General features: G+C 58.9%; 216 protein-coding genes, 3 tRNA genes, 3 pseudogenes and 1 riboswitch (2 of these 223 only partly in view). Of the genes and pseudogenes, 92 read left to right on the plus strand and 130 right to left on the minus strand.

Features of this window, described 5'->3' with window-relative positions; all coding sequences use genetic code 11:
- On the plus strand, positions 1–132 hold the 3' end of the coding sequence (locus H6F58_RS04155; RefSeq protein ID WP_195181168.1) for an NAD(P)-dependent alcohol dehydrogenase. It extends 915 nt beyond the left edge of the window; only the last 132 of its 1047 coding nucleotides appear in the window; its start codon lies beyond the left edge, outside the window; the stop codon is at positions 130–132.
- 100 nt (positions 133–232) lie between these two features.
- Positions 233–535, plus strand: a complete 303-nt coding sequence (locus H6F58_RS04160; protein WP_060701087.1) for a DUF1883 domain-containing protein — start codon at positions 233–235, stop codon at positions 533–535.
- 137 nt (positions 536–672) lie between these two features.
- Here the strand turns inward: H6F58_RS04160 and H6F58_RS04165 are convergent, their stop codons facing one another.
- From H6F58_RS04165 to H6F58_RS04180, 4 genes are all read right to left on the minus strand, one after another.
- Complete coding sequence (locus H6F58_RS04165) at positions 673–1335, minus strand: GntR family transcriptional regulator (protein ID WP_195181169.1); 663 nt, start codon at positions 1333–1335, stop codon at positions 673–675.
- 96 nt (positions 1336–1431) lie between these two features.
- The gene (locus H6F58_RS04170; protein ID WP_195181170.1) at positions 1432–2424 is read right to left on the minus strand and encodes a transketolase C-terminal domain-containing protein; all 993 of its coding nucleotides are present in this window, start codon (positions 2422–2424) and stop codon (positions 1432–1434) included.
- On the minus strand, positions 2424–3311 hold the full coding sequence (locus tag H6F58_RS04175) for a transketolase (RefSeq protein WP_195181171.1): 888 nt from the start codon (positions 3309–3311) through the stop codon (positions 2424–2426). Before H6F58_RS04175 ends, H6F58_RS04170 begins: the two co-directional genes overlap by 1 nt.
- A gap of 29 nt (positions 3312–3340) precedes the next feature.
- A complete protein-coding gene (locus H6F58_RS04180; RefSeq protein ID WP_195181172.1) occupies positions 3341–4681 on the minus strand; it encodes an MFS transporter in 1341 nt (446 codons plus the stop codon).
- A 229-nt stretch (positions 4682–4910) separates the two neighbouring features.
- Here H6F58_RS04180 and H6F58_RS04185 point away from each other — a divergent pair, with 229 nt between their 5' ends.
- Complete coding sequence (locus H6F58_RS04185; RefSeq protein WP_146278020.1) at positions 4911–5684, plus strand: SDR family NAD(P)-dependent oxidoreductase; 774 nt, start codon at positions 4911–4913, stop codon at positions 5682–5684.
- Between the two features lie 604 nt (positions 5685–6288).
- On the opposite strand, the gene H6F58_RS04190 is transcribed toward H6F58_RS04185, so the two are convergent.
- A complete protein-coding gene (locus H6F58_RS04190; RefSeq protein ID WP_146278019.1) occupies positions 6289–7869 on the minus strand; it encodes a glycoside hydrolase family 68 protein in 1581 nt (526 codons plus the stop codon).
- Positions 7870–8177: 308 nt separating this feature from the next.
- Here H6F58_RS04190 and H6F58_RS04195 point away from each other — a divergent pair, with 308 nt between their 5' ends.
- Positions 8178–9809, plus strand: coding sequence for a glycoside hydrolase family 32 protein (locus tag H6F58_RS04195; RefSeq protein ID WP_195181173.1), 1632 nt, complete (start codon positions 8178–8180; stop codon positions 9807–9809).
- Positions 9810–9812: 3 nt separating this feature from the next.
- Here H6F58_RS04195 and H6F58_RS04200 read toward each other — a convergent pair whose 3' ends face one another.
- Both H6F58_RS04200 and H6F58_RS04205 read right to left on the minus strand, forming a co-directional pair.
- Positions 9813–10847 carry a LacI family DNA-binding transcriptional regulator gene (locus H6F58_RS04200; RefSeq protein ID WP_195181174.1) on the minus strand — a complete coding sequence of 345 codons (1035 nt, stop codon included), beginning with the start codon at positions 10845–10847 and terminating at the stop codon, positions 9813–9815.
- A gap of 87 nt (positions 10848–10934) precedes the next feature.
- Positions 10935–11777 (minus strand): PhzF family phenazine biosynthesis protein, encoded by an 843-nt coding sequence (locus tag H6F58_RS04205; protein WP_146278016.1) that lies wholly within the window; start codon positions 11775–11777, stop codon positions 10935–10937.
- Between the two features lie 564 nt (positions 11778–12341).
- On the opposite strand from H6F58_RS04205, the gene H6F58_RS04210 reads away from it, so the two are divergent.
- The 4 genes from H6F58_RS04210 (at position 12342) to H6F58_RS04225 (ending at position 17912) form a co-directional block, all read left to right on the plus strand.
- Positions 12342–13367 carry a 3-oxoacyl-ACP synthase III gene (locus tag H6F58_RS04210; RefSeq protein ID WP_146278015.1) on the plus strand — a complete coding sequence of 342 codons (1026 nt, stop codon included), beginning with the start codon at positions 12342–12344 and terminating at the stop codon, positions 13365–13367.
- Entirely contained in the window at positions 13364–15952 is a 2589-nt protein-coding gene (locus H6F58_RS04215; RefSeq protein ID WP_348536368.1) for an alpha/beta fold hydrolase, read from the plus strand. Before H6F58_RS04210 ends, H6F58_RS04215 begins: the two co-directional genes overlap by 4 nt.
- Positions 15949–16965: an NAD-dependent epimerase/dehydratase family protein gene (locus H6F58_RS04220; RefSeq protein ID WP_195181175.1), complete on the plus strand. Its 1017-nt coding sequence runs from the start codon at positions 15949–15951 to the stop codon at positions 16963–16965. Before H6F58_RS04215 ends, H6F58_RS04220 begins: the two co-directional genes overlap by 4 nt.
- 86 nt (positions 16966–17051) lie before the next feature.
- Positions 17052–17912 (plus strand): prephenate dehydratase, encoded by an 861-nt coding sequence (locus tag H6F58_RS04225; protein ID WP_146278289.1) that lies wholly within the window; start codon positions 17052–17054, stop codon positions 17910–17912.
- Positions 17913–18114: 202 nt separating this feature from the next.
- Here the strand turns inward: H6F58_RS04225 and H6F58_RS04230 are convergent, their stop codons facing one another.
- The gene (locus H6F58_RS04230; RefSeq protein WP_060701080.1) at positions 18115–18789 is read right to left on the minus strand and encodes a response regulator; all 675 of its coding nucleotides are present in this window, start codon (positions 18787–18789) and stop codon (positions 18115–18117) included.
- A gap of 10 nt (positions 18790–18799) precedes the next feature.
- On the minus strand, positions 18800–20410 hold the full coding sequence (locus H6F58_RS04235; RefSeq protein ID WP_257746085.1) for an ATP-binding protein: 1611 nt from the start codon (positions 20408–20410) through the stop codon (positions 18800–18802).
- Between the two features lie 201 nt (positions 20411–20611).
- On the opposite strand from H6F58_RS04235, the gene H6F58_RS04240 reads away from it, so the two are divergent.
- From H6F58_RS04240 to H6F58_RS04255, 4 genes are read left to right on the plus strand one after another with little or no spacing between them, the layout of a single operon-like run.
- Positions 20612–21625, plus strand: coding sequence for a tripartite tricarboxylate transporter substrate-binding protein (locus H6F58_RS04240; protein ID WP_195181176.1), 1014 nt, complete (start codon positions 20612–20614; stop codon positions 21623–21625).
- Positions 21622–22125: a tripartite tricarboxylate transporter TctB family protein gene (locus H6F58_RS04245; protein ID WP_060701078.1), complete on the plus strand. Its 504-nt coding sequence runs from the start codon at positions 21622–21624 to the stop codon at positions 22123–22125. The genes H6F58_RS04240 and H6F58_RS04245 overlap by 4 nt, the downstream gene beginning before the upstream one ends.
- Positions 22126–23757: a tripartite tricarboxylate transporter permease gene (locus H6F58_RS04250; RefSeq protein ID WP_195181177.1), complete on the plus strand. Its 1632-nt coding sequence runs from the start codon at positions 22126–22128 to the stop codon at positions 23755–23757. It abuts the gene before it with no gap.
- Complete coding sequence (locus H6F58_RS04255) at positions 23754–24155, plus strand: universal stress protein (protein ID WP_146278012.1); 402 nt, start codon at positions 23754–23756, stop codon at positions 24153–24155. The genes H6F58_RS04250 and H6F58_RS04255 overlap by 4 nt, the downstream gene beginning before the upstream one ends.
- A 69-nt stretch (positions 24156–24224) precedes the next feature.
- Here the strand turns inward: H6F58_RS04255 and H6F58_RS04260 are convergent, their stop codons facing one another.
- On the minus strand, positions 24225–24599 hold the full coding sequence (locus H6F58_RS04260; RefSeq protein ID WP_060701076.1) for a DUF4282 domain-containing protein: 375 nt from the start codon (positions 24597–24599) through the stop codon (positions 24225–24227).
- Positions 24600–24947: 348 nt separating this feature from the next.
- The gene (locus tag H6F58_RS04265; protein WP_236995276.1) at positions 24948–25652 is read right to left on the minus strand and encodes a GntR family transcriptional regulator; all 705 of its coding nucleotides are present in this window, start codon (positions 25650–25652) and stop codon (positions 24948–24950) included.
- Between the two features lie 201 nt (positions 25653–25853).
- Between H6F58_RS04265 and H6F58_RS04270 the strand changes: the two genes are divergently transcribed.
- The 4 genes from H6F58_RS04270 to H6F58_RS04285 are packed head-to-tail and all read left to right on the plus strand — an operon-like array spanning position 25854 to position 29686.
- Positions 25854–26768, plus strand: coding sequence for an ABC transporter substrate-binding protein (locus tag H6F58_RS04270; RefSeq protein WP_195181178.1), 915 nt, complete (start codon positions 25854–25856; stop codon positions 26766–26768).
- A 6-nt stretch (positions 26769–26774) separates the two neighbouring features.
- On the plus strand, positions 26775–27734 hold the full coding sequence (locus H6F58_RS04275) for an amino acid ABC transporter permease (RefSeq protein ID WP_195181179.1): 960 nt from the start codon (positions 26775–26777) through the stop codon (positions 27732–27734).
- The gene (locus H6F58_RS04280) at positions 27731–28495 is read left to right on the plus strand and encodes an amino acid ABC transporter ATP-binding protein (RefSeq protein WP_206693458.1); all 765 of its coding nucleotides are present in this window, start codon (positions 27731–27733) and stop codon (positions 28493–28495) included. Before H6F58_RS04275 ends, H6F58_RS04280 begins: the two co-directional genes overlap by 4 nt.
- A gap of 27 nt (positions 28496–28522) precedes the next feature.
- A complete protein-coding gene (locus H6F58_RS04285) occupies positions 28523–29686 on the plus strand; it encodes an alpha-hydroxy acid oxidase (protein WP_195181180.1) in 1164 nt (387 codons plus the stop codon).
- A 120-nt stretch (positions 29687–29806) separates the two neighbouring features.
- Here the strand turns inward: H6F58_RS04285 and H6F58_RS04290 are convergent, their stop codons facing one another.
- Positions 29807–30904: an alanine--glyoxylate aminotransferase family protein gene (locus H6F58_RS04290; RefSeq protein WP_195181181.1), complete on the minus strand. Its 1098-nt coding sequence runs from the start codon at positions 30902–30904 to the stop codon at positions 29807–29809.
- A gap of 86 nt (positions 30905–30990) precedes the next feature.
- Here H6F58_RS04290 and H6F58_RS04295 point away from each other — a divergent pair, with 86 nt between their 5' ends.
- From H6F58_RS04295 to H6F58_RS04305, 3 genes are all read left to right on the plus strand, one after another.
- On the plus strand, positions 30991–31791 hold the full coding sequence (locus H6F58_RS04295) for a Chromate resistance protein ChrB (protein ID WP_244652311.1): 801 nt from the start codon (positions 30991–30993) through the stop codon (positions 31789–31791).
- Positions 31791–32960: an MFS transporter gene (locus tag H6F58_RS04300; RefSeq protein ID WP_195181182.1), complete on the plus strand. Its 1170-nt coding sequence runs from the start codon at positions 31791–31793 to the stop codon at positions 32958–32960. Before H6F58_RS04295 ends, H6F58_RS04300 begins: the two co-directional genes overlap by 1 nt.
- 91 nt (positions 32961–33051) lie before the next feature.
- Positions 33052–33783 (plus strand): type 1 glutamine amidotransferase domain-containing protein, encoded by a 732-nt coding sequence (locus tag H6F58_RS04305; RefSeq protein WP_146278005.1) that lies wholly within the window; start codon positions 33052–33054, stop codon positions 33781–33783.
- Positions 33784–33836: 53 nt separating this feature from the next.
- Here the strand turns inward: H6F58_RS04305 and rpsO are convergent, their stop codons facing one another.
- The 6 genes from rpsO to truB form a co-directional block, all read right to left on the minus strand.
- Positions 33837–34106, minus strand: coding sequence for a 30S ribosomal protein S15 (gene rpsO, locus H6F58_RS04310; protein WP_013348393.1), 270 nt, complete (start codon positions 34104–34106; stop codon positions 33837–33839).
- Positions 34107–34213: 107 nt separating this feature from the next.
- Complete coding sequence (locus H6F58_RS04315) at positions 34214–34999, minus strand: class I SAM-dependent methyltransferase (protein WP_060701067.1); 786 nt, start codon at positions 34997–34999, stop codon at positions 34214–34216.
- A gap of 5 nt (positions 35000–35004) precedes the next feature.
- A complete protein-coding gene (locus tag H6F58_RS04320) occupies positions 35005–35958 on the minus strand; it encodes a bifunctional riboflavin kinase/FAD synthetase (RefSeq protein ID WP_146278004.1) in 954 nt (317 codons plus the stop codon).
- 64 nt (positions 35959–36022) lie between these two features.
- A complete protein-coding gene (locus tag H6F58_RS04325) occupies positions 36023–36490 on the minus strand; it encodes a hypothetical protein (RefSeq protein WP_171920231.1) in 468 nt (155 codons plus the stop codon).
- 11 nt (positions 36491–36501) lie between these two features.
- Positions 36502–36864 (minus strand): hypothetical protein, encoded by a 363-nt coding sequence (locus tag H6F58_RS04330; protein WP_060701066.1) that lies wholly within the window; start codon positions 36862–36864, stop codon positions 36502–36504.
- A gap of 18 nt (positions 36865–36882) precedes the next feature.
- A complete protein-coding gene (gene truB, locus H6F58_RS04335) occupies positions 36883–37806 on the minus strand; it encodes a tRNA pseudouridine(55) synthase TruB (protein ID WP_146278003.1) in 924 nt (307 codons plus the stop codon).
- A 301-nt stretch (positions 37807–38107) separates the two neighbouring features.
- On the opposite strand from truB, the gene H6F58_RS04340 reads away from it, so the two are divergent.
- The 4 genes from H6F58_RS04340 (at position 38108) to H6F58_RS04355 (ending at position 42046) form a co-directional block, all read left to right on the plus strand.
- Positions 38108–38770: a fasciclin domain-containing protein gene (locus tag H6F58_RS04340; RefSeq protein WP_195181183.1), complete on the plus strand. Its 663-nt coding sequence runs from the start codon at positions 38108–38110 to the stop codon at positions 38768–38770.
- Positions 38771–38942: 172 nt separating this feature from the next.
- The gene (gene sigK, locus H6F58_RS04345) at positions 38943–39524 is read left to right on the plus strand and encodes an ECF RNA polymerase sigma factor SigK (RefSeq protein WP_195181184.1); all 582 of its coding nucleotides are present in this window, start codon (positions 38943–38945) and stop codon (positions 39522–39524) included.
- Entirely contained in the window at positions 39524–40348 is an 825-nt protein-coding gene (locus tag H6F58_RS04350) for an anti-sigma factor (protein WP_195181185.1), read from the plus strand. Before sigK ends, H6F58_RS04350 begins: the two co-directional genes overlap by 1 nt.
- Positions 40349–40546: 198 nt before the next feature.
- The gene (locus H6F58_RS04355; protein ID WP_195181305.1) at positions 40547–42046 is read left to right on the plus strand and encodes a molybdopterin-dependent oxidoreductase; all 1500 of its coding nucleotides are present in this window, start codon (positions 40547–40549) and stop codon (positions 42044–42046) included.
- Positions 42047–42098: 52 nt separating this feature from the next.
- On the opposite strand, the gene H6F58_RS04360 is transcribed toward H6F58_RS04355, so the two are convergent.
- Positions 42099–42755, minus strand: coding sequence for a maleylpyruvate isomerase family mycothiol-dependent enzyme (locus H6F58_RS04360; RefSeq protein ID WP_171920167.1), 657 nt, complete (start codon positions 42753–42755; stop codon positions 42099–42101).
- 62 nt (positions 42756–42817) lie between these two features.
- Here H6F58_RS04360 and H6F58_RS04365 point away from each other — a divergent pair, with 62 nt between their 5' ends.
- Positions 42818–43273, plus strand: a complete 456-nt coding sequence (locus H6F58_RS04365; protein WP_195181186.1) for a MarR family transcriptional regulator — start codon at positions 42818–42820, stop codon at positions 43271–43273.
- A 185-nt stretch (positions 43274–43458) separates the two neighbouring features.
- Here the strand turns inward: H6F58_RS04365 and H6F58_RS04370 are convergent, their stop codons facing one another.
- From H6F58_RS04370 to rimP, 6 genes are all read right to left on the minus strand, one after another.
- Positions 43459–43905, minus strand: a complete 447-nt coding sequence (locus H6F58_RS04370) for a YdeI/OmpD-associated family protein (protein ID WP_060701060.1) — start codon at positions 43903–43905, stop codon at positions 43459–43461.
- Between the two features lie 188 nt (positions 43906–44093).
- A complete protein-coding gene (gene rbfA / locus H6F58_RS04375; RefSeq protein WP_060701059.1) occupies positions 44094–44528 on the minus strand; it encodes a 30S ribosome-binding factor RbfA in 435 nt (144 codons plus the stop codon).
- 101 nt (positions 44529–44629) lie between these two features.
- Positions 44630–47566: a translation initiation factor IF-2 gene (gene infB, locus H6F58_RS04380; RefSeq protein ID WP_195181187.1), complete on the minus strand. Its 2937-nt coding sequence runs from the start codon at positions 47564–47566 to the stop codon at positions 44630–44632.
- Between the two features lie 175 nt (positions 47567–47741).
- On the minus strand, positions 47742–48062 hold the full coding sequence (locus H6F58_RS04385; RefSeq protein WP_075972423.1) for a YlxR family protein: 321 nt from the start codon (positions 48060–48062) through the stop codon (positions 47742–47744).
- A gap of 140 nt (positions 48063–48202) precedes the next feature.
- Entirely contained in the window at positions 48203–49186 is a 984-nt protein-coding gene (gene nusA / locus H6F58_RS04390) for a transcription termination factor NusA (RefSeq protein ID WP_195181188.1), read from the minus strand.
- Positions 49187–49188: 2 nt separating this feature from the next.
- Positions 49189–49755, minus strand: a complete 567-nt coding sequence (rimP, locus tag H6F58_RS04395; RefSeq protein WP_195181189.1) for a ribosome maturation factor RimP — start codon at positions 49753–49755, stop codon at positions 49189–49191.
- Between the two features lie 174 nt (positions 49756–49929).
- Here rimP and H6F58_RS04400 point away from each other — a divergent pair, with 174 nt between their 5' ends.
- Together H6F58_RS04400 and H6F58_RS04405 are read left to right on the plus strand one after the other, a co-directional pair.
- Positions 49930–50997, plus strand: a complete 1068-nt coding sequence (locus H6F58_RS04400) for a hypothetical protein (RefSeq protein ID WP_195181190.1) — start codon at positions 49930–49932, stop codon at positions 50995–50997.
- A 534-nt stretch (positions 50998–51531) separates the two neighbouring features.
- Positions 51532–51873 carry a hypothetical protein gene (locus H6F58_RS04405; protein ID WP_146277995.1) on the plus strand — a complete coding sequence of 114 codons (342 nt, stop codon included), beginning with the start codon at positions 51532–51534 and terminating at the stop codon, positions 51871–51873.
- 18 nt (positions 51874–51891) lie between these two features.
- On the opposite strand, the gene H6F58_RS04410 is transcribed toward H6F58_RS04405, so the two are convergent.
- The 13 genes from H6F58_RS04410 to H6F58_RS04470 form a co-directional block, all read right to left on the minus strand.
- The gene (locus tag H6F58_RS04410; RefSeq protein ID WP_236995310.1) at positions 51892–52695 is read right to left on the minus strand and encodes a TSUP family transporter; all 804 of its coding nucleotides are present in this window, start codon (positions 52693–52695) and stop codon (positions 51892–51894) included.
- 44 nt (positions 52696–52739) lie between these two features.
- Positions 52740–54527 (minus strand): proline--tRNA ligase, encoded by a 1788-nt coding sequence (locus H6F58_RS04415; protein WP_195181191.1) that lies wholly within the window; start codon positions 54525–54527, stop codon positions 52740–52742.
- Positions 54528–54909: 382 nt separating this feature from the next.
- Complete coding sequence (locus tag H6F58_RS04420) at positions 54910–55650, minus strand: hypothetical protein (protein ID WP_060701051.1); 741 nt, start codon at positions 55648–55650, stop codon at positions 54910–54912.
- Between the two features lie 78 nt (positions 55651–55728).
- Positions 55729–56478, minus strand: a complete 750-nt coding sequence (locus tag H6F58_RS04425) for a hypothetical protein (RefSeq protein ID WP_195181192.1) — start codon at positions 56476–56478, stop codon at positions 55729–55731.
- A 55-nt stretch (positions 56479–56533) separates the two neighbouring features.
- The gene (locus tag H6F58_RS04430; RefSeq protein ID WP_206693460.1) at positions 56534–57163 is read right to left on the minus strand and encodes a hypothetical protein; all 630 of its coding nucleotides are present in this window, start codon (positions 57161–57163) and stop codon (positions 56534–56536) included.
- Positions 57164–57334: 171 nt separating this feature from the next.
- A complete protein-coding gene (locus H6F58_RS04435) occupies positions 57335–58159 on the minus strand; it encodes a DUF4081 domain-containing GNAT family N-acetyltransferase (protein WP_257746069.1) in 825 nt (274 codons plus the stop codon).
- Between the two features lie 25 nt (positions 58160–58184).
- Positions 58185–59351 (minus strand): flavodoxin-dependent (E)-4-hydroxy-3-methylbut-2-enyl-diphosphate synthase, encoded by a 1167-nt coding sequence (gene ispG / locus H6F58_RS04440; protein WP_060701048.1) that lies wholly within the window; start codon positions 59349–59351, stop codon positions 58185–58187.
- 142 nt (positions 59352–59493) lie between these two features.
- Positions 59494–60048 carry an NAD(P)H-dependent oxidoreductase gene (locus H6F58_RS04445; protein ID WP_146277990.1) on the minus strand — a complete coding sequence of 185 codons (555 nt, stop codon included), beginning with the start codon at positions 60046–60048 and terminating at the stop codon, positions 59494–59496.
- Positions 60049–60167: 119 nt separating this feature from the next.
- A complete protein-coding gene (gene arfB / locus H6F58_RS04450) occupies positions 60168–60590 on the minus strand; it encodes an alternative ribosome rescue aminoacyl-tRNA hydrolase ArfB (protein ID WP_195181193.1) in 423 nt (140 codons plus the stop codon).
- 114 nt (positions 60591–60704) lie between these two features.
- Positions 60705–61004 carry a YciI family protein gene (locus H6F58_RS04455; protein WP_146277988.1) on the minus strand — a complete coding sequence of 100 codons (300 nt, stop codon included), beginning with the start codon at positions 61002–61004 and terminating at the stop codon, positions 60705–60707.
- 23 nt (positions 61005–61027) lie between these two features.
- On the minus strand, positions 61028–62377 hold the full coding sequence (locus H6F58_RS04460) for a site-2 protease family protein (protein WP_195181194.1): 1350 nt from the start codon (positions 62375–62377) through the stop codon (positions 61028–61030).
- On the minus strand, positions 62374–63588 hold the full coding sequence (gene dxr / locus H6F58_RS04465; RefSeq protein WP_146277986.1) for a 1-deoxy-D-xylulose-5-phosphate reductoisomerase: 1215 nt from the start codon (positions 63586–63588) through the stop codon (positions 62374–62376). The genes H6F58_RS04460 and dxr overlap by 4 nt, the downstream gene beginning before the upstream one ends.
- Positions 63589–63669: 81 nt before the next feature.
- Positions 63670–64824, minus strand: a complete 1155-nt coding sequence (locus H6F58_RS04470; RefSeq protein WP_060701042.1) for an acyl-CoA dehydrogenase family protein — start codon at positions 64822–64824, stop codon at positions 63670–63672.
- A gap of 242 nt (positions 64825–65066) precedes the next feature.
- On the opposite strand from H6F58_RS04470, the gene H6F58_RS04475 reads away from it, so the two are divergent.
- Positions 65067–65684 (plus strand): TetR/AcrR family transcriptional regulator, encoded by a 618-nt coding sequence (locus H6F58_RS04475; protein ID WP_236995273.1) that lies wholly within the window; start codon positions 65067–65069, stop codon positions 65682–65684.
- A gap of 69 nt (positions 65685–65753) precedes the next feature.
- Positions 65754–66215, plus strand: coding sequence for a GNAT family N-acetyltransferase (locus H6F58_RS04480; protein ID WP_060701040.1), 462 nt, complete (start codon positions 65754–65756; stop codon positions 66213–66215).
- A gap of 75 nt (positions 66216–66290) precedes the next feature.
- On the opposite strand, the gene H6F58_RS04485 is transcribed toward H6F58_RS04480, so the two are convergent.
- The 12 genes from H6F58_RS04485 to pdhA form a co-directional block, all read right to left on the minus strand.
- Positions 66291–66575, minus strand: coding sequence for a hypothetical protein (locus tag H6F58_RS04485; RefSeq protein WP_060701039.1), 285 nt, complete (start codon positions 66573–66575; stop codon positions 66291–66293).
- Between the two features lie 8 nt (positions 66576–66583).
- On the minus strand, positions 66584–68275 hold the full coding sequence (locus H6F58_RS04490; protein WP_146277985.1) for an ABC transporter ATP-binding protein: 1692 nt from the start codon (positions 68273–68275) through the stop codon (positions 66584–66586).
- Positions 68272–69330, minus strand: coding sequence for an ABC transporter permease (locus H6F58_RS04495; protein WP_195181195.1), 1059 nt, complete (start codon positions 69328–69330; stop codon positions 68272–68274). The genes H6F58_RS04490 and H6F58_RS04495 overlap by 4 nt, the downstream gene beginning before the upstream one ends.
- A gap of 17 nt (positions 69331–69347) precedes the next feature.
- Positions 69348–70865 (minus strand): ABC transporter permease, encoded by a 1518-nt coding sequence (locus H6F58_RS04500; protein WP_146277983.1) that lies wholly within the window; start codon positions 70863–70865, stop codon positions 69348–69350.
- A 138-nt stretch (positions 70866–71003) separates the two neighbouring features.
- The gene (locus H6F58_RS04505; RefSeq protein WP_195181196.1) at positions 71004–72803 is read right to left on the minus strand and encodes an ABC transporter family substrate-binding protein; all 1800 of its coding nucleotides are present in this window, start codon (positions 72801–72803) and stop codon (positions 71004–71006) included.
- A 439-nt stretch (positions 72804–73242) separates the two neighbouring features.
- Complete coding sequence (locus H6F58_RS04510) at positions 73243–74886, minus strand: ABC transporter ATP-binding protein (protein WP_146277981.1); 1644 nt, start codon at positions 74884–74886, stop codon at positions 73243–73245.
- Positions 74887–74889: 3 nt separating this feature from the next.
- The gene (locus H6F58_RS04515) at positions 74890–75903 is read right to left on the minus strand and encodes an ABC transporter permease (protein WP_082689427.1); all 1014 of its coding nucleotides are present in this window, start codon (positions 75901–75903) and stop codon (positions 74890–74892) included.
- Positions 75896–76822: an ABC transporter permease gene (locus H6F58_RS04520; protein ID WP_146277980.1), complete on the minus strand. Its 927-nt coding sequence runs from the start codon at positions 76820–76822 to the stop codon at positions 75896–75898. The genes H6F58_RS04515 and H6F58_RS04520 overlap by 8 nt, the downstream gene beginning before the upstream one ends.
- 190 nt (positions 76823–77012) lie before the next feature.
- Positions 77013–78644, minus strand: coding sequence for an ABC transporter substrate-binding protein (locus H6F58_RS04525; protein WP_146277979.1), 1632 nt, complete (start codon positions 78642–78644; stop codon positions 77013–77015).
- 196 nt (positions 78645–78840) lie between these two features.
- Complete coding sequence (locus H6F58_RS04530) at positions 78841–80145, minus strand: dihydrolipoamide acetyltransferase family protein (protein ID WP_171919723.1); 1305 nt, start codon at positions 80143–80145, stop codon at positions 78841–78843.
- Positions 80145–81134, minus strand: coding sequence for an alpha-ketoacid dehydrogenase subunit beta (locus tag H6F58_RS04535; RefSeq protein WP_146278283.1), 990 nt, complete (start codon positions 81132–81134; stop codon positions 80145–80147). Before H6F58_RS04535 ends, H6F58_RS04530 begins: the two co-directional genes overlap by 1 nt.
- A 14-nt stretch (positions 81135–81148) precedes the next feature.
- Positions 81149–82264 (minus strand): pyruvate dehydrogenase (acetyl-transferring) E1 component subunit alpha, encoded by a 1116-nt coding sequence (pdhA, locus tag H6F58_RS04540; RefSeq protein WP_060701029.1) that lies wholly within the window; start codon positions 82262–82264, stop codon positions 81149–81151.
- A gap of 149 nt (positions 82265–82413) precedes the next feature.
- Between pdhA and H6F58_RS04545 the strand changes: the two genes are divergently transcribed.
- Positions 82414–82890, plus strand: a complete 477-nt coding sequence (locus H6F58_RS04545; protein ID WP_146278282.1) for an Lrp/AsnC family transcriptional regulator — start codon at positions 82414–82416, stop codon at positions 82888–82890.
- A gap of 77 nt (positions 82891–82967) precedes the next feature.
- Here H6F58_RS04545 and H6F58_RS04550 read toward each other — a convergent pair whose 3' ends face one another.
- Entirely contained in the window at positions 82968–84593 is a 1626-nt protein-coding gene (locus H6F58_RS04550; RefSeq protein ID WP_195181197.1) for a sodium/solute symporter, read from the minus strand.
- Positions 84594–84938, minus strand: a complete 345-nt coding sequence (locus tag H6F58_RS04555) for a DUF485 domain-containing protein (RefSeq protein WP_060701026.1) — start codon at positions 84936–84938, stop codon at positions 84594–84596. It lies immediately after the preceding gene.
- A gap of 195 nt (positions 84939–85133) precedes the next feature.
- On the opposite strand from H6F58_RS04555, the gene H6F58_RS04560 reads away from it, so the two are divergent.
- Genes H6F58_RS04560 through H6F58_RS04575 form a run of 4 tightly spaced genes read left to right on the plus strand, consistent with a single transcriptional unit; the run spans position 85134 to position 88952 of the window.
- Positions 85134–86315, plus strand: a complete 1182-nt coding sequence (locus tag H6F58_RS04560; protein WP_146277976.1) for a histidine kinase — start codon at positions 85134–85136, stop codon at positions 86313–86315.
- Between the two features lie 29 nt (positions 86316–86344).
- Positions 86345–87061: a LytTR family DNA-binding domain-containing protein gene (locus H6F58_RS04565; RefSeq protein WP_146277975.1), complete on the plus strand. Its 717-nt coding sequence runs from the start codon at positions 86345–86347 to the stop codon at positions 87059–87061.
- 15 nt (positions 87062–87076) lie between these two features.
- Positions 87077–87484: a hypothetical protein gene (locus H6F58_RS04570; protein ID WP_146277974.1), complete on the plus strand. Its 408-nt coding sequence runs from the start codon at positions 87077–87079 to the stop codon at positions 87482–87484.
- A complete protein-coding gene (locus H6F58_RS04575; protein ID WP_195181198.1) occupies positions 87477–88952 on the plus strand; it encodes a cation acetate symporter in 1476 nt (491 codons plus the stop codon). Before H6F58_RS04570 ends, H6F58_RS04575 begins: the two co-directional genes overlap by 8 nt.
- Here H6F58_RS04575 and H6F58_RS04580 read toward each other — a convergent pair.
- Positions 88909–89835, minus strand: coding sequence for an EamA family transporter (locus H6F58_RS04580; protein ID WP_244652315.1), 927 nt, complete (start codon positions 89833–89835; stop codon positions 88909–88911). The genes H6F58_RS04575 and H6F58_RS04580 overlap by 44 nt on opposite strands.
- Before the next feature lie 39 nt (positions 89836–89874).
- Between H6F58_RS04580 and H6F58_RS04585 the strand changes: the two genes are divergently transcribed.
- Complete coding sequence (locus H6F58_RS04585; protein ID WP_060701020.1) at positions 89875–90378, plus strand: MarR family transcriptional regulator; 504 nt, start codon at positions 89875–89877, stop codon at positions 90376–90378.
- A gap of 98 nt (positions 90379–90476) precedes the next feature.
- Here H6F58_RS04585 and H6F58_RS04590 read toward each other — a convergent pair whose 3' ends face one another.
- The 6 genes from H6F58_RS04590 to rpsB form a co-directional block, all read right to left on the minus strand.
- Positions 90477–91049 (minus strand): DivIVA domain-containing protein, encoded by a 573-nt coding sequence (locus H6F58_RS04590; RefSeq protein ID WP_060701019.1) that lies wholly within the window; start codon positions 91047–91049, stop codon positions 90477–90479.
- A gap of 124 nt (positions 91050–91173) precedes the next feature.
- Positions 91174–92370 (minus strand): phosphatidate cytidylyltransferase, encoded by a 1197-nt coding sequence (locus H6F58_RS04595; RefSeq protein WP_195181306.1) that lies wholly within the window; start codon positions 92368–92370, stop codon positions 91174–91176.
- Between the two features lie 74 nt (positions 92371–92444).
- Positions 92445–93002 carry a ribosome recycling factor gene (frr, locus tag H6F58_RS04600; protein WP_060701018.1) on the minus strand — a complete coding sequence of 186 codons (558 nt, stop codon included), beginning with the start codon at positions 93000–93002 and terminating at the stop codon, positions 92445–92447.
- Between the two features lie 78 nt (positions 93003–93080).
- Entirely contained in the window at positions 93081–93803 is a 723-nt protein-coding gene (pyrH, locus tag H6F58_RS04605) for a UMP kinase (protein ID WP_060701017.1), read from the minus strand.
- A gap of 204 nt (positions 93804–94007) precedes the next feature.
- Positions 94008–94844: a translation elongation factor Ts gene (gene tsf, locus H6F58_RS04610; protein ID WP_060703309.1), complete on the minus strand. Its 837-nt coding sequence runs from the start codon at positions 94842–94844 to the stop codon at positions 94008–94010.
- 145 nt (positions 94845–94989) lie between these two features.
- Entirely contained in the window at positions 94990–95814 is an 825-nt protein-coding gene (gene rpsB / locus H6F58_RS04615) for a 30S ribosomal protein S2 (protein WP_195181199.1), read from the minus strand.
- Between the two features lie 394 nt (positions 95815–96208).
- Between rpsB and H6F58_RS04620 the strand changes: the two genes are divergently transcribed.
- Together H6F58_RS04620 and H6F58_RS04625 are read left to right on the plus strand one after the other, a co-directional pair.
- Entirely contained in the window at positions 96209–96748 is a 540-nt protein-coding gene (locus H6F58_RS04620; protein WP_195181200.1) for a M23 family metallopeptidase, read from the plus strand.
- An 84-nt stretch (positions 96749–96832) separates the two neighbouring features.
- Complete coding sequence (locus tag H6F58_RS04625) at positions 96833–97144, plus strand: hypothetical protein (RefSeq protein WP_195181201.1); 312 nt, start codon at positions 96833–96835, stop codon at positions 97142–97144.
- A 54-nt stretch (positions 97145–97198) separates the two neighbouring features.
- On the opposite strand, the gene H6F58_RS04630 is transcribed toward H6F58_RS04625, so the two are convergent.
- The 4 genes from H6F58_RS04630 to H6F58_RS04645 form a co-directional block, all read right to left on the minus strand.
- Positions 97199–97272, minus strand: a tRNA-Ile gene (locus tag H6F58_RS04630).
- A gap of 98 nt (positions 97273–97370) precedes the next feature.
- On the minus strand, positions 97371–98558 hold the full coding sequence (locus H6F58_RS04635; RefSeq protein WP_146277971.1) for a glycosyltransferase: 1188 nt from the start codon (positions 98556–98558) through the stop codon (positions 97371–97373).
- Positions 98559–98609: 51 nt separating this feature from the next.
- A complete protein-coding gene (locus H6F58_RS04640; protein WP_060701013.1) occupies positions 98610–99521 on the minus strand; it encodes a DMT family transporter in 912 nt (303 codons plus the stop codon).
- Positions 99522–99610: 89 nt separating this feature from the next.
- Complete coding sequence (locus tag H6F58_RS04645; RefSeq protein WP_146277969.1) at positions 99611–100450, minus strand: phage holin family protein; 840 nt, start codon at positions 100448–100450, stop codon at positions 99611–99613.
- A gap of 448 nt (positions 100451–100898) precedes the next feature.
- Here H6F58_RS04645 and H6F58_RS04650 point away from each other — a divergent pair, with 448 nt between their 5' ends.
- From H6F58_RS04650 to H6F58_RS04700, 11 genes are all read left to right on the plus strand, one after another.
- Positions 100899–101147, plus strand: a complete 249-nt coding sequence (locus H6F58_RS04650) for a hypothetical protein (RefSeq protein WP_195181202.1) — start codon at positions 100899–100901, stop codon at positions 101145–101147.
- Between the two features lie 110 nt (positions 101148–101257).
- Positions 101258–101518, plus strand: a complete 261-nt coding sequence (locus tag H6F58_RS04655) for a hypothetical protein (RefSeq protein ID WP_195181203.1) — start codon at positions 101258–101260, stop codon at positions 101516–101518.
- A 134-nt stretch (positions 101519–101652) separates the two neighbouring features.
- Positions 101653–102543, plus strand: a complete 891-nt coding sequence (locus H6F58_RS04660; RefSeq protein WP_206693462.1) for a tyrosine-type recombinase/integrase — start codon at positions 101653–101655, stop codon at positions 102541–102543.
- 64 nt (positions 102544–102607) lie between these two features.
- Complete coding sequence (locus H6F58_RS04665) at positions 102608–103093, plus strand: hypothetical protein (protein ID WP_195181205.1); 486 nt, start codon at positions 102608–102610, stop codon at positions 103091–103093.
- Positions 103094–103127: 34 nt separating this feature from the next.
- On the plus strand, positions 103128–103442 hold the full coding sequence (locus tag H6F58_RS04670; RefSeq protein WP_195181206.1) for a glutaredoxin family protein: 315 nt from the start codon (positions 103128–103130) through the stop codon (positions 103440–103442).
- A 140-nt stretch (positions 103443–103582) separates the two neighbouring features.
- Complete coding sequence (locus H6F58_RS04675; RefSeq protein ID WP_195181207.1) at positions 103583–105208, plus strand: AAA family ATPase; 1626 nt, start codon at positions 103583–103585, stop codon at positions 105206–105208.
- A 31-nt stretch (positions 105209–105239) separates the two neighbouring features.
- Positions 105240–105833, plus strand: a complete 594-nt coding sequence (locus H6F58_RS04680) for a hypothetical protein (protein WP_195181208.1) — start codon at positions 105240–105242, stop codon at positions 105831–105833.
- Positions 105833–106945 carry a transglycosylase SLT domain-containing protein gene (locus tag H6F58_RS04685; RefSeq protein WP_195181209.1) on the plus strand — a complete coding sequence of 371 codons (1113 nt, stop codon included), beginning with the start codon at positions 105833–105835 and terminating at the stop codon, positions 106943–106945. Before H6F58_RS04680 ends, H6F58_RS04685 begins: the two co-directional genes overlap by 1 nt.
- Positions 106946–107605 (plus strand): hypothetical protein, encoded by a 660-nt coding sequence (locus H6F58_RS04690; protein WP_195181210.1) that lies wholly within the window; start codon positions 106946–106948, stop codon positions 107603–107605.
- A 39-nt stretch (positions 107606–107644) separates the two neighbouring features.
- A complete protein-coding gene (locus H6F58_RS04695; RefSeq protein WP_195181211.1) occupies positions 107645–108106 on the plus strand; it encodes a hypothetical protein in 462 nt (153 codons plus the stop codon).
- A gap of 189 nt (positions 108107–108295) precedes the next feature.
- On the plus strand, positions 108296–108757 hold the full coding sequence (locus H6F58_RS04700; RefSeq protein ID WP_206693463.1) for a hypothetical protein: 462 nt from the start codon (positions 108296–108298) through the stop codon (positions 108755–108757).
- Between the two features lie 209 nt (positions 108758–108966).
- On the opposite strand, the gene H6F58_RS04705 is transcribed toward H6F58_RS04700, so the two are convergent.
- From H6F58_RS04705 to H6F58_RS04730, 5 genes are all read right to left on the minus strand, one after another.
- On the minus strand, positions 108967–109308 hold the full coding sequence (locus H6F58_RS04705; RefSeq protein ID WP_195181213.1) for a hypothetical protein: 342 nt from the start codon (positions 109306–109308) through the stop codon (positions 108967–108969).
- Between the two features lie 117 nt (positions 109309–109425).
- Positions 109426–110598: a hypothetical protein gene (locus tag H6F58_RS04710; RefSeq protein WP_195181214.1), complete on the minus strand. Its 1173-nt coding sequence runs from the start codon at positions 110596–110598 to the stop codon at positions 109426–109428.
- Positions 110599–110673: 75 nt separating this feature from the next.
- Positions 110674–111417, minus strand: coding sequence for a hypothetical protein (locus H6F58_RS04715; RefSeq protein ID WP_195181215.1), 744 nt, complete (start codon positions 111415–111417; stop codon positions 110674–110676).
- A 1247-nt stretch (positions 111418–112664) separates the two neighbouring features.
- Complete coding sequence (locus H6F58_RS04725) at positions 112665–113369, minus strand: RraA family protein (RefSeq protein ID WP_195181217.1); 705 nt, start codon at positions 113367–113369, stop codon at positions 112665–112667.
- A 63-nt stretch (positions 113370–113432) separates the two neighbouring features.
- Positions 113433–113882 carry an Lrp/AsnC family transcriptional regulator gene (locus H6F58_RS04730; RefSeq protein ID WP_195181218.1) on the minus strand — a complete coding sequence of 150 codons (450 nt, stop codon included), beginning with the start codon at positions 113880–113882 and terminating at the stop codon, positions 113433–113435.
- A gap of 147 nt (positions 113883–114029) precedes the next feature.
- Here H6F58_RS04730 and H6F58_RS04735 point away from each other — a divergent pair, with 147 nt between their 5' ends.
- The gene (locus H6F58_RS04735) at positions 114030–114623 is read left to right on the plus strand and encodes a LysE family translocator (RefSeq protein WP_195181219.1); all 594 of its coding nucleotides are present in this window, start codon (positions 114030–114032) and stop codon (positions 114621–114623) included.
- Positions 114624–115737: 1114 nt separating this feature from the next.
- Here H6F58_RS04735 and H6F58_RS04745 read toward each other — a convergent pair.
- On the minus strand, positions 115738–116229 hold the full coding sequence (locus H6F58_RS04745; RefSeq protein WP_195181221.1) for a helix-turn-helix domain-containing protein: 492 nt from the start codon (positions 116227–116229) through the stop codon (positions 115738–115740).
- A 33-nt stretch (positions 116230–116262) separates the two neighbouring features.
- Positions 116263–117168, minus strand: coding sequence for a DMT family transporter (locus H6F58_RS04750; RefSeq protein WP_206693465.1), 906 nt, complete (start codon positions 117166–117168; stop codon positions 116263–116265).
- A gap of 391 nt (positions 117169–117559) precedes the next feature.
- Here H6F58_RS04750 and H6F58_RS04755 point away from each other — a divergent pair, with 391 nt between their 5' ends.
- Entirely contained in the window at positions 117560–118126 is a 567-nt protein-coding gene (locus tag H6F58_RS04755) for a recombinase family protein (protein WP_195181223.1), read from the plus strand.
- A 90-nt stretch (positions 118127–118216) separates the two neighbouring features.
- On the opposite strand, the gene H6F58_RS04760 is transcribed toward H6F58_RS04755, so the two are convergent.
- The gene (locus H6F58_RS04760) at positions 118217–118828 is read right to left on the minus strand and encodes a hypothetical protein (RefSeq protein WP_195181224.1); all 612 of its coding nucleotides are present in this window, start codon (positions 118826–118828) and stop codon (positions 118217–118219) included.
- Positions 118829–119343: 515 nt separating this feature from the next.
- On the opposite strand from H6F58_RS04760, the gene H6F58_RS04765 reads away from it, so the two are divergent.
- The 8 genes from H6F58_RS04765 to H6F58_RS04800 all read left to right on the plus strand — a co-directional run bounded on the left by H6F58_RS04765 (position 119344) and on the right by H6F58_RS04800 (position 131198).
- Entirely contained in the window at positions 119344–120633 is a 1290-nt protein-coding gene (locus tag H6F58_RS04765) for a ParB/RepB/Spo0J family partition protein (RefSeq protein ID WP_195181225.1), read from the plus strand.
- A gap of 567 nt (positions 120634–121200) precedes the next feature.
- Positions 121201–121359, plus strand: a complete 159-nt coding sequence (locus H6F58_RS04770; RefSeq protein ID WP_195181226.1) for a hypothetical protein — start codon at positions 121201–121203, stop codon at positions 121357–121359.
- 329 nt (positions 121360–121688) lie between these two features.
- Positions 121689–122081, plus strand: coding sequence for a hypothetical protein (locus H6F58_RS04775; protein WP_195181227.1), 393 nt, complete (start codon positions 121689–121691; stop codon positions 122079–122081).
- A gap of 79 nt (positions 122082–122160) precedes the next feature.
- Complete coding sequence (locus tag H6F58_RS04780) at positions 122161–122499, plus strand: hypothetical protein (RefSeq protein WP_195181228.1); 339 nt, start codon at positions 122161–122163, stop codon at positions 122497–122499.
- A gap of 1248 nt (positions 122500–123747) precedes the next feature.
- Positions 123748–124695 carry a hypothetical protein gene (locus H6F58_RS04785; protein WP_195181229.1) on the plus strand — a complete coding sequence of 316 codons (948 nt, stop codon included), beginning with the start codon at positions 123748–123750 and terminating at the stop codon, positions 124693–124695.
- Positions 124692–128672 carry a MobF family relaxase gene (mobF, locus tag H6F58_RS04790; protein ID WP_195181230.1) on the plus strand — a complete coding sequence of 1327 codons (3981 nt, stop codon included), beginning with the start codon at positions 124692–124694 and terminating at the stop codon, positions 128670–128672. Before H6F58_RS04785 ends, mobF begins: the two co-directional genes overlap by 4 nt.
- A gap of 80 nt (positions 128673–128752) precedes the next feature.
- Positions 128753–130534 carry a hypothetical protein gene (locus tag H6F58_RS04795; protein WP_195181231.1) on the plus strand — a complete coding sequence of 594 codons (1782 nt, stop codon included), beginning with the start codon at positions 128753–128755 and terminating at the stop codon, positions 130532–130534.
- 424 nt (positions 130535–130958) lie between these two features.
- A complete protein-coding gene (locus H6F58_RS04800; protein WP_195181232.1) occupies positions 130959–131198 on the plus strand; it encodes a hypothetical protein in 240 nt (79 codons plus the stop codon).
- A gap of 71 nt (positions 131199–131269) precedes the next feature.
- On the opposite strand, the gene H6F58_RS18105 is transcribed toward H6F58_RS04800, so the two are convergent.
- The 3 genes from H6F58_RS18105 to H6F58_RS04810 form a co-directional block, all read right to left on the minus strand.
- Positions 131270–137443: a helicase-related protein gene (locus H6F58_RS18105; protein WP_348536374.1), complete on the minus strand. Its 6174-nt coding sequence runs from the start codon at positions 137441–137443 to the stop codon at positions 131270–131272.
- A gap of 344 nt (positions 137444–137787) precedes the next feature.
- Positions 137788–138282, minus strand: a complete 495-nt coding sequence (locus tag H6F58_RS18110) for a hypothetical protein (RefSeq protein WP_244652317.1) — start codon at positions 138280–138282, stop codon at positions 137788–137790.
- A gap of 176 nt (positions 138283–138458) precedes the next feature.
- Entirely contained in the window at positions 138459–139073 is a 615-nt protein-coding gene (locus H6F58_RS04810) for a single-stranded DNA-binding protein (protein ID WP_195181234.1), read from the minus strand.
- Positions 139074–139209: 136 nt separating this feature from the next.
- On the opposite strand from H6F58_RS04810, the gene H6F58_RS04815 reads away from it, so the two are divergent.
- The 3 genes from H6F58_RS04815 to H6F58_RS04825 all read left to right on the plus strand — a co-directional run bounded on the left by H6F58_RS04815 (position 139210) and on the right by H6F58_RS04825 (position 143526).
- On the plus strand, positions 139210–139629 hold the full coding sequence (locus H6F58_RS04815) for a hypothetical protein (protein WP_195181235.1): 420 nt from the start codon (positions 139210–139212) through the stop codon (positions 139627–139629).
- A 331-nt stretch (positions 139630–139960) separates the two neighbouring features.
- A complete protein-coding gene (locus H6F58_RS04820) occupies positions 139961–140917 on the plus strand; it encodes an ATP-binding protein (protein WP_195181236.1) in 957 nt (318 codons plus the stop codon).
- Between the two features lie 212 nt (positions 140918–141129).
- Positions 141130–143526, plus strand: coding sequence for a S8 family peptidase (locus H6F58_RS04825; RefSeq protein ID WP_348536369.1), 2397 nt, complete (start codon positions 141130–141132; stop codon positions 143524–143526).
- A gap of 291 nt (positions 143527–143817) precedes the next feature.
- On the opposite strand, the gene H6F58_RS04830 is transcribed toward H6F58_RS04825, so the two are convergent.
- Positions 143818–144651, minus strand: a complete 834-nt coding sequence (locus H6F58_RS04830; protein WP_195181238.1) for a hypothetical protein — start codon at positions 144649–144651, stop codon at positions 143818–143820.
- Positions 144652–145042: 391 nt separating this feature from the next.
- Between H6F58_RS04830 and H6F58_RS04835 the strand changes: the two genes are divergently transcribed.
- Positions 145043–145198: a hypothetical protein gene (locus H6F58_RS04835; RefSeq protein WP_195181239.1), complete on the plus strand. Its 156-nt coding sequence runs from the start codon at positions 145043–145045 to the stop codon at positions 145196–145198.
- 150 nt (positions 145199–145348) lie between these two features.
- Here the strand turns inward: H6F58_RS04835 and H6F58_RS04840 are convergent, their stop codons facing one another.
- From H6F58_RS04840 to H6F58_RS04925, 18 genes are all read right to left on the minus strand, one after another.
- Entirely contained in the window at positions 145349–147208 is a 1860-nt protein-coding gene (locus tag H6F58_RS04840) for a type IV secretory system conjugative DNA transfer family protein (protein WP_195181240.1), read from the minus strand.
- Entirely contained in the window at positions 147205–148701 is a 1497-nt protein-coding gene (locus H6F58_RS04845; RefSeq protein WP_195181241.1) for a conjugal transfer protein TraC, read from the minus strand. The genes H6F58_RS04840 and H6F58_RS04845 overlap by 4 nt, the downstream gene beginning before the upstream one ends.
- A complete protein-coding gene (locus H6F58_RS04850; protein ID WP_195181242.1) occupies positions 148695–150362 on the minus strand; it encodes an SCO6880 family protein in 1668 nt (555 codons plus the stop codon). Before H6F58_RS04850 ends, H6F58_RS04845 begins: the two co-directional genes overlap by 7 nt.
- A gap of 18 nt (positions 150363–150380) precedes the next feature.
- Positions 150381–151415 carry a conjugal transfer protein TrbL family protein gene (locus H6F58_RS04855; protein ID WP_195181243.1) on the minus strand — a complete coding sequence of 345 codons (1035 nt, stop codon included), beginning with the start codon at positions 151413–151415 and terminating at the stop codon, positions 150381–150383.
- A 31-nt stretch (positions 151416–151446) separates the two neighbouring features.
- Positions 151447–151782 carry a hypothetical protein gene (locus H6F58_RS04860; RefSeq protein ID WP_195181244.1) on the minus strand — a complete coding sequence of 112 codons (336 nt, stop codon included), beginning with the start codon at positions 151780–151782 and terminating at the stop codon, positions 151447–151449.
- A 52-nt stretch (positions 151783–151834) separates the two neighbouring features.
- Positions 151835–152470 carry a PrgI family protein gene (locus tag H6F58_RS04865; protein ID WP_195181245.1) on the minus strand — a complete coding sequence of 212 codons (636 nt, stop codon included), beginning with the start codon at positions 152468–152470 and terminating at the stop codon, positions 151835–151837.
- Between the two features lie 151 nt (positions 152471–152621).
- Positions 152622–152951, minus strand: a complete 330-nt coding sequence (locus H6F58_RS04870; RefSeq protein ID WP_195181246.1) for a hypothetical protein — start codon at positions 152949–152951, stop codon at positions 152622–152624.
- Positions 152952–153024: 73 nt separating this feature from the next.
- Positions 153025–153855: a sigma factor gene (locus H6F58_RS04875; protein ID WP_195181247.1), complete on the minus strand. Its 831-nt coding sequence runs from the start codon at positions 153853–153855 to the stop codon at positions 153025–153027.
- Between the two features lie 63 nt (positions 153856–153918).
- The gene (locus tag H6F58_RS04880; RefSeq protein WP_280521018.1) at positions 153919–155133 is read right to left on the minus strand and encodes a helix-turn-helix domain-containing protein; all 1215 of its coding nucleotides are present in this window, start codon (positions 155131–155133) and stop codon (positions 153919–153921) included.
- A 29-nt stretch (positions 155134–155162) separates the two neighbouring features.
- A complete protein-coding gene (locus tag H6F58_RS17930) occupies positions 155163–155411 on the minus strand; it encodes a hypothetical protein (RefSeq protein WP_206693466.1) in 249 nt (82 codons plus the stop codon).
- Entirely contained in the window at positions 155408–155581 is a 174-nt protein-coding gene (locus tag H6F58_RS17935) for a hypothetical protein (protein WP_206693467.1), read from the minus strand. The genes H6F58_RS17930 and H6F58_RS17935 overlap by 4 nt, the downstream gene beginning before the upstream one ends.
- Complete coding sequence (locus H6F58_RS04890) at positions 155578–155889, minus strand: hypothetical protein (RefSeq protein ID WP_195181250.1); 312 nt, start codon at positions 155887–155889, stop codon at positions 155578–155580. The genes H6F58_RS17935 and H6F58_RS04890 overlap by 4 nt, the downstream gene beginning before the upstream one ends.
- Before the next feature lie 2 nt (positions 155890–155891).
- Positions 155892–156869 (minus strand): DUF2637 domain-containing protein, encoded by a 978-nt coding sequence (locus H6F58_RS04895; RefSeq protein ID WP_206693468.1) that lies wholly within the window; start codon positions 156867–156869, stop codon positions 155892–155894.
- 156 nt (positions 156870–157025) lie between these two features.
- Entirely contained in the window at positions 157026–157958 is a 933-nt protein-coding gene (locus H6F58_RS04900) for a hypothetical protein (RefSeq protein WP_195181252.1), read from the minus strand.
- Positions 157955–158206 (minus strand): helix-turn-helix transcriptional regulator, encoded by a 252-nt coding sequence (locus tag H6F58_RS04905; protein ID WP_195181253.1) that lies wholly within the window; start codon positions 158204–158206, stop codon positions 157955–157957. Before H6F58_RS04905 ends, H6F58_RS04900 begins: the two co-directional genes overlap by 4 nt.
- A gap of 405 nt (positions 158207–158611) precedes the next feature.
- Positions 158612–158684 (minus strand) — tRNA-Asn (locus H6F58_RS04915).
- Between the two features lie 139 nt (positions 158685–158823).
- Positions 158824–159897 carry a glycosyltransferase family 1 protein gene (locus H6F58_RS04920; protein ID WP_060701011.1) on the minus strand — a complete coding sequence of 358 codons (1074 nt, stop codon included), beginning with the start codon at positions 159895–159897 and terminating at the stop codon, positions 158824–158826.
- Between the two features lie 43 nt (positions 159898–159940).
- A complete protein-coding gene (locus H6F58_RS04925) occupies positions 159941–161188 on the minus strand; it encodes an MFS transporter (protein ID WP_146277968.1) in 1248 nt (415 codons plus the stop codon).
- 326 nt (positions 161189–161514) lie between these two features.
- Between H6F58_RS04925 and H6F58_RS04930 the strand changes: the two genes are divergently transcribed.
- The 3 genes from H6F58_RS04930 to H6F58_RS04940 are packed head-to-tail and all read left to right on the plus strand — an operon-like array spanning position 161515 to position 166743.
- On the plus strand, positions 161515–163041 hold the full coding sequence (locus tag H6F58_RS04930; RefSeq protein ID WP_244652320.1) for an aspartate aminotransferase family protein: 1527 nt from the start codon (positions 161515–161517) through the stop codon (positions 163039–163041).
- Positions 163038–164381, plus strand: coding sequence for a SidA/IucD/PvdA family monooxygenase (locus tag H6F58_RS04935; RefSeq protein WP_146277966.1), 1344 nt, complete (start codon positions 163038–163040; stop codon positions 164379–164381). Before H6F58_RS04930 ends, H6F58_RS04935 begins: the two co-directional genes overlap by 4 nt.
- A 13-nt stretch (positions 164382–164394) precedes the next feature.
- Positions 164395–166743, plus strand: coding sequence for a GNAT family N-acetyltransferase (locus H6F58_RS04940; protein WP_195181254.1), 2349 nt, complete (start codon positions 164395–164397; stop codon positions 166741–166743).
- Between the two features lie 67 nt (positions 166744–166810).
- Here H6F58_RS04940 and H6F58_RS04945 read toward each other — a convergent pair whose 3' ends face one another.
- Positions 166811–167440, minus strand: coding sequence for a maleylpyruvate isomerase family mycothiol-dependent enzyme (locus tag H6F58_RS04945; RefSeq protein ID WP_146277964.1), 630 nt, complete (start codon positions 167438–167440; stop codon positions 166811–166813).
- A 210-nt stretch (positions 167441–167650) separates the two neighbouring features.
- Between H6F58_RS04945 and H6F58_RS04950 the strand changes: the two genes are divergently transcribed.
- From H6F58_RS04950 to H6F58_RS04965, 4 genes are read left to right on the plus strand one after another with little or no spacing between them, the layout of a single operon-like run.
- Positions 167651–168001, plus strand: a complete 351-nt coding sequence (locus H6F58_RS04950) for a PadR family transcriptional regulator (RefSeq protein ID WP_060701006.1) — start codon at positions 167651–167653, stop codon at positions 167999–168001.
- On the plus strand, positions 167998–168360 hold the full coding sequence (locus tag H6F58_RS04955; RefSeq protein WP_146277963.1) for a DUF1048 domain-containing protein: 363 nt from the start codon (positions 167998–168000) through the stop codon (positions 168358–168360). The genes H6F58_RS04950 and H6F58_RS04955 overlap by 4 nt, the downstream gene beginning before the upstream one ends.
- 11 nt (positions 168361–168371) lie before the next feature.
- On the plus strand, positions 168372–169160 hold the full coding sequence (locus H6F58_RS04960) for an ABC transporter ATP-binding protein (protein WP_195181255.1): 789 nt from the start codon (positions 168372–168374) through the stop codon (positions 169158–169160).
- Complete coding sequence (locus H6F58_RS04965; RefSeq protein WP_146277961.1) at positions 169157–169924, plus strand: ABC transporter permease; 768 nt, start codon at positions 169157–169159, stop codon at positions 169922–169924. Before H6F58_RS04960 ends, H6F58_RS04965 begins: the two co-directional genes overlap by 4 nt.
- A 177-nt stretch (positions 169925–170101) precedes the next feature.
- On the opposite strand, the gene map is transcribed toward H6F58_RS04965, so the two are convergent.
- Positions 170102–170875, minus strand: a complete 774-nt coding sequence (gene map, locus H6F58_RS04970; protein WP_146277960.1) for a type I methionyl aminopeptidase — start codon at positions 170873–170875, stop codon at positions 170102–170104.
- Positions 170876–170921: 46 nt separating this feature from the next.
- Here map and H6F58_RS04975 point away from each other — a divergent pair, with 46 nt between their 5' ends.
- The 3 genes from H6F58_RS04975 (at position 170922) to H6F58_RS04985 (ending at position 172824) form a co-directional block, all read left to right on the plus strand.
- Positions 170922–171215, plus strand: coding sequence for a helix-turn-helix transcriptional regulator (locus tag H6F58_RS04975; protein ID WP_146277959.1), 294 nt, complete (start codon positions 170922–170924; stop codon positions 171213–171215).
- A 39-nt stretch (positions 171216–171254) separates the two neighbouring features.
- Positions 171255–172277 carry an LLM class flavin-dependent oxidoreductase gene (locus tag H6F58_RS04980; protein WP_146277958.1) on the plus strand — a complete coding sequence of 341 codons (1023 nt, stop codon included), beginning with the start codon at positions 171255–171257 and terminating at the stop codon, positions 172275–172277.
- Positions 172278–172386: 109 nt separating this feature from the next.
- Positions 172387–172824: a 6,7-dimethyl-8-ribityllumazine synthase gene (locus H6F58_RS04985; RefSeq protein WP_060701000.1), complete on the plus strand. Its 438-nt coding sequence runs from the start codon at positions 172387–172389 to the stop codon at positions 172822–172824.
- 77 nt (positions 172825–172901) lie between these two features.
- On the opposite strand, the gene H6F58_RS04990 is transcribed toward H6F58_RS04985, so the two are convergent.
- Positions 172902–173186 (minus strand): glycerate kinase, encoded by a 285-nt coding sequence (locus H6F58_RS04990; RefSeq protein ID WP_084793364.1) that lies wholly within the window; start codon positions 173184–173186, stop codon positions 172902–172904.
- 104 nt (positions 173187–173290) lie between these two features.
- Positions 173291–174100: a DUF4352 domain-containing protein gene (locus H6F58_RS04995; RefSeq protein WP_060700998.1), complete on the minus strand. Its 810-nt coding sequence runs from the start codon at positions 174098–174100 to the stop codon at positions 173291–173293.
- A gap of 289 nt (positions 174101–174389) precedes the next feature.
- Here H6F58_RS04995 and H6F58_RS05000 point away from each other — a divergent pair, with 289 nt between their 5' ends.
- Entirely contained in the window at positions 174390–175217 is an 828-nt protein-coding gene (locus tag H6F58_RS05000) for a hypothetical protein (protein ID WP_146277955.1), read from the plus strand.
- Between the two features lie 71 nt (positions 175218–175288).
- On the opposite strand, the gene H6F58_RS05005 is transcribed toward H6F58_RS05000, so the two are convergent.
- The 5 genes and pseudogenes from H6F58_RS05005 to H6F58_RS05025 all read right to left on the minus strand — a co-directional run bounded on the left by H6F58_RS05005 (position 175289) and on the right by H6F58_RS05025 (position 180815).
- A complete protein-coding gene (locus H6F58_RS05005; protein ID WP_348536370.1) occupies positions 175289–176266 on the minus strand; it encodes a carbohydrate kinase in 978 nt (325 codons plus the stop codon).
- Between the two features lie 188 nt (positions 176267–176454).
- Positions 176455–177516 carry an NAD(P)-dependent alcohol dehydrogenase gene (locus H6F58_RS05010; protein ID WP_146277953.1) on the minus strand — a complete coding sequence of 354 codons (1062 nt, stop codon included), beginning with the start codon at positions 177514–177516 and terminating at the stop codon, positions 176455–176457.
- 38 nt (positions 177517–177554) lie between these two features.
- Positions 177555–178430: a carbohydrate ABC transporter permease gene (locus H6F58_RS05015; RefSeq protein ID WP_195181256.1), complete on the minus strand. Its 876-nt coding sequence runs from the start codon at positions 178428–178430 to the stop codon at positions 177555–177557.
- A pseudogene (locus tag H6F58_RS05020) lies at positions 178427–179392 on the minus strand (sugar ABC transporter permease). Before H6F58_RS05020 ends, H6F58_RS05015 begins: the two are co-directional and overlap by 4 nt.
- 70 nt (positions 179393–179462) lie before the next feature.
- A complete protein-coding gene (locus H6F58_RS05025) occupies positions 179463–180815 on the minus strand; it encodes a sugar ABC transporter substrate-binding protein (protein ID WP_195181257.1) in 1353 nt (450 codons plus the stop codon).
- 262 nt (positions 180816–181077) lie between these two features.
- Between H6F58_RS05025 and H6F58_RS05030 the strand changes: the two genes are divergently transcribed.
- Positions 181078–182004: an AraC family transcriptional regulator gene (locus H6F58_RS05030; RefSeq protein ID WP_146277951.1), complete on the plus strand. Its 927-nt coding sequence runs from the start codon at positions 181078–181080 to the stop codon at positions 182002–182004.
- A gap of 300 nt (positions 182005–182304) precedes the next feature.
- Positions 182305–183307: pseudogene (locus H6F58_RS05035) on the plus strand (IS481 family transposase).
- Here H6F58_RS05035 and H6F58_RS05040 read toward each other — a convergent pair.
- Positions 183304–183783, minus strand: a complete 480-nt coding sequence (locus tag H6F58_RS05040; RefSeq protein WP_146277950.1) for a hypothetical protein — start codon at positions 183781–183783, stop codon at positions 183304–183306. The pseudogene H6F58_RS05035 and the gene H6F58_RS05040 overlap by 4 nt on opposite strands.
- A gap of 1142 nt (positions 183784–184925) precedes the next feature.
- Between H6F58_RS05040 and H6F58_RS05045 the strand changes: the two are divergent.
- A pseudogene (locus H6F58_RS05045) lies at positions 184926–185174 on the plus strand (transposase); the annotation flags it as partial.
- Between the two features lie 62 nt (positions 185175–185236).
- On the opposite strand, the gene H6F58_RS05050 reads toward H6F58_RS05045, so the two are convergent.
- From H6F58_RS05050 to dusB, 4 genes are all read right to left on the minus strand, one after another.
- Positions 185237–185309, minus strand: a tRNA-Asn gene (locus tag H6F58_RS05050).
- Between the two features lie 53 nt (positions 185310–185362).
- The gene (gene dnaG, locus H6F58_RS05055) at positions 185363–187240 is read right to left on the minus strand and encodes a DNA primase (RefSeq protein ID WP_195181258.1); all 1878 of its coding nucleotides are present in this window, start codon (positions 187238–187240) and stop codon (positions 185363–185365) included.
- A 9-nt stretch (positions 187241–187249) separates the two neighbouring features.
- Complete coding sequence (locus H6F58_RS05060; RefSeq protein ID WP_195181259.1) at positions 187250–188533, minus strand: deoxyguanosinetriphosphate triphosphohydrolase; 1284 nt, start codon at positions 188531–188533, stop codon at positions 187250–187252.
- A gap of 54 nt (positions 188534–188587) precedes the next feature.
- Positions 188588–189772, minus strand: coding sequence for a tRNA dihydrouridine synthase DusB (gene dusB, locus H6F58_RS05065; protein ID WP_195181260.1), 1185 nt, complete (start codon positions 189770–189772; stop codon positions 188588–188590).
- A gap of 103 nt (positions 189773–189875) precedes the next feature.
- On the opposite strand from dusB, the gene H6F58_RS05070 reads away from it, so the two are divergent.
- Both H6F58_RS05070 and H6F58_RS05075 read left to right on the plus strand, forming a co-directional pair.
- Positions 189876–190340 (plus strand): hypothetical protein, encoded by a 465-nt coding sequence (locus tag H6F58_RS05070; protein ID WP_146277946.1) that lies wholly within the window; start codon positions 189876–189878, stop codon positions 190338–190340.
- On the plus strand, positions 190340–191989 hold the full coding sequence (locus tag H6F58_RS05075) for a DUF5671 domain-containing protein (protein ID WP_146277945.1): 1650 nt from the start codon (positions 190340–190342) through the stop codon (positions 191987–191989). The genes H6F58_RS05070 and H6F58_RS05075 overlap by 1 nt, the downstream gene beginning before the upstream one ends.
- A 16-nt stretch (positions 191990–192005) precedes the next feature.
- On the opposite strand, the gene chrA is transcribed toward H6F58_RS05075, so the two are convergent.
- The 4 genes from chrA to H6F58_RS05095 form a co-directional block, all read right to left on the minus strand.
- On the minus strand, positions 192006–193211 hold the full coding sequence (chrA, locus tag H6F58_RS05080; protein ID WP_206693470.1) for a chromate efflux transporter: 1206 nt from the start codon (positions 193209–193211) through the stop codon (positions 192006–192008).
- Positions 193212–193271: 60 nt separating this feature from the next.
- Complete coding sequence (locus H6F58_RS05085) at positions 193272–194294, minus strand: DMT family transporter (RefSeq protein WP_146277943.1); 1023 nt, start codon at positions 194292–194294, stop codon at positions 193272–193274.
- A gap of 86 nt (positions 194295–194380) precedes the next feature.
- A complete protein-coding gene (locus H6F58_RS05090) occupies positions 194381–195310 on the minus strand; it encodes a GNAT family N-acetyltransferase (protein WP_195181261.1) in 930 nt (309 codons plus the stop codon).
- 6 nt (positions 195311–195316) lie between these two features.
- The gene (locus H6F58_RS05095) at positions 195317–196702 is read right to left on the minus strand and encodes a glycine--tRNA ligase (protein ID WP_060700983.1); all 1386 of its coding nucleotides are present in this window, start codon (positions 196700–196702) and stop codon (positions 195317–195319) included.
- A 180-nt stretch (positions 196703–196882) separates the two neighbouring features.
- Between H6F58_RS05095 and H6F58_RS05100 the strand changes: the two genes are divergently transcribed.
- Positions 196883–197113, plus strand: a complete 231-nt coding sequence (locus H6F58_RS05100; RefSeq protein WP_060703304.1) for an RNA-binding S4 domain-containing protein — start codon at positions 196883–196885, stop codon at positions 197111–197113.
- On the opposite strand, the gene H6F58_RS05105 is transcribed toward H6F58_RS05100, so the two are convergent.
- Together H6F58_RS05105 and H6F58_RS05110 are read right to left on the minus strand one after the other, a co-directional pair.
- Positions 197114–197764, minus strand: coding sequence for a phospholipase (locus tag H6F58_RS05105; protein ID WP_060700982.1), 651 nt, complete (start codon positions 197762–197764; stop codon positions 197114–197116).
- Positions 197765–198194: 430 nt separating this feature from the next.
- A complete protein-coding gene (locus H6F58_RS05110; RefSeq protein WP_084793136.1) occupies positions 198195–199754 on the minus strand; it encodes an HNH endonuclease signature motif containing protein in 1560 nt (519 codons plus the stop codon).
- Positions 199755–200040: 286 nt separating this feature from the next.
- Between H6F58_RS05110 and H6F58_RS05115 the strand changes: the two genes are divergently transcribed.
- A complete protein-coding gene (locus H6F58_RS05115) occupies positions 200041–200451 on the plus strand; it encodes an SHOCT domain-containing protein (RefSeq protein WP_171919459.1) in 411 nt (136 codons plus the stop codon).
- A 58-nt stretch (positions 200452–200509) separates the two neighbouring features.
- Positions 200510–201367, plus strand: a complete 858-nt coding sequence (locus tag H6F58_RS05120; RefSeq protein WP_060700979.1) for an SGNH/GDSL hydrolase family protein — start codon at positions 200510–200512, stop codon at positions 201365–201367.
- 86 nt (positions 201368–201453) lie between these two features.
- On the opposite strand, the gene H6F58_RS05125 is transcribed toward H6F58_RS05120, so the two are convergent.
- A complete protein-coding gene (locus tag H6F58_RS05125) occupies positions 201454–202587 on the minus strand; it encodes a homoserine O-acetyltransferase (protein ID WP_060700978.1) in 1134 nt (377 codons plus the stop codon).
- Positions 202588–202589: 2 nt separating this feature from the next.
- Entirely contained in the window at positions 202590–203948 is a 1359-nt protein-coding gene (locus H6F58_RS05130; RefSeq protein WP_060703303.1) for a bifunctional o-acetylhomoserine/o-acetylserine sulfhydrylase, read from the minus strand.
- A 90-nt stretch (positions 203949–204038) separates the two neighbouring features.
- Positions 204039–204159: riboswitch (SAM riboswitch) on the minus strand.
- Between the two features lie 172 nt (positions 204160–204331).
- Between H6F58_RS05130 and H6F58_RS05135 the strand changes: the two genes are divergently transcribed.
- Positions 204332–204976 (plus strand): VOC family protein, encoded by a 645-nt coding sequence (locus H6F58_RS05135; protein ID WP_146277937.1) that lies wholly within the window; start codon positions 204332–204334, stop codon positions 204974–204976.
- A gap of 43 nt (positions 204977–205019) precedes the next feature.
- Here the strand turns inward: H6F58_RS05135 and H6F58_RS05140 are convergent, their stop codons facing one another.
- Together H6F58_RS05140 and H6F58_RS05145 are read right to left on the minus strand one after the other, a co-directional pair.
- Positions 205020–205439, minus strand: coding sequence for a GNAT family acetyltransferase (locus H6F58_RS05140; RefSeq protein ID WP_146277936.1), 420 nt, complete (start codon positions 205437–205439; stop codon positions 205020–205022).
- An 18-nt stretch (positions 205440–205457) separates the two neighbouring features.
- Positions 205458–206210 (minus strand): CPBP family intramembrane glutamic endopeptidase, encoded by a 753-nt coding sequence (locus H6F58_RS05145; protein ID WP_146278278.1) that lies wholly within the window; start codon positions 206208–206210, stop codon positions 205458–205460.
- A gap of 64 nt (positions 206211–206274) precedes the next feature.
- On the opposite strand from H6F58_RS05145, the gene H6F58_RS05150 reads away from it, so the two are divergent.
- Positions 206275–207120, plus strand: a complete 846-nt coding sequence (locus H6F58_RS05150; protein WP_195181262.1) for an aminoglycoside phosphotransferase family protein — start codon at positions 206275–206277, stop codon at positions 207118–207120.
- 101 nt (positions 207121–207221) lie between these two features.
- Here H6F58_RS05150 and tpx read toward each other — a convergent pair whose 3' ends face one another.
- The 8 genes from tpx to tdh all read right to left on the minus strand — a co-directional run bounded on the left by tpx (position 207222) and on the right by tdh (position 216191).
- A complete protein-coding gene (gene tpx, locus H6F58_RS05155) occupies positions 207222–207719 on the minus strand; it encodes a thiol peroxidase (RefSeq protein ID WP_146277934.1) in 498 nt (165 codons plus the stop codon).
- Between the two features lie 81 nt (positions 207720–207800).
- Positions 207801–208991, minus strand: coding sequence for an imidazolonepropionase (hutI, locus tag H6F58_RS05160; RefSeq protein ID WP_146277933.1), 1191 nt, complete (start codon positions 208989–208991; stop codon positions 207801–207803).
- A gap of 186 nt (positions 208992–209177) precedes the next feature.
- Positions 209178–210125, minus strand: a complete 948-nt coding sequence (locus H6F58_RS05165) for a carbohydrate ABC transporter permease (protein WP_060700968.1) — start codon at positions 210123–210125, stop codon at positions 209178–209180.
- Positions 210122–211261 carry a sugar ABC transporter permease gene (locus H6F58_RS05170; RefSeq protein ID WP_146277932.1) on the minus strand — a complete coding sequence of 380 codons (1140 nt, stop codon included), beginning with the start codon at positions 211259–211261 and terminating at the stop codon, positions 210122–210124. The genes H6F58_RS05165 and H6F58_RS05170 overlap by 4 nt, the downstream gene beginning before the upstream one ends.
- A gap of 68 nt (positions 211262–211329) precedes the next feature.
- Positions 211330–212688, minus strand: a complete 1359-nt coding sequence (locus H6F58_RS05175) for an extracellular solute-binding protein (RefSeq protein ID WP_146277931.1) — start codon at positions 212686–212688, stop codon at positions 211330–211332.
- Between the two features lie 133 nt (positions 212689–212821).
- Positions 212822–213838, minus strand: a complete 1017-nt coding sequence (locus tag H6F58_RS05180; protein WP_146277930.1) for a LacI family DNA-binding transcriptional regulator — start codon at positions 213836–213838, stop codon at positions 212822–212824.
- A 69-nt stretch (positions 213839–213907) separates the two neighbouring features.
- Positions 213908–215107, minus strand: a complete 1200-nt coding sequence (locus H6F58_RS05185; protein ID WP_195181263.1) for a glycine C-acetyltransferase — start codon at positions 215105–215107, stop codon at positions 213908–213910.
- Between the two features lie 31 nt (positions 215108–215138).
- A complete protein-coding gene (gene tdh, locus H6F58_RS05190) occupies positions 215139–216191 on the minus strand; it encodes an L-threonine 3-dehydrogenase (protein ID WP_195181264.1) in 1053 nt (350 codons plus the stop codon).
- A 133-nt stretch (positions 216192–216324) separates the two neighbouring features.
- Between tdh and H6F58_RS05195 the strand changes: the two genes are divergently transcribed.
- From H6F58_RS05195 to H6F58_RS05220, 6 genes are all read left to right on the plus strand, one after another.
- Positions 216325–217230 (plus strand): LysR family transcriptional regulator, encoded by a 906-nt coding sequence (locus tag H6F58_RS05195; RefSeq protein WP_195181265.1) that lies wholly within the window; start codon positions 216325–216327, stop codon positions 217228–217230.
- A gap of 208 nt (positions 217231–217438) precedes the next feature.
- Positions 217439–217942: a hypothetical protein gene (locus H6F58_RS05200; protein ID WP_146277926.1), complete on the plus strand. Its 504-nt coding sequence runs from the start codon at positions 217439–217441 to the stop codon at positions 217940–217942.
- 104 nt (positions 217943–218046) lie between these two features.
- Entirely contained in the window at positions 218047–218415 is a 369-nt protein-coding gene (locus H6F58_RS17940) for a hypothetical protein (RefSeq protein WP_206693472.1), read from the plus strand.
- A 71-nt stretch (positions 218416–218486) separates the two neighbouring features.
- Positions 218487–219755 (plus strand): MFS transporter, encoded by a 1269-nt coding sequence (locus tag H6F58_RS05205; RefSeq protein ID WP_195181266.1) that lies wholly within the window; start codon positions 218487–218489, stop codon positions 219753–219755.
- A 1012-nt stretch (positions 219756–220767) separates the two neighbouring features.
- Entirely contained in the window at positions 220768–221283 is a 516-nt protein-coding gene (locus tag H6F58_RS05210; RefSeq protein WP_195181267.1) for a DUF4240 domain-containing protein, read from the plus strand.
- A 773-nt stretch (positions 221284–222056) separates the two neighbouring features.
- Positions 222057–222557 carry a GNAT family N-acetyltransferase gene (locus tag H6F58_RS05220; protein WP_195181268.1) on the plus strand — a complete coding sequence of 167 codons (501 nt, stop codon included), beginning with the start codon at positions 222057–222059 and terminating at the stop codon, positions 222555–222557.
- 1129 nt (positions 222558–223686) lie between these two features.
- Here the strand turns inward: H6F58_RS05220 and H6F58_RS05225 are convergent.
- Positions 223687–224517: an aldo/keto reductase gene (locus H6F58_RS05225; RefSeq protein ID WP_195181269.1), complete on the minus strand. Its 831-nt coding sequence runs from the start codon at positions 224515–224517 to the stop codon at positions 223687–223689.
- A gap of 44 nt (positions 224518–224561) precedes the next feature.
- On the minus strand, positions 224562–225740 hold the full coding sequence (locus H6F58_RS05230) for an MFS transporter (RefSeq protein WP_195181270.1): 1179 nt from the start codon (positions 225738–225740) through the stop codon (positions 224562–224564).
- A gap of 114 nt (positions 225741–225854) precedes the next feature.
- On the opposite strand from H6F58_RS05230, the gene H6F58_RS05235 reads away from it, so the two are divergent.
- Together H6F58_RS05235 and H6F58_RS05240 are read left to right on the plus strand one after the other, a co-directional pair.
- The gene (locus H6F58_RS05235; RefSeq protein WP_146277908.1) at positions 225855–226301 is read left to right on the plus strand and encodes a MarR family transcriptional regulator; all 447 of its coding nucleotides are present in this window, start codon (positions 225855–225857) and stop codon (positions 226299–226301) included.
- Positions 226302–226332: 31 nt separating this feature from the next.
- Entirely contained in the window at positions 226333–227010 is a 678-nt protein-coding gene (locus tag H6F58_RS05240; protein ID WP_244652323.1) for an HAD family phosphatase, read from the plus strand.
- 39 nt (positions 227011–227049) lie between these two features.
- On the opposite strand, the gene H6F58_RS05245 is transcribed toward H6F58_RS05240, so the two are convergent.
- From H6F58_RS05245 to H6F58_RS05255, 3 genes are all read right to left on the minus strand, one after another.
- Positions 227050–227652, minus strand: a complete 603-nt coding sequence (locus H6F58_RS05245; RefSeq protein ID WP_171918558.1) for a maleylpyruvate isomerase N-terminal domain-containing protein — start codon at positions 227650–227652, stop codon at positions 227050–227052.
- Between the two features lie 108 nt (positions 227653–227760).
- Positions 227761–228678, minus strand: coding sequence for an aminoglycoside phosphotransferase family protein (locus tag H6F58_RS05250; protein WP_195181272.1), 918 nt, complete (start codon positions 228676–228678; stop codon positions 227761–227763).
- A 76-nt stretch (positions 228679–228754) separates the two neighbouring features.
- Positions 228755–229411, minus strand: coding sequence for a uridine kinase (locus H6F58_RS05255; protein ID WP_146277904.1), 657 nt, complete (start codon positions 229409–229411; stop codon positions 228755–228757).
- A 358-nt stretch (positions 229412–229769) separates the two neighbouring features.
- Between H6F58_RS05255 and H6F58_RS05260 the strand changes: the two genes are divergently transcribed.
- Together H6F58_RS05260 and H6F58_RS05265 are read left to right on the plus strand one after the other, a co-directional pair.
- A complete protein-coding gene (locus H6F58_RS05260; RefSeq protein WP_146277903.1) occupies positions 229770–230327 on the plus strand; it encodes a HutD family protein in 558 nt (185 codons plus the stop codon).
- Between the two features lie 165 nt (positions 230328–230492).
- Positions 230493–230686: the 5' end (the start) of a DUF664 domain-containing protein gene (locus H6F58_RS05265; protein WP_146277902.1), read on the plus strand. It continues 280 nt past the right edge of the window; only the first 194 of its 474 coding nucleotides appear in the window; it begins with the start codon at positions 230493–230495; its stop codon lies beyond the right edge, outside the window.

A 230686-nucleotide genomic window follows, 5' to 3' on the forward strand; every position in this document is an offset into this window, starting at 1 on the left:
TTCTGTGGCGAGCACGGCCTCGGTTCAGAAATTGAAGTCATCTCCGCAGATCAGATCAACGAGGCCTACGAGCGCGTCCTGAAGTCGGATGTTCGCTACCGCTTCGTCATCGATACCGCGACGATGGCCTAAGCTCCAATGCGCCAACGGCGTCCGATTCATCAGCTGATATGTTGGTGTTTCGGACGCCGTTCGCTTATCCAATAATTCTTTTTCGCCGGAAAGTTTCCACGTGGCTGAACCAAATTTTGCAGAACATTCATGGGACTACCTGGAACGCGGAAGCGTCCTGGTGGTGACACTCAGCGGACCAGCCAATGTGCGGTTGATGGATCCGGAGAATTTCGCTGCATTTGAAGACGGTGAAAAATACGCATTCCACGGTGGAATCGCTCGCCGGGCACCCTATCGGCTCAAGGTTCCCCATTCCGGTCCTTGGTTTCTAGCCATTGATCTTGATGGCTTGCCTGGCCGAGGCGTGCGCCATGAAGTCAGCATCGTTCCACCGCAGAAACTCGAAGAACGCAGAGCCTAGGGACCGGCTCCGAGCTCCAGGATCAAAAGCCCACCCCGGGAAAAGCAACGCGCAAAAACCAATAGAAGCTACTGGTTCTTGCGCGTTGCCTTGGATCTGGGCCTGTGGTGCCGGCCTGGTCGATCAGGCCGCTGCAGTTACGGAGTTACGAGTACTTCCGCCGCGGTATCCATGTGGGCGCTGATGACCGTGGCAGCCAAGGCAACATCCGCCGAGTCGATTGCATCGACTATTTCTGCATGTCGCGAGACGCTCATATTCTTGACGCCGCGCTCTTTGCCCGCCCACATGATGGACATGCGAATGCTTCCTTCGAGCTGTTCCCATGCATGGAGCAAGGACTCGTTGTTGGTCAGCCGACAAAGCACTCGGTGAAAATCGAGATCTGCTTCGATTCCGCGCTCAATGCTGTGCTTGACCTCTTGATCCATGATCTCCAGGGCAGAGCGCAGTTGGGCAACAGCCTCGCTTCGGTCTTCGAGCCGGCACAGCGTCTGCGCAGCCAGGGTTTCCAAGGCGGCACGCACTGCAAAGATATCCCTGATCTCTTTTACGTCCAGGCTGCGTACGGCCAGCCGGCCCCGCGGGCCAGGTGCAACCAGGCCCTCCTGCTGCAGCTGGCGCAAGGCTTCGCGCAAAGTGCCACGGGAAATGTTCAGCATTTCGGACAGCTCGGTTTCCACCAAGTGCTTTCCTGGTGCCAGTTGACCGGTGGTGATGGCTTGGCGCAAAGCGGTCAGGGTCTGTTCCCTCAAGCTCGTTTTTGCAAGCCCCAACAAAGCCATTGGTTCAGCGGCCATGGTTCCACCCTCTTTTATGAGTCAACAGTCGACAGTTGCACGTCTGGTTCCATAGTAGTCGCCGGGAACCGCCAATAGCGCGGTTCCCGGAAATTGCTACAGGGCGGAGAGCACCTTCTGGACAATGCGATCCACCGACAGGCCGTAGCGCTCATGCAAGGTTGGCAAGGCGCCAGCATGCAAGAACTCATCAGGAAGGCCAACAGGGAGCACCTGCCTGCTGACTCCTGCCTGGACCATCGCCGAAGCCACCGTTTCAAAGAGCCCGCCGACCACCGTGTGGTTTTCCAGGGTCAATGCCAAGCGATCAGTATTCAGTTCGCGCAGCACGGTCTGAGCGTCGAACGGCTTGATGGTTGGGGTGTGCACTACCGAAACGTCGACGTTATGCTTCTCCAATTCCTTGGCAGCGCTCAAAGCTCGCATGGTCATCAATCCGCTGGAGACCATGACAACGTCGTTGCCGGGACGCAGCACCTTGGCCTTGCCCAGTTCAAAGGTGTAGTCGTACTCGTCGAGCACCGTGGGAACATTGCCTCGCAGCAATCGCAGGTAGGTTGGGCCATCGCTGGCGGCCAGCTGAGGCACAGCCTGTTCGATGTCCACCGAGTCGCACGGATCAACGATGGTCAGGTTTGGCATCCCGCGGAAGATTGCCATGTCCTCGGTGGCCTGATGGCTCGGACCGTAGCCCGTAGTCAGCCCGGGCAGGCCGCCGACGATGTTCACGTTCAGATTCGGTTCGGCAGCGTCGAGGCAAAGGAAGTCGTAGGCGCGACGGGCAGCGAACACCGAGTAGGTCGAGGCAAAAGGCACCAGGCCAGTTTGCGCCATTCCGGTTGCGGCCCCGATGAGCAGCTGTTCTGCCATGCCCATCTGGAAGAAGCGTTCAGGGAAGGCCTTCGCGAAGATGTGCATGTCCGTGTATTTGCCAAGGTCCGCGGTCAACCCGACGATTGCCGGGTTTTGCTCAGCTGCCGCGACAAGCGCATGGCCAAAGGGCGCCGGAGCGGTCTTCTGGCCCGGATCCGCAAAGGAGGCGATCATGGCCGAGGTTTTCAGCCGGGTCTTTGCCGGGGTGCTGGTCATTACTTCTCTCCTTCATAGCCCGCAGTGAGTTGCTCACGGCAGATCTTCCATTCGTGTTCTTCGATCCGCATGAAATGCGCTTTCTCGCGCTGCTCCAGCAGCGGCACTCCGCGCCCGATGTGGGTGTCGCAGAGGATGACCGACGGGCGCGCGGCGTTTTTGGCTTCGACTGCCACTGCGTCAAATGCGGCGAGCAGGGCACCGGCGTCATTGCCGTCGATCCGCTGGACGAACCAGCCGCTGGCCGCCCATTTGTCGGCCACCGGTTCCGTACGCAAAACGGTGTCCGTTTTGCCGTCCGCTTGCAGGGCGTTGATATCCACCAGCACGGTCAGGTTTCCGAGGCCATGGTGATGAGCGCCCATCACCGCTTCCCAGGTCGACCCTTCATCAAGTTCGCCGTCTGACATGAAGTTGATGACCCGCGCCGAGGAACCCTGGTGGCGCAGGCCCAAGGCTGTTCCAATGGCGATGGGAAGCCCGTGGCCCAGTGACCCTCCGGAGATTTCCATGCCCGGGGTGTAGGTGGACATGCCGGACATTGGCAATCGGGAGTCATCCGAGCCGTATGTGTCCAGCTCCTGGACGGGAACGATCCCTGCCTGGGCAAGTGCCGCATAGTGCCCGATGGCGTAATGGCCGGTGGAGAGCAAGAACCGGTCGCGCTGCTCCCATTCCGGGTCTTGCGCGCGATAGTTCAATTGGTCAGCGTATACCGCTGCAAACATATCGGCCGATCCCAGGGCCTGGCCCACATAGCCCTGGCCCTGGACCTCGCCCATGTTCAGCGCATGGTGGCGAGCTTGGTAAGCGAATTCTTCCACCTTTTGACGGCGCTCGGTGCTCACCGCCGCGGAAGTGGTGGTGGCAACTACTGGTGCATTCATGTCTGTTCCTTCAGTAATTCTGAGCCTGCTCAGGCTTCGATCGTGTGTGCTGGAGTGGCGTGTTCAGCTTCATCAGCCAGTTGACGCTCGGTCTTGCCCCAGGTTTCGCGGGTTACCAGCGCGGCCCAGAGGCCGATGGCCCCGTAGAAGCTGAAGAGCAACGCCGGGCCGACCCAGCCGAAGGCGACAAAGAGCAAGGTGGTGATGAATGGGGTGAATCCGGAGACCATGGCGGAAATCTGGTAGGCAAGGGAGGCGCCCGAAGAGCGCGTCTTTGCCTGGAACAGCTCCGGGAACCAGGCTCCCTGCACGCCGGCCAGGGAATTCTGGCAGACCGCGTAGGAGATGACGACGGTGGCAATGACCAGGACGAACAGTCCCGTGTTGACCAGAAGGAACATCGGAATGCCGAAAAGCACAGCAAAAGCGGTGGATGCCAGATACAGCGGACGGCGGCCGATCCTGTCGGTCAGCGAACCCCAGAACATGGTGGCAAAGATGCCAATGGCTGCTGCGATGCAGAGCGCAACGAGTGTCTGGGTCTTGTCAGCCAGTTCGCTGTCATGCAGGTAGGAAATCATGTAGGTAATAGATACGGCGTAGCCGGCGGTTTCCGCCACGCGCAGCCCGATGCCCCGCAGGATATTGCGCCAGTCATCGCGAACAACCTCGATGATGGGTGAACGTGAAATGCTTCCCGAGCTCTTCACTTCCTCGAATACGGGAGATTCCGGCACTTTGGAGCGAATCAGCAGCCCAACGAAAACCAGCAGCAGGCTGGCTAGGAATGGAACACGCCATGCCCAATCACCGTCCAGATTCACGCTGTAGAGGAAAACGATATTGGCCAGCAGCAATCCGACGGGGAATCCCGCTTGGACGATTCCGGTGTACTTGCCCTTTTTCTTCCACGGCGCATGCTCGTAGCTCATCAAGATTGCGCCGCCCCATTCAGCACCGAAGGCCAGGCCCTGGATGATGCGGATCAGCACCAGCAGCGCCGGAGCCAGCATGCCCGCTTGGGCGAAGGTCGGAAGCAGCCCGATGGCGAAGGTCGATAGCCCCATCAGCACCAGCGAAGCAACCAGCACTGGCTTGCGGCCTAGCCTGTCCCCCAGATGTCCGCCGAGGATGCCGCCCAATGGGCGGGCAGCAAAGCCGACGCCCAGGGTTGCGAAGGCTGCCAGGGTTCCGGTGACAGCATTGTCACTTGGGAAGAACGCCGTACCGAAATACAGTGCGGCGGCGGTGCCGAAGCCGATGAAGTCATAAGTCTCAATGACGGCTCCAACGCTGGAACCGATAGCGACGCGTTTGGCATCCTTCGTGCCGTGGACGTGTCCACGCATCGCAAGTCCTTGGTTCGTCATGTCACTAACCTTTCAGGATGACAGCCCTTCATTGGACGGTCATTGTCAACAGTCAACAGGATACGTCCACAAGTGTGTTCCACGCCACTCCCCATTGTCAACAGTCGACATTAGATTATTTTTAATAGTTGACTGTTGACAGTCAACAAGAATAAAGTTGCTTCCATCACAGAACGAGACGATGGTGTCGCAGTGAAGCGCGAGCCGTCCAAATTCCAAGGAGTCCACCATGGGCAACGTTTCACGTACCGCGATCATCACTGGCGCAGCATCACCGCAAGGCATCGGCATGGCCACTGCAGAGCGCTATGCCAAAGAGGGATGGGCTGTAGTAATCCTCGATCTTGATGGAGCCAAGGCTTCTGAAGTAGCACAGGAAATCGGCGCAGCTCACAACGTTCCAGCTTTCGGCTTCAGCGTTGATGTCGCTGATGAAAATTCCGTCACCGCGGCCCAGCAGGCGGTTAAAGCTGAGGTATCCGCCGGCAAGCTTCCGGCAGTCGGCGCCGTTGCCAACATCGCAGGCATCACCTCGCCGGTCGCCTTCCTGGACACTACCCGCGAGCTATGGGACAAGATCATTGCCGTGAACGCCACCGGCACCTACCTCGTAACCAAGGCCTTCCTGCCGGAGATGCTCGAGAACGGTTGGGGGCGAATCGTCAACATGTCCTCGGTGTCCGCGCAGCGCGGCGGAGGCGTTTTCGGAAAAGTTCCCTACTCAGCAGCCAAGGCTGCGGTCCTTGGATTCACCAAGGCCCTGGCCCGCGAACTTGGAGACAGCGGCGTTACGGTCAATGCTGTAACGCCAGGTGCCGTCGACACGAACATCCGCGTTGGCTCAACACCTGAAACCGAGGCGGCAATCGCCCGGGATATCCCTATCGGCCGAACTGCGACGACAGAAGAGGTGGCATCAGTCATCACCTTCCTCTCCAGCGAGTCCGCTTCCTACCTCACCGGCACCACTCTCGACATCAATGGCGGAAGCCACATGCACTAAGCAAGTAGGCGCGACAAATATTCACCGGCGCTTCGTTCGCACCTGTGAACTGGTACCCGACAGTTGGACTGGCCAATTAGTGGTCCTGCATCAGGCAACAAGGGCATGGCATCGATATTCCATCGGTGCCATGCCCTTCAGTCATTCCTCACACCGATTCGCCTCATCGCAGCCCTGCCTTCTTGCGCAGATGTTCCGGCATGGCGCTCACGCAATACCTCGAATGCGGGCGAAAATCATTGGCACAGCCAACCGCCGAAGGTCCGGCAAATTTCTCACAGTGGTTCAGCGTGTTCACCCGCGCCAAATATCCAATCGGACACCCAACGGCCGCAATCACCTCGCCCCACGGTCGATGCGGGCAAGACACCTGCCCTGATTACCTTGGGCAACCGGCGGCATCGCTGGTTCTTTCGCATTATGGCCATCGCCACGTTATTTCAAAAATTTAGACACCAGAGCGCCTTTGACCGACTAGTTGGAGTTCCCTAAATACGGCAAGGGCCGCTCCCCCAACTCGACGTTGGTGGAGCGGCCCTTGCCACTGCCGGCAATCATGCGCAAATTTTCATCCGACGCGCATTCTCGCGGCCATGGATGCAAATTACTTTGCTACTGCCTTGCCATTCTTCAGCTCGCGGTTGGCAGGAATATCTGCCCATGCGCCGAGTCCGTTATCGCCATAGTTGTAGTCGACCGTTGCCGAGTCGCCCTTGATGTCCAACTTCACGGTTGGGCCCAGGGTGCCACCGCGAACGAAGTCCTCCTTGGTGCCGATGGTGTCAATAAAGGACTGCACCAGACCACCAGGCATGACGTAGTGCGAGTATGCCTGGAATTGTCCCGGGTGCTGATTGTAGTCAGGAGCGAATGGGCTGCCTGCGGCAAAGTTCAGGTTCGATGGGCTGCCCAATGCCAGGCCCGAGCCACGGTTCAGCGGCTGGTAATCGCTGCGGATGCCGTTGCCGACGAAGCCATAGACGCCTTCTGGGCCGTCGATGCCAGCGGCGAAGGTGGAGCGGTGGCTAATGGTGAACAGGTAGTACTTGCCATCCTGCATGTAGATCTGCGGACGTTCAGTCTGGTCGGTGACGCAGTTAGCAGACAGGATCGGCGGCAGGAACTCCCACTCGGTCAACTCCTTGTTCTTGGCACGGGCCAGGCCGACGTTGCCGATCTGGTAGGTTGCGCCGGACTTATTGACCTCATCCACGGTTTCGCCGTTGGTTTCACCCTTGCGGTAGCCAAGGTCCTCGGAGGTGCACTTGGCTTCATCGCGCTTCTGAGCGGTGTTGCCCTCGAAAACCATGTAGGTTTCGCCTGGATGCGCTGGATCTTCAAAGGTGAATGGATCACGGAAGTTGAAGTACGAGTTCTGCTCAGCGGTCTGGTAGTACTTGCCGTCTGCCTGCAGCAGGTCGGTGACCTTGTCAAAGCCGGTGAGCTTCACGCCATTCTTGTTCGAGTGGACGTGGCCAACGCTCAATGCGATGCGCGGGTCGTATGGCTTGATGTCCTTGCCGTCCTTGTCGCGGTAGAACGCAACGTCGGTGAAGAACAGCTTGATTTCGCCATTTTTGGTTACTCGCGCCGAACCGGACCACTGGGTCTGGTGGCTGAAGGACTGGTCCTCGAAGATCTTGCCGGTGACGCCCTCATCGAAGACCTGGCCGCCGTAGGTCCAGCCGCCATCTTCAGGACGCTCGTCGGCTGGAACGCCGGCTGGACGGTAGAAGTATCCGATGCGTGCGTACTGGTGGCGCTCATCGAAGCCAAGGTCGCGATCGGCAACCAGCGAGAAGATGATCTCCTGGCCATTAACGCTGTATTGGTTGGCGTGCTCGTCAGTCAGTGGCCAAGTATCCCAAACCCAGACTTCCTCGTTGCTCATGTCAGGGAAATCCTGGGGCACGGTAGGCATGGTGTACTCCTTGGGCATGGAGTTTTCACGCGATCCCGCGTTCGGGTCGGACATGGCCTTGATCTGCTTTGCATCAGCACGGGTCCAACGCGAGGTGAAATCGTCGGTGGGGCTGTATGCCTTCTGGGTGTGCTCGGTTGGCTGGGGGAAGCCAGGCACTGGTTCGGTGGCAGCCGTGGCCGGCCCCGAAATCAAAGTTGCTCCGAGCGCTCCGATGCTCAGTGCTGCGGCAAGAATGCCGCGTTTGGTGCGTTGCTTGTTCACGATTGTTTGCCTTTGTTCGATATGGAATCGGACAATCTCTCGGACCGCGACACACGCTCTCTCCACAGTCGAATCTAAGGAGTTGCATAGCTTCTGTCAATCGATCCAAAACGTTTTGGAAGCAGGATCACATTTTTTAGGAGACCTTACGAAAGCTCCATCACATTGTTTGCAAAACGTTTTGGAAGTTCGTTAGCGTGAATAGTGGTCACTCGTAGTGACGCACGATCTCTCCCCAAAAATTTTGCGACGACGCAGACGCGCCGTTCATTTAGCCTGGCGTTCAAACCCGACCATTGGAAAGAGCGATGACAGAACCACAGCCCAGGAACTCCAGAAAGCTTTTAGCGATAGCTGTACTGTGCTTGGTGGTGCTCGGAGCGGTGGTGGCAGGGCAAATCCTGCGGTCCAAGCCGGATGCTGCTGCGCCCGACGCGGTACCGCCCACCCAGGTTGATACGAAATTCCAGCGCCCCGGGGCCTGGTCCGAATATCGACCTGCAACCCACCTCACGCCTGGGCAAAACTGGATGAACGACCCGCAACGCCCCTTTTTCCTCGATGGACTGTGGCACTTCTACTACCTCTATAACGCTGATTACCCTGCGGGCAATGGGACCGAGTGGTACCACGCCACTTCCACTGACCTGGTTCATTGGAAAGATGAAGGCGTGGCCATTGAAAAATACAAGAATGGCCTTGGCGATATCTGGACTGGCAGCGCGGTGGTCGACACCGGGAACACCGCCGGCTTTGGCAAGAACGCGGTGATCTCACTGGTAACCCAGCAGGTGGATGGGGTGCAGCGCCAGTCGCTGTTCTATTCGACTGATGGCGGCTACTCCTTCACCTCCTATGAGGGCAATCCTGTGATGGACAACCCCGGTGTCGAAGCCTGGCGCGATCCGAAAGTCGTGTGGGATCAAGAACGCAGCCGATGGCTCATGCTTCTGGCTGAAGGAAGCAAAGTCGGCTTCTATACCTCCAAGGATCTGAAGTCCTGGGACTACCAGTCGGGCTATGAAACCACGGGCTTGGGCATCGTCGAATGCCCTGACATCTTCCAAATGCCAGTGGACGGAGACCCTGAACGCACCACATGGGTCTTGGGCATCAGCGCCAACGGCGCAAGCTCCGGACGAACCACGGGCTATGCCTATTGGACCGGTTCCTTTGATGGCAAGAACTTCACCCCCGACGCAAAAGACCCGCGTTGGCTCGATGCCGGCTCCGACTTCTATGCAGCAGTTACCTGGGAAAGCCCAGAAGCGCACACTCCTCCGGAACACCGCTACGCGATGGGCTGGATGAATAACTGGGCCTACGCATCAGACCTGCCTCTGGGCGATTGGTCCGGCGGAACCATGTCCACGATTCGACAGCTCTCGCTGCGAGACGTTGAGGGGCACCCCCAATTGTTCTCGGAACCCATCGGCGCCCTGGACGAGCTAGAAGGCGACCCTGCAACGACCCCGCCCCAGCTGGCGACCGAGGATCAGGTCGCTTCACTGGGCAAGCCAGAATCTGACGCCTATCGTCTTCATGTTGATCTCGCGCAGGATCAGACGGCTCCATCCGAAGATACCCGCATTGAGCTGAAAGACGCCCAGGGCGCGACCGTCGTTGTTGGCTATAGCTTCAAGGACCAGAAGCTGTTCCTGAACCGGGACAAGGACAAGGTTGCTGGCACCATGCCCGAGACCTACCGCGAGATTCGCAGCGAGCAGCTTCCTGTGCACAACGGAAAAGTCTCCCTGGATATCATCGTGGACACGACCTCCGTGGAAGTTTTCGCGCAGGATGGCCAAGCGGCGCTAAGCTCTACTGCCTTCCTGGCCCCCGGCGGTCACGAGCTCACGGTCAAGTCGCTCGGTGGCACTACAAACGTGAGTGAATCAACCACGACGCCGTTGGCCGTAGCCGCGACCCAACGCCAATAAGACCTAGCCATTCGGAGCCTTGACTGAATCTCGTTGAACCAGCTGGCAATGCAATCGTTCTGCCTTGTGGGCGTTTGGCTCGGCCGCTGCTTGGGCAAAAAGCTGGGACACAGCCCAATGCCCCATCTGGTAGTGCGGCAAGGCGATAGTAGTCAGGTTTGGGACTAGCGCTCGGGTGATCAATTGAAGATCATCAACGCCAATGACAGATAGATCCCCGGGAATCGACAGCCCAAGATCATTGGCTGCTTGATACACGCCCATCGCCATTTCATCGTTAAAACAGAAAATGGCGGTGGGCCGGTTTTCCCGGTCAAGAATGGCACGACCGGCTTCCCGGCCGCCCTTGGCATCACCGGTGGACGCAGAAACCCAAGCCTCATTCACTGGCAGTCCGGCCGCCTGAATGGCCGTACGATATCCAAGCTCGCGGCCCGCGGCGGCCGGAACGTTTTCCGTCACCGTTGCAAACCCAATGCGCTCATGACCGACACCGAGCAGATGGCCAGTTGCATCCAGGCCGATCTGCTGTTCATCGGGAACTACCGATGAATATTTCGATTCGGCGCTGGAGGCATTGGCCAGCACCACCGGGATCCCGTCGAGCTCCCGGGGAACCGTGACCGATTGATGGGACATTCTCGCGTAAACCAGGCCATCGACGCGGTGGTCAAGCAATGTTCGTATGCCCAATAATTCACGTTGCGCATCCCCGGTGGAATCCAACGCCAGAACCACGCTCTCATGCTCGGCGGCTGCATCTTGCGCGCCGCTGATGATTAACCCGGCATAGGGAGTGACCGCAATCGTGTCGCTCAGCAGACCGACGGTGAAGGTTCGAGAACTTCTCAGGCCCCTGGCCCGCAGATCCGGGGAATATCCAAGCTTCTGGGCGACCTCCAGGACCCGCACGCGGGTTTCAGGCTTGATGGCGCGCGCCCCGCTCAGCGCATGCGAAACCGTTGTGGGAGAGACCCCTGCGGCGGCGGCAACGTCTCGGATGCCTACCCGGGCAGACTTTCCGAGCTTATTGTCCATGCTTTATTTTTTCACATTCTCTATTGGCGCGTCATACCGAGGATAAACCAGCCGGGGCAAAGTATTTATTGCCCGCAAGGCGCCGGCCTAAAGATTCGCGGTGCCGCTCAAAATGACCTCGGCACGACCGCCAACCCACAGTTGCTCGTCCTGTGCGCTGATGAATATTTCTCCGTTGCGTCCCATCGCGCTTCCCTGGCCAGCAACGTACGGAGCTGTGGCACGGCCAGTGGCAATGAGCCATTGGGCAGCTGAGGCATTAAGGCTTCCAGTCACGGGATCTTCACGCAGCGGTTCGGTGCCTTCGGTGAAGAATCCACGGACTTCAAAGGCTTTTTCTGAACCTTCGGGGTGTGCACCTATAACGCCGATATCCCATCGTCCAGGATGATTTGAGGCATCGGGCCGCAGGTCGAGCACGCTCTGTGCACTATCCATCAGAACACCGACCCAGCCAGGGCCATTATCCAGCCACTGCGTATCAAGTACCCGTGCTGGTTCCGCGCCAAGGATGTCCAAGAGCTCATCAGCTAATTGCGGATCGACCGGTCCAGAGCGCTGGCGCGGTGGCGCGGCAAAGGACAGCAGGTCTTCTTCGATGCGGATGGGCACCAGCCCGGCCTCGCATTCTTGAATAATCATGCCCTCGCGTGCGGGCACTCCCCCGGCGTCCAACCAGGCACGTGCCGTGCCCAAGGTCGGGTGCCCGGCAAATGGCAGTTCAAGGTTCAGGCTGAAGATCCGCACGCGATAGTCCGCTCCGGGCACGGTGGGAGGAAGCACAAAGGTGCATTCAGACAGGTTTGTCCAGACCGAGAAACGGCGCAAGGAATCATCATCCAGCCCCTGCGCATCCAGTATCACTGCCACGGGGTTGCCCAGGCAGGGATCCGAGGAGAAGACGTCCACCTGGCAAAAGCGATAGGTCATGGCTGAAATCCTACTGTGGCTATCGCAGGAAATGAATTTTCCCGCGGTAGCCGCCAGTGAGCTGGTTTTTCCGAAATGATGCCCAACCTGCTTGGTCAAGCGACCCCCTGCTGAAACCTCACCGACATGCCTATTGATCCGTGAAAAGGCCCTTGGCTGCCTCGTTGACCTCATCCGATTTCGAGTGCAGATCCAACCTCCAAGTTCCCTTACTGGCGGCTGCTTTGGAAAATGATCTTGATTTTCACTTCAGGTTGACCGGAGCAGCTAGCTGGCTTGAGGGCTCTGGTTCGCGGTGCACCGCGAAATTCTGCACAATTGCCGGATGTGAGATGAGGATCTTTCCATGAATCTCAAAGGACAACTCTGTAGGATCGACTTAGTCTGCGTTGTTTCCATTTCTTGCCCTCGGCTGAAATCGGCCGCTCAAGTTCATCTCACAGCCGGTCAAGGAATAATGTAGAAGAGCAAACTTACCGACGGCGCTACACGCGCCCACTCGGTCAAGACGTTTCATCGCAGTATGCAGCACACAGATAGTCCAGCAGAAACGAAGGCAACACTTTGAACGGCAATGCCACCTTTAAACACCACAACGTTGCGCTTTTATCAGTGAACAGCGTTCTCGCGCCAGAGGTGGTGAGCTCAGCAGAATTTGATGAGCGGCTGGCTCCAAGTTTGAAGCGGCTGCGGCTATCCAAGAAACTCCTCGAGCGCGTTTCCGGTGTCAAGGAACGCCGCTGGTGGGCTGATGGCGTCGAGTTCGACGATGCGGCAATCCTCGCCGGCAAAAAGGCCTTGGCCCAGGCCGGCGTTGATGCCAGTGAAATCGGCCTGCTTATTAATACGTCGGTGACCCGGCGCAACCTCGAACCATCTGTCGCGTCCAAGGTGCACAACGGCCTGGGCCTGCCGTCCTCGGCAATGAACTTCGACGTGGCCAACGCATGCCTCGGCTTTGTCAACGGCATGAGCCTGGCGGCCAACATGATCGACTCCGGGCAGATCAAATACGCGCTGATCGTCGCCGGCGAAGATGCCAAGGCCACGCAGGAAACCACTTTTGAGCGCCTGAATGCCGAAACTTCCACCCGCGATGACTACATGCGCGAATTTGCCACCCTGACCCTGGGTTCTGGTGCCGCTGCAGCGGTGATCGGCCCAGCCGACGCTCATCCAGAGGCCCACCGCATTCTCGGTGGCGTCTCCCGCGCGGGAACCGAGCACCATGAACTGTGCGTTGGCGGTCCGAACGGCATGTACACCGATACCAAGGGCTTGCTGGACAATGGCCTGGACTTGGTGGTTGACGCTTGGGACGAAGCGCACCGCACCGGATGGAACTGGAAGGGCATGGACCGCTACGTCACCCACCAGGTCTCCAAGTCGTACACCAATGCCATCATCAAGGCGGTCGGCCTGATCAAGGACCGAGTCCCCATCACCTTCTCAAAGTGGGGCAATGTTGGCCCGGCTTCGCTGCCCATGACCCTCTCGCAGGAGGCTGAATCCCTCAAGCCAGGCGATCGCGTACTGTGCATGGGCGTGGGATCCGGATTGAACACCGCGATGATGGAGATTGTCTGGTGACCGAGATTTTCCCCGGCGTCAAGGAAATCTACTCAAAATATCTGTCCGTTCCATCAACTTCCGAAGTTGACGGACAAGGCGCCACCTACCGCTGGCATGTGCTGGATAACCAGGAGGAACTGGCACAGCGCGGCATCACGCCGGTGGGTACGCTGGTCTGCGTCCATGGAAATCCCACCTGGTCCTACCTATGGCGAAGCCTGTTCAACCACGTCGCGGATCACCATCTGGCGTGGCGCATCGTCGCAGTCGACCAGCTCGATATGGGATTCTCTGAACGCACCGGAAAGTTCCGCCGCCTCGCCGACCGCGTCAACGACCTCGGCGATCTGATTGATGCCCTGGATCTTGGCGATGGCATCACGACCGTCGGCCACGACTGGGGCGGGGTCATCTCCCTTGGCTGGGCAACAGCTCATCAGGAGCGGCTGGAACGTGTCGTGCTGACAAACACCGCCATCCATCCTGCTGGCTTCCAACTGCCTTCCGCTTTGAAGCTCGCCTCGCATCCTGCAGTCCACAGCTGGGGCACCAAAACCACTCGCGCATTCCTGCAGGTGACCCATTCGCTGGCCCAGCCTGCCTTGGCACCAGAAGTGCGCAAGGCTTTCATGGCGCCCTATACCAGCGCTGAAAAGCGTGACGGCGTAGCCAACTTCGTCGCTGATATTCCCTTTGACCCCCAGCATCCAAGCCGAGCGGCGCTGGATGGGATTTCCGAAGCGGTCCGCTCGCTCACGGTCCCTGCCCTGATGCTTTGGGGACCCGGTGACCCGGTGTTCTCCGACCGCTATCTGCGCGACCTGATGGGCCGGCTGCCCCAGGCCCAGGTGCACCGCTTTGAAGGTGCCAGCCACCTCGTGGGTGAAGACCGGGATATCGCCTCCCCGATTTTCCGCTGGCTGGACAGCCAGCCCGAAGCCGCTGGATCCTCCCGGGTCCAGGGTTCGGGCGAATACCGGCCGATGCTCGCCGAAATGGATTCGCGCCAAACAGACCAGGGCACCGCGGTAGTCGACATCCATCCTCCGCGCTCGTTGTCCTGGGCCGAGCTCGGCGCCCGGGTCAACGCCCTGGCCGCCGGGCTGCAGCAGATCGGCGTGAAGGCCGGGGACCGGGTGAATCTCCTGGTTCCGCCGGGCATCGAGCTGACTTCCCTGATCTACGCGTGCCTGCGTCTGGGCGCGGTGATTGTTGTCGCCGATGCAGGACTGGGCACCAAGGGCCTGGGCCGGGCCATCAAGGGTGCCGGTCCCAGCTTCCTCGTCGGAATTGACAGGGCCTTGGCCGGCGCACGGATGCTGGGATGGCCGGGCACCCGGATTGCGGCAGGAAATCTGTCCGCTGCCAAGCGCAAGGTGCTGGGCGTGGCCCATACCCTGGATGAGCTGCTGGAGGCCGGACGCAGGATCCCGGCCGATGCGCCGAACTTTGCCCCGGCCGACCCCGACGCCGATGCGGCGGTGCTGTTCACTTCCGGGTCCACCGGTCCTGCCAAGGGGGTCGTGTACACCCACCGGCAGCTGGCCGCCATGCGCGATACGCTGAGCGAAACCTACAATTTGAAAGCCGGATCGGCCCTCGTCGCCGGGTTCGCTCCCTTTGCCTTGCTGGGCCCGGCGCTAGGTGCCACCTCGGTGACCCCCGACATGGATGTCACGGCGCCGCGCACGCTCACCGCCAGCGCCCTGGCCGATGCCGCCGTCGCGGTTAATGCGACCACGGTCTTCGCCTCCCCCGCAGCCCTGGCCAACGTCCTGGCCACGAAGGGCGGGCTGAACACCGCGCAGCGCAAGACCCTGGCCGGCGTCGAGCTGATGCTCTCGGCCGGCGCCCCGATCGCTGAACCGCTCTTGGCCCAGGTCCAGGAGCTGGTTCCCAACGCCAAGGTGCATACCCCCTATGGGATGACCGAGGCCTTGCCGGTGACCGATATCGATCTGGATGGCATCCGCGCGGCCGGCCACGGCAACGGCGTCTGCGTTGGCACTGCCGTAGCCGGTGCCACGGTGGCCATCGCGCCGATTGACGAACTGGGCGTGGCCGGGGATCAGCCGCAATACACCCCGAATGCCACCGGAGAAATACTGGTCCGCGCTGCGCACGTCAAGGACCGCTACGACCGCTTGTGGATCACCGAGCAGGCCAGCAGTTCCATCCCCGGCTGGCATCGCACCGGCGATGTCGGACACCTCGATGATGAAGGGCTGCTCTGGGTCGAGGGCCGGCTGGGCCATGTCCTGAGCACCCCTTCCGGGGCGATCACTCCGGTGGCAGCCGAGCATGCGGTGCAGTCGGTCATTGGTGCCGGGCGCGCTGCGCTCGTGGGAGTTGGACCAGCCGGGACCCAGGCCGCTGTGGTGGTCATGGAAACCGTGCCCGCTGCGCGCAAGGCCGGACCGGCATCCAGCGAATTGGCCAGCAAGGTCAGGGCCGCGGTCGCCTCCACCGGCACCGATGTGGCCGCCGTGCTGGTGCTGCCCACACTGCCCACCGATATCCGCCATAATTCCAAGATCGACCGCGCGGCATTGGCCCAGTGGGCCAGCGCAACGCTTGCCGGCGGAAGAATCCGCACGCCATGAGCGCAACCGAGACCTCGCTCAGCGCCCGCAGGGTCCTGGTCACCGGTGCCAGCGGCATGCTCGGCGGTGCCGTGGCCCAGCTGCTGCGCGACCAGGGCCACCACGTTCGCACCTTCCAACGCCGCGCTTCGGCCGGCGCAGTGGACGAAGTCCAGGGTTCGCTGACGGATCAGAAAGCCGTGGAACAAGCCGTGGGCTCCATGGATGCAGTGATCCACCTTGCGGCCAAGGTGTCCTTCACCGGCCACTGGCAAGAGTTTGTCGATACCAACATCACCGGCACCAGCAATCTGCTCAAGGCTGCACGCAACGCCGGGATCAAGGACTTCGTTTTTGTTTCCTCTCCGTCGGTAGCGCACTTCGGGGATTCCTTGGCTGGAGCGGCAGCCGGGACCGCCAACCCGCAGCTGGCCCACGGCAATTATGCCCGCTCCAAAGCGGCAGCCGAGCTGGATGCACTGGCCGCTGATTCTGCGGATTTCCGGGTGGCGGCCATCCGCCCGCATGTGGTGTGGGGTCCCGGGGACACCCAGCTCGTGGAACGGGTCATCCAGCGTGCCAAGGCCGGACGCCTTCCGCTGCTTGATCACGGTGCGGCGCTGATCGACACCACCTATATCGATAACGCCGCGGCGGCGATTGTCCGCGGCCTGGAGCGCATGGACCACGCGCACGGACGCGCCCTGGTGGTCACCAATGGCGAGCCTCGTCCGGTGGGCGAGCTGATGGCCGGGATCTGCCGAGCCGGGGGCGCACCAGCTCCCAAGCTCAATCTCCCGGGCTGGATGGCCCGTGGCGCTGGCTCGGTCATTGAAAAGATCTGGCTGGCCGCAGGCTCACGGGGCCTGGTCCACGATGAGCCGCCAATGACGCGCTTCCTGGCTGAGCAGCTTTCCACCGCGCATTGGTTTGACCAGCGCGAAACCCATGAGGTTCTGGATTGGAAGCCTGCAGTGGGCATCGATGAAGGCCTGCGCAGGCTCTCGGCCCACTATTCGAAGGATCGCGCCTAGCCACCCGCAGTGGCTTGCTGCCTAACCCGATGTCATGAAGCGGCGCCAACAAGGCGCTTGGGGCCAAACAGCGGTACCTTGAAATGATGGGCAACAAGATTTCTTACCAAGGTGAAGCCGGCTCCAACTCGAATATGGCCTGCACCCAGCGATTCCCCGACATGCAGGCAGTACCTTGCGCCAGCTTCGAGGACGCTTTCGCCATGGTCGAAAACGGCGAGGCCGAGCTGGCCATGATCCCCATTGAAAATTCATTGGCGGGTCGAGTCGCCGACATTCATGTTTTGTTGCCCGAATCGAACCTCCAGATTGTGGGCGAGCATTACCTGCGGATCCGCTTTGACCTTTTAGGACTGCCTGGCAGTTCCGTTGGCGAAGCAACTGAAGTGCACAGCCACATCCATGCTCTGGGCCAGTGCCGCAAAATCATCCGCGAACACCAGCTGACCCCGGTCATTGCCGGTGACACCGCCGGTTCTGCCCGCGAAGTCAGGGACTGGAACGACCCGACAAAGCTTTCCCTGGCCCCGCCTTTGGCGGCCGAACTGTACGGGCTGGAAGTCCTTGCCTCGTCGGTGGAGGACGACCCCACCAACACCACGCGCTTCGTGGTCCTGGCGCGCAAGCAAGAACTGCCAACTCGCAGCGAGCTTCCCGAAACGGTTGTCACCACCTTGGTTTTCCAGGTCCGAAACGTTCCCAGTGCGCTGTACAAGGCACTAGGCGGCTTCGCAACCAATGGAGTGAATATCACCCGGCTGGAGAGCTACATGGTTGGCTCCTCGTTCGCCGCGACAACTTTCATGATCGATATCGAGGGTCATCCAGAAGACCTGCCCGTGCGCCTGGCCTTGGAAGAGCTGGAGTTCTTCACCTGGGAAATCAAGATCCTGGGCACCTACGCGGCCAGCGAGCACCGCAGCAGCGTTTCCGCGGCATTCGTCTAGGAGCTCAGCGGGCGAAAGCGATTCGAAAAGTGCCAGCCATCAGCCAGTCGCGCATGGTTTCCAAGACGGCAAAAAGTGCATCTCCATCCCACGCCAGCAGATTTCCAATCAATCCGCCGGCTACGAGAGGGGCAGAACTGGCTCATGCGAACTAGCACATCAGCGTACATTTCGGAACAAGAAGCCAACCCGACGACGAGGCCTACTTGTTCCAGGAATAGCGGCGCTCGGGCCGGCCCACTCCCCCGTAGCGAAGGTTCACCTGGGCCAAGTTTTCCTCGGCCAAGTACTCCAGATACCGGCGAGCGCTCACCCGCGACGTGCCGAGCTTTTCAGCAGTTTCACTCGCGGAGATCGGCTCGCTTGCGTCTTTGACGATGTTTTCCACCAGCGTCATGGTTTCAGCGCTGCAGCCCTTGGGCAGCGGACGCCGATTCTGTCCACCGAGACCGAAAAGGCGATTCACATCCGCCTGTTCCAGCTCCTGGTCCGCGGCAGCATGCAGCGGCTGGTAGGTCTTGGCGTAGTGCTTCAACCGTTCACGCAGGTCGTCCCAAGAAAATGGCTTCATCAAGTAGTGGACGATTCCGCCGCGAAGGGCTTTGCGAACGGTGTCCATTTCCCTGGCTGCGCTAATGACAATGACGTCCAGCTCTGGCTGGACTTCGCGTAGTCGCTGCAGCAGGTCAAGCCCGTTCATATCAGGCAGGTGAATGTCGAGCAGGGCAAGATCCGGGGATAGCTCGGTAGCAGCCTTGATGGCATCGCTGGCAGTATGCGCTATCCCTACCACGGTGAAACCCGGCTCTTTGCTGACGAATCCGGCATGCACCTTTGCCACCATGAAGTCGTCATCGATGACCAAAACTTGGATCAAGAGTCTTGCCCTACTTTCTGAGTGTGGCGGTAAATTGTGCGCCATGGTCGTTTACTGCTGTGATATCCCCGTTGCGACGCCGGCAGACCAGCCGGCTCAGCGCCAGGCCGAACCCCCGGCCTCCGGAGACCGTTGCGTCTTTGGTCGAAAAGCCTTGGGTGAAAATTTCCTTCATCGCGTCATCAGCAATCCCGGGCCCATTGTCGCTGACTCTTACGGTAATGAGATTATCGGCTTCGTGCACTGAAAGCATGATCTTCGGCTTCGGCATCTCGGCAACGGCATCCATGGCATTATCAATGAGATTTCCGACGATCGTGGTCAGGTCCCTTGCGATTTGCTCATCACCACGGCCCAGCCGGGAATCATTTGAAACTTCGAGCAGGATTCCGCGCTCGGTGGCGACGCTTGCCTTGGCAATCAGCAGCGCTGCGATGGTCGGCTCCTGAATGTGCGCCGATACGTCTTCGAAAACCTTGCTGCGGCTGAAGCTAACTCCGTCGATGAACCGGATGACTTCCTCGTACTCCTGCAATTGGATCAGACCGGAAATGGCGTGCAGGTGATTGGCAAATTCATGGGTCTGCGCCCTGAGCATGTCTGCTGTGGCCTTGCTGTCGCCCAGTTCCTGCTCTAACAGTGTCAGCTCAGTGCGATCCCTGAAGGTCGTCACTGATCCGAGGTCCTTGCGGGCCGTTTTCACGGGCATGCGGTTGAAAACAACAACTCGTTCGCCGATGAGGAACTGGCGGTCGGGTTGCTGTTGTTGCGTTGTGAGCGCCCGGGTGACTTGTGGTGCCACATCCAGTTCGGTCAAGGTCTGGCCCACACAGGTCAACGGAAGCTGAAGCAGTTCAATGGCAATGTCATTGGCCAGCATGATCCGGCTATCCGGGGAGACAGAAATAATGCCCTCCTTGACGCCATGCAGCAAGGCTTCGCGGTGTTCAAATAGTTCTGCGATTTCGCGTGGTTCCATGCCGCGAGTTTGGTGCCTGACCCTGCGCGAAAGCAGCACCGACCCGGTAGCGCCCAAAACCACGGCAATAATCAGGGTGCTCAGTGCGCTGGGCGCAATTTCCTGGATCAACTCCCGTGTGCTGGGGTAGCTTTGCCCGGCGCTGACTATTCCGACCATTTGCCCTGTGTCATCCAGGACTGGAACTTGCGCGATGAGCACATGGTTGCCGTTACGGGTGATTTCACCCGTCCATCCCCTGCCTTCTTCCACTTTTGATTCAGGGTGCAGGATTGAGGTACCGACATCGTCGGGGTAGGTAGAAGTAATAACCGTTCCGTATCGGTCGGCCAGGATAACAAACTGCAAGCCGGAGATGCTTCGAGTTGTTTCTGCCATCGCTGGCAGAGCCGAGCCCATTTCCGGGGCCGCGCTGGGTATCAGTGCCCTGAGCAGCGGGTTGGACGCCAGGGATTCCGCTGCGGACAGGCTGCGGCGTCCTTCAATTTTTTCGAAGTTATTGGTGGACTGGGTCAGGGAAACAACCACGACACCGGCCAGGACGACGGCAATAATCAGCAATTGGAGAATCAGGTACTGCCCGGCCAAAGAAATCCGGTGAGCAAAAACGTTGCCAAGCCGTGATGCCTTTATTTCCACCACTGCGCTCCTTGTCGCTGAATCCCCGATCGCCCATCTTTGGGGCACTGGGCAACCTTACCGAACTTTTAGATGATCGAAATCACTGTTATTGGTTACACAATGAACAGTATTTTCTTTGAGTACGCAAGCGTGACCCAGTTCACAACATTGCCTACTGTGGAGTTACTCGCAACTCCGATGAAAGCAACGAGGCTGAAATCAATGAAAAACTTCAAATCCTTCCGTGCGCTGACGGCCCTGGCAGCCACTGCCGCTCTCGCTTTGGGGGCGACCGGCTGTGGCGTCACCTCCGAATCCTCCAACGATGACGCCACCAAGTCAGAGGGTCCCATTGCCAACCTGCGCATCATGGTTCCCAACACCCCTGGTGGCGGCTACGACACCACCGCACGTGTTGCCGCCAAGGTCATGGATGATGCCAGCCTCGCCAGCAACCCGGAAGTCTTCAACCTGGCCGGTGCCGGCGGCACCGTGGGTCTGGCCCGCCTTATCAACGAAAAGGACAATGGCGACCTGGCCATGCTCATGGGTCTTGGCGTGGTGGGCGCCAGCTACACCAATGACACCGATGCCAAGCTGACCGAAACCACTCCCATCGCCAAGCTCATCGAAGAGCCGGGTGCGATCATGGTTTCCAAGGACTCCCCATACAAGACCATTGACGATCTGGTGAAGGCTTGGAAGGAAGACCCAAGCAAGCTCTCGGTCGGCGGCGGTTCCTCGCCGGGCGGTCCGGACCACCTGCTGCCGATGCAGCTGGCCGAAGCCGTAGGCGTTGATCCCAAGGAAGTGAACTTCGTTTCCTACGATGGTGGTGGCGATCTGCTTCCGGCCATCCTGGGCAACAAGCTGGCATTTGCCGCTTCCGGCGCTGGCGAGTACATGCAGCAGATCGAAGAGGGCTCGGTTCGCGTACTGGCCACCAGCGGCGAAGAACGCCTTGAGGGCGTTGACGCGCCAACCCTGAAGGAATCAGGAATCGACCTGGTCTTCTCGAACTGGCGCGGCCTGGTTGCCCCGCCTGAGATCTCCGACGAGGACAAGGCCAAGTGGGTCGACCTTGTTACCAAGATGCATGATTCCGCCGAATGGAAGGAAGCCCTGGAGACCAATGCCTGGACCGATGCGTTCATGACCGGCGACGAGTTCTCCAGCTTCCTCACCGATCAGGATGAGCGCGTAGCCAACGTCCTGAAGACCCTGGGTCTGGCGTGAGCGAAGTAAGCACCGCAAAGAACAAACGCGTCGAACTCCTGTTCGCCGCGTTTCTTCTTATCGTCGGAATCATCGTGTTCGTTGATGCGTCACAGCTGCACGTGACGTACTCCCAGGCGGATGTCGTCGGCCCCAAGGCCGTTCCCTACGCCGTCTCGGGCATTCTCATCGCCTCGTCCATCGCCTTGGTCATTACGATTCTCCGCGGAAATCTGGCCGAAGGAGAAGAAGGCGAAGATGTGGACCTCAGCCAGCCATCGGACTGGAAAGTCCTGCTGCCGCTGTTGGGCGTTTTCGTCCTGAATCTCCTGCTGGTCAATTGGGCCGGCTGGGTCATTTCCGGAACGATCATGTTCTTCGGTGCCGCCACGTGCCTGGGCGCCCGGCGCTGGGTGCTGACCCTGGTCATCTCTCTGGCATTGGCCCTCGGGTCGTTCTACGGCTTCTACATGGGTCTGGGCATCAAGCTCCCAGCCGGAATACTCTCGGGGGTGCTGTAAGTGGATACACTCAGTCTGTTGATGGATGGCTTCGCTGCGGCGCTGACTCCAGTCAACCTCCTCTTCGCGTTGGCAGGTGTCATCCTGGGCACCGCCGTCGGCGTGCTGCCCGGCATCGGACCGGCCATGGCCGTGGCCCTGCTGCTGCCCCTGACCTTCGGCATGGAGACTTCCAGCGCACTGATCATGTTCGCTGGTATCTACTACGGCGGCATGTACGGCGGTTCAACCACCTCCATCCTGCTCAATACGCCGGGTGAATCGGCCACGGTGATCACAGCCATCGAGGGACACAAGATGGCCAAGGCCGGACGTGCTGCCCAGGCATTGGCTACTGCGGCCATTGGTTCCTTCGTGGCTGGCACCATCGGCACCGCACTGCTGGTAACCGTGGCCCCGATCGTCGTGAAGTTCGCGGTCAGCCTCGGCGCACCGAGCTACTTTGCCATCATGGTGCTCGCCCTGGTCACGGTCACCGCGGTTTTGGGATCCTCCAAGATTCGCGGCTTCGCAGCCCTCGGGTTGGGATTGGCCATTGGCCTGGTCGGCATGGATCCGGTTTCCGGGCAGCAACGGCTGACCTTCGGTTTCGCGCCGCTCGTTGACGGACTGGATATCGTCGTGGTGGCTGTGGCCATCTTCGCCATCGGCGAGGCGCTGTGGATTGCAGCGCACCTGCGCAGCAATCCTGCGCGGACCATCCCGGTGGGCGCTCCGTGGATGGGCAAGGAAGATTGGAAGCGTTCGTGGAAGCCTTGGCTGCGCGGCACTGCTTTCGGATTCCCCTTCGGCGCCCTGCCAGCTGGCGGTGCCGAGGTGCCAACTTTCCTTTCCTATGTCACGGAAAAGAAGCTGTCCAAGCATCCCGAAGAATTCGGCCATGGAGCCATTGAGGGTGTTGCCGGTCCGGAAGCAGCCAACAATGCGTCGGCCGCCGGAACGTTGACCCCGATGCTGGCCTTGGGGCTGCCGACCAACGCGACTGCCGCCGTGATGCTGGCCTTCCTGACAATGAAGGGCATCCAGCCAGGTCCGCTGCTCTTCGAGAACGAGCCGGATTTGGTGTGGGCGCTGATTGCCAGCCTGTTCATCGGCAACACGCTGCTGCTGCTGATCAATCTTCCCCTGGCACCACTGTGGGCCAAGCTGCTGAAGATCCCGCGTCCTTACCTGTACGCAGGCATCTTGTTCTTTGCTACCCTTGGCGCCTTCTCGGTGAACATGCAGGTAGCTGACCTCTGGCTGCTGCTGATCATCGGCTTGCTGGGCTTCGCCCTGCGCCGCTTCGGCTTGCCGGTGCTTCCATTGATTCTTGGTGTCATCATCGGCCCGATGGCCGAGGAGCAGTTGCGAAAGACCTTCCAGCTCTCTGCAGGCAGCGTCAACGGTTTGTGGAGTGAACCTCTCGCAGTGGGAATCTACATCCTCATCGCGGTCCTGTTGCTGCTGCCCGTGCTGATTTCCGTAATCCGCCGTGCCCGTGGCAAGGATTCGATCCTGGCCGCCGGATTATCCGAAGGCGGGGAAATCACCGAAGACGAGGTGGAACAGTTCGATGCCGCTACCGCGGCAAAGCACAAGGCCGAAGGCAAGCACGGGCGTAGCACCGGTACCGAAAGGGATGAATCATGACCATAGTAGTTGGCTACATTCCCTCGCCTGAGGGTGAAGCTGCCCTGGAACGAGCCATCGTCGAGGCGAGCCGCAATGATGCAAAGCTGGTCGTGGTGAATTCCTCGAAGGGCGATCAGCTGGTGGATGACCGTCTGATCGATGCGAAGCAGTTTCACGAGCTGGAGGCCAGGCTGAGTGCTGCCGGGATCAATTTCTGGATCGAGCGCCGTTCCCAGGGGGCCGATGCGGCTGACCAGATCCTCCAGGTGGCCCAGGCGCAGCGGGCCGAGCTGATTGTGATCGGGTTGCGCAAGCGCAGCCCCATGGGCAAGTTCCTCATGGGGAGCAACGCGCAGCGCATCCTGCTCCAGGCCGAATGCCCGGTGCTTTCCCTGAAAGCGTCTGCCGACTGGTAAGCACGAAGTACTTGAACCGATACCGACAGCGGGCCTGCACCATCTGGTGCAGGCCCGCTGTCGTTTCTCTTACTGCTGGTAGGGATTTGCCGGTGGCGCATTTCCGCCGCCGGGCTTGGGCGTGTTGCCCGGGACCGGCAAGTTGCCGGCCTCCGCTGGCGGTGTTCCACCAGCCAGGCGAACCAGCTCGGCAGTATTCTGCGCGGTGCGAATCTGGGCGATCAGCGACTCAAGGCCTGCACGAGCGAGCGCCAAGTAAACCAGTGCAAACAGCGGGCCGACGATGAGCAGCATCAAGAAACCAACGGCAGTGTTAAATTGGAAACCGGTCACGACTATTCCGATATAGCCAAAGGCCAGGAAAATCATGATCAATATATAGACAATCTTGATGATTGACGGCGTGACAAACTTCCTGAATTCGAAATCAAAGAGGGCCTTCATCGCTATTCCTTACTTTCGGCCGACGAAATGAATGGCAAAGCTGACGTTACCCAATTCTTCGTCCCAGGGATAGTGGATCTAGAAAATACTCCCTACTCGCCTTGGCGAATCGGCTGATCTATCACGGATACTTTGATACCTGGCCGAGCCCCTGGATATTCATGAAACCGATCGGAACTTCGCCTGCCTGTTGCCGGTGCGCGGCGCACCGGAAAGTCCGGCGGCAGCAGTCCGGAGAATTCCGTTCACCTCTGGGTCCGTTGCGGGCTTGCAAGAACAAATAATTGCCAAAATCCCCAAGCACAATAAGTGCGGACTGCGCAGAGGCGCCGTTTGGACGCTCAGGGCTTACTCGGGATTCTGCTGGCTGGCAAAGCTGTGCTCTGCGCGCTGGGCGATGCCTGAGATATGCGCCTGCATGGCCTCTTGTGCAGCCGAAGGATCATCGGACCGGAAGGCCTCAATGATCTTGGCATGTTCCTCGATGGTGTGCTCGCCGCTCATGACGTTCTGCACCACCAGCCGGAAGCGCTGGATGTGCCCCTCGATGGACGAGTAGGCCCTATCGAGGAATTCGTTGTCTGCGGCCTCGACGATTGTCCGGTGGAATAATTCGTCAGCTTTCCAGTAGGCCCGGTAGTCCGCGAAGGCTTGTCCCCCACGCGCCGCGTTGAGCTCCGAGTTGCACGCTTCAAGCTTGCTGATCAGCTCGTCGTCCTGGTGCGCGCAAGCCAGCGCGGCGATGCCTGGTTCCAGCATGGACCGTGCCACGTGCAGTTTCTGGATGTCATCTGCCGTCGGCTCGGGAGCGACGCGGTAACCGCGCAAGGCTTCGCGCCGCACCATGCCTGTTGCTTCAAGGCGTGCCAGGGCTTCGCGAACCGGGGTTGAGGAAACCTGGAACTTCTTAGCCAGGCCGTCAATGCCAAGCTGCGACCCAGTGGGCAATTTGTCATCCAGCAGCAGCATCAAGATGGCGTCGAATACCTGATCTGCCAGCATCGGGCGTGCGGCAATCAGAGGTGTTGACTCTTCTGACGGCATTGCGTTCATGTTGAAATCCTATCCAACGTAAGCTCCGGACCAATCTTGCGCAACGAATCAGCGGTCGAGCTTCATAAGGCGCTCAAGCTATTGAAACTAAATCGTGCACGATGTACGGTACATGATATCGGAAAACATGACCTTCCTCACTAAATGACCACGGTCATTGTTCTGACGTTCGGACCATTTCCCCATAAAAACAGAGAGGGCATGATCATGCACTCGCACTTCAAGATCTCGTCACTGGCCGTAGCCGGACTTCTGGCACTGACGCTGGCCGGCTGCTCGAACCCCGAAGCACCGACCAGCGAATCAGGCGCCGCAACCGATGGCAAAGACGCTATCGGGGTGGAGGTCAACCAGGCTGCCCACGATGCCCTCCCCCAGAAGTACAAGGACAGCGGCAAGATGGTTGTCACCATGAGCGAAAGCTCCCCGCCGCTGCACTTCATCTCCGATGACGGGCACACCACAGTCGGCGTCGACCCGGAACTGGCCAAATCCCTCGGTGAGGCAATGGGAGTTGAAGTCACCATTGAAAGCGGCAGTTTCGATGCCATCATTCCAGGAATATCTGCCGGAAAATTTGATCTTGTCGTCTCCCAGATGTCGCCTTCCAAGGAACGCATGAAGGTGCTGGACTTCGTTGACTATTACCAGTCGGGCAGCGGCATCGGCGTCGCACCTGGCAATCCCAAGAAGCTTGCGGTTGATGAGCTGTGCGGCGTGAAGGTCGGCGTGCTGAAGGGTTCGTTCCAGGATCTCAAGCGGGTTCCGGAAGCCTCGAAAAAGTGCGTCGCTGATTCCAAGCCGGCTATCGACGTCATGACCTACCCGGACATGCAAGCCCCCATCCTCGCCTTGTCATCCGGGCGCATCGACGCGGTCTACGTTGACGGCCCGACCTTGGGCTACGCCATCAAGCAGGGAGGGAAAGTCGAACTGCTCGGCGAGAAGGATGTCACGCCCGTGAGCATCGCCTTTGCCAAGGACGCCGGTCTTGAGAAAGCCGTGCAGCTGGGGCTGAAATCCTTGACCGAAAGCGGCCGCTACCAGCAGGTCCTTGACGACTGGGGCGTAGGCAGCGGCGCTGTCACCGATTTCGCTTTCAACAAGGCCCAGTAGTTTCCGATGACTAGCATTTCAAGGTATCCGGATTCTGCCCCGGCCTCCGTCGATGAGCAGCACGAACTACTGATGAGCCGCCCGCGGACCAGCCACAAGATGATGTGGCTGACCGCGGGGATTGTACTCGTGGCAGTGGCCCTCATAGCCACCTCGCTGATCACCAATCCGAGGTATGAGTGGGACGTGGTCTTCAGCTGGTTCGCTTCAGAGAGATTATTTTCAGGACTCGTCAATACGCTGATCCTGACCGTGATCTCCATGTCGGTCGGCATTGTTGTCGGCATCCTGCTGGCGCTCGCCCGGCTGGCGCCGAACTACGTCATCGCTTCGGTAGCTGCCTTCATGATCTGGTTCTTCCGCGGCGTGCCCGTATTCGTTCAGCTGCTGTTCTGGGGATTCATTGCAGCGATTTATCCCCGCATCGAAATGGGAATTCCGTTCGGCCCCGAATTTTTCTCGGTCGACGCAAATGCCGTCATCACCCCCTTTCTGGCCGCGATTCTCGGACTTGGCCTGAACGAGGGTGCCTACATGTCCGAGATCGTCCGGGCAGGATTGCTCAGCGTTCACAAGGGCCAGACCGAAGCCGCCAAGGCGCTTGGGATGAAGCGTGGCTTGATTCTTTGGCGCATCGTGCTGCCGCAAGCCATGAAAATCATCATCCCGCCCACGGGCAATCAGACGATTTCCATGCTCAAGACGACGTCGCTGGTCAGCGTCCTGGCCTTCCCGGAACTGTTGTACTCGGCGCAAATGGTCTACAGCTCCAATTTCAAAACCATCCCCCTGCTGATCGCTGCAAGCTTGTGGTACCTGGCTATCACCAGCCTGCTGAGCCTGGGGCAGTTCTACATTGAACGCCATTTCAATCGCGGCTCGGGAAACAGGACTGAGCAAAAGCTGTCCTCGCGATTCAACCCGCTGAAAAGAAGCCAGCCAACAGTCCAGAAAGTCCAATTATGAGTGACGTCATTGCCGAAGCACGCGAAGTGCGCAAGCACTTCGGGCACCTGGAAGTGCTCAAGGGAATCAATCTCACCGTCAAGCGAGGTGAAGTCACCTGCATCCTGGGGCCCTCCGGCTCGGGGAAATCCACCTTCCTGCGTTGCTTCAACCAGTTGGAAACCATGGACGGCGGATACATCAAGATCGATGGCCAGCCGCTGGGTGTCCGAATCAAGAACGGGGTCCTGCGCAAGCAGGCTGAAGCAGAGATTGCCAAGTCACGCGAAAACATCGGCATGGTATTCCAGGGCTTTAACCTCTTTCCGCACATGACCGTTCTGGAGAATATCTGCGAAGCCCCGATTCGCGTCAAGAAGGAGGAGCGCAAGACGGTGACCGCCCGGGCACACGAGCTCTTGAAACGAGTGGGACTGTCGGAAAAAGCTCACTCCTACCCGGTGTCCCTCTCTGGCGGCCAGCAGCAACGTGTCGCCATAGCCCGTGCGCTGGCCATGGAGCCCAAGCTCATGCTGTTTGACGAGCCGACATCAGCCTTGGACCCCGAGCTTGTCGGCGAAGTACTCGATGTCATGCGGGACTTGGCCAAAGCCGGCATGACCATGATCGTGGTGACCCATGAAATCGGATTTGCCCGCGAGGTCGGGGACAACCTGGTCTTCATGGACGGCGGCTACGTGATCGAGCAGGGCGATCCGCGCGAGGTCTTGAGCAATCCGCAGCATGAACGCACCCAGCAATTCCTCGCCAAAGTCCTATAAACCATTCCAAATTGGAGTTTTCTCACCATGCGTAATAAATGGATTGTCAGTATCGATGACTACCGTCGAGCATCACGTTGGCATCTTCCAAAAATGATCACCGACTACCTGGACGGTGGCGCTCTCGATGAGATCACCACACGGGCCAACCGCGAAAGCCTCGACGCGCTGATGCTGCGACAGCGGTCCATGGTGGACCTCAGCGACTTGCGCACCGATGCCACCGTCTTGGGCCAGCAGATCGATCTGCCATTGATCGTTGCGCCCATGGGCATGCTGACCATTTTCCATCCGGGATCGGACCCAGCGGTCGCCCGTGCGGCGGTGAACGCCGGTTCGATTTTCATCCACAGCGCTTGGGCAGGGTGCGCCTTGGAAGAGGTAGCGCCCATTGCCGGCGACAAGCTCTGGGCACAGGTTGCCTTCTGGAAAGACCCCGAGGAAACCGAAAGCTACATCAAGCGCGCCCGGAATGCCGGCGTCAAGACCCTGGTCGTGGCCGGCGACGTCGGATCCTCGAGCAAACGCGAAAGGGACCTGCACCACGGGCTGTCCATGCCGCCGCGGCCGCCGGTGGTCGACTACCTGACCACCGCCATGCGCCCGCAATGGATCTACCGCTGGCTCACCGGACGCAAAATGACCTACGGCAATTACTCCATCGACGGCCAACCGCTGCGCATGGATGAAATGAACCAGTGGATGGCCAAGAACAAGAACCCTGGTGCCAACTGGGCCGATTTCGCCCGGCTTCGCGAGCAGTGGGATGGAAATTTGGTCATCAAGGGAATCATGGATCCCGAGGATGCCGCGCGGGCCGTCGATGAGGGCGCCGATGGAATTTTCATTTCCAACCACGGTGGCCGCCAATTCGATGCCCAGCCTGCCACCATCGATGTCCTCCCCTCGATCGTTTCGGCGGTCAACGGCCGGGCGGAAATCTATCTCGATGGCGGGATCCGCCGAGGCCACGACATGGTCAAGGCCATCGGTCTTGGAGCGACCGCAGTGATGGCTGGACGCCCCTTCGCCTATGCCCTGGCCACCGGTGGCGAACCAGCTGTCAGCAAGGCGTTCAAGATCCTGCACGACGAGTTCAAGGGCGCCATGGGATTTGTCGGGAAAACACGTGTATCCGAGATTGACGAGTCCGTCTTCGCCCAGTGCAACCGCATCACCGATTACGTCTAGAAACACCGCAATAACTACAACGCAAACGGCCCGGATTCCCCGCAAGGGAAATCCGGGCCGTTGGCGCATGCTTATTGGGCCTGGTTGGCAACAAATTCTTGCTGCAGCCAGAACATCGGGCTATGCCTTGGCAATCGCTTCTTTCAGGGCCGCCAGCAGCAGGGCTACCGAACCCGGGTTGGCGTTCGGTCCCATCATCCCGATGCGCCACACGGTGCTGGCATACTGGCCCACGCCACCGCCGATTTCAATATTGAATCGCTCCAGCAGGTAGCCTCGAACCTTCGCCGAATCCACTGCCTCAGGTACGTAAACGGTAGTCAGCTGCGGCAAACGGCTGCCTTCCTGGGCAAACAGTTCCAGCCCCATCTCCTGCAGGCCCTGTTGCAACAGGCTGCCCGCCTCCTGATGCCGGGCGGTTACCGCGTCCAGGCCTTCGGCGAGAATCCGGTCGATGCCAGCTTCAAGCGAAGCAACCATCGCCACCGGTGCAGTGTGGTGGTAGGTGCGCCCGCCGCCTGTGGCGCCAGTGGCATACCCGCCCAGCAGGCCCAAATCCAGGTACCAGGACTGCGGCTTCTGGACCCTGCGCTCGAACGCGCGGTCCGAAATGGTGAACGGTGCCAGGCCAGGTGCCACGCCGATGCATTTCTGGGTTCCGGCGTAGCCCACATCGATCCCCCACTCGTCGGCCAGCACAGGCATGCCGCCGATGGAGGTCACGGCGTCGGTGATCAGCAGGGCATCGCCCTTGATGGCGCCCAGAGCGGCAATATCCGAAACCACGCCGGTGCTCGTCTCGGCGTGCACACCGGCAATCACGGCCGGGTTGGGGTGGGCGTCAGCCACGCGCTGGGCGTCAATTGGCGTGCCGTAGTCATGTTCAACGCGCACCACCTCGGCGCCCACACGCGAGGCAACTTCGCACATGCGTTCACCGAACAGCCCGTTGATCGCAATGACTGCGACATCGCCTGGGTTGATCGTGTTGACAAAAGCTGCCTCCATGCCGGCCGAACCGGTGGCGCTCAAGGGCAGGGTGCGCACGTTCTTCGTTCCCCACAGGGTGCGCAGCCCCTCGCCCACGCGATCCATGCGGGCAATGAATTCGGGGTCGAGGTGGCCGAGCAGCGGCAGGCCAAGGGCGGCGGTGGCTTCCGGGTACGGGTTGCATGGACCCGGACCAAAAAGGTGGCGCTGAAGAACGGTCTTGCTCATGACGGCTCGCTTTCATCTCATAGGGGTATCCCAACTGCGCTTCAGCTTATCCCGCCTCCAACTGCATGGCGAAAGGACCGAGCTGAATGACATCATCTCCAGCTTCGTTCCGTGCTTCCGCCGAGTTTGCCCAGCTGGCAGGCAGGCCTGGCCGTGGGGACGCATCAGCGGTGCACTTCACCGTGCTGGTTCGACGCCCCTGGTGGAACAAGGCGAGCACGCCTGGCTCATGGATTGCGGCGGCAGCCCAAACGGTGGCCCGGATTCAGCTGGGTTTCAGCAGGGCTATCCGGCGTCCTAACCTGAAACAGTTTGCAGATGTAACAACTGTTACTCTAGAAACTGTGACTGATTCCATTAAATGGCTGGTACTTCTAGTGCAGGTGCCCGCCGAACCATCCCGGCATCGCGTGGCAGTCTGGCGCCAGTTGCGAAAAACTGGTGCGGCGCCGATCCACTCCGGCTCCTGGGTCATCCCCGACGCGCCGGCCTTCACCGAGGGCATCGAGCGAGCCAAGGAGCTGTGCCGGAATGCCGGCGGAAGTTTCACCATCCTGCACGCCTCGCCTGACGATGCCCAGTCCACCCACGCCCTGGACAGTGCCTTCCGCGCGGCACGCGTTGATGAATGGAATGAATTCCTGGGCGACTGCAATAAATTCATGCAGGAAATCGCCAAGGAAATATCCATCGAGAAGTTCACCTACGCCGAGCTGGAAGAAGAAGACCAGAGCTTGGAACGGCTGCGCCGATGGTACCGGGAACTGAAGAAACGCGATGTGCTCTGGCTGGAAGAAGCCGTCCAGGCCGATGAAGCGCTGCGCGCTGGATCGCTCGCGTTGGAAGAGTATGCCCGTCTGGTCTATGCTGCCGAAAACGAAATCTGATGGCCACGAATACACTGGGAAATTCCAGAATCGCGCCGCTGTATGCCGCCGGGTTCACCACCGCTTTTGGCGCCCACAGCATCGCGGCCGGCCTCGGCTCCGAATTTGAATCGCTGGGCAGCAGCCTGCTTGCCTTGGGCATCCTGCTGGCGGTCTATGATGTCGCCGAGGTCATCCTCAAGCCGGTCTTCGGCTCCTGGAGCGACCGCATCGGTGCCAAGCCGATCATTCTTGGCGGTCTCGCCGCGTTCACCCTGTTCTCGTTCCTCGGGGTTTTTGCGCATGATCCTCTGGCTTTGGGGCTGGTTCGGCTGGGCCAAGGAGCCTCGGCTTCGGCCTTCTCGCCGGCAGCTTCCGCCGCCGTGGCCAGGTTCTCCGGCAACAGCACTGGGCGCTATTTCGGCCGCTACGGTGCGTGGAAAACCCTTGGCTATGTCTGCGGTCCGCTGCTCGGGGCGGTGTTGATCTGGTGGGGAGGATTCCCGGCCTTGTTCATGTGCATGACCGCGATTTCGCTGGCAACCGCAGTTTGGGTCGGCGTGGGCATGCCGAAGCTGCCTGTGCTTCCCAAGGTCCGCTACACCCTCAAGGACCTGGCACGCCAAATCGTGGAGCCGGGATTCATGGTGCCCACGATGGTTCTGGCCGCATCGACCGGAGCGCTGGGGACCGCCGTGGGATTCCTTCCGTTGATGGGCACGAACGTGGGGTTGAACAGCGTACAGAGCATGGGCGTGGTTTCCCTGCTGGCGATCAGCTCGGCATTGATCCAGCCTTGGGTGGGCAAGCTGAAGGACCAGTCGCGCCTGTCTTCTCTCACCGGCATGGTGTCGGGGCTTGTGCTGATCGCCGCCGGGCTTGCCTGCGCAGCCCTCTGGCCTGCTTTCCTCTCCCTGCTGGCCTGCGCCGTGCTGTCCGGGGCAGGAATCGGAATCACCACGCCACTGGGCTTTGCCCATTTGGCCGCTTCGACCCGACACGACCGCATGGGAAGAACCATGGGTTCCGCGGAGCTGGGAAGGGAGCTGGGCGATGCCGGCGGCCCCCTCCTGGTCGGTGCCATCGCTGCCGCCATCAGCCTGTCGGCCGGATTATGGGCGCTGGCTTCGGCAGTTCTGGCCGTAGCGCTCCTGGCTCTCTGGCTGCTCCGAGCCCCTAAAGCGCTGTGAACCGTGGCACTTGCTGGCAACGGACTGCAATGGCTTGCGGCTTCGCATTGAATGTACAAGGGTGGGAGGACGAGTCTGAAAGGAGAATGCCGTGAAGAAAATCCTCATGGTCCTGACCAGTGTTTCAGAGATGGGCGAAAGCAAGGAACCCACCGGATACAACGTCGCAGAAGCCTCGCATCCTTGGAAGGTGTTTCGTGATTCCGGGCATTTTGTCGACTTCGCCTCTATCAAGGGCGGCCAGCCGCCGCGTGACACCGTGGATCAGGACGATCCGATCCAGGTCCAGTTCACCACGGATGAAACGACCCGTGCCGGCTTGTACAACACAGCCAGGGTCGGAGTAATTGATCCCGAACAATATGATGCCGTGTACCTGGTTGGCGGCCACGGAACGATGTGGGATTTCCCGGACAACGAAGGCCTGCAAAAGCTGGTCGGCGCAATTTACAACAAGGGCGGGGTGGTCGGCGCGGTCTGCCACGGTCCGGCCGGGCTGCTTGATGTCGAATTGCATCACGGCCTGAAACTGCTCAGCGGCAAGGATGTAGCGGCATTCACCAACGACGAGGAAGTCGCAGTTGGCAAGGACAAGATCATCCCGTTTTTCCTCGCCGACAAATTGGCAGAGCAAGGTGCCAACCACATTCCGGCAGAAAATTTCGCGGAGAACGTCCAGGTGTCCGAACGCCTGGTAACCGGGCAGAACCCGGCCTCTGCGGCGGGCGTTGCCAAGGAAATGGAAAAGCTGCTGGCCGAGGCGATCCACCAGGAAAAGGCAGCAGAGGCGCGGGCTGCTGCTGAAGCCGAAGATTCCGAATAAAGAAGATCCCGGTTCCTTCAGAAGGAACCGGGATCAACTTGAACTGCTGGGGACTACTTGCGCAGGCCCAGACGCTCGATCAGCGAACGGTAACGCTCGATGTCGGTGTTCTTCAGGTAGCCGAGCATGCGACGACGACGACCAACCAGGGCCATCAGGCCACGGCGGGTGTGGTGGTCATGCTTGTGCATCTTCAGGTGCTCGGTCAGGTCCGAAATACGGCGGGACATGACGGCAATCTGAACCTCAGGCGAACCGGTGTCACCCTCGTGGGTAGCGTAAGCCTTGATGATTTCGTTCTTGATAGTGGCATCCAATGCCATAACAAACTCCTAGAGTTGGACCGCGTTCATAAGTCGGTGCAAACGCCGAAGCGTTCACGGTGGATACTCGCAACCGCGGACTGCAGCGAGAACCATCGTCAATCATATCACCGACGGGTGCGTCGGCGGGACCTCCAGGCATGGGTGAGATAGGGCACCTGCACCTTCTCGGACCGCTGATATCCAAGGTGCTCGGTCCAGTACCATTCGAGATTTGCTTCGACCTTGGCTCGGGTTGTTCCTGTCGCCTTGCGGTAATAGCTGCGCGATTTGGTCAGTTCGATGATCTCCTGGAAATCCAAGGGCATCGACCAATGCCATATGCCGTGCTCCGGCTTGCCGAATTCCGGCCCCAAGGGAGGTTCGAGCTCCGGGCGGTGGACATCACCGGCATGCATGATCCGGGCCAACCGGTGAACCCACGGAATGGACACATCAAGCTGGTTCCACAAGAGCGTTAGCCAGCCATGGCCATGCAACAGCCTGGCAGCTTCCGCGCTGGCTTTGGGATGATCGACCCAGTGCCAAGCCTGGGCATAGGTGACCAAGTCAAAATGGTTTTCAGCCAGTCCCGTGTCCTCCCCGGAGGCACAGTGCGTAGCTACGTCCGGCAGGCGCTTGGCCAGGACCGAAAGCATGTCCCGGGAAGGATCAACGGCGGTGGTCTCCACGCCGCGGGCCACAAGCTGTTCGGTAAAAATTCCCGAGCCGCACCCGATATCTACCGCAGTGGCAGGATGATGCTGCAGCGCAAAATCCAGTGCGGCCCCAGGATAGGACGGACGGATCTTGTCATAGCTTTCGGCATCCGACTGGAATGCCGAGGCCAACTCATCACGCCGCTGAGCGCTCACCACGAAGGCCCGCTGCGGCAGGGAAGGAATTTCTGCCATGGCTTCTAATGGCGTTCGGAAGCCAAGACTGTCCGAGCCTGGTCGACGTCTTCGGTCATTTGCTCGATCAGCGCTTCGATGCCGCGGTAGGCAACCATGGGGCGCAGGTGTGCAATGAATTCCACCACGATCTGCTGGCCGTACAGGTCGAAATCTTCCACGCCCTCTTCAGGGCGGTCGATCACGTGGGCCTCGACAACTCTCGACACCCCGTCAAAGGTGGGGTTCGAGCCCACGGAAATGGCCGCAGGCCACCGAACATCAGCCTCGTCGATGACCCAGCCGGCGTAAACCCCGTCAGCCGGGATGATGCCGGTGGCCTCAGGATCCAGGTTTGCGGTCGGGAATCCCAATTCGCGCCCCCGGGCGTGGCCATGGACCACCTCGCCTCGCATCCGGTGCGGCCTGCCAAGAATCCCGGCGGCGGCTTCGACGTTGCCGGCGGCAAGTTCTTCACGGACCCAGGTCGATGAGAGGCGGCGCTTGTCCCCCACGTCTTCAACGCCAATCACGTCAAAATCATATTTCTTGCCCAGCTCTTGCATGTAGCCGAAGTCGCCGGAATTGTTCTTGCCAAAGCGCACATCGTGGCCAACCACTACGGCCACCGCATGCAGTTTCTCCACGATGATGGAGCGGACAAATTCTTCGGCGCTTTGCTCAGCAAAATCCAGCGTGTAGTGGATCATCACGGTGGCGTCCAATCCAACGCCCGCCAGGGTATCAATCCGGTCGGCTATGCCCATGATCAGTTCCGGGGCATTATCCGGACGGTGGACCAATGCAGGATGCGGGTCGAAAGTAATGGCCACCGATAGGGCAGAGCGCGCTTTTGCCTGCGTCACCGCGGCATCCAGGACTTCGCAGTGCCCCAAATGAACACCATCAAAGTTGCCAATGGTCACGACAGTGGGAGCCATATCCGCGGGGACGGCGTCCAAGCCCTTCCAATAGTGCACTTTGCTCCTTTAGAAATTCTTCTGTGGCAGGCGGGAAACCCGCCGAGGCAATTCTTACACGTCTTTAGGCGCGACGCTCACTGCGGTTACGGTAAAGCCACCACAAGCCGACAATCGGAAGTACCAGCGGAATGTACCCGTACCCTTCCCCGAATCCGCTCCACACCGAGGGGTGGGCAAAGATTTCCGGATGCGTGAGCGACAAAATACCCACGACGATCACGCCGGCAAGCTCGATGCTCACTGCCCACAAGGACAGCAGCCAGGCCTTCGGCTTGGCCGAAGACAAGGAGAAGGTCGCCAAAATGTAGATCAATCCCGAAATCAAGGACAGCGTATACGCCACGGGAGCTTCATCGAATTTGCTCGCGATCTGATACACGCCGCGGACCGTGGCGGCCAGGGCCAAGATGCCATACACGGCAATGATGACCCGTCCCAGACCGGTGGACCGGCTTGGCTTGGGTGCTTTGCCTCCCGAGCGCGCTTCTGCGGCTTGAAGGATGCGCGAGTTGCGTGGCTTGTCGCCCATGGCTGTAACTCCTAGTGCCAGATCTGTTCCATGCGGAACAGCATGATGAAAGTGACCAGTGCCGAAGCGCCAAGAACCGCATTGGACCAGCGGCTCTTTTCGCTGATTGCCCAGAAGAACGCTACCGGTGGCATGACCAATGCAGTGACCAGATATCCCCAGAATTCCCACGGATCGCCCTGCACCGCATTGCCGGCCCCTTGCCTGATCGCCGCGGCAATGCCGTAGACCACCAGAAAAACCTCGGTGCAGGCGGCACCGATCAGTGCCCAATCATCTGGATGCTTCCGGATCGCCGTAGCGACCACGGCCACCACAAGGGCCAGCGCGCAGATCACTGCGCCAGCAATAAAAAATCCGTTCAAGGCAAACAACGGCTCGTCCTTTCGGGATTACTTCGCGGTGAATACGAGGGCAGTGCGAGCTTTGTCGCCCTTGTCCTCCAGCAAAGCCACCAGCACGCCGTTGGGCGCGAACGCCGCGACGGTCTGCCCCGGCTCAATATCCATGTCCAGGTGCGAGGCCGGGATGGTTCGGCCAAATGACAGCTCGATTGCTTCATCCACGCTAACCGTCCGGTTCGGGAACAAGGCAGCGGCGGCCTTTTCGATAGGCAGCATGGCAAATTCCTCTGCCAGCTTTTCGAGCGTACGGGTGAGCTCGATCTTGTATGGGCCCACCTCGGTCCGGCGCAGAGCAGTCAGGTGGCCGCCCACGTCCAGGGCTTCGCCCAGGTCGCGTGCCAGAGCACGAATGTAGGTGCCGGATGAGCATGAAACAGTGACGTCCACGTCGAGAATCTTGCCGCCGTTCTCGCGGCGGATTTCGTGGATGTCGAAGCGCGAGATGGTGACCGGGCGGGACTTGAGCTCGACCTGCTCGCCGGCGCGCACCCGCGCATAGGAGCGCTTGCCGTCCACCTTGATGGCCGAGACCTGGCTTGGGACCTGCTCGATTTCACCGCGCAGCTTGGCCACTTCGCGTTCAATGTCTTCGTCCGAGACGGCCGCGGCAATGCGCTCGGAAATGATCTCGCCTTCGGCATCGTCGGTGACGGTGTTCTGGCCCAGGCGGATTGTGGCGGTGTACGTCTTGTCGTGGCCGACAATGTAGGTCAGCAGCCGGGTCGCCTTGTTGACACCGATCACCAGAACGCCTGTGGCCATCGGATCCAGGGTCCCAGCGTGGCCCACCTTGCGGGTGCCAGCAAGCCGCCGGATGCGTCCTACCACATCGTGGGAGGTCATTCCCTGATCTTTGTCGACTAATACGAGGCCCGAGGCCTGCTCTTCAGTGTTCTGCCCGGCTTTACTCACGCTTTCCAGTATATGGCTTCGGCCGGAAATTAGCCTGCCACTGGTTGCAAGCGTGGCCGATCCCACGTGCCGTTCGCTGCCATGGCACCTGAGGCGCCAGGCCTGCGCCCAGGCGACGGAAACTCATCGCAGTTGCGGTCTTCCCCTCTGGCACTGCGCGGTTCAGGGGACACTTTTTATAAGTAGTTCCAGGAGATTCCAATCCGCTTGGGCCTGTGCCCCGAATGCTTCATGAGAACCCGCTCCGCTCGGACGGGAGAAGGACCGACGACGACTGTCGCGGCGAAGCAAGGAGAACATCATGAAGCGCACATACAGCAAGGTCGCTGGGGCTTTGGGGATCATCGCGGCCGCCGCCATGGGACTCAGCGCCTGCTCCACCGGTTCGGAAACCATGGAATCGCCAATGGCATCCACCTCGGAATCCAGCTCCCCAATGGCCAGCGAATCAGCCATGGATCCAGCCGGCAATCTCGTTGGATCCGGCTGCGCCGCCTACGCCGAAGCCGTCCCGACAGGTGATGGTTCGGTCGCCGGAATGGCACAGGACCCTGTGGCCGTAGCAGCATCGAACAACCCGCTGCTGACTACCTTGACCGCAGCCGTCTCCGGCAAGCTCAACCCGGATGTGGATCTGGTGGACACCCTCAACGGTGGCGAATTCACGGTTTTCGCACCGGTTGATGATGCGTTCGCCGCGATCCCCAAGGATGATCTTGCTGCCGTCGCCAAGGATGCCGACACCCTGACCAGCATCTTGACCTACCATGTGGTCCCCGGCCAAATTGCTCCAGAGGATCTTTCCGGAAAGCTCACCACCGTCCAGGGCGGGGATGTTGAGGTCACCGGCAGCGGTGATGATCTCGAAGTCAACGGTGCATCGGTGATCTGCGGCGGAGTGCAGACTGCCAACGCGACCGTGTACCTGGTGGACACGGTCCTGATGCCTCCGGCAAAGAAGTAGCTTCCACACCCGGAAGGCCGCGGGCAACCGTCAACGATGATGCTTGGTGTGGGCTCCAGGCATCACCGTTGACGGTGAAGCGGGTTCTTCGTGCCTTGGCCATTGCAATACGCAAAACGCCACGCCACAGGAGACAAGCAGAATGACACAGATGCGTGAGACCCTTAGATTCATGAGTTCAAATAGGCTCGATGCGAAGGAAGACGACACTGTGCAGACACCAGACGCCCTGATGCAACAGGTCGCGCTGGGGCACGAAGCCGCCTTCGAGTTGCTCTACGATGCCATGGCATCCCGGGTTTTCGGACTGGTTTTGCGGGTGCTCAGGGACAACGCGCAGAGCGAAGAGGTCACCCAGGAAGTTTTCGTCGAAGCTTGGCAACACGCACGGCGCTTTGATCCCGTGCGCGGCAGCGCTGCTTCCTGGCTTTTGACCATTGCCCATCGCCGGGCGGTGGATCGGGTCCGATCGAGCCAAGCGAGCCAGGATCGGGACTTGCGCATTGGAATCAAGGAATTCCAGGACAGCTACGACGATGTCGAAGAAAACGCCATCCTGCACGATGAGTCCCTCCGCGCAGTCCAGGCGCTGCAACGTCTCAACCAGGCCCAACGCGAGGCCATACACCTTGCATACTTTGGCGGGTATACGCACACGGAAGTCGCGGAACTGCTGAAGATCCCGGTGGGAACAGCTAAAACGCGAATACGCGATGGAATGAACAAACTTCGAGAACTGATGGGAGTAGCGTGATGGATAAGCATGAGAATGAGCTGGCCAACAGCTTCGCCCTGGACGCTCTGGGAGACAAGGAGCGCGAGGAGCTCCTGCATGGCCAAGAGCCTTCCCCGCAAGCACGCGGGGAACTGGACGCCCTGCAGGAAACCGCCGGGCTGCTCGGCCTGGCGGCCGCGCCCGTCGCTCCCCCGGCGCGGCTCAAGAACAGCGTCATGGACGCCATTCGCCAAACCAAGCAGCTGGAACCGGTGGAAGATATTTCCTCCGTCGAGGACAGCGCGCCAGCAGCGGATGCCCCTTCGGCGGCTGAACAGGAATCCGGGTCCTCTGTTCCACCGGGCACGGTTGAAGATGGCGGGGGCCGCGGAACTCAACGGTTCTTCGCCCTGGCCGCCGGCGTCCTGCTGTTGGCTGCGGTAGCCCTGGGCGGCTTGGCCATCAACCAGAATTCCGAGCAGCGCGAACTGGAAAGCCAGATGGCAGCCATGGCTGCCCATCAAGAAGAGCTGGCCAGGATCATCAGCGCCCCCGACACCCAGTCCAAGACGCAGACCCTGGAAGACGGTGCCCGGATCACCCTTTCCTACTCGGCGGGTGAAGGGCTCATGGCGGTGTCGACCTCCGGGATGCCGAGCCTGCCCAGCGACAAGGGGTACGAGCTGTGGCTGATTTCTTCTGACGGAGCGGTTTCGGCAGGAATGCTTGACGGCAGCAATGCCAACGGCATGATGCTGGTTTCCGACCCCATGAAGGGAATGACCCATTTCGGGATCTCTGTGGAGCCAGCGACGGGCTCGCCGGCCCCGACCACGGAGCCGATCATGGTCCAGTCGCTGTGATCCATCCTGAATTCTTGTAGCCGAATCCAATCCATTTCATTGGCTGTTCCGAAAACACTGTGAGTGGTTGTTCCCCTGCACACCGCAGGGGAACATGGATCGCAACGCATGAGGTGAGTAGCAGTGGGTATTTCGAAGAAGGCCAGCAGCAAGGTCCTTGTTTTTCACGCAATTGCCGGGTTCTGTTCGGCAGCAGTCATGTTTGCCGTTGCACAGTTTGCCTCGGCGTTCCTCAGCAGCGCTTCCTCGCCGTTCTTCGCGCTGGGCTCCGCCATCATCGATTTGACTCCGCCATGGCTCAAGGACTTCGCCATCGCGACCTTCGGCACTAATGACAAGCTCGCCTTGTTCGTCTCTATCGGCATTGTGGCAACACTGCTGGCTGCCCTGATCGGAGTGCTGGCCAAACGGAGTTTTGCCTGGGCCTGCACCGTCATCGTGGCCCTCGCCGTCGTGTTGGGCAGCGCTGTGGCAGCTCGTGCGTCAACCGGCGCCCTCGATATAGTTCCGACAGTGCTCGGTGCCATTGCCGGCATCGGGATTCTGCGTTGGCTCACCAATCTGGCCGGCGCTGCGGCCCCGGGAGCGCCAGCGGGTGCAAGCTCCAACAATGCCCCTGTCGCTGGCACCAGCCGCAGGAACTTCCTGCTAGGCTCGGCAGCGTCGCTTGCTGCTGCGGCCCTGGCCACCGGCGTTTCCACGTCGTTGTCGGCAACCCGCAACATGGCTGCCGCTGCCCGCAAGGCGCTGCGGCTGCCAGCGGCCCGCACCAAGGTCAAGGATCTGCCCCAAGGCGTCCAGATTGACGAGCCTGGCATGCCGCGCTTCATCACTCCCAACCCGGATTTCTACCGGATCGACACCGCGCTGTCGGTACCCCAGATTGATCCATCCCAGTGGTCCCTGCGCATCCACGGCATGGTGGAGAACGAATTCACGCTGAACTTCGACGAGCTGATGGCCGAAGAACTCGTGGAAACCTATCTCACGTTGACCTGCGTTTCCAACCCGGTGGGCGGCGACTTGATCGGCAATGCCAAGTGGCTGGGCTATCCGCTGCGCAAGCTCTTGGAACGGGCAGCTCCGCAAGCCGGAGCCGATATGGTCCTGTCCACCTCCCATGACGGATTCAGCGCGTCCACGCCCCTGGAAGTCCTGACCGATGACCGGATGGCCTTGCTGGCCGTGGGCATGAACGGCGAGCCATTGCCGTTCGAGCACGGCTTCCCGGTGCGCATGGTGGTTCCCGGACTTTATGGCTACGTCTCGGCCACCAAATGGGTGGTCGATTTGGAAGTGACGAGGTTCCAGGACAAAACCGCCTACTGGACCACGCGCGGATGGTCAGAACGCGGCCCCATCAAGATGTCCTCGCGAATCGATACCCCGCGGTCCTTTGCCAAGGTCCCTTCGGGAGAGGTCGTGCTTGGCGGAACGGCTTGGGCCCAGACCCGGGGCATTTCGCGGGTGCAGGTGCAGATCGATGATGGCCCGTGGGAAGATGCGCAACTGGCTGAAGAGGCCACCTTGGATACCTGGCGGCAGTGGCGCCATGTCTGGTCCGGGGCACGCCCCGGAATGCACACTGGCCGGGTGCGGGCCTACGACGCATCCGGAGAATTGCAGACCAGTGACAGGGCCAATCCGGTACCTAATGGTGCCAGCGGCTGGCATCAGGTGCAGTTCTCGGTGGAATGACCTCGTCGATGTTCAGCGTCGTTTCGCCGGCGCCAGCGGCCTGCGGTCTTCGCTAGGTTTCGGACGGACGACGAGCGAGCCACTTTTCGCGGGCCACGTCAAAGCCTGGTCCTTGCAGCAGCTCCCAGCGCGGTGCCCGTCCGGCCCGCAGCATGACCAGTTCGGCGATGGGGCCGGAGATCTCATCGCCACTGCCCTGGCTGTAATCAGCGTCAGTTGCCACCATGCGCAGGGATGTGAGCATGGGGCGGCTTCCGAGCAGAAGTCCCGTGTGCGCCAACCGGCGTGCGACCTCCACCGCGGCGTCCAGCGGCATGTCGTGCTCAATGGACAAGGGGCGAACGATGTCCTGGAAATGCACCAAGGAATCGGTCAGGGTTTCGCGCATGCTCACCACGGCCGGTCCGCGAGGCACCGTGGCAAAGCGATCGAATTGGCTGAGTATGGATGCAGCCCCGGCCCGTCCACGCCGCTGCCCGTCATGCAGCGTCGTCCCGTTGTAGCCGTAGCGCAGCATTTGCGGCATCAGCTTCAGGATGGCGGCGGGGCCCAGCTGCGGAGCACTGATCATGTGTGCGGCCACGTCTTGCACCGTCCACCCGACACAAAGTGATGGCGTTGCCCATTGCCCGGGATCCAGCCTGCGCAGAATTCCTGCAAGCTGCAGCCGCTGCTCAATGACGGTTTCCCAGATCTGCCCCTTGTTCATCACTCACGCACCTTCCAAAGTAGTCAGTGACTCTGACTAAATAGTCAGCTATTCTGACTACTATGTCAATGGAATCGCCCCAGGAAATATCGGTTGGAACGCTTCTGTTCATTGCGCAACGGGCCTTCGAAGAAGAAATCGCCGCTGAGCTGTATGAACAAGGATTCCAATTCACTATGGCGCAGGGCCGGCTAGCCGCGCGCATCGCCCAACAGGGCAGCCGGCTGACCGACCTGGCAGACGCCGCTGGAATCACCAAGCAAAGCGCGGCCTATCTGCTCAAGGAGCTGAAAAGCTCTGGCCTGGTGCAGAGCCAGCCAGACCCCCAGGATGCGCGTGCCCAACGAGTGCTGCTGACCGATCGGGGCCATGCCGCCCAGCAGGCCGCACGCGGTATTGAACGAGGCATCGAGCACCGCTGGTCGCAGCTGATCGGCGCCGCAGACTTCGCGCAATTGAAGAGAATCCTGGAAAGCTTGCGCCCGCACCTGGATCGGCATCAGCCAGGAGCAGACTAGGATTCCACGTGCTGCAGGATTTCTGCGCTGGCCGGCCACTTCCCCTGCAACCGGGATCAACGGCCCTTTGCTTGCCCGGTGTTCTTGATGCTCCCGGGGCCCGCGCGCGAACCGGAGAGCATTTCGCCCCAGTGCCTTGGCCACGTGGACCAGGTCGCCGCGGGACCACCACTTCGCGTTGCGGGCTATTGGCTGCGCAGCGCCTTGATGACCTTCTCGACCCGGCGCGTCCTGGTGTCCTCGCCGCGGGCTGCCACGATGGGATCCACGTGGCCTCGCTGCTTGCTGTAGGACAGCTTGTTCCAGGCTTCAAGGAGCTCTGGCTCCGCGGAGAGCAGCACGGCCAGCGGTTCAGGTACTTCGACTGTCCGCGGCTCTTCGTCCAGTTCGAGGTTGACCGTGACTTCGTCGCCCGCGCCCTTGCCCGTGGCCGCCCTGGTTTCCGCGTTGAAGGAAATAAGGAACTGCCCGTGCATGGAAGAAATGCTGTTCCGGTAGGTGTAGTCCCCGTCAATGCATACGACGACCGGGACGCGTTTGCCACGGCCGAATCCGAGCACGATGTCATCGGGAACGACGATGCCCACGTTGTTCCCGCCAGTGGCGCTGAGCGTTGTAGTGAATTCTGGCATGTGCGGCACCTTTGGTCGGATCCGGCGGTTTCTGACCACGCTATCCCACGGCCTGCCCGGCGACCAGCCCCTTGCCGGGATTACCGCTTCGCTATGAGGGGAACCGGGCTTAAAGCACAACGCCCCGGCCAGCACGCGATGCGTGTTGTCCGGGGCGCTGGCTCGGGAAGGGTCCAGCCCAGAAGCCCTTAGGCTTCTTCGGCGTCCTCGTCCTTCTTGTACGGGTCCTGGTCACCGGCGAAGTCCTTGCCTTCGCGCAGCGCCGCAACCTCGGCGTCCTTTTCGCGGGCCTTGGCCAGCAGCTCCTCCAGGTGCGAGGCACCCTCGGGGATTTCGTCAGCAACGAAAGCCAGCGTCGGGGTCAGGCGAATGGTCAGATTGCGGCCCAATTCCTTGCGCAGTGCACCGCCACGCTTCTCGAGCATGGCAGCGACGTCTTTCTTCATCTCGTCATCGCCGAAGACGGTGTAGTACACCGTGGCGTGCTGCAGGTCGTTGGTGACGCGGGCGTCGGTCACGGTGACATTGTCGATGCGCTCGTCCTTGATGACATTGCGCAGCGACTGGGCCATGAGGACCTGCACGCGCTTGGCCAGGCGTGCGGCGCGGGCTGAATCAGCCATGGTTTTCTCCTAATGGTTCAAAACTCGTGGGCGCTTGACCAAAGCCTATCGGTCAAACGCCCACGAATCAGTGAGTCACACTGCTAATTGCTGATGGGCAATTAGTCGCGTGGCTTTTCGCGCATCTCGAAGGTCTCGATGATGTCGCCTTCCTTGATGTCGTTGAACGACCCCAGGCCGATACCGCATTCGAAGCCCTCGCGGACCTCGGTGACATCGTCCTTTTCGCGGCGCAGCGAGTCAATCGACAGGTTGTCGCCCACGACGTTGCCGTCGCGTACCAGGCGCGCCTTGGAATTGCGCTTGATGCTGCCCGAGCGGATGATCGAACCGGCAATGTTGCCGAACTTCGAGGAACGGAAGACCATGCGGATCTCGGCGGTACCGAGGGCCACTTCTTCGTATTCCGGCTTGAGCATGCCCTTGAGCGCAGCTTCGATGTCGTCGATTGCGGAGTAGATGACCGAGTAGAAGCGCATATCCACGCCTTCTTTGTCAGCCAGTTCAGACACGCGCTCGGCTGGGCGGACGTTGAAGCCAATGATGATGGCGTTGTCCACGGTAGCCAGGTTGACGTCGTTCTGGGTGATAGCACCCACGCCGCGGTGGATCACGCGCAGCTGAACGTCGTCGCCGACCTCGATCTTCATCAGCGAGTCTTCCAGCGCTTCAACAGCACCCGAAGCGTCACCCTTCAGGATCAGGTTCAGGGTATCGATCTTGCCATCTGCAACGGCCTTGTCGAAGTCTTCCAGCGTGATGCGCTTGCGGCGCTTGGCCAGCATGGCGTTGCGCTCTGCGGTTTCGCGCTTGTCAGCGATCTGACGGGCGGTGCGCTCGTCTTCGGTGATCAGGAAGCCGTCGCCGGCGCGAGGCACCGAGGACATGCCCAGTACCTGAACCGGGCGCGAAGGCAGTGCCACGTCCAGGTTCTCGCCGTTTTCGTTGAACATTGCACGCACTCGGCCGTGGGCGGTGCCCACCACCATGGTGTCGCCAACGCACAGGGTACCGGACTGAACCAGAACGGTAACCACCGAACCGCGGCCCTTGTCCAGGTTCGCTTCAATGGCTACACCACGAGCGGACTTGTCCGGGTTGGCCTTCAGTTCCAGCACGTCGGAAGTCAGCAGGACGGCGTCGAGCAGATCGTCGATACCCTGCTTCTGCAGTGCCGAAACCTTCACGAACATGGTGTCGCCACCGTATTCCTCGGGAACCAGGCCGTACTCGGTCAGCTGGCCCATGACCTTGTCAGGGTTGGCGCCTTCCTTGTCGACCTTGTTCACTGCGACGATGATCGGCACGCCAGCAGCCTGTGCGTGGTTCAGTGCTTCCACGGTCTGCGGCATAACGCCGTCGTCCGCTGCAACGACCAGCACGGCCACGTCGGTGACCTCGGCACCACGGGCACGCATGGCGGTGAACGCCTCGTGGCCCGGGGTATCGATGAAGGTCATCGCGCGCTCGCGGCCTTCATGGGTGTGGTTGATCTGGTAGGCACCGATGTGCTGGGTGATGCCGCCGTGCTCGCCCTCGATAACGTTCGACTTGCGGATAGCATCCAGCAGTCGGGTCTTACCGTGGTCGACGTGGCCCATGATGGTGATGACTGGGGCGCGCTCTTCGAGCACGTCTTCGCCTTCAGCCTCAAGTTCGGCTTCCAGGTCCAGGCCGAAGCCTTCGAGCAGTTCCTTGTCCTCGTCCTCCGGGGAGACGACCGAAACCTTGTAGCCCAGCTCTTCGCCGAGCACTTCGAAGGTTGCCTCGTCCAGGGACTGGGTGGCCGTAGCCATTTCGCCGAGGTGGAACAGCACGGTGACCAATGCTGCCGGGTTGGCGCCTATCTTGTCAGCGAAGTCGGTGATCGAAGCACCGCGGCGCAGACGGATCTCGGTGTCGCCGGTACCGCGAGGTACGTTCACACCGCCCAGGCTTGGAACACTCATCTGCTCCAATTCCTGGCGCTTTGCACGCTTGGACTTGCGCTGCTTGCCGCGGCCGGCGCCTCCCTTGCCGAAAGCACCGCCAACGCCACCGCGACCACGTGGTGCACCTGGGCGGAAGCCGCCACCGGTACCGCCGCCGCCGTTGCCACCGCCGCCACCTGGGCGACCGCGTCCGCCGCCACCGGCACCTGGACGTCCGCCACCGGCTGGTGCTGGACGATCAGTGCGGTTAGGCATCATGCGAGGGGTAGCAGTGGTTCCAGCGCCAGCGCCTGCGCCTGGACGTGGACCGCCGGCACCTGCACCAGCTGGGCGTGGACCACCCTGGCCGGCTGGGCGTGGGCCGCCCTGGCCTGCTGGACGCGGGCTGCGCTGGCCGTCGCGTGCTGGACGTGGACCGCCCTGGGCATCGCGTGGTGGACGTGGACCGCCCTGGCCCTGTCCTGCTGGACGCGGGCCGCGCTGGCCGTCACGCGGTGGACGCGGGCCGCCCTGGCCGCCTTCGCCGCGCATTCCCTGCTGGGAGGAGAACGGGTTGTTGCCTGGACGTGGGCCGCCTGGGCGCGGTGCGCCCGGACGTGGTGCGCGGTTGCCATCGCGGTTCTGGCCACGACGTTCACCGGAGTCAGGCGAACGCATGCCCTGCTGGGATGAGAACGGGTTGTTGCCTGGACGTGGTGCCCCTGGCTTTGGTGCTGGCTTGCTGCCTGGCTTTGGTGCTGCGCCGGGCAGTGGTGCACCCGGGGTGGCCTTCGCTGCCGGTGCCGCAGGGGCGGCCGGCTGGGACGGTGCCGGGGTTGCTGCTGCCGGCTTGGCGGCAGGCTTTGCTGCAGAGCTTGCAGCCGGGGTTGCAGCTGGCTTGGAAGCCGGCTTTGGCGCACCCGGGGTTGCTGGCTTTGCAGCTGCCGGCTTGGCAGCTGCCGCATTGTTGGAACCTGGGAAAGCATCGCGCAGCTTGCGCGCTACTGGAGGTTCAACGGTCGAGGATGCCGAGCGAACGAATTCGCCCATGTCCTGCAATTTGGTTAGTGCTTCTTTTGAAGTGATTCCGAGCTCTTTAGCGAGCTCGTGAACGCGGGGTTTAGCCACATCTCTCCTGTATTGATGTGATCTGCTCAAACCCCAGCTTCAAAGAAAAATCTTTAATCAGGAGGTCTGGCAAATCAGCTGTGTAATTCGTGAAATTCTTCCGTCGCACGGTGGATCACGCAGAACTGATAATTCATCGTTGTGCGCTCAACATTGCCGACTCATCGGGTTGCCATCAGATTTCTGACCCGCTTTCATCATGTTTGCCAGATTGCTGGCGTGCTGCCAGCTGATCTTCGTATGCGGCGAATTCCTGCACAACCTGCGAATCGTCCACGGCGGACCGGAAGGTCCTCGCGAACGCTTTTCGCTGTACAGCTTGCCGCACACACTTTTCTGTACCGTGGGTCCAGGTTCCTCGCCCAAAGGCAGAACCCTGCAGGTCCAGGCTCACCACACGCGGTGATGCGCCTTCCTTGAGAACCCAACGGAGCAGCTCGTTTTTACCGGTAACAGTTCGACAGCCAATGCACGTTCGTTGCTGATGCAGCTTCATGCGAGCGCCGTCGCCACCTTCCCTAGTTATGCGAGCCAACTACTAGTCTAGCGCGTTTGGCAGCCATAGCGCGCATGAGTTGTGGCTCACACAGCGCCAGGCTGCCGGACGCTCGACCAGATTTTCCTGGAACAACAGCTTTAGAGCTGTGGCTCCTTGCCACCGGAGGCCGCCAGGATGTCAATGCGCCAGCCGGTCAGCTTGGCGGCCAGGCGGGCGTTCTGCCCTTCCTTGCCGATAGCCAGCGACAGCTGGGAGTCGGGAACCACTACGCGGGCACGGCGTTCGGCCTCATCCAGGATCTCCACCGAGACAACCTTGGACGGCGACAGGGCCGCTGCGATGAACTTCGCTGGATCCTCGTTGTAGTCAACGATGTCGATCTTCTCGTCGTTCAGTTCGTTCATCACGGCGCGCACTCGGGTGCCCATTTCGCCAATGCAAGCGCCCTTGGCGTTAACGCCAGGCTTGGTGGCCTGCACGGCGATCTTGGTGCGGTGGCCGGCCTCGCGTGCCAGCGCTTCGACAACAACGGTGCCGTCGGCAATTTCTGGAACTTCCATTTCGAACAGCAGTCGCACCATGCCCGGGTGCGAACGCGACAGCGTCACTGCCGGACCCTTGTTGCCACGCTCAGCGGAGACCACGAAGGCACGAAGGCGATTGCCGTGAATGTACTTCTCGCCTGGGGACTGCTCTACTGGTGGCAGCAGCGCCTCAAGGTCGCCGATCTTCACCTGCACCATATGCGCCGAGTAGCCCTGTTGGATCACGCCGGAGATCAAAGTGCCCACGCGTGCGGAGAATTCCCCGACAACCTGTGCATCCTCGGCTTCGCGCAGTCGCTGCATGATGACCTGGCGTGCGGTCGAGGCGGCAATGCGGCCAAAACCGTGTGGAGTGTCATCGAATTCGCCGAGCAGAACACCAGCGTTGTCGCGGTCCTCCACCATGATGGCTACATGGCCGGTGCTGCGCTCAATGTGGGCGCGAGCCCCCGGCATGGCGCCTTCGGTCTTGTTGTAGGCCAGCAGCAACGCCGACTCGATGGTCGGAATCAGGACATCCATGGGGATGTCGCGGTCTTTTTCCAGAATGCGCAGTGCGTTGAGATCAATATCCACGCTTAGCCCTCCAAATCTTCAGAATCAACGGTGTCTAATAGTGCGTCATCGAAGTTCAGTTCTGGATCGACAACAGCTTTACGGATATTTTCAAAAGCATGGATGGCCGGGTCAAGAACCTTGGTCTTCATGCCTTTTTTGGCCGGCTCGCGGTGCTCGGCAACCAGGACATCAGCATCGTTGACTTCAAGCAGGCGTCCGCGCAGCTTGGTTCCATCGCTGAGCGAGATTTTGACCATGCGGTTGATGGCTCGCACCCAGTGGCGATGCGCCGTCAGCGGGCGGGAGAGGCCAGGCGAGCTCACTTCAAGCTCATATGGATCTGCAGATGCATAGGCAGCATCTTTGTCCAGTGCATTGGAGATGGTGGTGGTTACTTCACCGAGTTCATCGAGGTTCACCGAATCGCGGCCGTCGGCCTTGTCGACGATGATCTGAACGATCATCTGCTTGCCGGAAGGGCGCAAAGCGACTTCTTCTAAGAGAAGCCCGTGGGATTCTACTTCCTTGGAAAGCAATGCAGTCAGTCGCTGCGCTTCCTGTTCGGTATCGGCCGGCATTCCGGTCATGGATATCCTCCCACGCTATTCGATGTTGTCCTTTAAGCCTATAGTGCCTTTCGCTCGTTGAGAACTGCCAAACCGTCTCAGGTGAAAGAACTCACGCACTTTTTCTTTCACTGGTGGCGCGCAACACCACTATTGGCTGAAATCACCGGCCGATCATGGCATGATCGAATCGCTATGACTGAAAATTCTCCTCATAATTCCCGCCGCAGGAAGACAACAGCGCACCGCGCACCGGGCTGGATAGCTCCTGCTCTGGCTGGAGCAGTGGCGGTTGCCGTGACGTGGGGAATCGGCAGTACCTTGTTCCATGGCGCATTGGTCGATCACGGGCTGCCGGAACAAGTCAAAGATGCATCCGACGACGAACGCACCATGTGGGTTCAAGGCGCCACGTTGGCCGATCTGGCTGCGCGGGCCAACAAGCTGGCCGAACTGGCCCAAGGCCAGGAATCCGAAGCGCTCGCAATTCTGGGAACCTCTTTGTCCCAGGGCGCTGCCCTGCTTGGTGAATTGCAATTCGAAGAAGAGTCTCCCGCGCCGGTTGCGCAAAACTACTCCCCCGAACAAGTTGAAGCCCTGGTGCAGGACGTAGCGAATTTCTCCGCTTCTATGCCCGCTTTTGAGGATCCCTCCATGGAACGCAATGAGTTGCTCGCGCAGATCGCGTTCCAAACGAACTTTGACGCGCGCGATGCCTTGGAAGCCCTCGACGAGAAAGACGCTCCCAAGCTCGCCAAGCCCCTGAGCAGTTCAGCAGACGAGGGCAATTCCGATCAGGTCGACTGCTTGCCTTCCCCGGATTTGCTTGATCCGGCCGGCAAGGCCGGTGAACCGGACGACTTTGAACCGGTCGCCGTTGCCCGCGCATTGGATCGTGGCTACGCATTGGACTTTGTCCTCCAGCTGCACGCGGCACGTGGCACGTCCTCGCAAGTTGACGGAATTGAAGAACAACGCACCGCGCTGGGCAAGCAGCTAAACAGCCTGCGATCGGTGGTCGACCAGAAATGCGGCGATCTGCGCCAGCCAGCCTATGCCCTGCCCGAAAACGGGCTGGAGGACCTGGACAAAGTCGTTGCCAACGCGCAAGAAGACTTTGACCGGGCTCTGGTCACCGCAGCGGGCAACGCCGATGGAGGAGCTGGGAAGCGCATCGCAACACTGGCGTATGAGGTACTCAGCGGCCCCTCGGCTGCCACTTCGGATCAGCGCATCCTGGAATCCGGAACGGGCGTTAACTGACCCTGTGAGCATGCGGGATTCCTTTCACGCTGGCACTGACGTCCGTATTACAAAATAATCACAACGGTATTTTTCTGCTTCATACGTCGAGGAATGAACAGGATTAAATCCGAACAAATTCGACCACCGGCGTGACGGAATATCGAAGGTGAACCACCAAGCCAACCTACGATTTTCCACTCCACCCAGGCCCGCATTCCGCGTCGAATAGGACGGCGCATTGCCGGTTCATGCGAAAAATAAAAATTACGCAAATTCTCTCCAGGCATTCGCCCCTCGCAATTCATCCAATAAACAGCTATGGTGAAATCAAGTGCCGGAGGTTCGAGATTTGACTCCCCCATTTAGCCAGGGAGAAACAGTCCGTATCGAGGCATCAGCATGGGGATCCAGACACTCGTTACAACTTCGTACACAGGAGGATGGATAATGCCAGGTCGATTTGTGCGATCAAGAATTGCGCAACAAGTCAGCGAAATCATCAGTTCGAGGCAAGGTCGCGCCCAGCTCAGCGCTCACGGTTGGGTACAGGGAATGCCTATCGTCATCGCGCAGCAAGACGAACAGCTCAGCGATGTCATGTCCCTCGTCGCCGCGCACCAGCCACCGGTACTGGTAGCCACCACCGATCCAGAGAATGGCGACCTGTGGTTCATGTATGTGTCCATCGGCTGCGTTGCCCTGCAAGTTGTAGAGCCACTGCCGCAGAACACCAGCATTGGGGATCTGTACCGTTCGGCATCGCGGTCGAGTTTCTTGACATTCCGCATTGACCAGATGACAGCCAGCTCGGTAGTCCATGCCATTGAGCCACAGCACGTGAGGCACCACGCAGGTTATACGACCGTCGAGGCCTCTACCTCACGCACCGTCTAGAGCGGGCGCATTCCCGGCTCACTGTCCGGCAAAAATCATGTCTGCACCGAGCTTGACGATTAGCGCGCTGACTACGACGACAAATACGATGCGGATAAATGCACTGCCCTTGGAAATAGCCATGCGTGCTCCAAGATAGCCACCGATCATGTTCATCACGCCCATGGCCACTCCTAGGCCGACCAGCACATGTCCGGTAGGGACGAACAACAGCAAGGCGCCGAGATTCGTGCACAAGTTGACGATTTTGGCCTTTGCAGAGGATTGCAAAAAGTTGTAGCCAAGAACTGTCACCATGGCAATGATCAGGAAAGAGCCAGTGCCCGGGCCAACCATGCCGTCATAGCCACCGATAATCAGGCCGATCAAGATAGCCCTGAGATAGTGCTGGTGCCCGGTGTAGCGAAGGCGGGAAAGCTCTCCGGCTTTTGGCTTAAAAATCGTGAATAGCAGAACCGCAATCAACGCGGCGATAATGATCGGCTTGATTGCTTCAGAAGGCAGCAACGTAGCCAGGGCCGCCCCGCCAAAAGCACCGATCAGTGCTGTCAGCGCCATCGGTATCGCGGTTTTCAAGTCCGGGCTGGTCCGCCGGTAGTAGGTAATGGCACTGGTAGTGGTGCCAAAGATCGACCCCAGTTTATTGGTGGCCAGCGCTTGAACCGGGGTAATTCCGGGAAAAAGAAGCAGCGCGGGCAATTGAATTAGGCCTCCGCCGCCAACTACCGCGTCGATCCATCCGGCCCCCAAGGCTGCCAGTAAAAGCAGGGCCAAGGGCCAGAAGGATACGGGTTCACCGTTGACGGACAGGAATTCCACTATCTCTTGCACCGCGCTACTCCCCTATTCAGTTATTTTCAAGGCGCTCAGGCAGTCAGCTCTTCAACAACATCCTCGACCTTGACGTCGCGGCGTTCGCCGGTGGCTCGGTCCTTGACCTCAACCACGCCATCAGCCAAGCCACGGCCAACAACCACGATGGTTGGAATGCCGATCAGCTCGGCATCCGAGAACTTCACGCCAGCCGAAAGCTTTGGACGGTCGTCAAGGATGACGTCCTGGCCCGAAGCTTCAAGTTCGGCAGCCAGCTTTTCAGCGGCCTCGAGCATCTCTGCCCCCTTGCCGGTGACAACAATGTGCACGTCGGCCGGCGCGATCTGCTTAGGCCAGGCCAGACCGTTCTCATCGTGGTAAGCCTCAGCCAGGGCAGCCACAGCGCGGGTGACACCGATGCCGTAGGAACCCATGGTGACAACCTGCAGCTTGCCGTTCTGGTCCAGCACCTTCAGATCCAGTGCCTTGGCATACTTGCGGCCAAGCTGGAAGATGTGTCCCATTTCGATACCGCGCTCGGTGCGCAGCGGGCCGGAGCCATCCGGTGCCGGATCGCCTTCGAGGACGTTGACCGCTTCGATGGTTCCATCAAAAGCGAAGTCGCGGCTGGCTACCAGGCCAAAGACGTGCTTGCCGTGCTCGTTGGCGCCGGTGATCCAGGTGGTGCCGGAAACCACGCGTGGATCAACCAGGTAGGTGATTCCGCCTTCAGTTTCCTTGCCCAGCAGTTGCTGGTCCAGTCCCAGAGCTGGGCCCAGGTAACCGGTGACGATCTCCGGGTGGCTCTTGAGGTCTTCAGCGGTGGCCTGCTCAACGGAAACCTCGCCGTTGATGCCCAGGGCGACACCGATGGTTGCTTCCAGACGCTTCTCGTCCACCTGGCGGTCGCCTGGCACGCCAAGAACGACCAAGTGGCGGTTGCCCTCTGGATCAATGACAGCCAGCACCACGTTCTTCAGGGTGTCCTTGGCTTCCCATGCACGATCCTGGCGGGGGCGCAGCTCATTGGCGGCCACAACCAGGGTATCGATGGTCGGGGTGTTAGGCGTCTCGACGACTTCGAAAGCAGGAGCCGCGGTGTAGTCGATGGCGTCCGGCACCACAGTGGTGACAGCTTCAACGTTGGCCGCGTAGCCACCGGGCGAGCGGACAAAGGTGTCCTCGCCGATGGCGGTTGGGTGCAAGAACTCTTCGGACTTCGAACCGCCCATGGCACCTGCCTGGGCGAAAACAGGAACAACTTCCAGGCCAAGGCGCTGGAAAATCTTCAGGTAGGCACCGCGGTGAGCCATGTAGGCCTCGTCCAGTCCGGCATCATCAATGTTGAAGGAGTAGGAGTCCTTCATGATGAATTCCCGGCCGCGCAGCAGGCCCGCGCGCGGGCGAGCTTCGTCGCGGTACTTGTTCTGGATCTGGTAGAGGTAGACCGGAAGGTCCTTGTAGGAGTTGTACAGGTCCTTGACCAGAAGGGTGAACATTTCCTCGTGGGTCGGTGCCAAGAGGTAGTCGGCTTCTTTGCGGTCCTTCAGACGGAACAGGCCATCACCGTACTCAGTCCAACGGCCGGTCTGCTCATATGGTTCGCGCGGCAGCAGCGCAGGGAAATGCACTTCCTGGCCGCCGATGGCGTTCATTTCCTCGCGCACAATAGCTTCAACGCGCGCAAGGACTTTCAAACCCAGCGGCAACCAGGTGTAGATGCCCGGGGCCGCACGGCGGATATAACCGGCGCGTACCAACAGCTTGTGGCTGGCGACTTCGGCGTCAACCGGATCTTCACGCAAGGTGCGCAAGAAGGTAGTGGAAAGCTTCAAAACCACTCGGGGGCGTCCTATTCCGTCCGTCGACGACCGAAAAGTATTTTCGGTGTCGACTAGCTATGCAAAATCAATGGGTTTTCGGCCGTAAAGTCGACCGATTCCAATGCTACCGCTTCGGGCCACTTCCCAATAAATTCAAGGGCTGCGAGCTAGCTCGTGTTGCGAAAAGCGCCAATAGGAATCAGGACCTGCACGATCCAAAAAACGGTTTTTCCCAGCCAGAAGGCAATCGCGGGCCGCACTACCGCGATTCACGGTTAGGATGGCAGGTCTCGGCGAACGCGTCCACCGACACACAGGGGCAGTGAAGTGGCCAGGAAAGCCGAAAGGCTCCCGCCGGTCCCTTGAGGAAACCGGAGAGAGCCAAACGTATGGGGAGTTCCTACTTAGCTGCCGACTTAACTTCAGCAACAGCCTTGTTCAATTCACCCGTGAGCTTGTCCAGCACTTCTGCCTCAGATGTGTCTCCGCCACCTGAGTAAACGACCATCACAGCATTAGCCCCGACCAGGCCCTGCATCTGGTAAGAACCGCCCGGGACCTCGGTACCGTTAACGGTCATGCTGGTCTGGGTGGCAATGGTGGTATCGGCATCAGAGCTGGCGTCAAGGACCTTGGCCGAAGCTGAAATCTCCTGGCCCGACATGGACATCGTGAACTTGTCGCAGCCCTGCAAATCCTTGCTTTCGGCCATGGACTTTGCTTGCTCAAGCTTGGCTGAATCCTCGTAGCCGAGCACCGAGTACGTCGTGGACTCCATGCCCTCGCCGGGGACGATCGCGACAGCCATGTTGGTGCCTTCAAGATCCTGTGTCCCCTGCTGTGCCACGAATTCGGCGCACTTTTCGGGGCTGATGTTCATTTGCTCAATCAATTTCTTCGATTCAGGCAATGACGCCTTAATCGTGTCGCCATCCAGAACCTGCGCCTTGGAGTTATCGCCCACTAGCGACTTGACCACCGCAGAGACCTGTTCAGCGGTCAGCGCCGCGGTTTCAGTCGACTGTTCTTGCGCAGCACCCGAACCATCGGAGCTACCCGAAGATTCGTTACCCGAGCTGCCGCAACCGCTCAATGCGAGTGCTGCCGCCATCGGCAGCACCCAGAAAGCTTGCTTCTTCATGGTGTAATCCTCACGTTGATGGTGAAAAGCCATCTCTAGTATTACACAACACGTTCGAAATAAAACCACATACCGGAACTATTGCGCCGCTTTGATTTCATCAAACGCTTGATCTGCAAGCTCCACTGCCTGAGTCGCCAATTCTGCAGGTTGCATCGACCCCGTTTGCAAGGTGACTAGAACAAAATTGTTTCCTTCCAACGCTTGAACGGCGACCGAACTCAATGTTTGCCCACCACCGGCATCCATGATGGTCGACATGCTTAGCGATCTCTCGGCTTTGACAGCCAGCGGCAAGATCTGGCGCTGGGCCTTCACTTCTTGTCCGCCCTGTTCAATGGTGACTGTTTCGCAGTCCTCAAGATCATCCAGTGCCAGTGCATCGTGCACGTTTTTTCGCGTGGCTTCGTCAGTCAACGAAAAAATCTGCACGACTTTACCCATTTGCTCGGAGCTGCTCGTCGAAGTGGCAGCCACTGAGCCGGTCAGGTCAGTGACCGTATATTTGGCGTTAAGTTCTGCGCATTTCTCCGGCTTGATTCCGTCAGGCACCTTGGCGTTCTTGGCTGCGGAAAGCTGCGGTTGCATCTGTTCGTTGCCGATCACCTGCACCGCGGGGTCGCCTTCAAGCAATTTGGAGGCGATGTTTTCGACTTGCGCTGCGTCTAGTGTTTTACCCGTAGCCGGTTCATCAGCATTACCTTGTTGGTCCGATGGGCTCGTGGACTCGGATGAATTCGGCACCTGATCAGATGAGCCGGCGGAGCAACCAGCCAGGGCGAGCGATGTCGCCAGCGGCAATGCCCAAAATACCAATCGCTTGGTCATGAAGTTTTCCTTTGTTGTCCTTGCAGAGAAAGTTGAGAGCACGCCGCTAATTTCTCTAGGTCAGCTCGCTCAGCAATTCGTTGATCGTCGCTGCTGCGCCGTGGACTTGCTGCTGTGTTTGCCCTTGGGACGTGGGTTGCTGGATGCCGATCAACACGTTAGACGTGGCGGCACGAACCATGAGCTGTTGCTGGGTGGTTTTCCCGTCACTGCTGGTAACCACGTAGCTTTCATCTTGTTCGGCTTCAGAGTCCATTGGCTGCTTTGCCAGATGGTAGGCGAGAGATTCATTGCCCGAGGTGACAGAGTAGCGAGAGCATTGCTCATTGGCCGAGGCATTTGCGTCCCACTGCTTTTTCAAAACTTGTGGATCTTTGTAGATGGCCACTGTGAGATAGCGGTCCTCGAATTCGATGGCGCCCATCGTGGAATTCTGCAGTTGGTCCGCTACTGGCTCAGCAAAGGCAACTCCGCATCTACTCGGGTTGACCTTGACGCTTTCAATCCATTCTTGGGCCTTCGGGATAGTGGCCCGCAACTTCTTATCGGTGATGACCGCGGCATTTGCATCTGTCTTAGAGAAGTCTTCAAGGATTTTCTGCAATTGGTCAGCGTTGATCTTCACTGGCGCTTGAGGAGTCGGTTCAGGTGCAGGTTGAGCAGCGCTGCAGCTTGCCAATGTCATCGTTGCGAGGCAAAAAGCAACGGCCAGATACGACTTGAAACCATTGGCTTGGGGCACAAAATTTCCTATCCCATTTAGCTTTACTCTCTAGAGTCTAGAAGATCATCGACAAATACGACGAGATTGCGGCTAAAGTGGTCCCGCGCGTCCGCAAGTACAAGCTGCCGTTGCCTAGAACAAGATCGTTGCAAAGGTGCCAACCTGCTCAAACCCAATACGTTGATAGGTCTTCAAAGCAGGCACATTAAAATCATTCACGTACAAGCTGGCTATCGGCGCGAATTGCATGGCGTAATCCACCGTTGCGCTCATATACCCAGAGGCTAAGCCGAGCCCCCGGTATTTGGGATTAACCCACACACCCTGGATCTGGACAACTTCGTCAGTCACGGTGCCCAAATCGGCTTTGAAGACGACCTCGCCGTTGTCATCGCAGTCGATGAGGGTATGTGCGTCGCGGATCAGTTGTCTGACTCGGCTTCGATAAAAACTTCCACCGTTTTCCAATGGGGAATAACCCAGTTCTTCTTCAAACATGGCGGCACTGGCTGGGAGCACCAGATCGAATTCGTGAATTCGCGCAGGACGAAGATTGTTGCGCCGGATTCCAGCGGGCTGCTGCGAAATAGTCAGCAGAGGTTGGTTCTCCCGGACATCGAAGATCTCTTGCGGGCCCTCGAGTAGTACCTCATGCATGGCCAGCACAGATTGCGCCGGGCCAAAGACGGAGGCGAAGCGCTGCCGAGATTCCAAGGCATACTGCGCATATTTTTTAGCCTCGTCCTCGGTCATGAGGGTAGGCGCCACATTGGCACCTACCCAACATGCCGATTCGAGGCCGGCGTCACCATCGAGCCCGACGATACGGGCGTAGCCATCCGGCGCAGCTGAACGGTGCAAGTTCACCTGAGAACGGGTGAAAATATTAGCGACGGGGTCGCGGTCGAGCAGCTCGATGAGCGCCGTCGTGTCACGGCGGTTCAGAGTCCGCGGCACCCTTTTGTCGCTTCGCCGGCTGTCTTTAGCTGACGGAGACCACGGGAGAACCCGAGGCAGGATTCTCGTCATCGTTCAGTCCCATTTCGTCAGCCAAACGGTTGGCTTCTTCAATCAGCGTCTCAACAATCTGGTCTTCTGGCACTGTCTTGATGACTTCGCCCTTGACAAAAATCTGGCCCTTGCCATTGCCAGAAGCCACTCCAAGATCAGCGTCGCGGGCCTCGCCGGGCCCGTTAACAACGCAGCCCATAACGGCCACACGCAATGGAGCCTTCATGCCTTCAAGGCCCTCGGTGACCTGTTCAGCCAAGGTGTAAACGTCTACCTGGGCGCGTCCGCAGGATGGGCAAGAGACGATGTCCAGCTTGCGAGGACGCAGATTCAGCGATTCAAGAATCTGGTTACCGACTTTAACTTCCTCAACCGGAGGAGCGGAAAGCGAAACGCGAATCGTGTCGCCGATGCCTTTGGAAAGTAGCGCACCGAAAGCCGTGGCGGACTTGATGGTTCCCTGGAACGCCGGACCTGCTTCGGTCACGCCCAGGTGCAGTGGCCAGTCGCCGCGCTCAGCCAGCAGTTCGTAGGCACGAACCATGATGACCGGGTCGTTGTGCTTCACCGAGATCTTGAAGTCGTGAAAACCGTGCTCCTCAAACAGCGATGCTTCCCAAACTGCCGATTCGACCAATGCCTCAGGCGTCGCCTTGCCGTACTTCTGCAGCAAACGCCGGTCCAGCGATCCCGCATTAACACCGATTCGAATCGAGGTGCCGTGGTCCTTGGCCGCCTGGGCGATTTCCTTGACCTGGTCATCGAACTGGCGGATATTGCCCGGATTCACTCGAACGGCGCCGCAACCGGCTTCAATGGCCGCAAAGACGTACTTTGGTTGGAAGTGGATATCGGCAATGACTGGGATCTGAGACTTCATCGCAATAATGCTCAGAGCCTCCGCATCCTTGTCGGTGGGGCAAGCTACACGCACGATGTCACAACCGGCAGCAGTCAGCTCAGCGATTTGCTGCAGCGTCGCGTTGATGTCGTGAGTCTTGGTGGTGGTCATCGACTGGACCGAAATCGGCGATTCAGAGCCGACACCGACCGACCCGACCTGGAATTGGCGGGTCTTGCGACGTGGTGCGAGTACCGGCGGTGGGCCTGCCGGCATACCTAGGCTGACCGAAGTCAATGGACGCCTCCGAATAAATTGTGGGTAAATCTCTTAGTCCAAGTATGTCACCGTATCGAGGTGAGCGGGTACTCATGCGAGAAAGGCCACGGGGTCGCCGTGGCCTTTCTCGCAACTTCAAAGCCGTTCAGCCATTAAGCGCCTAGTTGGCTTCAGCAATTTCCTTGATGCTGTTGAGCACCGTAGTAACCTGCTCAACGACTTCAGCGTCGTCCTTCGGGTGCAGCTCGGCGAAGCGAACGACCGAGTTCGGAATGGCCAGCTTGACGTCCTCCAGAACCTTCGCACCTGCGATGTTCAGTGCCTTGCGAGCCTCGTCCTGAGCCCATACGCCACCGTACTGGCCGAATGCGGTGCCAACAACAACGGTTGGCATACCCGAAACCGCACCAGCTCCGAACGGGCGGGACAGCCAATCAATTGCGTTCTTCAATACAGCTGGCATGGTGCCGTTGTACTCCGGGGTGACCAGCATCAGCGCGTCTGCCTCGGCTGCTGCGTCGCGCAATGCCTGGGCGGCAGCTGGAACGCCACCCTCAACGTCGGTGTCCTCGTTGTAAAAAGGGATGTTCTCCAGGCCACTGAATACGGAAACTTCCATGCCTTCAGGGGCGTTATGCGAGGTTGCTTCTGCCAACTGCTGGTTGGTCGAACCGTTACGCAGGGATCCGACGAGGGTGAGGACCTTAGTGGCCATGGGATGTACTCCTAAATCAGAAAATCAAAACAAGCTGACGCTTCATCTATTTTCAACTATCGGTGATTCCCATCAATTCCGCGAATCAAAGTGATCTAGAACACGATTGCCAATATCCTCTACTCTTGCTCCGGTTTTCTCCGAAGTTGCTTGGTGATGGATCGGCTGGATTTCGCATTCAGCCGTCTGCGTTGCGACCCTCTGGTTGGCTTGGTGGCCTTTCGCTGCGGAGCGTCCGCGGCAAGTCCCTGGTCGACAAGTCGTCCCAGCTTCTCCATGGCAATCTGCCGGTTTCGCCACTGGGACCGTTCTTCCGAAGCCGTCACCACTATGGATCCGGCGACTAGTCGAGCTGCATACTTGTCGAGCAGCCGCTGACGCTGCCATGCAGACAGCGAGCGCGATGCACTGATGGACCAAGATAATTCGACCCTGGAATCCGAAGTATTCACGTGTTGGCCACCGGGACCTGAGGAACGGGTGAAGTGCCAGGCAAGCTCGGCGGAAGGAATGCTCAAGCTGTCGTTGACGTGCAGATCCATAATTCTCCCTCCCGGATCCGTGGCGCCTGTCACGTGATCATTTCAAAAAATTCTTAAATTGATAAGCTCCCGCCCTTCTGCGAAAGAAGAGCGGGAGCTTAGCTCGCTGACACGCTAGGCCGAGAATTCCTGAAGCAACCCGATGACCGGGTTCCATTCGGAGATATTGGCCTGAGCAATCGCACCGACCTTGTTGAACGGATCATTGGCCAGCAGCTCGTTCAACACGGCTTCAGATTCAGCGGCAATGATCAACAAAGCGCCATCGGTAGCAGGAGTCGGTCCCGATGCCAGGACTCGGGCCGGGCCCTCGTTGACGAATCCTACGAGGTACTCGCGGTGCGCCGGACGGTGTTCATTACGCAGCTCAACTGAGTCCTCGGCGTAAACGTATTCAACAGCAAAAACAGTCATGGCTACAGCTTATTTCCCTAGGGTCAGAACAGTTGTATTGGCTTAAAGATGTCTGCGTATATTAAGAGGCCGCCCATAACCAACATGGCCACCACAACAACGTAAGTCAGTGGCAACAGCTTGACCGTGTCCACAGGCTTAACTTTTTTCAGCTTGAAGATCCGGGCAAACATTCGTTTGATGCCATCGTAGAGGGCGCCAATCACATGTCCGCCATCCAATGGCAGCAGCGGGATCAAGTTGAATGCGAACAAGGCGAGGTTCAATCCCCCGACCAGTGAAAGCAAGGTCGCGAATTTATCGCCAACAGAAATGGAATCTTCGGCGCTGATTTCCCCGGCAATTCGTCCCACGCCAACAATTGACACAGGACCATTTGGATCACGCTGGCCATCGCCAAACGCTGCCTGGGCCACATCCACCATGCGCTGCGGCAGGTGCAGGATGACGTTTCCAATGGTCAGCAACTGGTTGCCAATAACTCCAGGCACGGCGCTCAGCGGCTGCGTCAGGTCCTGCTGCAACGAGCTCATCCCAACAAACCCGACCTTGGTCATGATGTAATTGCCCTGGTCGTCGGTGAGCACATAGCCATTTTCATCGGTAGCTGGCCGATCAGTAAGGTACGGGGTCAACGTGGTGGTGCGTTTTTGACCGTCTCGCTGGTAATCGAGCGTAATCGATTGCCCCGGGTTCACCCGGATTACGTCGGTCAGCTTGTTCCACTCGCCCTGCTCGACGGCATTGCCGTTGATGGCAGTGATGGTATCGCCTGGGCGCAGTCCAGCTTCATAGGCCGGCGCCGGAACATCCTTGTCCGTGCATTCGGTCTGCTCGGCATTCTGCGCGCTGGCGATGCACTGATACACCTCGGAAACGGTTGTCGTCGGTGTAGCCTGCCCGAAGCTGGTGAGAACAATGGCAATGACAACAAAACCGATCACCAAGTTCATTAACGGTCCGCCAAGCATGATGATCACGCGTTTGTAGACCGGAAGCTGGTAGAACAGGCGGCCTTCATCGCTCGGCCGGACATTTTCATTGGCTTGAGAACGAGCGTCATCGACCATCTGCCCGAAGACTTTTTGGAACAGGCCCGGCTTCTTGGCTGGCTGCTCGTCTGCGGCCTCCGGGCGTGGTGGATACATGCCCACCATCGAGATGTAGCCGCCCAGCGGTAGCGCCTTGATCCCGTATTGGGTTTCCCCTCGCTTGAAAGAAACCAGTGTCTTGCCAAAGCCGATCATGTACTGCGGTACTCGCAACTTGAAGAGCTTTGCCGGGACGAGGTGCCCAATTTCGTGCAGCGCGATGGAAAGGCCCACGGCGACCACCATGAAAAGAACGCCGGCAATGAACAGAATTACGCTCATGCTTTTGCCTCCACAATCTTCGCAGCGTGCGCCCTCGCCCAGCGGTCGGTTTCCAGAACCGTCTCGACGCTGAGTGCAGCGTTCACCGGAGTGTAGTCATCGAGCACGTGCTCGATAGTTTCGACGATGTCGGTGAATCGAATCTTTCCATCGTGGAAGGCATCCACGGCAACTTCGTTGGATGCGTTGTAGACGGCCATGTGGGTACCCGAAGCCGCAGCGGCTTGCTTCGCCAATTTGACTGCCGAGAACACTTCTTCGTCCAAAGGCTCGAAAGTCCAGTTGGAGGACTTGGAGAAATCACAGGCCTTGGCGGCGCCAGCAACGCGATGCGGCCAATTGATGCCCAAGGCAATCGGCAGGCGCATATCTGGCGGAGATGCCTGGGCAATCACCGAGCCGTCAATGAATTCCACCATGGAATGAATGATTGATTGGCGGTGAACCACCGGCTCTATTCGCTCCAACGGAACGTCGAAGAGCAGATGCGCTTCGATTACTTCCAATGCCTTGTTGACCATGGTCGCTGAGTTCGTCGTAACCATGCGGCCCATATCCCAGGTGGGGTGCGCTAGCGCCTGGGCAGGGGTCACCTCGCGCAATTGATCATAGGTGTAACCAAAGAAAGGTCCCCCCGATGCGGTCACCAATAATTTGGATACTTCCTCTGGCGTACCTGAGCGAAGGGCCTGAGCCAAGGCCGAGTGTTCAGAATCAACGGGGGAAATTTGCCCGGGCGCAGCGATCTGCTTGACGACCTGCCCGCCGATAATCAAGGATTCCTTGTTGGCCAGAGCCAGCAAGTGTCCAGCTTCCAACGCGGCAATGGTAGGAGCCAGCCCGATGGCACCGGTGATGCCATTGAGCACCACGTCTGCTTCGCTGAACGCGGCCACTGTTGTCGCCGCCTGCGCCCCCGCCACCAGCTCTGGCTTGTAGCCGCTGACCGAGGCTTGGCTGGCTGCACGTTTTATCGCGGCGGCAAGTTCATCCACAGAGTCACTGGCACATCCAACCAATGCCGGGCGGTATTTGACCGCTTGCTGCGCGAGCAATTCCAAGTTGTATCCGCCAGAAAGGGCGGCCACCGAGAATTTTTCCGGCGCCTGGCTAATGACGTCCAAGCCTTGGGTGCCGATTGATCCTGTAGAACCGATCAGGGAGATCCTGCGGGGGTGTCCGGCCGGGGTAAAAGTTTTTTGGAAGCTCACCCATCCATTATGGTTCGTCTAACTGTGAGCGCCCAAAGCGCGCCACGCCCTGTGCATGGCATGGCGCGCTCTGCGGCAAAACTACAGCCCCAAGCTGCGGGCAATGAGCATCTGCTGGACCTGGGTTGTCCCTTCTCCGATTTCCAGGATCTTGGAGTCGCGGTAATGACGGGCCACCAGGGATTCGTTCATGAATCCATATCCGCCAAAGATCTGCGTCGCGTCGCGGGCATTGTCCATGGCAGCTTCGCTGGCAATCAGTTTGGCGTGGGCGGCCTCAATTTTGAAGTCCTTCCCAGCGAGCATTTTGGCAGCGGCTGCATAGTAGGCCAAGCGCGCGGTATGTGCACGAGAAGCCATGCGGGCAATCATGAATGAAACACCCTGGTTCTTGCCAATGGCAGTGCCAAAGGTCGTGCGCGTCTTGGCATACTTGACGGCTTCATCCAGGCAGCCTTGCGCAGCGCCGGTAGCTAACGCGGCAATGGCGATGCGTCCCTCGTCCAGGATTTCAAGGAAGTAGGCATAACCGCGTCCGCGCTCCCCCAAAAGATTTTCCTCGGGTACCCGCGCAGAATTAAAACTCAACGGATGGGTATCGCTGGCGCGCCACCCCACCTTGTCGTAGGCCTTCTCGGCGGTAAACCCTTCGGTTCCGGTAGGCACGATGATGGCCGAGATTTCCTTCTTCCCTGTCGCCTCATCGACCCCCGTGACGGCCGTAGCCGTGACATGCGAAGTGATATCGGTGCCGGAGTTGGTGATGAATTCTTTTGCTCCGTCAATCACCCACTGTCCATCTTCCAGCTTTGCTTTGGTGAGCGCAGCCGAGGCATCCGAGCCGGCGCCCGGTTCGGTAAGTCCAAATCCAGCAATGCGTTCGCCGGTGGCCAGCGGCGCTAGCCACTGCCGTTTTTGAGCTTCGCTGCCAAATCGGTAAATGGGCATGGCGCCAAGAGAAACGCCGGCTTCCAGGGTGATGGCTACGGACTGGTCAACCTTGCCCAGTTCTTCCAACGCGAGCGCCAGGTGGAAATAGTCGCCTCCTGAGCCGCCATATTCCTCGGAGATCGGCAAGCCGAAAAGCCCCATCTGCCCCATTTGCTTGACGATGTCATAGGGAAAGGAATGATTGGCATCATTGGCAGCGCTTTGTGGCGCGACTACTTCTTGAGCGAATTCTCGGACCATGTTGACCAGGTCTTGGTACTGTTCATCGAGTTCGAGGTTAATCATCAGGCTCTCTCTTCGTTGAGGGACGGACCGATATCGAATTATTGGATCTGCAATATGTCGATATTGGACTTTTTCTGAGACCAGCGCGCGAGCGTCTTGGAAGCAAGAGTCACGGCGCGTATGGTTAATTATTATTAACTGATTACCGCCTACTGGTGCGTAAACAGCTTCATTTTTGACAGTAGTGGCACCCGTCACACTTGTCCAGAGTTCAACTTGGCAATCGTAAGGAGATGATGGTGATGGCGAGCAGGTACCAGCCACTCAACGAGCCAACTGACCGCGAACGCGCCAAGGCAGAACGGCGTGATGCCCTGTTAAGGGAAGCCACCAGGCTCTTCGCCCAGCACGGCTATGCAGGGGTGTCCCTGGAAGACCTCGGCGCGGCCTGCGGCATATCCGGTCCAGCGGTCTACCGGCACTTTGCTGGCAAGCAGGCAGTGCTTATCGCTTTGCTGGTTGACATGTCCAAGGACATCTATGCCGGTGGCCAAAAGGCCTGCGAAGCGGGTGGGTCACCGCTTGAGGTCCTCTCGCGCCTAGTTGATTTCCATACCGACTTTTCACTTTCGCGCCCGGATATCCTGCAGGTTCAAGACCGCGATCTCAAGTCGCTGCCGAAAGCCGAATTGTTGTTGGTCCGCAAGCTCCAGAACTCCTACATCGAGTTATGGACCAATGAACTGGCGAAATTGCATCCGGCCGGCAGCAAGCAGTCCCACCGTTTCCGGGCCCACGCAGTCTTCGGTTTGCTCAACTCAACCGCTCACTCAGCGCACTCGCCCAGAACCAAAAAATCAGGCTTGAAACCACTATTGTCGAATATGGCACTCGCCGCGTTGACTTCCCCGGTAGTGTAGATCCCAAGCCATTGTTCCGCAGCGTTCCGAAACCGGCATGCTGACCCACCCGATTGAAAGGCCTTTATCGTGCAGCTACGTGAAGTCCGCCCTTCCGACTTGGACGCATTCTTCGCTCACCAGCAAGAACCCGAGGCGAACCTCATGGCCGCTTATCAGGCGCGTAACCCAGCCGACCGCGCGGTATTCGACCACCACTGGAACTCGATCTTGAACGATCCGACCGTTCTGGTTCGCACCATCGAGCACGAAGGCGACGTGGTGGGTTCCATCTTGGTATTTGACGGGGAAACCCCAGAGATCAATTTCTGGACTTCCACCAAGTACTGGGGCAAGGGAATTACCACCAGCGCTGTGGATGCCTTCCTGGCCGAGTACACCAAGCGCCCGCTGACGGCACACGTTGTCCAGGACAATCTGGGATCCATCAAGGTCCTGGAACGCCGCGGATTCAAGACCATCGGCACCGAGCAAATCTTCTCAAACGCCCGTGCCGAAGTAGTGACCGAAAACGTAATGCAGCTGGACTAGAACTTACGCTCTATTCAGCCTGAGACCGCAGGAGCTGGCCCATGAGGGCCGGCTCCTGCGGTCGTTTACCCGTGGTTATTGCCGAGGTCCGTAATACCCCTTGCCGCGGTCAATGTCTTCACGTGCTTTGCGCAATGCTTTCGACGTTTCCGGGTCACGGCTTTCCAACTCGTCGGCCTTTCGATCGAGTCCCCTGAATGCGCCGATGATAAAAGGAAACGCGCACAGCACAATCAACGCTGCGACGATGAAAATGGAAGCTAAATCCATAAAATCTCCCGGAGAGTCAGTGCGATCCAAGGCAAAACTACTCAAAAAACAGGCAAGGAGCCAGAAATAATCCCGGCTCCTTGCTTGCATACACGTAGTTACTTGCTGTTATTCAGCAAGCGCCATGCCTCGCGTCGCACGGCTTGCTCATGTGGATCAGGCACCGGAGCTGCGGCAAGCAATCGCTTGGTGTAGTCATGGGTCGGCGCATGGAGGACAGTCTCAACCATTCCCTGTTCCACGGCCTTGCCAGAGCGCATGACCACCACCGCGTCCGCCAGCATGTCCACCACGGCCAAGTCGTGGCTGACAAACAGGCAGGCGAAGTTGAAGTCCCGCTGCAAGTCCTGGAGCATCTCCAGGACTACTGCCTGCACTGACACGTCCAGGGCACTGGTTGGTTCGTCGGCAATCAGCAGTTCCGGATTCAAAGTCAGCGCACGGGCTATGCAAATACGCTGGCGCTGCCCACCGGAAAGTTCGTGCGGGTAGCGGTTGATGACATTGCGCGGCAGCTTGACGGCGTCCAGCAGTTCCTCGGCCCGCTTGATTCGCGACGCTTTGGTGCCCACCTTATGCACGACCATCGGCTCGGTGATGCATTCGCCAATTGGGAAGCGGGGATTGAGCGAAGCAGCCGGATCCTGGAAGATCACGCCGATCTGCTTGCGCACCGCACGCGCTTCCTTCGGCGAAAGCCTCGGCAGGTCATGGCCCTTGACCGACAGCGTTCCTTCGGCCACCGGTAGCAAGCCGATCACGGCCTTGGCAATGGTGGACTTGCCGGAGCCAGACTCGCCCACGATGCCCAGCACTTCGCCCTTGGCCACATCGAAGCTGACGCCCTCGACGGCACGGAAGATCTTGCCGCGCATGTTGTATTCCAGAACCAGGTCCTTGGCTTCCAGAACCAGTTCGCGCCCGGCCGGAGCGGTCGCACTGCTGTGAAGAGCATTCTCGGTGGTGATCGCAGGAGCGGACAGTCTAGGAACAGCCGCCAAGAGGCGCTGGGTATAGGCATGCTGCGGGTGCAGCAACACTTGGTCTACCGATCCGGTTTCCACCAGGTTGCCTTGGAACATCACGGCAACCTGGTCAGCCATATCAGCCACCACGCCCATGTTGTGGGTGATCAGCAAGATTCCTGTGTTCAGGCGATCCTTGAGTTCACGCAACAGATCAAGAATTTCTGCCTGCACCGTCACGTCCAGAGCCGTGGTGGGCTCATCGGCGATGATCACCTTGGGATCGCATGAGATGGCCATCGCAATCACAATGCGCTGGCGCTGGCCGCCGGAGAACTGATGCGGGTATTGCTTGATGCGCTTGTCAGGTTCTGGAATGCCCACCATGTCAAGCAGTTCAATGGCTCGGTCTACCGCCGCTTTGCCGTAGGCGATGCCATGCAGTTCCAGCGCTTCGGTCAGCTGCCGTTCGATGGTCAACACAGGGTTCAGCGCGGTCATCGGTTCTTGGAAGACCATAGCGATATCCGTGGCACGCATCTTGCGCATTTTGCCCTGTTCTAGGCCCACGACATTGACGTTGCCAATCTTCGCTTCGCCAGAGACATTCGCGTTTTCCGGCAACAGGCCCATCGCCGCAGTAGAGGTCACCGACTTGCCCGATCCTGATTCGCCCACCAGTGCTACGACCTCGCCCGGGCGCACTGCCAGGGACAGGCCCTTGACCGCGCGAACCACCGGACCGGAAGTCTCGAAGGTGACCTTCAAGTCATTGAAGCTCAGTGCATATTCACCATTGGAATTTTCTGGGGCGACATGGCTCATGGCTTCTCCTTACGGGTTGGCAGGGCAAACAATCCTGCACGACGGCGGCGGCGCTTGCCGGTCTGGCGTGGGTCGAACGCATCGCGCAGTCCATCGCCGAGGAAATTGACGGCCAGGGCGATGACTACGATGATCATGCCCGGCCACCAGAACAGCCATGGGCGGGTCATGAAGGCATTCTGGTACTGGCTGATCAGCAAGCCGAGGGATGATTCCGGTGGCTGCACGCCGAATCCCAAGAAGGACAGCGAGGATTCGAGCAGAATCGCACCGGCGATAGCGAAAGTGGCGTTTACTACGATCACGCCGATGGTGTTCGGCAGCAGGTGCTTGAAGATGACCCGGGAGGTGCGCGAGCCCATTGCTTGTGCGGCCGAAACATATTCGCGTTCGCGCAGGGAAAGGATCTCGCCGCGCACCAAGCGGGCAAGGCCTGTCCAGGTGACTAGCCCCAGCACTAGGGCCAGGGCGAAAATCGAGCCCGAACTGCGACCGGCAATCTGGCCGAGCACTGCGGCGAGCACCAGCAGAGGGATCACGATGAACAAGTCGGTGATGCGCATTAGCACTTCATCAACCCAGCCGCGGAAGTATCCAGCGACTGCACCGATGACAGCGCCGAGGAAGGTGGCGACTAGGCCCACCACGAGGCCGATCACGATCGACTTTTGGGCGCCGTTCATGACCAGGGCGAAGTAGTCCTTGCCCACCGAGTCCTGGCCGAATGGGTGCTCGCCTATGGCGAGGCCCGATCCACCTAGCCAGGTTGGCAGAAGGGAAAGGGTCGGTTTGCCACCATTGACTACGGTGCCGGCATCGAGATAGCTCTGCTTCCACCAGCCAGGCAGCGGTCCGAAGCCGACAGAGGTGAAGGCGATCACCGTAATGATCAGCAGCACCACCGAGGAGATCATTGCAGGCTTGTGCTTGATGAAGCGTTCGAAGACAATCCGCGACTGGCTCTTAGACTGTTCAGTCGAAGCGGCAAGTTTCGCGTCCTCAACCTCGGCGATAGACGTCAGGTTTTCTGGAGTCTTTCCGTTTATGTTACTCATCGAATGTCCTTATTTCCCTAGACCCGGATCCGCGGATCAAGCAGCGCGTAGACGATATCAGCCAGCAGGTTGAACAGAACCGCGGCAGTACCGGTGACCAAGAAGAAAGCCATGACAGGAGCCGGGTCCACAGCGTGCAACCCGGTATTGAACATGTCCCCCATGCCCTTCCAGCCGAACACCGTTTCCGTGACTACGGCGCCGCCGATCAGTCCAGCGAAGTCGAACGCCGCGATGGTTGCGATCGGAATCAGTGCATTGCGGAACGCGTGGCGGAAGATCACAGTGCGTTCACTCAAGCCCTTGGAGCGCGCGGTGCGAATGTAGTCCTGTTGCTGCACTTCCAGCATGGATGAACGGGTGTAGCGCGAGTAGCTTGCCAGGGAAATGATGGCCAAAACGATAGTTGGAAGCAACAGCTGCGTTGCGTTGTCCAAGAAGTTATCCCAAAAGCCGCCACCCAGGTTTGCAGTAGACGAACCGATGGTGCCGATGGGACGGCCTTTCAGATCCAGGAAGCCAGGCCATGCGCGGAAAATGTGGTCCAATACCGTCAGACCTGCGCCGACGAAACCCACTGTGATGGCAACTCCAGAAGCAAGCTTCGAAAGGCGACCGCCCATGAATTTTCCGATGGCGCCTGGGATGACCACAGCCAGGATTCCACCTATGAGCAGGATCCAGGTGTTGGCATCCTTCAACAGCCAGAAGGTCGCGTAGTACATTACCAGCACCAGCACCACAGTGATCAGCGCTGGGTAAAGCACCTTCTTTTCCTTCAGTCCTACGCTCATGGCGGTGGCGGAAAGGGCAAGCAGCAGAGTCAGGACCACGATGATTGCGGGACCCATCTGCGGATAGCGGTAGAAGTTGAGCCAAAGGCTGTATTGCAGCAACAGCGGAACGAAGATTGCGGTAATGATGAAGGTCAGCCCGCGGCGCTTCAGCGATCCTGCCAGCAGCATCTGCAACAAGAAGCCAACTATGGCACCGATTAGAATGCTTGTTCCGATGGAAATTTGCGGATCTTCAAGCCAGTCGTTGTATCCAATGGCCATATACTCCTTGAGCAGCACAGCTGCCCAGAACACAGGAAGTGAGAAGAACAAGAAGGTCAGGAAGGTGACGATGTAGTCCAGGCCCGAGTACTGTCGCACTGCGGTCAGCACACCGATGGCAATGCCGAGAATTGCAGCTATCACCGTGGCCAGGAGTACCAGCCGGAGCGTTGACGACGCGGCATTGGCAAGCAAGCCGCTAACCTCGACGCCGTTGATATTCTGGCCCAGGTCGCAAGATCCTACGAAGCATTTGCCGACACCGCCTAGCCAAGTCAGGTACCTCAAGTACCAAGGCTGTTCCAGATTCATGTAATCGATGCGTTGCTGCAACAAATACTCGCGATTTTCAGCGTTGCTTTCGCGCAGATCGCCAAGCGGGTCGCCAGAGTTGATGACCAGGATATATAGCAGCAGCGAAGCGCCAAAAAGCACGCCGACAGCCGATCCTAGTCTCTTGAGAATGAACTTCAACACGGTTCTAATGTCCTTTTTCTTCTCACCTTATGGCGCATGCGCCACCAGGTGCTGGTGGCAGACACACCACGGGGCCCGATGGTGATCGGGCCCCATAGGCGCTCACAGTTGGTTTAGCAGCTAGTTTGCCCTGAGGGCTTACTCAGCACGCTGCCACTGCTCGGCATTCCATACGATGCCACTCTGAGTAGCAGTGTGGCGGACGTTCTGGACATCGGAACCGGAAGCGCTCAAGCCCGGGTGCGCGAAGACCGGAATGCCAAACAAGTCATCCCACAGCAGCTTCTCGATGACCTTGGTCTGCTCAGCGTGGACTGCTGGATCAAGCGAAGTTGCCAGCTTGGTCCAAGCTTCGTCGACCGCAGGATTCGAGTACTTGCCGTAGTTCTGCTGCTTGCCGGTGGCGTAGATATTCTGGCCCGAGGTGATCTGGCCGGAACCTGCCCAGGCGAACAATGCAACTTCGTAGTCACCGCGTTCCTGGGTGCCGCCTGGTGCGAAGAACTTAGGATCGCCGGCATCTTCAACCTTGAAGCCAGCCTTGTCGCAAGAGGACTTGATGGCGGCAACTTCGTTGGTACGACGCTCGTTCGGAGCCGAGTAGCCGATTCGAATCTTGGTGCCTACAGCGTCCTGATCTTCGAGGATCTTCTTAGCACCGTCGATGTCGACCTGATCGTAGCGACCGTCGTAAGCTGCATCAACGACTTCCTGGTAGTTGTCCTGGAACGGGAAGACTTCGCGAGCATTCATCACGATAGCCTCGGGGTTCAACGGCTTGACCAAGTTGTCAACGATTTCCTGACGTGGAACACACATGGCGAATGCCTTGCGCAGTTCCAAATTGGTCATCTCGTTGCCCTTGGCGAAGTTGAAGTCCAAGTGCTCCCAAGTCAAAGTATCGCCTTGTTGGATATTTACTGCCTTGCCTAAGCCTTCAAGCTGGGCGAGAGTGTCAACAGTCGGCTGAGGAGCAATAACGTCGACGTCCTTATTCTGCAGCGCCTGGACCATGCCAGTATCAGCCAAGAAGCGGAAGGTCAGTTTTTTGGTGGCAGGAGGAGTTCCGTAGTAGTCCTCGTTTGCGGTCAGCGTGACCGATTCGCCGGCCTTCCAGGACTCCAACTTGTATGGGCCAGATACCGGAACATCAGCTTCATCCGGCAGCGTTCCCGGCTTAGTCATCCAGCCGTCGTTCCAGAATTTGGCGGCCTTTTCCAGCTTCTTGGAATCGCCATCCTGAATTGCCTTGACCAGTTCTTCGGTGCTCAGGCCACCGTGCTTTGCAACAACGTGTGCCGGGTGCATGAGCCAGGTCTGCAGTTGCCAGTCCGGATCCGGATCCTTGAAGGTGACGGTGAATTCCTTGCCGTCTGCTGCGCCCTCTGGCCCCTTGGGGACAGTGTCGCCCAAATCGGTGGAAACCGAGTTGAACAGTGGCTTGTCCTTGGAGCCGTTGTTCAGGTTCGTGTTCTGCATGCCCCAGGCCATCACGGCGTCGGCTACGGTGATCGGCGTTCCATCGGACCACTTGGCGTTTTCGTTGATGGTGTACTTAATGGTCAGTGGGTCGTCGCTGACCTTCTCGTAGGATCCCAGGTCCTTGTTCTGGTAGATGGCGCCGTCAGTGCCCATGTAGTAGAAGCTGGCGAACATGCGGTCGACGATAGCCGAGTTGTAGGTGGAGTACGTCTGCGGCGTGTAGCCGTTGTAGCTGATGAACTCGGGAGCACCAACGGTGACCTTGAGGGTATCGTCCTTGGTAGTGACATCGCCCAGATCCGCCAGGCCAGAGTTGGTGACTTCAGCGCCACCGTTCGACTCGGTGCTCTTGCTTGCCTCCGAAGATGCATCGCCTCCGCCTGGGGCACATGCAGACAGTGCCAATGCCAGGGCAGCGCCCGCAACTACTGCTTTCGAAACGCGCTGAAACCGCATTTCGCCTCCTTGAGATCGTGATGATACGAGTTGTGAATCGGTGTGATTCCTTGTGGACCAAATCACATGACCGATCCATTGAGGAATACACTAACCCGAATTTTCTGGCTTGGATAGAGAAAGACTCGTTTCACATCTCCCCGCTCGAACTGTTCTTGAGAGCCATTTGCAACGAGCTTGTTACCGACGAGTTGATGCGACGCACGCCACATCCGCGAGATTTCAAGGGTTTCTTTCAGATTGGGAAAAATCAATCAGAACGCATGCGTTACGACTATGTTTCAAGGATGGTTTTATAACAGTTTTGCAACGTTTGCTTCAGTTTGAAAAAATCTGAAATATTCGTTGAATATGACGAAGCCTGAAGTTCCCGAAAACGAAAATGGACCGTCGAAACCTTCCGGTTTCGACGGCCCATCAAGGAGTTCTCTGAATCTGGCTAGATCAGAGAAGCACCCGGAATCGCACCCAGCAGGTTGCGGGTGTATTCGCTCTTGGGAGCATTGAAAATCTCGTCGGCAGTTCCCTGCTCTACGATCTTGCCATGTTCCATCACGCAGACGTTGTCTGCAATCTGGCGAACTACTGCCAGGTCGTGGGTGATGAACAGGTAGGTCAGTCCCATATCCCGCTGCAGTTCGTCCAGAAGCTCCAGCACCTGCGCCTGGACCAAGACGTCCAAAGCAGATACGGCCTCGTCGCAGACGATCATCTCCGGCTGCAAAGCCAGTGCACGGGCGATAGCAATACGCTGGCGCTGGCCACCGGAGAGTTCATTCGGGAACCTGTGCATGGTCGAAGCCGGCATGGATACCTGCTCCAGCAATTCCTTGACCTTCTTCTGGCGCGAAGCGCTATTGCCAATCCCGTGAATGCGCAATGGCTCCTCGATCGTTCGATAAATCGAATACATCGGATCTAGCGAACCATAAGGATCCTGGAAGATCGGCTGCACGCGGCGACGGTACTTGAACAACTTCTTTTCGCTCAAATTCCCGATCTGTTCGCCGTCGAAGACGATCTCACCCTCGGTCTTGTCCAAGAGATTCAGCACCATCTGGGCGATGGTGGACTTGCCGGAACCGGATTCGCCCACCACTGCCGTCGTGGTGCCCTTCGGAATTTCGAAGGATACGTTGTCCACCGCGGTGAACTTTTCTTTCTTGCCGAAGCCCTTGCGGATGTCATAGACCTTGGTCAGGTTGCTGACCTTCAGCAGTGGCTCGGCTTTTCCCGGAACGATTTCGTCAACAATGGCCTCATGCTTGTCGCCACGCTGTGCAGACAAGGACGGAGCAGAGTTGATCAGCCGCTTGGTGTATGGGTGCTGCGGGTTGCGCAGGATGTCCAGCGCCGGGCCGTATTCAACGACGCGACCCTTGTACATCACGACAACTTTTTCCGCGCGCTCGGCAGCAAGCCCGAGGTCGTGGGTGATCAACAAGACCGCGGTGCCCAGCTCGGTGGTCATCGTATCCAGATGATCCAGAATCTGCTGCTGGACGGTTACGTCCAAGGCACTGGTGGGCTCATCGGCAATCAGCAGGCGCGGACGGCATGCCAGGCCAATAGCAATCAGCGCACGCTGGCGCATGCCACCGGAGAACTCGTGCGGGTATTGTCCTGCGCGAACCTCCGGGTTGGGCAAGCCTGCATCAGCCAGGACCTGGGCGACGCGTTCCTTGGGGTTATCCCCCGCAAGGCCGTTGGCCTTCAGCGTTTCCTTGACCTGGAAGCCAATCTTCCACACCGGGTTCAAGTTGGACATCGGATCCTGGGGAACCATGCCAATGTGATTGCCGCGCAGTTCAACGAATCGCTTTTCGCTGGCGTGTGAAATGTCCTCGCCATCGAACAGGATCTGGCCGGAAGAAACCGAACCGTTGCCGGCCAGCAGACCGATAGCGGCCAGTGCCGAGGTCGACTTGCCGGAACCTGACTCGCCCACAATGGCCACGGTCTCCCCTGGCATCACGGTGAAGTTTGCATCGCGCACAGCATGTACTGGTCCGTCAGGAGTGGAGAAGGTAATCGCCAAGTCCTTGATTTCCAGCAACGGCTTCGATGTTGCAGTTTCAGTCATCGTCTAGGCTCCCTTCCGGGCCTTGGGATCCAGTGCGTCTCGCACTGCATCGCCGAGCATGATGAAGCTCAAGACTGTCACCGACAGGAACAGGGCAGGCCACATCAGCATCATCGGGTTGTTGCGAAGCTGCTGCTGGGCAGTCGAGATGTCGTTGCCCCAGCTCATGATTTCAGGCGGCAAACCGACACCAAGGAAGGACAGCGTCGCTTCGGCAACGATGTACACGCCCAGGTTCACGGTCGCCACAACAATGATCGGTGCCAGCGAGTTTGGAATGACGTGCTTGAGCAGCGAATTGAACTTGGACAGCCCCAAAGCGCGCGATGCTTTCACATAATCGGCGCTCCGCGCTTCGATCACAGCACCACGGGTAATTCGAGCCAGCTGCGGCCAGCCGAAAATCGCCAGCGTGATAATAACGGTCCACACGCTTCGGTTGTCTCGGAATGCAGGAAGCTGCATCACGATGATGGCTCCGAGGATCAGTGGCAGCGCGAAGAAGATATCGCCCAAACGTGCCAGAACGGCATCAATCCATCCGCCATAGAAGCCGGCCAGCGCACCCAGCGCGCCGCCGACGATGACAACGATCAGGGTGGTGAAGACACCGACCAGCAGCGATGCGCGCGTGCCATAGATGACGCGTGAATAGATATCGCAGCCCTGGAGGTTGAAGCCCATGATATGGCCAGCCCGGCCAGGTTCATTCGAGTTCTCAAGGGCGCAATAGGTTGGGTCCTGCGAGCTGAACAGCTGCGGGAAAGCCGCAACGACAATGATCGCAAGAATCAGGATCGCGGAAATGATGAACAGCGGCTGCTTGCGCAGTGAACGCCAAGCCTCGGCCCACATGGACAGCGGCTTGCCGGTTTCCTTGACGGAGTCGACGGCCTGCAGCGGCGTCTCGTCCAAGGGAGCGACAAAATGCTCGATCTTGTACTTGGAAACTTTGCCGGCGCGGACCTTGCTGATGGGCAGGCCGTCTTCCGGATTAAAATTCTGGTTCTCAGGCATAACGGATCCTTGGGTCAAGCAGTGCGTACAGCATATCCACGATCAGGTTGGCGACGACGAAGACGATCACCAGAACACCGACGATGGCGACAACGGTCGGGGTTTCGCCCTTCTGAATTGCCTGGTACAGCAGGTGTCCAACACCGGGCACGTTGAAAATGCCTTCGGTGACAATTGCGCCACCCATCAGCGAGCCGAGGTCCGCTCCGAGGAATGTCACGACAGGAATCAGCGAGTTGCGAAGGATGTGCACGGTGACAACGCGATTGCGGCTCAAGCCCTTGGCAGTGGCAGTGCGCACGAAGTCCGCGGACTTGTTTTCGATCACCGAGGTCCGAGTCAAGCGGACCACGTAGGCCAGCGAAACCAGGCCTAGCACGAGGGCCGGCAAGAAGAGTTCGCCCCAGGTTGCCGCGCCGGAAACGGTGGGCTTGGCCCATTCGAGTTTCACGCCAACGACGAACTGCAGAACGAAGCCGAGCACGAAGGTTGGCACAGCGATCACGATCAGCGAAGCAACCAGAATGGTCGAGTCGAACCACTTGCCCTTGCGCATACCAGCGATGACACCGAAGATGATGCCGAAAACGCCTTCAATCAGCAGGGCCAGAATCGCAAGGCGTGCGGTGACAGGGAAGGCGCGGCCCAGCAGGGCGCTGACTTCCTGGCCGGAGAACGAGGTTCCAAGATCGAAGGTCACCAGGTTCTTCAGATACAGGCCATACTGAACCCAGAATGGCTTGTCCAAATTGTATTGGGCTTCGAGGGCTGCACGAGTCGCATCGGACATCGGCTTGCCACCGGAGAGCGCGGCGATAGGATCACCGGGCGTGGCAAAAACCAAGAAGTACACCAGCAGTGTTGCACCGATAAATACCGGGATCAGCTGGGCAATTCTCTTGAGCATGAAACTTAACATGCGTGCACCTCACCTCGAGATGCTGGACGGCACTTGGCCATTATTTCCCTCTTCCCGTCGATAAATATCTCGACGTTTATTTTTGGGAGGCAGATCAAACATGCCAAAGGGAGACCCTTTGTACCTTGGGTCTCCCTTGACATGCCTTTCAGCCAATTTCGGACTTGAACAGTCCGAATGCTGAAATTACTTACTTACCAGTGATTTCGTTGTAGATCGGAACGCCGTTCCAACCGAACTCAACGTTGGCGACATTTTCGCTCCAACCACCCTGTACTGCTTGGTACCACAGTGGGATGGCAGGAAGATCCTTGAACAGGATCTCCTGGGATTCGTTGAAGATCTTTGCGCCTTCAGTCGGGTCGGTTGCAGCAAGGCCCTTGGCCAGCGACTCGTCAAATTCCTTGCTGGAGTACTTGCCATCGTTCGAACCTGCACCAGTGCCAAACAGCGGGCCCAGGAAGTTGTAGAGCGATGGGTAGTCGGCCTGCCAGCCCGTGCGGAAGGCACCGGTCATGGTGTAGGCGGTAACCTTGGCGCGCAGTTCCTTGAAGGAGCTGAACGACTTTGCGGTTGCGTTGATGCCGAGGTTGTTCTTCAGCTGGTTGACAATTGCCTCAACGAATTCCTTGTTGCCGGCGCCATCAACGTTGTAGCCGATGGAGAATTCCTTGTCAGCGTCCCACTTGCTGATCTTGTCGGCGTCAGCCCAGAGCTTCTTGGCTTCGGCATCGTCGAATTCGAGGACTTCGCTGCCAGGCAGCTTGTCGTCGTAGCCTTCAAGCACTGGAGCGGTGAAGTCCTTGGCGATAACCTTGCCGCCCTGGTACACCTTGTCGATGATCAGCTGGCGGTCAATTGCACGCGAGATCGCTGCACGGCGAAGGTTGCCCTCTTCGTCCTGCTTGAAGTGATCCAGGTAGCCGGGAATGGTGATGGTCGCGTTACCAGCGTATGGCGAGTTGACCGAGCGGTCGCCCAGGTCAGACTGGTAGGAAGCAAGCTGGCTCGGTGGAATCTGGTCCAGCACATCCAGGTTGCCGGAAACCAGGTCCTGGTAAGCCGAGTCGGTGGACTGGTAGACCTTGAAGTCGATGCCGCCGTTCGCAGCCTTGCGTGGGCCGTCGTACTTCTCGTTGACGTCCATCTTCAGGTTGACGTCGTGGTTCCATTCGGTCAGCTTGTACGGACCATTGCCAACTGGCTTTTCGCCGAAGGCCTTGGGATCCTCGAAGGCTGCCTCTGGCAACGGCATGAAGGCGGTGTAGCCCAGACGCAGCGGGAAGTCGGATTCCGGCTGGGAAAGCTCGACGGTGAAGGTGGTGTCATCAACAACCTTCAGGCCTTCCATCTTGTCTTCCTTGGACTTCTCGGCGTTGACCTTGTCGAAGCCCTTGATGGACTCGAAGAAGTAGGAGTTCAGCTGAGCGTTCTTGGCTGCGGCACCGAAGTTCCAGGCATCCACGAACGAAGCAGCGGTTACGGGGGATCCATCGGAGAAAGTCTGGCCCGACTTGATCTTGATGGTGTAGTTCTGGGAATCCTTGGTCTCGATGGACTCTGCGAGTTCATTGACCGGAGCACCCTTTGCGTCATAGCTGACCAGGCCCGTGAAGAGCAGGTCCATAACGCGACCGCCACCAACTTCGTTGGTGTTGGCCGGCAGTAGGCCGTTTTGTGGTTCGGTGGTGTTTGCGGTGACGACGTACGAGCCGTCTGCTTCGCCGCCTGCGGAATCATCCGAACCGCCGCCACAAGCCGACAGGGTCAGTGCCAAGGCTGCTGATAGAACGACAGCCTTAGATGCGTGCGAGTATCGCATCCTATTTCTCCTCAACATAAGGTTGCTGCTTCTGCATTTCGCAGAGCCGTGCAGGCAAGCGTGAGCTGTAGCACGTAGTGAATGAGATTACATCAAATATTGCGAAACAACCAATGAATATTCATGAAAGCAATGCTTGAAATCCATTTTGTCATTCGTTCAAAATTATTCTTAGCTAGTCAAAATCTCTGGTTTCTCAAATAAAAATATTCATCAATCCTGGGTCCTCCAAAACCGAACCGACACCTGCGAGGAACTCGCTTGCTTCTTTGCCGTCAACGACTCTGTGGTCAAATGACAAAGCCAAAGTCATGGTATGGCGAAGAGCTACTTCATCCTGGTACTCCCAAGGGCGCCGCTTCACCTGGCCCAGGGCCAAGATCCCGGCCTGCCCAGGCGGCAGGATTGGCGTTCCAGCATCCACCCCAAAAACGCCGACGTTCGTGATTGAGAAGGTGCCGCCCGACAACTGGGCAGGAGCAAGAGTTCCGGCACGCCCCTGGGCAATAATCCCGCTCAACGCCGTGGCCAATTGGGGCAGCGGCAAGTCCTGGGCATTTTTCACCACGGGAACCAGCAGACCCCGGTCAGTAGCTACCGCCATTCCCAAATTCACCGAACCGAATTCGATAATTTCGTCGGCCTTCTCGTCCCACGTTGAATTCAACGCTGGATAGGTACGCAACAAGCGGGTCACGACCAGGGCAGCCAGCGTCGTGATATTCAGCTTGATGTCCTTCAACAGGGGATGGAAACGCAACCGCTCAACCAGGGCCATGGATTCCGTGACATCCACAGTCAAGAATTCGGTGGCATGCGGGGCGGTAAACGCCGACTGCACCATCGCCTTGGCGGTGGCACGACGCACCGCAGTGATCTTTACATGCTTGTCCCCTATGCCGCCCGGCTGGACCGGGGCAACAGGTGCGGCAGGTGACGCTGCGGCCGTTGGCCCATTCCCGGCATCAATCGCCTGCTGGACATCGCGGCGTAGCACTAGCCCGTCTTCGCCGCTGCCGGTGAGCGTCGAAATATCCACGCCGTGATCACGGGCGAGCTTTCGGACCGGCGGAGTGCATCGGGTCACCGCCTGGCGCTGTTCGTCATGGTGTTCGACCACAGCTGCACCCGAGGCGCGCACCGAGCGGGACTTTCGCTGGGGCCGGGCGCCAGTTGCCGCCGGTGCGCCATAGCCGACAAGAGTAGGCGTGCGCTCCCCCGCGCCAGGTTGCGGTGCCGGATCTTTTCCCTTCGCTGGCTCATCATCGCCAAAGGTGACCAGCGGGCCGCCAACCTGGACGACCTGGCCTTGGGCGGCATGAATCTGCTGGACTACCCCGGCATAAGGCGAAGGCAGTTCAACTACAGCCTTGGCAGTTTCCACCTCGGCGATCACCTGGTTCAGCGCCACATGCTCGCCGACCTTGATTTTCCAGTTCAACACCTCGGACTCGGTCAGCCCCTCGCCAAGATCCGGAAGCTTAAAAGTTTGATCCGTCATCACTGGGCAGCTCCTTTGCTTGCCTCATGGTGTCGCATCACGGTATCCACCGCGTGCATCACTCGATCCAGGTCGGGTAAATGGTGGCTTTCAAGCCGTGAGGGCGGATAGGGAACATCGAACCCTGTCACGCGCAGCGGCGCATGTTCCAAGTAGTCGAAGCAGCGCTCGGTGATCTCGGCACAAATTTCCGCGCCCAAACCGCTGGTGCGGCTGGCCTCGTGGACCACGACAAGCTTCCCGGTGCGCTGCACCGACTGCGCGACAGTGTCGATATCCAGCGGGTCCAGGCTGCGCAGATCAATGACCTCCAAGCTCGTGCCTTCATCTTCGGCAGCCAGGGCCGCATCGATCAGCGTGTAGGTGGTTGGACCATAGCCGACCATGGTGACATCGGTCCCGGAGCGGATGATCTTCGCCTTAGGCGAGGCATCGGGCTGCACTGCGCCCAGTTCCGCTTCGGTCTTCTCGTGGTAACGGCGCTTTGGCTCAAAGAAGATCACCGGGTCATCGCAGGTGATTGCCTGGCGCAGCATCGCGTAGGCATCTTCAACGCTGGAGGGCGCAAACACGCGAAGCCCGGCGGTATGCGCGAAGTAGGCTTCTGGCGACTCGGAATGGTGCTCCGGAGAACCGATGCCGCCGCCGTACGGGATGCGCACGGTCACCGGCATCTTCACCCGCCCGCGGGACCGGTAGTGCAACTTGGCCAGCTGCGAGACCAGCTGGTCAAAAGCGGGATAGGTGAATCCGTCAAATTGGATCTCGACCACCGGGCGGTAACCGCGATAGGCCAGGCCGATGGCCGTGCCGACGATTCCAGATTCGGCCAGCGGGGTATCGACGACGCGATGCTCCCCGAATTCGGCCTTCAGCCCGTCGGTCACTCGGAAGACTCCGCCAAGTGTTCCGATGTCTTCACCGAGCAGGATGACCTTCTCGTCCTCGCTCAGGGCATCATGCAGCGACTTGTTCAGCGCTTTGAGCATGGTGGTAGCCACTGCTATTCACCACCCTCGAAGTCGGCCAGGTAATCGAGGTAGTTCTTCGCTGCCCGCTCGGTGGGTTCGTGCGGCTGGGCATAAACGTTGGAGAACAGTTCTTCCACCTTCGGATCTTCCATCGTGGTGATCGCGGCTCGCAGCTTGGCGGCCATGTCATCGGCCGCGTTCTGGGCGCGCTGTTCATAGGACTGCACATCGGCGCCCATTTCGTGCAGGTATTTCACCAAGCGGTCGATCGGGTCCTTGGCTTTCCATTCTTCGAGCTGCTCGGCCTTGCGGTAGCGGGTGGGGTCATCGGCGGTGGTGTGCGAACCCATGCGGTAGGTGACAGCTTCGATGAACGTTGGACCCAGGCCGTGCCGGGCGTGGGCCAGGGCCGCCTTGGTTGCCGCGTACACTGCGAGGATGTCGTTGCCATCAACCCGCCAGGTCTTCAACCCGAAGCCGTGGGCCCGGTCAGCGATATGGGTGCGGCTTTGCAGTGCCACCGGTTCCGAGATGGCCCACTGGTTGTTCTGGCAGAAGAACAGGACCGGCGCCTGGTAGCTGGCCGCGAAAACCATGGCCTCATTGACGTCGCCCTGGCTGGTGGCGCCATCGCCAAAGTAGGCCACGGAGACTTGCTCGCCTCCATCGAATTTGATGCCCATGCCATAGCCGGCGGCATGCAGGGCCTGCGAACCGATGACAATTTGCTGGCAGGCGATATTCACTTCATTCGGATCCCAGCCGCTGGCCTGGGCTCCGCGCCAAACGCTGAGCAGGTCCTCGGCCTGGACCCCCCTGGCCCACGCCACCCCATGCTCGCGATAGGAAGGGAAAATGAAATCATCGTCTTCGGTAGCCCGCACCGATCCGATTTGCGCGGCCTCCTGGCCAAGCAATGGCGCCCAGAGGCCCAATTGCCCCTGGCGCTGCAGGGCGGTGGCCTCATTGTCCATGCGCCGAAGCACGACCATGTCGCGCAGAAAATCTGCAAGGTCCGCTTCCTTGAGGTCCTTGAGATAGTGGTCAAGTTCTTCGTCCGGAATTCGTTTCCCGTCGACGTTCAGCAGCTGGTGCGTTGGTAGGCTTCCAGCGGCTACGTCCATGTGCTGTGTGGACACGATCGGCATCCTTACTCTCACGTAGTCTGTGGCAGAATTCTTCGTCGAACCCCGCTTAATGTGATGCTACTCACGCAACGCAAGACGCACAATGGTGATTCGAAAATTAGCGCAAAACGCCCTATTTATCCCCTCGATCCAGTGCTAACGTGCTCATTATGCACCTCTTGGACATCACAGACCGGCGAATCCTGCTCGCCATGGCCAGCGCCAAAAAACGCACCGGCTCGGCCATCGCCACGGCCCTGAACCTCGGGCGCAATACGGTGCAATCGCGGATGACCCGATTGGAGAACGAAATCCTGGAATCCCCGGACCGCCGGATTCCGCCAGCCGCCCTGGGCTACGGGCTGCTGTCATTTATCGAGCTTCACGTTGACCAGCGATACCTCGAAGAAATCTCGGCCAAGCTGGCCACCATCCCCGAAGTCCTCGAAGCCCACGGGCTGACCGGCAATGCCGATATCCTGGTGCGCGTGGCAGCCAAGGATGCCGAACAGCTCTTCAGGGTCCACGGCCAGCTCTTGCATATCGATGGGGTGAACCGGGCGGATTCAGCGCTGTCCATGGCCCAGCTGGTCCCCTACCGGACCACCGCCCTGCTGCGGCATTCGCTGAAATCCCCCGCCCAGTAAAAGCCAATGGCAAAGCCCTGGGGACCAACGGTAGTTGGTCCCCAGGGCCTTGCCTCTTCAGTTCTTGCCTGCCGTCCCTAGTGGTCGACGGCCTTTTCCGCACCGACCCCGGTCAGCGAGCGGACTTCCATTTCTGCCTGCTTGGCTGCATCCTCGGTGCCCCGATCGGTCACCGAGCCCAACCAGCCCAGGAAGAAGGCCAGCGGAATCGAAACGATGCCCGGGTTGGCCAGCGGGAAGATCGACATGTCGATGCTCGGGATCATCGCGGTCTCCGATCCGGAGAACACCGGCGAGAAGATGATCAGCAGCAGCGCGGAGCCCAAGCCTCCGTACATGGACCAGACGGCACCGCGGGTCTTGAAGCCCTTCCAGAACAGCGAGTACAGGATGGTTGGCAGGTTGGCCGAGGCGGCGACCGCGAAGGCCAGTGCCACCAGGAAGGCCACGTTCTGGCCCTGGGCGCCGATGCCGCCGGCGATGGCGAAGACGCCGATCACCAGCACGGTGCGCCGGGCCACCTTCATTTCCTTCTCGGGGGTGGACTTGCCCTTGGCGATCACCGAAGCGTACACGTCGTGGGCGAAGGATGCCGCCGCGGTGATGGTCAGGCCGGCGACCACCGCGAGGATGGTTGCGAAGGCCACCGCCGAGATCAGCCCCAGCAGCACGGTGCCGCCCAATTCATAGGCCAGCAGCGGAGCAGCCGAGTTCACGCCACCGGGAGCCGCCTTGATCTTGTCCGGGCCGATCAGCGCGCCGGCGCCGAAGCCCAGCACCAGGGTGAACAGGTAGAAGGCACCGATCAGCCAGATCGCCCAGACCACCGACTTGCGGGCTTCTTTGGCAGTGGGCACCGTGTAGAAGCGCATCAGCACGTGGGGCAGGCCCGCGGTGCCCAGCACCAGAGCCAGGGCCAGCGAGATGAAGTCCAGCTTGGAGGTGTCGGACTTGCCGTACTGCAGGCCTGGATTCAGGATCTCGGGGTTGCCAGCCACCTCGGCGGCCTTGCCCAGCAGTTCGGAGAAGTTGAAGCCGAAGATCGCCAGGGTCCAGATGGTCATGATCAGCGCACCGGCGATCAGCAGGCAAGCCTTGATGATCTGCACCCAGGTGGTGCCCTTCATGCCGCCGACCAGCACGTAGAGGATCATCAGCGCGCCGACGATCACGATCACCAGCGACTGGCCGAGCTTCTCGTCAATGCCCAGCAGCAGCGACACCAGCGCGCCGGCACCAGCCATCTGCGCCAGCAGGTAGAACACGCAGACAGCCAGGGTGGAAATGGCCGCGGCGATGCGCACCGGGCGCTGCTTGAGCCGGAAGGAAAGCACGTCGGCCATGGTGAACTTGCCGGTATTGCGCAGCAGCTCGGCGACCAGTAGCAGGGCCACCAGCCAGGCGACCAGGAAGCCAATGGAGTAGAGGAAGCCGTCATAGCCGTTGATGGCGATGGCACCGACAATGCCGAGGAAGGATGCCGCCGAAAGGTAGTCGCCGGCGATAGCGGTGCCGTTCTGCGTTCCGGTGAAGGAACGGCCACCGGCATAGTAGTCGGCTGCGGTCTTGTTGTTCTTCGAAGCACGCAGCACGATCACCAGGGTGATGCCCACGAAGGCGATGAAGATGCCGATATTCACCAGCGGGTTGCCGACCTGGGTCGACTCTGCGGCGGCCTGGGCCGCAATCGAGAGCTGATTCATTTATTTCACTCCCTTTTGCTCTAGGCGTTCGCGGATGGCGGTGGCCTTCGGGTCCAGCTTCTTGTTGGAGAAGCTGACGTAGGCTGCGGTAATCAGGAAGGTTGAGACAAACTGCAGCAGCCCAAGGAGGATGCCCATGTTGATATTGCCCAAAACCTTGATCGACATGAAGTCATGGAAGTAGTCGGCCAGCAAGACGTAGGCGAAATACCAGACGAGGAAGAAGATGGCCATCGGGAAAACGAAACTGCGGTGGGTTCTGCGCAGCTCCTGGAATTCCCCGGATTGGCTCTCCGTAACAAAATCGACGTCTTCGGTGACGTCGCGTTCCGGGTTGGCACTCATTGATGCCCTCCTTGAGCGAGTTAATGATGTGATCGAGCACACATCTGTTGCGTGACTAAGTTCACTATTGGCGAAGAATTCTTCCGCGACTAGGGGTATCCGGTGGCTCGTGGCTCAACGGGGCGAATTCTGCGCTCAACGGCGCACTGGGCGGCGTTGAGCGGTCGACCCGAACCAGGGCCCTAAGATGGGAGCATGTCCCCAGCGCTGCAAGCCACCCTGATCGCGGCCATCGTGGTGCTTGGCATAGCCGTCGTCGGCTATTTCGGTTTCAGGATCTCGCGCTCGACCCGGGAGATGGGCACCGATGCCGAAGAAGCCACCTACAAGACGCTGCACCACATGTCGGTGGCGGTCCCGCACCTGGAGCGCGGGCTTACCGAAGAAGGCGCGGCCAAGAGCGCCAAGGCGCTGCGCCGGCTGCTGAACTGCCAGGTGCTGCTGATCAGCGATACGTCGCGGACCCTGGCCGCAGATGCCGGGATCGAGTTCACCGCGCAGCTCGAAGAGGACGCCTCCGAGGCGTCGGCCAGCACCCTGGCCAGCGGCAAAACCCAGGTCAGGCATTCGGCCGGAATGGATATCGTGGCCGCACCCATCACCGTGGGAGACCAGAGCGTGGGCACCGTGGTGGCCCTGTCCGTGCGGGCCGGGGCGGGCTTTGTCCGCGCGGTATCCGAGGTGGCGGTTTTTGTCTCCGCACAGGTCTCCACCGCGCAGCTCGATGAGTCCAGGGCGATGCTGCTCGAAGCCCAGATGCGGGCCCTTCGCGCGCAGATCTCCCCGCATTTCATCTACAACTCGTTGAACGCCATCGCCTCCTTCATCAATACCGACCCGGCCCGCGCCCGCGAATTGGTGATCGAGTTCGCCGATTTCACCCGATACTCCTTCCGGCGCCGCGGGGAATTCACCACCGTGGCCGAAGAGCTTGAAGCGATCGACCGGTACCTGCTGCTGGAGAAGGCCCGCTTCGGCGACCGCATCAAGGTGTCCTTGCAGATTGCGCCCGAGGTGCTGCCGACCCAGATTCCCTTTCTGGCCCTCCAGCCGCTGGTGGAAAATGCGGTGCGCCATGGCCTGGAGGCGCGTCCCGATGGCGGCGTCATCTCGATTACCGCCACCGAGGATGGCCTGCATGCGGTGATTTCGGTGGAGGATGATGGCATGGGCATGGATCCAGAGCAGCTGGCCAGCGTCCTGGCGGGCACCACTACCACCATGCACGTGGGGCTGCGCAATGTCGACCTGCGCCTGCGCCAGCTCTATGGGAACTCCAACGGGCTGGTGATCGAGACCGCTCCGGGGGCCGGAACGCTAATCACCCTGCGTGTTCCCAAATTCCGCGCGCCAGGCACCAGCGGCCCGGATATCTAGGCAAGCGGGGGAAACGGTAGAATTTTTGCATGATCAATGTGGTGGTGGCCGATGATGAACTCCCTGCAGTAGAAGAGATCTCCTTTCTGCTGAGCCAAGATTCGCGGATTGGCAAAATCCACCGGGCCACTTCCGGGGCTGCGGCCCTGAAGGCGCTGGAAGAAAATGATGTTGATGCGCTGTTCCTGGACATCCACATGCCGGCGCTCTCCGGCCTGGACATCGCCCGGGTCATTTCCCGCTTCACCCATCCGCCGCTGATTGTTTTTGTCACCGCCGACGAGGACCAGGCCCTGCAGGCTTTCGAGCTGGCCGCCATCGACTACGTGCTCAAGCCCATTCGCCCGCAGCGCCTGGCCGAATCCGTGCGCCGCATCTGCGAGCTGGCGGAAGAAACCCCCGCCAAGCCCGAAATGATCACCGTCGACCAGGGCGGCATCACCAAGCTGATCCCGCGCAGCGATATCGCCTACGTGCAGGCCCAGGGCGACTACGCCCGGCTGCACACCCAGGATTCGAGCTACCTGATCCGCGTGCCGCTCAACGACCTGGAACAGCAGTGGGGAGAATCCGGCTTTGTCCGCATCCACCGCTCCTATTTGGTGTGCATGGACAAAATCGAAACGGTCCGCCTGCAGACCGGCAAGGCTGCCGTGGTCGTCCACGGCGCGGAACTGCCAATTTCCCGGCGCGCCCTGCCCTACCTGCGCGAGCGCCTGGCCGCCAACCGCGTTCGCCCGCTGTAGGAACCCGGGCCCCAAGTGCACTCCCCCGATGCCGGCCAGCAGCGCCGGCCCCCAGAGCCTCCCGGGCGTTTTGCCCAGCAGCGTCCGCAACGCGTGCGCGTGCAAGCGCCGCAGGACGCGTCGCTGGCGCCCCCGAACCAGCGCCCAGAGCATACCGCCGAAGAGTTCTACGTCCGCCAGCTGATCCGTTCCCAGCTGCGCCTGGCCTGTGCGGTGGCCGCCGGACTCTTGGCCCTGCTGGTGGGCATCTGCTCGCTGCTGGTGCTCTGGCCGGTGGTCTCGAATATCCAGCTGTTCAGCATTCCCCTGCCATGGTGGGTTTTGGGGGTGGGCATGTACCCGCTGATCATTGTCGCCGGCATGCTGTACAACCGGGCGGCGGCACGCAACGAGCGGCGCTACCGGAGCATCAGCCGTGGATAGCCTGCTATCGGTTTCCGCGCTTGTTGTGGTCTGCCTGGCCACCATGCTGATCGCCTTTCATGGACTGCGCCTCTCGCGCACCACCTCCGACTTCTACGTGGCTTCGCGCACCGTGCGCCCGTGGTGGAATGCCTCGGCCATTGGCGGCGAATACCTCTCCGCGGCCTCCTTCCTCGGGGTGGCCGGGCTGATCGTGCTCTCGGGGCAATCCGGGTTGTGGTTCCCGATCGGCTACACCGCCGGATACCTGATGCTGCTGCTCTTCGTGGCCGCGCCCTTGCGCCGCTCGCGCGCCTACACGATCCCGGATTTTGCGCAGATACGCTTCGAGAATTCCCCCGTGCTGCGCAAGCTGACCACCTATCTCGTGGTGGTGATCTGCTGGCTGTACATCGTCCCGCAGATGCATGGGGCCGCGCTCACCTTGTCGATCGCCACCGGTCTTCCCAGCTGGGTCGGTCCGGTCGTGGTGGCAGCGGTCGTCTGCGTGACGGTGCTTTCCGGCGGCATGCGGTCGGTGACCTTTGTCCAGGCCTTCCAATACTGGTTCAAGCTCGCCGCCCTGGTGGTGCCAACGATTTTCCTCTTGGTGCGCGCCATCCCCGAGCAGTCCGCCGGCGAACGCGCCCAGAATCTTTTCGCGCAGCTGGAATCGGTCACGACCATGAACCTGTACGAGACCGTGTCGATTATTCTCGCGCTGCTCTTCGGCACCTTGGGCCTGCCCCATGTGCTGGTGCGCTTCTACACCAACCCCACCGGCCAGACCGCGCGCACCACCACGGTGATCGTGCTCTGCCTGCTCTCCGTGTTCTACCTTTTGCCCACCACCTTGGGCGTGCTGGGGATCTTGTATACCCCGGAGCTCGGGGCCAGCAATGAAACCGATGCCACCATCTTGCTATTGCCGGCCAGGCTCTTTGACGGCTTCCTCGCCGACGCGCTGACCGCCATCGTGGTCGGCGGCGCCTTTGCCGCGTTCCTGTCCACCACCTCGGGCCTGGTGGTATCGCTGGCCGGTGCGATCTCCCAGGAGTTCTTCTCGGGAACGGTGCGCGGATTCAGGATTTCCACGGTGCTGGCCACCGCCCTGCCGGTGCTGATCGCGGTGCTCACCAGCTCGCTGGCCCTGGCCGGGGCCATCGGCAATGTTTTCGCCTTCACCGCCTCAACGATCTGCCCGCTGCTGTTGCTGGGGATTTGGTGGCGTTCGCTCACCGCCCGGGGCGCCATCGCGGGCATGCTGGTGGGGGCGATCGCCTGCGGCGCATCCCTGTCGATCGGGATCTTCCTGCCGGCGGTGGATCACTGGTGGATCCACCTGTTGCGCCAGCCGGCTGCGTGGAGCGTGCCGCTGGCCTTTGCGGTGATGGTCGCGGTCTCGCGCGGCACCCAAAGGGCGGTTCCAGGCAACGTGGACCGGGTTATGGCGTTGCTGCATGTACCCGATCGCGAAGCGAAATTCTAGGCTGGGCCCGATTGGCCAGCAGCCCCAGCAGCACCCCGCAAAGCACCAGGGCCATGCCGCCCAGGCTCTGGATGCCAAGGCTCTCGGCGGCGAGCAAGGTTCCCAGGATCACCCCGGCCACCGGGTTCAACAGCCCCAGCAGCCCCACCGTGCCCGAAGGAAGATGGCGCAGGCCGCTGAACCAGGCCAGGAACGCTATCGCCGTGGCAACCACGCTCAGGTAGCCGAATCCCAGCACCGCCTGCCTGTCCAGGGCCGGCGGCGGTCCCTGGATCAGCCAGGCGAAGGGCAGGAGCAGCAGCCCGCCGGCGACCAGCTGCCAGGCGGTGGTATCCACGATCGGCTGCCCGCTGGACCATTTTTTGGCCAGGATGAACCCCAGGCTCGAGATGCCCATGGCGGTGAGCGACAAGAGAATTCCGAGCATGCTGATCTTGCTTTGCCCGTCGAAGACCATGATGGCCACGCCCAAGAAGCCCAATGCGGCTCCGATCAGCGGCCAGCGTTTCGGCCGCTCCCCCAGCAGCGGCCAGGCCAGGAGCATCAGCACCCCTGCGGAAACGGCCATGGTGGTTGCCGCAATGCTGGAGGGCAGCAGCTGCGCCACCGCGTAGACCAGTGCGAAGAAGGCGCCGATGTTCAAGGTGCCAAGCACCAGGGATTTCCACCACCAGCTGCCTCGCGGAAGCCGGCGGCAGATCAGCAGCAGGATGAGACCTGCGGGCAGCGCCCGGAAAACCCCGCCCCATAGTGCCGCATCGCCAGGCAGATACTCCCGGGTGACGTAGTAGGTTGATCCCCATGCGACGGGGGCGATGGCGGTGAGGGCCAGCCTGCCCAGCGGGTGGCGAAGAGCGCGCCCGGGCATTAAATTAGTTTCCATGGAAACTATATTAGCTTCCGTGGAAACTATAATAAAGGCATGGAGCATTTAGACCACGTCGCACGCATCCAGCAGCAGTGGGCCGCCGAGCGCCCCGATCTGGATCCACGGCCCCAGGGAATCATCGGCAGGCTGCATCGGCTGGCAATTTTCCTGCGGGAAGAAGTCTGTGCCGTGTATGCAGAGCACGGGCTGACCGAGGCCGAGTTCGATGTCCTGGCGACCCTGCGCCGCAGCGGAGCACCCTATTCGCTGGCACCTGGCGAGCTGGCCGCCCAGACCATGGTCACCTCGGGAGCCACCACCAAGCGGCTGGATCGGCTGGTTTCGGCCGGCTACGTCTCGCGCCACAGCGAGGATGGCGATCAGCGCCGGCGGCGCATCTCGCTAAGCCCCGAGGGCAAGAAGAAGATTGATGAGGTGATGACCGACCACCTGGCCAATGAGGCCCGCTTGATCGCCCAGCTTTCGGCCGCGGAGCAATCCGCGCTCGAAGGCGCCCTGAAGAGCTGGCTGAGGCACTACGAGCCGCCGCAAGGCTGACCGGCAGGGTGTTGCGCCTGCGGCACACGCACAAAGGGCGGGCAGGAAATATTTCCTGCCCGCCCTCGCGGCTAGAATCCAGCGAACCTTGCGGCGCGCTAGTCGATGGAAGCCATCAGCTCGACCACGCGATCGAGGAAGGCGTCGACCTGGGACTCTTCGTATCCATCGGTGCCCTGGGCCGAGCGGAACTCGACACGGCGCACAGCATCCACGGCCATCGGCACATCATTTTCGAAGTAGTCGATGAGCTGGTCGCAGAGCCGATCGACATCTTCAACGTTGTAGCTTGAGGCATTGGTGCGCGACGGGCGGCGGAAGCGCTCGCCCTTGGCACGGTGCAGCCGGCCACGCAGAATAGCGGCCAGGCGCCCGACCTGCTGCAGCCAGACTTCCTCGCCCTGGTGGGAGATGAGGTCATCGCGTTCCCGCTTGGCAAAAACATCCTCGAGGCGATCCAGCGCACCGTCAACTTCGCGGGCCTGGTAGCCGCCCTTCTGCGGGGCGAAGGTCGTTCGGCGGATCAGGTGGCTGGTGACCACGCTGTCGTCGTTTCCGCCGTCGTTAAAGGTTGCCCGGGCCCGGCTGAGGAACGCATCGACCTGCTTTGCGTTGTAGCCGAATTCCGAATCCGGTACGCGGGAAAACGGAGCATCTTGCTGCTGCGACACGACAGTTCCTTTTTCTCTAGAGAGATGTCAGTGGCGTGCCGCCCGACGGCGGCACCCCATCCATTCTATTTGCTCGAGCCCCACTTGGCTCAATGGCCACACCCGCGGCGGTGCCGTTGGCAGATCACAAGACCGCAACGCTCCAGGCCAGCAGGTGCGAAATCAGGTATCCCAGGGGGATCACGAAGAGCACCGAATCCAATCGATCCATGATTCCGCCGTGGCCCGGGAGCAGGTTGCTCATGTCCTTGATGCCCAATTCACGCTTCACCATCGACTCCGCGAAGTCGCCGGTGGTGGCCGCAATGGTGGTGAACAAGGCCAGGATGACACCGGTCCACCAAGGCATGTCGAGCCAGAACACCATGGCGCATGCGCCGATGGCCATGGAACCGGCCATCGAGCCGCCAAAGCCCTCCCAGGACTTCTTGGGCGAGATCTTCGGCGCCATCGGGTGCTTGCCGATCAGCACTCCCACGATGTACCCGAAGGTATCGTTGGCCACTGCCAGCAGCAGGATCGTGGCAATCAGCCACTGGCCGTTCTCCCCTTCGAGCATCAGCAGCGCGAAGGACAAGAGCAACGGGATCCAGCTGATGATGAAGACGCTGCTCATCACCGAGGCGACCGCGCCCTTGAGCCCCTCCATGAGCCTGAAGAGCAGGGCGACGAGGATGCAGGCCACAAAGCTGAAGCCCAGGGCCTCGACATCACCGAGCACGGCGCTGACCGGAAGCAGCAGCGAGGCCAGGTACAACGGCACCTGGGGAACCGCGGTTTTGGCGTGGGTCGTGGCCCGGGCAACTTCCCAGCAGCCGATGCCGCTGAGCGCAACGACCGCAAAGACCAGCAGCGGCTCGTAAAGGAACAATCCCGCGAGCACCACACCGAGCAGCACCACACCCACGCCGATAGCTGCCGGCAGGTTGCGTCCTGCGCGCGAGGCCTTGGGTTCCGGGTTGCCGATCAAAAGCTCGGGCGGGATCGCCGCTTCTTGCGCATCGGGCTCGCCGGTTTCAGCCAGGTCCTCGGAATCGCTGTGCGGCGGCGCCGGCTTCGAGCGCACCGAGTCGGCTTCGAAAACTATTCTGGCGCGCCGCTTGGCATGGGCGGCATGAGCCTTGTCTTCGGCCTCATGCTCCGTGACAGCGGCGGGCTGGAGCTTGGCAACGCCGGGCTTCGATGCTTCTGCCGAATCCGATGCAGGCTCGTTGCCGCCGGTCGTGGCCAGCTCCTGGCCGGCGTCGCGACGGGTCTTGCCGGCGCGCTTTGAGGCCTTGGCCTCGGCTTCACGCAGTGCACGAGCCTCACGCCGAGTCATCGGCTGGAGATTACCGGATGCCACTGAGGGCACCGCCGAAGCGTTGCCCTCAGTGTTCTCTGTCGAGCCTGGCATTAGACGTCCAGCAGCTCGGCTTCTTTTTTCTTCACGATCTCGTCGACTGAATCAACGTGCTTCTTGGTCAGCGCGTCGAGGTCCTTTTCTGCACGGGTGCCTTCGTCTTCGCCGATTTCGCCATCCTTGACCAGCTTGTCGATGGCATCCTTGGCCTTGCGACGGTGGTTGCGCAGCGCAACTCGTGCGTCCTCGCCCTTGGCCTTGGCCAGCTTGACGTATTCCTTGCGGCGTTCCTCGGTCAAGACCGGAAGGGTCACGCGGATCATCTTGCCGTCGGAGGAAGGGTTGGCACCAACCTCGGGATCGCCCAGCGCCTTTTCGATTTCACGCATGGCGGTGACGTCAAATGGGGTGATGGTGATGGTGCGTGCTTCGGGAACAGCGAAGGATGCCAGCTGCTGCAGCGGGGTTGGCGAACCGTAGTAGTCGACCATGACCTTCGAGTACATGCCCGGGTGGGCGCGACCGGTACGAATCGTCGCGAAGTCCTCCTTGGCGGCGTCAATGGTGCGTTCCATCTTTTCGGCGGTTTCCGCCAGCGTTTCCTCAATCACCGGTACTCCTCAAGTACTTCATCTGTGCTTCCGCAACGGGAAATTAAATCTACTTCAATCCTAGGCCACGATCACCGATTAAACGGTGACGGTGGTGCCGATCCGCTCGCCGCGAATAGCCGCGGCGACGTTTCCTTCGCCTTCCATGCCGAAGACGAGCATGTCCAGCTTGTTGTCCTGGCACATGGTCATGGCGGTCTGGTCCATCACGCGGATGTTCTTCAGCAGGGCCTCGTTGTAGGTCAGGGTGTCCAGCTTGGTTGCGGTTGGATCGGTCTTCGGGTCGGCGGTGTATACGCCGTCAACACCCGACTTTGCCATCAGCACCTCGTCGGCGTCCACTTCCAGCGCACGCTGGGCGGCGACGGTATCGGTGGAGAAGTAAGGCAAGCCGGCGCCTGCACCGAAGATGACAACGCGGTCCTTCTCCATGTGGCGGATGGCCCGGCGCGGAATGTAGTTCTCGGCAACCTGTGCCATGGCGATGGCCGACTGCACGCGGGTTTCAACGCCGCACTGCTCCAGGAAGTCCTGCAGGGCCAGGCAGTTCATGACTGTGCCGAGCATGCCCATGTAGTCGGCGCGGGAGCGGTCCATGCCTGCGGCTGACAGCTCGGCGCCGCGGAAGAAGTTGCCGCCGCCAACAACGATGGCTACTTCTACTTCGCCTACGGTCTGGGCGATCTGCTGGGCAACGCCACGCACGGTGTCCGGGTCAACGCCGACCTTGCCACCGCCGAACACCTCACCGGAGAGCTTGAGCAGGACGCGACGACGTTTGGTTTCTGGGGTGGCTGGCATAAGTTGTCTTACTCCTGGAGGTCGGAATCAAGCTGGGGGTAGTACGTCCCGGTTCCCAAGTTATCTTGTGATCCGGGCTCAAGAAAAGGGAGGCGAGCCACCGAGTTATTTCTCGGTGCCCACCTCCCTTTGATCCTGGGCACTCAGATTCCTCTGAGCGCGTGCCGCTTAGTGCGTGTTATTCAGTGCCTGAAGCTTTAAAGCTTAGGCGCCGACGCGGAAGCGAGCGAAAGCAACTGGCTTGGTGCCAGCTTCTTCGAAGACCTTGGCAACGGACTTCTTGGCGTCCTTGGCGAAAGCCTGGTCAACCAGGACGATCTCCTTGAAGAAGCCGGTCAGGCGGCCTTCAACGATCTTGGCCAAGGCAGCTTCTGGCTTGCCCTCTGCGCGAGCGGTTTCGTCAGCGATACGGCGCTCGTCGGCGACCTTATCTGCTGGAACCTCTTCGCGGGACAGGTAGGTTGGAGCCATTGCAGCGGTGTGCACAGCAACGTCGTGCGCAACGGTTGCAGCAGCTTCGCTGTCTGCATCCACAGCCATCAGAACGCCAACCTGAGCTGGCAGGTCCTTGCTGGTCTTGTGCAGGTAAGCGGCAACCTTGGCACCCTCGATGCGGGCAACGCGGCGGACAACGATCTTCTCGCCGAGGATTGCGCCCTCTTCGATGACGGTGTCGCCGATGGTCTTGCCGTCCAGCTCGTAAGCCAGCAGTGCTTCTGCATCTGCAGCGCCGGAAGCCACAGCGGCATCCAGGACCTTGGCAGCCAGAGCGATGAACTTCTCGTTCTTTGCGACGAAGTCGGTCTCGCAGTTGATCTCGACCATGACGCCGACGTTGCCTTCGACCTTGGCAGCAACCAGGCCTTCAGCGGTCGAACGGCCTTCGCGCTTGGTAGCGCCCTTCAGGCCCTTGACGCGAATGATCTCGATGGCCTTCTCGGCGTCGCCGTTTGCCTCGTCCAGAGCCTTCTTAACGTCCATCATGCCGGCGCCAGTGCGCTCGCGCAGTGCCTTGATATCAGCAGCGGTGTAGTTTGCCACGTGCAATCCCATTCAGCTAGGAGTTTCAAGTTTGATTTGCTTGTGGGACGGGTCGGTTTTCCGGCCCGTCCCACAAGACTTGGCGGAGCTTGCCTCAATCAACACGCTAGTGTCCCGAGGCAAACTCCTAGAGTCACGCAGGTGACTACTTGGCTTCGCCAATCTCGGTTGCAGCTTCCTCAGCAGGAGCCTCAGCCTTGGCCTTTTCGCCCTCAAGCAGTTCGCGCTCCCACTCAGCCATTGGCTCAGCGGCACCCTCGGTCTTGCCTGCAGCCTTGTTGTTCTTGGCGATGAGGCCTTCGGCCACAGCGTCAGCAACAACGCGGGTCAGCAGGTTGACGGAGCGGATAGCGTCGTCGTTGCCTGGGATTGGGTAGGTAACCTCGTCTGGATCGCAGTTGGTGTCCAGGATGGCCACAACTGGGATGCCCAGCTTCTGGGCTTCGTCGATAGCCAAGTGTTCTTTCTTGGTGTCAACGATCCAGATAGCGGAAGGGGTGCGGGTCAGGTTGCGGATACCACCGAGGTTGTTCTGCAGCTTGGTCAGCTCGCGCTTGAGCAGCAGCAGTTCCTTCTTGGTGTGACCGGAGCCAGCAACGTCCTCGAAGTTGATCTCTTCCAGTTCCTTCATGCGCTGAACGCGCTTGGAGACGGTCTGGAAGTTGGTCAGCATACCGCCGAGCCAGCGCTGGTTCACGTATGGCTGGCCAACGCGGTTAGCCTGCTCAGCAATGGATTCCTGAGCCTGCTTCTTGGTACCAACGAACAGTACGGTGCCGCCGTGAGCAACAGTCTGCTTCACGAACTCGTAAGCGCGGTCGATGAACGACAGCGACTGCTGCAGGTCGATGATGTAGATGCCGTTGCGCTCGGTGAAGATGAAGCGCTTCATCTTTGGGTTCCAGCGACGGGTCTGGTGGCCGAAGTGGACGCCGCTGTCAAGCAGCTCTCGCATGGTTACGACTGGCATGTCGCAACTCCTTTCAGCAGTGGCGGACCGGGCACACGTGCGCCCGCGGTAACTGCTCTTGTTTGTTCGGGTTGATGCAGATAGCCATTGTGGTTACCCGCCCTAGTATGAGAGCCGAAGATGCTTGGCATCTCGCCGTCAGTCCACCGATTCTCTCGGACCACTGGAACCTCGGGCCACAGCCCTAGTTGGCCATGGAACCTCATACGCGAAGTCAATCTCTTGCCTGTTGCATCCAATTTTGGACACACCTATGACAGGAAACTGCTGTTTAAAGTGTACTACACCCCGCGCTTCGCACAGCACGCAGAACCGTGATCTGGAGCCCATCGGATTACCCACATTTCGGCTCGACTTCTTATCCACCCGGTGGACGACGCCGGACGCTGAATAGATGAAAACCCAAGCCGCATTGAAACAAGCCAAATTCCTGTTGCTCGCCATCAGCCTCGCGCTCGCTGCCAGCGGTGCCTCACTGCCAGAACAACTCGCACCACTGCCTCATGCTTCGCTCGCAACAGCCAACGGCTGGCGGTGGCCGCTAGCGGGTGAGCCAAAGATCACTGAACCCTTCGACAAGCCAGCGGAAAATTGGCTGCCCGGACATCGTGGCGTTGATCTGGCGGCAAGTGAAGGCGACAAGGTTTTTGCTCCACATCGAGGGCAGGTCACCTTCGCATCAACTTTGGTGGATCGCCCCGTGATGGTTATCGATCATGGGAACGGATTCAAAACCAGCCTCGAACCGGTCCAGGCAATCGCCAAAGCGGGCGATTGGGTTGATGCCGGAGCGCAGGTAGGCACCGTGTCCACCGGGGCCCACTGCTCGGCGCGATGCATCCACTGGGGTGTGCGCTTGAATGGCGAATACATTGATCCGGTCCTGCTCATTCGCGATATGCGACCGTCAATCCTGTTGCCGCTGCACCCATAGGCAGCAGTGTTCCTGCTGTTTTCCTTGACGAGCGCCGTACGATGGAAGGAATCTGGGCAGAGGCGAGGAGGAGTCGGGCGGGCCATGAAAAAAGCGCTGATCCTCACCGGGTGCGCCATCGCCTTGCTCCTTGGCGTTATCTACGGCTTGTGGCAAGACGGGGACAAACCTGGTTTCGGAATGATTGCCTGGATTCTTTTTACCCTGGCGCTGGTAGCCGGCTTCACCCGCAGGCTCATCGTTGCACGCCGCGCTGGAAAACTTCGCGAAGGCTTCGAACCGCTGCGCGATGCCAGCACGACTTTTGAGAATATGGCTATGGGCAGAACCCCAGAGGCCCGCCCTGATTTTTCCCCACACCAGGGCCAGCGCCTTCCCAAAGATCACGGGGACTGAAATGCAAATCGCCCGACAACTCGTTGACACGAATTATCGGGCGACTTTCATCGGTAGGGAGTATGGGACTTGAACCCATGACCAAGGGATTATGAGTCCCCTGCTCTAACCAACTGAGCTAACTCCCCACATGTGTCCGCAACGTATAGCCACAACCACACTCGAAATATTCTAGGGCATCACTACCCCAAACACCGATTTGGCTCACCGCAACCGGTCGCACGCGTCAGTGCGTTGAGACTTCTTCGCCTCGATAAAGCGCTTCGAAGGAGTTCATGGTTTTCTTTTGCGCGTGGTTCAGCACCTTGCGGTGTCCGGCCTCGCCGAACTTCATGCGCTGCGCCTCATCCATGGACAGAACCCTGTCCAGCTTCTCCGCCAGGTCCTGCCGATCCCCTGGCTTGAACATGTAGCCGTTGACACCTTCATCAACAAGATGCGGCAGGGCCATCGCGTTGGCCAAGACAACAGGCTTGGACGCCGAGAGCGCTTCAAGTGTCACCAGCGATTGCAGTTCAGCGGTGCCTGGCTGGCAGAAAACGTCGCAGCGCAGGTAAGCCTGGCGCAGCTCTTCATCACTGACGTGCCCCAGGAAGCGCACCCGGTCGCGAATCTTGAGCTCATCAGCGATCTTTTCAAGGATGCTCCGCTGCTCGCCACCGCCAACGATCTCGATGATTGCATTGGGCACTTCGCGCATCAGGGGCAATGCCTCGATCAGTTCGTTAATATTCTTCTCAACGGCTAGCCGCCCAGCGAAAAGGATCGTTGGAAAATCATTCTTCATGATCTCCTCCCCCGGGGCCAGCTCGTAATTGCCGACTTCAATGCCGTTGGACAGGGGCAGAACATTCATCAGCTTCGCCCGTTCGCGCATTGCTTTGGCGGCCAAGGGAGTCGGCGTGGTGACTGCATTGGCCCGGCCGAAAATTTTGCCCATGTCCCTCCAGGAATTATGGGCCACGATGCGCTTGAACCAGCGCGGGAAAGGCAGGAATGGATCAAGGTTCTCCGGCATGAAGTGATTGGTCGCCACCGAGCGGACCTTGTTTTTTCGAGCCCACCCGATGGCGCGCTGGCCAATCATGTAGTGGCTTTGCGCGTGGATAACATCCGGCTTGATCTCGGAAAGCAGCTTGTCGATCTGCTTGTTCACTTCCCATGGGAAGGCGATTCGGAAATACTCGTGGGTTGGCACCGAATGGGATTCCAACCGGTGCACGATGGCCTCGTCCCGGATTTCCGTGAAGGTTTTGCCCTTGTTTCCGCGTACCGCAAGCACATGCACCCGGTGACCACGTGCATGCATCTCGGTGGCGAGACGGTAGCAAAACATCGCTGCGCCATTCACATCCGGAGGATAGGTGTCAGCTGCAATGACAATGGTCAGTGGTTTTTCCTTGGCCACGGGCATCCTTAGTCGTTCACAAGAATTTGGGTTTGATGAAAAGTCTGGATCTTCAGTCTATTTCGACTCTGGCAGTTGTTTATCAGCTTCAGCCCGGTTGCGCCGCTCGATAACGTCCGGGTGGTGGCGGGACAAGGCAGCTACACCCACAATGGCAAGAGCCGCGGCAACGAGCATCAGCACCGTGACAAGCACTGGGACATCGGGGCGCAATTCGCCGAGGATACTGGCCCCAATAGCAATGCCGATGATCGGGTCAATAACGGTCAAGCCCGCAATCACCAATTCGGGAGGCCCCTTTGAGTAGGCCTTTTGAACAAAATAAGAACCGAGAAGACCTGCTACGACAACAGCTAAACCTGCGATCCATGGCAACTGCAGGAAGCTGCTGTTGCCAATTCCCAGAACCGCGATGGCGATGGTTCGCACCAGGACTGCGACGAATCCAAAGAGCACGCCTGCGCCCACGATAAAGAAGATTGCGCCGAGCTTTCGATGGAAGAGGATCGTGGCCAATCCCACGATTGCCACCACCCCAGCGAGGATCATTTCGATCAGGTGCGATTGCTCTTCGGTGACTGCATGATTGCTATTGGTTGCGGTCACTGCCAACAGGACGAATCCGACTGAACCAAGCATGCAGCTGATGATCGCCATCACCGTAGGGCGATTCATCGTAATGCCCGTTTCCCTGGCATTGACCATCGCTGTAATGACCAGGGCGATGGCACCAATTGGCTGCACCACCGTCAGTGGCGCGCTGGCCAAGGCGAAGACGTTCAATGCCATGCCCAGGATCATCAGAAGCAGTCCGCCCATCCAGCCCTTATTGGTAGCGAGCTTTCCAGCGTTCTTGAGGGTCAGTTCCAGCCCATCAACGGAATTGCGAACCGCGATGGATTGGAAGTGGGCGCCAAACGCAAGACAAAAGGCACTGCATAGTGCCGCTGCAATAGCGATCCAGACCATGTCAGTGCCTTTCTAGCCTAAATTCTTCGTACATGACGGGGCAGCTCAGTTCCAGTAGACTCCGTAGCGCTGCTCCGCCAGCCGATAACTCAGGAGCGCTTGAATAGGGCGCGAATAACTGCACCCAGTGCCAGCGTTGAACCTGCCATCACAAGGTACGGTCGTGCCTGTTCTAGGCGTTGGCCATTGGCTCTGTCAGCCTCCGATTGATCTTCGGAAGACGAAGACGCAGGTCGGACGAATCCACGAGCCTTGGCGGCCGCACCGGAAACTTTGTCTCCGGCGCTTTGCGTAAAGGAGCGTACTTTATCGATCTTGGCCAGAGGCGCCTGAACGCTCTCGCCAAGGTTGTCGCGCAGCGCCTGAATCTGGCGGCGACGACGACGGGTCCGGAGGATCAGTTCGTCAGCACTTGGTGCCGGCGGCTTTGGTTCCTTCTTCTTGTCGCTTTCTTCGGCATCTTCAGGCTTCTTCTTCAGCGGTTCATCGAGCGTGCTGACGTCGAACTCGCTACCATCCTTGAGCACGCCCAAGTCATGGCGAATACCTCTAATGGCTGCTTCTGGCTTAAGCGGCAGCGCCTTCTTGACCTTGGCGTATCCAACCAAGCCCAAAATGGCTGCGACTAGCAGGAAGAAGCCAGCAACGATCAACGCCGCAGCCCATCCAGGCAGCCAAATAGCCAAAACATTTACCAAGGTCACTACGACGGCAACGACAAAAAGCGAAACTACGACGAGTGCAGCACCAGCGAGTGCTGCTGCCATGCCAAGGCTGATTCCCTTGCCCTTGAGTACAGTTGTCGCGAGCTTGATTTCATCCGAGAGCTGTTGCGGAACAAGCTCCTTGAGTCCTTCAACCTGCGCCTTAGCACTCTTGACGCTCGACTTCAGGCTTTCGTCAGCTTGCGTCGATTCAGCTTCAGTCATGGTTTCTCCATATTCTCGATCGCGCAGCAACCGGTGTATCTCACGCTAACACCCCGGCTACCTCAATCGACTCAGTCTTCAGGCGTAAAACCCACAGCCCGAACTCATGCTATGGGTGTAACTGTTAACGATTCGAAAGTCTATCGTCTAATCACCTGAGGTTATAGGAGATCCAGCCTGTGACGGGATTTCAGTTTAAATACGTCATCCGCACTCAACGCGGGGAAAACAAAAAACTTCCCAGCTACCTAAGTAACTGGGAAGTTTTTTCTTGGCTCCTCCAACTGGACTTGAACCAGTAACCCTTCGATTATCCGTTATCTGACGGCACTAACGATTCTCGCATATGCGCAAGTCAAACCCATGTTATTGATCCGTTACCGCGAATCGGCTATTGGGTTATTAGTTCAGTCGCATCAATCCACGCATAACCACGGAGGAACTACTCATGAGCACCAACCTACTAATCCAAGCTCTCGACCAGTCAGCCGACAACCTAAAGGCCGTACGCTTCACCTCCACGGACCCCAAAGAACTAGCTTTGTCACTGCAACAAGTGGACCGCGAACTTGCCTACCATTTGGGCCAGCTCAACATCTGGGATAAGGACGCAATGAGCGCATTTCGTGTGATGCAGGACCTCGGAATCCCCGACTTCATACCCTCCAGTCCTGAAGTGCTACTTACTGGCCCATAGCAGGTCTACATCGGCGCAGCAGGCAAGGCGAACGACTAGTTGTCGGTGGCGCCTGCTAGACAAGTAAGACGACGAACTTCAGCACCATGCACAGATAGGAAACATGAATCATGTTGGCTCCAGTAGTTATCACGGGACTGTGGATCATCGGCGGGTTAGTTGCCTGCGTCATCGCTTTCATCCTCAATCCCATCCAGGGAATGATGAACTCAGCAATCATCGCTGCATTCCTGGTAGCACTGTACGGGTGGATTGGAGTCGTCGGCGGTAGTGGCTACCAGTCAGACGGAACCGTCCTCAGCCTCGCAATTTTCGGGACAATCGCGTGGGTTGCGTTATTGATCGGTAAATCAAAGATGATTTCCCAGTAAGCACTCTCGATTTACATGGCCCAGCTCCTGCAGCTGGGCCAAAGTTTTGCCCTTAACAATTCATGACCGAGTATGAAGCGCCTTATTTCAACATCGTCTCGACTAGACCCCTACTCACTAGTCACAATCGTGAAATGACGCAGGATTTCAATCTGGATTCATACAAGAACTGGCTAACAACATTCCTCATGCCAACCAGCGTGAAAAACCGGATGTACTACGCGCACAGGTACGTGAATTGGTTATCCAAAAACGATGTCGCATCACCTTGGCAAGCACAGCATCAACACGTCAGCCGATTCATCATCGAGGCAGGCAAAGCGCCATCAACGAAAAAGAATGTCCGGGACGCCTTAGTCACTCTCTATAAATGGGGAGAGAACACGGAGCAGACAGATAGCAGCCCCGTTAAATCAATCCCGAAAATCAGAGTCCCCGTCGGGACGCCGCACCCGACACCACTCGAATTCATCGACGACGCAATGCAACGATGCCGTCGATTGACTGACGTCATCATGATCGTCCTAGCACTCTATGCCGGGCTCCGCGCAGTGGAAATAGCATCGCTTCACACCAGCGATTTTGAAGACGATCAGATCAGAGTACAAGGCAAAGGCGACAAAGTCCGCTACGTACCGATTCACGACATGCTTAAACCGCTCTTGCCCCACATCCCGATCGGTTGGGTCTTCCCATCAACGAAAAATCCCACCGGACACTATCTCCCCGCGTCAGTCAGCCAGCGGCTCAGCGACCTCCTGGGAACAGGCCGACCTGGCGGCCACAGCCTGCGACACCGCTTCGCAACAGACATTTTTGCCGCAACCCGCGACCTCATCCTGGTTCAAGAACTTCTCGGCCACGCGTCCATCTCCACGACGCGCATTTACACACGAGGTAATACCGCGCATCTGGCCCCGGCAGTTCAAGCGCTACCGTCCCGTGACACGGTTGCTCAGGCAACGGCTCGTGCCCTCGTTGCCCTCAAAGAACAGCACCGAGACGAAACGCATTCCAAGGCATGACACCCGCTCCTAGCCTCTAGTGACGATTAACAGGCATTGAACCTGCAATCGAAAGGACTACGGCATGGCTGTCGCAACGAAGTACAAGATCAAGTTCACCTGCGGACATAGTGAGGTCAAAGACCTGGCAACAACGCCAGCAGGCAAACGGGCTAATAAGGCGACCTGGATGGGGAAGACCTTCAAATGCTCTAAATGCTTCAGAGCCAAGGGGAAAGAAGAACTCGCCAAGGACAATGCAGAACTGCTCGCCGAAGCGGAAGTCTTCGAGGATGAACACGACCTCCCGGAGCTGGAAGGCAGCGAAAAACAAATCCCTTGGGCAACACGAATCCGGTATCAATGCTTGGCCGCCGGCCTAGAGCACCTGGACGGAAACGACGAGCAAATCGACGAGGTTCTGGACGCAGCTCGAACCTTGACCAAATCAGGCTGGTGGATCGACTACAAAGACATGGACGCGCACGAAGTCTACGAAGTAGTCACCACCGGTGCCGTCTCCGCGAAACAGAAAGCGGCCGAAACCATTGAAACCGAGAACCCCTTCTAACCAGCAGCCGGACAGCACAAGGAATGAGGACATCATGTCAATCACCGTCTATGGACAAGATGACTGCAGCTACTGCGAGGAAACTCGCAAGTACTATGAACGCCAGGGAATCCCCGCTGAGTACGTGAATCTCTCCAACCCAGCCAACGCTAAAGTCTTAGAGAAGTTACGTGAAGAGGGATATTCCAGCACCCCAATCGTGAGGACGCAGAACCAGACCTGGCAAGGAAGGCGACCAGACTTGATGGTCAAGTCGGCGATGGAGTACCGGCAAGAAGAACAGCAACGTCAACAGCTCCAAGAGCAACAGCTCGCGCGCCAGGCAAGTCAGCAGCACGCGACGCACTGAGCACCAGCCAAAGGGTGGATAGCAGGATCCAGCAAACGCGATCCGCTATCCACCTTTCTCGCGTTGTGACACACGAATTCTTCGGATAAGGCGATTCAACAGTGAATTTCCGCCCCGACGAAGTAAGGAATGTGACACTCATGAGCGCGCTTCACACAATCACCTTGAATGCAGCAAAATACGAGCTGGAATCCCGTGACGGCACAACGATCCACGTAGAATCCTTCAACGACGTACTACGCGTACTGCGCACCCACAAGCGCAACAACCAGAACGGCACAATGCACCTGCTCATGGACCGCAACGCCGACGTGCCCTGGACGGTCAGCGCCTGGACAATTGGCCTGGACAATGACGTCGTCAAGCTGCACCCAGTGGAAACCAAAATCACCCCCACCCAGCGTCGACAGGCCATTACCCTACGAGTGACCATGTTCTCGTTTGGCAATGAGCTTGGCGGCTACAAATTCGACACCTTCGAATCCGCTATCACCGCATCCCGGGACATCTCGGCCGACCCTGGACACCCGTTGCCAGACCTGCTGATCATCTCCGACTTTGAAGCGCTGGACGGCATCCAGGTGCCCGCTCCTGCACCGGAAAAAACGGCACCTGCACAGCCAGCAGCCAAAGACGATGCCTCGCCAGCACAAGAGCAGGATCCCGGTGAATCCATCCCTGCGCCTGCAACGTCGGAAGAAATGACCGAAGAACCGCAAGCAACCGAGGCGCAAGACAATCCTCCAGTGATAGCCGAGAACAATTCTGCTTCAACAGTTGTCGCTGAATCAGATGCCCCGGCAGCCCAAGGATCACCAGATCGGCCGGAAAGTGCGGCACGTGCTTTCGCCACGCGCGCGGAAACCAAATCCCAAATGGTTGCACCTGCCCTGGACGGCTTCCTTGGAGCGCTCAATCGCTTCCTGCATTTGCGGCTGGCCCCAGGAAAGCACGAAAAGCTACTGCGCCTCGCACGCGCCGTCGTGCAGAAGTCTTTGAGCGAGCACCGCTGCATCGCTGTAGTTGACGTCAAGGGCGGAGTCAGCAAAACGACATTGAGCTATATTCTCGGTGCAATCTTCGGTCGAGTCCGAGGTGGAAACATCCTGGCCTGGGATAACAACGAGAACGCAGGAAACATGCTCTCACGCGGCATCGTCCCATCAGGGATCACAGTGAAGACCGCCATCGAGCTCTTCCACGACATCGACCAGTTCCAGAATGCCGAGCTGTCGCACAAACTCAAGCAGTATGTACTGTCCCAGGGCGACAACCGTTTCTACATGCTCCCGTCACAAGACCAGGGATCCGACAAGCAAGTCATCGACGCGCAGGCCTTCGACCGCATGTATGAAATCCTCCACCGCTTCTATGACTTGATCGTCGTCGACACGGGCAATGCCTCGAACGCCGGCACATGGAAGGCATCAGTCCAGACCGCTGACACCCTCGTCATCGCTACCGCCAACAAATCAGATGCCATGGCTGGAGCAATGACCACCATCGATGCGCTGCGTGCCCAAGGGCATGGAGACAAGCTCGCCAACTCGGTTGCAGTCATCACTGAGCTGCTTCCCCGAAGTGAAGCAACCCGCAGCACCGCCGAGTGCATTGCCGACCTTGAACCATGGGTACGGGAAGTCAAAGTCATTCCATACGACAAGCAGTTGACCTCAGGCGGAATGATCAACTTCGACGCCCTGTCCACCGCGACGCAAGAAGCGTACCTGCACGCTGGAGCGGCCGTCATGAATGGGCTGAGCTAAGACCTTCCGGAGCGAAACAAGGAGACAAGACATGAAGCCGAACCACCTGGTCAAAGCTAGTGCAGGGATTGGGATCCTGATTCTGGCAGGATCTGCACTCACCTCCTGCACAGAGCCAAGGCAAGAGGCAGCGCAAGCACCGGCACAATCCACCGCTCCGGCATCAACGACGAAGCAGCCCTGCAACATAGCTACTGTGCCCCAGTCGTACCAGGATGATGTACACGATGCAGCCAAGAAATCCGGACTGCATCCAAGCGTTATTGCCGCAATCATCCAGACCCAGAGCAACTGGGAGATCATGGCCGACGAGCCAGTCGGCGACGGCCGCAGCTTGGCCTTGCTGACCCCAGAAGTCTGGGACAAGTACGGGCAAGGCGACGTCTTCAACGGACATCACAACATCGCCGCACTGGGCGGCTACTTGGAACATGTCGCAGACGTCGTCAAGGGAAAGAACGGCATCGGCGCCGACGACACCAACCTTGTGATCGCGGCCCTGGTCGCAGGGGAATACGCAGTTGCTAACGCTGGTGAAATTCCAGCAACGCCAGGCACGCTGCGCTACGTCGACCTCGTCAACGAGTCCGCCGAGCAGTACAAAACCTGCGCCAAGGACATCTGATGCGTAAAGGAATCGCACTGCTTGGTGGCGTAGGAATGCTCGGATTCCTCTTGGCCATTGTGCTTTTGTTCGTCGTGATTTCATCCATCGGCGGGTCAACCCCCACCGATTCAGATGCCCAGGATAACCAGAACACGATTTCCTGTGAAGCTGACGGCGAAGCTATCCCGGCAGAATACCGCGAGGACATTGCCCGCTCTGCCGAAGTATCAGGACTGCCCCTAGCGATTCACGCTGCGCAGATTGAAGCCGAGTCCAATTGGAATGAAAAAGCCGTTTCGCCGGTGGGAGCAGGCGGACTGACGCAGTTCATGCCAGGCACCTGGGCAGTCTTCGGCAAAGGCGACAGGTTCAATGGCCATGATGCCATTGCAGCCCAAGGACGGTACCTGAAGTATCTGGCCGACTACATGGAAGATTCTGGCCTGGTCGGCAAGGACGGCAACGACCTGACCGAGCTGGTGCTCGCAGGCTACAACGCCGGTGAAGGCAACGTAACCAAGCATGGAGGCATCCCGCCATTTCCTGAAACGCGGGGATACGTGCAAAAGATCATCAACTTAGCTCAAACCAAGTACTCCGAGTCCGGTTCATGCCAGCCATTGGACAACGACGACATCCAGCTCGTTGATTTCGAGAAGTCAGGCAAGTGGGTCCACCCGTTGCCTGGCTCGCAAATCACGTCGCGCTACGGCAAGCGTCCATGCCCAACGAACAACTGCAACTACGACACTATCCACCACCAGGGCATCGACTTTTCCACGGGCGGTGGCGGCAGGAACCAAGCACCTGTGGACATGGAAATCATCCACGCTGGAAAAGACGGCTACTGGTCGGACTGGTATGGACCCTGGATTCTCGGCAAGCAGATCGGCGGAGAGGGTTTCTACATAGAAATTCACCACTGCGCCGAGGGATCCGTGAAAGTCAAAAAAGGCCAAAAAGTGCAGGCAGGTACGCAAGTTTGCACCGAGGGCGCTACCGGGAATGCTGCGGGATCTCATAATCATTTCCAGATTGGGAAACCAGATTTTAAAGCCTCCGGCGATGTGCCAACCCGTCAGCATACCCTGGACCCAATACCCATCCTGATTGAGAAGCGAGTTCTTTAAATGGCTGCCAACCGTAAACTCCTCAAAGCCCGTCTCATCCTCATCGGCTGCGTCCTCCTGCTGCTGGCCGTCCTGGCCGGAGCTGGCTGGGCAGTCTTCGGCAGCCGCAATGCCACCGAAACGGCGACCCCTTCGGAAGAACCGATGCCCACGATCATCGAGGGTGAGAACCCATTCGACGGCGCCAACCCTGCGGAATATGCTGTCGACGTTTCCGACGTTGACCGGTCGAATCGCGAGGTCGTCGCCAAGAAATTCGTAGAAATCGCCACCACCTGGTATCCAGGCACTGATTACAACGAAACGAAAGCGCTCTTGCGTGCCAGTGGCCTGATGTCTCCAGAACTGACCGCGAAAATCGCTGGCCCGGATCGACCAACAACCACCGAGCCCTGGCGGATCTGGGGAGAACGAAACGGCTGGTCAATCCCCTCCGTCAAAGTCCGCGAACCGCTCCACGGAGCCGAAAGCGACGACGTGAGCAACGAATTCGTGAACACAGAAGTGCCAGTCGTGTGGCGGTGGATCGCCGAAGGCTTCAACTCCGAATACAGCAACGAGCAACGCATCTACTACCTGGCCATGACCCACAATCCAGAACGCGGCTGGGAAGTCGCTGACTACACAGTCGACTTCATGGACTGGGGCACCGAAAAATAGGCACCCCTGCCGCCAAATCTTCAGAAAAGGATGGTCATCATGGCCACGCAAGAAAGCTTCTTCCTCGCACTGAATCAACTCGAACAAGCACGCGAAGGCGCATCAGCTGCTTCGGCTGAATACGAAGTGGCACGAGGCAATCTCAAAATGCTCCAGTGCGGCGCGCCATTCATCGGAAAGCAACGTGCCCAGGACTTCGACTACGACGCAGCTGAAGACGAGTTCTACCAGTTTGACGCCTTATGCGAGCTGCTTCCAGAACACGACGGTAGTCACTCAATCGAAGAAGCACCCGATAGGCAATTGTCAGTTGAATACTTGAAATCCAGAAGCATCGTGCGCGCATGCCTTGAAGCCCAGGACAAAGCGATGAGAGCTAGAAATGATGCGGAAGACGCGTTCATGGCAGAAAGCTGTAAAGCGCCAGGGATTTGGTGTCTCCTGTGGGAAGGCCACGAGGGAGAACACGAAGAAGCCAAAGAACTTCGAATTGCACTTTGACCAAGATTGAAAGGTAGGAAAATAACATGATGGCAACCGTACTCATACTCTTCGGCATCGGTATCTGTACCTTAGCTCTCTTCTCGTGGGCCATCATCCGATGGAGAAGATAGAAAGCGAACTCAATTGGTACATTATCAGGTTGATGATTCTGATGTATGTCCTGTGCGTGACGATGGCTTGGCTTGTTTGACCATGCAAAATATCGGACTCCCAAAGCGTTTCGCACGCAAAGTGTTCCAAGGCCCCAAAGGCAAATGCTGGATCTGGACCGGTGCCATCGCCGACGACGGATACGGACGCTTCTACCTCCACCAGGGACCAGGTGGCGTGGTTCGGCCACACCGCTATCTCTACGAAATTGCCTCCGGAACAACGCTCAACGCCAATGAAGAACTCCTACACATGTGTGACGTGACGATCTGTGTCAATCCTGAACACCTATCACCTGGTAGCAAGTCCGACAACATGCAAGACCGCAGCGGCAAACGCAGGTTCAACAACGGACATGGAATTCGCGGCATGGACAGGCAAGGGCGCGCACTACGCGCACGCCATCTACGTGACGAAATCATTGCTAACGGATGGAATCAAGATCGCATCAGCAACATCCTGGCAGGTGTCACAGCAGATCAGGAAACCTTGTTCTAACACGGATTTCTGACGTCAGACAAAGGCATCCGTGAATCGCCGCACTATCCGCAAGAACTCGTCAGACCACCAAAAACAAATAGGCAGCGCAATGAGGCCCAGTCCAAACGAATGGACTGGGCCTCATTGCGATAACTGCAGCGCTTCAACTCTCCCCAGGACTCAGTGAGCTTTTCTTTCATCCTGGTCAAGGTGATCATCTGAGAGCTTCAACCGATCTTCGGCCAAACTCGGGACACGAACCACTTGGGCCGGCCCCTGATAGCCATGGCGTGTAGCGATGCTCCGGTCCCTTCGCCGCCAAAAAACCCTCTCATGCCCATGTAATCCACGAAATCACAGCCCTCAATGATCACCAGGTCTGCAGCGGCCGAAAGTTGTTTCATGCCAAAGTTCAGCTTCCCGCCGTTCCCGTTCCTGCCAATGAAGAAGAACGATAAAGGCCGCTTTACCGCAAAGGTATAAACAACCAGCCAGGAAAGATCCTTGCCCCGCGGTGAAACCCTCATACGGGGTTCGATCACGACATGGCCATTCGGTAGCTTCTTCACTGAATCAGGATGCTTCACATAGTGATAGATCCGCTGTCTGTAGCCGATTGCTCTTTCTCATCAGAAACAATAAAGTCGCAGTGGCTATAAGGAGGCCTCAGTTTCTCTGCGGCCTCGCTATGGTTTAGCTGCAAAACCGCGGAAGAACATGCCGTCACTGAGCTTGTCCGGACGGACGTCAAGGACGGTTCTGCCTAGTTCCTTGCCCGTGATCCTGTCGTAGCGGGCAATTCGGAAATTCGACCCGTCATTGTTATCCACCAAGACAATCACTTCATTCTCAGTGAAGACGGCCTTGGACGTGGCACTATCATTCCTGTACCCCTCAACGGTGAACCGTTGTTTGGTGTTTCCATTTTTCAGTTCTGTAGACATGATTGAGTTCCCGGCGCCAAGCCATTCCAATGCGCCGTTGTTTACCGAGCCACTGGCGACATAAGGGAAACCCGTTCCATCTTGGCGAAACAGTGTCAGGTTCTTATCCTCTGTGACTAGTGGGTGGCTTTCGTACTTGCCGGTGTCTACATCCCAGCTGGACAGTACTGGTTGCGCGGAAGCATCCAGCCCACCGCGCTTGGCATCGGAGATATAGTAGATCTTTCCGCCTATACAGGGAGCGTCTTCAAGGGTGATGCCTTCACGAGCCTCGTTAGAGCTACCCACATTCTTTTCTTTCCCGTCCGCAGTTCCTGTGAGTTGATTCAAGACCATGGGTTCCGTTTCGGGGTCACCTGTGGTGGAGTATGGTCCTGTGCCGATTCCCATCCCGTAAACGGCCCCATCGCATTTGGAAACAATGAAGTACCCGCCTTCGATTTCTTTTTTGGTGCTGGTGGTTCCAGATGTGGTGACGACCTGGGTAGTGTAGCCCGTTTCGCTGAAGCCCAAGTTATAGATGCCGACTGCTGTATCGGAGGAGGTGGCCAACATTCCGTATTGGCTGTCGGTTTTCTCACTGCTGATTGTTGTCAGGCCAGCATTATCTAACCGGTAGTCGTTTCTTGTATCACTGAAAAACAGCCCTGCTTCATTCCATGCCATGGAGCAGGTATCCATGCCCCATGTCTTAATTTCTGAGAAAGAGCCGTCTTGGTTCGCAATGACCACCTTGCCGTCCTGGTGCTTCCCGTCCATTGCCGAGCTTTGTTTACTGAAGCAAAGGGCATATTTCCCTTCGCCTAGTTTTTCATCTTCCGGTGCTCCCCAAACGCTGGAAGAACACCCTGAGAGCCCCATTCCAAGCGCGGAAAGCGTAACTAGGATAGCTGTAGCCGCTCTTCTGCGGTTCATGAGAAGTGTCCAATCTGATGGCGACTGGGCCAGCCCCGGTAGGGAGCTAGCCCAGTCCAAGCTTGGTTGAAGACTCTAGAGGGTCTTGTAGGTGATGGTCAGGGAAGAATCCTTGATGTTGAAAGGATAGACCCCCAAACCACCATTGCCATCTAGATCGATGCCTGAAGCAGCCTTGTAGGCTGCCCAAACCAGCTGGGAACAATTCATTTTCGGAGTATTGATGTACTTGTTCGAAGCAAAGCTGCTGCTATATTCCCTGCCGCGAAGATACTTGTAGGAGTGGTCAGCCGCAGCGGATCGCTTGGTGGTAGTCGTCTTGATGTACTGCTTCACGGCGCCTTTAGCTACCTTCACGGAGCTTGCTGAGATGGATCGGCTGACTTTGTCAGTTCCTGGGGCCTCAACGATGGTTGTTGTGTTGTAGTAGATTCCCGTGTGTCCATGGGGGTAACCCAACGTCGATGCAGGGGTAACGAAAACGTCGCCTTTACGGCTAGCAGAGCCTAACACCAGCGTTCCGCCTCCGCTACCGCTTGCTGGTGTTCCCACTCCGTCAATGGGCAAAGGAGACGTGGCTTCTGCGACGGATTCCTGGCTTTCACTCAGAGCCTTATCAATGGCCTGGTTCAGAGTTATATCTTCATCGGAAGCGACCTCGCTCAGAGATGCTTTCAATTCGGACGCTGTGGCTCCCGGATTCAGCTTAACCAGTTCTTCAAGTGAGCTGCTCTCAGTCGATGCTAATGCAGGAAATGCCGAGCCGATGACGAGAAAACTAGATGCAGCCAGCCCCGCCACAATCTGACGTTTTTTCATCAGTTAACCTCCAATGCGTAGATGCGACACTCTATCCATGTCGTGGATAAAAAACTTACGGAAAGGCGGCGGCTAGTTACCTGAAAAAGTATCAGAAATTACCAATGCGACTAGGGTCTTATGTTAACCAGCAACCATGACGAAAGATTTTTATCAATCGACAAAACTAATACTATGACGCTTTCGAATAATTTCAAGAGCTATTTTGAAGTTTTTCTTGGCGGCTAAAAGAATACGCCGTTGTGGATTTTTTGAATTTGGAAATATTTGAATGCTAGGTTGCAAAAACAGTCGTTTCTGCAACGACTAGTAAACCCCGGCGAAATGTGAATTTTAGTTTCATGTGGTAGTGACTTGCACCGAGATATGGCGGAGCCAGGTATACCTGATGAAGAGCGTTGAACGAGCGGCATCGGCCACCTTATCGGTAATCGTCATCAGCTCTTTGATCTTCATAGCGCATTCTATTTGATCAAAGAGCTGATGATCAATTGGAAATTGCCTCAGGTCACGCGAAGAATGTCCTCGATAGCTGGCCCTCCACATGATCATCATCTGCTGGTGCGACTGCGAAGTTCAATACATTGGCGTTCAAAAGGACAGTGTTGAAGCGGTAATCACGTGTGCAGCCGTTCCGGCCAGAACACTCAATGTTGCGTTCTTGCGCCACAAATGCAGCGCAGCCGTTACCATCAGTCCCGCTAGAACGGCCACACTTGTTGAATTGACGACGAGAGGGGTGTCCCTGATGGTGTAGAAAACAGGATCACCATAATTCCCGGAGGCATGTAGTCGTTCAGAAACGGAACTATAGAACTGCGGCGCAGTGGCCCGAGGAAAGCAAATAGGACGTTTCAGGCACTGTGCCTCCTCCAAGCATCTACTGCGTAGCGAAATATCAAGAAACTAAAGAACAGCAACATTGCGGCCACCAGCATCGCGTGATCGGAAAAGACGTTGCCGAACACCGCACACACCAGGGCAACCAAGGGCATCGCCGGTTGCCGATGCTTGCGGCACATATCAAGGCACAACACGCCGTGAGATCATTCTCAGCGAGAAGGGCGAGGGAGGTGTGTCATTTCACCCACTTAGAGTATGGGCTTCGTGCTAGCTCTTCCGAGAAGTCTAGCTGTTAGTTCCAGGAGTACACGTTGACAGCCAGAAACGCTGAAATTATCCGCCAGATGGAACTAACAGCAACGGATGCAGAGTCTAGCTAAAGACCTTTGGAAAGCGTTCAGTTGTCATTCCTCAATCTCTCCGCCGATTCTACGTAGATGCTGACGGAAAGTGATGCCCTCGCTTTCGCGGGCAGACAGGAACTCAGTAAATCGGGCCTGCTCGCGCAGGCTGGTTGCGGATCGCATGAGGGCAGCTTGGCGGCGTTCGGTATCACGAATGGCCTCGGCAACCTCTGCAATGTCGGCTGCTCGCTCCAATGGCATAACCAGGAGCCCGTCGTCATCGCCCAACACGAAGTCATCGGCCGTGACAGTGAAGTCCCCAAACTGTGCTTGAGTGATTGCGGTTTCCGATTGGGGTTCCAGACGCTGTGGGCCAGCAGGTAGGGCTCCCGTGCTGAAAATCGGAAGACGGATTGCGCGTAGTTCACGGGAATCGCGATGTAAACCCCAGATGGCAATGCCTGCCAGTCCTGCTTGGGACGCTTCGAGCGTCACTAGATCTCCAACGCATGCTTCATCTGTGCGCCCCGAATTATCGACGATTAGGACATCTCCCGGGCAAGAGTTGTCGATAGCCTCCAAGAACACATCAACGCTCCCCGTATGTTGAGCTGGAAGAACTCGGCCAACCATGTGAGTTTCTGGCCAGAGTGCGTTCAGCCCTGCGGGTGCCTGGCGTACGGGGATGCCTAAGCGCATGACTGCATCAGCGACATGCGGTGTTGTCAGATCCAGGTAGAGTCGCTGCAGTTCGTGTGAATCCATTGGTGGTTTGCCTTTCAGATGGTGCATGGTTTTTGGAATTGGGTTCCGTTGCAAAGCGGTGGGTTAGATCGGTGCGTGGTGGTCGACGACTGTTTTCATCACTAAGGTGGAGGTCAGTCGCTGCACTCCTGGTAAGAGTGAAAGCTGTTGGTCATAAAGAGTTTGGTAGTGCTGTTTCGACTCGACGGCGACGAAAAGCTGGTAGTCCGGTTCTCCGAAAAGTCGATGCGCTTGGACAACGTTTGGTATTTTTGCGACCGCGGATTCAAAAGCTGCTACCGCGTTGCCATCACCGGCACGCATGGTGACGAACACCAAAGCCTCAAAGGGAAGGCCCAACAGGTCTAGGTCCAGGTCGACACTGAATCCCTGAATCACTCCCGAGGCTTCGAGGTCACGGAAGCGTCGGTGGCAGGCGGATAGGCTTAAGCCTACTTTTTGCGCCACATCTGTCATCGTGGCTCGACCATCAATCTGAAGTTGAGAGAGAATCTCCCGATCAAGTTCATCCATTCAGAAAAGTATGCTCTCAGCATCCAAGATTCGCAAAATTTTCGAAACATCTTGCGTCAAAATTCGGATATTCTTGCAACAAGACAAGATTGAGATGGAAGGCATCAGGTGGAAATAGGGTTAGCGTGGGCATTCTGGGGCGTTTCAATGTTGTTCGTTCTGACTCCGGGGGCTGATTGGGCGTATGCCATTTCGTCAGGGGTGAGGCAACGAGCGACTGTTTTTCCTGCGGTGTCCGGCATGCTGATAGGTCATGTTTGCGCAGTGTTGGTGGTAGCTGCAGGCGTGGCGGCAGTCGTTATTGCCTCGGATCTAGCGATGACCTGCTTGACTTTGATTGGGGCGATGTATTTGGTTGTACTGGGTATCCAGGCCTTGAGGAATCTCGAAGCATCTCCGATCAATGCCGAAGGAACATTGTCTGGGGGAAACAGGCTGTTCGCTAAGGGGATAGGCATTAGCTTGTTGAACCCGAAGGTTATGCTCCTGTTTCTTGCCCTGCTGCCACAGTTCACGAGTGCTGATGCTTCGTGGTCGATAGGCCTGCAAATCGTTTCGCTTGGGGCAGTGCACGTGGCCAATTGTGCTTTGGTCTATTTTGCCGTTGGTTACGGGGCCAATGCGGTGTTGAGGCGAAGGCCCCGTGCAGCCCGATGGGTCACCATCACTAGCGGAGTGGTGATGATAGCGCTGGGTGTTTTGTTGCTCGTGGAGAAAATAGTGTTAGCAATAGGTCGATAGTCAGAGTCACCGGAACTTATGTATCTGAGGTGTTCAAACACTCTGTGCAATGTGGTGGCCCATTATGGCCTTGGTCTTAGTGGGTGTGATCTAGGCTCACATTTCTCTCGGCACTTAAATTTCGGTGGATGGTCGTCGCGTTGGCTTGAAACCCTTCAGCAAATTCAAATACCGTCTACCCGGCGGCATGCATAACGTCCAATTCCGGATGCTTCGAGATGTCTCAACTTGCCTTGATACTAACCTATGCAACTTTAATTGAACCGTGCAGAGGGTTCACGATCCATGTGCCTGAGTACCAGCGTGGGTGTTCGTTGTAAAACGGTCCTTTTAGAACAAGACACCAGGACAAACGAAAACCCGGTGTGACTGTTAGTTCCAAATGGCGGTTAATTGCATTGAGAATCGGCGGGATTAGGTAAACCCGATGGCGATCGTCGGACGAGCGGCATCGACCACCTCACCGGTAATAGTCGTCAGCTCCTTGAACTTCATTTCGTCTGTCAAATGAGCGAAGAGTCTCATGGCCAATCGGAACTTGCCTCGGGGCAGACGAAGAATGCCCCCTTTGATCACTGTCTAGTTATTGCACAGTTCATTGCACCCGGTATTTGACTGAGACTGTAACCGCTCACTAGTAGTTTTGACGTTCGAATACCGCTGCCGACAATGAGTTCTTCTGCCTGGGATACCGCAGGATCTACCAGGAGTGTCCACTCAGTAGGAAGCCCGAATGGCGACACCCCGCCGGACTCCATGTCCAGCTGAATTAGCACCTCTGGCGGAGCCATTCTGACTTTCCTGGCATCGAGTGACTTGCGGACGGCGCCATTAAGATCAATACGATCAGCTCCCAAGGTAATGCATGCAGCGAGTCGACGTGTTTCTCCACGTTGTCCTTCGACAATGACACAATTTGCACCTAAATGCGGCTCCAACTGGAAACGGTGAAAGAACGCAGTCGTGTCAGAATCTTGCTCTTGAATAGGCGTGACGAGCGCATTAATGCCCGCTTCCATCAGGGAGGAATACGTCGTAGGCGACAAGTGCTGGGGGTGCTCGGCCACGTCAACGAAGCAGAGACCTTGGTCGGTGAGTGTCGTTTGGAGAGATTTCATGAGGCTCCGCTTAGTGGTTTAGGGATGTGGTTGGCGTAGATTGGGCGAATCCAAGAAACATTTTCTGTGGTGAAGTGCGTGTTGCAAGAGCTGCAGGATTCTCCTGTGACGCTGAGTTCATGACATTCTCGGCAGACGATTGTTAGAGACCGACCGGGAGTATCGCTGGGCGTGTTCTTTTCGGCCCAAAGGGCGAAGGCATGGAGGACTGGCAGGGCATCAAGCGCAGCCTGAGTTGGTCGGTACTCAAAGCGCGTCCGTCTGCCTTCAGAGTAAGGCTGTTGTACCGCGAGTCCTTTAGCGATCAGAGCCTTTAGTCGAGCAGACAGAATGTTTTCCGCAGCCTCCGTATTTTCTCGAATCTCATCGAAGCGATAAATGCCCGAAAGCAGTTCACGAAGAATGAGCAGTGTCCACGGGTCGCCGATTTCATTGATTCCGCGAGCGATGGGGCATGGTCTTTGGGACCAGTCTGAACGTAGTGGCATGGCCTTTTTCCTTCCGTCTTGCAGTGGATGTACCTAGGTTTGCCGGACTGTACGGTTTTGTGTTGAGGGTTCGTGGGGTGTTCGAAAGGCGTTCATGAACACCACACCTATTACAGTCAGCGAGCCGCCGAGGATTTCAGTGAGAAGTGGGACTTCATTGAGCCAAAGGTATCCGATAACGACAGCGATTACTGGTACGAAATACAAGAGGGATGTTGAAGTTGCAGTGCTCAGACGTGCAAGGGCGAAACCCCACAGCGCGTATCCGAATGCTGAGGGAAAAACGCCTAGATACAGGGCAGCGGCCCAAGATTCAGTAGGAGCACTTATTAGGTGCGGCCAAGCCATTGGAAAGAATGGCAAAGTCAACAGGGATGCACTCACCGTCGCGTACGTCGCTACTTCCAGCCCGGTGTACTTCTTCAGAAGAGGCTTCGCCAGCGGGTGATAGATTCCCAAGAGCGTTGAAGCGGCCACAATGATCCATACCGCAGAGGATAAATCGATTCCTGATCGCGACAAACAAACAACACTTACACCAGCAATTGCAATCACACTACCGATGATGGTTGATTTCGTCAGGGACTCACCAAGAAAAATGCAGGCGATGATGATACTGATGATCGGGGAAGCCGAAACGATCATGCTGGCGGTCCCTGCTGGGACGAAGAGTTCACCCCAATTCAGCAAGAGGAAGTAACCTGCCATTCCGCAAATACCGCAGGCGAAAATCCGAGGAAGGTCAGCAAGCTGGGGAAGCCGAATCTTTCGAGATACCGCACCAACAACTAGGAGCGTCACTGAAGCGATGATCAATCGCGATGTAGTCAGTCCAAAGACGCCAAGGCTTGGGGCTGCAATGCGAATTGCAGGGAATGCGCTCGCCCAGAGAACCGCTGAGGAAACCCCAGCGATCCAGGCGGAGCGGGTCGCGCCCACGGATGTATTTTTCACGAGACTCCAGAGATAGCAGAACGTTTCGTTGAATATAACCATCTAACTTTCTTTAAGCAAGTTAACTGGCAGTAGTCATCGATTGAGATCAAATGACGCTTCCATCCAGAATCTCCACAGCGATAACGAGCATTCAAGTAATTCACTCGGGTCGACGATTTTCTAAATACGCATGGCCCGGGTAAAACTCAGTGCGGCTGTCACTAGGTAGTAAACGCCGCTTGTTTCACACTAGCCACTTTGCTAAATCAATAACGGTCCTTTTAGAACAAGACACCAGGACAAACGAAAACCCGGCGACACGCCGGTTTTTTCATGCCAAAACCCGTGTTCAAAACCTGTCTCAGGTCAAAACTGACCGAGTACCGTTTTTGGTATGGCACTCATCGGATATGCCCGCGTAAGCACAAGGGAACAAAACATAGAAGCACAAGAAGCCGCGCTGCGCGCCGCCGGTGCAGAGAAAGTCTTCGTTGATCATGGAGAATCGAGCCGAATAGCATCCAGGCCGCAATGGGTAGCCTGCCTGGACTACATGAGGCCTGGTGACACGCTGATCATTCGCGCGCTGGATCGAATTGCTGGAACAGAACGAATGGCTATCGAAACCATCCGTGAATTAGGCGCACGCGGCATTCGGCTCAATAGCCTGACCGAGCCGTTCCTGGACATTGATTCAAGTACACCCATGGGTGAAGCCATCGTCGGGATCATGGCCGTCTTGGCGCAGTTGAGAGTTTCGACAATCAGAGAGAACACGCGCAGAGGAATCGAACATGCACGTGCCCAGGGTCGGGTAGGCGGCCGGCCCCGTGTAATGACCGCCGAGCGCATCGAGGCAGCAGCCACTCTCCGCTCCCAGGGAAAGAGCTATTCGCAGATCGCCAGTGCGCTACGCGTCAGCATTTCAAGCGTCCGCCGTGGCTTGAAAGAAGAACTATAGTTCGGGATTCCAAGCCATCACACGCAACGGCCTGCCTGCCAATGTCTCCACTGGCAAGCAGGCCGCTGATGTTTACGACTCCAGCAATAGCTAAAGGCTTGGGCCGTCAATTCCATTCATGGGCGGCGGAGTGCTTGGCGGGACAATGCCGTCCGTTGCTGCAGTCAGGCCTGCAGGGCGAGGAAATGGCGTGTACGAACGGGCCTTCACTGATCGATGTGCTTGACTCGCAGCTTTTGGCGCCGAACCATTCCGCATTGCATGATCCGGATTGGGAGACTCCTGTCCCCCATCTCCAACAGAGTCGATTCCGTAGTCTCCGCGAAGCTCTTCTGTAGCCTCCAACAATTCTGCTTCTTTCTCCTCTACCTGGAAGTGGAAGAATTCTTCGTCAGGAGCTTCAACCAGGTTCTCCGCACAACGAGGATGATCGAGAATTTTCCTCACGTCGCCCTGCGCTGCCAGAACGGCCGCCACGGCTGGATCCGGAGGCAGTATGTCGTCGGAGGACAAGCGCTCGTGGCTCTGATGCTGCGTGTACTCCGAATAGATGTAGTTCAATCGTTGCTCTTCAAGGAGCTCAGCTATCTTGACTCGCTCCGCGTTGCATTCGCTTGTCGTGCCGCTCACTCCCAGCGAGAGTTTCTGAGCCAAGGTCGCGTTCTGGAGTTCTCTAAAAGATTGAAAATTCGGGCTGGGCATGATGAATCCTTTCCTGGGGCGAACAAGCTTTTGAGCAGGGTTTCGATCAGCTCGTACCTATGGATCGGCATTCAGGGCTCAGAGACGTGTCTCTCAAAGGAAATTTGCACCCGAGCCACAGACAAGAACCGCGGCGTAATCAGGATTGATTCGCGGGAAAAGACTGCCGAACCGCCAAGACAAGCGCTAAGGCCCGATAAGAAACCCAACCCTACGAAGCTGGTTGTGGCTGGCCAGACGCACGGCCACCGCGCAAAGCCAACGTGAGCGGCACTAAATGAAGATGGCTTTTGACCAGGCCAGGCTAACGCTTCGCCCCGGACACTCGCGCAGTGAGCAACGCGCTCATTGGCCTTAAAAGAACCAAGTCATCGAAAAATTCCTCACAAAACTACAAATATAGTTTGCTATATACCTAGCTATCTAGTAAACTAGTTATATCGGGGCAGGGATCACCAACCACGACAAAGGAAATCCCCCAGACAGACCCCGCCACTCACTGAAAAGGAAAAATCATGAGCAAGCTCGAAATGATCGATCCAACCACCCTGGCGGTTGATACCAACGTCCGCAAGCAGGCCGAGCTGGGCGTCGAGTTCATCGACAGCATCCGCGAACACGGTGTTCTTGAGCCAGTCATCGCCCACCACACCGAGAACGGCTTGAAAGTCCTGATGGGCCAGCGCCGAACACTGGCGTCGGTCGAGGCCGAATGCGCCAGCATCCCCGTCATCATCGTGGATACCCCAGAAGAAGCCGACCGCATCTCACAGCAAGTCATCGAGAACGACATGCGAACAGAGCTGAGCATGTCCGACCGCGCCGATGCCTACCAGCAGCTCAGCCTGCTCGGCATGACCCCGGCAAAGATCGCCAAGCGCACCGGCAGCAAAGCTGCAGACGTGAAGAGCGCGCTAAAGGCATCGAAGAGCAAGTCGGGACAAAATGCCCTGGGCGATGGAATCCCGTTCGACCAGGCTGCGCTGATTGCAGAGTTCGAGGACTATCCGGATCTGGTTGAAAACCTCACGAACACCGCGATGGATCCTGCATTGAGTTTCGAGCACGCAGCACAGAAGGCGCGCTCAGAGGTCGAGACCCGGCTGAAGATCGCCGAGCTGACCAAGGAACTTGAAGCCGAAGGCAAGACAGTCGTAGATGACGGAATGCCCTGCTATCGACTAAACCGCGCGGACGGCACCAATGCTGAAGAAGAGGATGCGACCGGTTTCAAGATCGACATCCGGTATTACGACGGCAGCCTGAACGTCACCCCAGTCGTTGTCGACTGGGAAGAAAATGGATACACCGTGCGAACCTACGGCCAGGAACGTGCCAAGGGGCCGATGACCGATGACGAGAAAGCCGAGCGCAAACAGCTCATTGAACGAAACAAGGCCATGGATGATGCAACGGAAGTCAGGAAGAAATTCCTGGTGACCCTGCTCCAGCAGAAGACCCTGCCCAAAGGTTGGGAAAGCTTCGTTGCCAAGGCGCTGTGTACGCACCGATACGAAGCAGTCCGGGCGGAGATGCACCTGGTAGCCGAGATCCTGGGCTTGACTGGAAAGTCGTCGAGCTTCGACCACGGCGTAGGTGCGGAAACCGGAAAGAGCGCCAAGAGGGCTCACCAGGTGATGCTTGCAACCTCGCTGGCCACCTACGAAAAACTGATCGTCCGCGATTGCTGGAGAAGCACCACCGGCGTAAACGCCAGCATGCGCGCCGACTATCTTAGCTACCTGCAGTCGTGGGGATATGTTCTCAGCGAAGTTGAAGGAATCGTCGCCGGAGACGCCAACTAGAACGAAAGGTGGCCACCAGCGCTACTGGTGGCCACCTCGCCCACTGGGCACAGTGCGGACAAAGATTTATCGGCACCGCGAGTGCCGTCGTGGTCAAGGCATACCAAGCGCAGCAGGCTGATGCAGCCCTGCTATCCTCAAAGATGCTCATGTTTGATTTCCTTTTCAGGTGAGCATCGGTGCACCCGTCGTGGGGATGCGCCACCTCAAGTGCCCTGGGCATTCGTAGCCGTCAAGGTCACAAATACCCGGGGCACTTCAGTACCCATTGCTTAGCCGCGCTTGAGTTCCCTTGCCCCTCGCCCACATGTGCACGACGCAAGCCCAATCGCTCCGCTGCTTGCCGTCGCACACATGGTGGACGACGGGACCCGCCTGACCGCCTGTCCACCGACTCCAGGTTTAGGACATTGGCAGCGCTTAGCCAGGTGACCGTCGTCCGTGGACAGCCTGGAATCGCACGGGCGAACCAATCCCTCCACTCGCCCAACAGTGGAACCATTCATTCCTATTTTGCTATTTATCTAGTATCCTATTTATATTGTTCTATAGACCCAAGGGGTAATCATGGCCACCGCAGCAGAAACCAAGCCACTCAATGTCCAGGTTCCAGTGCTTCTGAAAAAGAAGCTCGACATCCAGGCAATTGCCGAAGACCGAAACCTGCGCATGATCGTCATTGATGCGCTCACCGAATACCTGGAAAACCACCCAGTCGAGCTCTAAGGCCAAAAAGGAGAACCCGCTCTACGGAGCGGGTTTTTTAGTGCCCAAAAACTCGGCCGCTGCTCGAATCGAACGGACGCCGGGACTCGCAAAGAAGGCTTTTGACCACGCCTTGCCATTCCTGGGCGGGGGGACATTCGCGCCATGCGCCACGCGGAACGACCGGAAAAGCGACCACTCATCCTCGGAAAATTATCGCAAAAACCTACTTATCTATATTACTAGATACCTAGGTATCTAGTAAACTAGATATATCGGGGCAGGGAAAACCAAACACGACAACGGTAATCCCCCAGACAGACCCCGCCACCATTGATAGGAACCCAGAAATGGCACTGCGCAACCTCCGGCCGGCCAACTTCGAGCTTGGCGACCGAGTCCATACCGACACCCACGGCGTCTTGACCCTGACCGAGCTTCACAGCGTGAGCAACAACTTGTTCTCCGTGTACTCCACCGCTGAAACCGGAACTGAAATGATCTTCACCCCGGCCAAGAAGTTCATCGTGGAGCGCGACGCGCTCTCGCTCAAAGACATCATGCACATCGCCCGCGACACCTACTTGGGCATCGCCCCAGAAGACCGTGAAGCCCTCCTCAACCTGACCATGGCCAAGGTCAACGAGCTACAGCTAGACGACCCGGTGAACGACGCCGATGCTGTCATCGACCTGATGCAGAACATCGCCAGCGACCAGCGTTTCAGCACAGTCGCAAGCTAAGCACCCGCGACAACCGGGGCAGGCTGGCCACAGCCAGCCTGCCCCGGCACCACCAGGAATTTCCACAGGAGAACACATCATGACCATCACGACCGAGCAATTCAAAGAACTGCTGGCCAGCCTCGACCCATTCACCCAGCTGGATATCGCCAACGAAATCACGAGACGGCTCAACATTTTCAACCCGACCCTCACCCCGGACAACGCAATAGCCCGGATCAGCGAGGAGTACGACTACAAGGGCCACGACCCTGAAGAGCTTGCGCTGGAATTCTTCAACACCCAGCTGTGGAAGGACGCAGTCGATGAGGCAGAGGAATCTTTCTGGGACGAATGCGGGGCCGAGATCCTGTACTCGCCTTTGGAAGACTGGCTCGAAGAGCGCGGAATTCGCCACCGGAACAAGATGGGGAACTAACCGTGACGGATCGCGAAGAGTAGACAAGTAGCAGGCGACAGGTTGCCAGCGACACCGCTGGCAACCTGTCGCCATTGCATCACCACACCGGACAGAGACTCGTTGGCACCGCTAGTGCCGTCGTGGTCAAGACATACCGGGCGCCCACCAAATCATCCATCCTGCTACGATCAGTAGCGTTCATTCCTATCTATGATGAACCGGGATCGACCTGTCGTGAGGTCTTCCCACTCAGTGGCCTGTTTGTCGAAGTGTTCTTCGGCAGACAGGCCACTTATTTTTGTCCGCTGGCAGAGAGGACGAATCCTCCAGCGGTGATATCAACCCAAAAAGCCCACCACCCCACCAGGTATCACCGCCGACTCCGATCAAAACCCACCCTGCCGTGGTTGCGCACTCTCGCCCCTCGCCCACATGTGCACGACAAAAGATAAACCGCTCCGCTCTTTTGTCGCACACATGATGGACGACGGGACCCACCTGACCGCCTGCCCTCAAGCTCCAGGTTCGCCTACCCGAGTTCTGTCGCGTCATGCGCCCGTCGCATGTGGACAGCCTTGCTTGTCGCTCACCTGGCGACACTCTGAGCGACAGCCAAGCGACACGACACCGGCCGAAAGCCGGCCGGGGATCGCGACACCGCCAACGACAAAAACGCCGCTTGTCGCTTTTAGCGACAAGCGGCGCCAACCCGAGCAACTCTCTTGCCCCTCGCCCACATGTGCACGATGCAAGCCCAATCGCTCCGCTGCTTGCCGTCGCACACATGGTGGACGACGGGACCCGCCTGACCGCCTGTCCACCGACTCCAGGTTTAGGACATTGGCAGCGCTTAGCCAGGTGACCGTCGTCCGTGGACAGCCTGGAATCGCACGGGCGAACCAAACCTACAGCGCATCAATCCAGTCATGCACAGGCCAACTGAAATACTCCTACCGACCATCACCAACCAGCCCAAAACCACCAACACCAGGACTCACCAAAGCAACACAGAACCCACCAAAATCCCACCCCACCAAACAACGTCAAAGCCCCCACACCAACAAGAAAAATCCAGCCCCACAGAGCCACCCAAAAATCTAACGGTCACCAAAAAACTCAACAACCCAAGAGCCCACCAACAAGCACGCACAACCACAGAGCCAAGTCACCAAAAAATCAATCACACGTCTGGCACCGAGGTGCACCAAAGTAACGCTTCGCGTTACGTTGACATACGCGATTGCCGTCTCGTTCCGATACAGCACCATGGAAAAAGTACACAGGTGCCAGGCCTGCAACGCGACGTTCCCCGAGGGAACGAATACGCGCCGCAAGTACTGCAACGATGCCTGCAAAATGAGGGCCAAGCGGAGCCGCGATCGCACGGCAGCCAAGGCCGGATCCGCCCACGACCAGGTCGTGCTCCAGAACCAGGAACTACGGGCGCAGCTCACTCGCGCCCAGGCCGAGCTGGCCAAGGTTCACAACCGCGCCATGGGCTACCGCAACGAGACCAAGGCCGCCCGCAAAGAGCTCAAGCGCTTCACCGACGAACGCCAGCGCTCCCTGCTGTACTTCCAGAACCAGCACCAGGAGCTACGGGCAAAGTACCGGCTGGCCCACACGCTGATCACTGAACTAGCCCACGAGCTCCATGCCATCAGCGACGTACAGCCGACATGGACAGAGCCAACGGCCGCCCCGGCGTCGCAGCAACGAGGCCCACTGTCCAGCGACAACGACAACACGGCCGCGTTGATCGATCTTGTCGCCACGGTGTCACGACAGCTTGACGACACATTTGGTCTGCGACACCAGCGGCCCCGGACACTGCACGACAACGACAGCGTGTCTGACCTTGCTGACGCGACAGCAGCTACCGCGTCAACGACAAGCAGCCCTGTCGCTGACGCATCGCCAAACCAAGACGACGTCATCGCCAAAGCCGACAAAATCATCAACACCTTGTCGGAACGATTGGCCATCGCCAAGACAGCGCACTCGAAGTTGCGCGAGCAGTACGCCCGCTCCCAACAGGCACTCGCGGCCGCCACAACGCAACGCGAGCAGAACCGAATCATCATCACTCAATGGAGGCTCTTAGCCAGGGAACTGTACCGGCGCACAGGCGGCCGGCCGACCGAACAACGACACCGCGACATCCTGGCCACTTTGAACCGCTACGAAACTTGGGCGAAAGGACAGAACAAATGACTGTCAGCATTTCCAAAATGAGCATCGACTACTACCTGGCCACAGCGGCCGGCGGGGACGGCGCCCAGCTCGGCAACGCCAAAGACCTCACCAGCTACTACACCGAGTCCGGCGACCCCGCTGGAACCTGGTTCGGCTCCGGGCTGGCCAACACCGGAATGATCGATGGGCAACAGGTCGAATCCTGGGCAGCGAAGAAGCTCTACCAAGACATGATCGACCCCTACACCGGCAAACCCCTTGGGCGTCCGCCTATCAAGGAACAAGCAGCCCCCGAGGGCGCGAAAACTCCCAAGGGCGAGCAAGCCAAGGCAACCCGCAAGCCTGTCCACGGCTTCGACCTCACGTTCAGCGCACCCAAATCAGTGTCGGCGCTATGGGCTGTCGCAGATCCCGATCTTCAAGGACGCATCCACAAAGCCCACCAGGACGCGATCGCTGAAACGCTTGCCTGGGCCGAGAAGAACGTCATCCAGACCCGTGCTGGCCATGGCGGCGTCGCGCACGTCGCCACCAACGGCATTGTTGGTTCGCTCTTCGACCACTCGGACTCGCGCCTGGGCGACCCGCAGCTTCACACCCACGCTGTCATCCACAACCGCGTCCAGCGATCCAGCGACGGCCAATGGACCACCATCGACTCCTACACGCTGCACCGTCACGTTGTCGCCATCTCCGAGCGCTACAACTCGCTGCTGTTCGACCGGCTCTACCAGGCTGCTGGTGCCGTCGCCGAAGTCCGCGACCAGCCGACGGCCGTCGCAGCACACCAGCTCCAAGAATTCCTCAACCAGCACGACCAGCTGGCCAGCGAGACAGACTACGAACCGTATAACGCGCGAGTGGAGCTCGACGGGATCCCCGATGACCTCATCGACGAATTCTCCACCCGCTCTCGACTTATCCGGGAACGCAAAGACGAGCTCATCAAGGAATGGTGCGAAACCAACGAACAGGAAGAGCCACCACGACATATCGTCCTGCGCCTGCGCCAACAAGCCACCCTTGAAACCCGACAGCCTAAAGACACCACCTCCCCTGCCACCTTGTCCGACAAGATGACTAGTTGGAGGGAACGCACCAAAGCGCTGCACTACGATCCGGCCAAACTCGTCCAGAACAGCACTGGCAACGAAACACCCGTGATCACCAGCGCCATGATCGAGCAACCCATCATCGACCGCCTGGGACACTGGGTGCTTACCGATACCGGGATGCGCCGCACCACTTTTACCCGTGCAAACATCATGGCCAGCGCAGAACGCATCTTGCGAACCGTCCGCTGCCACGACGCCAACGACAGAGAACAGCTCGCCGACCGGATCACCGAAGCCGCTCTGGCCCAAGCTGTCAGACTGACTCATGAGCGTGACTTCGCACCGCGCCTCAGCGTTGATCCAGCACTCACCCTGCGCGGAGAATCAATCTTCAATCACCAACGCCATGCCGGGGTCTACACCACGGCCCAGGTCATGGCCGACGAAGATTTCCTCATGAACCGCACCAAGGAGAACGCTACCAGGCTGGACGCTGACACCCTGCCCGACAAGGTTGCCCAATTGCGCACCGCCGATGGCCACGAGCTGAGCTCAGACCAGGCATCAGCAACCATCAAGGTACTCAGCAGCGGCAACGCCCTGGACGCAATCATCGGCCCTGCAGGTACAGGCAAGACCACGACCATGAAAGCCATCCGCGACCTCTGGACAGAAGCGCACGGCGAAACCGCAGTCATCGGCCTAGCTCCATCCGCCGTAGCTGCAGGTGTCCTGGGCGACGAAATCCAAGCCCCCACCGACAACACCGCCAAGTGGCTTTACGAATCAGTCGGTGAAGGCGCAGTACGCCGCATCGGCCGGATCCAGAACCAGCAAGCGGCCCTGGATCTGCTGAATGCACAGCTCGATGGCGTCTCCGGGAAGAAGCACCGCAGCCTGCTCAAGCAAATCGACGCGCTCACGACCAAGCTCGCCTCAGACTACGCAGCACAAGCCAAATACACCATGCACGAGAACCAACTGGTCATCATCGACGAGGCATCCATGGTCGGCACGGCCACCCTGGCTGAACTCAACCGGCAAGCGGCGGCCGCCAGCGCAAAAGTCCTCCTCGTCGGAGACCCCCGACAGCTCGACGCCATCGATGCTGGAGGATTCCTGGGCTGGATGGAACGCGAAGCCAATGTCGCGAACCTGAACCAGGTATGGCGTTTCCGCGACGAAGGAGAAAAACCATCCCCTGACCATTGGGAGGCCAAGGCATCCCTGCAGCTCCGCTCCGCTGACGTCGACAGCGAAGAGGGCAAAAACATCCTTGCCGTCTATGAAGAACACGGCCGCATCATCGGCGACGAAGAATCCGACGCTACCGAAACCGCGTATCAGGCATGGATCACCGACACCTTGAACGGCAAGGAATCCCTCATGGTCGGCGCCACCAACGAGCAGGTGCGCGACATGAACACCAAAGCGCAGCTCGACCTCGTTAACGCCGGCCGCGTCGACCTCGACACTGTCGTCAAACTGCGCGAAGAGACCCAGGCCGGAATCGGAGATATTGTCCTGGCACGAAAGAACAACCGCAACCTGCGCGATTCCAACGGCGCATTCATCGCCAACGGCGTCCGGATCCGCATCACCGAAATCAGCGACGACGGCTCAGCCATCGGCCACCGCACCGACAACGACGCGACCATCACCCTCGATGCGGACTACCTGGCCAACAGCGTGGAGCTGGGCTACGCATCAACCGCGCACCGCGCCCAAGGCGTCACCGTTGACACCTGCCACACCATCGCCCAGTCCGGGATCCCCCGCGAACTGTTCTACGTGGCCATGACCCGTGGCAAGCACGGCAACTATGTCTACGTGGACATTCCCGAGGAAGAAGAAACCCCGGACCAGTGGGGCATCATGCGCAAAGTCCAGCCCGAAAAGCGCATGGAAGTCCTCGCCGGAATCCTCAGGAACGAAACCGCGACAAAAACAGCCCACGAGGTTCAGAACGCCGAGCACGGCTGGGCCAAGGACTTCGGCCGCATGGCCCACGAAGCCGTGTACTTGGGTGACCTGGCACGCAGCACCCGCACCATTGACTGGATCACCGAGCATTATGGCCAGGAGCATCTGGCTGAGCTCCAGTCCAATGAGAGCTGGCAGCAGCTCGTGCGAGCCGACCTCCCATCCACGCTCACCACGCCACCGGACAAGGACGACATCACCATTGCCGAGTTGCTAACCTACGCGCAAGAACCGGATGACACGGTGACCATCTGCCATGTCGTTCCAGCCTGGACACCGGCCAACGAAGCCCAACACGACACCTCGATGCAGCTCGTAGCGTCAATGACTCAACGGCTCGAAGAGATGACAGACCAGGCAATCGAAGAGAACCCATCATGGGTCCAAACCGTCCAAGAGCAACATCCCGAGAATCTGCGGCAGGCCGTGCGCATCCACTGCGCCTGGCGCAGCATCTCCGACCAAGACGACGCGGCAAAGCCGTTGGCAGATGCGCCCGATCCGCAAAAGAACCGGTACACGCACGCGTTCTATCTCCGGACGCTTCGCGAGTTGGCCACGCTCAAACAACAAGAGGCAGAGCTCCAGGAAACGGAACTTCCCGCAGCAAGTCCTGAAAATGGTCGTCGTCATCCCGAGACCACTCTCGAAACTGAATCGTCGGCGTCGCCAGAACAACTGGCCGATGATCCACACGATCCTTACCAGGATGTGCCGCCGCCGGCCGAAGAATTATCCCCTTGGGAGGACGTGCCCCTCGATGCCTGGGACGAAGCACCAATCTACGAAGACATGCCAGAGGAACATACCGATTTCTCTGACTTCCCCGGCCTGCCTTCAGACCTCGTACAGGTCGCACCATCAGCGCTCCCCAACGAACCCGACCATCATCAGAATCCACTGCCAGACAGAACGATATCAAGGCCTGACAGGAACCAGGGACCGAATATTTACTAATGTCTAGATAATCTACTTACGAATGTGTAAGCTCGAATTTGAACAAGGATTCGCGTCAACTCGAAAGGTTAAGATAAGCCATGTCGCTCTTCTCAAGAAAAAAAGTTGCCAAGGTGCTTGATGTGACGCCCGCTCGGGTATCGCAGATGGCCACCACGGGCGATATCATCCAGGCCGTTGAAGACGAAGATGGGACCGACAAGGGCTGGCCCGAAACCTACGTTGAGGAAATCTCTGCCCGTCGAACCGGGCGTCGGACGTCGCGCAGCATTTACGGGTACGGAACTCAGGCATCGACTCCAAAGCGCGAGGTGGATTACGTCGCGGAGCGAAATGGCAAGCAGGCTTTCGTTCAGGTCTTTCGTACCGAGTCCGGGCTCATCGGGCTCATCACGATTCTCAAAGATGTCGTGAAGGAAGAGCCTCCCTACAAGCACACTGTCAAGTGGAACCCATGGCTCCATCTGAACTCCGATGACTTGGTTTACTACATGAGCACTGCCGAGCACGACCATGGAATCAGCATCTACGACATTGCCTGGGTGCAGACGAACAATGAGGGTGCCACTGAGATTGTCGTAACGACTGAAAAGCTCCCTGCTCAAGCGTTGCCCGATCACATGCGGTTCGCCCAGGAAAAGCCGTCGGTCACCGTATCGCGCCAGAAGATCTCGTGGCCGACGCTGCACTCGAAGCTGGGCATGAAAGTTCCAATGCTCGACGTACCGACCTACGATGCAGTCGACGCTTGGTATCGGGCGCAGAAGACCACTGCAACGCTGGAACTTGATGTTGACGGCAATTACAATCGCGCTGAATCCGCCACTTTGCTCAAGGGGCTGAAGGATCGCGAGGAGTGCAGCTCAGCCCTCGGCCATGCTGCCGATCGCCTGTTCGAGGGAACGAACTGGAGTGCGTCTGGCTCCCAAGCAGGCAACGGTTTTCTGCCCAAAGACCAGGAACATCTGGAATTCATCAGCATCACCAAGACGCCTGGCTTTAGCCATCTCCGCCCAGCGGAGGACTTGTCCGATGAAGAAAAGGTGCTAAGTGTCCAGGAACGGCAGAAGATGGCGACAGCCCTCGCAGGCTTCCTGTACAAGGAATATGGGCCATACGGATCCACTCCCACTTCTTCACTGGCCATTGCCCTCGACTACGGAATTAACGTTCTGCTCCATCCGTCGTCCAAAGAGCTTGATCTTGAACCAGATGATTCATCGGCTAAGTACCCTGTGCTGTATGCGCTTCGCGATTTCAGGCTTCATGATCGCCGACCACACGCTGAGTACTTCCAGCAATTGAGTAAGGCGGTCTCGGTATCAACGCCTCAGGAATACGAATTGCTGTCGACCTTGAACAAAAGTGAGCTCGACGAATTCAATCGAGCTGGCCAGTTGAACCGCTTGCTCAAAGACGTTGACGGCAATTTTGTGCTGGCCCAAGTGAAGCCCGACTACAACGATGCTGAGTACACCAAGCTGACCGTCAGTGTTCCTGTGGCGGCGTACCTCGAACCCTCCGAAAAGCTCGAACAACTCAAGAACTTCGACGAGATTGTCGTGGAACCAGATACGCAAGAAGGACCAGTGTTCCTCAAACTAGGCGAAAAGCTGCACATCATGCCGTTCGGATCCCGAGCTTGGAGCGAAGGCTTCACCCACGGCTACGGCGGTACTGGGCCAAGCAATTTGATTTCCGCCTTAGTGGACTTCCTTGAATGGGCTGCGGGAGAGAGGATCACCAAAGCTGGTCGTGAGCGTGTCCAATACGCCGTAGTCGGAGCAGATCAAGGCGGTGTACTGCGTATTACGCGCAACCAGGTCATGAGGCCTGGTTCCTTCGGTACCGAAGCAAGCTGACCATCTGGTGTCGAAACATAAATGGGCCGCAAGCAAAATCGCTTACGGCCCATTTTCGATGCCAGGGGAATACACCGATTTCTCGAACTTCCCTCAGACCTCACGACGATACATTCAGGGGCACCGGCAGAACCATCGAGCACCTGCACCAAGATCAACGTCCAAACACGGTCCAACCGTACAAAACGAATGATCAGGATAACGGGCCAAGCCTTCCATAGTCACCGTCACGGACTCTTACCTGAGAGTTACCTGGGAAATCGGAAAAATACAGGATAAGGAGGATTGGCAACTGAACTTTTTAAAACCCCAGTCAAATGTGGTTTACGACGGCGTCATCGTCTCGTCAGTCGCTGATTGTCTGCAGAATTCGTATATGGAAGCATCGCTTGTAACGGTGTGAAAGCACGGAAAGGAGACTATCTTGAACATCCAACTGGGTAAGAAGAACAACTCTGGCGGGAAACTCGTCGGCTGCAATATCCATGTTGCTCCCGATGAGCTGCCGGACTTCCTCGAGACAATCGACGCAGCGGCAGGCGACCCCGACAAGCTCGGAGCATTCATCGGAACGCAAGGAGCGGGAGCGCTCTCGACCCCAAGCTTCTATGTGACTTTCCTGGACATCGAATTGGGTAAACGGGCGGCGTCATTGCTTAGCTGAGCCAATAAAAATATGAGAGCCACAACCAATGTTGGTTGTGGCTCTCATGCTGATGCGGCTATTCCAGTTGTTTACCTACCTATCCCAGGACCCGCGCTGCTTGGCCCTGCGGGAGGCAGAGGCGGCCGCTGATGATCGGCAGGCGCAAGCACATGGCTCAGGCGATCAGTCATTCGCACCTCCGCTGCATTGGTCTTGGCAGGCTGGCCGCGCTCAACACCGGTCTGCTTTGAAGGGGCGGCATCAGTGTCCGTTACTTCCACTCGCTCCGGTTCAGCTCTCTGCCCCTCCGGCGCCGCGTTCTGCAAGCTTGTTGCATTCCACTCCAGTGACGTCAAAGGAATGTCCTGGTCACTGACAACTAGCCGGCTGGAAGCTGCCAAGCTGTGTCGTTCACGCCGGAAGTTATCGTCGAGAACCGTCGCATACCCGTTTTCGTCAATGCTCTGGAACACGCCGTGGAATTCCTGGCCATTATCCTGGTTGATGCCAGTGAGGTACATGCCTTGGTCATCAGGACTCAGGCTCTTCGCTAGTCGCTTCTGCGCTCCGTGCTCAGCACCAGCAAGATAAGCCAGCTCAACAGCATTCAAGGCACCATGCCGCCGTGCCAGAACCTCGATCTGCTGGTCATCTCGTCGCGCGACCTCGACCTTTGATCCGTCCTCATCCATGTATTTCACGGTGATCTTCGAACTGTAGTAGCCAGAGACGTCTAGGACGCGCACCGGGTGATCATCCGTTTTCGACGTATCCAAGTCCTTGAGCCGCACCGCGTCGCCCTCACGCAAGGCATTCACTGTGACCACCGGATCCGGGAAAACCATGCCCCGTTCCTCGCTGGTCAAGTCTCGGCCCGAAACGCGCTGAATATGATCAGGCATTTGGCCGCGCACGTTGTACCGCGGCGTCTCTCGCGGTACCCCTGTATCGGAACTCGCCGGAACTTTGGACAAGCCGCCGTAGCGTTGCTGCAGCCTCATCACATCTCCGGCGTAAGCGCCCATGTAGGGAACGTCCTCGACAAACACGTCACCAGGTAGCAAGTCGTTCGGCCGCACCTTGCTTCGCTCGGCCTCTCGCATCGCCTGTTCTGCGGCAATCTTCTCCGGGTTGGTTACATCGACGCGCAGCACAGGGCCCGCAGTGATAAACGGAACCGCCCGTTCAGGAGATTCATCTGGATAGAAATCACGGCCTCCAACACGCACCACTCCGGTCACGGACTTCGTACCGCCGCCTTGCTGGCGCAGATCAGCCGATACCCGGTCACCATCCTCGATGCTCTCCCGGTCATGCGTCACCACGTCGTGGTCGCGATTGAACTCCAGCACCCGCTTCTCATGCTCGGTCAGTGAATCCATTGATCGGCTCAGGACGCTCACTTGGGCGTAAGACTGCAGCTTGATGTTCTCCGCATCGGGCTCCGCATCAAGATCGAACCCGTAGAGATTCCCATCCTCCGAAGCAGCAATCCGGTAGTTGTTCTTCTCGTGATAGACCACATCGCCATTGCGGGCCACCGTGCCGATGGGCCCCTCTGGCAATTCCTCGTACAACAGGATCATCTGATCACGAGACAACTCATGATCGGCTTGACGCTTCTCGTCCTTCTCCCCCAGCTCGGCCAGCAAGGTCTTGTACTCCTGCATGGTGGTCTGCAGCTCGGCCGCGCGGTCGAACGAACTGTCCAAGACTTGCTGAGCCGCTTCGATTTTGCTCGTCAGATCCTCAATGCGGCCCTGCTGGCGCTCCAGCTCGGCAGGCAACCCGGACACGAAGTTTTCCAAGCGGGTCACCACGCCATAGTCAGTGCCGGCCCCTCCCAAGTCGCCACGGCCCAGCGTCTTCGAATGCGGCGAGCCATTCATGCCGTATTGCACGGAATCCATCTGGCTGATGGGTGTGAACACGAATTCATGGCCACCCAGGGTACCCAGGGAACGCTCGCGCGGATCCGCGCCAGGATTCAACGCAGCCAGCATCCGATGCCGGATATGATTCGCCGCCTCGACACGATCCGTGAACACTTCACCCGTGGCGCTGCTGAATCTGAAGCTTTCTCCCTGAGTCGAAATCGAGCCAGGAATCCGCTGTTCCAGATCAGCAATCGTCGCATTTGCGGAGTCCAGCGAGGACTTGGCGAACCCCTGGGTTGCTCTCGCGTTCTGCTTTGCGCTGGTGTGGGCGGCATCGAGCTGTTCCAGCTCCTTGACCGCAGACTCCAGCTCCGCAAGCTGCAACAAGCGCGGGTCTCCACTCAATGCGGCCGAGGCACGCGCCGCAGACATGTCCAAGCCTCCGAACGGATCCTCCGCAGTGCGGCTCACCTGGGCGCCGACTTTGAGCTGCTTGATGAACGACGCCTTCTTGGCAATGACGTCGTGCATGTACACGTCGAATGTCTGGTCCGTCGCATACTGGAAAATCTCTATCTCGTCGTTCTGGTTGCCCTGGCGGATCACTCTGCCTTCGCGCTGCTCGACGTCGGCCGGCCGCCACGGCACATCAACGTGGTGCAGTGCGATCGCGCGCGCCTGGATGTTCGTTCCCGTGCCCATTTTCTCAGTGGAACCGATGATGACGTTGACTTGTCCGGTCCGGCACTTCTCGAACAGAGCGTCGCGCTGACGCCCATTCTTGGCGTCATGGATGAACGCGATCCGCTCAGGCTCCATACCCATGTCCATGAGCTCCTGCTTGATCTTCGTGTAGATCGAGAACGTGCCGTCTGGCTTCGGCGTAGCCCGGTCAGCGAACACGATCTGCAATCCACCAGGCATCGGATGCGGATTCTTATGCGCGTCCAGGAACTGCTTGTCCTGGCTCGCCCGGTGCTCAGCCATGATGGTGGCCGCGACCTGCCGGGCGCGCCCACCGTCCTCTTCTGGATCCAGCCCTGCCAGCTCAGATGCCAAGGCGACATTGCGGCCGTCATTGACCACATTGAGCATGTTGTCGCCGCCCTTTTCCGGGCGCGTGCCCTTGAGCGCTTCGGCGCGCTCCTGCAAATCGGCAATGAACTCCTGCACAGCGGCTTCTGGCTCGCGGCGTTTCAACAGGCGCTCCCCTGAGCGCAGCGCCGGTAGCTTGGCGGTCAGCTGATCAGTCGTGACAACATCTGTGAACTGAGCCGACAGGCCGACCAGCTCGGGAACATTGACGTACTCCTTGACCTTCATGATCTGGTCGTAGCCGCCGCCTGCTGGCTTCGGACGGATCACTTGGCCCTGCACCGTGAATGCCGTCGCCCAGGCCCCGATGGAATCCACATCGGCGCGTGCCAGCAAGTCCGGGCGCAGGTAATGCTGCATGACCCACATTTCGGACATGTTGTTGGCCACCGGCGTCCCCGTAGCGAACGTGGCCACGGCCGGAATATACGAGTCCGAATAGCGTCCTGTGGCAATGGCCGCTTCCGTCTTGGCCTCGCGCATCGTCCGCAACTTATGATCCAGATCCTGGGCGCGGTTGGTCATCCCGCAGCTCAACTCTTTCAACGGTGCGGTGCGGCCGAGATTCTTGTAGTTGTGGGCTTCATCAACAAACAAGTAGTCGATGCCGGTCTGCTCCCATGTCACCCCGGGATCTTTTTGCGCTGTCGCCTTGTCGTAGCGCTCTTTGAGCTTCTTGACCTCCCGCTCCAACTCCTTGGTGTGCTTCTCGTCCGCGCCCGGAATCTGCGACTTCAAGGCTTCGATGTCTTGTTCCAGCCACTCAGCCGTGCGCAGCGGATCGATCTTGATCTTCTCGAAGGTCGTTTGCGGGATCACCACAGCATCCCAATCCCCCGCGGCTGCCTGTGCCACTGCGCGAGTGCGCTCAACAGCGTCAACGCCAGTGGCAATCGTCAGGACTCTTGCCCCGGGATACCACTCGTTGAACTCGCGTCCCACCTGCTCCACCAGGTGGTTGGGAACGACAATAGCTGGCTTGTTGGCGATACCTGTACGACGCAGCTCCATGCAGGACATCACCATCGTGCCGGTCTTGCCCGCACCCACGACATGATCAAGGAGCACCGCCGGTTCGTTGATCACGCGGGCGACGGCCGCGCGCTGATAGTCATAGGGCTCGCGGCCCTGTGCCAAGCCAGAGAAAGCCATCTCCGACGTCAATTGCGCATAGTCCGGGGCAACGAGCGAATTGAAAGCCCGGTTGTAGCTGTTCTCAATGCCTTTCGCCCTCTCGGGGTCGGCCACGACCCACGAACGGAACTCGGTCTTCAGTTTCTCCAGCTTTTCACGCGCCGCTGTCGTAGCCACGTCGTTCTTCACGCTCTTGCCGTCAACATCCTTGAAGGTCACCACCGGGGCGGTGCCGTTCAAGGCATTGAGCATCAGCGAATCCGGGCGCCGGTGATCGGTACCGAAATCGAATTGGACTTTCGGATCCCACCGGTGCTTCTTCGGTTTCTCCAACTCCCAAGACGACGTTGCCTCGTTCCAGGCAACCTTGGCGTCCATTTGCAGGGTCTCCCGCACGAACTGCGTGTAGGTTTCCGCCGACACGTAGCGCACACCAGGATTCACCGAAATGTCTTCAATGGGGATATCCTGCGGCAGCACGTCTTTCAGTGCGTCGACATTGCGCTGGTACTCGGGAATCTCGGCCGCAGCGAGCTCGGCGGCATCCAGCTTGTCGCGCACCAGGCCGGAAAGGTACACCACCGAGGGAACCAGCTCGCCATTCTCAGGATTCTTGAATGACAAAGGCTCCAGGGCCTTGAGCGCCTGCTCTTGATCGGTCGAGAGCAATTCTGCGACACGTTCGACGTCGATCCTGCCCAGCTCATCCATGCTGATGGCCACTGCGGCTTGCGCTGTCGCCGCAGACTCGGGCCGAGCACGCAGATCAACGACATCTTTGAGCAGCACGTCGCCTGGTTCTGCTTCTCCGGTCTCCGCGTCATACCGTTCGATAGCGGTCAGCAGGCCCGTCATGGCGTCGGTCTTCAGGAACTTCAGGTGATCCTGCTTGACGCGCGTGAGCCGTTCCTCGGAGACTTCGTCCTGCCACTGTTCGGCAAGCTCGTCCGGAATGGGCACGTCGTCAGGCGCGATGTCGCCGTCATCGGGCAGGGTGTCGCGCCACGCGGCTTCCAGCTTGGCCAGTTCTTTCTTCTGCGCTGCTGGCGACGGTGTCCGGTAGACGGATTCCGTGCGGTTCACTGGCCCGAAATCCTGGACGTAGGACTCGTACTTCTCAATCAAGGCCGAACGCTCATCGGCTACGTGTTGCGGATCTGCATGAGTGCGCTGCAGATCGATCAGATTGACGACGCCGTCACGCAGTTCCAGCAGACGCCGCGATTCGGCGACAGCCGCCCTGGGCACGCTGATTTTCGACCAGGTTCCATCGGCTTCGTAGCTCTGGAACGCTTGTTCCTCAAACCGGACATGGCCCACCGCATGGGTGAGCACCGTTTCGGTATGCAGGCCGGGCTCGTATTCCGGGGCATCGATGGCCTGTGGCCCATAGCCCAGGCCCTGGGCTTTAGCGGTCTGGACAATTTGGGAGAGCGCTGCTTCAAGCTGCGGGCCCAAGTTATCCATGTCAGGGTTGGAGACGGCGGCCGTCCTGCCGCCGAACGGAGTCGATCGTGTTTGCCACTGCCCCAGAACGTTTTCCGGATGCTCCAGGAAATACTGGTTCACCGTGACCGTGTCATCACCGACAACCAGGTCCCCGGTTTTCAACCAGGCGTCATCTGCCCGGTCGCGATCCTTTTCCCTGGCACGGAACACCAGCACATCAGCCATCACGTCGGTGCCGGCAGAAGCCTTGAATGCGCCATTGGGCAAGCGCACCGCTCCCACCAGGTCGCCATGGCGCATCATCTCATTGCGCGCTGTCGCCCGCAGCCCATCCATGGTGTAGGAGCTGGTGACGACCGCGACATAGCCGCCGGGAGCCGTCAGCTGCAGGGACTTATTGATGAAGTGGTTATGGATCGAATAGCGGCCGGGATTGTGCTTGGGATCCGGTACACGGAAATCTCCAAACGGCACATTGCCGATCACGGCATGGAACGACTCGTTCTCTCGCTTGAATGTGCCAAACGATTCCCGGTGGATCTGCGCGTCGGGGGCAAGGAAAATGGAAATCTGCGCGGTGACCGTGTCAATCTCCACGCCAACCATCTGGGCGCCCGCTGGCGCGTGTTTGATGAACGTGCCTTTGCCTGAACCAGGCTCAAGCACTTGGCCATCCTTGAAACCGGCCTGCTCCAAGGCCGTCCACATCGAGCTGGCCAGCTCGTCGGGCGTGAAGTGCGCATTGAGCGTCGTGGCGCTCAGCTGCCGGTAGGTGTCTACATCAACCAGGGACTTGAGGCGTTCGCGTTCCTCAGCCCACTCGGGACGGAATTCTTCAAAGACCTTGGACGCACCGCCCCACGATGCGTACCTGGCCAGCTTCGCTTGCTCGTCAGGAGACGGCCAACGATGCTCGTCATTGAGCGTGTTGAGCAGTTCGAGCGCATCGAGATTGTAATGGACGCGTTCGCGTTCATTCTTGGGCGCGGCAAGGCCCGGCTCCCCCGCATATCGGGATGGAACCGGGCCAGAACGCTCAGGTAGAGCTTCGTCTACTTCTTCACTGCTGGTGCTTTGTACAGGCGAAGATCCGGCGCTGTCCCTTCGGTGGTCAGCGGCAGGCCCTCCAGCTCCAGATGCTGCACCACTTCCTGGCTGATCTTGTCCATCGCCATCAGCGTCTGCTGCTTCGCCCAGTCCGTCGCGCCCTTGAACTCCTCGTGGGTGAACTTGCTCGGGAAGTCCGGGCTCATCGTTCCCCGCTTGAACCACAGGTTGTTCATCATTGCGTCCTCGAACGCTTCGCTCATCTGCCGGTGGCGAAACAGGATCTGGTCCAGCATCGTCGGCACCTGGTCGAACTCCTGGTTGAAGTCCTCCACCATATTGCCCCACGGGCACTGCTCCGGGGTCTTCCAGGACTCCGGATTCGACTCCCACTGGTGAATCATCGAACTCGGCTCCATCTGGCCGCTGAGCATCTGGTCGATGCCCTTCAGATCGTCTTGGCTGAGCGTCAGTGTCATTGATGCTGGGTTCTGAGTCATTGGTAAGCTCCTCATTAATCTGGAAAGTTCCGTTCTCAAAATCGAATAGAACCTCTTCTTGCCTTAGCTTCTTTCGGGCCACAGCAACCTACTTACTTTACATAACATGATGGACGGGCGAATAAGTCAAGTAGCCCCGCAAACAATCTGCGGGGCTACTGAAGAGATGGGAATTCCTAGTACGACGGGCCGCCTGCAGACGGCGAATGCACTGGTGGCGGCCCTTGCTGGGAGAACCGCTCGGTCATGCGGCTGCCAAACTGCTTGGCTTCATCGGAGCGCCGCGCAGGCGATACATGGCCGGATTCAGCGGCCCCCTGCACGCCATTGGCCTGGGCCACCTGCTGTGGCTGCTCCTGCGCTGCCTGTTGCGGTTGCTCCTGCGTCGCCTGCGGCCCCCACGGGTCAACGCCAGGTGCTGCTGCGGACTTCTGCCGCTCGGGAACCTGTACCTCCGTGAACTTCATCGAGGCCGCAACGTCATTGGCGAAGATCCGGTGATTCAGCCCTGCTTCACCCTCGCTGCCAACGTAAGACTGAACGTCGTAGGAACCAGTCACAGTGAGGCGGTCCCCCTTGCCGGCCGACGCCATGACATTCTTGGCCATGCGCTCATCGGTGATCGCCACGTCGAACCTCGTCGTTTCGCCGTCTTCCCAATTCCGGCTTTCCCTATTGAACACACGCTGCGTTTCGAGCAAGCGCAGCGCCAACAACCTTCCATTCGCCGTGTCCCGCCAGAGAGGATCATTGGCCAGGTTGCCTGTGACGGTCTTGGATCCCATATTCATTTCGTCTCTCCGTTCCTACGTGCTGCTTACTCGATGCGTACGTCAATGAATCCGATTCGGGGACAAAAGTGCGTGTGACACACAATTTTTCGGAGAACCAGTGATCAGCTCATAGAACTTCAGAAAGGAATGCATCATGTCACAGACGACGAATCAGGCGAGGATTTCCGCCGAAGCCTACGCAACACCCATTTTCGATCATCTGGTTTCCACCGACCAGGCGCTATATGTCCCATTCCTGCGCCACGCCCACCCGGACGCAGAGCAGTCCCCCACGGTAAATCTGGCCCGGAATGAGGAGCAACAGCCCCATGCGATCTCACACCCCATTACGGGGATTATCTGCCTTCTGGTCGTGGCTGACGCCCCGTACTGGATACCCATCGACCGCATTGCCCATTCTGAAGCATGCGAAAAATGCGCTTCCCTGTGGAACTATCTGAGAGAGCGGGTCCAAGAGCTTGCTCCGGGAGAATGCTTCTATGCGGCCGCGACAACGCATTCCCCATTGGGGGAAACGAAAATTCTCGTGGATTCGGCTGACTTGGACGGATGATGCTGCACTTCGTGAATACTGATAAATGAGTGCTGGAACTGGCGGCCAGCTTGGTTGGCCGCCAGGTTTGCTCTGCCCAGAAAACTGTCGGTTATCTGTTGTACCTTCGATTTCAGGAAAATTGTCGGCGCCCTATTTTTGCTGGAGCGGTACACGTCGTCCTGCCTCCCGTCTTTAGCGTCTTGGTAGGCAATTCAGCAATAGGAAGGGATCTCTGCGACAAAAACGACAACTCTTCCTGCAGAAATGATGTCTATTTGAGCTGAAGCACGTGTCTAGTCAACGGGTAGACTAGAAACACAAAACAGATCGATTTGAAGGAGGACCATCGATGGCACGGGCAGATCTCCTTCTCGACCTGGTCCAGGCAGAGCGACATGGCGATCGAGACAAGTTCCGAAACCTAGTCGAAGCCGTCATAGCCGAGGAACGGGCAAAGGAACACCACCTTCTCGCAGATCGCCTCTCTGAACTAATCATGACTACTGGCCAAGGACTAGTGAGAGACGACCGAGCAGCCGCTGTCAGTGATCTAGTCGATGAGATCGTTCCTCAGCGCAGGCTGACAGAACTTGAACTCGCTCCTGTGCCAGAGCGAGTTATTACTGAACTGATCGAAGAGCAAAAGCGTGCGGAGCTCCTTCGCAGTTATGGAATAGAACCACGAAACCGTATCCTACTGGCAGGACCTCCAGGGAACGGAAAAACAAGCACGGCTGAGGCAATCGCCTCCGAATTGATGCTTCCTTTTTACGTCATTCGTTATGAAGGGGTGATGTCAAGCTTCCTCGGAGAGACAGCGTCCCGCCTTGACAGCGCGTTTGAATTCGCGCGAACTCGCCGTTGCGTTCTTTTCTTCGACGAACTCGACACTATCGCCAAAGAACGCTCAGATGAACACGAAACAGGTGAGATTAAACGTGTAGTCTCAACGCTTCTTCTCCAAATAGATCGCCTACCAGCTCATGTCGTGTTCGTTGGCGCAACGAATCATAGTGAGCTTCTCGACAGAGCAGCCTGGAGAAGGTTTCAGGTGCGAGCAGAACTCGATTCGCCAAGCCGCTCTCAAGCGACTCGATACCTCGAACGACTAGCCAACCGTTTCGGGGGTGATCTTGGCTTCGCTCCACGCACGCTTGCCGACAAACTTGCTGGCGCAAGCTTTGCTGAGCTCGAGGAGTTCGCTCTCGATGTGCGACGTCGAGCAGTTTTAGAACTCCCCGATACTGATGTGCGCCGTATCGTTAAAGAGCGGCTGGAACACTGGCGCAATCAGGCTGCTGAATGACCGGCGAAGGACGTCCGCTTCTCGCGCTCGGTGCGCCAGAGATAGGAAATCGGATCAAACAACGGCCTTCCGTTCCACCGAAGGTCCAAGGGCCTGGATCAGGTCGTCAGGGCGAGCGGCTAGCGCCCAAGTTCCGAGAACTTATCGACGCATTCGCTAGCCGTCGCGCCCACCTCTCACCGGAGAGTTCCGACGAAGTCGATCCAGAGCTTGTGCTTGTCTTCGATCTTGCCGGAAGCATCGCGGATTTCCGCAACGCCGTCAATAAAATTGAAGGTCTGGAATTTCTTGCAGAATTACTCGATGAAGAGACAGAGCCTGATGACGACTTCCATCTGACACGAAAGGCAGAAGGTCGCGTGGACGGCGGAGTCGGACGGTCCCTGCAACTTGTCATGTCGAACGCTAAAGCGGCTGGTCAGCTCGTCAAGCTCTTCAATGACTGGGTAGCAAATCCAAAGATGACCTTTCAGCGTGGATTGGCAAAGTTCCGAACTGCGTTCGAACAATTACGAGCAATCCGCCGTTGGGGACCAGAAGACCGCATTCTTGAAACCGGCCTCATCGAAAACTGGAAAGAACGCCTTGAAGTCGTCGGCCAGTACTTCAGCCCGGTGCTGGTAGAAGTCGAACTTTGGTATAGACGCGAGGCGCAAGACCGGCGGCACGCAGAATCACACCTCACTGCGGTGATCCTTGAATCTGGCGGAAGCGTCAAGAGCCGCTCAGAGATTGCTGGCATCAGCTATCACGCGCTTCTAGTCGAACTTCCGATTCAGCAAGTCTCCGCCGTCCTGGAACGCGGGGCGGAAGCCATTAGCATCCTCACCGCCGATGAAGTGATGTTCGTGGGCCCTTGCACACCCATGAGCGTAACTGGGCCCGGGGAGAACGAGTTGATCTCCTCTGCAGTCCCGATTCCTTCAGAGAAAATCCAAGAGCTTCCCCGGATCGCCCTTCTCGACGGGCTTCCTTTTGGAAAACATGATTGCCTTGCTGGTCGGCTCACCATCGACGACCCTGATGGCCTGGGCGAAGATTATGAAGCCGGTACTCGATTTCACGGGACCGCGATGGCCTCACTGATCATACATGGTGATCTTTCGGCTCCTTCAAAGCCACTAGACCGTAGGCTCTATGTGAGACCTATCATGCGGCCGCACGAGTACCTGCAGGGCATTGAGCACGTTCTCAACGACGAACTATTCACTGATCTGCTCCATCGAGCAATCTTACGAATAGTAGGAGGCGAGGGAGGTCTAGAACCTGAAGCGCCCAGCGTGCGCATAATCAACCTGTCAGTTGGAGTCGAGTCACGAGCGTTCGTGCGCAAGATGAGTCCGCTCGGACGCCTACTCGATTGGCTTGCGCTGGAAAAGAATCTTTTGTTTATCGTGAGCGCCGGAAATCACAGCCAGCCAATCTACATACCTGCCGCTGATGCGCTGTCCTCAGATGACGCCGGTCTCGCCGCGCTCAAAGCTACCAGGTCGAAGAGTAGACAACGAGGAATTCTTCCTCCAGGTGACGCGCTCAACGCAATTACTGTTGGGGCGATCCATGCTGATGAGTCCGGAGAAATCGAGCTGCCAGACGGCGTATGGGATCTAGTCGACACGGACATGCCCGCGCACTACAGTGCTGTCGGGCCAGGCATTGGCCGATCGATTAAACCGGACATCTACCACTCCGGTGGTCGTGTTCTCTATTCTCGTCCTGTTATCAATCCGGGTGACAGCGAAGTACAGCTTCAGGCTCTGAACACTCCGGCATTCCCGCCCGGAACAATGGTCGCGGCACCTGCCAGGGGCGGATCCTCGAACGCGTTGGCTTTCACACACGGCACCAGTAATGCCACTGCTCTCGTTACCCGCGAAGCCAGCAGAATCTTCGACGTTCTAGAAGCAGGGGCCGATCTCGGAGACCCGTCTTTTCCAGCCGCTCTCTATCACCCTGTTCTCACAAAAGCCCTCTTAATCCACTCAAGCGAATGGGGCAGCCGCGCCGAACGACTGCGGCAGCTTCTTGACATGGATCCACAGCAGTCACGGCGTGAACTCAGCACGCTTCTCGGCTACGGAGCTATCGACACATCTCGCCTAGGCAATGCAGCGACCAACCGTGCTGTACTAATCACAGGCGGGTCCATCGAGCGCGAACAAAGGCACACTTACCAAATACCACTTCCGCAATCGCTCCGTTCGCGACCCGAATGGCACCGTGTGACAGTCACATTGGCATATATGGCTCCAACCTCCGGTCAACTAAACCGGTACAGGGGAACGAATCTCTATTTCGACACACCGGACAAGAAGATCACAGCAGGTTCCAGAACCGAAGCCGAATTCCACAATGCTCGCAGGGGAAGCTGTCAACACGAAATCTTCGAAGGAGCGCAATCCATGCTCTTCGGACCGGATGGAACCCTCCCGCTAAATATCGAGTGCATGAAGGATGGTGCCACGCTGAAAAAAGGAACGCATGTCCGCTATGGCCTAGTTGTGTCTGTGGAGACCAGAGTGGAAACCTCAACTCTCATTCACGATGAAGTCCGCGCACGTCTCAAAGCCATGGTGCAGGCGCAATCTCGTCAGCGAATCCACAGCTGAACGCCGGGCATAGCGAACAAAGCGCAAGTATGGCCTTTATTCCCCTTATGAAACTACCGCAATCCCACCCTTTCGATGGTGGGATTGCATTTCTGCCCTACGGCTATCCTGTGCTAAGCCGCAGATAATCATGATTACGCCCGCGATCAATAGGAAGAGCGCTACGAGCGGTCCGAGTAATAAACCTGCACCAACCCATAATTAACCCATGAACAGTCCTCTTGATCTTGGCAAGTGTTCCCTTGTTCGAACTTTTTGAGAAATTCCCTGGCTAGCTTTCGCGGATCAATCTCAGCTTACGTTGACGACTTCCGAACCAGGCAGATCCAGCTCATGCCATTGCCCTTCGCGCTGAACCTGCCACCTCACATCATCCTCACGATGCCGCACCACTTGGAGGAGCACTTCATCCACGGCGGCGCGATCACGTACATGGATTTCAGGCAGAACCTTGACCGTCTGATGTGTCGGCCCGATCTGCCGAGTTGCTGACGGCACGGTGCCTTGCGGGTGTTCCACTGCGGCGCGCACCTGCTGCTTCTCCTCGGTGCGCTGCACCGACACCACATCGACCACGGTGTCGCGGGTCTTTTCCCAGGCTTCCTGGTCGTACTGCAAAGCCGCTGGCTCCGTCCAGGTATGCCGCTTGGCCGAGACACAGCCCTTCAATGTCGATTCCCTCAAGCGCTGCTTCAAGCCAGGCAAGTACGACTGGAACGACAAGAACGGCCCGACACTCGGTGCCCCTTCTTCCCAGACCTTGTACTCGGCGCAGAATGTCGCATACAGCTCATTGACTGCGTCAGGATGCTGGAACCAGCAAGGCGAGACGACATCAATGAAGTTTTGCTGGATGACGAACTGGTCAACCCACCGCCGCAAGTCGGTCCAAGCTTCTTGCTTCAGCTCTGCCGGAATCTGATCGAATTTCATTCCAAACCAAAGGCTGCCTTCGTCTGCAGCTTCAGCAGCGACTTCGTCATCTACATGAGACGGCAAAGGCGAACCGACCACCGGATTCTCAGTAGTGTCCGGTTCGGCAGTATCAGGGAGTTCACCGAAATCGAAGTCCGCGAGCTTATCCGCCCATCCGTCAGTATCTGGGACATCAGTTTCAGAACTCATTGCTCTTCGCCTTTCGAATCTGGGCGTCGCCTGGTCTTGCGCGGCTGGAATATTGCTTCTTTAATTCGTCCGATCATCACCGACATTGCTACAGCTGCAGCGTCGGGCACATCAGGATTCTGCTTCATCCACAGATGCACGCTTTCCTCGCAGACTGCGCACAGCCACTGCCCCTTGCTGCTGCCTGTATTCCTGCACTCAGCCCGGTCGAGAATGGATCGGTCTGTAGTATGCCAAAACTGCGCTCGATCCGAGTTATGGCAAATGAAGCAACGAGTTTCAGTAGTGGTTCGATTCATTTCTGGTCTTTCTTTCGCAAGTGTTCATGTCGTAATCTGCCTAAAATTACAACACTCGCACGGCGTCGATTCCACCCCTGGTAGTCCCGGCCGTGCTCATCAATGATCTGGTGCAACTTGTTGTGGTGCGCCCGGCACAGCGGCATCAGATCGTCATCGGCTTCGCTCGCTACCCACTGTCGCCGGTCATCTTTCGTAACCCCGTCATAGGAGACATGGTGCAAGTCGAGCGAGCCAACATCTTCTAAGCGCACTTCGCACACCTGGCACGCGGGCTCGGCACCTCGGCTACGGCAGTCCCGAAACCACCGTTGCCGACGCCAACCCCACGCCCGAGAGCGCAAATACCCTCGATACTCGGGATTACCAGAACGGCGAAGCGACATCCCCATGACGCATCACCACACCGTCTCTTCATCAACCTTGGGTGCGGTAGAAACGGCTTCTTGGGCTTTCTGCTTGGCCGCTGGGTCGTAGGACTTCTTCGACTCGTTGATGCCCTCGGCGTCCTTGCGCTTCCAGTACGCTTCGAGCTCCAGGAACAACGGCCGTGAAGTACGTCCGAACATGATGGCGAACCCGAACGGCAACCGGCGCAGCTCGTCAACAGGCAACACCGAAATATCCTGCTTCTGCTCAGAGTACGACCGATGCTCTTTACCGTAGGAGGTCGATTCCTTGGTGACTTCCCGTGTGCCCATCAGCGAGGAGAAGATATCCAAGTCTTCCTTGCTCGCTGAACCACCGAGCAGGACCTTGACGGTCGCCGCGTCGAAAATGCTCTTCGACGCTTCAATGCCCCAGTTGTCGCGGGCCTGCGCCAGGGACTGGAAGACAGGGATAGGAACGATGCCGACACCACCACCATCAGCCATGAGCGTCGTCAGACCTGGCCAGGCGCCAGCCATATTCGCGATCTCATCGAGCACCAGCGTCATGGGAGGATCCAGGCGGTTGCCTGGCAGCTTCGCGGCCATCTCACGGGCTCGCTCAGTGATCGAGTCCATCATCGCAATCAGGAACGCACCAACAGAGCCACCACCGGTCTTAGTGCCGACCAGGTACAAAGTACCCCGGCCCAAGATGAATTCGTCGATGTCGAAAATCTCCGATTCATGCTTCGGATCCATCACTTCGCGAATCTCCGGAACCGAAAGCCCCACCATGACATTCGAAACGCCGAACCACTTGGATCCAGCGAGCTTCGCATCGCCATTGATCACATCGTCAAGAGCACCGGCCCATCCTGCCGCCGCCTGCGGACTGTTCTTCAGCACGTCAACAGCTTCACGCGCAGCGCCCATGTCGTTGCCCCAGCGGATCAGATCGCCCATGCCCCGATGGCCAATCGCGGCCGCGTGCAGCAGGGACTGCAGAATCAGCACTGCCGGAGCGCGCCATTCCTCATTCGAACCGCCCTTGCCCAAACCAGAAGCAGAAATCAGGGAATTCGCCCGTTGCTGAGCGGTCAGCGGATTCTCGCAACCAGTGATTGGAGACCACTTCAACGTGGCTTTCTGGCCCGTGAGTCCCTGGGGATCAAACAAGGTCACCTTCGAGCCCAAAGCTTCACGGCGCTTGTAGGTCGCCGCGTAGTTATCGGCACGCGTCGACGTCGTCACGACAGCCCCTGGCGAATCAATGATCGCCGCCGTCACAATATGTACGCCCTTGCCAGAACGCGGAGCACCAATCAGCAAAATCGACTCTTCCAGGGTCAGCCACACTTCCTTGAGCATGGAAATGCCGACCTTGAATGCGACTGCCTGGGCATCCCGGAATTTACGGCCAGTGGCAATGACTGCTTGCCGCTTCCAAAATAGCTTCCCGCGTTTCTCCACCATCGTGGGGCGGATCGTCGACCCCGTGGACAGAGCACGCTTCTTGCCAAAGAACCGGTCGACTTCCGGTGCCTTGGCGATTCCGTCACGCACGCGCAACTGCTTCACGAAATACTTGTCCGATTGCTTGTACCGGTCGATCAACATATAGATGACCAGGGCAAGGATCAGGGCGACAAAAAACAGCACCGTGATGCTGATCCAGAACGATTGCGGCGTAGCCGTGCACCCATCGGAAGTCTGGGCGAATTCCCCGAGATTCCCGCTGAAGATCCCGCCTGGAGGAAACGAGCCAAAGGAGCCGAATGCTCCACAACTGAACCAGACACCGAGCTGACCACCCAGGGCGAATACTGCGACCAGCGGCACCAGTATGGCGACCCCGATCACCAATGGGTCACGTAGTTCCCGGCTCATGCCGCGTCCTCCCATTCCTCGTCGTCCAGCCCCTCGACAATACGGGCGTCCGTGTTCAGCAAGTCCTTTTCAGCAGCCGTCAAGATGTTCTCCACGCAATAGGAGTCCTGGTTGATACGCCACAAGCCCTGGCCTTTCTTCAGCGAGCGGACGATGTCGCACTCGCGCTGCGACAGCCCCAGCTTGTCGGCCAGATGCTTCAGTTCGGATTCATCCTGGCGGTAAACAATCTTGATACCAGCATCGGCAAGCAGCGACTGCGCCATGGTGTTCATGCGTGATCCGCTGTCACCTGCCAAATTCAGGTCGCCCAGCTTGTGGATCACCAGCAGGTTGAAAATGCCGTAATGGCGGGCAAGCTTCCACGACACCACCATGCGCTCCAAGTCGGCCTCGGAGTTGATGTTGTCCCAGCCTTCTTCGTAGACGCACAAGCGCTGGCCGCCGTCAGGGTTCGTCACCATGGCTTCAACCCAGCTGCCGACACAAGCATTCACGATGCGCTTCGCTTCAGCACTGGCACCCGACAACGCCGAGGTGTCCACCGATACTGCAGGCTTGCTCGCGTCGAAGTCGACGGTCGTCGGCCCGTCGAACATCCCGGCGAGGTCGCCTTCCTTGGTGCGATCCAAAGCGTAGCTCAGGTTCAAGTACGCCTTGCGCAGCTCCGGATCCATATCTGGATCCGGGCTGCGCAGGAAGTCCACCAGGTGCGGCAAGAGAACATGCTCGGTACCGTACTTCTCCACCGAGGCATCCAGGGCGTGGGACAACGCCGAATGCTCGGTCGATTGCAGGTCGCGCAGCACCAGGATGCCGACCAAAGTCTTCAGCAGCGTCATGCGGCGCGAGCGCACCATTGACTTCCACCCAGCGTCAGTCATTGGCTCGCCGTTGGTCATCCGCGAGGGGCGAGTGCCTGGATCCAGCGGATTGATCCTGGCATCACGGCCGGGACCGACTTCGATCACGGATCCGCCGACAGCCTGGACAACTACAGTCCATTCGCCCTTGGAGTCAGTCATGACCGCCAGCTTGTAGCCATGGAGCAAGAACCTCAAAGCCATGGACTTGGCCAGCGAGGATTTCCCCTCGCCCACAGCGCCGAGCAACACGGCCGACATGCTCGAAATCTTCCCGTCCTTGTAGAGCTCCCACGGATCGAATCGGAACGGCCCCGACCCATACATGCCCTTGCCGAGCAAGGAGCCCTTCGTGGAAATCTGCGGCCCCGATACGAACGGGAACGCCGTAGCCAGGGTGAACGTCGACAATGCGAACATCTGCGGGACAAAACGCCCCATGAAAGCCAGGTTCTCCGGCTGATTCGCTTCTTTAATCACGGAAACGGCTTCGGGAAGTTGTGCTCCGGACTGCTGCTCCGTTTCTTTCCGTTCCTGCTTGCGCTGCTTCTTCAAGAAGGCCTTGAGCGCCCGGAACGACTTGCGATCCTCGGGTTCTTGGATACCGACGACAGTCTTGATACCTACCATGGCAATGCAACTCCCAAATTAATTCCCTTGGCCAAAGGCAATGCCGCGGCACTGAATGCTGCATCCTGCTGGCCGTACGCTGGCGACAATTCGATTCGTGCACGGGAGGCAGCATCGCGCATCTTGGCGCAATTGCGTTCCAGCTCGCTCTTTGTCGCACCGGCAACGCACACCAGGCCGGTGACATAGTACGAACCATGTCCATCGACCAGCTGCTCTTCGAAGCTCTCGATGTCCTCGAATTCCGCCTCATGGGCACGGGATGCGGCACGACCCGACTTTTGGCGGAACCGATCCGTGGTGTCCCAGTCGGTCTTGCGCGTCTCCACCTTTTTCAAGGCCTTGGTCGGTGTCACAGGACGCAGAACCTGGCTCACCGTGTGGGGGAAATCCCCTGCGAAGATCAATTTCTCCATGAAACCCATGCGGGCCTTTTTGCGGGGCCATTCTGAAATCCAATAGACCCGGTGAAAAGCCGAGTCGGTCCGAAGATGATCCCAGTGCGTTTCAACAGCCATCGGCCCGGCGACGTTAGGTTCGACGCCTGCGAAATCTCCCTTGCGTTCACTGACGGCAATCGTCGACATGGGATCGAAGGCCGAACGGATCAACGCTGCGAACGAGCGCGGCTCATGCCAGTACTGGATCAAGACGCCGGACTGCTGCAAGGTCTCTTTCACCGAGTCCAGCCGCTGCAGGACAGCTTCGACGAAACCGGGAACACCTTTGCCGTTTTCCTCGATTTCAGGCCCCAGCTCTTTCGCATTGAATCCCAATGTCATCCATCCCTCATGGATCGACTGGGTGCTCGATGACTCGACTTGATCGCGATAGGCGCTATCGAGGAAAGGGTCGATCTGCGCACCTGCCAGCCGGATTTCTTCCCCGTACTCGACAATTGTCGGGGCCTTTTCGATGCGCTTGTCGTAGTGCTCAAGAATGTTGCGGCTGGAAAGCATCCGGGTCTGGTCGCTGAGCTGGATCAGCCCCAGGCCCTCGATCATGCCGAAAGCCGTCAGCGCATCGTCGAATGCCCCCGTGCGCGCCAGCTTCCTGTCCGAGGATTCCATGGAGAATGCCCGCGTTGTCGTCAGCTTGGCCACGATAATCCCCAAATGGCGGGCTTTGTCGTAGGCGAATGCGAAGCCACCTGGTGCCGTGTACAGCTCGACCTGGTCGTCGATGCCAGGCAAGTGCAGCTGTGAAGGTTTCCCCAGGACGAGGCGGCCCTTCTTGTCACGGTGCACGCCGTCAATCAGCGTGTGGCCCTTGGGAAGTTCAAAGCTCGATGGCTCCTCTTCTTCCTGGCCGGGGGAAGCCACAGCCGTTACCTGCTGGTCGAGCTTGCGGCGGTAGGAGGTTTGGCCAATGGCCTTGCGAATGCGAAACATGAAGAATACTCCGATCCATGATGGGAGGGAACGGCCGAAATACGTTGGGAGGATGAGAACCGCACCCGCGATCAGGATCATCGACGTGCTGATGATGCCATCGGGGAATCCGCGCGAGAGAAAGGAGCCGACGGCTATGAGCAGCGTCAGGATGGTCAATATGACCTGGAGCCAGCCCAGGCCCATGAATACGCCAGTGCGTGGCCGCCGGCCGAAGCTGGCGTTGTCGTATGAAGCAATTGAGTTCGTGGGTGCAGTTTCAGTAGTCAAGATGTCGTCCTAGTCTTGTTAGCGGCGGCCCATGCGCGTCAATCCACGGCCAGCGCGGCCGAGTCCCTGGCGGGCTGAACGGGCAAAGTTTGAAGCTTGGCGTCCAGCGTTCGATGCAGCGCCGACACCACCGGATTCCATTGATCCGTGGGAATTGTTGTTCACGAATGAGATGAACGTTGCCGCGAATATGGGAGTCATGCCTGCGACGAGCAATCCGATGATTCCGGCTGCCAATTGCAGCGCTTCATCGGCAGAGCTGGAAATCGTGAGTCCGATTTTGATGATCACGGCCGCTGCGGGTTTGGCAAGGATCAGACCGATCACGACGCTCAGCCACCGCATGAAGATTCCTTTGGCAGCATCGTGGGCCAGGGAGTAGACACCGATAGGGAGGAAAACTGCCATCACGACCAAGGCGTAGGTGCGGAACACCATCATGATCATGAGGAAGAACGCACAGATGAACGTGATGAGCATGATGACCAGTCCCGGCAAAGCGCCACCAGTGTTATTGGGATCTTTCGCCTGGGCCCATTGCTGGTAATTCTCGTCGAGGAGGACTTTCTCATTGGCCGGATCCCAGCTCAAGCCGAACAGTGCCAGGATCGCGGACATCGCGTCCGCTTCACCATTGTCAGTGCCGACTTCAAGGATGAATTTAGCCAGCCAGTCCCCCGCCTTGATGAACAGGAAGAGGAAGCCGGTCAAGATATAGGTTGTCGGGATAGCGAAGAAACCTGCCAACGCTGCCCGGATCAACCCGACAGTAGAACGCCGCCACATGGACATTGCCAACTGGAGCACGATGAAGATGACCAGGACTGGAATCGCGGCCAAGGCGATCACGTTGAGCATCCCAGGATGCTCGACGGTGCTGGATGCTCCGCCGACTTTCGTCGTGACGGTACCGCCAATCACGGTAATCCACCATGAATCGTTCATATCCGAGTACGAAAATGCGGACTTGATGCACATCCACACCCAGTAGGCGAATCCTTCGACCGACCCGTTCATCCATTCCTGGATTGTCTTGCCCCAGTCATCAAACATGTGACGGCGCTCCTTACTGTCGCGGTTGTGCTTAGGTCAGGCTCTGGCGGGAAGACCAGGCGATCAGGCCATTCACGCCACCGACAATGCACGCTGCGACGAGGATCGTCACGAGTGCGCCGACGCCAACAGTCTGCATGGTCTGGTTCTTGATGATCTTTCCCAGGCCCCAGAGCATGGCCGCAAGGCCCAGGCCAACGCCGAGAATGATGTAGATGTAGAAGAACACGCCACCGGCCATGTCCGTTATCAGACCTGCACCGGGCACATTCTCATTCACTTGGATGTCCGGGTCGAAGCCTTCCGCCACGACCCCGCTGGCCCGGACGGCCACATCGCTGATGCCCGTAGTAATTGTGGTCAACATGGTTTTTTATCCTTTTCGTTTCGTGATTGAACTTGTGTTCGCTGGTGTTGAACTAGCAATCCTTGGAGCCGCGAGCTTGGTACTCGTGCTTATCGGGATCCATGGCGTCAGGAATCTGATCGCCCGGTCGCATCGGCTCGCTGTCTTCTTTGGTGACCCAGACAGTGACCGTGGTGCAGGTCTGAGCGACCTCGTTCGTGCGGCTGCAATCCGGTCCCTGAGGCATGTACTCCACACCGAGGACTTCTGGATGCTTCGCGGCATCTTCATCGGAGACGAGCTTCGGCCACAGTTCGTTAGCCCGTTCACGATTCTTTTTCGACTCCTCGTCCTGCTGCCAGGTCGGGGCATACTTCGTGGACTCCGTGCAGGTCACCTTGGGCGGATTCTTCTCCACCGTGATGGCGCGGCTCTGGGCGTCCTTGGGCAGAGCCTGCATGGTGTATTCCTTGGTCGACGACCACTGAATCGCACCATTCATATTGCCCAGGACCACAGCACCGACTAGGGCAATAGGCAAGGCAATCCCACCGCTCATGGTCATCCCGGTTTTGCGACGGATCTTGCCGTAACCGAGCAGCGCCGCCCCGACCGCGACACCTACAGCGCAAACATAGAACCCGATCCAGAGCCACATGCCTGCGATATCGTTCAACGGGCTATCTTGAAGCCCATGAATGTTTTCCATGGTTCTCGTCTCCTTTCCTCACTGGTTTTCTTGCGCGTTCAACAACAGATCACTCCCAGGGCACCGGTACGTGTGTCACTCAGATGGAGAATTCCCCGGCATAAAAAAAGGGGAAGTACCAGTTGGTACTTCCCCAAGTCGTTCGACTTGATCACCGCATGATCTGCAACAGGACGATCCCCCAGAACGCAAAAACTGCTGCACTGGCCAATAGCATCACGGCCTTGCCCCGCTTGGTGCGCATCTTGCGTTCAAGGAACTGCACTACAGCATTTTGCTTCTCCACCTCGTCCGAGTCGCCAACGGGTGCCAATCCGTTGGCGAGCCAGGTGCCAGTGCGCCTGGCGCGAGCCTTTAGCCGGCCGAAGATCCCGCGTGGTTGCCGCGCTTCCGCGACGTCCTCGCGCAGCTGCCGAATTTCTTCGACCATTGCTGCATAGTCCGCCGGTGCTTCTGGTTCAATTGCTGGTTTCTGTTCCATGTCCTGCTCTCCCTGCTGTTCCGCGGTAGATCGTCATTGATGCATCGCTCTGGACACCGTCGAATATGCCTGATCAGCGCTCTTGGTCGTTGTCCTGCGTCAAGACCGTCATCGCGATACGAACCAGCCACAAGGCCTCTTCCCGATACTGGCGCACTGTGTTGTAGCTCTTGCCTGTTCGATCCATCAGCTGCTTCATATCGGCGTGGGCGAACCCACCGCAGGCCACCACATCGGCGACGAAAGCTGCGACCCACTCCCCGGAATCACCGTTTCCTGGCAAGCAGTCGATCAAAACATCCATCGTCGGCTTCAAGCCCCTGGAACGGGCATCCGTGGCCCTTGAGACCACCACCGCGCACCGGACGAACTCCCTGCGGCAAGAACGCAAGGCATCCTTGCTGATCGTCATTGCCTGGGCGGCAACGTCCACCCGATCACCGTAGGCCGTGATCAGGGCCAGCGCCCGGGAGTACGTCGCTTGATTCTGGATGAATGATTCGACCTGCGCCAGCAGATCCCCCAGTTCCTCAGCAGCCGCTTGCTGGTTGCTCACAAGATCGGCAAAATCATCCGCGACCAGTGACAGGCTCGACTTGTAGCGGCTCGTTGACTCCAGCTCGAACTTGTCCTGATGCTTGCGCAACCGACCAGACTTCTCAATCACGTCCATGGCCCTGCGTTTGGCGATGGTGTTCACCCAGGCTTGCAATGCGGATCCATCGAAATGCTTCAGCGAATTCTTGGCTGAAATCCACGTCTCCTGCAGCACGTCGTCCAGGCTGTCACGAAATCTCGGCCCGAGCACCGACGATGCAGCACTCTTCGCTTGCAGAACCGCCCGCGCCAAGGTGTCTTCGTCAGGCAATTGTACGGCCGTTCGGGGTGTTGATACCTCAGTCATCGGGGTCACCTCCTGGAAATGTTGGTTGTTGTTCAAATGAGCAAATTGTGCTGGCCGAAGTCATCAGAAACCCGGTTCGTCGTGTGGCCCCCATGGAAGCTGGACGTCGCCCGTTTCCCCGGCAGGTTCTTGCTCGCTGACCAAGATATTGGTGCGGAACCACCCTGGCTGGGGCTTGCCTGGCCGTGGATTCTCATGGCTTTCCCCGCTAAGGAAGTTCGCATTGCAGCCAGGGCAAATGGCGTTGGGATTCGGCGAGCTCCACTCGTGACGATCGCATTCAGCGATCACTCCAGCTTCATGTCCTGCGCCCGCCACTTCCTGGCTGAAGCCTCCAACCGTGGCCACAGGCCCAGTGACAGCGCTTAGGCCGGTAACCGCCGCGTACAGCGCCTCAGGCTCCGTGCGACAAGCTGCTGCGACGTACCGCAACGGCGAGGACACCTTGGACGAAGCACGGGAGAGGACGATGTCAATCACCGACCGCACCTGCGCCACATTCAAGCTCTTCAACTGCTCTGGAACCATGTGGTGCAAAGCTCCAAGATCAACGCCCATGTAGCTCTCTGCTGGTGGGGCTGAAACTTTCAACTGCTGATCATTCGTCGTCGAGTCGTCGTCGTCATTGACCGGTGTGGCAATCGGCTCGGCCGGCCGCGCATCTGATGATTGATGATGATGGTTAATACGCGCGCGTTCCTTTAAAGGCACTTCAGTATTTTTGGCCAAATTGGCCAACCCCTTGGCCAAATTGGCCGGTGGTTCCTCACCATCGGCCAATTTGGCCGGGCTTGAATTTACTGCGATGTAGCCTTGGTCAAGAACGCTATTTTCACCATCGGCCAATTTGGCCGGGCTTGAATTTACTGGGCTGGAACCATCGGCCATATTGGCCGGTGGCTTCGTATCGGTGTCGATTCCGGCCTCGATGCCGACGGCTTTGCTGTGGCGGACAGCGGTTCGGCGCTTAGCCATCCGATCCTTCATCTCTGCCCGGCGGGACTCACCCGCAACTGCCAGACGCTCCATCTCCGACTCGACCAGCCGGAACTGGTTGCCCGTGCGGGAACCGCTGCGCGTGTCGTACAGCGCATAGCATTCGAGCACACCATGATCTTCCAAGGCGCGCAGGTGACGGCGGACTGTCCGTTCACCCATGCAGGTGTCCATGGCCAGCAGCTCTAAGGACGGCCAGCACATCCATTCCTCGTTGGCATGATCAGCCAGCAACAGCATGACGTGCAATTCGCCTGGCTTGAACTGCTCAGAAGATGCCATCTTCCTAGCGAGGTTCGTCGCTTCAAAACTCACTGAAAATCCATCTCCTTGTCGTTATTCCGAATCTGCTCGCGGAACTCCATGAAGCTCTTGATGCACCAGGGCAAGAGCACGCAAGCAACTGCCGCAGTGAGCAGGCACTGCACCCGCCAAGCCTCAATATCTTCAGGAGAGGCCGGATCCGTGTTCGAGGCACGAATCATGGAATATTTCGATACCGCGATCCCAGCGATCAAAAGATACAGCGACGCCAGGAAACGGGATTTGGCCTGCCTCATGACGACACCGCCCCCACTACGGAGAAGCCTGAATCCCAGACCGGCGGATGCAATGGAGGTTTCCATCTGAAAACGGATTCGGGGAAGAAAACCATAAAAGCGATGAACAGAGAGATGGCCAGCAGGAGCTTCCAATTGTCTTTCAGGAGGTCAGCAATCGTGCGCTTCATTTCTGCTCCCCTTGGCGTTCGTTGCTGTCCATCCATTCATGGATCTGATCGGTCACGTTGAAGTAGCTCAGATCCGCCATAGTCTTCCTGGTGGTTTTGATAGTGGCTACGACAAGCACCAAGCAGAAAGCGATGTAGAAGGCCGTGTAAAGCATCTGCCCGAAGTCTCCCGATCCGTTTGCCTGTAGAGCAAGGACGAGCTTGTACGCCTGGTAGGAAGCGAAGGTGAACAACGCCAAGTTGATCGCCACGTACAGCCAATACCGGCGCAGCATCTTCGTCCTGATGGTCAGGTTTGAGTTATTCATGCTCAGGCCTCCTTGGCCGTCGTGGACTCAGTCCCGAAGATTTCCGGGTGCTTGGCCTTGATACGAGTGAGCTTCCGCTGTCCGGTCCTGATGTGCTTACCCAGGGCATTCGCGATCATCTCTGCGGTCAGGTCGGCGCCATGAGCTTCAAGCAAGTCGTTGAGCAGCTGCTGTTCCTGGTCTGCAGGGCTCACATAAGATACGGCGCTCAGCGCTGGCTTGGAGGGCTCGACTACAGGCTCCGGCTTTTCGGCTGCAGGTGCTGGCTTGATTGCGGGTACGACGGGTTCAGCGTCTGCCTGCGGAATGAAAGTGCGACCCCATTCCAGCTCGCTGGCATCCTGGTCGAAGGGGTAGTAAGCGAAGACGCTCTGCTTCTCGTCCGCTTGTACCTGGGCGACAGCTACCGCTGGCTCAGGTTCAGCCACCGCTTGGTCACTGGGTGACGAGGCGACAGGTTCCAGCATGGGTGCAGCGGGTGTCGCCACCTCAATTTCTGGTGTCGTTCCCTCTGGGCGTGGTGTCGTAGGTGGCGTCGGGTTAGGACGATCCTCTCCAAATTGAACCAGTCGCTCTTCGGCACGTCGGCGCTGCGGCCGTGCGATAGCAAGACGGCCCAATTCCTCGGTAGCAGCGAACACACCGATTGGTGCCATGCCTGCGACAATCGCGCCAATACCTGTCTTGAAGCTGTCCACGCTTTGATCAAGCAACAGCACATGGCCAACGTTGGCAAGTACCGAAACGAAGGTGAATGCACCGAGCGACAGCCAAGATGCCCAAGTCCTCTCTCCTCGTGATCGATGAACCAGGACAGCGATGGAGTACACCAGGATGGCGGTATCGATGAAGATCGGAACAGTCCAGCGCATTGCCGGTGGAAGGCCGGCCCACTCTGCTACAGCTACGAGCCCAGCGAACGAGACCATGAAGCTGATAGCACCGACGAAACCGACGAGGGAGACTGCAAGCCAGAGCATCTGACGAGAGTCCGGGTTGATGCGGCCGTCTCGGGTAGAGGTAGCAGTAGCGGCGTCTTCCTGCCTATAATGGGAGTACTTCGCGCTAGAAGTTTTTGATGGCTCCTCAGCTGACTGCAATTCAGCTGGGGAGCTTTTTTCATGAGCACTCATGGGTTAGACCTCCGTCAGCGTGGTCAAGAAGTTGTCGAGATATTCCTGCGCCTGATTCAAGTTCTGTTCGATTGCGGCACGGGTCTTGTCGTCGTCAATCTCGTCAGGGTCGATGGTTTCCAGGAGCCGGGCGAGTACGAGTACGGCACGCGAAGAATCATCTGCGAATGAGGTGACTTCCTCAACGTCCAGGTCGTTGACACCGGCGGTGCGCTCGACGATCTGACCGGCAAGGCTGATGACCATAGGAAGCGGTGCCTGGGTGTACTGACCGTTAGAGCCGGTGAGGCGCTTTACGAGCTGCACGCGAGTCTTTGCGTTGCGGTCGACTACCTCGTTGGGGCTGATCGGGGTGATTCCCAAATCCTCTAGCGAGGTGTCGAGAGCGTCTGCGATGTCTGCCTGGCCGTCCAATGGCTGCTCAATAGCGTCGTCGTTCTTGGGCTTCGGCTTAGGTGGCTGGCTGCTGTAAGTCTTTTGGTTGACACCTTTGATTTTCAACGGCCCTGGATCCGCTGCAACCTCTGCGTCGCTCGAATCCTCTAGTGCCCATTTTTGGGCACTAGACGAAGCTTCTTCATTAACCTTCTTGAGGCTGTTGCCTACAGTTCCTTTTGACAGCCCGGTTGCACCGGCGATTGCACGAGTACTTAAACCGGCTGAGCGCAGGGAACCGATAACCTCGTCACGGTCTTCGCGGGGAATAGCAATGTGCTGGCTGCCGAATTCTTTTACGCAGTAGTCATTCCAAGACTTGTAGCCCAATGCGATCCAGGCTCCACCTTGATATGCCTGAATCACCAGATCCCAGGTAAATTCAAGCGCCTGCCTGATCTTGTCGGTCAGATCACGGGCGACGTCTGCTGGTAAAACTGATAATCCATCGTCTTCAACGACGATTTCGGCTTCGATAACTTCTTGAATTTCGTTACTCATGACGCCAACTCCTGCTTATGCTCAGCGACGACTTCGTCTAGCCCTGCCACCAGAGTGGAGAACGGGACTCCCAGCTTCTCTGCGATAGTCACTAACTCGCCAAGACGGAAGTCGGTCTTGCCGTTGAGGCGAAAACCGAGTGCTGCCGGAGAGATGTTAATCCACTCAGCGGCACGCGCTTGATAGATATCCTTGCGACCAAATTCGGCCAGGATGTTGGACCTAACGATCTTTGAATAATTGCTCATATGGTTAACGTAATAGCTCAGCTAATAAAAAAGCAAGCCTGAATATCAGCTCAGCTAAATTTGCACTACCTGAGCGTTGCTTAGATGTAGTTCACCGAGTACGGTAGGAGCATGACTATCACACCAGAGCGCATGACCAAGCAGGCAGAAATTGACCGACGCATGGGGCTTGAGATTAAGGGATGGTTGGCTCGCAAGGAGTTGCGCCAGGCAGACCTCGGCTCTGCTCTAGGCCTGTCCCAAGGCGCAGTGTCACAAAGACTTGTCGGCAAGGTCTCGTTCTCGGTTGAAGAACTAATGAAGGTTTCAGGGCTTCTCAATATCACCTTTGGGCAACTAATCGGCCAAGAGATCTTAAATGAAAAAGGCCCCGATCCGCGCAATGCGGACCAGGGCCTGAATGAGCTCCTCCAGTTGGACTTGAACCAACAACCCTTCGATTAACAGTCGAATGCTCTGCCAATTGAGCTATGGAGGAATGCAACGAGTAATACTTTAGCACTGGCCAAGTCAGGTTTTCAAATCGGGAGGCTGCCGGATCGCAGGGCCTGAATTATCGCCAATTTTCCGCGCTTTAAGCTGTCTGAACCCACTTTCATACGGGTTGAATCAAGAATCTATTTCCTGTGATCTGACGCATACTTCGCGAGTTCCAGCAATTGTTGTGCAGAGCGTTCCCACGAGTAGTGCTCAGCGCGTTGAACTGCACGGTGAGAGTACTCCATCCAGGTGGCAGACTCATCCAACGTGCGCACCTGTTCAGCGAATCCTCTCGCATCATCTGGCGAGGCATAGAGCGCCGCGTCTTCGGCGACTTCCCTGAAGATCGGCATGTCGGTGACAACCACAGGAGTTCCCATGCTCATGGCTTCCACCAACGGCAGCCCATAGCCTTCTTCGCGCGAGAGCGTGACCAACGCGGTGCACTCGCTGAGCAACTGCTCATACTCATGGTCGCTAACCCCATCGTGGAATACGACAGCCGCCCCATTTGGAATCAGTTCCATTAGCTCCTGGCGACGCGGTTCTTTGATGCCGCTGAGCAAGTGCAGCTCGTGCTCCGGCAGGTAGGCCATGGCCCGCACCAAAGTCTCGACGTTCTTGTATTCCATGAAGGACCCCATATAGAGCAGGGTTTTCTTGGGTTTCGCGCTTGGATCCCGCCGTGCGAAGTCTCCTGTCGGTGCATTGGACACCAGGCCGATGCGCTGCCTGGTCAGGCGATGCTTGCGCATGAGCCCAGCAGTCGTATTCGAGACGGTTGCCACCGCGTCGGCTCGATTCAGCAGCAGCCGTTGCGGCCAGTAGACCTGGTGGAAAAGGAACCATCCGATACGGATCGGCATCGGCAGGAATTTTGGCGCGTGCGGATGCGCGTAGTAAATCAGGTCATGAAGGGTCAGGATGACCGGGAATTTTCGGCCCAGGGTCCCCATGGTTTGCATCGGCGAAAACACCACGTCGGCATCCAGCTTGTTGATCTGCAAGGCGACAAATGGCTCAAGGACACTGGTCGGAGCCGAGATCTTCAGGTAGGGCACATCGGGGAGCATGGCCAGCTGGCGGGTGTCATTAATGAGCATGGTGACATCAGCCAACTTGCTGGTGGCCGCAATCAGCCCAGCCGTATAGCGGCTGATTCCGTCATGGTGGGTAATGCGGGTGTATCGTGCGTCGATAACAAGTTTCACGTGCGCAGTTGCCTTAGGTTTCTCGGATCCAATAGCTTCCAGCCTAGCTGTTCGATGCGTCGCGCAGGATCACAAAACCAAGCACCGCGAGCATACTCGCAATCACCCAGGCAGCCAGCGCAGCTTGTGTTCCTGCGGCGGTTCCCAAGGCCCCGCCGAGCATGCTGCCAACGGGCACTGCGCCGAAAGTCAAGAGGCGGCGAGCGCTGAGCACCCGCCCCAGCACGTGTTCGGGCACAATTTCAACCAGCCATGACGAAGCCGAGACGTTGAGGATCAGAGCAGCACTCCCCCACCCCAGCGCATGGACACCCAGCAATCCGATGCTCCACGCGTCGCTCGTAAATGCCGCGGCCAGCACCATCGAGGCCAGCGCTATTTGGGCAAGTCCGGTGCGCAGCAGCAGGGCCGGTGATGAAAACTTTCCACTGATCCTGGTGGCCACGAGCGCTCCAATGAGCCCGCCCGCACCCGAGATCGAGGCATAAAGCCCGAACCCCGCTTCGCCATAGCCGAGGTCGTTGATGACAAAGATCGCCTCCACGGATGACCCGATGGCCAGGCCGAGATTAGACAAGGCCACGGAGACAGTGGCGGCGAGCAGTTGCCGGTTCGCGGCCAGGTAGCGAAGGCCGGCCAACATTGAGCTGGAACGGGCGCTTTTGCCCGGAACCGGATCGGCACTTTGGTTCTCGCGATAGTCGCGAATTCTCCACGCCATCATCAACGCCAAGGCGCACAGGGCCGCGGCAGCACTGAGCAGCGCTGGCGCACCAAATAGGGCGAAGCCGGTACCGGCGAGCGCTGGAATAATCACCGTCATGCTTTGGTCCGCGGCGCTGAGCCGGGCGATGAGCTTGCTGATGCCCAGGGTCCGCGATTCGGAGTCGTCGCCGATCATTCTGGGCACTGCCGAAGTTTGCGCCGTCTCCGAAAAGACGTTGCAGATTCCCAACAGCGTGCACAGCACCAGCCCCATGGCGATGTTCAAGGCGCCGCTCATTGCGAGCACTGCGAGACATGCCAGGACAGCAAGTTTTCCTGCCATGCCGATGCGCAATACCTTTAGCGCCGAGCTTCTATCAACAAGGTGCCCGGCCGGGATGCTGGCAAAAACGAAGGCGAGCGATCCGAGCGTGTTCAGCAGGCCCATCTGCATGGCTGTTGCGCCCAAGGTTCCGACAAAGAGCAGGTCAATGGTGATGTCGGTCAGCGTGCGCCCAGCAGCGTCGGTGGCATTCGAGCCCACCAGATAACGCTGGCTCTGCACATGCTGTTCGGGCTCATCCATTGCGGCTTGTTCTCCCTTGCTCTAACTGCTTGAGCATATAGAATTGCCCACTATTTGCAATCGAACGATTAGCGTTACTTCACAAAGTGGCAAACCAGAGGTTTCTACTCCACTTTGCCGCGCTCGCCATAAAAATTTGAACCTTCAAACTTCAGGTCAGCAGGCAATCTACCACAAGAGGCGCAGGGCGCACCGCAAAATGTCTAAAAAATCTCGTCCACTCAAAAGTTGAGTTTCTCGGCTTGCATTAACTAATTGCTTTGTGTTGTTAATAGATTCTTGTTAGGTGAGCCTGACCAAATATCTATTGACTCTATCTGAGGAGCATGCTCTTGGGTGCCTCACTACCTACCCTGCAAATCCCTGATGTCCCCCTCCCGCTCTACGACGACGCGCTGCTCTGCGCAGACACCGCAGGCGCGTACGAAGAGGCTTCACATCGCGCGGTGTCCCTCGTTGCCGACAAGTTCGCAACCGTCAACGCCCCCACTACCGGGCCGAGCCCGCAGCAGATGGCGACCAAGATCGACCACGTCGATCTGCGCTCGCCATTGGGTTCAACGGAACAGTCCTTCAGCGAACTCAATGACCTCTACCTCAACGACGCGGTCTACTTCCACGACACGAAGTACGCGGCTCACCTGAACTGCCCCGTTGCCATCCCCGCGGTCGTTGCCGAAAACTTCGTCACCAGCGTCAATACTTCGATGGACACCTTCGACCAGAGCGCCGGCGCCACCCTGATCGAACGCAAACTGATCGGCTTCACTGCCGAGCTCATTGGTTTTGATCCTGGCAAGGCCGACGGGATCTTCACATCCGGTGGCACCCAGTCAAACCTGCAGGCCATGCTCATCGCGCGGAACACTGCGACGGCCCAGCTCCAGGGTTCCCTGCCCGAACGCCTGGCCAAGCTGCGGATCTACTGCTCCGAAGACGCGCACTTCTCGATCCGCAACGCCGCGATGCTTCTGGGAATGGGCTACGAAGCGGCCGTTGCCATCCCTACCGATGCCCAGCACCGCATGGATGCCCAGGCGCTGCGCAGCCGACTGGCCGAAGACCTCAACGCGGGCCTCGTCCCCATGGCCATATCGGCCACCAGCGGCACCACCGACTTCGGCGCCATCGATCCGCTGAACCAGCTGCGGGCCATTGCCACCGAGGTCGGGGCCTGGCTGCACGTTGATGCGGCCTACGGCTGCGGATTGCTCGTCTCGAACCGGCACCGCCACCGCCTTGATGGAATTGAGCAGGCTGACTCGGTCACCGTGGACTACCACAAGTCCTTCTTCCAGCCCATCGGCTCCAGCGCCCTGGTCGTCCGTTCAGGTTCAAGCTTCGAGTCCATCGCGCACTACGCCGAATACCTGAACCCGGCCGCCGAAGCCGCCGCCACCCCCAATCAGGTATCAAAATCCCTGCAGACCACGCGCCGATTCGACGCGCTGAAATTGTGGGTCACGCTGCGCACGCTCGGGGCCTCGCGGCTGGGCGAAATGTTCGACCAGGTCATCGCGCTGGCCGAAGATGCGCAACAAGAAGTGGCGATGCGCGCCCAGCTCCATTTGGTGGCAGATGTCCAGCTAAGCACCCTGGTCTTCTCATTCGAGGATCCAGAGCACCGCCTGGAGCTGGCCGAGCATAATGCCCTGGCCAACCAGATCCGCCACCGCCTGTACTCCAGTGGCGAAGCAATGATCGCGGCCACCACGGTGGCCGGAAAGCGCCTGCTCAAGCTCACCCTGCTCAATCCGAACACAACGCTGGCCGACATCAGCGAAATCCTCGATGCCATCTGCCGCATCGGAACCGAAATTCTTGCCGAACGCACCACCGGAGACAAAAAATGAATCAACCTAGCGAGCACTTCGACGTCATCGCCATCGGGGCCGGGCCCTTCAACCTGGGTTTTGCCGCCTTGACCGAGGGCATCGAGGACCTGAAGGTAGCGGTCCTCGACGCCGCTGAAAAGTTCGTCTGGCACCCGGGGATGTTGCTTCCCGGAACGCATCTGCAGGTCCCTTTCATGGCGGACCTGGTCACCCTGGCCGACCCCACCAACAAGTATTCGTTCCTGAATTACTTGAAGCGCCAGCAGCGCATCTACCCGTTTTACATCCGCGAAGACTTCTACGCGCTGCGCCAGGAGTACTCCAACTACTTGGCCTGGGCCGCCGAAAGCATTCAGAGCGTGCGTTTTGGGCACCGGGTGCTCGAGGCCGAATACCGCGAGGGCCTGTACCATCTCTCGGTGCTCACCGAGGCCGGAATGAGCCACTTCACCGCGCAGAAACTGGTGCTTGGCACCGGCACCCAGCCCTACCTCCCGCCGGTGATCAGCGACGAGGCCATGAACACCGGCAAGGTGGTGCATTCGAGCAACTACCTTTTCGGGCGCGATGCGCTCTTGGCATCGAGCGAAGCCACCCGGGCCAAGGCCATCTGCGTTCTAGGCAGCGGGCAAAGCGCCGCTGAAATCTTCCTGGATCTGCTGCGCAACCTGGAGGAGGAAGACCACCTGATCTGGGCTACCCGCTCGGAACGCTACTTCCCGCTGGAATACACCAAGCTCACCTTGGAAATGACGTCGCCAGAATATATCGACCACTTCCACGCCCTGCCGATGGCCAAGCGCGACGAGCTCTCCGCCGAGCAAAAGGGCCTGTACAAGGGCATTAATGCGGACTTGATCAACGAGATCCACGAGGAACTCTACGAACGCAGCATCAGCCAGGCCGCCAACGTCCACCTGCGCACCGGTTGCGCGGCCACCAGCATCACCGTTGCAGACCAGGGCATCTCGGTAAGCCTGCGCCATGACCGCACCGGGCAGGACTTGGACTTCGTGGTCGATGATCTGGTGATGGCCACCGGTTACCGGGCAGGTGTTCCGGACTTCCTCGGCGGCATCGCCCAGCGCATCGACTACCTGGCCGATGGCCGGTTCAATGTGGACCGCGAATACTCGATCGGCCTGGGCCAGGACATCTTCGTGCAAAACGCCGAACTGCATACCCACGGCTTCACCGCACCGGACCTCGGCATGGGTGCCTACCGCAATTCGGTGATCATCAACCGGATTGCCGGGCGCGAAATCTACCCCGTTGAAGAACGCATCGCCTTCCAGGAATTCGGCGCCGCGGAACTGACCGGACTGCCTACCGCCGCCCCTGCCACCTCGCATGCCTAAGGACACACACTTTATGAGCACCTTTACCTTCCGTTCTGTCGAATTGCCCCAGGACACCGCCTTGCTGCACTCCTGGATCGCCACCGAGCACGCCGCTTTCTGGGGCATGCCCACCGCGACCGAAACAGAAATTGCCGCCGAATACAGCTCGTTGCTGGCCACCGAAGACTATGAAGTCCTCCTCGGACTCGATGGCTCCGGGGCCGCCCGCTTCCTTCTCGAGCTGTACAACCCGGCCACCTCGCCACTGGCCGGGGCCTACAACTACGTCCGCGGTGATCGCGGCCTGCATTTCCTCGCCCCAGCCAGTGATCACCCGCAGCCAGGATTCACCCTTGAAGCGATGACCGCCGCGGTGAATCATGCATTCGCCCGGCCCGGCATCGAGCGGATTATCGTTGAACCAGACCTGCGCAACAAGGCCATCCATGCGCTCAACGCCCGCGTCGGTTTCACCCCAATCCGCCCCATTGAGCTTGCCGAGCACGATGGATCGATCAAGCAGGCGCTGCTCTCGATCTGCACCCGCAATGATTTCGAGACAGCGACCGGCCAACGCCTTGAGTCTTCCTTCCTCTCCCCCGAGCGCTGGGACATCGCCAATCGCCATGTGCTGGCCAAAGCCCTGGGCGAGTTCTCCCACGAACGCTTGCTGGAGCCCGCCGATCTTGGCGAGGGCAACTACTTGGTGCAGAAAGATGGACACCGCTATCTCTTTGCCGCACGCCAGTTCCAGCTCAATCACTGGCTGGTGGAGCCAGGCAGCCTGGAGCACCAGGAACTTATCGATGGGCGCTGGCAGCCAGCAGAAGTGGATGCCATCGACTTCGTGACGCGCTTCTATCGCGAGCTGACGCTCTCCGAGACGCAGTTGCCCACCTACCTGGAAGAGCTGTCTTCAACACTCTCCAGCCATTGCTACAAGCAGGTTCATGCCACTCACGACTCCGCCGCCCTGGCGCAGTTCCCAGGCACCGCGGCACAGTCCTTCCAGCTCGTCGAATCATCCATGACCGAAGGCCACCCGTGCTTCGTAGCGAATAATGGCCGCATGGGCGTGGGCCGCAGCGACTACCTGCGGTATGCGCCGGAAACCGGTGCGGCCCTGAACCTCGGGTGGACGGCCGCGCACAAGTCCCGTGCCCAGTTCGACTCCATCGACACCCTGGATTACGATTCGCTGCTTGGCAGCCAGCTGCACGCCGGCGAACGCGAACAGCTGGAGCAGGCGCTGGACCGGGCGTTGTTCGGCACTGGCTACCGCGCCGAGGACTACCTGTTCATCCCGGTGCACCCATGGCAATGGGAAAACCGCCTGTCCATCACCTTCGCCAACGACATTGCCCGCAAGCAGCTGATCTGGCTTGGCACCAGCGGCGACGAGTACCAGGCCCAGCAGTCGATCCGCACCTTCTTCAATCTTTCCGATCCCACGCGCCACTACGTCAAGACCGCGATGTCCATATTGAATATGGGCTTCATGCGCGGCTTGAGCGCTGAATACATGAAGGTCACTCCAGCCATCAACCAGTGGCTGGGCGAGCTGTTCGAGAGCGATCCGGTGCTCTCTACCCAGCCGGTTGCCCTGCTGCGGGAAATTGCGGCCGTTGGCTACCGCAATCCGCAGTTCGAAGCGGCGACCGGCAAGAGCGCAGCGCAACGCAAAATGCTCGCAGCCCTCTGGCGCGAATCGCCGATCAACCTGCTGGAAGAGGGCCAGACCCTGGCCACCATGGCCAGCCTCTTGCATGTGGATTCACAGGGCAAGTCCTTCGCCGCGGCGCTGATCCGGCGCAGCGGTTTGGACCCTGCCCACTGGCTGGCCCAATACTTCGACGCCTATCTGGTGCCTTTGGTGCACTGCTTGGCCGCCTACGACCTGGTCTTCATGCCGCACGGCGAGAACGTGATCATGATCCTGGAAAACTGCGCGGTGAAGAAGGTGCTGCTCAAGGATCTGGGCGAAGAAATTGCGGTGCTTTCCGACCGGGTTCAGTTGCCAGAAGAAATCCGCCGGGTGCGCACCGGTGGAGATCCGGTGCTCTCGGTGTTCACCGACGTATTCGATTCCTTCTTCCGCTTCCTGGCACCGCTGCTGGATGTCGAAGGCATCCTGCCCGAACAGGACTTCTGGAAGATCGTGGTTGAACGACTGCTGGATTACCGTGCCGAGCATCCTGAATTTGCGCAGCGCTTTGACGAGCTGGGGCTCTTTGAAAAATCGTTCCCGCTCTCCTGCCTGAACCGATTGCAGCTTCGAAACAACCAGCAAATGCTGGATCTGACCGACCAGTCCGGCGGCCTGCTCTACGCCGGCGACCTGGAGAACCCGTTGGCGTTTGCAGTGCTGGCCGCCAACTAGCGCTCATCAAAATTTGCATCGCGTCGCACAGTATTCGTGCGGCGCGATGCTTTTTGCGCTCCCTGCATCACACAAGCCTCAAGCGCAGTTCCTCGACTGCCTCGCCCTCCAGCTGCTGCAGGAATGCTGGCCTGCCTGCCATGACCATCACCAGATCCAATAGCTGGCCGCGCACCACAGCTCCGTGCCCAGCAGTGAAGGAGTCGTCCGTGGCGATGAGCTTGAGGCCTTTGATCAAGGTTTTGCTGTTAACGGCAAAATCCTGTGTGCAATAGAACCGGGCAACTTCATGAACCGCGGCAGGGTCTGGTTCCAGATTCAGGCCCAGCGCGACCGCAACGTCCTGGCCGTGGACCACGATTTCTCCCAGCAAACCCGGTACCGAATTGAAAACCGCCCTGGATTGAAGGCAAGATCTATCGAAGTTTTCCAGGGTTTGCTTTGCCGAGGTTCCCCAATATTTATTCAAGAGCCGATCGTTGTGCCGATCAGTACTAAATCCGCTGAGCACCATATTCAGCAGCCATTGGCCCGTCCCGGTTGAACCTGCCGCCGCGAGGTGCGCGGCTACATGGCGAACGCTCCAGGCCTGGCTCAACGTTGTGGTTTGCCACTGGTCCGGGTCGAGGCCATTCAGGAGCAGCGAAAGCCTCTGGCGCTCGCTTCTCACCAATTCCCAAAGCTGTGTGGATTGCATGCTGCGGCTTTCTCCTCGGTGGTTGCCTGTCTCCCTACCCTACCGACCAGGTTGATCTTGCAGCGCTTTTGATTTGCGCCTGTCACGCCGTTCTTTGGAAACGCGCACCAGGCCGCTGCAAAATTTTCGGTACTAAGTGTTGCTATATACCGCTACTTAGTTCTACTATCTACTTGTACTCAATAACACTAAGTAGATAGGAGGTTCGCAATGGCATCACAAATGACCGAGATGCTCAAAGGAACCCTGGAAGGGATCGTCCTGGCCATCTTGGCCGAACGTCCAGCCTACGGATACGAGATCACCACCGGATTGCGGGATCGCGGTTTCACAGATCTCGCTGAAGGAACCATTTATGCGCTCCTGGTGCGCATCGAGCAGAAGAAATTGGTTTCAGTTGAAAAGGTGCCCTCCGAAAAAGGGCCGCCACGCAAGGTCTTCACCTTGAACGACACCGGACAACAGCAGCTCTCCGACTTTTGGGCTACCTGGAACGTATTAGTCTCCCGCATCAATGCCCTGCCCCAACCCGACAGCAACGACGAAAGCAAAAAATCATGACCGCCAAATGGATTGAAAACATCACCGGCTCCCTCGAGCAAAAGAAGCAGTACAAGGAACAGAGCACTCGCCTCAAATCATTGCCCCAGCCCTACGCCAAGGCCGCCCTGGGCATCCATCGATACCTGCTGGCTCAAAGCGGGATCACCGATGGGGACACCATGGTCACGATGTTCACCGACCTCGCCGACCTATTTGAACAGGCGGCCGCAAACGGCACCGCCTTGCGTGAAATCACAGGCAGCGATCCTGCTGATTTTGCCGACGATTTCGCATCTGCCTACGGCGGCCAGCGCTGGACCGACAAGGAACGCAAGCGCTTGGCAGAAACCATCAACGAAGCCGAACAAGACACCTGAGGTGCATGATCATGAACGCAACCCTCGCGGAGAGTCCCGCTGTCGAGGTCCACGGAATGTCCAAATCATTCAAGGACCACCAGGTCCTTGACGGAGTTGATTTTTCCGTCCCAACGGGCAGCATTTTTGCCTTGCTAGGTTCCAACGGCGCCGGGAAAACCACACTTGTCCGCATTCTCGCGACCCTGCTTCCCGCAGATTCAGGGTCGATCAAGGTCTGCGGGAACGATGTTTCCCAATCCCCGGGGAAAGTACGCAAGTCCATCAGCCTGGCCGGGCAGTTCGCAGCGGTCGATGATGTCCTTACAGGTCGCGAGAACCTCACCCTCATCGCCCGGCTGCGTCGGGTGCCAGACGCGACGGCCGCCGACGCGCTACTGGAACGCTTTGGCCTCGCCGGGGCCTCGAACCGGCCCGCTGGCACCTACTCGGGTGGCATGCGGCGAAGGCTGGATATTGCCATGAGCCTTATCGGCTCCCCCGATCTCATCCTCCTCGATGAGCCAACCACCGGGCTGGATCCGCAGGCACGTCGCGAAACCTGGGAATCCATCCGCAACTTGGCGGCGGGCGGAACAACCATCCTGCTCACCACGCAGTATCTCGATGAAGCCGAGGCCCTGGCGGACTGGATTGCAATCCTGCACGAGGGATCGATCATCCATCAAGGAACGCTCCCCCAGCTTCAAGCTTTGCTTCCGCCAGCGCCAACGGAGCTGATCACCAAAAAACCCACGCTTGAGGAGATTTTCCTCGAGCTCATCAGCCGCGCACCGCGGCCAGAGCGGAGCGAATCATGAGCATCGCGTCCTTGCACGAAACCCGAATTCTCACCGGCCGCTCAATGCGCCACATCTTGCGCAGCCCCGACACCATCATCACCACCGCGGTGACACCGGTTGCCATGCTGCTGCTGTTTGTCTACGTCTTCGGCGGTGCCATTAACACGCAAACCACCGAGCCCTATGTGAATTACCTGCTGCCTGGAATCCTGATTATCACGATCGCCTCAGGTGTTGCCTACACTTCTTACCGGCTATTTCTGGACGTGCGTGACGGGCTGGTGCAGCGCCTGCGCGCCATGCCCATCTCGCGCTCAAGCGTCCTGTGGAGCCATGTGGCTACGTCCTTGATATCCAATTTGGTCTCGATGGCTCTGGTTCTGGCCGTAGCTCTCATCATGGGGTTTCGCACGAGCGCCTCGTTCACCCAGTGGCTGGCGGTCATCGGATTGCTGTGCCTGGTCACCTTGTCGATGACTTGGATTGCAGTCCTTGCAGGGCTCAGCGCAAAATCCGTTGATGGAGCAAGCGCCTTCAGCTATCCGCTCATCTTCCTGCCCTTTATCTCATCAGCATTCGTGCCCACCGATTCCATGCCAGCTCCGGTGGCATGGTTTGCCGAGCACCAGCCGATCACCGCAATCGTCGAGTCCCTCAGAGCCCTGCTGGCGCAGGAGCCAGTGGGAACCAATCTCCCGATCGCCTTGGCTTGGCTCGCTGCCATCGCACTGCTGAGCTGGGGCGCAGCGACCCGTGCCTTTCGAACCAAAATCTCCAGCTAGGGCAATTCAATAGCCGGTGGAACGCCAACCCGCCGGCCGAGGGCGCATCAGGAACCGCTGCATGGGGCAATGCTGTGCACAGCGGCTCTTCTCGAACATTGCCGCTCGCATCGGACCGGTGCTTGCCCATGGCCGACGGTCCCCATACAGGCCGCAGGGCCCGAAGTCCTGGTGGATCTAGGCGCGAGGCAGGGTCAGAATTTCTGCGCCGGTTTCGGTGATGGCGATGGTGTGTTCGGTATGCGCGGTCCGGCATCCGGTGGAGCTGCGCAATGTCCAGCCATCTTTGTCCATGATGAGCTTGTTGGTATTCGTCATGACCCATGGTTCCAATGCCAGCAACAGCCCGGCACGCAGCTTGTAGCCTCGGCCAGGGCGGCCGTCGTTGGAAACATGCGGGTCCTGGTGCATGGTCGAACCAATGCCATGACCGCCGAATTCGAGGTTCACCTTGTAGCCAGCGGCTTTGAGCACCGCCCCCATTGCGTAGGAAAGATCGCCGATCTTTGCCTCCGGTGAAGCCGCTGCAATGCCTGCCGCCAGTGCACGCTGGGTGGTTTCGATCAGTTTCCGGTCTTCGGCAGTTCCCTCGGAACCCACAACAAAGCTGATCGCTGCATCCGCCGCAAATCCGCGCAGCTTGATGGCCAAGTCCAAGCTCAGCAGGTCTCCCTCCGCCAAGGCGTAGTCGCGGGGCAGGCCATGCAGCACAGCATCATTGACTCCGGTGCAGATATAGTGCCCGAACGGGCCGTTGCCAAAGGAGGGAGCGTAATCCACGTAGCAGGACTCGGCGCCTGCTTCCAGGATCATCTCCTTGGTCCAGGCATCAATCTCCAACAGGTTCGTACCGACCTTGACCCGCTGCTTGAGCGTCGCAAGTATGGTTCCGACCAGCGCCCCGGTATCGCGGGCCCGATCAACTTCTGCAGGTGTGAGAATTTCAATCATGCCAATAACTATACCGGTCATATAGTACCGGTACTATAATTTTCTTATGGTCAGATTACCGCTCACCGCCAAAGAACTTGAACAAGGGAAGGTCCTTGGGTCCATCCTGCGACGCGCTCGCGGCGAACGCACCATCCTCGATGTTGCCCTGGAAGCCGGCCTCTCCCCTGAAACCCTGCGGAAAATCGAAACCGGCCGGGTAGCCACCCCGGCATTTTCCACCATTGCCGCAGTGGCGACCGTGCTGAACCTGTCGCTCGATAGCATCTGGTCATCACTCAACCAGCCGAGCGAAATCATTCCCCCTTCGCCTCGTTCCGAGCAGCTCGCACACCGCTAGGGCAGGAATAAGCGTCCGAAACTACTTGTTGGCTCAAGTATGAAGAACATCGGATTCTTGTCCTTCGGTCACTGGACCGACCATCCCCAGTCCGGCACGCGCAGCGCCTCGGACGCGCTGCTGCAGGCCATCGACCTCGCGGTCGCCGCCGAAGAGCTCGGCGCGGATGGGGCCTATTTCCGGGTGCACCACTTCGCTCAGCAATATGCCTCGCCGTTCCCGCTACTAGCCGCCATCGGCGCCCGGACCAATCGCATTGAAATTGGCACCGGCGTGATCGACATGCGCTACGAGAATCCCCTGTACATGGCCGAGGACGCCGGATCTGCCGACCTGATTTCCAAACGCCGATTGCAGCTGGGCATCAGCCGCGGCTCGCCCGAGCAGGTCATCGACGGGTGGCGCCACTTCGGATTCGAGCCGGAAGACGGTCAGTCCGATGCGGATATGGGCCGGCGCCACACCGAGCGCCTGCTCGAAGTCCTCTCCGGCGAAGGGTTCGCCCAGCCAAGCCCCAATCCGATGTTCCCCAACCCGCCGGGCCTGTTGCGCATCGAACCGCATTCGGAGACTTTGCGCGATCGGATCTGGTGGGGTTCGGGATCCAACGCCACCGCCGTCTGGGCTGCCAAACTGGGCATGAACCTGCAAAGCTCCACGTTGAAGGATGACGAATCCGGAAAGCCCTTCCATGTCCAGCAGGCGGAGCAGATCCAGCTCTACCGCGATGCCTGGAAAGAAGCCGGCCACGAGCGCGAACCACGCGTCTCGGTGAGCCGAAGCATCTTTGCGCTCACCGACGAGCGGGACTGGCAGTACTTTGGCCGCGACCGCTACAGCTCGGATCAGATCGGCAATATCGATGAGAAAACCCGTGCGGTCTTCGGAAAGTCCTATGCCGGCGAACCTGATGAACTGGCCAAGAAGCTGGCCGAAGATGAAGCCATCGCTGCGGCCGACACCTTATTGCTGACCGTTCCCAACCAACTGGGTGTCGAGTACAACGCCCACGTCATCGAGTCGATCCTCACCCACGTCGCCCCGAAACTCGGCTGGCGCTAAATACGGTAATAGTTACGCCGTTTCGCCGGGCTATTAAGCCAGCTGGTCGCTGGTCACTAGGCTAGGGCCATAGGAACTGAACTTTAAGACTAGGAATAGAGAGAAATTCATGAGCAACCCATTGAAGGTCGCCTTCATCAAGGCCAGCTGGCACGCAGATATCGTCGATCAGGCACTAGCCGGATTCACCGCAGACATGGACGCCTCCGGGACCGAGTACACCATCGAAACCATCAGCGTTCCAGGTGCCTACGAAATGCCATTGCAGGCGCAGCGCCTGGCCAAGACCGGAAAATATGATGCGATTGTCGCTGCGGCGCTGGTCGTCGATGGCGGCATCTACCGCCACGATTTTGTTGCCCAAGCAGTGGTCGACGGACTGATGCGCGTTCAGCTGGATACCGATGTGCCAACCTTCTCGGTCAGCCTGACCCCGCACCACTTCCACTCCAACGATGAGCACCAGAACTTCTACTTCGAGCACTTCCTCAAGAAGGGCGCCGAAGCAGCTCGCGCTGTTCGAGCCGTAGCCGCCATTCAGTTCTAGGCTCCGGCAGACCACCGCCAGGCGTGTTGACCAGCCCCAATAACCAGGGCGATCAGCACGCCTGAGGTGTATCCCAGCTACCACGCAGCGCGCGGGCTCAGTCGAGCCGCCGCTTCCTGCAACGTCACCGGAATCGGCCTGATCGATGCAATGGCGCCAATGCCGATGTCCTGCACGTCGCGGCAGCCCCTGCCCAATGTTCCGGCGAGCGCCACCACCGGAACCACATTCAGTGATGCTCTTCGTGCAGTTTTGGCCGGCACTTTGCCCTTGGGCGTTTGAACATCGATCGCATCCTTGGCGGTAATCACCAGGTCGACCCCGGATGGGCCCGAGTCCAAGTTCGCTTCAAATCGGGGCATGAGGATCGCGCTGATCACATCGTTTTCGGATGCATTAAAAGCCCAGGCCCCATAACCCGTTATCGGGGCATGGGGCCTGAGTTGCGTGCGCTGCTTACGCTGGGTTATTTAGTCGCCCAAAGCACCGATTCGTCGTTGAAGGACATGGTTTCGGTCATTCTGATCTTGGCGTCAGCCACGGCTTCTGCGGGGACGTCAAAGACCACCTGGTAGCTGGCTTTGCCGCCCTTGGACAGCGTAGGCGCATCCGTTGCCGGCTTGGCCGGCACCACCATGGCGGTGCTGGTGTCATAAATGCTCGCGTCTGAACCAACAAGTTCCGGGTTCAAGTCCAACCAGGCATCGCCTTCTTCATCGCCGTTGTAGACGACGGAAATATCGACGAGCACGTATTGGCCCTTCGCCTTCTCATTGAACTCATTGACCTTGGCAATCGCCTTGCCAGCATCCAGGTTCACCGTGCTGACGTTGACCGAGTAGTCGCCGACCGTCGCGGCCTCGCCGAGGGCAAGAACCTGGGATTCGTCCTCGGCCTGTTCTACCACTTCAGCCGGAGCGGCAACTTCACCATCGGCAGCATCCTCGATGCCACTGGTGACCTCGTCGATGGCCTTGACATAGAAGGACTGGGTGACAAACACCAAAACAATGGCAACAATGGCGATAACGCTTGAAGCGATTCCCAGTCCCTTGCTGCCTTTGCGCTTGAGCGCGATGACCAGGGATACGAGGCCCAAGACGAGTGCGACAACGCCCAGGATGGCTGCAACGTTGTTGACGATCGGGACCCAGCACAAGACGAGCGCAACAATTGCGATCACCAGGGCCGCGATGCCCAGGCCTCGTCCAGCGGTGGACTTCGGGGATGGAGACGGAATCGGAGTTCCGGGATCCATCGGTGTATGGATGCTCATGAGTGCTTCCTTCGAGTGACGGCAGAACACAACGCTCTGCGATGACGATTGACCTAAACGGATGACAGCCCCAGGTGCAACCGGAGCCTTTATTGACTCTTCAATGATCATGTCAATCGATACCGACAGTTTGGCTTGCTGCAATATTCGCTGCGGATGGATGCGCAGGCTTCCACAAGCCAGGCCAGCGGATAATGGCCAAGTCCTAAACCATCGAATTCGCTGAAGATCTTTCCTGGCTGGGCAAGCCTCTTTCCCAAAACCAGTGCCCGCATTACAGAATGCTGATATGCTCCCACCTGCTGAACGCTTCCAAGGTCGCGATACCCTGCGCTACGTGCGCCTCATGCTGCTCGTCGTTCCCCTGCTTTTGGTGGTGGCCATCGTCATTTACGGAATCGTCAACCAGCGGATCGAAGACTCGCTCAGCTCCTACTACTTGGGCCCAGCGCGAGACCTGTTTGTCGCCATGCTCGTGACTACCGGAGCATTGCTGGTGGTGTACAGCGGCGAAGCCCTGGAGGACTATGCGCTGAATCTGGCCGGGTTCTACGCCATGTTTGTCGCGCTGGTTCCCACCAGGCTGGGCGAAACCCTGGCCACGCTTGCACCGGCCGAACAGGGCAAGTTGATCCTTTCGGTCCGCGTAGCCATCGTTGCCGTATTGATCGTTAGCGCCGCATTCGTCTGGCTGGGCATCAGAACTAGCAACTGGCCGCACAAAGCGCTCATGCACAGCGCGTTGACCAGGGCCTTGGGATGGATCAGCACCGGCCTGCTCGCGGTCTTCATCCTGCTATTGATCTGGCGTGCCTTCGAAGGAAAAACCTTCGCCTGGGTTCATGCCAGCGCTGCGTTCTTGTTGATCTTCTCCATGGGCATCGCCATTGCCAGCCATCTGGGCCACGCGCCAATGTGCCATCAAGACACCAGCGGCGGTTCCCCGAACCGCTATCGGATCATCCTGGGACTGATGGCGCTGGGCTTGGTCGCCTGGCCGATTCTGCTTGTCGCTGGCGTTGACGAAGCCCTGTTCATCGTCGAGTGGTTCCAGATCGGGCTATTCGCCTACTTCTGGTACCTGGAATCCCGGCGGCTCTGGGATCCGGTTGCCTAAAAGAACCAAGCGGCCCGGTTCGAATGTCGAACCTGGCCGCTATGAGCAGGCACCTCGCTAGGCGCGATCGGCTAGCTGCCCAGCAGCATGCCAAGGTCATCCGCATTCGGTGGATTGGCCCCAGCGCGCGAGCAGGTAATGCCCGCAGCCCGGTTGGCATATGAAACAACCTCGCGAGCTTGATCCAAAGTCAAGGCATTCAAGACTGGCCTTGCCTCGGCCCCAAGCGCACCAAGCTGTGCGAGCCCAGCAAGGAGTCCCGACATGAAGGAATCTCCGGCCCCGACAGTGTCCGCGAGAGCAATTTTCTCACCGCCAACGTCCACCCGCCCTTGCCGGGAGAGGAACACCGTACCGGCATCGCCACGAGTCATGGCGATAAAAGCCGGTCCGAGCTCCAGCCAAGCGGCCATGGTTTCCTCCGGTGTGCGATCCGGGTAGAGCCACGCCAAGTCTTCGTCGCTGGCTTTCACCAGGTCACTTTCCTGCACGAAAAGTTCTGCCTGCCTCCTGGCCTGGCTGGCATCAGGGCATAAGGCTGGACGGCAATTCGGGTCGTAGCTGATGGTGCTGCCTCCGCGGCATTCAGCGATGGCAGTCAAAACGCTGTTTGCTCCCGGCATCATTGCACTCGCGATCGAACCGGTGTGGATATGCATGCTGCCGCGAACCTCGGTGCCTAATTGCCGCTTTCCGGTGCCCAGGTTCCACTCGATTGAAAAGTCATAGTCGGCCGATCCACCGGAGCCGATCGAGGCCTCGGCCACCGAAGTTCTTTCCAATCCGAAATTGCTCACTTCCACGTTGCTGGATTCCAAGTGGTCCTGGATCAATTGCCCGTGCTCGTCGGGGGCGAATTGAGTCACCAACTTCGTAGGCAGTCCCAAACGAGCCGTGCCCACCGCGACGTTTAACGGGCTGCCGCCAGGGTATTTCGCCCCGGCGCCCCCATCTGAAGCCGTGGCAATAACATCTACAAGAGACTCACCGACGATAGAGATGAGGGTGCCTTGAACCGAGATTGAAGATTTTTCCTCCGCTGGCAACACTGCCCCGTCCTTTCCATACATTCTTTTCATTCAGCCATGAGGCCGCGGCAACGTGCATCGTTTCAGGTGCCGTTCGCGATTGCCCGCGAGGCGGGTTTTCCCATGGTCGTGGGGATCCAATTGCAGACTTCTCGTGAGCGCAGCTTGTCGTCCACGCATCCACCACGTCTTTAACCCGTAGCCAGCTTCTAGCGCCCCGGATATACGACTGCTTTGAGCTGTCCTGGTTGCTTTCCGGATTTCAGTGCTTGCTCGGATTCGCTCAATGAATATCGGCCGGTAACCAAGATGTCCAGGTCCACTTTGCCAGCTTCCAGCAGCTCGATAGCCAACGGCCATGTATTGGTGTAGCGGAAGACGCCGGAGAGCCAGATTTCTCGATTCTGGATATAGGACACGGGAAGTTCGATATCGTCGGCACCCAAGCCAACGAGAATGACATGCCCGGCAGGAGCAACGGACTTGATACCTGACCGGACTGCGGATGGTGCGCCAGAGGCATCGATAAACGCGTCCACATCCAGCCCCTCGACAGAATCGGTGGCAGCGTTCAGGGCCTTGGTCGCGCCATGTTCAAGCGCAAATTCAAGTCGTTCTTCTGCAATATCGCTAATGTAGATTTCGCTCGCTCCGAAAGCCCTCGCCGCTTGTGCGACGATGACGCCGATCGGTCCGGCACCTGCAATGAGCACTCTGCTCCCTGGCCGGATGCCGGCACGCTCGCAAGCCCAGAGCCCCACCGATAGCGGCTCGATGAGGGCAGCAGCTTCGTCGCTGATGCTGTCAGGAATCGGGAAGGCAAAATCCGATTCAATCGTGACGAATTCGCAAAATGCGCCGTTGACAGGCGGCGTCGCGTAAAACTCGATGTCGGGGCAAAGGTTGTACCGCCCCGCCTTGCACTGGGCGCAGGTTCGGCATGGGCGCTGCGGTTCGACGGCCACCCTTTGGCCAATCCGGGAACTGTCAACAGAACTGCCGACCGCCGCGATTTTTCCGGCGAGCTCGTGGCCAAGGATCAGCGGGTGATCCACCACGTAGTCGCCAATACGACCGTGTTCATAATAATGGACATCGCTTCCGCAAACGCCGACTGCGGAAACCTGCACAAGAACCTGATTGGGTTCCAGTGCGGGCAGGGGCAGGGTTTCCATGGTCATTTCATGCTGGCTTTGGAGAACCGCCGCGCGCATGGTGGCCGGCAATGCTTGATTGCCACGTTCAGATGAGACTGCAGTTTGACTTGCCATGAGGAATTTCCTTTCGATATGCAAGATAAGATCTTTGGCTACTTCACTGCGCCCAAGGAAAGACCTTGGACCAGCTTGTCCTGGGCGGCAAATCCAGCGATCAGCACCGGCAATGAAACAACTACCGAGGCGGCGCACAATTGCGCCAGGAAGAGCCCTTGGCTTGAAACGAAACCTGTCAGGAATACTGGCGCTGTTCCAGAAACAACTCCGGTAAGCACTCGGGCCAGCAGCAGCTCGTTCCACGAGAAAATGAAGCAGATCAATCCGGTAGCTGCGATTCCTGGAGTCGCCACGGGGGCTACCACCTGGCTCAAGGTGCGAATCAGCCCGGCACCATCCAGCTGAGCCGCCTCGAGCATCTCCACAGGAACTTCAGCCAGGAAGGAACGCATCATCCAGACTGCGATCGGCAGGTTCATCGAGGTGTACATGATGATCAGGAACCAGATGTTGTCGAGCATCCCTGAGAAATTGGCAAATATGTACAGTGGCAACGCGGCGGCCACAATGGGCAGCATCTTGGTCGACAGCAAGAAGAACAGCACGTCGGTCCACTTCTTGATCGGCTTGATTGACAGCGCGTAGGCCGCTGGCATTGCCAAAAGCAACACAAGAATCGTAGAGAAGACCGAGGCCATTGCTGAATTGATCAGTGGCGGCCAGGGGTTGGCACCGGAGGCCGCTCCAAAGAACTGGGCATAGGCGTCCAGGGTCAGTGGCGCGAAAAACGACGGCTGGTTTGTTGCCGCATCGGCCTCGGAATGGAAGCTGGTGATCATCATCCATAGGACCGGGGAAACAAAGAGCAGGGCTGTAATCCACGCAATGAGGCCACCGAGTGGATTCCGGCGCCCGGAATTCTTGAGCCTGCGCTTTGGAGACAGTCGAAGTTGTTTGGTCGCAACGCTCATCGCGCGGCCTCCTTCTTGAAGATGGAAAATACGGTGTGCAGGGCAAAAGTCGCCACGATCAAGCTGCCGGCCACGGTTACAACACCGGCGGCCGAGGCCACGCCCTATTCATTAGCGATATTGAACGTCTTGTACACGGCGTACGGAAGGTTGCTCGTGCCCAAGCCGCCCGAAGTCAGCGTGAACACTGCATCGAAGTTCTGGACGATATAAATCGCTCCAAGCAAGCCGCCGAGTTCCAGGTACTGGCGCAGGTGCGGAAGGGTGATGTAGCGGAATACGTGCCAAGCGTTGGCACCATCCATTTGCGCCGCTTCGATCGCGTCAGCGGGCCTCGACTGCAAACCGGCCAGCAAGATCAGCATCATGAACGGCGTCCACTGCCAAACCAGCGACGCAATGATCGCGGCCAAAGGCTGATCGGTGAGCAGATCCATCTGCGGCGGATTTTGGCTCCCAAAGAGCTCCCAGATCCCGGTCAGGATGCCGTTGATCAAGCCGTAGACGGGGTTCAGGATGGCGTGCTTCCAGATCAGCGCGGCAGCGACCGGAACTACCAGGAATGGGGCGATCAGCAAGGTGCGCACCAGCCCTCGCCCGAAGAACTTCTGATTCAGCAGCAGGGCAATCAGCAACCCGGTAACGAGGCTGATAAGAACCACGGACGCCGTCAGCAATATGGTCACCCAAACCGCGTGGCGAAGCCCAGGGTCCGCAAATACCTGAATGTAATTGGAGAGCCCGGCAAAACCTCGATCGTTGGGCCTCAGGCTGTTCCAGTTGAAGAAGGAAATCACCAGAGTGACGGCAAAGGGCAACTGGGTGGTGATGATTACGAAGATCAGGGCGGGCAGCAATGGTGCCCGTCGTGCCCATGCGGCGGCAGGCGATTTCTTGCGCTGATCTGTTCCGGGGCCACCCAAAGTGGACTTGGGTTTCATGGCCGTGCTGACATACGACATCGTATTTGTGCTCCTAGTGAGGATCCAGCTGATTAGCCGCGCCTTGCGGTCAGCTCGATAGGATTTGGTATCAATCGCGGTACGTTGCGGCTATGCGCTCGGCGCGTTTCTGGCCTTTATCGAGGGCCTTCTCGACGCTGGTCTTGCCGGCGATCACCGCGGATACGTCTTCGGAAACGAAGGTTCCCAAGTCCGCGAATTCGGGAATGCCAGCAAACTGGATACCCACATATGGACGTTCTTGAACCCCTGGATTTTTCGGGTCGGCGTTGAGAATCGCTTCGCGTTCAGCGTCGAAGAACGGCGCCGCCTTCTGGTATTCAGGCTGTTCATAGGTCGAACTGCGCTTGCCGGCCGGAACCGATGCCCATCCCAACTCGTCAGCTACCAAATTTTCATATTCTTTCGAACTTGCCCAGGCGACAAATTCGGAGGCTGCATCTTGTTTTTCGGATGCCGCTTGGACTCCCCATGACCAGGTCCAAAGCCAACCGGCATGTTCAGTTTCTTTGACCGGTGCCTGTGCGTAGCCGAGCTTGCCTTTCACCGGAGAATCATCAGCTTCCAGAATCGAACCGGCCGATGATGCGTCGTACCACATGGCGGTGTTCGACTGGACCATGTTATTCAGGCACTCTGCGAATCCAGCCTGGGCTGCACCCGCTTCGCCATGTTCTCTCACGAGATCCGTGTAGAAGGTAACTGCCTGGGTGAACTCCGGGGAATTAACCTGGGCATTCCAATCCTTGTCGAACCAGGTGCCGCCAAAGGTATTTACCACCGAGGTCAACGGCGAGAATACTTGGCCCCAGCCTGGTTGGCCGCGCAGGCAGATGCCCTTCATGTCGGGTTCGCCTTCATCGATTTTCTCGGCCAATTCCGCGACTTCATCCCAGGTGGGATTGTCCGGCATCTTCAACCCGTGTTTCTCGAAGAGATCCTTGCGGTAGATCGTCAGTGACGATTCTCCGTAGAAGGGCTCCCCATACAGATGGCCATCGGTTCCTGTCAGGGATTCGGTATAGGCAGGAAGAATGTCGTCTTGGTCAAAATCGGCTCTTCCAGCTACCGACTCGTCGAGAGGTGCCAGCCAGCCGTTTTCGGCAAAGAACGGAATTTCGTAGTTCGACAGCGAAGCGACGTCATACTGCCCGGACTGCCACGAAAATTCCTGGGTGATCTTGGACCGGACATCGTTCTCCGGCATGACCGTGAAATTCACGGTTATGCCGGTTTCCTTGGTGAAATGCTCGGCAGTGAGCTTTTGCAGATCCAGCATTTGCGGGTTGTTCACCATGAGGACGTTGATGCTGTCCTTGCCACCTTGGGCCGGGCCACCGCCCGCACCTGCGCACCCGGTGAGGGAAACAGACAGCGTTATTACACTCGCGGCCACCGCGGTGAAGCGTGTTTTTGGCTGCATGGCGGACTCCTAAAATTCTTGTGTTGATGCACTGCCGGCTCTCGCCAGAAAGTCTGTCGAGTGGCTCATGCGCGAACCTCCAAACCGGGTGCTCCCGGAATGTGGCTTCTCAAGCTTAGGGTTATGACCTACGACTCAACTAGATCGTTCATTGCCAATTTCTGATACTTTTTTGCCGGCATGAAATTGAACCGCACACAGTATCCTTGGGAATACGCTTTCGAAATTGGTGAAAGTTCATGCATACATCTGGAGTCGCGTAATGCCGATCACACCCAAGAATGAGGCGCAGGCCAGGCTTGCCGAAGAACTGGTTGGCATGCAGGCCAACAGGGAGGTCATCCCGCCGGATCCAAGCTCATGCGTACGCTGGCATGTGCACGACTATCCCAGCCCGCTCGCACGCTGGAATTACCATCCCGAGTATGAAATCCACCTGATCCGCAAAGGCACAGGAAAGTTCATTGTCGGAAACTACATCGGGACTTTCGAAGCTGGACACGTGGCACTGATCGGTTCGGGGTTGCCGCACGATTGGGTCAGCGATCTGGCGCCCGGAGAGATCGTGGAGGGCCGGGATGTCGTCATCCAATTCGATCCTTCCTTGATCGAAGGAGCAGCGGCCATCATTCCGGAAATCGCGGAGATCAAGACGCTGCTGGACGATGCCGCGAGAGGTATCCAATTTTCAGGTGTTACGTCGAGTGCAGCTGCCGTAGAGATCGAGGCCATCGGAACGTCTTCGGGCGCTCAAAGGCTGATGCACCTCTTTCGGCTCTTCGCAATCCTGGTTAACTCCCCGCCCGAAGATCGTCGCAGCCTGGCCGACAGCTGGTTTCGGCCGCAACTCGACGATCACTCTGCAAGGGCCGTGGAACAAGTGCTCGAGTACATTTTCAACAACCACGCCGGAGAAATCTCGATGTCCGGGGCGGCCGCTGTAGCGGGCATGACTCCGCCGATGTTTTCGAAGCACTTCAAGCGTGCGATCGGACAGAACTTCAGCGACCTGGTGCGAAAGCTGCGCCTGGCCCATGCCAAGCGCTTGCTGGAAAGGACAGACAGGAGCATCTCAGAGATATGCTTTGACGTGGGATTCTCGAATTTGTCCAACTTCAACAGGCACTTCATGAATGACTTCAATGAAACGCCTAGGCAGTTTCGGCAGCGTTGCCGTTCATCGTTCTAGAAAGGCGATTCACTTGGCAGCCTGCTATCTCCGACGGTCGATCTCACAAGGTTCCGAGCAGCGCCGCAAGAATTTCCCGAAGGCACCGAGCGCATGCTGAACCTCGCCCGCGTGGAAAGGTCTTCGTGCTTCAACACGATGACCATTGACCACGCCTTGTTTGAAAAGGCAACCATCGCCAGTACAAGCGAAATCCTCGCCCTAGTTGTAGTTCCTCGGGACGTTGTGAACACTAGAGGATGAAGAAGACCTCCGGCAGGATGTGGGTTACCACACTCACCATCGTGCACGGAGGTCTTCATGTCCCACGCTAACGCACCAATGACGCCCGAAGGAAGACGACGCCTAGCTTCCTTGATCATCGATAACCACTGGCCCATCCGCCGCGCCGCCGAACGATTCCAGGTTTCACCGGCAACAGCCTCGAAATGGGCGGCCAGATACCACGCCAACGAATCCCTCGACGACCGCTCCTCGCGCCCCCAGCACTGCCCGACACGACTATGCCGCAAGCGCGAACACCGCATCATTTCCCTGAGGTTCAACCGCCAATGGGGACCACACCGAATCAGCTACCACCTCGGCATTCCCCGCAGCACCGTCGAACGCGTCCTGACCCGCTACCGGATGCCCAAGCTGGCGCATCTGGACCAGGCCACTGGGCTGCCGGTGCGCAAGCCGATCAGTGTGCGGTACGAGAAGCAGGCACCTGGCGAGCTGGTGCATGTGGACATCAAGAAACTGGGCCGCATCCCAGAGGGCGGAGGCTGGCGCGCCGATGGGCGCGGATCTGTCCAAGACCGTCAGGCCAGCAACGCGCGGAACCGCGCGGCACGCCAGGGCGCCGCGGCATCACGGGGCTACCTGTTCCTGCATCACGCGGTCGATGACTATTCGAGGTTGGCCTATTTGCGAGATCCTCAATGACGAGAAGAAGGAAACCGCGGCTGGGTTTTGGGAACGAGCCCGAGGTTTCTTCGCAGCAGCGGGCATCGCGGTGACCGAGGTGATGACCGATAACGGTTCCTACTACCGTTCCATTGCGTTCGCCCAGGCGCTGGTGCTGGGTGTAAATCATCGGCGCAACAGGCCGTACAGACCGCAAGCCAACGGAAAAGTTGAAAGGTTCAATCGGATACTGGTTCAGGAATGGGCGTACGCGTGGGCTTATGGCAGCGAGGAAGCCAGGGCCGCAGCCTACAGCGCCTGGCTTCATCACTATAATCATCATCGACCCCACACTGGGATCGGTGGTCTTACTCCGTCAGATCGTGTTCACAACCTCACGGGGAACTACACCTAGATCTCAAACGCCCGGATCACCCTGTCACTGAGCAAGACCTGGTAAGGCATCTCTTTCAACGTTTCAGCATCAATATCGATACCACGGCTTCGGGCTGCTGCAGCAATCTCTTCCCACGGATGCTCCCCGGGCTTTTCGGGATCATCAACCCTCACCAGATCAAGAATTTCACTAATCAGTGCATCCGACGATTGTCTCCACCTAGCAGGCCCGGGCCCATGGGATATGGCAGTGAATCCACGGCCCAGATCCAAACTGATCATCGACCCATCGCTCATCAAAATGCACTGTGTGATCTTCACGCTGATGCTCGGCCGCGAATTATCCGTCGGGTTGCCATCCAGGTCGCACAGCGCTGCAATCGACGTTGCCTTCAGGTTGCTGGCCATCTCCCCCGACAGAGCAGGAAAGGCATCAGATTCGTGATCGCCGTGCAGAGGAGCGTAATGGAACCCCTTTTCGTCAAAATCACTCATAGCGAAGGCGTGCAATTCAGATCCACCTCCGCCGAGTAGTCATACCCTAGTGGATCAACTTGACCACTCAGGTCCACATCGACTCGGCCCCTCCAACCAATTTTGCCAGTGGTCACGCAAGGTTCATGAGGTGTTGCCCATCGACCAGTTCCGCTGCCAGGTTCATAAGTGCCGGATGCGGATTTCTGATTGAGCCACCCACACCCATAAACACTAGAACAAGCCCAAGCCTGAAGCGTCGCAGTAACTTTGGCAGTCGATGGGCAAGACCCGGAGTCAACAACCCAATAACCATGAACAGACGCCTCCCCATTAGTCACATGCGGGTAATCGGCACGGCCACCATAATGGCAGCTTCCCGATGTCCACATGGGAGAAATCCCCGGCATCGTGGACTTGAATAGGGCTTCTTTCGGAGAGTCTGCGTCTCTAGGCGCAGGTGCAAAATGGAAGCCCGGGGAGTTCACGAATTCTTCATAAGCTTCCGTGCCTTCGGAAAGTCCAAAAGGAAACTCCTGAGCAATCCCTTGATCCGAAAGTGTGGCCGATTTGCTGGGTGCTTCCAATGCATTGGAGGGCATGGCACCAAATAGCAACAGGCTCAGCACGGCGCAAGCCGATAGCACTGAACGACTGATTCTGACCGGAATATTTCTCATCGCTCCCCTTAATACGGCAGAAGTCGCAGAAGCTTGACTTGCCGTAAATTTTGCGCAAGAGCACTGCGGGTCAGCCCTGCAGGTGAAAGCTGAATAGCACTTAATCTCATGGATTTACCTACTGGACTACTTAACATCCTGCTCAGAAATATTTGCATGTCAAGTATTTGACACCATCAGGTATGAATCAAGCATGCTCCCTGCTGAATGAGATGAGCGCCAGAGACCCTCGGAATAGAAATTGCCCAGTTCGCGTCCCCAAAAGGCGGCTTGAACTCCAATGGTGGGCCTATAGGTCATGAGGGGTGCGGACCGAAACTTGGAAGGTTTGATCCCATGAATCGTCGATACACCCTCGAAGAACGCAAAGCAGTTGTTGCCGAGTTCCGGCGGACTAAGTCCATCACGAAGACCGTCCTGAACCTCGGTTTCCCTTGAGCTGTCATGATGTTGTGAGACACGCGTTCGTAGGAGAATGAGTGCATGTCCAAACGTCAGAAGTTCGCCCCGGAATTCCGTGCCGAAGCAGTCGAACTGGTGATCTCATCCCAGAAGAGCCTGATCGAGGTCGCAGCATCCTTGGGTATCAACGAAGGAACCCTTGGCAACTGGGTTCGCGCTTTCCGCGCCGAGCACCCGGAAGCAGAAACCGAGGAACGCGGACCAGTGCAATGGGCTCAATACGAAAAGCTGCGCAAGGAACTGCTGGAGGTGAAACGGGAGAACGACTTTTTAAAAGATGTTTTAAATGAAAACGCCCTGATCCGCGTAATGCGAATCAGGGCGATTATGAGCTCCTCCAACTGGACTTGAACCAGTAACCCTTCGATTAACAGTCGAATGCTCTGCCAATTGAGCTATGGAGGATTGCAACGAGATATAACTTTACCGAAGATTTCCGCTAATGCAAAATCGATCCCCTAGGTGCCCCGCAGGATTCTCCGGCGCATCTCCAGCTCCATCAATTCCCTATTGATCTGGGCATATTCTTCGCCTTCAGGCTCCATCTCAGCGCGCTGCAAGCGCCCGATCAGCTCTGCTTTCCGGTGTGTGATTTGAAGCTCAATCAAGCCGTTGATGATGTCGGCGCAATAGCGGTTCAGGCTGTGCTCATCCGAGGCCGGAATGCTGGTCACCGCCAGCTCCGAAACGAAGCTGCGCAACTGCTCTGGCACCTCATCGCGGATCACCTCGACCCACGAAGTGGCAGAAGCGCCAGCGCTCGAAGCGGCAACAATTCCGTCATGCACCGCGGCGTGCGCCGGGGCCATGAAACGGGCCTCATAAAATGCCTGCCACTGCTCATCCTGCAAGCGCTGCGGCTGCTGGATCACCACTTCCAGTGCCTGGCGTTCCAGGCGCATCACCGGGTCGCGATGATCCGGACGCTCAAAAGCTGGTGCAGCCACAGGCTGTTCAGCGCCCTGGGCCGGGGACGGCAGCTGCTGCTCGGCATTCTTCGGCAGCCGGGCGCGCTTGATCGAGGCCCCCACCGACCGGTTGACGTCCTCGTTGTTCATGCCGAGCCAGCCAGCCAATTCACGGGCATAGGCCGGGCGGATGGCCGAGTCCTTGATCTGGGCGACGATCGGAGCGGTTTGGCGCAGCGCCTGCACGCGGCCCTCCACCGTGTTGAGGTTGAACTTCTTCAGCTCGGCCCGGATCGCGAATTCGAACAGCGGGCGCTTGAGCTCGATCAGCTCGCGCACCGCCTCGTCCCCGCGATGCAGGCGCAGGTCGCAGGGATCAGCCCCGCTGGGCTCCACGCAGACATAGGTCTGGGCGATAAAGCGCTGGTCTTCCTCGAAGGCGCGCAGGGCCGCCTTCTGTCCGGCGGCATCGCCGTCGAAGGTGAAAATCACTTCTCCCCCGGTGCCGTCATCCTGCAGCAGCCGGCGGGCGATCTTGATGTGGTCGGTGCCAAAGGCGGTGCCGCAGGTGGCCACCGCGGTGGTGATCCCTGCCAGGTGGCAGGCCATCACGTCAGTGTATCCTTCCACCACCACGATCTGCCGGCTCTTGGAAATATGCTTCTTGGCCAGATCCAGACCGTAGAGCACCTGCGACTTCTTGTAGAGCCCGGTTTCCGGGGTGTTCAGGTACTTCGGGCCCTGGTCGTCGTCGTAGAGCTTGCGGGCGCCGAAACCGATGGTCGCCCCGGACAGATCGCGGATCGGCCACATGACACGGCCGCGGAAGCGGTCGTAGATCCCGCGATTGCCCTCGGAAAACATGCCGGTCAGCTTCAGCTCGTCATCGGCGAAGCCCTTGGAGCGCAGGTGCTTGAGCAGTGCGTCCCATCCCTTGGGCGCGTAGCCGACGGAGAACTGGGCGGTCACTTCCGGGTCGAAGCCGCGGCCGGCCAGGAACTCGCGTCCGGCGGCCCCTTCGTCGGTGGCCAGCTGGGCGCGGAAGAACTCCTCGGCCACCTTGTGGGCATCGACCAGGCGCTGGCGCTTGCCATAGTCTTCGCGGCGCGGGCCCGGTCCCCCGTCCTCATAGTGCAACTCGTAGTTGATCCGGGCCGCGAGCAGTTCCACGGTCTCGGTGAACGAGGAGTGGTCCATCTTCTGGATGAAGGCGATCACGTCGCCGGATTCGCCGCAGCCGAAGCAGTGGAAGGTGCCCAGCTGCGGGCGGATGTGGAAGGAAGGGCTGCGCTCGTCATGGAAAGGGCACAGGCCCTTGTACGAGCCGATGCCCGCGGATTTGAGCGTGACATAGGATTCGACGACCTCGCGCAGGTCGGTGCGGTTGCGCACCTCGTCGATATCTTCGCGCTTGATCAGCCCTGCCATGATTCCCTTCTAGAACAGTTGTGCTTCAGGGGCTTCGCCCTTGACGAGATATGAATGCCACTCGGTCGCCGAGACGTCGGTGAGCGAGGCGACCTGGTCGATCACCACGCGCAGCTGGGCTGCCTCATCGGCGGCGTCTTCCCAGTCCGCGGCGAAGATCGGCTCCAGGTTGTCCCGGCCGGTCTCCACCAGCAGCGCAACCAGCTCGGCCAGCAGCGTGCGCTGGTCCAGATACAGCGGCTGGCGCACCTCGGAGGTCATCACATAGCTGGCGGCAATGCCCTTCATCACCGCGATTTCATGCTCGGTCTGCTCGGGCACGATCAGGCTCGCGTTGTAGCGGGTCAGCTTGCCGGTGCCATAGCGGGCGCGGGTGGCATCCATGGCCGCAGCCGCAAAGCGGCCGATGAACTGGCTGGTCATGTCCTTCAGCCCGGCCATCGAACGGCGCGACCCGTCAAAGTGCGACACCCATTCGTCGCTGGCTTCCAGCCGGCGCAGCGCCGCCTCGATATCATCCTCGGCGGTGGCCGGCAGGTACCAGTCCTTCGTGACCTGCAGGGCCCTTTCGCGCTGCAGATCCTGCTTCAGCCAGCGCAGCTGCAGCTGGCCGCCGACAATTGCGTCTTCCACGTCGTGCACGGAGTAGGAGATGTCATCGGCCAGGTCCATGACCTGGCCTTCCATGCAGACCACTCCGGCTTTCGCCTCCGGGACATTGCGCAGCCAGTTGAAGATCGGGGCATCGTCCTGGTACACGCCGAACTTCTTGGTCTTCTTGCCGTTGACCTCGGGCGCATCGGCCTTGAGCCACGGGTATTTGCAGGCTGCATCCAGCGAGGCGCGCGAGAGATTCAGCCCGGCCGAGTGCCCATTGTGCCTGAAGGTCTTGGTTTCCAGCCGGGTGAGCAGGCGCAGGGTCTGGGCGTTGCCCTCGAATCCGCCGATATCCGCAGCGATCTTGTCCAGCGCCTTTTCCCCGTTGTGGCCAAAGGGCGGGTGGCCCAGGTCGTGGGCCAGGCAGGCGGTATCCACGACATCCGGATCGCAGCCCAAGGCCGCCCCGAGCTCGCGGCCCACCTGGGCCACTTCCAGCGAGTGGGTGAGCCGGTTGCGCACAAAGTCGTTCTGGTTGGGCGCCACCACCTGGGTTTTGGCGCTCAGCCGGCGCAGCGCCGAGGAGTGCAGCACCCGGGCGCGGTCGCGCTCAAAGGCGGTGCGGTAGGACTTCTTGGCTGGCTCGGGCACCCACCGTTGCGTATCGGCTTCGGCATATCCGGGGATCTGAGTCATGATACCTAGTCTAGTGACATTTCGGGGTGCTCGGCGGTTATCCACTTCGAGCGCTTAGCCTCCGGAAATATCCAGCTCAGCGGCCTTGATCATTTCGCGGTGGGCATCGCTCATTTCGCGGTTGTCCAGCCATCCGTCGGGCACATGGGTTTTCTTCGGGTGGCCGGCTCGCCCGCGGGTGCCTTCGGCGGCCTCGCCGGGGTACGGCAAATCCAGGTCCAGCTGGTCAAGCAGTTCGCGCAGCACCGCCAAGGATGGCACCTGGGCCAGCTGCGAGCGGATTTCCCCGCCGACCGGGTAGCCCTTGAAGTACCAGGCGATGTGCTTGCGGATATCGCGCATCCCCTTGCCCTCGTCCTCGAAGAACTCGGTGAGCAGCTCGCCGTGGCGGTACACGGTGTCGGCCACCTTGCGCACGCCGGGGCGGAAGCGGTCCGCGCGGCCTTCGAAGGCCGCCTGCAGGTCGCCGAAAATCCACGGGCGGCCCTGGCAGCCGCGGCCGACCATGACCCCGGCGGCTCCGGTCTGCTCGACCATGCTGATCGCATCTTCGGCGCTGAAAATATCGCCGTTGCCCAGCACCGGCAGGTCGTCCATGGCCTCGCGCAGGGTGGTGATGGCCTCCCAATCCGAGTGGCCGGCGTAGTACTGGCCCGCGGTGCGGGCGTGCAGGGTCACTGCCGCGGCCCCGTGATCGCGGGCGATCTTGGCGGACTCCAGGTAGGTCAGGTGGTCCTTGTCGATGCCGGTGCGGACCTTCACGGTCAGCGGGATATCGCCCTTGGCCGCCTCGGAGGTCGCTGCCTCGATGATCGAGGTGAACAGGTCGGTCTTCCAGGGCAGGGCCGAGCCGCCGCCCTTGCGGGTCACCTTGGGGACCGGGCAGCCGAAGTTCAAGTCCACGTGGTCGGCCAGGTTCTCGTCAACCACCATGCGCACCGCGGCGCGCACGGTGCCCGGGTCCACGCCGTAGATCTGGATCGAACGGATCTCTTCGTCGGGATCGTGCGAGATGATGCGCAGGGATTCCGGGTTGCGTTCCACCAGGGCGCGGGCGGTGACCATTTCGGTGACGAACAGCCCGCCGCCGTATTCGCGGCACAGCCGGCGGAAGGCGCGGTTGGTCACCCCGGCCATGGGCGCAAGAACCACCGGGGTATCGATGGTGAGCTTGCCCAGCTGCAAGGGCGGCAGCTTCAAGGTGGGGGTGTTATTCGGCGCATCAGTCAGGGTCGTCACCTGTCCATTATCGCGCATGCAGGCAAATCGGTAACTGAGATCTTGATCAAATCGTGCCCTGCAGCATCTGGCTTCTGCCCTGCTGCGGGCGGAAAATAGGGCAATGACAAGTAATTTTTCGGCCGCCAGGGTGGTGCTTGTCGCGGTGGCCGCCGCCTGTGTGGCCTTGGTTATAGCCGCGTTGCTGGTGGTTGCCCTGCGGCCTTCGGCACCCTTGCACGAAGAATCAACCCCCGAAGGCGTGGTGCAGCGCTACCTGCTGGCCTATGAGGCCGGGGACCTGGACGCCGTGCGGGATTACACCGTGGACGGCGAATCCCGCCAGCTGTGCAATCCCGAGTCCCTGGGCAGCGGGCAGCTGGACATCCAGCTGATCCGCTCCACGGCCAGCGGCTCCCGGGCCAGCGTCCATGCCAGGATCGAAGGCGGCGATTCCACGATTCTTCCGCTGCTCGATGGCTCCAGCTACGAGGATGTGTTCGAGCTGCGCATGGCCCAGGACCGCTGGCTGATCGAGCGCATGCCCTGGCAGGTCGGGCTGTGCACCGAAAAGGAGCTGGGATACTGATGGGCTCCGCGACTTCGGCCAGCAAGGCACCGGCCACCAGCGTGCTGCGCCCGCTGATCATGCACGGCCTGCTGTTTGTCCTGCTGATGCTTTTCCCGGCGGGCCTGTCCACGCTGCTGGAGGCGATGTTTAATGGGTTTGACGGCGAACGGGTTTCCGCCCAGCAGCTGGCGGTGGCCTACTCCTACACCCTGGTCGCCGGGCCGCTGGCTTGGCTGCTGTGGCGGGCGATCCGCAGGAAATTGGCCCGGCCCTGCGCTGCGGACTCCGCGATCTGGTCCCTGCAGGCCTCCGGGGTCTACCTGGTTTCGCTGATTGCTGCCAGCTGCTCGGTCCTGGGCCTGCTGGCCGGGCTGGTCAACCGGGCGCCGGAGGGCGCCTGGCAATCCTCGCTGGGCACCGCGCTGAGCTGGGGTGCCCTCTGCGCCTGGCAGCACCAGCAGCTGGCCTCCCCGAAAACCGCGCCGCAGCAGCTGGGGCAGCTGGCCGGCACGCTGGGCAATGCCTTCAGCATGCTGCTGTTCGCCCTGTCGCTGGTCTGGGCGCTGCGCGTCGCGCTGCTGATCATGATCCGCCCGGACACCACGCTGGCCGGCCCTTCCGATCTGGATCGGCTGCTTGCCGCGGTGATCTGGCTGGCCGGTTCCGGGGCCCTGTGGTTCTGGCACTGGAAGTTGCGCCGCGTGCAGGAGCAGGCCGATGGCTTCAGTTCCCTGGCCTTTGTGGTGCTGGCCATCGCGGCCCCCGCGGCCGCCTGCTTGCTGGCCACCGCGGCGCTGGTGTCCTGGGCCCTGCCGCTGCCCTGGGATCCGGCGGCCCAAGCCGAAGAATTCCGGGCCGAGGTCCCGATGCAGGGCGCGATCATGCTGGCGGCCGGGCTCATCTGGCTCTACCACCAGCTTCAGCTGCGCTCCGGCATGCATGTGGCCGCCACGGTCAGCGCGGCCCGGTTGGCGGTCAGCGGCATCAGCCTGGCGCTGCTGGCCACCGGACTGGGCATGGTGGTCAACGCGTTGCTGGCATCCATCTCCGCCCTTCCGGGCAGTAATGCGTCGGCCGAGGTGCTCGGCGAGGGCTTGGGCCTGCTGCTGGTCGGCGCCATTAGCTGGTTCGCTTTCTTCCGGCCGCTGCAACCGGCCTGGCCTGCCTCGCGCGGCGCCTACCTGGTGCTGTTCTTCGGGGCCAGCTCGGTGGTGGCGCTGATTGCACTGCTGGTGCTGGGTTACCGGATCTTCGCCTACTTCCTGGAACCTGGCACCGGCTACGGGACATTGCTCGATGCCGTGCGCGGACCGCTGGGCTGGCTGGTAGCCACCGCCGCGGTCGCCGCCTACCACTATGCGCTGTGGCGTTCGGGCAGGTCGCAACGGGCCGAGTCCGCCGCGCAGGATCCGGCCCGATCGCACGCGACGCCACAGCTGCGGACACTGGTGCTGCTCGCCCCGGCCGGATCTGAACGCCTCTTCGCGCAGCTCAGGGCCCTCGGGGACCTGAAGGTGCAATGGATCCGCACCGCCGGCCCGGCTCTGGATGACGAGGCCGACGCGGCCGTGTTCGCACGGATCAATGAACGCCTGGCCACCGAGCCGAGCTCATTCTTGGCCATCGCCGGCCCGGACGGAGCCGTCCAATTCACCGAGCTGGCCTAGGCCTGCTGCCATGGCCTCAGGGCAGCAGGCCCAGCAGCACCCCGCCGGCCGCGGCCATCACGACTACTATCCAAGGGGCCGTTTTCCAGGCCGTCAGCAGCACCAGGCACAGCAGCGCCAGCGTGAAGGAAGCCGCCGAGGTGATGGCCGAGGTGAAGACCGGATCATAGAGGGCCGCGGCGAGCACGCCCACCACCGCGGCATTCGCCCCGCGCATCGCCGCGCGGGCCCCGGGCCAGCTGCTGATCCGGTTCCAGAAGGGCAGCACCCCCAGCAGCAGCAGGAAGCCGGGCAGGAAGACCGCCAGCAGCGCCAGGGCCGATCCCAGCAGCCCGCCCGGGCCGGACTCGGCAAGCACCCCCAGGAAGGCGGCGAAGGTGAACAGCGGTCCGGGCACCGCCTGGGCCGCCCCGTAGCCGGTGAGGAACTGCTGTTCGCTGACCCATCCGGGTTCTACCAGCGCGCTTTGCAGCAGCGGCAGCACCACATGCCCGCCGCCGAAGACCAGCGCGCCGGAGCGGTAGAAGGCGTCGAGGAAGGAGAGCAGATCGGAGCCGGTAGCCAGGGCCAGCATCGGCAGGCCAACCAGCAGCAGGGCAAAGGCGCACAGGCACGAAATGCCCAGCGCCCGGCTGACCGGCAGGCTGAGCCCTGCCCCGGTGGCCCCGTCCTTCTCGCGGCAGAAGCAGTACCCCGCCACCGCACCGAAGGCAATCGCCGCGATCTGCCCGAGGGATCCGGCCAGCAGCAACGCCGAACCAGCCGCGACCACCGCGATCGAGGCCCTGCTCCGATCCGGTGCCAGGGACTTGGCCATGCCCATCACCGCCTGTGCGATAATGGCCACCGCCACGATCTTCAGCCCGGTGAGCACTCCGGTGCCCAGCTGCCCGGTGAACAGCGACGCCCCGTAGGCGAAGACCGCCAGCAGCACCGCGGAGGGAAGGGTGAAGGCCAGGAATGCGGCCAGCGCCCCGCGCAGCCCGGCACGATGCAAGCCCAGACCGAAGCCGACCTGGCTGGAGGCGGGTCCGGGAAGGAACTGGCTCAGCGCCACCAATTGCGCATACTGCTGGTCATCGAGCCAGCGGCGGCGGTCGACAAGTTCTGCGCGGAAGTACCCCAGATGGGCGATCGGCCCGCCGAAGGAAGTCACCCCGAGCTTGAGGAAGACCCGGAAGACTTCGCTCGCCGATCCCTGGGTGTGGTGCTGTGGTTCCATGGATTCCAGCATAGGGGCAGCAGGAAAACGGCAGGTAAACGCGTGACCTGCCGCGAACTCTCAGTTCAGGGCCGGGGTTTTTTCCCTGGTCCCTGCCGTCGGCTTTCGGTGGCCTGCCAGCGAAGCCAGGGCCACGGCCAGCAGCGTCAGGATCGTGCCCATGACGGTCGCCGGGGAAACCGAGGAACCTGCGGCCGGGGCGAGGACATCGAGCAGCAGCGATCCGATCAGCTGCCCGCCCACGGCCGCCAGGCTGGTGACCAGCACGCCCAGGCGCTTGATCGCCATGACGGTGATGCCCACAAACAGGCAGCCCAGCAGCCCGCCGCTGTAGTACCACCAGTGCGCCGGGAAGGGGTTCAGCCCGATCCCTGCCGGCAGGCGCAGCAGCATCAGCGCCACCAGCACGGCAAAACCGGTGGCGAAGTTCACCAGCGCCGCCGCGACGGCCGTGCCGTAGGCCGCTGCCTGCACCCCATTGGAGGCTGACTGGAAGCCCATGAGCACGCCCACCACCGCCGAAAGGATCATCGGCAGCAGCAGGGCCAAGATGTCGGCGCCGGCACCGCGCGGACTGGCCGCCCAGATCACCCCGGCGATGGTCAGCACGGCGCCCAGCAGGCGCAGTGCGCTGATCTTGCGCGGCGGCGCCCCGCCAAAGCCGATCCGGTCCATGGCCATGGATCCGATGCACTGCCCGGTGACCAGGCAGACGGTGAACAGCGCCACGCCAACCAGCGCGATCGCGGTGGCCTGGCTGAACACGACCAGCGCGCCCACGACTCCCGCCGCCAGGTACCAGCGCGGGAAATCACCCCGGGCCAGCGCGCCGGGCACCTGTGCCACCGAAGCGCGCACTGGCGGGATCAGCAGCGCCAGCAGGACCAGGGCCGCCAAGCCCACCCCGAAGCTGATGGTGGATGCGGTGATCGCATCCCCGAGCGCCGCTCCCAGCGCCCCGTTGATGCGCGATTGGGTCGACAGCAGCAGGCCGGCGGCGATGGAGAGCAGCACGAAGAAGAACGTGCCGCCGGTGCGCCGCTGCGGTGCGGTGCCGGGTTTCGGAAGGGTGCTGGGTTTCACGCAAGCTGCTTTCGTGCCGGAGGGCGGAAGGGGCCGGGAGGAGGCAAAAGCGGGACCCGGCGAACCGGGTCCCGCTTGGGCTGGCACTACTTGGCTGCGTCGCTGGCCAGGATGTGCGTGGTCGAAATGACCGTGGCCTGCTCGACGCCGGCCAAGGCATCAATCAGCGACGCCAGGATGAACATGGACGAATCCACTTCCAGCTTCACCGGGTACTGGTGGATCAGCATCGCGACCATATCGCGCACCGCCTCGGCCACCTCGTCATCGCTGAAGGCCGGGTTGTGGCCCACCAGCACATCCGAGGGGGCGTCTTCGCGGGCCGGGACATAGCTGACCGCAAAGGCCAGCGGAACCCCGCCCTGGCTCTTGGGCTTATCGCGCAGCACCAGCGCCGCCTGGGCGCCGGTGTGCTCGTCGAGCAGCATGCGCTGGGCCGAGCCCACCGTCATCTTGGCCGGATCCCACTGCTCATGGACCTTGTTGTAGAAGTCCATGACCAGCTTGGTCAGCTCGACGCTGCCCGTGGACAGCTCCTCGATCACCCGGTCGTTGGTGTCGAACACCGGCTCGGCCAAGGCGCCGGGCTCCAGGATGACATCGCGCGAGACCTGGATTTCGTCCAGGCCCAGTGCCTTGCAGAAGCCGGCTGCCGCGGTGGCCGGATCGCCCGGGGTCACCGTGTAGCGGGCCTTGAGCTGCTGTGCCTGATCAGCCGGAATCTGCTGGCGCAGCTTGGCGACCAGCGCGGTGCCAACGCCACTGCGGCGCTGCTCGGCTGCTACCTCGACATATAGCCACAGGCGCTGCGGGTGCAGCGAAGAAGCGAAGACCACGCCGGCGCCGATGGCCACGCCATCAACGCTGGCCACCAGCGTGCGGGAGAACGGCGCATCGCTATTCTCCCGCAGCATGGTGCGATCCTGGTGGGCCTGCGGCGAGCGCGGATCGCCAAAAACCTGCAGCAGCTCCAGGTCGTCCCCGGAGCGCCAATCGCGGAATTCCAGTTCGTTCATCGGGCTCTAGGCTCCGTTCAGGCGCTCGGAAAGGTAGGTGGTGACCTGGTCCAGGGACACGCGTTCCTGGGCCATCGTGTCGCGCTCGCGGATGGTCACTGCCTGGTCTTCGAGGGTGTCGAAGTCCACGGTGATGCAGAACGGGGTGCCGATCTCATCCTGGCGGCGGTAGCGGCGGCCGATGGCGCCGGCATCATCGAAGTCGATGTTCCAGCGCTTGCGCAGCTCGTTGGCCAGGTCCTTGGCCTTCGGCGAGAGGTTCTCGTTGCGCGAGAGCGGCAGCACGGCGGCCTTGACCGGAGCCAGGCGCGGATCGAGCTTGAGCACGGTGCGCTTGTCCACGCCGCCCTTGGTGTTCGGTGCCTCGTCCTCGGTGTAGGCATCGACCAGGAAGGCCATCATGGAACGGGTCAGGCCGAAGGAAGGCTCGATCACGTATGGGGTGTAGCGCTCGCCGGTGGCCTGGTTGAAGTAGGACAGCTCGGCGCCCGAAGCCTTGGCATGGCTGGACAGGTCGTAGTCGGTGCGGTTGGCAACGCCCATGAGCTCGCCCCACTCCGAACCCTGGAAGCCGAAGCGATACTCGAAGTCGATGGTGCCGGCCGAGTAGTGCGCGCGCTCGTCTTCTGGCACGTCGAACTGGCGCAGGTTTTCTTCCTTGATGCCCAGATCCAGGAACCATGCCCAGCAGTCCTTGACCCACTGGTCGAAGAACTTCGGCGCATCTTCCGGCGCGGTGAAGAACTCGATTTCCATCTGCTCGAACTCGCGGGTGCGGAAGATGAAGTTGCCCGGGGTGATCTCGTTGCGGAAGGCCTTGCCGACCTGGCCGATGCCGAATGGCGGCTTCTTGCGGCTCGCGGTGAGCACGTTGGCGAAGTTCACGAAGATGCCCTGCGCGGTTTCTGGGCGCATGAAGGCCAGTCCCGCTTCAGAATCCACTGGACCCAGGAAGGTCTTCATCAGACCGGAGAACATCTGGGGTTCGGTGAACTGGCCCTTGGTTCCGCAATCCGGGCAAGCGATCTCGCTCATGCCGTCCTTGGCCGGACGGCCCTTCTTTGCTTCGAAGGCCTCGATCAGGTGATCCTGGCGGTGGCGCTTGTGGCACTGGATGCACTCGACCAGCGGGTCGGTGAAGGTCGCAACGTGTCCGGATGCTTCCCAGACAGCCTTTGGCAGGATGATCGACGAGTCCAGGCCAACCATGTCTTCGCGGCCGCGAACGAAGTTCTGCCACCACTCGCGCTTGATGTTTTCCTTCAGCTCGGTGCCCAGGGGTCCGTAATCCCATGCGGAACGGGAACCACCGTAAATCTCACCAGCCTGGAAAACGAAGCCTCGACGCTTTGCGAGGGAAATTACCTGATCTAGCTTGGACTGTGGCGCCATATCAACTCCAATGGAAATTACGAGGCCGCTGGTTGCGGTCCGTAGAAAAATACATACCGTTCAAGGGTATCGTTTCCACGGCTCTGAGACTAAGCGGATGCGGGTAACGCGAAAGTGAACTTCCCCGCTCTTCGCTGCATCATGGCACCTTCCTCTCCCAGATAGGGAAGAATGGAAGCCATGAGTGCCAATGAAGCTTTTGACCTAGAAATCCGCGACGAATCCATCCGCTTGGGCCAGCTGCTTAAACTGGCATCCCTCGCCGAGGACGGAATCCATGCCAAGGAGCTCATTTCCGAGGGCATCGTCACCGTTAATGGCAAGGTCGACACCCGCCGCGGAGCTCAGATTCGCCCGGGCGACGTCGTCTGTGTCAATGGCGAGTGCGTGAAGGTCGCGTCGCAGCAGTAGTCACTTCTGCCCGAGAACGACCTTCTTGAGAAACGCGTTAACGTCTTCAAGTTCTTCCATGCTGACCGAGTGCCCGATCTGCGGATAGGTTTCGCTGGTCAGCTCGGCGTGCTTGGACACCCATCCAAGGGTGTATTCAATCTTGTCCCGGGTGATCACCGGATCTGCCAGATCCCTGCCCCAGAACAGTGGAATGGGATTGCGTTGCACTACTGCGTCGTCGAAAATCTCTAGATCGCGCGGTTCAACGGCAAAACCGGAAAGTCCCACCACCGCGGTGATAGCGTCGCGCTGGAATCGGGCCAACGAAGTTGCCATCGCCATGCCTTGCGAGAACCCCAGCAGCGTCACCGACGAATGTTGCTTGCTCAGAGGTTCCAGCAGCGCCCATAGCGCCACCACGCTTTGTGAGACTGCCTCGGCCGAGTAATCAATTTCTTGGGTCAGCGGGAACCAGCAGTATCCCGGACCGGTTTGCAAGGGTGCGCGCACCGATAGATAAGTGAACTCTTCCGGAAGGTATTGCGAGAGCCCCATCAGATCTTGTTCATTTGATCCGTACCCGTGCAGGAACACCAGAAGTGGCGTGCCCAATCGAGAATCGTCGTTGCGGGAAATGATGGCGACCGGCGCGGTCTCGGATGAAGTCATGTGCTCAAGATTAGCGAATACCGCAGTCGGCGGTCGGCCGCATTGCCCAGTAATCACCGGCAGATGAAAGAATTTTCCTTTCAACGAACATTGTGAACGACGTTTTTCATTCGGGCAGCATTGAACTTGTTGGCTGAATTGCGCGCACAAAGAGCGCGCGAGATTCGCGGCGACTGAAAAATCTTGTCACTCTGGATATGTTGATGGTTTCTAAGCCGGCGTCTGGTCAATTCAGTAGGAACTGACTGAAAAAAATTTTCATTCCCGGACGCAGCAGGTGTCCTCTATGCCGAAGAAGACGGCCAGAAGTCGCGTTGGGCTTAGGCAATCAGCATCGATGCTGTCACCGTTCCGTGCTTATGGGTGGTTTGAAATTCCGTAGTGACAGAAAATTTTTGTCACTCAACGATTCACAGATGATCCGTGCCGGTCAGGCAGAGTCAGCTAGTGGGTCCGGTTCTACCGGATAGCCGAGAACTCTCCTGATGTCTGAGTTCAATTGAACCTGTGGGATAGAGCGCGGATCAGGTCTCTGCGGGCAATGATCGTTCACGTGATCCAAGCTCTCCACAACATCAACGCTCTCTGGAGTAACAATTACATGCAGCCCATGTGGCGTTAGCCAAGATCTAGTTCCATCGGGCCGAGCCTGAATTTTCCAACCTAATGCATGCTTGAACATTTGATGCTGCTTGCACAACAGGTGCATATTGTCTCGATCGGTTTTGCCACCATGGGCCCAATCGTCAATATGATCCATTTCTGAACGGTCAGCACTGCGACGGCAGCCGGGGAAACAACAGTGAACATCCCTGTGCCGAAGCAAATCCTTCATTCCCTGAGTGGGTTTGTACTTTTTGCGTTCAACATCAATAACTGCGCCTGTCCACGGGTCAGTCAGCACGCGTTGGAAAGACGGCGCATCCTGAGCCAATTGCAGCGCCAGGCCTGCAGGGATAGGTCCTACGCCTTCCAAATCAGCAAGGGCTCTGGTGGGATCTACCAACATGTCCAGCGCCGGAATAGTAATCGACAAACGCGGCTTCAGTGGAGTTCCTTCGCTGCCTGGCCAACCGTTGATCAATGCGTCAGCGTACAAATCCGCCATCAGCTGATCGCTGGTGCGCTCGTCATCGGGGTCATTAACCTGGTCCGCCGCCCAGCGAAGCGTACTGGCTATTGACTTGATTACGTCTGCACGGTGATTGAGCTTGATGGTGCCCATTCCGCTGTCATCATCTATCCAGTAGGAGACTTTGCGCGAAGCTTCTGATTTCCTGTGGCGTTCTTCAGCTGACTCCGGGTTCATCCGATCGTGAAACCGCCGGGCCCTTTGATAAATGGAATCATCACTAGCCGTTTTAGCGGCGGGCAGCAGGATGTGCTCCATGATCTCGATTTGTTCTGGAGTGAGATCCTGGGCGCTTTTTACCAAGAAGCGAGCGGCTTTCAAGGTAATCTCCCCAGCAGCTAACGCCATCAGGGTGTCTTTGCAGACGTAGCGCAATCCCTTTGCATAGAACATTCGCTTGCTAACCATCTGCGGAGTTTCCCTCAAGGCGATGGCTGCTTCAGCAATGAAGTTGGAGTTGATCATCTGCTCATCGCCGGGGTCGACACGATAGTATCCGGCGCTGCGCTCAGCTTCGCGAGCCTCCTCAGGCGAGTCGGATCGCAATTCAGCAAGGGTGTCGGAGAATCCTTCACCAATCTGTTCAACTGTGTCAGCCAGCAAAGTGGCAGTAAGCCCTTCAAGATGGCTGTGCATCCGCTGAATCTTCTTCAACCGACCCAGGGCATCGGCAGCCCCGGAAACCGGGCCGGCATCAAAAAGCTCGGCCGCTGTATTCATCATCGGTCCATTAAACAGTTGATGCTCAATATGGCTCGCAAAGAATGAATCCGCGTGCGATTCCTTGCGTGCGCCCGGAGGCAGCAACGGCAGACGATGTTCATCGTCATATTCTTCTGTAAATTCTGGATTTCCCATATTCAATTTTCCCGCCAGGCACCGACAGTTTGGCCCGGATTATCACGGAATGTGGACAGAGATCAGAAATTTTTTTCTTGAATTTCTCGTCATGAATTCGGGCGTTGCCACGGCTAGCCAGTCGGCAGGTCTCCAGTGCCCAGTCATGTGTGATTGCGAAATGGTAAATCTTTCACCCATCGAGTGTTCGAAGCTACTTTTCATGTTTGGCTAGTAATAAGATGCAATTAATCACGCCAATGAATTTTCCTCAGCAAAGTGCTGGGTATCTACGAATGAAGGTGCAATGAAAAATAGTGAGATCCTCAACGATTTCGATGAGTCGATTCCTGATGATGGGATCAATTTTGGATATATCGAGGACGAGTTTTCCACAGGATCCAATTTTATTGATACGTCCTTCTCAGTGATGCCGATACTCCTGGGTTTGTTTGTGGTGGTCTTCGTCGCCGCGGTGATATTCACCGTCTACGTTCAGACGCGAAATTACCGCAAGATCAAAAGCGCTGGAATGGATCCTATTACTTTCGAATCCGACCTGAAGACTAAATTGGCTCAATCCAGCCTGTTGGCACCCAAGCAGTCCCTGGAAGCTAAATTGGAGGAGCTCTCCGGCCTCCGGTCCCGTGGAGTGATTACAGCCGAAGAATACGCGCAGGCTCGCCAGGATCTACTCAGGGACTGGCGCGACGGGTGAAGTAGATCATCCCGGAGGCTGATTGACGGACAGTTACCATAGGGTAACAATGTAGATTGTGCCTAAAGATCTAGACCTTGAAACTCCCGATTCCACAACAGAGACACTTCATCCATGGCGTCGCTTCGTCGCTTTGGGCGACTCTTTCACCGAAGGAATCGGTGACCCCGATCCATCAAATCCCGGCCGGCATTTGGGCTGGGCCGACCGTCTGGCCCAGGAGCTGAGCAGCACGGTTCCGGACTTTTCCTATGCAAATCTGGCGATCCGCGGCCGGTTGATCGGGCAGATCGTCTCGGAGCAGGTTGCTCCGGCCATTGATTTGAAGCCGGATCTGATTTCACTGTGTGCAGGCGGCAATGACGTGCTGCGCCCGGGCGGGGATCCGGACAAGATTGCCGATATTCTCGACGGAGCGGTGGCCGAGCTGAGCGCGACGGGTGCGACGCTGCTGATCGTCACCGGTCCGGATATTCGCGATACACCGGTGCTGGGCAGCATCCGCGGCAAGGTGGCGATCTACAACGAGAATATCCGCACCGTGGCAGCGCGCTATGACGCGATCGTGGCCGACATGTGGGCTTTGCGCGAACTGCACCAGTCGCAGATGTGGGCACCGGATCGCCTGCACTTCTCCCCCTTGGGCCATCAGCGGATTGCGGCCATGGCCCTGGATTCCCTGAACGTGCCCCACTCGATCGACACCGAGGTGGCACCCGTGGCGGATGTTCGAAGCTGGCGGGAGGCGCGGATCGAAGACCTGCAGTGGGCACGCGAGCACCTGGCTCCGTGGGTCTTGCGCCGGTTGCGCCATCAGTCCTCGGGCGACGGAATCACCCCGAAGCGCCCTTCTGCGGTGCCGTTCACCGCGCCAAAACCCAACGATTCCCTGGGCGCCGGCGACAGCGCGCAGTAGTAGCACTGCAGCAGCACTGTGGCAGTACAGCATGAAGGGACAGCGTCCACCGAAAACTGGTGGGGCTGTCCCTTCGCGGTGCTGATCTAGCGGCTGAAAACCAGGCCGCGCAAAACGCCTTCGAGCTGGCTTGCATCGGTGAGGAAGCCATCGTGGCCGATCGGCGAATCGATGTAGTGCACCGGCGTGGGGGTGGCCAGGGAAGCGGCCAGCTGTTCGGATTGCTCCGGGAAGTACAACCGGTCCGAGCTCACCGCGGCCACCACCACATTGACCTTTTCAAGCCGAGCCAGTGCGACGCCCAGCGATTCGTAGCCACGAGCCACGTCATGGCTCATCAGCGCCTCGGTGAGCAGCAGGTAGCTGTTGGCATCAAAACGATTCACCAGCTTGGCCGCCTGGTGATCCAGGTAGCTTTCCACCTGGTAGCGCCCGCGCGAGCCGTCGAACTGGCCGGCAGGCTGCTCGCCGGGCTGCGCGGCCCGGCCAAAGCGGGCCTGGAGCTCGGCCTCGGAACGATAGGTGATGTGCGCCAGGCGCCGGGCCAGGCCCAGGCCTTCATCCGGCCGCGCACCGCTGGAGTAGTAATCGCCGCCATTGAAGTTCGGATCCAGCCGGATGGACTGGGTCTGCACCTGGGCGAAGGCGATCTGTTCCGCGGTGGCCTGGGCGCACGAGGCCATCACCACCAGGTTCTTGACCTGTTCGGGGAACTCGACGGCGTATTCCAAGGCGCGCGCCCCGCCCATCGACCCGCCAATCACCGCATGCCAGGAGGTGATGCCCAGCAATTGTGCGAGGCGCGCTTCGAGGCGCACCGCGTCCTTGATGGTGACAAAGGGGAAGCGCGATCCATAGGGCACGCCATGCTCGTCGGGCGACGACGGGCCGGTGGAACCATTGCAGCCGCCGATCATGTTCACGGCGAGAACGAAGTACTTGCTGGTATCGATGGTGGCCCCGGGGCCGACAAACCCGTCCCACCAGCCGGCGCTGCGCGAATCGCCCTGGGCGACGTGGGCGTCGCCGGTCAGCGCATGCATCACCAGCACGGCGTTGGAGCCGTCGGCATCGAGGGTGCCCCAGCTTTCGTAGGCCAGCTCTACCTGTGGCAGGTAGCCGCCGAATTCGAAGTGGTGCCCGCCGACGGCCCTGCGGCGCATCATGCCGTCCCGGCCCTCGGCGAGCTGTGGTTCTTCGGTGGTTGCAATGGATGCCATGCCTAGAGGGTTTCCTGCAATTCCTTGTTCGCCCCGGCCGAGTCGCCCAGGGCGGCAACGGCGTTGAAGCCCAGTTCCAGGTCGGCCAGGATGTCCTTGATATTTTCCAGGCCCACGCTGATCCGGACCAGTCCCGGGCTCACCCCGGCGGCGATCTGGTCGGCCTCGGAGAGCTGCGCATGGGTGGTGGAGGCCGGGTGGATGGCCAGCGAGCGGACATCGCCGATGTTGGCCACGTGGGAGTGCAGCTCAAGCGCGTCCACAAACGCCTGGCCGGCAGCCGCGCCGCCAGCCAGTTCGAAGGCGATGATCGAGCCGGCACCGTGATCGCTGTACTTCTTGGCGCGCTCGAACCATGGCGAGGAGGCCAGGCCGGCATAGGCGACCTTCTGCACCTCGGCGCGGGCCTCGAGCCAGCTGGCGGCCTCGCGCGCATTTTCGCCATGGCGCTCGATGCGCAGGGACAGGGTTTCCAGCCCCTGGGCGATCAGGAAGGCGTTGAATGGGGAGACCGAGGCGCCCAGGTCGCGCAGCAGCTGCACGCGCGCCTTGAGGATGTAGGCCAGGTTGGCACCGAGAATGCCGTTCACGCCCAGATCGCGGGCGAACACCAGGGAATTGTAGGACTCGTCCGGGGTGTTGAAGCCCGGGAAGCGCTCCGGGTCCTGGGCGAAGTCGAAGTTGCCCGAGTCCACGATCACCCCGGCGATCGCATTGCCGTGCCCGCCCAGGAACTTGGTGGCCGAGTGGATGACGATGTCGGCGCCGAATTCGATCGGGCGAATCAGGTAAGGGGTGGCCAGGGTGTTGTCCACCAGCAGCGGCACGCCATTTTCGTGGGCGATCTTGGCGACTTCCTCGATGTCCAGCACGTCCTGGCGCGGGTTGGAAATGGTTTCGCCGAAGAAGGCCTTGGTGTTCGGGCGGACCGCGTCGCGCCAGTCCTGCAGGTTATCCGGGTCGGCCACGAAGGTGACCTCGATGCCCAGGCGCTTGAGCGTGTGCTTGAGCAGGTTCTGGGTTCCGCCATAGAGGCTGGGGCTGGCCACCAGGTGGTCGCCGGCTTCGGCCAGGTTCAGGATCGCGAAAGTGGTGGCTGCCTGGCCCGAGGAGAGCAGCAGGGCACCCACGCCGCCTTCCAGATCGGCGATCCGGGTTTCCACCGCGTCGGTGGTCGGGTTGCCGATGCGGGTGTAGATCGGTTCCAGCTCCTGCAGCGCGAAGCGCGCGGCAGCGCTCTGCGCGGTCGGGAAGACAAAGGAAGTGGTCTGGAAGATCGGCAAGGCCCGTGCGCCGGTGGCGGGATCCGGGGTCTGCCCGGAGTGGATCTGACGGGTTTCAAATGACCAGTTGCTGCTCATGGTTTCCTCCAAAATAGTTCATGCGACTTTGGGGGTAGACCACTGAGAAGACACCGAGAGGAAAGACCTCGCCACGAAGCCTTCCAGGGTTACCCGCGCTTGTCCCCAGCTGCCTTGTGCACCTGGGGGCCAGGTCTTCACCCGGGGCACCCCACCGCGGTTGGAGGGTTGCCGCCCAGTAAGCCGGGGCTTGTTACTGGGACTCATGACCTGTTTCCAGTGTGCCCGAAAACCGAAGATTTTTGCAATGCGGGCACCGCAAAATGGTCTCAATCGGTCATATTTCACATCCATGGCGCTTTTGCCGCAGGGAATTCGATTCAGCCAAAAACCTTAGGGTGGCCTAAGTAGAGACTGCGGTCACATGTTGTCATGATGGGCACATGATGAGGCTAGATCACGTTAGTTATGCCTGTGGCCCGGATGGGCTGCTGCCAACCGCGCAAAGAATCTCCGAGTCGCTCGGCCTGGAATTCGTCAAGGGAGGCGTGCATCCCAGGTTCGGGACACGCAATGTCATCTTCCCGCTCAAGCATGGCCAGTACCTCGAAGTGGTCGAGGTGCTCAACCACCCGGCCAGCGACAAGGCCCCCTTCGGCCAGGCGGTGCGGGCCCGTTCGGAGCTCGGCGGCGGCTGGATGGGCTGGTGCGTTTCGGTGGACGATCTATCCAGCGCCGAAGACCGCCTGGGCCGCAAGTCGGTTCCGGGCAACCGCAAATTCCCCGACGGCCGCGAGCTGACCTGGCAGCAGATCGGCATCAAGGGCCTGATCGCCGACCCGCAGTGCCCCTACCTGATCTCGTGGGACGAGGAAGCCAAGGACCTGCATCCTTCCAAGGCCCTGGAGCCCACCGGGGAGATCAGCGGGATCTCGATCGCCGGGTCGCGCGATCGGGTCCTGGAATGGCTGGGCCAGCCCCAGAACGTGCACCTCGGCGCGGTGACCATGGACTACCAGGCGCCCAATGGCACCCCGGGCATCTTGTCGGTGACCTTTGAAACGCAGAACGGTCCTGTGGTGTTGTAGTACGTCGGTAGGCGGGGACAATGGCGTCCCCGCCTGCCATTTTTTATGCGCTGGCATCAAGGCGCTTACCCAGGACCACGACGTGCTGGTCTTCAAATCCCAGCCGCTCGTAAAAGCCGCGCACCGCGGCATTTTCCTCGCGCACCATCAGCTGCACCTTGGGCACGCCGCGCTGGGCCAGCCACTCGCTCGCGGCCTGAACTACTTGTGCGCCCAGCCCGCTGCCCTGCCGCCGCGGGTCCACCGCCACATAATAGAGCCAGCCGCGGTGCCCATCATGTCCGACCATCGCGGTGGCGATCACCTTTGAACCCTCGCTCGCCGCCAGCACCGTCGAGGTAGAGGTTTCCAAGGCTCGAAGGGCATCGGCGCAGGGGTCATTCCACGGCCGGGTCAGCCCGGTGGCCTCCCACAATGCGACAGCTTGGGGAATCTGTTCTTCAGCCAGCTTGGAAATCTGCATTCTTGCAGTGTATCCGCGCTAGTTGCCGATCCCGATCGCCGGTCCGATCAGGGCATATCCGACAAAGCCGATGGCGTCGAGCATAAAGTGCGCGATCACCAGCGGCATCACCCGCCCGTACTTGTGATAGGCCCAGCCGAAGACCACGCCCATGAGCATATTGCCGATCATCGGCCCCGCGCCCTGGTACAGGTGGTAGCTGCCGCGGATCACCGCCGAGGAAATGATCGTGGTCCACAACCCCAGCCGCAACTTCCTGGCATAGCTGAACAGGAAACCGAGCATCAGCACCTCTTCGAGCACCGCATGGCGCACCGCGGAGAGCAGCAGCACCGGCACACTCCACCAGTAGTCCCCCAGGTTGGCCGCGGAAATCGCAGTGGTGATGCCCAGCGCCCGGCCTGCCGCGTAGACGCCCAGGGTGCCCAGCCCCATGGCCAGAAACAGCCCGGCACCCATCAGGGAATCCTTGCCCGGCGCGCGCAGGTCAAAGCCGATCTCCCGCACTCCCCGCCCGGTGCTGCGTTTCATCAGGTACAGGGCCAGCAGCACCGGCACCAGCGCAAAGACGATATCCAGCAGCTGATAGGAGAAGTCGAAAAATTCGCGGGTGCTCAACGGGTTGTTCAGCGAGGTCGTCTGCTCGCGCAGCGGCGCCCTGGTGGCCTTGTCGGCAAAACTCAGGATCGAATAGATCGCGCTTTGCCCCAGGGACAGGGCCAGCACCAGGGCGATCTCGAATTTCAGGATCTTGGCATTCACGTTCTCGATCATAGGCTGATCAGGCTGTGCGCGGGCTGAGGTAGCCTGAAGACAGCGAATTAAAGGAGCATCAGTGAGCCGTCCTGCCACCATGGAAGAACTGTCCATTGCCCGCCAGCTATGTCCCGAGCTGTCCTGGGAAAATGCCGGAGTCAACGAGGGCGGGCAGTTCCACAAGGTGGTGATCGCCAACCCGCATTCGGTGATCCGCATGGCACGCACCGAAGAAGCCACCGGGCAGATGCCGCGCTCGGTGAAGCTGCTGCAGCGGCTCGAAGGCCAGCTGGATTACCGGATTCCGGTGGCCACTTCCCGGATCCTGCAGGTCGGCGGCCTGGGCTCGGTGGCGATGTCCTTCATCCCGGGCAGTGCCCATGAGCCGCATTACGGGGATCCGAAGGTCTTGGGGAAGCTGGTCAACGATTTGGCGGCCATTAGCCTGGAACCGATCAGCGAATACCTGGCGGCGCCCTTTGCCTTCCGCGGCCCGTGGACCGATAAACGCCAGCAGCGGTGTTTCGACGCCTTGCCCGATCCACTGCGTGGCGCGGCTACAACCCTGTGGGCCCAGCTTGATTCGCTGGCCCAGGTGCAGCCGGGGCTGGTCCACGGCGATCTGGCCGGGCACAATATGCACTGGGTTGCCCAGGAGCTGGTCGGCATCCTGGACTGGGATCTGGCTGCCGCCTGGGATCCGGCGCTGAACTCCGCCTACCTGAGCCTGTGGCATGGCCTGGAGATGGCCGATCTGATCGCGCCGACTCCCGACGAAGCCCATCGGGCGAAGATCTGGCTTGGGCTGATGAGCCTGGAGCGGCTCTCCGATACCCTGTCGCGCACCGACAATCCCAGAATCGACAAGCTCATGCGCAAGATCGGGCCGCGGATTTTGAACGCCGCGCAGGCTGCCGGGAACTGATGCCCGATCATTGGCACCCCTCCCTCGGGGACAGCAAAGGCCCATCCAAGCTCGATGCTCGGATGGGCCTTGGCAAGCATCACCAGTGATGCAAAAGGCGATTAGCCCAGGGCTGCGATAGCTGCATCGTAGTCTGGCTCGGTGGTGATTTCCGGAACGACCTGGGTGTAGGCCACCTTTCCGGTCTCATCCAGGACGATCACCGAACGGGCCAGCAGGCCAGCGAGCGGGCCGTCGACCTGGGTGACGCCGTAGTCCGAACCGAAGTCCGAACGGAAGACCGAAGCGGCGGTGACGTTCTCGATGTCCTCGGCACCGCAGAAGCGGCCCAGCGCGAATGGCAGGTCAGCGGATACGCACACAACGGTGGTGTTCTCCAGGCCGGCAGCCAGTTCGTTGAAGCGGCGAACGCTGGCAGCGCATACGCCGGTATCAACCGATGGGAAGATGTTCAGGACAACGCGGCGGCCAGCCAGCGACTCGCTGGTGACATCAGCAAGGCCGGTGTCGGTGAGGGTGAATGATGGTGCCTGCGAGCCTACGGCTGGCAGTTCACCAATGGTCTGTACGGGAGTTCCCTTAAAAGCAGTATTAGCCATGGTTCTTGTTTATCACGAATGCCTATTTGACTGCCAGATTTTCCGTGAACCGGCATGAACAAGTCGAAGGCTGCCAGCTCCTCAGCCAGCCAGCTCCCCAGCCCGGTAGACACTATGGGTCAGGTTCATTCCCGGACGGTAGGCCAGATGCGCAGCTGCCGGCGCATCAAGAACGTGCAGGTCTGCGCGCTTGCCCACCTCGATGGAGCCCACCTGGTCGGCGATGCCCAGTGCGAGCGCTCCGCCGTAGGTGGCGGCCTCGATGGCCTCGGCCAGGGACAGGTTCATTTGCAACACTGCGGTGGCCACGCAGAAGTTCATGTTGCTGGTGTAGCTGGTTCCGGGATTGCAATTGCTGGCCAGCGCGATGCCCACCCCGGCATCCAGCAGCTCGCGCCCTGGCGCCAGCGGCTGCCGGGTCGACAAGTCGCAGGCCGGCAGGCAGGTGGCGACGGTCCCGGGCTTTCCGGAACGAGTCGTGCGGTCCCAATCGGCCCAGCTTCCGGCGAGCGCCTGGATATCCGAGTCCTCAAGGTAATTGACGTGGTCCACCGAATGGCTGCCGAATTCCACGGCAAGCTTCACTCCCGGGCCTGGGCCCAGCTGGTTTCCGTGGACCTTGGTTGCCAGATTCCGGTCTTGCGCTGCTTGCAGAACGCGGCGGGTCTGGTCTTCATTGAAGGCACCACGCTCGCAGAAGATATCCACAAAGTCGATGTCCTGTGCGACGGCCTCAAGCATGGGGCCGGCGACAAGGTCGGTGTATTCATCTGCATCAGCGCCAGCGGGAACCAGATGGGCGCCGAGGAAGGTCAGGGTATCGACGATGGGTGCGCCCAGGCGCGCATGGCGGCTTTCCTCCGATAGTTCCAGGCCATAGCCGGTCTTGGTTTCCATCCATGTGGTCCCCATGGACAGGGCCTCGGCGCGGCGGGCGGCAACAAGGCCAGTCAGTTCCTCATCGCTGAGGCTCCTGGTGGCCAAGGTGGTCACCGCGATTCCGCCGGCTGCATAGGATTGGCCGGCCATGCGGGCAACAAACTCTTCGGCGCGGTCTCCCCCGAAAATCAGGTGGCTGTGCGAGTCGACCCAGCCTGGCAGCACGGTTCGGCCCGACAGGTCGTGAACGGTATCGGCCGCTGGTGCATCGGCTGCCGCGCCGATCCATTCGATCCGGTCCTCGCGGATCAGCACGGCGGCATGCTCCAGCACGCTGCCCGCGGCATCAACGGTGACCAGTTGCGCGATATTCGTCAGCAATGTCGTACCCATATGGCGACCTCTCTTGTTCAGCGCAGCCCGTCGCGAGGGCATCGCAAAATCCGTGGATGTTCTCCTTTGACGAGCCTACTGGCCCAAGCCTCGGCTGCGGCCTCGGCAAAGGCTATCTAGATCCGGGATTTCAGACAGGACGAGGGCCCCGGGGATCCGGGGCCCTCGCTGCAGCTGCGGTTTCGGCTAGCCCTTGGTGGCACCCGCCAGCAGTCCACGCACGAAGTAGCGCTGCAAGGCGAAGAAGACCACCAGCGGAATGATCATCGAGATGAACGCACCGGCGGTGAGCAGTTCCCAGGATTGCCCATAGGTACCCGAGAGATCCTGGAGCGCCTTGGTGATCGGCAGTCCCCCGCCCGAGGTGAACACCGTTGCCACCAATAGGTCATTCCACACCCAGAGGAACTGGAAGATGCCGAAGGAAGCGATCGCCGGCATCGACAGCGGCAGGACAATCTTCGAGAAGATCTTTCCGTGGCCGGCACCGTCCACGCGAGCCGCCTCGATCACCTCGTCGGGGATCTCCGAGATGAAGTTGTGCAGCATGAAAATCGCCAAGGGCAGCGCGAAGATCGTGTGCGCGATCCACACCTTCGCATAGGCGCCATCCAATCCGTTGACGCCCAGCCCCGGCAGGATATACAGCCCGCCGATTTTCACGCCGTCCGAGAACAGCTGGAGCAGAGGAACCAGGGCCATCTGGATCGGAACAATCTGCAGGGCAAATACCAGGACGAATAGCGTATTGCGCCCCTTGAAATTGATCCAGGCAAAGGCATAGGCCGCCAGGCTGGCGATGATGATCGGGACAATCGCCGCTGGAATGGTGATGACCAGCGAATTCAAAAACGCCTTGGACAGCGGAAGGCTGTCGCCCGAGGAGAAGGCCTGCGCGTAGTTCTCCAGCGTGAATGACGGGTTGGACAGGGCCGTCCACCAGCCCGAGGTCTTGATGTCATCAGCCTGCCTGAAGGAGGAGACAAAGAGGCCGAAGGTGGGGATGGTCCACACCGCGGCAATGATGAATGCTGCAATCGTGGCCCCTCGGGATGTGGTCGCCTTGCGCAGCTTCCCGCTGGTTTTTTCGGTAGCCGCCAACAGGCGGCGAGAGGATTCGCCAACGGCGCTCATCGGATGCCCCTTTGCTTCTTATGCTGGCGGACGTTGTAGATGATGATCGGCAGCACCAGGATGAACAGGATGACCGCCAGGGCCGAGCTGTAGCCGGTGCGCGCCCCGAGCTGGAACTGGCGCACCATTTCGAAGGCGAGGACCGTTGTATCCGAGCGGCCGCCGGTCATTGATGAAACGATGTCGAAGACCTTGAGCGAGGCAATGGAAATGGTGGTCAAGACGACGACTACGGAGGATCGAATCCCTGGCAGCGTGACATTGGCGAAGCGCTGCCACGGGCTGGCCCCATCGAGGGCTGCCGCTTCCAGCTGCTCGGCCGGCACGCCCTTGATGGCCGCGGAAAGAATGACCATGGCGAACCCAGCCTGGGTCCAGATCAGGATGATGACCAGGAACAGGGTGTTCCATGGTTCGAGCCCGAGCCAGTCGACCGGCTTGGCGCCGAAGGCCGTGATGACCGCGTTGAGCACGCCAATCTGATCGCCCTGGCGGGTGTCGTAGAAGAACTTGAAGATGATCGATGCGCCAACGAAGGAAATCGCCATGGGCATGAACACCATCAGCTTGAAGAATTTCTCGCCGCGGCTCTTGTCGATGAACACCGCATAGGCCAAGCCAATGATGGTGGAAACAATGGGCGCCACCAGCACCCACACCAGGGTATTGAGCAGGGCGGTCACCCCGTCAGGGCTGGTGAACACCCAGGCGAAGTTGCCCAGGCCGACGAATCCTGATCCATCATTGGCCATGAACGCGGCGATCGCGGTTTTCACCGTGGGGTAGATCAAGCCGATGGCCAGCAATAACAGCGCTGGAACCAGGAAGCCGGAGAGCTGCAGCAGCGACCCGGCGCCCTCGCGGGAACGGCGGTCGGCAAAAAACAGCACGGCACCGAGCGCTGCGGCGATCGCCGCCACCCACATGACCGAGTTGTACAGGCCCAGGATCAGCAAGATGGCCACTGGCACTACCACTGCGGCGGCAAAACGCACCACGGCAAATCCGCGTCCGCCCTTGGTGGCTGTCTCGACAAAGGCAAGGATCGCCGCAATCAGGATTGCGAAGGCAATCAAGACGATCGGCACCTGGACTAGCGGCGGCACGCCCGCCAGCCACTGGAAAAATTGGGACATGGCTTCAGGCTCCTACAATCCCGCCAACGGCCGCGAGTCCCGGCCGTTGGCGACGAACAAGGCAGTGACTAGGAGTCATAACCGGACTGGATATTTTCAAGCACTTCCTTGGTTGGCTTGCCATCGATCCAATCCACCAGGCCCTTCCAGAAGGAGTCGGAACCGACGCTCTTGGGCATCAGATCAGAACCGTCAAAGCGGAAGGTGGTGTTCGGGTCCTGCAGCAGTTCGACGGCGGAGCGCAACAGGTCGCTGCTGGCGTTCTTGGGATCAAGGCCGGAGTTGGCCGAGATCACGCCACCGAGTCCGACGCGGCTGTTGGCCCAATCCGCGCTGGCCAGGTATTCCTGGACCTTGGCGGTGTCTTCATCGTTGGAGAAGGCGGCAACAAATTCGCCGCCGCCCACGACGGACACGGGATCATCTGCCTTGGCCGGCGGGGCGACAAAGGCCCAGACATCTCCGTCAGGGGCGACGGTGGCCTTCTTGCCATCGGCATTCTTGGAGTCAAGCACGTAGCCTTCGAGGAAGGATGCCTGGTGGGTCAGCGGGCAGGTTCCCTTGGCAACGGCCGTTCCCATGTCGCCGAAGGCGGTGGCGTTGATCGACTTCACGCCTCCATAGCCGGCGTTGACCTGCTGGGGATCGAGCAGGATTTTTCCAACGGAGTCAAAGGCGCTGGTGATCTCCGGGGAGGTGAATTCCAGTTCGCCGGACACCCACTTGTCGTAGGCCTCGGTTCCGGATTGGCGCAGCACGGCGTCTTCAATCCAGTCCGTGCCCGGCCACCCCGAGGCCTCGCCGGATGCGAATCCGGCACACCAGGCAGGCTCGCTGGTCTTCTTCGAGATCTCGGTGCCGAGGTCGATCATTTCGTCCCAGGTCTTCGGAACGCTCACGCCCCACTGCTCGAACTGCTTGGGCGAGTACCAGATGTAGCCCTTGACGCTGGCCATCAGCGGAACGCCGTACTGCACGCCATCGACCTTGCCGTAGTTCTGCCAGTCTTCGGACCAGTTCTGCTGAAGCTGGGCCTGCACGGCTTCGGGAAGCTTCTGGACCTTGCCCTGGGCCACGGTGGCCTGCAGCAGCCCGGGCTGCGGGAAGACCGCCAGATCCGGGGTGTCGCCGCCCTGGACCTTGATGCCGATCTGCGATTCGAAGTTCTTGTCGCCGGTGTAGCGGATCTTGATGTCGTTGTCCTCGGACCACTTGGCCCAGGATTTTTCAAGAAGTTCCGCCTCGATGCCGGTGACCGGGCCGTAGATGTCGACGACGCCGTCCGCCTTGCCTACCTGGGCTTCGCCGCCGCCGGAGGCGTTGGGGTCATTGGGGTCCGCCCCGCCGGAGCAGCCGGCCAGGAGCATGCTGATTGCTGCCACCGAGATCACCGGCGCGAACTTCAGCCCGCGTTTTGCTTTCTTCATGTTGCCCTCCACGTTGAGTGGTGCCCTGCCAGTTCAGATGGCCCGGCACGAATGATCCCCTCAATAGTGACGCAGGTCATCGACGCGCGTCAACAGTTGGCGGCGAACCAGCCGGAGAAATTGCCGGATCCGCTCAGTGCGGGGCTGGGCCCGAGCTGTCCCGGACCACCATCAGCGGGGCGATCAGCTCCTGCACCGCCACCTGGGCACGCCCCTCGATTTTTTGCACCAGGGCATCTACCGCCGCATGGGAAATGCGCTCCCCCGGAGGGGCAACGGTGGTCAGTGCCGGAGCGACCATCTCGGCCGAACGATCCCCCACACCCAGCGCTATCACGGAGAGGTCCCCGGGAATCCGCAGCGAAGCCATGCCCGCGGCGTTGACAAAGCCTGCGGTGGCAAATTCCTTCAGGGCGAGCACTGCCGTGGGCCGCTGATCCATTTTCAGGTACGCGTCCAGGGCTTGGCGGCCGCCTCGGGCGTTGTTCTCCACGGGGACTTCCTGCAGGATCATGCCGCGCCCGCGCACCGCATCCGAGATCGCCCGGGCCGTGCGGATGGCCGGGCCATTTCCGGCCATCTGGTCTTCGACCGACACGTTGATGTACATGATCGACTGGTGCCCGAGGCTGGCCAGGTAATCCACCGCGATACGCCCGGCCTCGGCAAAATCATTATCGACGTAGGACAGGTCGTCGCTGTCATCGGGGCGGCCGATGGAAGCGAAGGGGATGCTGGCACGGCGCAGGACGTCAAAGCGCGGATCGTTGATCGACACTTCCATGAGCAGCACCCCGGCCACCAGCTTCTGGCCGACCAGGCTTTCCAAGCCCATCACGTCGGTCATCGGGTTGGACCACAAGAGCATGTGATAGCCCAGCGCGCGGGCACGCTCCATGGCCGCGGTGACGTACTCGAATTCGGTGGAGGAATAGCCGTCCACGCTGGTGGGAAAGTGCAGGGCCAGGATGCCGCGGCGCGACCCGGCCAGGCCCTGGGCAAAGGCATCCGGGGTGTAATTCAGCTCCCGCATGGCCGCCAGGACCTTGGCCTTGGTCGCATCGGATATCGTACGCCGGCCGCTGATCACGTAGGACACGGTACTGGGAGATACGCCGGCCAAGCGCGCCACATCATCCCTGGTAGCCATGAGTCCTCCGCCGTTGGTAGTGCCGAAACGTAATTCCTATTGAAACACGCCGTCAGGCAACTTCCCCGGTCAGCGGCTGGCGACGAACGCTTGAACGCAGGCCTCGATATCCTGTGCCGAGTGGGCTGCGGAGAGCTGCACGCGGATGCGGGCAGCCCCCCTGGGAACCACCGGGTAGCTGAAGGCGGTGACGAAGACGCCGCGTTCGAGCATATTCGCTGCCACCTCGGCCGCCTTGATGGCATCGCCGAACATCACCGGGATGATGGCGTGCTCGCCCTTCAGCAGCTCGAAGCCCTCCTCGCTCATCCGGCGGCGGAAGTGCGCCGCGTTCTCGAAGAGCTTTTCGCGCAGGTCCCCGGAGCCCGCCACCAGTTCCAGCGCCTTGAGGGTTGCGGCCACGATCGACGGGGCCAGCGAGTTGGAGAACAGGTAGGGGCGGGCCTTCTGGCGCAGCATCGCCACGATTTCGCCGCGTCCCGACACGTAGCCGCCCGAGGCGCCGCCCAGGGCCTTGCCGAAGGTTCCGGTGTAGATGTCCACGCGGTCCGAAACGCCGGCGTGCTCCGGGGTGCCGGCACCGGTGGCGCCCATGAAGCCCACGGCGTGGGAGTCATCGACCATCACCAGCGCGTTGTACTTGTCGGCCAGATCGCAGATGGCCTCAAGCGGAGCCAGGTAGCCGTCCATGGAGAACACGCCGTCGGTGACGATGATGGTGCGGCGGGCACCCGCCCCGTCGTTCAGCTGCGCGGCGGCCTGCAGCTGGATCTCCAAATCCGCCATGTCCTGGTTGGCGTAGCGGAAGCGGGCGGCCTTGGACAGGCGGATGCCGTCGATGATCGAGGCGTGGTTCAGCGCGTCGGAGATGATGGCATCTTCCTTGCCGAACAGCGACTCGAAAACGCCGCCGTTGGCGTCGAAGCAGCTGGAGAACAGGATGGTGTCCTCGGTGCCCAGGAACTGGGAGAGCTTGGCCTCCAGTTCCAGGTGCGCATCCTGGGTGCCGCAGATGAAGCGGACCGAGGCCATGCCGAAGCCGCGCTCATCCATGGCGGTCTTGGCGGCGTCGATGATCTGCTGGTTATCGGCCAGGCCCAGGTAGTTGTTGGCGCAGAAGTTCAGCACCTGGCGCGCTTCGGCGCCCAGCGAGCCGGCCATGATGGAGGCGGACTGCGCGGAGTCGATGTGGCGTTCGGCCTTGAACAGCCCGGAGGCCTTCAGCTCGTCGAGCTCGGCGGCCAGCTGGTCTTTGAGGTCGGTATACATGGGGATTGCTCCTTGTTGGTGCGGGGAATTCCTAGTCTGAGAAGACGGTCCAGTCGAGCACGACCTTGCCGCCGTGGCCGCTGCGGGCGGCTTCGAAGCCCTGCTGCCATTCGGTAGCTGGAAGGAAGTCGGTGACTACCGAGGAGATGCGCTCGCGCATCACGTCAGAGGAGGTGAGCATGGCGCTCATGGCGTACCAGGTTTCGAACATTTCGCGGCCGTAGATGCCGCGCAGGGTGAGCATGTGGGTGACGACCTTGCCCCAGTTGATATCGATCGAGGTGCTGGGCAGTCCAAGCATGCAGATCTTGCCGCCGTGGTTCATGTTTTCGATCATTTCCGGCAGGGCGGTCTTGTGGCCGGACATTTCCATGCCGTAGTCGAAGCCCTCGACCATGCCCAGTTGCTGCTGGGCTTCCTTGATCCGGGTGGTGGCCACGTTCACGGCCAGGTCGATGCCCATGGACTGCGCCAGTTCCAGGCGCTGTTCGGAGACGTCCGTGATGGCGATGTTGCGGGCACCTACGTGGCGAGCCACGGCGGCGGCCATCAGGCCGATGGGGCCGGCCCCGGTGATCAGCACGTCTTCGCCGACCATGGGGAACTGCAAGGCGGTGTGCACTGCGTTGCCGAACGGGTCGAAGATGGCGCCGAGCAGCGGGGTGATGCGCTCATCGCGATGAATGTAGACGTTGCTTTCGGGGATCGATACATATTCGGCGAAGGCGCCATCACGCTGGACGCCGACGGAATCAACGTTGATGCACATCTGCTTGCGGCCAGCACGGCAGTTGCGGCACATTCCGCACACCACGTGGCCTTCGCCGGAGACGCGATCCCCGACCTTGACGCCGTGCACGAAGTCGCCGATCTCCACGACTTCGCCGTAGAACTCGTGCCCTGGGACCAGCGGGGTGTTGATCATGGCCTTGGCGGCATCGTCATAGGCCTCAATGTGCAGGTCGGTGCCGCAGATGCCAGCAGTCATGACACGGATTTTTACATCGTGCACGCCTACTTCTGGCTCTGGGCGGTCCACCAGTTCCAGCCCCGCGTGCGGCCCGGACTTGTACAGTGCTTTCATGCGTGATCCTTTTCAGATGGCCGTCGGGTTCACACGCGACGGACTGTGTTGCTTCCAGTGTCGCACCGCACTCCCGGGGAAAACATATTAGAAGAAGCACGATTTGCTGATCTATTGATTTAGCATTTACTTCATGGAATTACATCAGCTGCGGATCCTGCGCGAACTTGCGGATCTGGGGAGCGTCAATGCCGTGGCCAAGGCGCTGTTCGTCTCCCCCTCGGCCGTCTCCCAGCACTTGGCCCAGTTGCAGCGCGGGTTCCCGGCACCCCTGACCCGAAAGGAAGGCCGGCGCCTGGTGCTCACGTCCGAGGGCAAGCTGCTTGCTTCCGCAGCCGCATCGGTGGCCTCGACGCTGGCCGAAGCCTCGGCAAGAATACGCACCGTGGAGCAGGACAAGAATGTCCCCATCAACGTCGCCGGCTTCCATTCCATCGGGCAGACCATTTTTGCGCCGCTGCTATCCCTGCCCGAAGGCCAGTTGCCACCCCTGCATTTTTCCGATGAGGATGTGTCGCAGCAGGATTTCCCTGCACTGACATCGACCTACGATTTGGTCCTGGCCCACCGCATGCCGCATACCGCACCGTGGCCCGAAGAGCGCATCACGGTGATCCCGCTGGCCTTCGAACCGCTGGATATCGCCATCCACAAGGATCACCCGTTGGCCGAATTCGATGAGCTCTCCCCCGAGCAGGTCATCGATGAACGCTGGGTCGTTTCCCGCTCCGGATATTCGCCGGCCGATGTCCTGGAAACCATCGCCGCGCTGGCAGGGAAGGCTCCGCAAATCGAGCATCGGGTCAACGACTATGCAACAGCTGGCGCGCTCGTCGAAGCCAGCGATTGCCTGGGGATATTGCCTCGATTCACGGCGCGGAAAACCTTGGATGCATCGGTGACTTTACGACCAATTAAAGGCATAAACTCCGGTCGACAAATCGACCTTTTATTGAGGGCAGAACACTTGCACCGAAAGACCGTCAATGACGTCATCGAGGCAATCAGAAGCACTGTAAAACGCTTGGTCATCAGCTGATTCCGACATTAGGGAAAACGGGATTTTTGCCGGCCTGCGTATCCAGGAACTCAAAATATTTGAAAACTCGGAGTTACTGTCAGTTTTCGAAGTCCTCATGACTTTTGTGCATAGTTCTCGGCACTGCGCTGCGCCGCACGCAAAGGACCCCGTAGGGCAACAAAAGCACAGCCTAGTTCTGATTGGAGCGTATCGGTATGATCGCGATATGAATTCATCGCGTGAGATTCTGCCTTCAACGGTCCGCATGTTTCCAGACTATGCAGACACAGTGCTGTGGTTTAACGAGCCTATTGACTATGCCACCGCCCGACTATCTGCTGCGCTGACTCACGAACTCTCGCGGTGGGAACAGTCTTACTATGACGGTTTGAACCGAGATTATGAGTGGAAATCTCCAGGTTTGGCCCGTCAGTTCGGTGTTGCGGGTGAACGATTAGCACAGCGTGTCGCTGATGAACTTGGCGATGGGTTTGAAATTGAATTGGTCGCAAGCGTAGGTGATATGCCGGACCGCAAGTTTCGGTCAAACGGGCCCGCTCTTAACCCTCAAGCTGCACAAGTGTTTGATGCTTTAGCCATCGAGATCAAAGCACTAGAAGAAGAGGTGGCGCATGCGCTGGAGGCAACACGGCGTGGAGAAAGCACTGGGTGGTACGCCTATGCGCCACGATCCAATACCGTATTTACACCTCGACAACCAAAAGATTGATAATCGGCTATTAAGCACAATGAGCCAGCACTCAAGTTGGCGATAGGCGGTGTCGCGCTCGGGGTTGGCTCCTTGGACACAAAGTGCGGGTTACAGCGACGCTATTGTCGGGTATCCAGGCACAACGAAACGAAGCCACCTTGGCGACGGAATGCAAGACGGCCTCCGGGCTGTTCTGGAGCACGGAAACAATAAACGTTAACCTGGTTGCTGGCAGTCGCGAACGTCTCAAGTTCGCCAACATTAAGCAACTACCGGAGTCGGGAATGTTCGCCGCGGAACTAGCCGCGCTGGATCCAGGTATCCTGGCCGTTGCAATCGATGTTGAAGGCAATGTGGATCTCACTGGCATTGAGTCTATGCCCTGTCTTGTTCATCTGCTGATTCATGGATCCGAGAACGCCGAATCAAGAACAATTTCTTGTCTCGTAGAGTGCCCATGCGGAGCCAATTTATGGATGAAGCCGCGCTAAACTGGCAGCGTTGCACGCAAATTCCCTGAGTCCACCAATCCGCAACCCAACAGACTGAGCCCAACGAACACATGAACAGTACCCCAAAGTTCGGGCGCACGTCAGCCCTGCCACTCATCGCCCTGGTTGTTATCTCATCACTAGCCATCGTTGGGGACGAAGCCGCCTCTATGTCCATGGTGCTCACCGCTGTCGACCAAGGCCAAACCTGGATGGTTACGTGGTTCTCCCTCAGCCTGGCCATCCCGGCGATGATTCTGGCCCCCTTTGGAGGGGCAATTGTCGATCGCTACGACCCCCGGAAGATCTGGGTCGTCTGCCTGGCACTGCAAAGCCTCTGCATCGGCATCGCTGCGCTGCAAGATGACTTCTGGTCCCGTCTAGCACTGTTAGCAGCATCAAATGTCATCAGCATCCTCTCCAGCAGCGCCGCATTCGCCTTGCTGCCCAAGTTGACCGGCCCTATCCGCATCGAACGGGCCAACTCCTTAATGGCCATTGGATCGTCCTTGGCCTACTTGGTTGGGCCCGCACTATCTGCCTGGCTATTCGGCATAGTCGGTGCATCGTTGATGCTGGGTGTGAATGCCGGAACCACCGCGGTGCTCGCCGCCACGGCCCTGGTCCTGGTGCTGCGCGTGGAACGCCCTGAATCCGCCGAACCCGACTCTTGGAACATCTTTAATGGCGCGCGCGATGGCTGGCGTGCCATACTATCCTCCCCCATTGTCGCTGCCACGATGCCGCTGCTGATCCTCATTATGATCAGTACCTCCATTGAAGCCGTCGCGGGCGTATTCTGGCTAAGGCAAATCTCGGGAAGCGACACGCTCTACGGTTTGGTCCTGTCCTGCTGGGCCGTGGGATCGATCATCGGTGCCTATCTGGCCGGCACCAAGCGCCTCGCTCCACGCACCATGCTACTCATCGTGGGTGGCGGGCTATGCATGGCACTGGCGATATTGGCCGAAGGCCTGGCCCCGATCGCCAACATCATCGGCATTGCCTTCGTCATCGGCGGCATGGGCAACGGAACGCACAACGTCGGGGTCCGAAACATGATCTTCCAACAGATCCCCCAAGCCCACACGGGCAGCGCCTGGGCCTACTATCGGATGCTCACTAGCACTTCCGTGGCCATAGGCTACATCGTCGGCACCCCACGTACACCGGGAGATGCTCAAAGCATGGTGATTGTCGCCGGAGTCTGTGCGCTGGTCGGTGTCCTGGTCGCCTTTGTCGCCCTGCGTTTACTCCGGCTCCACAGAAGAATCCCCACGTCACATGTAACGCCCGCCCCGAGAGACGATGCCGATCAGTCCACGGTAGTTTCCAACTAACCAAAAGCCTCGTTTTCCATGAAAAACACGAGAGCTAGTTCGCAGGAAATCCTGATTGCCGTCATCGAAGGCAATTCGAAAACACTGTCCCACAGAGCGTTCCCATGTGAACCGAAATTCATATCGGACACCAGCAGGATCTTCCGCAAATCGCCAACGATTCACAAAATGACCGGCAACAAGCCAGCCTAAACCGCATACAGACTGATTATCATGGCCTCATGGCCGAACGCATTATGTATATTCAACTCAAGACTGGATACAACACAGATCGTGGACCAGCATGGATTAGTCGTGTCCGGTTCTCCAAATCTTGGAGGACAGCGTACTTCCACGATCTTGCTCTGCGTCAAGTCTCGGGACTTTTTGATGCAAATTTCGTTGACCCCGCTACTGGCGACGAGTATTGGGTGTCTGGCCCGAAAAGAGATCGTACCGACGGTCGCTACACTACCAGCTGCCGTCCGTCGATGATGATGTGATTGATGAATACGAGGCGTTTCTCGCTGGGGCTCCATTGCCAGGAAAAGAAAAAGGCTGAACGAAAACAAGACTCCCAATGAGCTTTACCGAATCGGAACGGGGTAAATTGCCTGTTCCGCAATTTGCTGCCAAGGGTCTAACCCTGAAAGAGGACTCAGGCAGACACACCTGGGAGTAACCGATCGTGCCGGTAGAGTTCCCCATAGCGCGAGTTGGTCGCAATTGCACTTACATAACCGGGGGAACCATGAAAACGCCTAACCACGCCAGAAGCGAAGCGGGACATCGACCTCATTCGGCTGGCGCCAACGCGCTCACGCTAAAAACCAAGTCCAGGGCAGTCGCAGCAGTGATAGCACTGGCGATGGTGCTGGCCGGGTGCGCTCAGCAGCCCGCAACCGGAAGTTCCGACCCGGTCCCCGTGGAAACATCAACTACTTCCTCAATATCAGCAGAGGCCGATTCCCAGGCAACTGGAACAGCGAATATATCCCCGCCCTCGACATCAGTCGAGCCGGGGGTGCAGCTAATGGAGCAAGGCCAGTTCTGGGACATCATTAGCCGCTCGCTGGAAGTCTCAGATGGAAGCATCGAACGCCAAGCGGCTGAGCTGGAGGACATCCTTGCGGACTTGCCACCTGTACAGGTCGCATCCTTCAACGCAAGGTTCGTTTCTAAGAATCTAGAGCTCTACTCGTGGGAGTTGTGGGGTGCTGCCTATGTGCTCTACGGCGGGTGTTCCGACGACTGCTTCGAGTACCTCCGCAGCTGGGTGGTCGGCCAGGGCCAAGACTACTTCAAGGCCGTGCAGCGGGATCCGCATACGTTGGACAATGGTCGTCTAAGCTTCGCTTTCGAGAGCGATGAAGCGGAGTGGCTATCCTACGTCGGTGAGGATGCGTACCTGAGAGCCAGTGATGGCCGGGATCTGTACGAGGACTACCCGCAGAGCCCATCGACCATTGCAGTCGGTGAGCCTTCGGGGACGGCATGGGACGAAGAAACAGTCGAGAGTCTCTTTCCGGATCTCTCGCCCCTTCCATGATTCGATGAATGTAGGGAGCTGATTGCCGCGCGATCCAGACGTGCCGCAATTCACCGCATTCAGCGGCAAGGGATAGGCGTTCAGATCGTCCTGCAGAGAGTTCCTCGTGCGTAAAACGTTGCCGATACGTTCCTAAGTCGCACGGCCTCCACGGGCATTTTCGGAAATTTAGAACGAGAGAAGTACCATTTTGGTTGGTTCAACTAGTACTACCGACCAAACTGGATACTATGACGTCTACCGAAGATTCTGTACTTGAATTGACTCGAATGATGCGCGAGTACGAAGCAGCAAATAGCTCACGCGTACTCGATCGAGTTCTTGCACATATCTCGCCAGAGGCTAGCTATTGGTTCTCCGATGGATCCTATTACGGGCACGAGGAAATCCGAGTTGCACTGCAGAATACCTTCGATACGATCCAGAATGAGGTTTATTCAATCCATGATTTGGCTTGGGTAACAGTGAAGAGTGATATTGCTGTCTGCCGATACCATTTTTCGTGGATCGGACTAATAAACGGTCAACCGCGATCTGGAACCGGTAGAGGGACTAACGTTCTCGTCAGGCACAAGTCTGGTTGGCTTATAGAGCACGAGCAACTGACATCCGACGGATAGAGACCTGTAGAGCGTTCCCTAACGGATAGCTCGGCGCAGGTCTACGGATCTTGGACAGGAATGCTAGGGACTTCACGGACCCAAAAAGTTTGTTGCTCTTTTCAATATCCGTGGATAGTGAGTGGATGATGAACGAAGCAATAAATTAGACAAATGCTTCCTGACACCACGGCGCGATTGCGCTTTCGACAGATGGATCAAACAGACTTAGATGACATGGCTGCCATGCTCGGAGACCCAGCTGTAATGACCTATTACCCTGCTCCCAAGACTCGCAATGAGGCGAGCAATTGGATCGCTTGGAATGAGGAAAACTACGCCGAATATGGCTTCGGCTTGTGGATTGTTGAAACACTGGCGGGCGAGTTCCTTGGCGATTGCGGACTTACCTGGCAGGAAGTCAATGACCACTTAGAACTCGAAGTCGGATATCACATGAAAAATGAAGTCCAAGGCCACGGCTTCGCAACCGAAGCCGCTAATGCTTGTAAAGAATTCGCAAGAGACGTGCTGCAAGCGAAGACGCTAGTTGCAATTATTCACCCCGAGAATATCGCTTCTCAACGCGTTGCCGAGAAGCTAGGCATGAAACATGTAGAAGATGACTTTGGTGGATCTATTGCTGTTCGAACAGTGATGGGAATGGAGCTTTAACGCCAGACACCGTCTTGGAAACGATGCCTGTAGTTAAATTCAATAACGCTCGTTTTTGTCTTTTCCGTTTACCGCCTAGTGGGAGGATACGATGAAATTCGTTAGGGTTTCTTTTCCGAGGCCCTTTCCACGCGCAGTCAATACATTATTGTGAGGTTCAAATGCCGTCTGAAATCCGTGCGAGATGCGCGTCTTGTAGGGTCGTTTTACGCCAAGGAGACGATAAGGCTTGGTTCGGACCAGCTGGATACTCGCTTTGCTCAAAGTGCCGTTTCCAGGACGCCAGGTATGAAGCAAAAGAAACGCGATAACGTTGTTTGCACTCGCGGACAACTGGTCCATTAGTCAAGGCCGAGTTCTTTTGGCCGGCTGAAACTGCGAGTGTGGCTTGATCATGGGTTGACCTATCGCTCCAGACGATCATGCGACCTTTTACCGTTACAAGTAAATGCGCTGAAGAGTCATAATCGATCAATAATGCATTATCGAGAGGACTGTCTTGCTATTGCATCTAGAGGTACGGATATGAGTGCAAAAGCGGCACCCTTGGATTCGAAGAGCTGCTTTCGCCCATGAAATGACGCGCAATCGGGGCTGCACCCCGTCCGCGAGCAGTTGCCCATCAGCCCACTTTTCTGGGCGACAAGGCTGGTATCAGTTGATCCGTCGAGGACTCCTGCGCCATGGCGCCTGCAGCACTCAACGATCCAACAGGAATGCCACGCGCTGACGTGAAGATATGAGCAGCATAGGAACCCAGGCGAAACGCGATGGCCAGAATCTGGCCGTCTTCCGGCCACAGGACAGCCACAACGACTTATCCCAAATCTGTCGGTCCGCGGGTGATGCTGTCAGAAGTTTCGCAACGGTAGACGTTGCGGACGGTGTTTCACTCTTGGTACTCGGCTCTAACTGTTAACGGGCGAATCAAGCAGGAAGACCTGCAACAGTTAGTCATGGCCGCGTGGCTTTGAGCGTCTTAAAGGCGAATCTGGGCTTCACCTGAAATGCAAGGCAGCGCACACAAACGGGGCGTTCTCCAACTGCAATTCATTGGGTCGACCAAACCAGAGATGCTGCCCGCAGCTGGCTAAGCATACGGGCAGCATCTCTGGTCGGTGTTTTGAAATCAGCCGTTGAAGGTGTCCGGATTCGGACCAGTACGGCCATCGCGGTCCAGGGCATCGATGTTTGCCAGTTCATCGCTGGTCAGTTCGAAACCGAACAGATCCAGGTTGGCGATGATCCGGGATTCGGTCACCGACTTCGGAATGATCACGCGACCCTGCTGCAGGTGCCAGCGCAGGATGACCTGAGCTGCAGTGACCTCGTGCGCGTTGGCAATTGCCTCGATGGTTTCATCGGTGAGCATGGCACCCTGGGCCAGCGGGCTCCACGCTTCGGTGACGATGCCATGTCCGGTGTTCGCGGAAATGACCTCGCGGTTCTGCAAAGCGGGGTGGAGTTCAACCTGGTTCACGGCCGGGACGATGCTTCCCCCGGCGGTCAGCTTGTCCAGGTGCTCTGGCTGGAAGTTCGAAACGCCGATGGCGCGGATCTTCTTGTCGGCGTACAACTTCTCCAGTGCCTTCCACGTCTCAACGTAGAGATCCTTTTCCGGAGCTGGCCAGTGAATCAGGAACAGATCCAGGTAGTCCAGGCCCAAACGCTGCAAGCTCGCCTCGAACGCTTCCAAGGTCTGCTCGTAGCCCATGTCCGCGATCCAGATCTTGGAAGTGATGAACAGGTCTTCGCGGGCAATGCCGGACTGGGCAAGTGCCTTGCCCACGCCTTCTTCATTGCCGTAGATCGCAGCGGTATCGATGCTGCGGTACCCGGCCTTCAGGGCTGCGGCCACGGCGGCGGTGGTTTCCTCGTTGGGAACCTGGAAGACTCCGAAACCGACCTGCGGCATTTCAACGCCATTGTTCAGGGTGATGGTGGGAATTGCGGTAGTCATATCTAACTCCTTGAAATTGTTGGTGGTTTGGAAAATCTTTGAGCCTAGCTGGCTGGAGCCAGTTCGGGCGCAGTGGCCGACTTCTTGGCCAGGGACATGGCGACCATTACCAGCAGCAATGCGGCGACGGTAATGGCGGCACCGATCCAGATGGGCGAGGTGTAGCCCAGGCCTGCGGCGATGCCCAGTCCACCGGCCCATGCGCCCAGTGCGTTGCCGACGTTGAAGGCACCGATGTTGGCACCTGACGCCAAGGTCGGGGCCGAACCAGCGAATTGCATGATGCGGCTTTGCAGGCCTGGAACGGTGCCGAAGCCGAATCCGCCCATGAGGAACAAGGCCACAATGGTGGCAACCGGGCTGCTTGCCAGTGCTCCGAAGGCGATCAGCACTACCAGGAGGGCTGCGATGAAGAACAGCAGGGTGCGGTCGATGCTCTTGTCGGCCATGCGGCCACCGAGCCAGTTGCCCACGAACAGGCCCACGCCGAAGAGCATCAGCAGCCATGGAACGGTGGACTCGTTGAATCCGGTGACCTCGGTCAGGGTGTAAGCGATGTAGGTGAAGGCGCCAAACATTCCGCCGTAGCCAAGGATAGTGACACCCAGGGAGAGCCAAACCTGCAAGGAGGTAAAGGCGCCGAGTTCTTTGCGCAGCGAGATGCCTTCTGCGGCGTGCTTGATGACTGGTACCAGTACGAGGATGCCGATCAGGGCAAGGACTCCAATGCCAGAGATGGCCCAGAAGGTCGAGCGCCAGCCGGCGTGCTGTCCGAGCAGGGTTCCAAACGGAACGCCCAAGACGTTGGCGGCAGTCAGGCCGGTGAACATAATGGCGATGGCGCCGGCCTTCTTGTTGGCTGGGACCAGATCGGATGCCACGACCGAGCCGATGCCGAAGAAGGCACCGTGGCACAGGGCGGCGACGACGCGGCCGATCATGGCCACTTCATAGGTCGAAGCCATGGCGGTGAGCGAGTTGCCGAGAATGAACAGAACCAGCAAGCCGACCAGCACTGGCTTGCGTGGAAGGCGAACGGTGGCTGCGGTCAGCCCAAGAGCTCCGACCACAACGCTCAGTGCGTATCCGGAAATGAGCCAGCCGGCGGCTGCCTCGCTGACAGCGAAGTCGGCGGCCACATCTGGCAACAGGCCCATGATGACGAACTCAGTAAGCCCAATGCCAAAGGCACCGATGGCCAACGCAATAAGACCGAGCGGCATAGCGTTACTCCTGATAGACTAGATAAATTAGTTGCACACGCTTGTTATTGCGCGATGGATACTATCGTTGCACACGCAACTAACCAGCGCAAGCAAGTATTTTTGGAGGAACCCATGGGAATCGCAGATGATGCTGTCGAAATCCGTGCTCGTGGATGGCGCACTTTGGCGTCATTGCACGGATTAATCGATGCCGCACTAGAAAAGGACCTGACCGCCCAGGTCGGGCTTTCTGTGGTCGAGTACACATTATTGGACGCCTTGAACCGGCAGGACGGCTGGCACATGCGCATGGCGCAGCTGGCCCGCGCCACCGCACTGAGCCCCAGCGCAACGACGCGCCTGGTCACGAGGCTCGAAGATCGCAATCTGCTCTCGCGCGTGCTGTGCGCGGATGACCGCAGGGGCATCTACACCGAACTCACCGCCGCTGGGCACGAGCTGTATCAAAAGGCCAAGCCCATCCACGATGCCACGCTGGAACGCGTGTTGAAGCAGGCCGAGGAGCAGCCCGAACTGGCGCCGCTGGCCCGCATTCTCCACGAGTTCTCTGCCGCTTAGCCAATCGATGATTCCGCCGGAAGGATCAAACTTGCCGCGTCCAAAATTCTCCGCTGTGCTCTTTGATTGCGATGGCGTACTGGTGGATTCCGAGTCCATCACGAACGCAGTGCTCCGGGAGATGCTCATTGAATTGGGATGGGACATCAGCCAGGAAGAATGCATCAGCATCTTCATCGGCAAGGCCCTCAAGGACCAGTGGGAGCCCATCCTTGCGCATACCGGTGTGCGGATTGACGAGCAGTGGATCACCGGGTTCAGGCAACGCCGCGATGTGGCCTTGCGCGAAAACTTGCAAGCCGTGCCCGGTGCCTTGGAAGCCGTCAAGCAGATATCTGCCGCCTACGGCGAAAAGATCGCCTGCGCCACGGGAGCCGACCGGGCCAAGGTCGAGATGCAGCTATCGATAGCCCAGATGGCGCCATTCTTCGGCAACCGTGTCTATAGCGGCATGGAGTATGCCCAGAGCAAGCCTGCGCCCGATGTCTATCTGGCAGCTGCTTCTGGCCTGGATATTGATCCGAGCCAAGCAGCAGTTGTCGAAGATACGGTCACCGGAGTGAGCGCCGGAGTTGCGGCAGGAGCTACGGTCTTCGGCTACTGCCCGGGTGGACCCATCAGCAGCACCGAGGAAAAGCTCTTGGCAGCAGGCGCTGCTGAAGTATTTACCAACATGGATCAGCTACTTGGGCTTCTCACGCAAAAATAGCTGAGACCAGGGCCATTTGGGTACTACGAGCAATGCAGCTCAGCCCCAGGGATCCAAAGTGAATTCCTTGCCTAGCGGACCACGCCCGGCCAACCACGCAACCAGTTCGGTGCGCGCTTCCGAGCTCGCCAAGCGTTCCGGAACCGTGGCCAGCAGGTTGCCCAGATCCCACATTGTGTATTCTTCAGACCACTGGCTTGGCGAGTATCCCAGCCCAAGATCTACAAGATGCATCTGGACTTCGCGCAGGCGATGAGCTGGACAACCACCAACTCCGTAGTGCCCGCCGCCCATGAAATCGGCGTTAGGCCAGTGAGCCTGCTCGCTTTGCTCAAGAAGACTGTCTAAACGAAGAACGCTCGATTCAAGATCCGCCAAGATTTCAGATGCTGCGTTCCGCGCACCGTCCTCAATTTCTTGGCGACGCTGTTCTGCACCGTTGGCGTATTTGGGAACGTCCTCGCCGTTCAAGGCTCCTTCCAGACGCCGTGCATGTGCATCGGCATTTCTCGCAAGATGCGTCAGCACATGGCCTACGGACCAACCAGGTAATTTGCTGCCCTGTTGCATGCTCTCGTCGCTGAGACCAACAACATGTTCCAATAGCTCCGCGTGGGATTCGAGGCATAAACGTGCAGCCACGCTCGGATTCTTCTCAAGATCCATAGTGGTCCTCTCGCTGTCCAAGACACTCAATACTCGGGAGTTTGAGTTCAGCTTACGGTCTGCAGCAGCTCAAGTGGTGCTCTTTCAAAGCTTCTCGGAGGAGGCAAGGAGTACTTCCAAGGTCTCCCGCCCAACAATGCCCAGGAGATCATCGGTGCCAAGATTTGCGGTGAGCATGGCATACCGCAGTGCCCAACCGCGCGCTCGTTTCCACGTTGAGGTGCCGACTGCGATGCCATAGCTCTCGAAGGCTCGGCTAATGCCAGTGGGGGTGAAATGCATACAGAACATGCCCAGATCCGAGGCGGGGTCGCCAACGCATAGATCCCCGTAATCAACCAGGGAGACTGCGGGATGCGGCAGCTCGTCGCCAACAATGGTGTTGTGTGGATGCGGATCACCATGTAGCCACACTGGAGCGCCCTGATAGCCTTCTGTCTCCACGGCTTCCTCCCATAGCGCTAGGGCATCGGGCCGCAAGGACGAATCCAGGTTCGAAATTTGCTCGCGAGTCTGTGCGTCCAATTGCGCCAACGCACAACCTCGAAAGCGGCTTCGTGGTTCCGGCGAACTTGCAGGTTGATGAAGAGATCGCAGCAGTCCAGAAAATTCTTCCGCGTATCCATCGCGGTCCTGCCGCTTGAACCGAGCCGCACTGGTACCAGGAACGTACCGGCAAATCGAAAAGGTAAATGGGTAGTCGGACGTGGGCTGGCCTTCAAAAATCGCCAGGCCAAGATCAATCCCGCAGTCATTTGCCATTTGCGGCAGCCAGCGGCGTTCCTTGATGCCAATCTCCTCCCCCAGCTGTCGTCGGGGCAAGCGAATCATCAGGGAATCCCCAAGGCGATAGACCTCGTTGTCCCACCCAGTGGCGAGGTATCTGACATCTTCATGAGCCCACTGTGGCGCTTGTGCGGCGATCAGCTGGCGGACCATTGCCAAATCGATGTCGACTTCAGCGTCGGGCATGACGGACTTCTTAGCTGGTGGCTGGCTCATCGCTCAATACTAATTCTTCTACAGGTGGGTGGTTGGAGTGGGCGCCTCGGAAAATCAGTGTTCGAAACGTCCACCACTAAATATCACGGACTTGGTTCGTCTCGAGTAGGCGTGGCAACAGATAGTTCGCATTGTCGACGACGAAAGTTGCACGATCCCAAGGTCGTGCAGATTTGAAATACATTCTTTGCCCGTCCACATACCTCTTCATGGACGAGTGCTCAGGATCCGGATTGCTCCCGTCCCGAAGTGCCATCCGTGCCGCTGTTTCTTTAAACGGAACATCCAAAAACACCGAACAGTCCCAGTACGAAAAGAGTTCGTCCCGGTGCAGGAACATGCCCTCAACCAAGATGAGCGCATCTTTCGGAGAACCGATAGTTTCCAAAGCGATGGAAGCGTCCAACTGCGCATCATACGAAGCAGGTGAATAATACCCATTACCGGTTTTCCCAAGCGGTATCAGCACGTTGCGGAAAAGCGAGTCATAATCGTAGGTATCTTCCCAGAACCCTTTTGGCGAAGTTCTCCCTTGCGCATGTCGCTTGGAAGCCGGGTTCAGAAAATTATCGACGTGGATTGTGATCACAGCACGATTGGTAATTTCTGCCGCTAATTTGGCTGTAAAGGACGTTTTCCCGCTACCGTCCACCCCATCGATTGCCACCAGCGCACGCTCATGACCAATTCTTTCGAGGACTTTATCCGCCAGAACTTTCATGAAATTTTCCATATTCTCGCATTCTAACCGTGTCCACCTCAGTTATTCGCAGATCACATTTCAGCGAAAAATGTCGCGAGTAATTTATCTCGGAAGACGCCACTGAGTCTGATGAATAACTACCGGCGACAGTGACCAAGCACGATTTCGCCGACACGATCCCAAGCGTCCTGAATTAGCAACAAGCATGAAGCGGTGTGGCTGCTGACAAGTAATCATCGGTCGTCATTCCAGAAATTCAAGATTGTATTGCAACGTTCCGGCCGAACTGCACAAACCGTGCATGTTCAGTCACGAATTGAAGCGGGCCAGAACTCTGATGGAAAGATGACAATCAAAGCCACTTGAATCCTTGAGGAAGCAGACCGTCATGCATGCACTTCCCATTGTTCACTATGCAGACCTGTCAGTTCAGCCCTGGAAGAACGGCAAGGGAGTGTCGCGAACCGTCCTCAGTGATTCGGATGCCCTTGGTGCGTGGTCCTGGAAAGTCAGCGTCGCTGAAATTTCCCACCCCCAGCCCTACAGCCAATATCCTGGAATCCAGCGGATTCAGGTGGCCTTAGGTCCTGGCGAGATCGACTTGACCGTTAGTGGCCAGACGAGGCGTCTCCGTGCTGGTGAACAAGCAGCGTTTGCCGGCGACGACGAGGTTTCAGTTGTACCCCTGGGCCCTGGATTTTTGGCCCTGAACCTGATGTTCCTCGGCGAAAAATGGGAGGCCAGCGTTTCCACGCTGGACTCGACCACCGGGAATTCGCCGCGCAACGAAGTGAGAATCCTCGTGGCATTGGACAATAGCTGTCGAGTTGGAAATGCGGAACTGACACGCTTGGATGCACTCATCATTCCTAGAGATACCCACGTAACCACTGTGGGGCGTTTTCATCTCGCAACTTTGAGTCCAAGGGGAACGGGCACCAAATAGGTGTAACCGGGGTTGCCGAGAACACCGTGGTTTTTCCTGCTGCTGAAAGCGCCAGTGATTGACTCTGCCACTACACTGCCCACAGGTGCCCTTCGTCTGGCCGATGCGCCTTTCGGCTCTTGCCCGCGGCTCATGGCAACGCCTGCTTTCGTCTAGACTCGGGGCATGAATTCACTGTCAAGCAGCGAGCAGATCCTCGCCACACTTCTACTCGACAAGTTCGATCAGCTTTTCGAAACCGTCAACGAAATTCCAGACGAATTGATCAACAGTTGCTTGCCGATGGAAGGCAGCAACTCGCCGGTGCAGATTCTGCTGCACTGTTGCGGCATGATGCGACGCTGGTCCTCAACGGTGAA

The organism is Glutamicibacter sp. FBE19, from assembly GCF_015524875.1.
Taxonomy (GTDB): domain Bacteria; phylum Actinomycetota; class Actinomycetes; order Actinomycetales; family Micrococcaceae; genus Glutamicibacter; species Glutamicibacter halophytocola.

Excerpts from the sequence above, each read along its gene's own strand:
- H6F58_RS04165 (WP_195181169.1), bottom strand. The coding sequence starts at position 1,335 with ATGGCCGCTGAACCAATGGCTTTGTTGGGGCTTGCAAAAACGAGCTTG.
- H6F58_RS04170 (WP_195181170.1), bottom strand. The coding sequence starts at position 2,424 with ATGACCAGCACCCCGGCAAAGACCCGGCTGAAAACCTCGGCCATGATC.
- H6F58_RS04175 (WP_195181171.1), bottom strand. The coding sequence starts at position 3,311 with ATGAATGCACCAGTAGTTGCCACCACCACTTCCGCGGCGGTGAGCACC.
- H6F58_RS04180 (WP_195181172.1), bottom strand. The coding sequence starts at position 4,681 with ATGACGAACCAAGGACTTGCGATGCGTGGACACGTCCACGGCACGAAG.
- H6F58_RS04185 (WP_146278020.1), top strand. The coding sequence starts at position 4,911 with ATGGGCAACGTTTCACGTACCGCGATCATCACTGGCGCAGCATCACCG.
- H6F58_RS04195 (WP_195181173.1), top strand. The coding sequence starts at position 8,178 with ATGACAGAACCACAGCCCAGGAACTCCAGAAAGCTTTTAGCGATAGCT.
- H6F58_RS04200 (WP_195181174.1), bottom strand. The coding sequence starts at position 10,847 with ATGGACAATAAGCTCGGAAAGTCTGCCCGGGTAGGCATCCGAGACGTT.
- H6F58_RS04205 (WP_146278016.1), bottom strand. The coding sequence starts at position 11,777 with ATGACCTATCGCTTTTGCCAGGTGGACGTCTTCTCCTCGGATCCCTGC.
- H6F58_RS04220 (WP_195181175.1), top strand. The coding sequence starts at position 15,949 with ATGAGCGCAACCGAGACCTCGCTCAGCGCCCGCAGGGTCCTGGTCACC.
- H6F58_RS04225 (WP_146278289.1), top strand. The coding sequence starts at position 17,052 with ATGGGCAACAAGATTTCTTACCAAGGTGAAGCCGGCTCCAACTCGAAT.
- H6F58_RS04240 (WP_195181176.1), top strand. The coding sequence starts at position 20,612 with ATGAAAAACTTCAAATCCTTCCGTGCGCTGACGGCCCTGGCAGCCACT.
- H6F58_RS04255 (WP_146278012.1), top strand. The coding sequence starts at position 23,754 with ATGACCATAGTAGTTGGCTACATTCCCTCGCCTGAGGGTGAAGCTGCC.
- H6F58_RS04260 (WP_060701076.1), bottom strand. The coding sequence starts at position 24,599 with ATGAAGGCCCTCTTTGATTTCGAATTCAGGAAGTTTGTCACGCCGTCA.
- H6F58_RS04265 (WP_236995276.1), bottom strand. The coding sequence starts at position 25,652 with ATGAACGCAATGCCGTCAGAAGAGTCAACACCTCTGATTGCCGCACGC.
- H6F58_RS04270 (WP_195181178.1), top strand. The coding sequence starts at position 25,854 with ATGATCATGCACTCGCACTTCAAGATCTCGTCACTGGCCGTAGCCGGA.
- H6F58_RS04275 (WP_195181179.1), top strand. The coding sequence starts at position 26,775 with ATGACTAGCATTTCAAGGTATCCGGATTCTGCCCCGGCCTCCGTCGAT.
- H6F58_RS04280 (WP_206693458.1), top strand. The coding sequence starts at position 27,731 with ATGAGTGACGTCATTGCCGAAGCACGCGAAGTGCGCAAGCACTTCGGG.
- H6F58_RS04285 (WP_195181180.1), top strand. The coding sequence starts at position 28,523 with ATGCGTAATAAATGGATTGTCAGTATCGATGACTACCGTCGAGCATCA.
- H6F58_RS04290 (WP_195181181.1), bottom strand. The coding sequence starts at position 30,904 with ATGAGCAAGACCGTTCTTCAGCGCCACCTTTTTGGTCCGGGTCCATGC.
- H6F58_RS04295 (WP_244652311.1), top strand. The coding sequence starts at position 30,991 with ATGACATCATCTCCAGCTTCGTTCCGTGCTTCCGCCGAGTTTGCCCAG.
- H6F58_RS04300 (WP_195181182.1), top strand. The coding sequence starts at position 31,791 with ATGGCCACGAATACACTGGGAAATTCCAGAATCGCGCCGCTGTATGCC.
- rpsO (WP_013348393.1), bottom strand. The coding sequence starts at position 34,106 with ATGGCATTGGATGCCACTATCAAGAACGAAATCATCAAGGCTTACGCT.
- H6F58_RS04315 (WP_060701067.1), bottom strand. The coding sequence starts at position 34,999 with ATGGCAGAAATTCCTTCCCTGCCGCAGCGGGCCTTCGTGGTGAGCGCT.
- H6F58_RS04325 (WP_171920231.1), bottom strand. The coding sequence starts at position 36,490 with ATGGGCGACAAGCCACGCAACTCGCGCATCCTTCAAGCCGCAGAAGCG.
- H6F58_RS04340 (WP_195181183.1), top strand. The coding sequence starts at position 38,108 with ATGAAGCGCACATACAGCAAGGTCGCTGGGGCTTTGGGGATCATCGCG.
- sigK (WP_195181184.1), top strand. The coding sequence starts at position 38,943 with ATGAGTTCAAATAGGCTCGATGCGAAGGAAGACGACACTGTGCAGACA.
- H6F58_RS04350 (WP_195181185.1), top strand. The coding sequence starts at position 39,524 with ATGGATAAGCATGAGAATGAGCTGGCCAACAGCTTCGCCCTGGACGCT.
- H6F58_RS04355 (WP_195181305.1), top strand. The coding sequence starts at position 40,547 with ATGTTTGCCGTTGCACAGTTTGCCTCGGCGTTCCTCAGCAGCGCTTCC.
- H6F58_RS04360 (WP_171920167.1), bottom strand. The coding sequence starts at position 42,755 with ATGAACAAGGGGCAGATCTGGGAAACCGTCATTGAGCAGCGGCTGCAG.
- H6F58_RS04365 (WP_195181186.1), top strand. The coding sequence starts at position 42,818 with ATGTCAATGGAATCGCCCCAGGAAATATCGGTTGGAACGCTTCTGTTC.
- H6F58_RS04370 (WP_060701060.1), bottom strand. The coding sequence starts at position 43,905 with ATGCCAGAATTCACTACAACGCTCAGCGCCACTGGCGGGAACAACGTG.
- rbfA (WP_060701059.1), bottom strand. The coding sequence starts at position 44,528 with ATGGCTGATTCAGCCCGCGCCGCACGCCTGGCCAAGCGCGTGCAGGTC.
- H6F58_RS04385 (WP_075972423.1), bottom strand. The coding sequence starts at position 48,062 with ATGAAGCTGCATCAGCAACGAACGTGCATTGGCTGTCGAACTGTTACC.
- rimP (WP_195181189.1), bottom strand. The coding sequence starts at position 49,755 with ATGACCGGAATGCCGGCCGATACCGAACAGGAAGCGCAGCGACTGACT.
- H6F58_RS04400 (WP_195181190.1), top strand. The coding sequence starts at position 49,930 with ATGACTGAAAATTCTCCTCATAATTCCCGCCGCAGGAAGACAACAGCG.
- H6F58_RS04405 (WP_146277995.1), top strand. The coding sequence starts at position 51,532 with ATGCCTATCGTCATCGCGCAGCAAGACGAACAGCTCAGCGATGTCATG.
- H6F58_RS04420 (WP_060701051.1), bottom strand. The coding sequence starts at position 55,650 with ATGAAGAAGCAAGCTTTCTGGGTGCTGCCGATGGCGGCAGCACTCGCA.
- H6F58_RS04425 (WP_195181192.1), bottom strand. The coding sequence starts at position 56,478 with ATGACCAAGCGATTGGTATTTTGGGCATTGCCGCTGGCGACATCGCTC.
- H6F58_RS04430 (WP_206693460.1), bottom strand. The coding sequence starts at position 57,163 with ATGACATTGGCAAGCTGCAGCGCTGCTCAACCTGCACCTGAACCGACT.
- H6F58_RS04445 (WP_146277990.1), bottom strand. The coding sequence starts at position 60,048 with ATGGCCACTAAGGTCCTCACCCTCGTCGGATCCCTGCGTAACGGTTCG.
- arfB (WP_195181193.1), bottom strand. The coding sequence starts at position 60,590 with ATGGATCTGCACGTCAACGACAGCTTGAGCATTCCTTCCGCCGAGCTT.
- H6F58_RS04455 (WP_146277988.1), bottom strand. The coding sequence starts at position 61,004 with ATGACTGTTTTTGCTGTTGAATACGTTTACGCCGAGGACTCAGTTGAG.
- H6F58_RS04460 (WP_195181194.1), bottom strand. The coding sequence starts at position 62,377 with ATGAGCGTAATTCTGTTCATTGCCGGCGTTCTTTTCATGGTGGTCGCC.
- H6F58_RS04470 (WP_060701042.1), bottom strand. The coding sequence starts at position 64,824 with ATGATTAACCTCGAACTCGATGAACAGTACCAAGACCTGGTCAACATG.
- H6F58_RS04475 (WP_236995273.1), top strand. The coding sequence starts at position 65,067 with ATGGCGAGCAGGTACCAGCCACTCAACGAGCCAACTGACCGCGAACGC.
- H6F58_RS04485 (WP_060701039.1), bottom strand. The coding sequence starts at position 66,575 with ATGCAAGCAAGGAGCCGGGATTATTTCTGGCTCCTTGCCTGTTTTTTG.
- H6F58_RS04490 (WP_146277985.1), bottom strand. The coding sequence starts at position 68,275 with ATGAGCCATGTCGCCCCAGAAAATTCCAATGGTGAATATGCACTGAGC.
- H6F58_RS04495 (WP_195181195.1), bottom strand. The coding sequence starts at position 69,330 with ATGAGTAACATAAACGGAAAGACTCCAGAAAACCTGACGTCTATCGCC.
- H6F58_RS04505 (WP_195181196.1), bottom strand. The coding sequence starts at position 72,803 with ATGCGGTTTCAGCGCGTTTCGAAAGCAGTAGTTGCGGGCGCTGCCCTG.
- H6F58_RS04510 (WP_146277981.1), bottom strand. The coding sequence starts at position 74,886 with ATGACTGAAACTGCAACATCGAAGCCGTTGCTGGAAATCAAGGACTTG.
- H6F58_RS04515 (WP_082689427.1), bottom strand. The coding sequence starts at position 75,903 with ATGCCTGAGAACCAGAATTTTAATCCGGAAGACGGCCTGCCCATCAGC.
- H6F58_RS04520 (WP_146277980.1), bottom strand. The coding sequence starts at position 76,822 with ATGTTAAGTTTCATGCTCAAGAGAATTGCCCAGCTGATCCCGGTATTT.
- H6F58_RS04525 (WP_146277979.1), bottom strand. The coding sequence starts at position 78,644 with ATGCGATACTCGCACGCATCTAAGGCTGTCGTTCTATCAGCAGCCTTG.
- H6F58_RS04530 (WP_171919723.1), bottom strand. The coding sequence starts at position 80,145 with ATGACGGATCAAACTTTTAAGCTTCCGGATCTTGGCGAGGGGCTGACC.
- H6F58_RS04535 (WP_146278283.1), bottom strand. The coding sequence starts at position 81,134 with ATGCTCAAAGCGCTGAACAAGTCGCTGCATGATGCCCTGAGCGAGGAC.
- pdhA (WP_060701029.1), bottom strand. The coding sequence starts at position 82,264 with ATGCCGATCGTGTCCACACAGCACATGGACGTAGCCGCTGGAAGCCTA.
- H6F58_RS04545 (WP_146278282.1), top strand. The coding sequence starts at position 82,414 with ATGCACCTCTTGGACATCACAGACCGGCGAATCCTGCTCGCCATGGCC.
- H6F58_RS04550 (WP_195181197.1), bottom strand. The coding sequence starts at position 84,593 with ATGAATCAGCTCTCGATTGCGGCCCAGGCCGCCGCAGAGTCGACCCAG.
- H6F58_RS04555 (WP_060701026.1), bottom strand. The coding sequence starts at position 84,938 with ATGAGTGCCAACCCGGAACGCGACGTCACCGAAGACGTCGATTTTGTT.
- H6F58_RS04560 (WP_146277976.1), top strand. The coding sequence starts at position 85,134 with ATGTCCCCAGCGCTGCAAGCCACCCTGATCGCGGCCATCGTGGTGCTT.
- H6F58_RS04565 (WP_146277975.1), top strand. The coding sequence starts at position 86,345 with ATGATCAATGTGGTGGTGGCCGATGATGAACTCCCTGCAGTAGAAGAG.
- H6F58_RS04580 (WP_244652315.1), bottom strand. The coding sequence starts at position 89,835 with ATGGAAACTAATTTAATGCCCGGGCGCGCTCTTCGCCACCCGCTGGGC.
- H6F58_RS04585 (WP_060701020.1), top strand. The coding sequence starts at position 89,875 with ATGGAGCATTTAGACCACGTCGCACGCATCCAGCAGCAGTGGGCCGCC.
- H6F58_RS04595 (WP_195181306.1), bottom strand. The coding sequence starts at position 92,370 with ATGACTCGGCGTGAGGCTCGTGCACTGCGTGAAGCCGAGGCCAAGGCC.
- pyrH (WP_060701017.1), bottom strand. The coding sequence starts at position 93,803 with ATGCCAGCCACCCCAGAAACCAAACGTCGTCGCGTCCTGCTCAAGCTC.
- rpsB (WP_195181199.1), bottom strand. The coding sequence starts at position 95,814 with ATGCCAGTCGTAACCATGCGAGAGCTGCTTGACAGCGGCGTCCACTTC.
- H6F58_RS04620 (WP_195181200.1), top strand. The coding sequence starts at position 96,209 with ATGAAAACCCAAGCCGCATTGAAACAAGCCAAATTCCTGTTGCTCGCC.
- H6F58_RS04625 (WP_195181201.1), top strand. The coding sequence starts at position 96,833 with ATGAAAAAAGCGCTGATCCTCACCGGGTGCGCCATCGCCTTGCTCCTT.
- H6F58_RS04635 (WP_146277971.1), bottom strand. The coding sequence starts at position 98,558 with ATGCCCGTGGCCAAGGAAAAACCACTGACCATTGTCATTGCAGCTGAC.
- H6F58_RS04640 (WP_060701013.1), bottom strand. The coding sequence starts at position 99,521 with ATGGTCTGGATCGCTATTGCAGCGGCACTATGCAGTGCCTTTTGTCTT.
- H6F58_RS04645 (WP_146277969.1), bottom strand. The coding sequence starts at position 100,450 with ATGACTGAAGCTGAATCGACGCAAGCTGACGAAAGCCTGAAGTCGAGC.
- H6F58_RS04650 (WP_195181202.1), top strand. The coding sequence starts at position 100,899 with ATGAGCACCAACCTACTAATCCAAGCTCTCGACCAGTCAGCCGACAAC.
- H6F58_RS04655 (WP_195181203.1), top strand. The coding sequence starts at position 101,258 with ATGTTGGCTCCAGTAGTTATCACGGGACTGTGGATCATCGGCGGGTTA.
- H6F58_RS04660 (WP_206693462.1), top strand. The coding sequence starts at position 101,653 with ATGACGCAGGATTTCAATCTGGATTCATACAAGAACTGGCTAACAACA.
- H6F58_RS04665 (WP_195181205.1), top strand. The coding sequence starts at position 102,608 with ATGGCTGTCGCAACGAAGTACAAGATCAAGTTCACCTGCGGACATAGT.
- H6F58_RS04670 (WP_195181206.1), top strand. The coding sequence starts at position 103,128 with ATGTCAATCACCGTCTATGGACAAGATGACTGCAGCTACTGCGAGGAA.
- H6F58_RS04675 (WP_195181207.1), top strand. The coding sequence starts at position 103,583 with ATGAGCGCGCTTCACACAATCACCTTGAATGCAGCAAAATACGAGCTG.
- H6F58_RS04680 (WP_195181208.1), top strand. The coding sequence starts at position 105,240 with ATGAAGCCGAACCACCTGGTCAAAGCTAGTGCAGGGATTGGGATCCTG.
- H6F58_RS04685 (WP_195181209.1), top strand. The coding sequence starts at position 105,833 with ATGCGTAAAGGAATCGCACTGCTTGGTGGCGTAGGAATGCTCGGATTC.
- H6F58_RS04690 (WP_195181210.1), top strand. The coding sequence starts at position 106,946 with ATGGCTGCCAACCGTAAACTCCTCAAAGCCCGTCTCATCCTCATCGGC.
- H6F58_RS04695 (WP_195181211.1), top strand. The coding sequence starts at position 107,645 with ATGGCCACGCAAGAAAGCTTCTTCCTCGCACTGAATCAACTCGAACAA.
- H6F58_RS04710 (WP_195181214.1), bottom strand. The coding sequence starts at position 110,598 with ATGAACCGCAGAAGAGCGGCTACAGCTATCCTAGTTACGCTTTCCGCG.
- H6F58_RS04715 (WP_195181215.1), bottom strand. The coding sequence starts at position 111,417 with ATGAAAAAACGTCAGATTGTGGCGGGGCTGGCTGCATCTAGTTTTCTC.
- H6F58_RS04725 (WP_195181217.1), bottom strand. The coding sequence starts at position 113,369 with ATGGATTCACACGAACTGCAGCGACTCTACCTGGATCTGACAACACCG.
- H6F58_RS04730 (WP_195181218.1), bottom strand. The coding sequence starts at position 113,882 with ATGGATGAACTTGATCGGGAGATTCTCTCTCAACTTCAGATTGATGGT.
- H6F58_RS04735 (WP_195181219.1), top strand. The coding sequence starts at position 114,030 with ATGTTGTTCGTTCTGACTCCGGGGGCTGATTGGGCGTATGCCATTTCG.
- H6F58_RS04745 (WP_195181221.1), bottom strand. The coding sequence starts at position 116,229 with ATGCCACTACGTTCAGACTGGTCCCAAAGACCATGCCCCATCGCTCGC.
- H6F58_RS04755 (WP_195181223.1), top strand. The coding sequence starts at position 117,560 with ATGGCACTCATCGGATATGCCCGCGTAAGCACAAGGGAACAAAACATA.
- H6F58_RS04760 (WP_195181224.1), bottom strand. The coding sequence starts at position 118,828 with ATGCCCAGCCCGAATTTTCAATCTTTTAGAGAACTCCAGAACGCGACC.
- H6F58_RS04765 (WP_195181225.1), top strand. The coding sequence starts at position 119,344 with ATGAGCAAGCTCGAAATGATCGATCCAACCACCCTGGCGGTTGATACC.
- H6F58_RS04770 (WP_195181226.1), top strand. The coding sequence starts at position 121,201 with ATGGCCACCGCAGCAGAAACCAAGCCACTCAATGTCCAGGTTCCAGTG.
- H6F58_RS04775 (WP_195181227.1), top strand. The coding sequence starts at position 121,689 with ATGGCACTGCGCAACCTCCGGCCGGCCAACTTCGAGCTTGGCGACCGA.
- H6F58_RS04780 (WP_195181228.1), top strand. The coding sequence starts at position 122,161 with ATGACCATCACGACCGAGCAATTCAAAGAACTGCTGGCCAGCCTCGAC.
- H6F58_RS04785 (WP_195181229.1), top strand. The coding sequence starts at position 123,748 with ATGGAAAAAGTACACAGGTGCCAGGCCTGCAACGCGACGTTCCCCGAG.
- mobF (WP_195181230.1), top strand. The coding sequence starts at position 124,692 with ATGACTGTCAGCATTTCCAAAATGAGCATCGACTACTACCTGGCCACA.
- H6F58_RS04795 (WP_195181231.1), top strand. The coding sequence starts at position 128,753 with ATGTCGCTCTTCTCAAGAAAAAAAGTTGCCAAGGTGCTTGATGTGACG.
- H6F58_RS18105 (WP_348536374.1), bottom strand. The coding sequence starts at position 137,443 with ATGTGGACGGCCTTGGAGCAGGCCGGTTTCAAGGATGGCCAAGTGCTT.
- H6F58_RS18110 (WP_244652317.1), bottom strand. The coding sequence starts at position 138,282 with ATGACTCAGAACCCAGCATCAATGACACTGACGCTCAGCCAAGACGAT.
- H6F58_RS04810 (WP_195181234.1), bottom strand. The coding sequence starts at position 139,073 with ATGAATATGGGATCCAAGACCGTCACAGGCAACCTGGCCAATGATCCT.
- H6F58_RS04815 (WP_195181235.1), top strand. The coding sequence starts at position 139,210 with ATGTCACAGACGACGAATCAGGCGAGGATTTCCGCCGAAGCCTACGCA.
- H6F58_RS04820 (WP_195181236.1), top strand. The coding sequence starts at position 139,961 with ATGGCACGGGCAGATCTCCTTCTCGACCTGGTCCAGGCAGAGCGACAT.
- H6F58_RS04830 (WP_195181238.1), bottom strand. The coding sequence starts at position 144,651 with ATGAGTTCTGAAACTGATGTCCCAGATACTGACGGATGGGCGGATAAG.
- H6F58_RS04840 (WP_195181240.1), bottom strand. The coding sequence starts at position 147,208 with ATGAGCCGGGAACTACGTGACCCATTGGTGATCGGGGTCGCCATACTG.
- H6F58_RS04845 (WP_195181241.1), bottom strand. The coding sequence starts at position 148,701 with ATGGTAGGTATCAAGACTGTCGTCGGTATCCAAGAACCCGAGGATCGC.
- H6F58_RS04855 (WP_195181243.1), bottom strand. The coding sequence starts at position 151,415 with ATGTTTGATGACTGGGGCAAGACAATCCAGGAATGGATGAACGGGTCG.
- H6F58_RS04860 (WP_195181244.1), bottom strand. The coding sequence starts at position 151,782 with ATGTTGACCACAATTACTACGGGCATCAGCGATGTGGCCGTCCGGGCC.
- H6F58_RS04865 (WP_195181245.1), bottom strand. The coding sequence starts at position 152,470 with ATGGAAAACATTCATGGGCTTCAAGATAGCCCGTTGAACGATATCGCA.
- H6F58_RS04870 (WP_195181246.1), bottom strand. The coding sequence starts at position 152,951 with ATGGAACAGAAACCAGCAATTGAACCAGAAGCACCGGCGGACTATGCA.
- H6F58_RS04875 (WP_195181247.1), bottom strand. The coding sequence starts at position 153,855 with ATGACTGAGGTATCAACACCCCGAACGGCCGTACAATTGCCTGACGAA.
- H6F58_RS04880 (WP_280521018.1), bottom strand. The coding sequence starts at position 155,133 with ATGGCATCTTCTGAGCAGTTCAAGCCAGGCGAATTGCACGTCATGCTG.
- H6F58_RS17930 (WP_206693466.1), bottom strand. The coding sequence starts at position 155,411 with ATGAGGCAGGCCAAATCCCGTTTCCTGGCGTCGCTGTATCTTTTGATC.
- H6F58_RS17935 (WP_206693467.1), bottom strand. The coding sequence starts at position 155,581 with ATGAAGCGCACGATTGCTGACCTCCTGAAAGACAATTGGAAGCTCCTG.
- H6F58_RS04890 (WP_195181250.1), bottom strand. The coding sequence starts at position 155,889 with ATGAATAACTCAAACCTGACCATCAGGACGAAGATGCTGCGCCGGTAT.
- H6F58_RS04895 (WP_206693468.1), bottom strand. The coding sequence starts at position 156,869 with ATGCTCTGGCTTGCAGTCTCCCTCGTCGGTTTCGTCGGTGCTATCAGC.
- H6F58_RS04900 (WP_195181252.1), bottom strand. The coding sequence starts at position 157,958 with ATGAGTAACGAAATTCAAGAAGTTATCGAAGCCGAAATCGTCGTTGAA.
- H6F58_RS04905 (WP_195181253.1), bottom strand. The coding sequence starts at position 158,206 with ATGAGCAATTATTCAAAGATCGTTAGGTCCAACATCCTGGCCGAATTT.
- H6F58_RS04925 (WP_146277968.1), bottom strand. The coding sequence starts at position 161,188 with ATGGATGAGCCCGAACAGCATGTGCAGAGCCAGCGTTATCTGGTGGGC.
- H6F58_RS04930 (WP_244652320.1), top strand. The coding sequence starts at position 161,515 with ATGCTCTTGGGTGCCTCACTACCTACCCTGCAAATCCCTGATGTCCCC.
- H6F58_RS04935 (WP_146277966.1), top strand. The coding sequence starts at position 163,038 with ATGAATCAACCTAGCGAGCACTTCGACGTCATCGCCATCGGGGCCGGG.
- H6F58_RS04940 (WP_195181254.1), top strand. The coding sequence starts at position 164,395 with ATGAGCACCTTTACCTTCCGTTCTGTCGAATTGCCCCAGGACACCGCC.
- H6F58_RS04945 (WP_146277964.1), bottom strand. The coding sequence starts at position 167,440 with ATGCAATCCACACAGCTTTGGGAATTGGTGAGAAGCGAGCGCCAGAGG.
- H6F58_RS04950 (WP_060701006.1), top strand. The coding sequence starts at position 167,651 with ATGGCATCACAAATGACCGAGATGCTCAAAGGAACCCTGGAAGGGATC.
- H6F58_RS04955 (WP_146277963.1), top strand. The coding sequence starts at position 167,998 with ATGACCGCCAAATGGATTGAAAACATCACCGGCTCCCTCGAGCAAAAG.
- H6F58_RS04960 (WP_195181255.1), top strand. The coding sequence starts at position 168,372 with ATGAACGCAACCCTCGCGGAGAGTCCCGCTGTCGAGGTCCACGGAATG.
- H6F58_RS04965 (WP_146277961.1), top strand. The coding sequence starts at position 169,157 with ATGAGCATCGCGTCCTTGCACGAAACCCGAATTCTCACCGGCCGCTCA.
- map (WP_146277960.1), bottom strand. The coding sequence starts at position 170,875 with ATGATTGAAATTCTCACACCTGCAGAAGTTGATCGGGCCCGCGATACC.
- H6F58_RS04975 (WP_146277959.1), top strand. The coding sequence starts at position 170,922 with ATGGTCAGATTACCGCTCACCGCCAAAGAACTTGAACAAGGGAAGGTC.
- H6F58_RS04980 (WP_146277958.1), top strand. The coding sequence starts at position 171,255 with ATGAAGAACATCGGATTCTTGTCCTTCGGTCACTGGACCGACCATCCC.
- H6F58_RS04985 (WP_060701000.1), top strand. The coding sequence starts at position 172,387 with ATGAGCAACCCATTGAAGGTCGCCTTCATCAAGGCCAGCTGGCACGCA.
- H6F58_RS04990 (WP_084793364.1), bottom strand. The coding sequence starts at position 173,186 with ATGCCCCGATTTGAAGCGAACTTGGACTCGGGCCCATCCGGGGTCGAC.
- H6F58_RS04995 (WP_060700998.1), bottom strand. The coding sequence starts at position 174,100 with ATGAGCATCCATACACCGATGGATCCCGGAACTCCGATTCCGTCTCCA.
- H6F58_RS05000 (WP_146277955.1), top strand. The coding sequence starts at position 174,390 with ATGCTCCCACCTGCTGAACGCTTCCAAGGTCGCGATACCCTGCGCTAC.
- H6F58_RS05010 (WP_146277953.1), bottom strand. The coding sequence starts at position 177,516 with ATGGCAAGTCAAACTGCAGTCTCATCTGAACGTGGCAATCAAGCATTG.
- H6F58_RS05015 (WP_195181256.1), bottom strand. The coding sequence starts at position 178,430 with ATGAGCGTTGCGACCAAACAACTTCGACTGTCTCCAAAGCGCAGGCTC.
- H6F58_RS05025 (WP_195181257.1), bottom strand. The coding sequence starts at position 180,815 with ATGCAGCCAAAAACACGCTTCACCGCGGTGGCCGCGAGTGTAATAACG.
- H6F58_RS05030 (WP_146277951.1), top strand. The coding sequence starts at position 181,078 with ATGCCGATCACACCCAAGAATGAGGCGCAGGCCAGGCTTGCCGAAGAA.
- H6F58_RS05040 (WP_146277950.1), bottom strand. The coding sequence starts at position 183,783 with ATGAGTGATTTTGACGAAAAGGGGTTCCATTACGCTCCTCTGCACGGC.
- dnaG (WP_195181258.1), bottom strand. The coding sequence starts at position 187,240 with ATGGCAGGGCTGATCAAGCGCGAAGATATCGACGAGGTGCGCAACCGC.
- H6F58_RS05060 (WP_195181259.1), bottom strand. The coding sequence starts at position 188,533 with ATGACTCAGATCCCCGGATATGCCGAAGCCGATACGCAACGGTGGGTG.
- H6F58_RS05070 (WP_146277946.1), top strand. The coding sequence starts at position 189,876 with ATGACAAGTAATTTTTCGGCCGCCAGGGTGGTGCTTGTCGCGGTGGCC.
- H6F58_RS05075 (WP_146277945.1), top strand. The coding sequence starts at position 190,340 with ATGGGCTCCGCGACTTCGGCCAGCAAGGCACCGGCCACCAGCGTGCTG.
- chrA (WP_206693470.1), bottom strand. The coding sequence starts at position 193,211 with ATGGAACCACAGCACCACACCCAGGGATCGGCGAGCGAAGTCTTCCGG.
- H6F58_RS05090 (WP_195181261.1), bottom strand. The coding sequence starts at position 195,310 with ATGAACGAACTGGAATTCCGCGATTGGCGCTCCGGGGACGACCTGGAG.
- H6F58_RS05095 (WP_060700983.1), bottom strand. The coding sequence starts at position 196,702 with ATGGCGCCACAGTCCAAGCTAGATCAGGTAATTTCCCTCGCAAAGCGT.
- H6F58_RS05100 (WP_060703304.1), top strand. The coding sequence starts at position 196,883 with ATGAGTGCCAATGAAGCTTTTGACCTAGAAATCCGCGACGAATCCATC.
- H6F58_RS05105 (WP_060700982.1), bottom strand. The coding sequence starts at position 197,764 with ATGACTTCATCCGAGACCGCGCCGGTCGCCATCATTTCCCGCAACGAC.
- H6F58_RS05110 (WP_084793136.1), bottom strand. The coding sequence starts at position 199,754 with ATGGGAAATCCAGAATTTACAGAAGAATATGACGATGAACATCGTCTG.
- H6F58_RS05115 (WP_171919459.1), top strand. The coding sequence starts at position 200,041 with ATGAAAAATAGTGAGATCCTCAACGATTTCGATGAGTCGATTCCTGAT.
- H6F58_RS05125 (WP_060700978.1), bottom strand. The coding sequence starts at position 202,587 with ATGGCATCCATTGCAACCACCGAAGAACCACAGCTCGCCGAGGGCCGG.
- H6F58_RS05130 (WP_060703303.1), bottom strand. The coding sequence starts at position 203,948 with ATGAGCAGCAACTGGTCATTTGAAACCCGTCAGATCCACTCCGGGCAG.
- H6F58_RS05135 (WP_146277937.1), top strand. The coding sequence starts at position 204,332 with ATGATGAGGCTAGATCACGTTAGTTATGCCTGTGGCCCGGATGGGCTG.
- H6F58_RS05140 (WP_146277936.1), bottom strand. The coding sequence starts at position 205,439 with ATGCAGATTTCCAAGCTGGCTGAAGAACAGATTCCCCAAGCTGTCGCA.
- tpx (WP_146277934.1), bottom strand. The coding sequence starts at position 207,719 with ATGGCTAATACTGCTTTTAAGGGAACTCCCGTACAGACCATTGGTGAA.
- hutI (WP_146277933.1), bottom strand. The coding sequence starts at position 208,991 with ATGGGTACGACATTGCTGACGAATATCGCGCAACTGGTCACCGTTGAT.
- H6F58_RS05165 (WP_060700968.1), bottom strand. The coding sequence starts at position 210,125 with ATGAGCGCCGTTGGCGAATCCTCTCGCCGCCTGTTGGCGGCTACCGAA.
- H6F58_RS05170 (WP_146277932.1), bottom strand. The coding sequence starts at position 211,261 with ATGTCCCAATTTTTCCAGTGGCTGGCGGGCGTGCCGCCGCTAGTCCAG.
- H6F58_RS05175 (WP_146277931.1), bottom strand. The coding sequence starts at position 212,688 with ATGAAGAAAGCAAAACGCGGGCTGAAGTTCGCGCCGGTGATCTCGGTG.
- H6F58_RS05180 (WP_146277930.1), bottom strand. The coding sequence starts at position 213,838 with ATGGCTACCAGGGATGATGTGGCGCGCTTGGCCGGCGTATCTCCCAGT.
- H6F58_RS05185 (WP_195181263.1), bottom strand. The coding sequence starts at position 215,107 with ATGTATACCGACCTCAAAGACCAGCTGGCCGCCGAGCTCGACGAGCTG.
- tdh (WP_195181264.1), bottom strand. The coding sequence starts at position 216,191 with ATGAAAGCACTGTACAAGTCCGGGCCGCACGCGGGGCTGGAACTGGTG.
- H6F58_RS05195 (WP_195181265.1), top strand. The coding sequence starts at position 216,325 with ATGGAATTACATCAGCTGCGGATCCTGCGCGAACTTGCGGATCTGGGG.
- H6F58_RS05200 (WP_146277926.1), top strand. The coding sequence starts at position 217,439 with ATGAATTCATCGCGTGAGATTCTGCCTTCAACGGTCCGCATGTTTCCA.
- H6F58_RS05205 (WP_195181266.1), top strand. The coding sequence starts at position 218,487 with ATGAACAGTACCCCAAAGTTCGGGCGCACGTCAGCCCTGCCACTCATC.
- H6F58_RS05210 (WP_195181267.1), top strand. The coding sequence starts at position 220,768 with ATGGAGCAAGGCCAGTTCTGGGACATCATTAGCCGCTCGCTGGAAGTC.
- H6F58_RS05220 (WP_195181268.1), top strand. The coding sequence starts at position 222,057 with ATGCTTCCTGACACCACGGCGCGATTGCGCTTTCGACAGATGGATCAA.
- H6F58_RS05225 (WP_195181269.1), bottom strand. The coding sequence starts at position 224,517 with ATGACTACCGCAATTCCCACCATCACCCTGAACAATGGCGTTGAAATG.
- H6F58_RS05230 (WP_195181270.1), bottom strand. The coding sequence starts at position 225,740 with ATGCCGCTCGGTCTTATTGCGTTGGCCATCGGTGCCTTTGGCATTGGG.
- H6F58_RS05235 (WP_146277908.1), top strand. The coding sequence starts at position 225,855 with ATGGGAATCGCAGATGATGCTGTCGAAATCCGTGCTCGTGGATGGCGC.
- H6F58_RS05250 (WP_195181272.1), bottom strand. The coding sequence starts at position 228,678 with ATGAGCCAGCCACCAGCTAAGAAGTCCGTCATGCCCGACGCTGAAGTC.
- H6F58_RS05255 (WP_146277904.1), bottom strand. The coding sequence starts at position 229,411 with ATGGAAAATTTCATGAAAGTTCTGGCGGATAAAGTCCTCGAAAGAATT.
- H6F58_RS05260 (WP_146277903.1), top strand. The coding sequence starts at position 229,770 with ATGCATGCACTTCCCATTGTTCACTATGCAGACCTGTCAGTTCAGCCC.